General features: G+C 44.4%; 192 protein-coding genes and 1 tRNA gene (2 of these 193 only partly in view). 66 read left to right on the top strand and 127 right to left on the bottom strand.

Features of this window, described 5'->3' with window-relative positions:
* The 5 genes from groL to H4K34_RS05930 form a co-directional block, all read left to right on the top strand.
* A protein-coding gene (gene groL, locus H4K34_RS05950; protein ID WP_210759910.1) for a chaperonin GroEL crosses the window boundary here: on the top strand, positions 1 to 1,031 show its 3' portion. Its footprint begins 613 nt before the window's first position; 1,031 of the gene's 1,644 nt are visible here — the last part of the coding sequence; its start codon lies off the left edge, out of view; its stop codon occupies positions 1,029 to 1,031.
* A gap of 123 nt (positions 1,032 to 1,154) precedes the next feature.
* Positions 1,155 to 2,093: a hypothetical protein gene (locus H4K34_RS05945; protein WP_210759909.1), complete on the top strand. Its 939-nt coding sequence runs from the start codon at positions 1,155 to 1,157 to the stop codon at positions 2,091 to 2,093.
* A 49-nt stretch (positions 2,094 to 2,142) separates the two neighbouring features.
* Positions 2,143 to 4,098 carry an ATP-binding protein gene (locus H4K34_RS05940; protein WP_210759908.1) on the top strand — a complete coding sequence of 652 codons (1,956 nt, stop codon included), beginning with the start codon at positions 2,143 to 2,145 and terminating at the stop codon, positions 4,096 to 4,098.
* Positions 4,099 to 4,140: 42 nt separating this feature from the next.
* Positions 4,141 to 4,785: a response regulator gene (locus H4K34_RS05935; protein ID WP_210759907.1), complete on the top strand. Its 645-nt coding sequence runs from the start codon at positions 4,141 to 4,143 to the stop codon at positions 4,783 to 4,785.
* A 25-nt stretch (positions 4,786 to 4,810) separates the two neighbouring features.
* Positions 4,811 to 5,581: a hypothetical protein gene (locus tag H4K34_RS05930; protein WP_210759906.1), complete on the top strand. Its 771-nt coding sequence runs from the start codon at positions 4,811 to 4,813 to the stop codon at positions 5,579 to 5,581.
* A 46-nt stretch (positions 5,582 to 5,627) separates the two neighbouring features.
* Here the strand turns inward: H4K34_RS05930 and H4K34_RS05925 are convergent, their stop codons facing one another.
* The 14 genes from H4K34_RS05925 to H4K34_RS05860 all read right to left on the bottom strand — a co-directional run bounded on the left by H4K34_RS05925 (position 5,628) and on the right by H4K34_RS05860 (position 21,768).
* On the bottom strand, positions 5,628 to 6,080 hold the full coding sequence (locus H4K34_RS05925; protein ID WP_210759905.1) for a GatB/YqeY domain-containing protein: 453 nt from the start codon (positions 6,078 to 6,080) through the stop codon (positions 5,628 to 5,630).
* Positions 6,081 to 6,194: 114 nt separating this feature from the next.
* Entirely contained in the window at positions 6,195 to 8,279 is a 2,085-nt protein-coding gene (gene ftsZ / locus H4K34_RS05920; RefSeq protein ID WP_210759904.1) for a cell division protein FtsZ, read from the bottom strand.
* Between the two features lie 10 nt (positions 8,280 to 8,289).
* Positions 8,290 to 9,681, bottom strand: a complete 1,392-nt coding sequence (gene ftsA, locus H4K34_RS05915) for a cell division protein FtsA (RefSeq protein ID WP_210759903.1) — start codon at positions 9,679 to 9,681, stop codon at positions 8,290 to 8,292.
* A gap of 3 nt (positions 9,682 to 9,684) precedes the next feature.
* Positions 9,685 to 10,407 carry a cell division protein FtsQ/DivIB gene (locus H4K34_RS05910; protein WP_210759902.1) on the bottom strand — a complete coding sequence of 241 codons (723 nt, stop codon included), beginning with the start codon at positions 10,405 to 10,407 and terminating at the stop codon, positions 9,685 to 9,687.
* Complete coding sequence (gene murC / locus H4K34_RS05905; RefSeq protein WP_210759901.1) at positions 10,404 to 11,741, bottom strand: UDP-N-acetylmuramate--L-alanine ligase; 1,338 nt, start codon at positions 11,739 to 11,741, stop codon at positions 10,404 to 10,406. Before murC ends, H4K34_RS05910 begins: the two co-directional genes overlap by 4 nt.
* Positions 11,731 to 12,837 carry an undecaprenyldiphospho-muramoylpentapeptide beta-N-acetylglucosaminyltransferase gene (gene murG / locus H4K34_RS05900; RefSeq protein WP_210759900.1) on the bottom strand — a complete coding sequence of 369 codons (1,107 nt, stop codon included), beginning with the start codon at positions 12,835 to 12,837 and terminating at the stop codon, positions 11,731 to 11,733. The genes murC and murG overlap by 11 nt, the downstream gene beginning before the upstream one ends.
* On the bottom strand, positions 12,824 to 14,041 hold the full coding sequence (locus H4K34_RS05895) for an FtsW/RodA/SpoVE family cell cycle protein (protein ID WP_210759899.1): 1,218 nt from the start codon (positions 14,039 to 14,041) through the stop codon (positions 12,824 to 12,826). The genes murG and H4K34_RS05895 overlap by 14 nt, the downstream gene beginning before the upstream one ends.
* A gap of 3 nt (positions 14,042 to 14,044) precedes the next feature.
* Entirely contained in the window at positions 14,045 to 15,388 is a 1,344-nt protein-coding gene (murD, locus tag H4K34_RS05890) for a UDP-N-acetylmuramoyl-L-alanine--D-glutamate ligase (RefSeq protein ID WP_210759898.1), read from the bottom strand.
* Positions 15,388 to 16,626 carry a phospho-N-acetylmuramoyl-pentapeptide-transferase gene (gene mraY, locus H4K34_RS05885; RefSeq protein ID WP_210759897.1) on the bottom strand — a complete coding sequence of 413 codons (1,239 nt, stop codon included), beginning with the start codon at positions 16,624 to 16,626 and terminating at the stop codon, positions 15,388 to 15,390. The genes murD and mraY overlap by 1 nt, the downstream gene beginning before the upstream one ends.
* Entirely contained in the window at positions 16,626 to 18,089 is a 1,464-nt protein-coding gene (locus H4K34_RS05880) for a UDP-N-acetylmuramoyl-L-alanyl-D-glutamate--2,6-diaminopimelate ligase (protein WP_210759896.1), read from the bottom strand. Before H4K34_RS05880 ends, mraY begins: the two co-directional genes overlap by 1 nt.
* Positions 18,086 to 20,032 (bottom strand): penicillin-binding protein, encoded by a 1,947-nt coding sequence (locus H4K34_RS05875; RefSeq protein ID WP_246452206.1) that lies wholly within the window; start codon positions 20,030 to 20,032, stop codon positions 18,086 to 18,088. Before H4K34_RS05875 ends, H4K34_RS05880 begins: the two co-directional genes overlap by 4 nt.
* A gap of 36 nt (positions 20,033 to 20,068) precedes the next feature.
* Positions 20,069 to 20,413, bottom strand: a complete 345-nt coding sequence (locus tag H4K34_RS05870) for an FtsL-like putative cell division protein (RefSeq protein WP_210759894.1) — start codon at positions 20,411 to 20,413, stop codon at positions 20,069 to 20,071.
* The gene (gene rsmH / locus H4K34_RS05865; protein ID WP_210759893.1) at positions 20,406 to 21,308 is read right to left on the bottom strand and encodes a 16S rRNA (cytosine(1402)-N(4))-methyltransferase RsmH; all 903 of its coding nucleotides are present in this window, start codon (positions 21,306 to 21,308) and stop codon (positions 20,406 to 20,408) included. Before rsmH ends, H4K34_RS05870 begins: the two co-directional genes overlap by 8 nt.
* Complete coding sequence (locus H4K34_RS05860) at positions 21,295 to 21,768, bottom strand: division/cell wall cluster transcriptional repressor MraZ (RefSeq protein ID WP_210759892.1); 474 nt, start codon at positions 21,766 to 21,768, stop codon at positions 21,295 to 21,297. Before H4K34_RS05860 ends, rsmH begins: the two co-directional genes overlap by 14 nt.
* A gap of 360 nt (positions 21,769 to 22,128) precedes the next feature.
* Between H4K34_RS05860 and H4K34_RS05855 the strand changes: the two genes are divergently transcribed.
* On the top strand, positions 22,129 to 22,764 hold the full coding sequence (locus H4K34_RS05855) for a hypothetical protein (protein WP_210759891.1): 636 nt from the start codon (positions 22,129 to 22,131) through the stop codon (positions 22,762 to 22,764).
* A gap of 38 nt (positions 22,765 to 22,802) precedes the next feature.
* On the opposite strand, the gene H4K34_RS05850 is transcribed toward H4K34_RS05855, so the two are convergent.
* A complete protein-coding gene (locus H4K34_RS05850) occupies positions 22,803 to 23,840 on the bottom strand; it encodes a helix-turn-helix transcriptional regulator (RefSeq protein ID WP_210759890.1) in 1,038 nt (345 codons plus the stop codon).
* Between the two features lie 82 nt (positions 23,841 to 23,922).
* On the opposite strand from H4K34_RS05850, the gene H4K34_RS05845 reads away from it, so the two are divergent.
* Both H4K34_RS05845 and H4K34_RS05840 read left to right on the top strand, forming a co-directional pair.
* Entirely contained in the window at positions 23,923 to 25,287 is a 1,365-nt protein-coding gene (locus H4K34_RS05845) for an RtcB family protein (RefSeq protein WP_210759889.1), read from the top strand.
* Between the two features lie 41 nt (positions 25,288 to 25,328).
* Positions 25,329 to 25,658, top strand: a complete 330-nt coding sequence (locus H4K34_RS05840; protein WP_210759888.1) for a hypothetical protein — start codon at positions 25,329 to 25,331, stop codon at positions 25,656 to 25,658.
* Positions 25,659 to 25,660: 2 nt separating this feature from the next.
* Here H4K34_RS05840 and H4K34_RS05835 read toward each other — a convergent pair whose 3' ends face one another.
* Positions 25,661 to 26,053: a hypothetical protein gene (locus H4K34_RS05835; protein WP_210759887.1), complete on the bottom strand. Its 393-nt coding sequence runs from the start codon at positions 26,051 to 26,053 to the stop codon at positions 25,661 to 25,663.
* Positions 26,054 to 26,145: 92 nt separating this feature from the next.
* On the bottom strand, positions 26,146 to 27,696 hold the full coding sequence (locus H4K34_RS05830; RefSeq protein ID WP_210759886.1) for a S41 family peptidase: 1,551 nt from the start codon (positions 27,694 to 27,696) through the stop codon (positions 26,146 to 26,148).
* A 73-nt stretch (positions 27,697 to 27,769) separates the two neighbouring features.
* Between H4K34_RS05830 and H4K34_RS05825 the strand changes: the two genes are divergently transcribed.
* Positions 27,770 to 29,140, top strand: a complete 1,371-nt coding sequence (locus H4K34_RS05825) for a hypothetical protein (RefSeq protein WP_210759885.1) — start codon at positions 27,770 to 27,772, stop codon at positions 29,138 to 29,140.
* Positions 29,141 to 29,143: 3 nt separating this feature from the next.
* On the opposite strand, the gene H4K34_RS05820 is transcribed toward H4K34_RS05825, so the two are convergent.
* From H4K34_RS05820 to H4K34_RS05770, 11 genes are all read right to left on the bottom strand, one after another.
* A complete protein-coding gene (locus H4K34_RS05820; RefSeq protein WP_210759884.1) occupies positions 29,144 to 30,121 on the bottom strand; it encodes an alpha/beta hydrolase family protein in 978 nt (325 codons plus the stop codon).
* 38 nt (positions 30,122 to 30,159) lie between these two features.
* Positions 30,160 to 30,600 (bottom strand): GNAT family N-acetyltransferase, encoded by a 441-nt coding sequence (locus tag H4K34_RS05815; RefSeq protein WP_210759883.1) that lies wholly within the window; start codon positions 30,598 to 30,600, stop codon positions 30,160 to 30,162.
* On the bottom strand, positions 30,600 to 31,118 hold the full coding sequence (locus tag H4K34_RS05810; RefSeq protein ID WP_210759882.1) for a M23 family metallopeptidase: 519 nt from the start codon (positions 31,116 to 31,118) through the stop codon (positions 30,600 to 30,602). Before H4K34_RS05810 ends, H4K34_RS05815 begins: the two co-directional genes overlap by 1 nt.
* Positions 31,119 to 31,493: a leucine-rich repeat domain-containing protein gene (locus H4K34_RS05805; RefSeq protein ID WP_210759881.1), complete on the bottom strand. Its 375-nt coding sequence runs from the start codon at positions 31,491 to 31,493 to the stop codon at positions 31,119 to 31,121.
* Positions 31,494 to 31,699: 206 nt separating this feature from the next.
* The gene (locus H4K34_RS05800) at positions 31,700 to 32,197 is read right to left on the bottom strand and encodes a hypothetical protein (RefSeq protein WP_210759880.1); all 498 of its coding nucleotides are present in this window, start codon (positions 32,195 to 32,197) and stop codon (positions 31,700 to 31,702) included.
* Positions 32,198 to 32,208: 11 nt separating this feature from the next.
* Positions 32,209 to 32,883 (bottom strand): hypothetical protein, encoded by a 675-nt coding sequence (locus H4K34_RS05795; RefSeq protein WP_210759879.1) that lies wholly within the window; start codon positions 32,881 to 32,883, stop codon positions 32,209 to 32,211.
* A 38-nt stretch (positions 32,884 to 32,921) separates the two neighbouring features.
* Positions 32,922 to 33,719, bottom strand: a complete 798-nt coding sequence (locus H4K34_RS05790) for a class I SAM-dependent methyltransferase (RefSeq protein WP_210759878.1) — start codon at positions 33,717 to 33,719, stop codon at positions 32,922 to 32,924.
* Positions 33,716 to 34,093, bottom strand: a complete 378-nt coding sequence (locus H4K34_RS05785) for a nuclear transport factor 2 family protein (RefSeq protein ID WP_210759877.1) — start codon at positions 34,091 to 34,093, stop codon at positions 33,716 to 33,718. The genes H4K34_RS05790 and H4K34_RS05785 overlap by 4 nt, the downstream gene beginning before the upstream one ends.
* 3 nt (positions 34,094 to 34,096) lie before the next feature.
* A complete protein-coding gene (gene rsgA, locus H4K34_RS05780; protein WP_210759876.1) occupies positions 34,097 to 35,164 on the bottom strand; it encodes a ribosome small subunit-dependent GTPase A in 1,068 nt (355 codons plus the stop codon).
* A gap of 124 nt (positions 35,165 to 35,288) precedes the next feature.
* Positions 35,289 to 37,292, bottom strand: a complete 2,004-nt coding sequence (locus H4K34_RS05775) for a urocanate hydratase (RefSeq protein ID WP_210760544.1) — start codon at positions 37,290 to 37,292, stop codon at positions 35,289 to 35,291.
* A gap of 11 nt (positions 37,293 to 37,303) precedes the next feature.
* A complete protein-coding gene (locus H4K34_RS05770) occupies positions 37,304 to 37,465 on the bottom strand; it encodes a DUF5522 domain-containing protein (RefSeq protein WP_210759875.1) in 162 nt (53 codons plus the stop codon).
* A 334-nt stretch (positions 37,466 to 37,799) separates the two neighbouring features.
* Between H4K34_RS05770 and H4K34_RS05765 the strand changes: the two genes are divergently transcribed.
* The 6 genes from H4K34_RS05765 (at position 37,800) to H4K34_RS05740 (ending at position 42,658) form a co-directional block, all read left to right on the top strand.
* Positions 37,800 to 38,804 (top strand): AraC family transcriptional regulator, encoded by a 1,005-nt coding sequence (locus tag H4K34_RS05765; protein WP_210759874.1) that lies wholly within the window; start codon positions 37,800 to 37,802, stop codon positions 38,802 to 38,804.
* Positions 38,804 to 39,757: a 1-aminocyclopropane-1-carboxylate deaminase/D-cysteine desulfhydrase gene (locus H4K34_RS05760; protein WP_210759873.1), complete on the top strand. Its 954-nt coding sequence runs from the start codon at positions 38,804 to 38,806 to the stop codon at positions 39,755 to 39,757. The genes H4K34_RS05765 and H4K34_RS05760 overlap by 1 nt, the downstream gene beginning before the upstream one ends.
* Entirely contained in the window at positions 39,750 to 40,634 is an 885-nt protein-coding gene (locus H4K34_RS05755) for a glucosaminidase domain-containing protein (RefSeq protein ID WP_210759872.1), read from the top strand. The genes H4K34_RS05760 and H4K34_RS05755 overlap by 8 nt, the downstream gene beginning before the upstream one ends.
* A 114-nt stretch (positions 40,635 to 40,748) precedes the next feature.
* Complete coding sequence (locus tag H4K34_RS05750) at positions 40,749 to 41,372, top strand: YdeI/OmpD-associated family protein (RefSeq protein ID WP_210759871.1); 624 nt, start codon at positions 40,749 to 40,751, stop codon at positions 41,370 to 41,372.
* 30 nt (positions 41,373 to 41,402) lie between these two features.
* Entirely contained in the window at positions 41,403 to 41,789 is a 387-nt protein-coding gene (locus H4K34_RS05745) for a ribosomal maturation YjgA family protein (protein ID WP_210759870.1), read from the top strand.
* Between the two features lie 143 nt (positions 41,790 to 41,932).
* Positions 41,933 to 42,658: a DUF3784 domain-containing protein gene (locus tag H4K34_RS05740; protein WP_210759869.1), complete on the top strand. Its 726-nt coding sequence runs from the start codon at positions 41,933 to 41,935 to the stop codon at positions 42,656 to 42,658.
* A 33-nt stretch (positions 42,659 to 42,691) separates the two neighbouring features.
* On the opposite strand, the gene H4K34_RS05735 is transcribed toward H4K34_RS05740, so the two are convergent.
* Genes H4K34_RS05735 through H4K34_RS05725 form a run of 3 tightly spaced genes read right to left on the bottom strand, consistent with a single transcriptional unit; the run spans position 42,692 to position 47,073 of the window.
* A complete protein-coding gene (locus tag H4K34_RS05735; protein ID WP_210759868.1) occupies positions 42,692 to 45,310 on the bottom strand; it encodes a hypothetical protein in 2,619 nt (872 codons plus the stop codon).
* Between the two features lie 34 nt (positions 45,311 to 45,344).
* On the bottom strand, positions 45,345 to 45,953 hold the full coding sequence (locus tag H4K34_RS05730; RefSeq protein WP_210759867.1) for a ribonuclease HII: 609 nt from the start codon (positions 45,951 to 45,953) through the stop codon (positions 45,345 to 45,347).
* Between the two features lies 1 nt (position 45,954).
* Positions 45,955 to 47,073, bottom strand: coding sequence for a glycosyltransferase family 4 protein (locus H4K34_RS05725; RefSeq protein WP_210759866.1), 1,119 nt, complete (start codon positions 47,071 to 47,073; stop codon positions 45,955 to 45,957).
* A gap of 51 nt (positions 47,074 to 47,124) precedes the next feature.
* On the opposite strand from H4K34_RS05725, the gene H4K34_RS05720 reads away from it, so the two are divergent.
* From H4K34_RS05720 to H4K34_RS05700, 5 genes are all read left to right on the top strand, one after another.
* Positions 47,125 to 48,573: an oligosaccharide flippase family protein gene (locus tag H4K34_RS05720; RefSeq protein WP_210759865.1), complete on the top strand. Its 1,449-nt coding sequence runs from the start codon at positions 47,125 to 47,127 to the stop codon at positions 48,571 to 48,573.
* Between the two features lie 34 nt (positions 48,574 to 48,607).
* Complete coding sequence (locus H4K34_RS05715) at positions 48,608 to 49,645, top strand: GumC domain-containing protein (RefSeq protein ID WP_210759864.1); 1,038 nt, start codon at positions 48,608 to 48,610, stop codon at positions 49,643 to 49,645.
* Positions 49,646 to 49,647: 2 nt separating this feature from the next.
* Positions 49,648 to 51,075 carry an O-antigen ligase family protein gene (locus H4K34_RS05710; protein WP_210759863.1) on the top strand — a complete coding sequence of 476 codons (1,428 nt, stop codon included), beginning with the start codon at positions 49,648 to 49,650 and terminating at the stop codon, positions 51,073 to 51,075.
* Between the two features lie 144 nt (positions 51,076 to 51,219).
* Entirely contained in the window at positions 51,220 to 54,042 is a 2,823-nt protein-coding gene (locus H4K34_RS05705) for a TonB-dependent receptor domain-containing protein (protein ID WP_210759862.1), read from the top strand.
* An 11-nt stretch (positions 54,043 to 54,053) separates the two neighbouring features.
* On the top strand, positions 54,054 to 55,490 hold the full coding sequence (locus tag H4K34_RS05700; RefSeq protein WP_210759861.1) for a hypothetical protein: 1,437 nt from the start codon (positions 54,054 to 54,056) through the stop codon (positions 55,488 to 55,490).
* A 67-nt stretch (positions 55,491 to 55,557) separates the two neighbouring features.
* Here H4K34_RS05700 and H4K34_RS05695 read toward each other — a convergent pair whose 3' ends face one another.
* The 7 genes from H4K34_RS05695 to H4K34_RS05665 are packed head-to-tail and all read right to left on the bottom strand — an operon-like array spanning position 55,558 to position 62,159.
* Positions 55,558 to 56,496 (bottom strand): UDP-3-O-(3-hydroxymyristoyl)glucosamine N-acyltransferase, encoded by a 939-nt coding sequence (locus tag H4K34_RS05695; protein ID WP_210759860.1) that lies wholly within the window; start codon positions 56,494 to 56,496, stop codon positions 55,558 to 55,560.
* On the bottom strand, positions 56,496 to 57,065 hold the full coding sequence (gene efp / locus H4K34_RS05690; RefSeq protein WP_210759859.1) for an elongation factor P: 570 nt from the start codon (positions 57,063 to 57,065) through the stop codon (positions 56,496 to 56,498). Before efp ends, H4K34_RS05695 begins: the two co-directional genes overlap by 1 nt.
* 30 nt (positions 57,066 to 57,095) lie before the next feature.
* Positions 57,096 to 57,716 carry an ABC transporter ATP-binding protein gene (locus H4K34_RS05685; protein ID WP_210759858.1) on the bottom strand — a complete coding sequence of 207 codons (621 nt, stop codon included), beginning with the start codon at positions 57,714 to 57,716 and terminating at the stop codon, positions 57,096 to 57,098.
* Positions 57,717 to 58,499 carry an acyl-ACP--UDP-N-acetylglucosamine O-acyltransferase gene (lpxA, locus tag H4K34_RS05680; RefSeq protein WP_210759857.1) on the bottom strand — a complete coding sequence of 261 codons (783 nt, stop codon included), beginning with the start codon at positions 58,497 to 58,499 and terminating at the stop codon, positions 57,717 to 57,719.
* Entirely contained in the window at positions 58,499 to 59,899 is a 1,401-nt protein-coding gene (locus H4K34_RS05675; protein ID WP_210759856.1) for a bifunctional UDP-3-O-[3-hydroxymyristoyl] N-acetylglucosamine deacetylase/3-hydroxyacyl-ACP dehydratase, read from the bottom strand. Before H4K34_RS05675 ends, lpxA begins: the two co-directional genes overlap by 1 nt.
* Complete coding sequence (lpxD, locus tag H4K34_RS05670) at positions 59,896 to 60,909, bottom strand: UDP-3-O-(3-hydroxymyristoyl)glucosamine N-acyltransferase (RefSeq protein WP_210759855.1); 1,014 nt, start codon at positions 60,907 to 60,909, stop codon at positions 59,896 to 59,898. Before lpxD ends, H4K34_RS05675 begins: the two co-directional genes overlap by 4 nt.
* Positions 60,910 to 60,935: 26 nt before the next feature.
* Positions 60,936 to 62,159: an HD domain-containing protein gene (locus H4K34_RS05665; protein ID WP_210759854.1), complete on the bottom strand. Its 1,224-nt coding sequence runs from the start codon at positions 62,157 to 62,159 to the stop codon at positions 60,936 to 60,938.
* A 42-nt stretch (positions 62,160 to 62,201) separates the two neighbouring features.
* On the opposite strand from H4K34_RS05665, the gene porX reads away from it, so the two are divergent.
* From porX to H4K34_RS05630, 7 genes are all read left to right on the top strand, one after another.
* Positions 62,202 to 63,761: a T9SS response regulator signal transducer PorX gene (gene porX / locus H4K34_RS05660; RefSeq protein WP_210759853.1), complete on the top strand. Its 1,560-nt coding sequence runs from the start codon at positions 62,202 to 62,204 to the stop codon at positions 63,759 to 63,761.
* Positions 63,762 to 63,962: 201 nt separating this feature from the next.
* On the top strand, positions 63,963 to 64,784 hold the full coding sequence (locus tag H4K34_RS05655; protein ID WP_210759852.1) for a YHYH protein: 822 nt from the start codon (positions 63,963 to 63,965) through the stop codon (positions 64,782 to 64,784).
* Between the two features lie 64 nt (positions 64,785 to 64,848).
* Positions 64,849 to 65,370, top strand: coding sequence for a toxin-antitoxin system YwqK family antitoxin (locus H4K34_RS05650; protein ID WP_246452205.1), 522 nt, complete (start codon positions 64,849 to 64,851; stop codon positions 65,368 to 65,370).
* A 7-nt stretch (positions 65,371 to 65,377) separates the two neighbouring features.
* Positions 65,378 to 66,022 carry an SCO family protein gene (locus H4K34_RS05645; RefSeq protein ID WP_210759851.1) on the top strand — a complete coding sequence of 215 codons (645 nt, stop codon included), beginning with the start codon at positions 65,378 to 65,380 and terminating at the stop codon, positions 66,020 to 66,022.
* A 133-nt stretch (positions 66,023 to 66,155) separates the two neighbouring features.
* Positions 66,156 to 66,557: a hypothetical protein gene (locus H4K34_RS05640; protein ID WP_210759850.1), complete on the top strand. Its 402-nt coding sequence runs from the start codon at positions 66,156 to 66,158 to the stop codon at positions 66,555 to 66,557.
* Between the two features lie 151 nt (positions 66,558 to 66,708).
* Complete coding sequence (gene tsaE, locus H4K34_RS05635; RefSeq protein ID WP_210759849.1) at positions 66,709 to 67,140, top strand: tRNA (adenosine(37)-N6)-threonylcarbamoyltransferase complex ATPase subunit type 1 TsaE; 432 nt, start codon at positions 66,709 to 66,711, stop codon at positions 67,138 to 67,140.
* Positions 67,133 to 68,341 carry an alanine dehydrogenase gene (locus H4K34_RS05630; RefSeq protein ID WP_210759848.1) on the top strand — a complete coding sequence of 403 codons (1,209 nt, stop codon included), beginning with the start codon at positions 67,133 to 67,135 and terminating at the stop codon, positions 68,339 to 68,341. Before tsaE ends, H4K34_RS05630 begins: the two co-directional genes overlap by 8 nt.
* Here the strand turns inward: H4K34_RS05630 and H4K34_RS05625 are convergent.
* Positions 68,330 to 69,091, bottom strand: a complete 762-nt coding sequence (locus H4K34_RS05625; protein ID WP_210759847.1) for a class I SAM-dependent methyltransferase — start codon at positions 69,089 to 69,091, stop codon at positions 68,330 to 68,332. The genes H4K34_RS05630 and H4K34_RS05625 overlap by 12 nt on opposite strands.
* A 77-nt stretch (positions 69,092 to 69,168) precedes the next feature.
* On the opposite strand from H4K34_RS05625, the gene H4K34_RS05620 reads away from it, so the two are divergent.
* Positions 69,169 to 69,525 (top strand): hypothetical protein, encoded by a 357-nt coding sequence (locus H4K34_RS05620; RefSeq protein WP_210759846.1) that lies wholly within the window; start codon positions 69,169 to 69,171, stop codon positions 69,523 to 69,525.
* Between the two features lie 2 nt (positions 69,526 to 69,527).
* Here H4K34_RS05620 and H4K34_RS05615 read toward each other — a convergent pair whose 3' ends face one another.
* The gene (locus H4K34_RS05615; protein WP_210759845.1) at positions 69,528 to 70,694 is read right to left on the bottom strand and encodes a proline dehydrogenase family protein; all 1,167 of its coding nucleotides are present in this window, start codon (positions 70,692 to 70,694) and stop codon (positions 69,528 to 69,530) included.
* Between the two features lie 164 nt (positions 70,695 to 70,858).
* Between H4K34_RS05615 and aroB the strand changes: the two genes are divergently transcribed.
* Together aroB and H4K34_RS05605 are read left to right on the top strand one after the other, a co-directional pair.
* The gene (gene aroB, locus H4K34_RS05610; protein WP_210759844.1) at positions 70,859 to 71,923 is read left to right on the top strand and encodes a 3-dehydroquinate synthase; all 1,065 of its coding nucleotides are present in this window, start codon (positions 70,859 to 70,861) and stop codon (positions 71,921 to 71,923) included.
* Positions 71,916 to 73,145, top strand: coding sequence for a 3-phosphoshikimate 1-carboxyvinyltransferase (locus H4K34_RS05605; RefSeq protein WP_210759843.1), 1,230 nt, complete (start codon positions 71,916 to 71,918; stop codon positions 73,143 to 73,145). The genes aroB and H4K34_RS05605 overlap by 8 nt, the downstream gene beginning before the upstream one ends.
* Before the next feature lie 515 nt (positions 73,146 to 73,660).
* Here H4K34_RS05605 and H4K34_RS05600 read toward each other — a convergent pair.
* Both H4K34_RS05600 and H4K34_RS05595 read right to left on the bottom strand, forming a co-directional pair.
* Positions 73,661 to 75,133, bottom strand: coding sequence for a DEAD/DEAH box helicase (locus tag H4K34_RS05600; RefSeq protein WP_210759842.1), 1,473 nt, complete (start codon positions 75,131 to 75,133; stop codon positions 73,661 to 73,663).
* A gap of 124 nt (positions 75,134 to 75,257) precedes the next feature.
* Positions 75,258 to 75,872 (bottom strand): DUF1684 domain-containing protein, encoded by a 615-nt coding sequence (locus H4K34_RS05595; protein WP_210759841.1) that lies wholly within the window; start codon positions 75,870 to 75,872, stop codon positions 75,258 to 75,260.
* Positions 75,873 to 75,940: 68 nt separating this feature from the next.
* On the opposite strand from H4K34_RS05595, the gene H4K34_RS05590 reads away from it, so the two are divergent.
* Together H4K34_RS05590 and H4K34_RS05585 are read left to right on the top strand one after the other, a co-directional pair.
* A complete protein-coding gene (locus H4K34_RS05590) occupies positions 75,941 to 77,497 on the top strand; it encodes a hypothetical protein (RefSeq protein ID WP_210759840.1) in 1,557 nt (518 codons plus the stop codon).
* A 38-nt stretch (positions 77,498 to 77,535) separates the two neighbouring features.
* Entirely contained in the window at positions 77,536 to 78,054 is a 519-nt protein-coding gene (locus tag H4K34_RS05585; RefSeq protein WP_210759839.1) for a hypothetical protein, read from the top strand.
* On the opposite strand, the gene H4K34_RS05580 is transcribed toward H4K34_RS05585, so the two are convergent.
* The 7 genes from H4K34_RS05580 to H4K34_RS05550 are packed head-to-tail and all read right to left on the bottom strand — an operon-like array spanning position 78,051 to position 86,110.
* Positions 78,051 to 79,577, bottom strand: a complete 1,527-nt coding sequence (locus tag H4K34_RS05580; protein ID WP_210759838.1) for a carbon-nitrogen hydrolase family protein — start codon at positions 79,575 to 79,577, stop codon at positions 78,051 to 78,053. The two genes, H4K34_RS05585 and H4K34_RS05580, sit on opposite strands and share 4 nt — an antisense overlap.
* Before the next feature lie 26 nt (positions 79,578 to 79,603).
* The gene (locus H4K34_RS05575) at positions 79,604 to 80,581 is read right to left on the bottom strand and encodes a deoxyhypusine synthase family protein (protein WP_210759837.1); all 978 of its coding nucleotides are present in this window, start codon (positions 80,579 to 80,581) and stop codon (positions 79,604 to 79,606) included.
* Entirely contained in the window at positions 80,571 to 81,422 is an 852-nt protein-coding gene (gene speB / locus H4K34_RS05570; protein WP_210759836.1) for an agmatinase, read from the bottom strand. Before speB ends, H4K34_RS05575 begins: the two co-directional genes overlap by 11 nt.
* Positions 81,419 to 82,822, bottom strand: coding sequence for a type III PLP-dependent enzyme domain-containing protein (locus H4K34_RS05565; protein WP_210759835.1), 1,404 nt, complete (start codon positions 82,820 to 82,822; stop codon positions 81,419 to 81,421). Before H4K34_RS05565 ends, speB begins: the two co-directional genes overlap by 4 nt.
* A gap of 12 nt (positions 82,823 to 82,834) precedes the next feature.
* On the bottom strand, positions 82,835 to 83,353 hold the full coding sequence (locus H4K34_RS05560) for a ferritin (protein WP_210759834.1): 519 nt from the start codon (positions 83,351 to 83,353) through the stop codon (positions 82,835 to 82,837).
* A 40-nt stretch (positions 83,354 to 83,393) separates the two neighbouring features.
* On the bottom strand, positions 83,394 to 85,346 hold the full coding sequence (locus H4K34_RS05555) for a helix-hairpin-helix domain-containing protein (protein ID WP_210759833.1): 1,953 nt from the start codon (positions 85,344 to 85,346) through the stop codon (positions 83,394 to 83,396).
* Positions 85,343 to 86,110, bottom strand: a complete 768-nt coding sequence (locus H4K34_RS05550; RefSeq protein WP_210759832.1) for a hypothetical protein — start codon at positions 86,108 to 86,110, stop codon at positions 85,343 to 85,345. Before H4K34_RS05550 ends, H4K34_RS05555 begins: the two co-directional genes overlap by 4 nt.
* A 68-nt stretch (positions 86,111 to 86,178) precedes the next feature.
* On the opposite strand from H4K34_RS05550, the gene H4K34_RS05545 reads away from it, so the two are divergent.
* A complete protein-coding gene (locus tag H4K34_RS05545; protein WP_210759831.1) occupies positions 86,179 to 89,055 on the top strand; it encodes a sensor histidine kinase in 2,877 nt (958 codons plus the stop codon).
* 2 nt (positions 89,056 to 89,057) lie between these two features.
* Positions 89,058 to 89,819 (top strand): LytR/AlgR family response regulator transcription factor, encoded by a 762-nt coding sequence (locus tag H4K34_RS05540; protein ID WP_210759830.1) that lies wholly within the window; start codon positions 89,058 to 89,060, stop codon positions 89,817 to 89,819.
* Here H4K34_RS05540 and purE read toward each other — a convergent pair.
* From purE to H4K34_RS05525, 3 genes are read right to left on the bottom strand one after another with little or no spacing between them, the layout of a single operon-like run.
* On the bottom strand, positions 89,816 to 90,304 hold the full coding sequence (gene purE, locus H4K34_RS05535; protein WP_210759829.1) for a 5-(carboxyamino)imidazole ribonucleotide mutase: 489 nt from the start codon (positions 90,302 to 90,304) through the stop codon (positions 89,816 to 89,818). The two genes, H4K34_RS05540 and purE, sit on opposite strands and share 4 nt — an antisense overlap.
* Positions 90,301 to 91,464 (bottom strand): 5-(carboxyamino)imidazole ribonucleotide synthase, encoded by a 1,164-nt coding sequence (gene purK, locus H4K34_RS05530; RefSeq protein WP_210759828.1) that lies wholly within the window; start codon positions 91,462 to 91,464, stop codon positions 90,301 to 90,303. Before purK ends, purE begins: the two co-directional genes overlap by 4 nt.
* Positions 91,454 to 92,092 carry a SprT-like domain-containing protein gene (locus H4K34_RS05525; RefSeq protein WP_210759827.1) on the bottom strand — a complete coding sequence of 213 codons (639 nt, stop codon included), beginning with the start codon at positions 92,090 to 92,092 and terminating at the stop codon, positions 91,454 to 91,456. Before H4K34_RS05525 ends, purK begins: the two co-directional genes overlap by 11 nt.
* Before the next feature lie 155 nt (positions 92,093 to 92,247).
* Here H4K34_RS05525 and H4K34_RS05520 point away from each other — a divergent pair, with 155 nt between their 5' ends.
* Complete coding sequence (locus H4K34_RS05520) at positions 92,248 to 92,994, top strand: MlaE family ABC transporter permease (protein WP_210759826.1); 747 nt, start codon at positions 92,248 to 92,250, stop codon at positions 92,992 to 92,994.
* Positions 92,994 to 93,746 (top strand): ABC transporter ATP-binding protein, encoded by a 753-nt coding sequence (locus H4K34_RS05515; RefSeq protein ID WP_210759825.1) that lies wholly within the window; start codon positions 92,994 to 92,996, stop codon positions 93,744 to 93,746. The genes H4K34_RS05520 and H4K34_RS05515 overlap by 1 nt, the downstream gene beginning before the upstream one ends.
* A 107-nt stretch (positions 93,747 to 93,853) precedes the next feature.
* Here the strand turns inward: H4K34_RS05515 and H4K34_RS05510 are convergent, their stop codons facing one another.
* The 3 genes from H4K34_RS05510 to gcvP form a co-directional block, all read right to left on the bottom strand.
* Positions 93,854 to 95,893 (bottom strand): T9SS type A sorting domain-containing protein, encoded by a 2,040-nt coding sequence (locus H4K34_RS05510; RefSeq protein WP_210759824.1) that lies wholly within the window; start codon positions 95,891 to 95,893, stop codon positions 93,854 to 93,856.
* A 149-nt stretch (positions 95,894 to 96,042) separates the two neighbouring features.
* Positions 96,043 to 98,046 carry a T9SS type A sorting domain-containing protein gene (locus tag H4K34_RS05505; protein WP_210759823.1) on the bottom strand — a complete coding sequence of 668 codons (2,004 nt, stop codon included), beginning with the start codon at positions 98,044 to 98,046 and terminating at the stop codon, positions 96,043 to 96,045.
* A gap of 131 nt (positions 98,047 to 98,177) precedes the next feature.
* Positions 98,178 to 101,051, bottom strand: coding sequence for an aminomethyl-transferring glycine dehydrogenase (gcvP, locus tag H4K34_RS05500; protein WP_210759822.1), 2,874 nt, complete (start codon positions 101,049 to 101,051; stop codon positions 98,178 to 98,180).
* Positions 101,052 to 101,227: 176 nt separating this feature from the next.
* Here gcvP and H4K34_RS05495 point away from each other — a divergent pair, with 176 nt between their 5' ends.
* The 3 genes from H4K34_RS05495 to H4K34_RS05485 are packed head-to-tail and all read left to right on the top strand — an operon-like array spanning position 101,228 to position 104,669.
* Positions 101,228 to 102,019, top strand: coding sequence for a UbiA prenyltransferase family protein (locus H4K34_RS05495; RefSeq protein ID WP_210759821.1), 792 nt, complete (start codon positions 101,228 to 101,230; stop codon positions 102,017 to 102,019).
* Positions 102,020 to 102,042: 23 nt separating this feature from the next.
* Positions 102,043 to 103,317, top strand: coding sequence for a kynureninase (gene kynU, locus H4K34_RS05490; protein ID WP_210759820.1), 1,275 nt, complete (start codon positions 102,043 to 102,045; stop codon positions 103,315 to 103,317).
* A gap of 2 nt (positions 103,318 to 103,319) precedes the next feature.
* Positions 103,320 to 104,669, top strand: coding sequence for an FAD-dependent oxidoreductase (locus H4K34_RS05485; RefSeq protein WP_210759819.1), 1,350 nt, complete (start codon positions 103,320 to 103,322; stop codon positions 104,667 to 104,669).
* A gap of 119 nt (positions 104,670 to 104,788) precedes the next feature.
* Here the strand turns inward: H4K34_RS05485 and H4K34_RS05480 are convergent, their stop codons facing one another.
* From H4K34_RS05480 to H4K34_RS05435, 10 genes are all read right to left on the bottom strand, one after another.
* Positions 104,789 to 105,091, bottom strand: coding sequence for a hypothetical protein (locus H4K34_RS05480; protein WP_210759818.1), 303 nt, complete (start codon positions 105,089 to 105,091; stop codon positions 104,789 to 104,791).
* Positions 105,092 to 105,174: 83 nt separating this feature from the next.
* Entirely contained in the window at positions 105,175 to 106,710 is a 1,536-nt protein-coding gene (locus H4K34_RS05475) for a glycine--tRNA ligase (protein ID WP_210759817.1), read from the bottom strand.
* A 63-nt stretch (positions 106,711 to 106,773) separates the two neighbouring features.
* A complete protein-coding gene (locus H4K34_RS05470) occupies positions 106,774 to 107,376 on the bottom strand; it encodes a CHAP domain-containing protein (RefSeq protein ID WP_210759816.1) in 603 nt (200 codons plus the stop codon).
* A gap of 2 nt (positions 107,377 to 107,378) precedes the next feature.
* Positions 107,379 to 108,116 (bottom strand): subclass B1 metallo-beta-lactamase, encoded by a 738-nt coding sequence (gene bla / locus H4K34_RS05465; RefSeq protein WP_210759815.1) that lies wholly within the window; start codon positions 108,114 to 108,116, stop codon positions 107,379 to 107,381.
* A gap of 51 nt (positions 108,117 to 108,167) precedes the next feature.
* Positions 108,168 to 109,310: a PepSY-associated TM helix domain-containing protein gene (locus tag H4K34_RS05460; RefSeq protein WP_210759814.1), complete on the bottom strand. Its 1,143-nt coding sequence runs from the start codon at positions 109,308 to 109,310 to the stop codon at positions 108,168 to 108,170.
* Positions 109,311 to 109,356: 46 nt separating this feature from the next.
* Positions 109,357 to 110,592, bottom strand: coding sequence for a DUF4374 domain-containing protein (locus tag H4K34_RS05455; protein WP_210759813.1), 1,236 nt, complete (start codon positions 110,590 to 110,592; stop codon positions 109,357 to 109,359).
* 17 nt (positions 110,593 to 110,609) lie between these two features.
* Positions 110,610 to 112,964 (bottom strand): TonB-dependent receptor, encoded by a 2,355-nt coding sequence (locus H4K34_RS05450; protein WP_210759812.1) that lies wholly within the window; start codon positions 112,962 to 112,964, stop codon positions 110,610 to 110,612.
* Positions 112,965 to 113,085: 121 nt separating this feature from the next.
* Positions 113,086 to 114,051, bottom strand: coding sequence for a hypothetical protein (locus tag H4K34_RS05445; RefSeq protein ID WP_210759811.1), 966 nt, complete (start codon positions 114,049 to 114,051; stop codon positions 113,086 to 113,088).
* 90 nt (positions 114,052 to 114,141) lie between these two features.
* Entirely contained in the window at positions 114,142 to 114,747 is a 606-nt protein-coding gene (locus H4K34_RS05440; RefSeq protein ID WP_210759810.1) for a hypothetical protein, read from the bottom strand.
* A 1-nt stretch (position 114,748) separates the two neighbouring features.
* On the bottom strand, positions 114,749 to 116,635 hold the full coding sequence (locus H4K34_RS05435) for a T9SS type A sorting domain-containing protein (RefSeq protein WP_210759809.1): 1,887 nt from the start codon (positions 116,633 to 116,635) through the stop codon (positions 114,749 to 114,751).
* Positions 116,636 to 116,691: 56 nt separating this feature from the next.
* Between H4K34_RS05435 and H4K34_RS05430 the strand changes: the two genes are divergently transcribed.
* Genes H4K34_RS05430 through H4K34_RS05420 form a run of 3 tightly spaced genes read left to right on the top strand, consistent with a single transcriptional unit; the run spans position 116,692 to position 120,578 of the window.
* Positions 116,692 to 119,991, top strand: coding sequence for a TolB-like translocation protein (locus tag H4K34_RS05430; protein ID WP_210759808.1), 3,300 nt, complete (start codon positions 116,692 to 116,694; stop codon positions 119,989 to 119,991).
* Positions 119,992 to 120,049: 58 nt separating this feature from the next.
* Positions 120,050 to 120,307, top strand: a complete 258-nt coding sequence (locus H4K34_RS05425) for a hypothetical protein (RefSeq protein WP_210759807.1) — start codon at positions 120,050 to 120,052, stop codon at positions 120,305 to 120,307.
* Entirely contained in the window at positions 120,297 to 120,578 is a 282-nt protein-coding gene (locus tag H4K34_RS05420) for a type II toxin-antitoxin system RelE/ParE family toxin (protein ID WP_210759806.1), read from the top strand. The genes H4K34_RS05425 and H4K34_RS05420 overlap by 11 nt, the downstream gene beginning before the upstream one ends.
* A 13-nt stretch (positions 120,579 to 120,591) precedes the next feature.
* Here H4K34_RS05420 and H4K34_RS05415 read toward each other — a convergent pair whose 3' ends face one another.
* From H4K34_RS05415 to H4K34_RS05405, 3 genes are all read right to left on the bottom strand, one after another.
* On the bottom strand, positions 120,592 to 121,263 hold the full coding sequence (locus H4K34_RS05415; RefSeq protein WP_210760542.1) for an endonuclease III domain-containing protein: 672 nt from the start codon (positions 121,261 to 121,263) through the stop codon (positions 120,592 to 120,594).
* Positions 121,264 to 121,320: 57 nt separating this feature from the next.
* Positions 121,321 to 121,668, bottom strand: a complete 348-nt coding sequence (locus tag H4K34_RS05410) for a hypothetical protein (protein WP_210759805.1) — start codon at positions 121,666 to 121,668, stop codon at positions 121,321 to 121,323.
* Positions 121,669 to 121,735: 67 nt separating this feature from the next.
* Positions 121,736 to 124,132, bottom strand: coding sequence for a TonB-dependent receptor domain-containing protein (locus tag H4K34_RS05405; RefSeq protein WP_210759804.1), 2,397 nt, complete (start codon positions 124,130 to 124,132; stop codon positions 121,736 to 121,738).
* 262 nt (positions 124,133 to 124,394) lie between these two features.
* Here H4K34_RS05405 and lpdA point away from each other — a divergent pair, with 262 nt between their 5' ends.
* The 8 genes from lpdA (at position 124,395) to arsC (ending at position 138,754) form a co-directional block, all read left to right on the top strand.
* Entirely contained in the window at positions 124,395 to 125,792 is a 1,398-nt protein-coding gene (gene lpdA / locus H4K34_RS05400) for a dihydrolipoyl dehydrogenase (protein ID WP_210759803.1), read from the top strand.
* A 95-nt stretch (positions 125,793 to 125,887) separates the two neighbouring features.
* Positions 125,888 to 129,139, top strand: coding sequence for a response regulator (locus tag H4K34_RS05395; RefSeq protein ID WP_210759802.1), 3,252 nt, complete (start codon positions 125,888 to 125,890; stop codon positions 129,137 to 129,139).
* Positions 129,136 to 130,389 (top strand): anthranilate synthase component I family protein, encoded by a 1,254-nt coding sequence (locus H4K34_RS05390; RefSeq protein WP_210759801.1) that lies wholly within the window; start codon positions 129,136 to 129,138, stop codon positions 130,387 to 130,389. The genes H4K34_RS05395 and H4K34_RS05390 overlap by 4 nt, the downstream gene beginning before the upstream one ends.
* 13 nt (positions 130,390 to 130,402) lie before the next feature.
* On the top strand, positions 130,403 to 131,713 hold the full coding sequence (tilS, locus tag H4K34_RS05385) for a tRNA lysidine(34) synthetase TilS (protein ID WP_210759800.1): 1,311 nt from the start codon (positions 130,403 to 130,405) through the stop codon (positions 131,711 to 131,713).
* A gap of 20 nt (positions 131,714 to 131,733) precedes the next feature.
* A complete protein-coding gene (locus tag H4K34_RS05380; protein ID WP_210759799.1) occupies positions 131,734 to 133,854 on the top strand; it encodes a protein-disulfide reductase DsbD family protein in 2,121 nt (706 codons plus the stop codon).
* Positions 133,855 to 133,960: 106 nt separating this feature from the next.
* The gene (prfB, locus tag H4K34_RS05375) at positions 133,961 to 135,067 is read left to right on the top strand and encodes a peptide chain release factor 2 (protein ID WP_210759798.1); all 1,107 of its coding nucleotides are present in this window, start codon (positions 133,961 to 133,963) and stop codon (positions 135,065 to 135,067) included.
* A 53-nt stretch (positions 135,068 to 135,120) separates the two neighbouring features.
* A complete protein-coding gene (locus tag H4K34_RS05370; RefSeq protein ID WP_210759797.1) occupies positions 135,121 to 138,414 on the top strand; it encodes a DUF7948 domain-containing protein in 3,294 nt (1,097 codons plus the stop codon).
* Between the two features lies 1 nt (position 138,415).
* The gene (gene arsC, locus H4K34_RS05365; RefSeq protein ID WP_210759796.1) at positions 138,416 to 138,754 is read left to right on the top strand and encodes an arsenate reductase (glutaredoxin); all 339 of its coding nucleotides are present in this window, start codon (positions 138,416 to 138,418) and stop codon (positions 138,752 to 138,754) included.
* On the opposite strand, the gene H4K34_RS05360 is transcribed toward arsC, so the two are convergent.
* On the bottom strand, positions 138,747 to 140,441 hold the full coding sequence (locus H4K34_RS05360) for a glycosyltransferase family 39 protein (RefSeq protein WP_210759795.1): 1,695 nt from the start codon (positions 140,439 to 140,441) through the stop codon (positions 138,747 to 138,749). The genes arsC and H4K34_RS05360 overlap by 8 nt on opposite strands.
* Before the next feature lie 44 nt (positions 140,442 to 140,485).
* Positions 140,486 to 142,540 (bottom strand): S9 family peptidase, encoded by a 2,055-nt coding sequence (locus H4K34_RS05355; RefSeq protein WP_210759794.1) that lies wholly within the window; start codon positions 142,538 to 142,540, stop codon positions 140,486 to 140,488.
* Positions 142,541 to 142,634: 94 nt separating this feature from the next.
* Here H4K34_RS05355 and H4K34_RS05350 point away from each other — a divergent pair, with 94 nt between their 5' ends.
* Both H4K34_RS05350 and H4K34_RS05345 read left to right on the top strand, forming a co-directional pair.
* Positions 142,635 to 143,516: an SDR family oxidoreductase gene (locus tag H4K34_RS05350; RefSeq protein ID WP_407644577.1), complete on the top strand. Its 882-nt coding sequence runs from the start codon at positions 142,635 to 142,637 to the stop codon at positions 143,514 to 143,516.
* Complete coding sequence (locus tag H4K34_RS05345) at positions 143,470 to 144,402, top strand: glycerophosphodiester phosphodiesterase family protein (RefSeq protein WP_210759792.1); 933 nt, start codon at positions 143,470 to 143,472, stop codon at positions 144,400 to 144,402. Before H4K34_RS05350 ends, H4K34_RS05345 begins: the two co-directional genes overlap by 47 nt.
* On the opposite strand, the gene H4K34_RS05340 is transcribed toward H4K34_RS05345, so the two are convergent.
* The 4 genes from H4K34_RS05340 to H4K34_RS05325 form a co-directional block, all read right to left on the bottom strand.
* On the bottom strand, positions 144,380 to 144,700 hold the full coding sequence (locus H4K34_RS05340) for a hypothetical protein (protein WP_210759791.1): 321 nt from the start codon (positions 144,698 to 144,700) through the stop codon (positions 144,380 to 144,382). The genes H4K34_RS05345 and H4K34_RS05340 overlap by 23 nt on opposite strands.
* A 1-nt stretch (position 144,701) precedes the next feature.
* A complete protein-coding gene (locus H4K34_RS05335; RefSeq protein WP_210759790.1) occupies positions 144,702 to 145,748 on the bottom strand; it encodes a tetratricopeptide repeat protein in 1,047 nt (348 codons plus the stop codon).
* A gap of 143 nt (positions 145,749 to 145,891) precedes the next feature.
* On the bottom strand, positions 145,892 to 146,890 hold the full coding sequence (gene recA, locus H4K34_RS05330; protein ID WP_210759789.1) for a recombinase RecA: 999 nt from the start codon (positions 146,888 to 146,890) through the stop codon (positions 145,892 to 145,894).
* Between the two features lie 126 nt (positions 146,891 to 147,016).
* Complete coding sequence (locus tag H4K34_RS05325) at positions 147,017 to 147,274, bottom strand: hypothetical protein (RefSeq protein WP_210759788.1); 258 nt, start codon at positions 147,272 to 147,274, stop codon at positions 147,017 to 147,019.
* 191 nt (positions 147,275 to 147,465) lie between these two features.
* Here H4K34_RS05325 and H4K34_RS05320 point away from each other — a divergent pair, with 191 nt between their 5' ends.
* Together H4K34_RS05320 and H4K34_RS05315 are read left to right on the top strand one after the other, a co-directional pair.
* On the top strand, positions 147,466 to 149,004 hold the full coding sequence (locus tag H4K34_RS05320; RefSeq protein ID WP_210759787.1) for a YifB family Mg chelatase-like AAA ATPase: 1,539 nt from the start codon (positions 147,466 to 147,468) through the stop codon (positions 149,002 to 149,004).
* Positions 149,005 to 149,116: 112 nt separating this feature from the next.
* On the top strand, positions 149,117 to 149,701 hold the full coding sequence (locus tag H4K34_RS05315; protein WP_210759786.1) for a hypothetical protein: 585 nt from the start codon (positions 149,117 to 149,119) through the stop codon (positions 149,699 to 149,701).
* A gap of 144 nt (positions 149,702 to 149,845) precedes the next feature.
* Here the strand turns inward: H4K34_RS05315 and H4K34_RS05310 are convergent, their stop codons facing one another.
* The 15 genes from H4K34_RS05310 to H4K34_RS05240 form a co-directional block, all read right to left on the bottom strand.
* Complete coding sequence (locus H4K34_RS05310) at positions 149,846 to 151,276, bottom strand: zinc-dependent metalloprotease (RefSeq protein WP_210759785.1); 1,431 nt, start codon at positions 151,274 to 151,276, stop codon at positions 149,846 to 149,848.
* Between the two features lie 247 nt (positions 151,277 to 151,523).
* A complete protein-coding gene (locus tag H4K34_RS05305) occupies positions 151,524 to 151,976 on the bottom strand; it encodes a 6-pyruvoyl trahydropterin synthase family protein (protein WP_210759784.1) in 453 nt (150 codons plus the stop codon).
* 3 nt (positions 151,977 to 151,979) lie between these two features.
* The gene (locus H4K34_RS05300; RefSeq protein WP_210759783.1) at positions 151,980 to 152,828 is read right to left on the bottom strand and encodes a cytochrome-c peroxidase; all 849 of its coding nucleotides are present in this window, start codon (positions 152,826 to 152,828) and stop codon (positions 151,980 to 151,982) included.
* Between the two features lie 204 nt (positions 152,829 to 153,032).
* Positions 153,033 to 153,770 carry an MbnP family protein gene (locus H4K34_RS05295; RefSeq protein WP_210759782.1) on the bottom strand — a complete coding sequence of 246 codons (738 nt, stop codon included), beginning with the start codon at positions 153,768 to 153,770 and terminating at the stop codon, positions 153,033 to 153,035.
* A gap of 123 nt (positions 153,771 to 153,893) precedes the next feature.
* Positions 153,894 to 155,891, bottom strand: a complete 1,998-nt coding sequence (locus H4K34_RS05290) for a TonB-dependent receptor (protein ID WP_210759781.1) — start codon at positions 155,889 to 155,891, stop codon at positions 153,894 to 153,896.
* A gap of 83 nt (positions 155,892 to 155,974) precedes the next feature.
* Positions 155,975 to 156,805: a FixH family protein gene (locus H4K34_RS05285; protein WP_210759780.1), complete on the bottom strand. Its 831-nt coding sequence runs from the start codon at positions 156,803 to 156,805 to the stop codon at positions 155,975 to 155,977.
* A gap of 47 nt (positions 156,806 to 156,852) precedes the next feature.
* Positions 156,853 to 157,224, bottom strand: coding sequence for a hypothetical protein (locus tag H4K34_RS05280; protein ID WP_210759779.1), 372 nt, complete (start codon positions 157,222 to 157,224; stop codon positions 156,853 to 156,855).
* A gap of 145 nt (positions 157,225 to 157,369) precedes the next feature.
* Positions 157,370 to 158,536 carry a hypothetical protein gene (locus tag H4K34_RS05275; protein WP_210759778.1) on the bottom strand — a complete coding sequence of 389 codons (1,167 nt, stop codon included), beginning with the start codon at positions 158,534 to 158,536 and terminating at the stop codon, positions 157,370 to 157,372.
* A 92-nt stretch (positions 158,537 to 158,628) separates the two neighbouring features.
* On the bottom strand, positions 158,629 to 159,408 hold the full coding sequence (locus H4K34_RS05270; RefSeq protein WP_210759777.1) for an ABC transporter permease: 780 nt from the start codon (positions 159,406 to 159,408) through the stop codon (positions 158,629 to 158,631).
* Positions 159,409 to 159,410: 2 nt separating this feature from the next.
* Positions 159,411 to 160,118 carry an ABC transporter ATP-binding protein gene (locus H4K34_RS05265; RefSeq protein ID WP_210759776.1) on the bottom strand — a complete coding sequence of 236 codons (708 nt, stop codon included), beginning with the start codon at positions 160,116 to 160,118 and terminating at the stop codon, positions 159,411 to 159,413.
* 31 nt (positions 160,119 to 160,149) lie between these two features.
* On the bottom strand, positions 160,150 to 161,388 hold the full coding sequence (gene nosD / locus H4K34_RS05260) for a nitrous oxide reductase family maturation protein NosD (RefSeq protein ID WP_210759775.1): 1,239 nt from the start codon (positions 161,386 to 161,388) through the stop codon (positions 160,150 to 160,152).
* A complete protein-coding gene (locus H4K34_RS05255; protein ID WP_210759774.1) occupies positions 161,385 to 161,849 on the bottom strand; it encodes a nitrous oxide reductase accessory protein NosL in 465 nt (154 codons plus the stop codon). The genes nosD and H4K34_RS05255 overlap by 4 nt, the downstream gene beginning before the upstream one ends.
* Before the next feature lie 32 nt (positions 161,850 to 161,881).
* The gene (locus H4K34_RS05250) at positions 161,882 to 162,472 is read right to left on the bottom strand and encodes a hypothetical protein (RefSeq protein ID WP_210759773.1); all 591 of its coding nucleotides are present in this window, start codon (positions 162,470 to 162,472) and stop codon (positions 161,882 to 161,884) included.
* Between the two features lie 102 nt (positions 162,473 to 162,574).
* Positions 162,575 to 164,545, bottom strand: a complete 1,971-nt coding sequence (nosZ, locus tag H4K34_RS05245) for a Sec-dependent nitrous-oxide reductase (protein WP_210759772.1) — start codon at positions 164,543 to 164,545, stop codon at positions 162,575 to 162,577.
* Positions 164,546 to 164,565: 20 nt separating this feature from the next.
* Positions 164,566 to 165,051, bottom strand: coding sequence for a cytochrome c (locus tag H4K34_RS05240; protein ID WP_210759771.1), 486 nt, complete (start codon positions 165,049 to 165,051; stop codon positions 164,566 to 164,568).
* Between the two features lie 357 nt (positions 165,052 to 165,408).
* Between H4K34_RS05240 and H4K34_RS05235 the strand changes: the two genes are divergently transcribed.
* The 3 genes from H4K34_RS05235 (at position 165,409) to H4K34_RS05225 (ending at position 169,545) form a co-directional block, all read left to right on the top strand.
* On the top strand, positions 165,409 to 165,837 hold the full coding sequence (locus H4K34_RS05235) for an RrF2 family transcriptional regulator (protein ID WP_210759770.1): 429 nt from the start codon (positions 165,409 to 165,411) through the stop codon (positions 165,835 to 165,837).
* Between the two features lie 55 nt (positions 165,838 to 165,892).
* Complete coding sequence (gene ric / locus H4K34_RS05230; RefSeq protein WP_210760541.1) at positions 165,893 to 166,627, top strand: iron-sulfur cluster repair di-iron protein; 735 nt, start codon at positions 165,893 to 165,895, stop codon at positions 166,625 to 166,627.
* A gap of 359 nt (positions 166,628 to 166,986) precedes the next feature.
* Positions 166,987 to 169,545 (top strand): adenosylcobalamin-dependent ribonucleoside-diphosphate reductase, encoded by a 2,559-nt coding sequence (locus H4K34_RS05225; RefSeq protein ID WP_210759769.1) that lies wholly within the window; start codon positions 166,987 to 166,989, stop codon positions 169,543 to 169,545.
* Positions 169,546 to 169,657: 112 nt separating this feature from the next.
* Here the strand turns inward: H4K34_RS05225 and H4K34_RS05220 are convergent, their stop codons facing one another.
* The 5 genes from H4K34_RS05220 to H4K34_RS05200 all read right to left on the bottom strand — a co-directional run bounded on the left by H4K34_RS05220 (position 169,658) and on the right by H4K34_RS05200 (position 177,426).
* Positions 169,658 to 170,614, bottom strand: a complete 957-nt coding sequence (locus H4K34_RS05220) for a glycerophosphodiester phosphodiesterase family protein (RefSeq protein ID WP_210759768.1) — start codon at positions 170,612 to 170,614, stop codon at positions 169,658 to 169,660.
* A 46-nt stretch (positions 170,615 to 170,660) separates the two neighbouring features.
* The gene (locus tag H4K34_RS05215; protein WP_210759767.1) at positions 170,661 to 172,043 is read right to left on the bottom strand and encodes a RagB/SusD family nutrient uptake outer membrane protein; all 1,383 of its coding nucleotides are present in this window, start codon (positions 172,041 to 172,043) and stop codon (positions 170,661 to 170,663) included.
* 11 nt (positions 172,044 to 172,054) lie between these two features.
* Positions 172,055 to 175,567, bottom strand: a complete 3,513-nt coding sequence (locus H4K34_RS05210) for a SusC/RagA family TonB-linked outer membrane protein (protein WP_246452204.1) — start codon at positions 175,565 to 175,567, stop codon at positions 172,055 to 172,057.
* A gap of 127 nt (positions 175,568 to 175,694) precedes the next feature.
* Entirely contained in the window at positions 175,695 to 176,705 is a 1,011-nt protein-coding gene (locus H4K34_RS05205; RefSeq protein WP_210759766.1) for a FecR family protein, read from the bottom strand.
* A 157-nt stretch (positions 176,706 to 176,862) separates the two neighbouring features.
* Positions 176,863 to 177,426 carry an RNA polymerase sigma-70 factor gene (locus tag H4K34_RS05200; protein ID WP_210759765.1) on the bottom strand — a complete coding sequence of 188 codons (564 nt, stop codon included), beginning with the start codon at positions 177,424 to 177,426 and terminating at the stop codon, positions 176,863 to 176,865.
* A gap of 196 nt (positions 177,427 to 177,622) precedes the next feature.
* Here H4K34_RS05200 and H4K34_RS05195 point away from each other — a divergent pair, with 196 nt between their 5' ends.
* On the top strand, positions 177,623 to 178,729 hold the full coding sequence (locus H4K34_RS05195) for a thrombospondin type 3 repeat-containing protein (protein ID WP_210759764.1): 1,107 nt from the start codon (positions 177,623 to 177,625) through the stop codon (positions 178,727 to 178,729).
* Between the two features lie 84 nt (positions 178,730 to 178,813).
* On the opposite strand, the gene H4K34_RS05190 is transcribed toward H4K34_RS05195, so the two are convergent.
* From H4K34_RS05190 to H4K34_RS05180, 3 genes are read right to left on the bottom strand one after another with little or no spacing between them, the layout of a single operon-like run.
* Positions 178,814 to 180,805, bottom strand: a complete 1,992-nt coding sequence (locus H4K34_RS05190) for a hypothetical protein (protein ID WP_210759763.1) — start codon at positions 180,803 to 180,805, stop codon at positions 178,814 to 178,816.
* Positions 180,795 to 182,714 carry a DUF3857 domain-containing transglutaminase family protein gene (locus H4K34_RS05185; protein ID WP_210759762.1) on the bottom strand — a complete coding sequence of 640 codons (1,920 nt, stop codon included), beginning with the start codon at positions 182,712 to 182,714 and terminating at the stop codon, positions 180,795 to 180,797. Before H4K34_RS05185 ends, H4K34_RS05190 begins: the two co-directional genes overlap by 11 nt.
* A complete protein-coding gene (locus tag H4K34_RS05180; RefSeq protein WP_210759761.1) occupies positions 182,707 to 185,991 on the bottom strand; it encodes a tetratricopeptide repeat protein in 3,285 nt (1,094 codons plus the stop codon). The genes H4K34_RS05185 and H4K34_RS05180 overlap by 8 nt, the downstream gene beginning before the upstream one ends.
* 137 nt (positions 185,992 to 186,128) lie before the next feature.
* Between H4K34_RS05180 and H4K34_RS05175 the strand changes: the two genes are divergently transcribed.
* From H4K34_RS05175 to H4K34_RS05165, 3 genes are read left to right on the top strand one after another with little or no spacing between them, the layout of a single operon-like run.
* Complete coding sequence (locus H4K34_RS05175; protein WP_210759760.1) at positions 186,129 to 186,992, top strand: TraB/GumN family protein; 864 nt, start codon at positions 186,129 to 186,131, stop codon at positions 186,990 to 186,992.
* A gap of 3 nt (positions 186,993 to 186,995) precedes the next feature.
* Complete coding sequence (locus H4K34_RS05170) at positions 186,996 to 187,478, top strand: RNA polymerase sigma factor (protein WP_210759759.1); 483 nt, start codon at positions 186,996 to 186,998, stop codon at positions 187,476 to 187,478.
* A complete protein-coding gene (locus H4K34_RS05165) occupies positions 187,468 to 188,070 on the top strand; it encodes a hypothetical protein (protein WP_210759758.1) in 603 nt (200 codons plus the stop codon). The genes H4K34_RS05170 and H4K34_RS05165 overlap by 11 nt, the downstream gene beginning before the upstream one ends.
* Here H4K34_RS05165 and H4K34_RS05160 read toward each other — a convergent pair.
* Positions 188,067 to 188,696 carry a hypothetical protein gene (locus H4K34_RS05160; protein WP_210759757.1) on the bottom strand — a complete coding sequence of 210 codons (630 nt, stop codon included), beginning with the start codon at positions 188,694 to 188,696 and terminating at the stop codon, positions 188,067 to 188,069. The genes H4K34_RS05165 and H4K34_RS05160 overlap by 4 nt on opposite strands.
* 157 nt (positions 188,697 to 188,853) lie before the next feature.
* Here H4K34_RS05160 and H4K34_RS05155 point away from each other — a divergent pair, with 157 nt between their 5' ends.
* Complete coding sequence (locus tag H4K34_RS05155; RefSeq protein WP_210759756.1) at positions 188,854 to 189,618, top strand: DUF481 domain-containing protein; 765 nt, start codon at positions 188,854 to 188,856, stop codon at positions 189,616 to 189,618.
* Positions 189,619 to 189,724: 106 nt separating this feature from the next.
* Here the strand turns inward: H4K34_RS05155 and H4K34_RS05150 are convergent, their stop codons facing one another.
* The 13 genes from H4K34_RS05150 to H4K34_RS05090 form a co-directional block, all read right to left on the bottom strand.
* Complete coding sequence (locus tag H4K34_RS05150) at positions 189,725 to 190,270, bottom strand: hypothetical protein (RefSeq protein ID WP_210759755.1); 546 nt, start codon at positions 190,268 to 190,270, stop codon at positions 189,725 to 189,727.
* A 131-nt stretch (positions 190,271 to 190,401) separates the two neighbouring features.
* A tRNA-Val gene (locus H4K34_RS05145) sits at positions 190,402 to 190,479 on the bottom strand.
* A gap of 114 nt (positions 190,480 to 190,593) precedes the next feature.
* Entirely contained in the window at positions 190,594 to 191,586 is a 993-nt protein-coding gene (locus H4K34_RS05140; protein ID WP_210759754.1) for an isoaspartyl peptidase/L-asparaginase family protein, read from the bottom strand.
* Positions 191,587 to 191,907, bottom strand: a complete 321-nt coding sequence (locus tag H4K34_RS05135) for an S-adenosylmethionine decarboxylase family protein (protein WP_210759753.1) — start codon at positions 191,905 to 191,907, stop codon at positions 191,587 to 191,589.
* Between the two features lies 1 nt (position 191,908).
* On the bottom strand, positions 191,909 to 193,432 hold the full coding sequence (locus H4K34_RS05130) for a polyamine aminopropyltransferase (RefSeq protein ID WP_246452203.1): 1,524 nt from the start codon (positions 193,430 to 193,432) through the stop codon (positions 191,909 to 191,911).
* Positions 193,433 to 193,457: 25 nt separating this feature from the next.
* Entirely contained in the window at positions 193,458 to 194,339 is an 882-nt protein-coding gene (locus H4K34_RS05125; RefSeq protein ID WP_210759752.1) for a DUF350 domain-containing protein, read from the bottom strand.
* 17 nt (positions 194,340 to 194,356) lie between these two features.
* Positions 194,357 to 195,124 (bottom strand): hypothetical protein, encoded by a 768-nt coding sequence (locus H4K34_RS05120; RefSeq protein WP_210759751.1) that lies wholly within the window; start codon positions 195,122 to 195,124, stop codon positions 194,357 to 194,359.
* Between the two features lie 2 nt (positions 195,125 to 195,126).
* Entirely contained in the window at positions 195,127 to 195,675 is a 549-nt protein-coding gene (locus tag H4K34_RS05115; RefSeq protein WP_210759750.1) for a DUF4178 domain-containing protein, read from the bottom strand.
* The gene (locus H4K34_RS05110; protein WP_210759749.1) at positions 195,662 to 200,608 is read right to left on the bottom strand and encodes a DNA repair ATPase; all 4,947 of its coding nucleotides are present in this window, start codon (positions 200,606 to 200,608) and stop codon (positions 195,662 to 195,664) included. Before H4K34_RS05110 ends, H4K34_RS05115 begins: the two co-directional genes overlap by 14 nt.
* A gap of 49 nt (positions 200,609 to 200,657) precedes the next feature.
* Positions 200,658 to 202,829 carry a flotillin family protein gene (locus tag H4K34_RS05105; protein ID WP_210759748.1) on the bottom strand — a complete coding sequence of 724 codons (2,172 nt, stop codon included), beginning with the start codon at positions 202,827 to 202,829 and terminating at the stop codon, positions 200,658 to 200,660.
* A gap of 12 nt (positions 202,830 to 202,841) precedes the next feature.
* A complete protein-coding gene (locus tag H4K34_RS05100) occupies positions 202,842 to 203,489 on the bottom strand; it encodes an OB-fold-containig protein (protein ID WP_210759747.1) in 648 nt (215 codons plus the stop codon).
* Positions 203,490 to 203,498: 9 nt separating this feature from the next.
* Positions 203,499 to 204,242 (bottom strand): PspA/IM30 family protein, encoded by a 744-nt coding sequence (locus H4K34_RS05095; protein ID WP_210759746.1) that lies wholly within the window; start codon positions 204,240 to 204,242, stop codon positions 203,499 to 203,501.
* A gap of 3 nt (positions 204,243 to 204,245) precedes the next feature.
* Positions 204,246 to 204,641: a YbjN domain-containing protein gene (locus H4K34_RS05090; RefSeq protein ID WP_210759745.1), complete on the bottom strand. Its 396-nt coding sequence runs from the start codon at positions 204,639 to 204,641 to the stop codon at positions 204,246 to 204,248.
* Positions 204,642 to 204,832: 191 nt separating this feature from the next.
* On the opposite strand from H4K34_RS05090, the gene H4K34_RS05085 reads away from it, so the two are divergent.
* Entirely contained in the window at positions 204,833 to 205,528 is a 696-nt protein-coding gene (locus H4K34_RS05085; RefSeq protein ID WP_210759744.1) for a helix-turn-helix domain-containing protein, read from the top strand.
* Positions 205,529 to 205,600: 72 nt separating this feature from the next.
* Positions 205,601 to 206,431, top strand: coding sequence for a peptidase associated/transthyretin-like domain-containing protein (locus H4K34_RS05080; protein ID WP_210759743.1), 831 nt, complete (start codon positions 205,601 to 205,603; stop codon positions 206,429 to 206,431).
* A 140-nt stretch (positions 206,432 to 206,571) separates the two neighbouring features.
* Here H4K34_RS05080 and H4K34_RS05075 read toward each other — a convergent pair whose 3' ends face one another.
* From H4K34_RS05075 to H4K34_RS05025, 11 genes are all read right to left on the bottom strand, one after another.
* Positions 206,572 to 207,369, bottom strand: a complete 798-nt coding sequence (locus H4K34_RS05075) for a hypothetical protein (protein ID WP_210759742.1) — start codon at positions 207,367 to 207,369, stop codon at positions 206,572 to 206,574.
* 356 nt (positions 207,370 to 207,725) lie between these two features.
* The gene (locus H4K34_RS05070) at positions 207,726 to 208,139 is read right to left on the bottom strand and encodes a hypothetical protein (protein ID WP_210759741.1); all 414 of its coding nucleotides are present in this window, start codon (positions 208,137 to 208,139) and stop codon (positions 207,726 to 207,728) included.
* Positions 208,136 to 209,104, bottom strand: a complete 969-nt coding sequence (locus H4K34_RS05065; protein WP_210759740.1) for a hypothetical protein — start codon at positions 209,102 to 209,104, stop codon at positions 208,136 to 208,138. Before H4K34_RS05065 ends, H4K34_RS05070 begins: the two co-directional genes overlap by 4 nt.
* 66 nt (positions 209,105 to 209,170) lie before the next feature.
* The gene (locus H4K34_RS05060; protein ID WP_210759739.1) at positions 209,171 to 209,551 is read right to left on the bottom strand and encodes a hypothetical protein; all 381 of its coding nucleotides are present in this window, start codon (positions 209,549 to 209,551) and stop codon (positions 209,171 to 209,173) included.
* Position 209,552: 1 nt separating this feature from the next.
* Entirely contained in the window at positions 209,553 to 210,122 is a 570-nt protein-coding gene (locus H4K34_RS05055) for a hypothetical protein (RefSeq protein ID WP_210759738.1), read from the bottom strand.
* Between the two features lie 67 nt (positions 210,123 to 210,189).
* Complete coding sequence (locus H4K34_RS05050) at positions 210,190 to 210,759, bottom strand: Crp/Fnr family transcriptional regulator (protein WP_210759737.1); 570 nt, start codon at positions 210,757 to 210,759, stop codon at positions 210,190 to 210,192.
* Between the two features lie 96 nt (positions 210,760 to 210,855).
* Positions 210,856 to 213,036, bottom strand: coding sequence for a catalase/peroxidase HPI (gene katG, locus H4K34_RS05045; RefSeq protein ID WP_210759736.1), 2,181 nt, complete (start codon positions 213,034 to 213,036; stop codon positions 210,856 to 210,858).
* Positions 213,037 to 213,215: 179 nt separating this feature from the next.
* Positions 213,216 to 213,998, bottom strand: coding sequence for a hypothetical protein (locus H4K34_RS05040; protein ID WP_210759735.1), 783 nt, complete (start codon positions 213,996 to 213,998; stop codon positions 213,216 to 213,218).
* Positions 213,999 to 214,961 (bottom strand): hypothetical protein, encoded by a 963-nt coding sequence (locus H4K34_RS05035; RefSeq protein ID WP_210759734.1) that lies wholly within the window; start codon positions 214,959 to 214,961, stop codon positions 213,999 to 214,001.
* Positions 214,962 to 215,282: 321 nt separating this feature from the next.
* Positions 215,283 to 216,014, bottom strand: a complete 732-nt coding sequence (locus tag H4K34_RS05030) for a hypothetical protein (protein WP_210759733.1) — start codon at positions 216,012 to 216,014, stop codon at positions 215,283 to 215,285.
* A gap of 57 nt (positions 216,015 to 216,071) precedes the next feature.
* Positions 216,072 to 216,620 carry a hypothetical protein gene (locus tag H4K34_RS05025; RefSeq protein WP_210759732.1) on the bottom strand — a complete coding sequence of 183 codons (549 nt, stop codon included), beginning with the start codon at positions 216,618 to 216,620 and terminating at the stop codon, positions 216,072 to 216,074.
* Between the two features lie 276 nt (positions 216,621 to 216,896).
* Between H4K34_RS05025 and H4K34_RS05020 the strand changes: the two genes are divergently transcribed.
* Positions 216,897 to 219,740, top strand: coding sequence for a sensor histidine kinase (locus H4K34_RS05020; protein WP_210759731.1), 2,844 nt, complete (start codon positions 216,897 to 216,899; stop codon positions 219,738 to 219,740).
* Between the two features lie 83 nt (positions 219,741 to 219,823).
* Positions 219,824 to 220,579: a LytR/AlgR family response regulator transcription factor gene (locus H4K34_RS05015; protein WP_210759730.1), complete on the top strand. Its 756-nt coding sequence runs from the start codon at positions 219,824 to 219,826 to the stop codon at positions 220,577 to 220,579.
* A gap of 55 nt (positions 220,580 to 220,634) precedes the next feature.
* Here the strand turns inward: H4K34_RS05015 and H4K34_RS05010 are convergent, their stop codons facing one another.
* From H4K34_RS05010 to H4K34_RS04990, 5 genes are all read right to left on the bottom strand, one after another.
* Positions 220,635 to 222,035, bottom strand: a complete 1,401-nt coding sequence (locus H4K34_RS05010; RefSeq protein ID WP_210759729.1) for a PKD domain-containing protein — start codon at positions 222,033 to 222,035, stop codon at positions 220,635 to 220,637.
* A 304-nt stretch (positions 222,036 to 222,339) separates the two neighbouring features.
* Positions 222,340 to 225,831 carry a T9SS type A sorting domain-containing protein gene (locus H4K34_RS05005; RefSeq protein WP_210759728.1) on the bottom strand — a complete coding sequence of 1,164 codons (3,492 nt, stop codon included), beginning with the start codon at positions 225,829 to 225,831 and terminating at the stop codon, positions 222,340 to 222,342.
* Between the two features lie 25 nt (positions 225,832 to 225,856).
* Positions 225,857 to 227,329 carry an SUMF1/EgtB/PvdO family nonheme iron enzyme gene (locus H4K34_RS05000; RefSeq protein ID WP_210759727.1) on the bottom strand — a complete coding sequence of 491 codons (1,473 nt, stop codon included), beginning with the start codon at positions 227,327 to 227,329 and terminating at the stop codon, positions 225,857 to 225,859.
* Positions 227,330 to 227,436: 107 nt separating this feature from the next.
* Positions 227,437 to 228,171 (bottom strand): LytR/AlgR family response regulator transcription factor, encoded by a 735-nt coding sequence (locus tag H4K34_RS04995; RefSeq protein WP_210759726.1) that lies wholly within the window; start codon positions 228,169 to 228,171, stop codon positions 227,437 to 227,439.
* A protein-coding gene (locus H4K34_RS04990; RefSeq protein ID WP_210759725.1) for a sensor histidine kinase crosses the window boundary here: on the bottom strand, positions 228,152 to 230,686 show its 3' portion. Its footprint extends 462 nt past the window's final position; the window shows 2,535 of its 2,997 coding nt (coding positions 463-2,997); the start codon falls outside the window, past its right edge; its stop codon occupies positions 228,152 to 228,154. The genes H4K34_RS04995 and H4K34_RS04990 overlap by 20 nt, the downstream gene beginning before the upstream one ends.

Genomic DNA, 230,686 nt, shown 5'->3' with positions numbered 1-230,686 from the left:
TTACCGATAGCGAGAAAATGGTAGCTGATCTCGACAGCCCATTAATCTTGATCTACGATAAGAAGATCAGCAATATGAAGGAATTGTTGCCTATCCTTGAGCCTGCCGCTCAGTCTGGCCGTCCTTTATTAATCATCGCTGAAGATGTGGAAAGCGAAGCCCTTGCTACCCTAGTGGTGAACAAAATCCGCGGAAGCTTAAAGATTGCCGCTGTTAAAGCTCCTGGCTTTGGCGACCGTCGTAAAGCTATGCTCGAAGATATCGCCATCCTTACCGGAGGTACTGTAATTTCTGAAGAGCGCGGTTTCAAATTGGAGAATGCCACCATGGATATGTTGGGTTCTGCCGAGAAAGTAAGCATTGATAAGGATAATACTACCATCGTAAACGGAGCTGGTGAAGCTTCTGATATTGCAGGTCGTGTAAACCAAATCAAAGCACAGATCGAAACCACAACTTCTGATTACGACAAAGAGAAATTGCAAGAGCGCTTAGCCAAATTGGCGGGTGGTGTTGCCGTTCTTTATGTGGGTGCTGCCTCTGAGGTGGAAATGAAAGAGAAGAAAGATCGTGTAGATGATGCCTTAGCCGCTACCCGTGCTGCTATTGAAGAAGGTATCGTTCCTGGTGGTGGTGTAGCCTTAGTGCGCGCTGCTAAAGCCCTTGAAGATTTAAAAGGCGATAATGAGGACGAAACTACCGGTATACGCATTGTTCACCGTGCCATTGAAGAGCCATTGCGCATGATTGCTTACAATGCTGGTCAAGAAGCTTCTGTGATCATCAACAAAGTACAAGAAGGAAAAGACGATTTTGGATACAATGCCAAAACCGAAGCCTTCGGAAACATGTACGAGCAAGGAATTATCGATCCAACTAAAGTAACTCGCGTTGCTTTGGAGAACGCTGCTTCTGTAGCCGGAATGTTACTCATTACCGAAGCTACAATCAGTGAAATTCCAAATGAGAACGATGCTGCCGCTGCCGCTGCTGCCGCCGGAATGGGTGGTGGTATGCCAGGTATGATGTAAGAAGCACATATATTCTCTATATAATAGCTCCCGACTCCCGGCTTTTTGCTGAGAGTCGGGATTTTTTTTTGCTTCTTTGGGAGGACCTTTTACAATCCTATATTTGTGATAGTAATACACACTATGAAACGAGTACTAGCCCTTATTCTATTAATCTTTATCATGGCGCCGGAAGCGGATGCGCAGCGCTATAAGGATCCACGCAGTTATTACCGCGAATTTTACAGCCAAACCCGTCGTATTCAAACCAAGAACCTTCGCTATGTAGAAGCGGTAGCTCGCGGTGATGATGCCCGCATTATCAATAAGTTTCGCCAGATGGTGGTGGATCAATTGAAAGAAAGTCGCAGAATCTTGGATCGAGTAGGAGCTTATAAAGACGATGATGTTCTGCAAAGAGAATATATCGCCGGTATAGATATGTACCTGGAGGCTTATGAAAAAGATTTTGGGGCTGCTGAGGAATTGACTAGTACCCGCTACAATTCTCTGGAAAACTTGGAAGCCTATTATGCCGCTGCCAATAAAGCTGAGATTAAGGTTTTAGATGCGGCCTATAAGATTGAGAAAGCCGAGGATTATTTTGGGAAGACCTATATGGTGGACCTGCGCCGCGATACGGTTATGGCTACTAAGCTTTTAAAGCTGGATGAAATTACCGTTTCAGCTCGTGAAGTTACTCTGGAATATTTCCGGGTTGACGCCCAATTAAGCAAGTTGTTTAGTGCCATTGATTCCAATAAAACGGATGATTTGGATGTGATAATCACCGATCTCCGTAAAGCGGCAAAAGCGGCCATGACCAATTTGGAGGCTTCTGAGCCGATGGAAGATTACGAAGGATTACATGAGCAGGCGAATTACTATTTCGATGAATTGAATAATGCCATTGATTCAGATTTACGCCCCATGGCAGAACAATTCAAGTTTAAGTACAAGGATCAGGATGATTTAGAAGAAGCGCAAGCTACTTTAAGAGATTTTAAAGAGTTTCAATCTGAGATGCGCGAAGAGTTTTTCGCCGTTCGCAAGGAAATGATCCTCGATTATTTAGAAGAATAATTAATAGGGGATTCCTTAAATTCAGGGCCTTAATCATGCTTTTGAATTTATGAGGTCCCCCCTGAAAGCACTCTTATGGGTGGGCCTGACCTTTTGGTCGGGCCTTTTTTGTTTTGGTCAGAATTCTATAGATAGTTTGGAGACTGTTCTAAAACAAAGTCAAGACCCTCAAACCCGCACCGAACTTAGTCTGATCCTTGCCAAGGAATGGATTATCAAGCATCAAGACTCTGCTTTGCCCTATGTGCAGGATGCTTTGCGGCTGAGTAAAGAGCATGAGCTGGAGGAGCTGCAAATTGAGGCGGAGAACTTAATGGGCAATGTATTGCAGCGCCAATCTAAGCCCGATGAAGCCATGGCACTTTACCATAAGGCGATTGAAAAAGCCGAAGCCTTAGACTATCAAAAGGGCCTGGCCAAGCTCTATAATAATGTGGCCCTAATCCATATTGAGCGTGGTGAATTTCCAGAGGCCCTAGAAGGATTTACCAAAGCAACGCGTTGCGAGGAGGTAATTGATAACCCCGAGGGGAAGGCTCAAGGACTCAACAATATTGGGGTGGTTTTCTATTATCAAGGCGATTATGACAAGGCCCTTGAGTATTTTCTAGAATCCGTTAAGGTGCATGAATCCATGCAAAACCTGCTCAGTGCCAAGCAGGGTTACAATAATATTGGAGCAATAAATGAGGCATTGGGCCGCCATGAGCAAGCTTTGATCTATTACCAAAGAGCCTTGCGTATCGCACGCGATATGGACGATCGTTCGGAATTAGCCAATGCCCTCAATAATATCGCCAGTGTTTACAGCAATATGGAAAACTGGAAGGCCTCGGAAGACTATTATTTGCAGGCCCTGGAAGTGAATCAAAAGGCGGAAGACTACTATTCTCTGGCTTTGGTAAATATTAATTTAGGTGATCTTTATGCTAAATCCGGCCAAGGCCAAGAATCCGAAGCCCATTTTTTAAAGGCGGCTCAAATTACTGAGGAAGGACAGTTTAAGAACCTGGCCTATAGCCTCTATGAGAAAATGGCCCATTATTATTCGGAGAGGCAGAACTTCGAAAGGGCTTATCACTACCAAGGGCTCTACGATCAGTATAAAGATTCGGTTTACAATGAGGCGAAGGCAAAGGCCATAGCGGAGACCAATACGCTATACGAAACGGAGAAAAAGGAAAAGGAAGCCGCCGAAGCAAAAGCTGCTTTAGCCCAAGAGCAACTCACGGTGCAGCGCCAAACCCAGTGGATGATTTTATTGATTGCCGGAGTGGTTTTAGTCATCATGTTTAGTGTTTCCATGATCCGCCAGCAGGCCATAAAAAGGCGCCAATTAGAAACGGAGGCCGCCTTACAAGAGGAGAGGGCCCGCGCCGAAGGTCGACGTAAATTGGAAGAGGAACGCAATCGAATTTCTCGTGATTTGCATGATCATATCGGATCCCAGCTTACTATCATCAGCTCACAAATCGATAATCTGGCATTTAAGGAAGCGTCTGAAGAACGCCGTACTTCCTTCGAGAAAATTAGCGACCATACTCGTGATACCATGGCACAATTGCGAGAAACCATTTGGGCCATGAATAATGATGAGATTAACCTAGAAATGCTCAGTGCCAAATTGCAGGATTTCATGAATCGCTCCGCACATGAAGGGCGAAGTTTAATGGTTCAAAATAATTGCGAGCCTCAGCTGGTTTTAAGTCCGGAGCAAACTATTAACCTCTTCCGCATCTGCCAGGAGGCAGTCCAGAATGCAGTAAAGTATGCCGAATTCCATGAACTTAGAATCGCATTTAGTTCGGATGCGCAAAGCCTCCAGGTTAGGATTGAAGATGACGGAGTGGGAATGGAAATGGATGGCAGTGTAAAGGGCTATGGTTTGCAAAATATGCAGGCCAGAATGCAGCAAATGAAGGGTAGCTTTAAAATTGAGTCTGAAATTGGCAAGGGTACCCGCATCTATTTGAGCTTGCCTATTAATACGCCAATTGCCGTATAGGAAATTAAAACTTAGCCTGTCATATTTGTAAAAAGTCCAACCATGACCTTAAACATTGCTATCGCCGAAGACAATTACCGCCTGGCCCGTACTTTAATCGAGAAACTGGAATTGGCGGAAAACCTCCAAGTGAAATGGCATGAGCCCAATGGTAAGGCCCTCCTGGATCATTTGGAGGAAGATCATAATCTGGATGTCATCTTAATGGATATCAATATGCCTGAAATGGACGGTATCCAAGCCACGGAGATAGTGCGAAAGCGCTTCCCCCAAATTAAGGTAATCATGAGTACCGTTTTTGATGAAGAGGATTATATCCTTAAGGCGATTATGGCGGGTGCCAATGGTTATCTTCTAAAGGATGAGCGCCCCTTGAAATTACATCTGGCCATAGAGGAAGTAATGGAGGGCGGTGCACCTATGTCGGCGGCCGTAGCCCATAAAGCTTTGCGCTTGATTCGCTTGGGAGCGGATATGCCCGAAGAAAAGGTGGATTATAATCTCACTAAGAGGGAGACGGAAATATTGGAGCATCTTGCAGCGGGGCGCAATTACCAGGAAATAGCCGAAAACCTTTTCATTAGTCCCTCCACTGTTCGGAAGCATATAGAGAAAATCTACCAAAAATTGCAGGTGCATAATAAGGTGGAAGCAGTACAGCTCGCTTTGCGGAATAGGCTGGTTTAGACGTATCTTGGCCTTAAAATCAAGCATGGGCCGCGTTCACCTTTTTGAATGGGAAGATTTTAGTTGGTTCCCGAAAAATCTTCGCGATTACGGAACGGACTTCTTAGAATTTTTAGCTCAAAAAACGGGGCTTTTCCAACCGGCGGTTCCAATCCTAATCAAGGCTTTAAAGCGATTAGAGACTAATCAGATTATTGATTTGGCCTCCGGAGGAGGTGGAGCTTTACCTGGCTTAAATAAGGAGCTTCAAAAGGAGGTGCCGGGCTTGCAGATCACTTTAAGCGATTACTATCCAAATCTGTCGGCCTTCAAGCGAATCAGTAATGAACATGCCAATATTGCCTTTAAAGCGGAGTCGGTAGATGCTCGTGCTGTGCCCAAAGACTTAAAGGGCTTGCGAACGCAGTTTTTATCGCTGCATCATTTCAAGCCGAAAGATGCTCGGGCCATTCTTCAAAATGCAGTGGACAGCCATCAAGGGATAGCCATTTTTGAAGGTCAGGAACGCAGTGTGCCCAGTGTTTTAGCGATGATTTTTTCGCCCATCAGCCTGCTTTTAAGCACTCCCTTCATACGTCCTTTTCGCTGGGGTCGATTACTGTTTACCTATCTAATCCCGGTAGTACCACTTTTTGTGCTTTGGGATGGCGTGGTTTCATCCTTACGTACCTATTCCTTGGCTGAGATGAAGGAGCTTATTGCCAGCCTTAAAGATGCGGACCATTTCGAATGGGAAGTAGCCAAGGTGAAATCGGGACCAGCCAAGGTTTTGTATTTAGTAGGTTTACCCAAATAAAAATCCCGGCGCTAACCGAGATTCTCAATAATTATATGGACTAAGCTTAATTGGCTAAAAGCTCTTTAACCTTGGCGCTAATGCTTTTGCCATCGGCACGACCTGCCAGATCTTTACTGGCGCGACCCATTACCTTACCCATATCTTGTGGACCGGCGGCTCCTACTTCTGCAATAAGCTTCTTGAGGTAGTCTTCTAATTCTTCTGGGCTTAGTGCTTTAGGGAGGAATTCTTCAATCACTTCCAATTGAGCGCGTTCTTCCGAAGCTAAATCCTCACGGTTTTGTTCTTCGTAAATGGCCAGTGAGTCCTTGCGTTGCTTTTGCAAACGAGTAAGGATCTTTAACTCTTCCTCTTCATTTAATTCTGCTCCGGCCCCTTTTTCTGTTTGGGCAAGCATAATAGCTGATTTAATACTGCGTAAGCTTTCCAGTCTTACCTTGTCTTTGGCCTTCATGGCCGTTTTAATTTCTTCAGCGATATTTTTAATTAAACTCATGATCTTTTTTCCTTTCAAACAAAGGTAAAACTTGCCCGGCTCTTTTGGGTGCAGTCCAATAAAAAAGCCCGGTAGAGGGTACCGGGCTTTTTATGAGAACAGGGAACTAGTCTGTTAATCAACGTTGTCGTGTAAAAAGCTGTTATTGCTTTTAAAGTTTGGGCCTTCTTCACCGTCGTTTAGAGTCATGCGTCCGCGTGATTCCTGGCTAGATAAAGAGCGTTGCTCAATATTGATACCATGACGTTTATAGGCAGGCTCATTGTCTGTTTCTGTAAGGCTGTGTGGGTTGTTCTTAAAGCGGTAGTTAAAGGCCTTCAACTTTGCTCTGCGTTCTTCCGCACGTAAGCGCATACTTTCTTCGATGCTACTCTCCATAGGGTCAATGGGTCCCTGACGATTGGCAGCAGGGCTTTCCTCCTTACGGGTTTTAACTTCGAAGTGTAAATCTTCATCCTTATCGGCTTCAGCCTTGGCTTGAGGAGCCGGTTTTGGGCTGGCAGCCTTGGGGCTAATACCTTGATTAAGTTTGGCTTCTAATTCCTGGTAGTCTTCCAGGCTAAATACTTTGCGCTCAGCAGGGGCTGGCTTTTGGAATTCAGCTTTGGGCATTTCAGGAGCCTTAGCTTGAGGAATTTCTTGCTCGGGAGTTTCTTCACGAATTTCCATCTTAGGAGCCTCAATCTCTTCCTCTTCATCAATATCAATTTGGAAGAAATTGAAGTCGATATCTTCCTCCCGAACTTCAGCTTGGGGGCTGGCAGCAGGCTCTTCTACTTCATTGATTTCATCTTCCTCCATATCGAGGCTGTGTCTTAAAACAGGCTCTTCAATTTCCGCTTCTGGTTCAGGATTGGCATCCAATTCAAACATCGGATGATCCTCAATTACCAATTCTTCCTCTTCCTTTAATTCGAAGCGAGGCAAGCTTTCATCATCCTCATCAATGTCCGGACTTTCCTCCTGATCTTCGATCGGTTGAGCAGCAGGATGTAATGGTTTATCATAGTCATCATCCGCGAAAAGCGAAGTTTGACGCTGACGTTCTAATTCTTTTTCCTCATTTAAAGCACGGTCTAATTCCTGGTCGAGGTTGAGGTCTAAATCCTCTTCGTCCATTTTAACCGGCGCATCATACAAGGAAGTGCTAATCGCTTGATCGTCCTCCAAAGGGTGAACAATCTTAGCAGGAGCTTTGCCAATTACCTGCTTTTGCTGATCGGCATTAAATCCCGTTGCAATAATGGTAATGCTGATTTCGTCGCCCAGGCTTTCGTCCTCACCAATACCCATAATGATGTTGGCGGCACCTCCAGCCTCATTTTGGATGAAGTCGTTTACCTCACCGATTTCATCGATGGTAATTTCATTGGTACCGGAAACGATCAATAAGAGTACGTTTTTAGCACCACGAATATGGTTGTCGTTCAGTAATGGAGAATCCAGGGCCGCGGAAATAGCTTCCTTGGCGCGATTCTCGCCCATAGCGGTGGCTGCACCCATTATGGCGGTGCCGGAATTGGCTAAAACAGTTTTAGCATCCCGAAGGTCAATATTGGTAGTGTAGTGGTGGGTAATTACCTCGGCAATACCTCTGGCGGCGGTGGCCAATACTTCATCGGCCTTGGCGAAACCTGCTTTGAAGCCCAGGTTGCCGTATACCTCACGCAATTTGTTATTGTTGATCACAACCAGCGAATCCACTACCGAACGCAAGGACTCAATACCTTTTTCGGCTTGCTCCTGACGCATGCGACCTTCAAATACAAAGGGGCTGGTAACGATACCTACGGTTAGGATGCCTTGGTCTCGTGCAGTCTTTGCAATAACCGGAGCGGCACCCGTTCCGGTACCACCACCCATTCCGGCAGTGATAAACACCATTTTGGTATTGGTCTCCAGAATCTTGGCAATTTCATCGAGGCTCTCTTGGGCTGCCTGCTCTCCCACAGTGGGGTTGGCACCGGCACCTAAGCCCTCGGTTAAGGTTACCCCTAACTGGATTTTATTGGGAACCGGACTGTTTTCTAAGGCCTGAGCATCGGTATTGCAAATCACAAAATCTACTCCGTTTATCCCGGAGCTAAACATGTGATTTACCGCATTGCTACCACCTCCGCCAACGCCCACAACTTTAATCACGGACGAACGGTTTTTAGGGAGGTCAAAGGGCATCATGTCTTGGTTTGTATTCTCCATTATGAGAGGCTTATAGATCTTCGTTTAAAAAGTTTCGGAACTTATTAGCCCAGTTCTCGAACACATTGGAACGGTAGGGCTTTTTCTTTTCGTTGTTTTCGGGTGCTTCTTCCTGTTCTTCTTCAGGGGCTTCGGCTTCTGGACTCTCTACTTCTTCAGGAGCTACTTCGGCAATCGGTTTTTCGGTAGCCTTAGCTTCTTCATTCGCGGCCCGTTCTACATCGCTGGGATGATCTTTGGGTTTACCTTCCAGTCCTTTAAGGATGAGTCCTACGGCAGTAGCATAAATGGGAGAAGAAAGATCGTCGCTACTAGGGCTGGCTAAATGCTCATTGGGGTAGCCAATACGCGTATCCATACCCGTAACGAATTCTACCAATTGCTTAATATGTTTAAGCTGCGAGCCACCCCCAGTTAATACAATACCAGCAATTAGTTTCTTCTTGTTTTCGTTGTAGCCGTAATTCTTGATTTCCAGGTAAACCTGCTCAATAATCTCCACCACCCGGGCATTGATAATTTTGGAGAGCATTTTCATGGAAATCTCCTTGGGCTCTCTTCCGCGAAGGCCAGGGATGCTTACGATTTCATTCTCCTTGTTTTCGCCGGGCCAAGCCGATCCAAACTTGATTTTCAGGAGCTCGGCTTGCTTTTCAATAATGGTGCAGCCCTCCTTAATATCTTCCGTAATTACGTTGCCACCAAAGGGGATCACCGCGGTATGGCGAATAATGCCATCCTTAAAAATGGCTACATCTGTGGTACCACCGCCGATGTCGACCAACACTACACCGGCCTCTTTTTCTTCCTGCGAAAGCACCGCTTCAGCAGAAGCGAGGGGTTCGAGGGTGATGTCAGCTATCTCTAATTCGCTGGAGCGCACGCAGCGCCCAATATTTTTAATGGAAGATATCTGACCTACTACAATATGGAAATTGGCCTCTAAGCGAGAGCCATACATACCTTTGGGTTCGCGGATATCAGGTTGTCCGTCGATCTTATATTCCTGAGGAAGCACGTGTATGATTTCCTCACCGGGGAGCATTACCAAATTGTGCACATTATCGATAAGCTCTTGCAAGTCGCGATCTTCGATAACGGCATCTGGATTTTGGCGATTGATATAATCGCTATGCTGGGTACTGCGGATATGTTGACCGGCAATTCCCACCACCACTTCCGAAACATTGAGGCCACTTTGGGCTTCTGCTTCTTCCACGGCTTCTTTAATGGATTCGATGGTTTTAACAATATTGGTCACCACACCGCGCTGCACACCCAGGGAGCGGGCCTTGCCAATCCCAAGAATTTCGACCTTGCCGAACTCGTTCTTCCGGCCGATCATGGCCACGATCTTGGTGGTCCCGATGTCTAAACCTACTGAAATCTCTTCCGGATTCATGTTTTAGTTTTTGCGGCAAATGAGTTGTCCTTCAAATCGAAGGTCAATCTCTTTAAGCTTATTTAAATATTTCGGAGCGGGGGCTTGGGTATAAAAGACCTTTAGTTTGGTCAATTTTTCCTCCAGCTCTTCAGGTTTTCCTACCCGTATTTTAAAGTTTCCTTTTGCAGGAAAAAGCGTCCATTCTTTCTGTTCATTACAATGCAATCCAGTAAAGAATTGCTGGTAGAACTCATCTTGTTTGAGCGACTGCCAAAAGCTGGCAATCAGCACCAAATCCTCATCATTCAAGTCACCACTCACCAGAGGAACTTCTTCGGAGAAATAGGGGCTCAAAGGCATTTTTTCTCCAGCATCCAATAGATAAAAAGAACCTCTTCTGTCGATAACTCTCGCTAATGGATCATGCTGCCATAGCATTATCCTTAAGCTACCATCTATCTTCGAATATACCTCGGCTTTCCTGATAGCAGGGTGATTATCAATGCTTTCTTCTAACAAGGCCTTGTTAATTTCTGCCAGCTGTAGGCTGCTGTCTCCCAGTTCTTTTTGAACTTGTTTTTCCATCTCCAGCAGCGATAAAAATGAACGGTCTTGTCGATTTTCAAATTGCAATTTGAAGTCCTTGAGCTCTTGCCGATCATAGGCATTACTAGCGCTGGAAACTAATAGTATCCAGGTGCTTAGCCCTCCGGTCCATATCGCTATTTGATGCCAGAGCTTCATTTTAATAAGGCCAGTTTTAAGGGGCGGATCAGTTGATCAATATCTCCGGCTCCGATGGTGAGGATTAATTCGGGTTTTTCCTCGCTAAATCGACTGAGGATTTCTTGCCGAGCCATCAATGATTTTGTTTCCGATTGTATCAAATCCAATAAAGCTTTGGAGTTAATTCCGGCAATCGGACGTTCGCGGGCAGGGTATAATTCCAATAAAATCACTTCATCGAAGGCAGAAAGGCTTTCGGCAAAGTCATTTAAAAAGTCGCGGGTACGAGAATATAAATGCGGTTGGAATATCGCGGTGATCTTGCGCTTGGGATAAAGCTCACGCACCGAATTTTGCAAGGCGGCAATCTCCCTGGGGTGATGGGCATAATCGTCGATATACACCAGGTCCTCCTTTTGGATATGGTATTCGAATCGGCGTTTTACCCCTTTAAAGCTTTCGAGTCCTGCCTTGATTTGTGCTTCGCTTAAGCCGTATTTCAATGCTAGGGCAGCGGCGGCAACCGCATTTTCTACATTATGCCGACCGGGCAGGAGCATGCTGATATCGCTAATACGACCCTGCGGATGCACGAAATCAAAATGATATTGATGTTCTCTTACCTGAACTTGATCGGCATAATAGGAGTTCTGATTGCCAAAGCCATATTTAAGGCCCAGATTCAGATTGGTACTTTCATTCACCAAAACAAAATCGCTTACACTTTCAGCAAATTCGCGGAAGGTGTCTTCCAAGCTTTGCGCCTCGCCATAGATGTCCAAGTGATCGGCGTCAGTACTGGTAATAACCGCTGCAGTAGGCTTTAAATTCAAGAAGCTACGATCGTATTCATCCGCTTCCGCTACCAACAGATCGGTATCATCATGACCCCAAAAATTGGATTGGTAGTTAGTACTGATTCCACCTAAAAAGGCACTGATCTCTACTTCAGCATGACGATATAAATGGGCTAAAATGCTGGAGGTAGTAGTCTTGCCATGCGTACCGGCAACAGCTAAGCAACGATGCTTTTGGGCGATGAGACCTAGTACTCGGGCGCGCTTTACAATTTCAAAGCCTTCTTTTTGGAAGAAGTTCAGTTCACTGTGATCCTCCGGAATCGCCGGGGTATAAATCACTAAACTGTCTTCCGCTTTAAAGCGTGATGGAATTTGCTTCACATCATCCTCATAGTGGATCTTCATGCCTTCGGCTTCTAGGTCTTCACAGAGGGGCGAGCGATAGCGATCGTAACCAGCGACCTTACGGCCAGATTGCTGGAAATAGCGGGCCAAGGCGCTCATGCCAATGCCGCCAATGCCAATGAGGTATATATTTGGTCTATCCAGCATGGCCAAGAAGGCTTTCAATTTCGTTTACAATGCTGGCTGCTGCATCGGGCAGAGCCAGTTTCTGAATATTGTTTTGCAGGTCTTTCTGCTTTTGAGGAGCTTCCAGTAATTCCTGCACCAGGGCTACTAATTCTTGGGAGTCTCGAGTTTCTTTAAATAGCAAGGCCGCTGACTTCGAGCTCAAAGCTTCGGCATTCTTAGTTTGATGATCCTCGGCCACATTGGGCGAGGGAATAAGGATGGCGGCTTTGCCTACCACTGCCAGTTCGCTCAAAGTATTGGCACCGGAGCGACTAATCACAATATCGCTAGCCGCATAGGCCTCGCGCATATCACTAATAAAAGCTTGAAGCTTGATGTGATCCGGCAGGTTTTGATGCTTGGCGGCCAAAGAATCATAATAGAGTTTACCGCATTGCCAGATGATATTGAGCTCCATTTTTTGGAGATTTTCCAATTCGGAGCTGATCAATTCATTAATGCGGCGGGCACCCAGGCTACCACCTAATACTAATAGGGTGGGCCATTCAGGCTTTAAGCCTAATTTCTCTTTTACTTGCGCATCCGCGGGAAGCGCTGTTTGAAGATCCTTGCGCAGGGGATTGCCGGTAAGTACCAGCTTATCCTTAGGGAAGAATCTTTCCATTTTATCGTAGGCCACGCAAATGCGAGCTACTTTTTTACTGAGCAGCTTATTGGTAATACCCGGAAAGGAGTTCTGCTCCTGAATCAAGCAGGGGACACCTTTGGATGCGGCGGCCCATAAAAGCGGCCCACTGGCAAAACCTCCGGTTCCGATGGCGATATCGGGCTTAAATTTTCGAATCAGCTTGCGGCTCTTAGCTAAGCTGCTCAATACTTTGAAAGGGAAGCTCAAATTGTCGATTGTCAATTTTCGCTGCAAGCCACTAATCCAAAGTCCTTCGATGGGGTAACCGGCCTGCGGTACCTTTTCCATCTCCATTTTATTTTGGGCCCCAACAAACTGAAATTCAGCCTGGGGATACCTTGCTTTAATTTCATCGGCAATGGCCAGGGCCGGGAAAATATGACCTCCGGTGCCGCCTCCACTAATCATTACTCTAAGCTTGTCCATCGAGAATCGGTTTTAGAGGCTGTTCACTGTCGATTGCATCTTCCGCATCGGAAAAGGCTTCATTTTCTTCACTTTCGTTTTCGGCTTTGCCACGACTTACGCTAAGGATCATTCCCAGGGCCAGTGCGGTCATCCAAACCGAGGTTCCACCTTTGCTGACCAGTGGCAGGGTTTGCCCGGTTACCGGGATAAGATTTACGGCTACACTTAAATTCACCAGGGCCTGTGCTAATATGGTCAAGCCTAAGCCCAAGCTAAGTAAACTACCAAAGCTGGTTGGGGCCTTGGTGGCGATGGTGAGTATCCTAAAGATGAGCCAGATATAGACTATTATAGTTAGACCTCCTCCCAAGGTGCCCATCTCCTCTGTAATTACAGCGAAAATGAAATCGGAATTGGATTGAGGTAAGAAGTTCTTCATTACTGATTTGCCAAAGCCTTTGCCTACAATTTTGCCTTCGGCGATGGCCATTTTGGCTTTGGTTACTTGATAGTTTTCGGTGCTTTCACCACTGCTGAAGCTTTCGATCCGGGTTTTCCAAGTGTCGAAACGGTTCGTCAAATTGGGGAATTGGAAAACCAGTAGGATAAAGAGCGCCAAAGCAGCAATACCGGAACCTGCTAGGATAATGAGGTTTCGGATGGGGTAACCACCGATAAACAGCAAAAGGTAGGTTACGCCAAAAATGAGGGCTGCCGTACTAAAGTTGGCCGGAAGGATAAAACCCACCACCAGCAGGATGGGTAATATCAAGCCAATAAAATGCTTGCGAAAGCCTCTGAGCTCTTCCTTGGTATGTACAGCTAAATAGCGCGCCACATAGGCTACCAGCACAATAGCCGCTAAGGCAGAAGGCTGAAAGGTTTGTCCGAAAGGCAATCGAATCCAACGAGCGGCATTGGAAATATTCACCCCGTTTACCAGGGTGTAAATAAGGAGTAGAATCACCGGAATGATGAGCAGCTTGGCCAAATTGCCAAAGAGCTTGTAATTAACCCGATGCACCAGGGTGGCGATTACAAATCCACTGAATAAAAAGGCACTGTGTTTTAATAAGTCCACCATGGTGCTGCCACCATTATTAAAGGCCAGATTGCTACTAGCGCTATAAACAGTAAGCGTGCCCACGGCGGCTAAAATGCCACTTAGGATCCAGAGGGTTCGGTCTCCTTCTACTCGTATTTCCTTGCCGAATAGAGTCATGGATTACAATTGGCGAACGGCATTTTTAAATTGACGACCACGGTCTTCGTAGTTCTCAAAAAGGTCGAAGCTGGCACAAGCTGGGCTCAGTAATACAGCGTCGCCCTTATCACCCATTTTGTAGGCCATGCGTACCGCTTCGTCCATGTCGGCCGCATCAATTACCATAGGAGCTAAACCTTCGAAGGCAGCGTGTAATTTGCTGTTGTCGGTCCCCAAGCAGATTAAAGCTTTAACCTTCTCGCCCACTAATTTGGCCAATTGGCTGTAGTCGTTTCCTTTATCAACTCCACCGGCAATCCAGATGGTAGGTTTTTGCATGCTTTCTAATGCATACCAGGTGGAGTTTACATTGGTAGCTTTAGAGTCGTTGATGAATTCAATACCGTAGATCTGCAGTACTGATTCGAGGCGGTGCTCAATGCTTTCGAAGGAAGCCAGGCTCTCGCGAATTGCTTCTTTGCGAATGTTTAATAAGCGTCCGGCTACACCCGAAGCCATGCTGTTGTAGGTGTTGTGCTTGCCTTGTAAGGCCAGTTCATTAATGTCCATATCTAATTGCTGGTTTATTATGATTTGTAGAATTCCGTCTGAATTGATTTGAGCGCCATTGTCTACTGATTGCTCCAAAGACAATTGCCATTGCTGAGCGCGGAGAGGATAATCCTGAAGGTATTTATTGGTCAGGGCATCGTCTACGCAGTAGATGAAATGATCCTTTTCATCTTGATTTTTACTAATGCGCAGCTTGGCCGCAGCATATTCATCTAGCGAATTATTGTAGCGATCTAAGTGATCCGGGGTAATATTGGTGAGGATGGCGATATGCGGCTTAAAGTGGATGATGTCATCCAACTGAAAGCTGCTTACCTCTAAAGCATAGTAATCGTGGTCGCCTTCGGCTATGGATCCGGCGAAGCTGGTGCCGATATTCCCTACCAGAGCAACGTTTTTGCCAGCGGTTTCCAGAAGGTGATGAACCATGCTGGTTACCGTAGTTTTACCATTGGTGCCGGTAATGGCAATGATGGTTCCCTGGCAATGGCGCGCGGCAAATTCAATTTCGGAGATCAGCTCGATTTGGGCAGTGCGGATCTTCTGAATTAAGGGGGTCTTTTCGGGGATACCGGGTGACTTAATAATGAGGTCGGCTCCCAAGATGCGATCCTCAGAATGCTGACCTTCCTCAAAGTCGATATTAGACTCGATTAGGGCCTGGCGATTTTCAGCCGAAAGGCTAGAGCGATCACTTAGGAACACACTATGCCCGAGCTTTTGCGCCAGTTTGGCTGCTCCCAAGCCGCTTTCGCCGCCGCCTAAAACTACTATGTTTAAGTTGCGGTTCACTAGCGAAGTTTGAGGGTTACAAAGGATAGTACAGCCAGGAAAATGCCCACAATCCAAAAGCGGGTTACGATCTTACTTTCGTGGAATCCTTTCTTTTGGTAATGATGGTGCAAGGGTGACATCAGGAAGATGCGACGACCTTCACCGTATTTCTTTTTGGTGCGCTTGAAATAGCTTACCTGAATGATTACCGAGAGGTTCTCTACCAGGAAGATTCCGCAGATAATGGGAATTAAAAGTTCTTTGCGAATGGCGATGGCGAATACTGCAATAATTCCTCCTAGGGTTAAGCTTCCGGTGTCGCCCATAAATACTTGAGCGGGGTGGGTATTATACCAAAGGAATCCAATGCAGGCTCCCACAAAGGCGGCGATAAAGATTACCAGCTCACCCGTATTGGGGATGTACATAATATTGAGGTAGTCCGCGAAAATGATACTGCCCGATACATAGGCGAAGATGCCCAAGGCAATGCCAATAATGGCGGAAGTACCTGTGGCCAGGCCATCAATTCCATCGGTAAGGTTAGCGCCATTGGAAACGGCGGTAATGATGAAGATTACAATGGGAATAAAGAGTAACCAGCCATAATCCTTGGTCCAGTCGCCCATCCAGGAAATTAAGCTGCTGTAATCGAATTCATTGTTCTTTACAAAGGGGATGGTGGTTTTTAGTGATTTCTCCGCATCTCCATAAACAGGTAAAGTTTGTGCTCGCTGGCCCTCTTCTGTTTCATACACATGGGCAGTGGCTTCACGATTTTTAATGGTTACGCCATCATTAAAATAGAGCATGCTGCCTACGATAATGCCCAGACCAACCTGACCTACCACTTTGAATTTTCCGGGTAAACCTTTTTTGTTTTTACGGAATACTTTGATGTAGTCGTCCAAGAATCCCACGGCGCCCATCCAAACTGTGGTGATGAGTAGCATGAGGATGTAAATGTTTTCGAGCTTGGCAAAAAGCAAAGTCGGAACGAGGATTCCCAATAAAATGATCAAGCCACCCATGGTTGGGGTACCGGCTTTTTCGCTCTGTCCTTCCAAGCCTAAATCGCGAATGCTTTCGCCTACCTGCTTGCGTTGTAAGAGTCCGATCAGGCTCTTGCCGAAAAGCAAACAAATGATTAGGGAACTGATTAATGCTGCTGCCGCGCGGAAGGTGATGTATTGGAATACACCGGCTCCGGGCAGGTCATAAGCTTGGTTGAGGTATTCGAAGAGGTAGTACAACATTAGTCCGGATATTTTTGATCGAGGGTTTCACGGGCAATGGCTAAGTCGTCGAAGGGAAAGCGCTCGCCTTTAATTTCTTGATAGGTTTCATGGCCTTTTCCGGCAATGAGGATGAGGTCTTTACTTTGACCTAATTGTATGGCGGTCCGAATCGCTTGCTTGCGATCGGTGATTTTTAAAACCTTATGACTGAGGTGCATTTCGATGCCCTTTTCCATTTCTTTGATAATGGCTTCGGGGTCTTCAAAACGAGGGTTGTCGGAAGTAAGAATTACCTGATCCGACATTTCGCTGGCGATACGTGCCATTAAGGGGCGCTTGGCAGCATCGCGATTTCCGCCGCAGCCTACTACGGTAATTACCTTCTCATTATTACTGCGGATGCTGGCAATGGTTTTTAAAACATTTTCCAAGGCGTCAGGCGTGTGGGCATAATCCACAATGGTGGTGAGCTCTTGCTTTTGCAGATATTGGAAACGACCGGCAACCGATTTCAGACTACTAATAGCGGTGGCCACCTGTAAGGGGTCTTTCTCCAGGCAAAGGGCTACACTGTAAATAGCTAATAGGTTGTAGGCATTGAAATCGCCAATAAGCTTGGTCCATACTTCTTGCTGACCCAAGCGCAGGAGCATACCATTGAGTTGATGTTCTAAGATGCGGCCTTTGTAATCGGCATCGTTTTTAAGCGCGTAGCGATATACCTTGGCTTTGGTATGCAAGGTCATGGTTTCGCCATGGCGGTCATCAGCATTGGTGAGCATAAAGGCCTGCTTGGGCAGGTCATCAAAAAGCTTCTTCTTAGCCTTGATATAGTTCTCGAAATTACCGTGGTAATCGAGGTGATCGTGGCTGATGTTGGTAAACACCGCTCCAGCAAAATGGAGTCCGGCGGTACGATTTTGTACGATGCCATGACTGCTGGCTTCCATAAAGCAGTACTTACAACCGGCCTTTACCATTTGGTCGAGGTAGCGGTTAATCTGTACCGGATCTGGAGTGGTGTGCGTAGCGGGAAATTCTTCCTTGCCTACACATACCTTTACAGTGGATAGTAATCCGGATTTGGAGCCTAAGAGGCTGAATAAATTATAGAGTAGGGTGGCGGTGGTGGTTTTGCCATTGGTGCCGGTAACGCCTACTAATTGTAATTTTTCGGAGGGTTGATCGTAGAAGTTGGCGGCAATCAGAGCCAGGGCTAAGCTGCTGTCTTTTACACCGATGAAGCAAACATTCTCTTTGGGTTCTTCGGGAATTTCTTCAGCTACAATGGCGGCGGCTCCCAGTTCCAGAGCTTTTTCGATAAACTGATGGCCATCTACTTGAGTTCCTCTTACGGCAACAAAAAGGGCGCCTTTGCTAACTTCGCGAGAATCGAAGCAAACTTTGCTTACCGCTACCTGGGTGCTGCCCGAGCGCTCGGTAAGTGGAACTCCATAAAGCAGGTCTTTTAGTAGTTTCATTGCAGTCGTAATTCTATCAGTTGATCTTTGGTGAGGAGGCTTCCTGCAGGAGGATATTGCCAATACACCTTACCCAGGCCACGTACATTTACCTTGAAACCGGCATTTTCGAGTCGACTTAAAAGCTCCATTCCATTGAGGCCGCTTAAGTCAGGAATTTCCTTTCCTTCTTTAGGTTCAAAGGCCATAGCTTCGGCTTGTCTTTCTGCAGGTTTCTGGTCGAGAAGGGCTAGTAAGGGTCTTTCATTGGCCTCTACTTCCAGTGGGGTGTTTTGGAATATTCTTTCGGCGATTTCGCGGAAAACCGGAAAAGCCACATTAGAGCCGTAATAGTCGTATTTCGGTTTATTTACCACCACAATACAGGAGTACTGTGGGTCTTCAGCGGGGAAGTATCCTGCGAAAGAAGCTTGATATTCTTTGGTGCCCTCTTTCCAATAATTCAATTGGCAGGTGCCGGTTTTTCCAGCCATAGTACAAACCGAATAAGCTCCGGCGCGAGCGGTACCATCTTCCACTACCCCTTGCAATAAGGCTTGAAGTTTTTGCAGGGTTTCGGGTGAGCAAATGGCAGGGTTTAAAACCTCGGTTTCCATTTGTTCTACTTCGCGACCATGTTCTTGAACGCTGGCTAAAAAACGAGGACGTACCATAATACCGTCATTCGCCACCGCATTGTAGAGGCTAAGGATTTGTAATGGGGTAAAGCTTACCTGATAGCCGAAGGAAATCCAGGGTAGGGAAATGCCACTCCAGTCCGAATCGCTGGGTTTAGGGATACGGGGTTTGCCTTCTCCCTTAATGGGGATGCCTAATTCACGATCTAAGCCAATGCTGTATAAGCGATCGATAAAGCGCTGAGGCTGATTTTCGTAATGGTCGATTACGGTTTTGGCGATGCCTACATTGCTGGATTTCTCAAAGGCCACTTTAAGAGTGGTTTTGCCATAGCCCTTGCCATTACTGTCTTTGATTTTACTGTCGAGGTATTCGTAAACCCCGTTTTCGGTATCCACCGGAGAGCTGGTGTCGGCATAGCCATCTTCAAAAAGCGCCAAAACAGAAGCTAGTTTAAAGGTGGAGCCAGGTTCGGTGCTTTCCCAAACGGCATAATTTCGTTTCTCGAAATAGGTGCCCATATCGGTGCGACCCAGATTGGCAATCGCTTTAATAGCACCGGTTTTCACTTCCATCACCACCGCGCAACCGTGGTCGGCCTCTTGTTTTTCGAGCATATGCAGCAAGGCGTGGTGTGCGATATCTTGCATGCGGGTGTCGATGGTGCTTACCAGATCATAACCATTGATGGGCTCAATTTCATTGAGGTCGTTGAGTGGTTTCCAGTTGCCATTGCCAATTTTTTGCTTTAGGCGTTTGCCGTCTTTGCCACGCAAGTAGGTGGCATAGGCACCCTCTAGGCCGGTGGCTACATTCTTGCGCTCCCGACCAATGGTGCGTTCCGCGATTTTACCAAGCGGCATTTTGCGATGGTTTTCCTGTTCTATAATCAGGCCACCGCGGTAGGTGCCTTCTTTGAGAATGGGATATGTGCTAATGACCTTGAGTTCGGTGTAGCTGAGTTTATCGGCTAGAGCCAGGTAGCGATTGCCTTTTTGGCGGGCGCTTACCAAATAGGATCGCCAGCCTGCAGAATTACGTTTTCCTGGAAACTTTGCTAAGTAAAAACTGAGAGAGTCGATATTGTCAAAGAAGAGCTCTTCTTTAACGGTTACCGGATCGAAGTGTAAATCGTATACCGGCATGGAGGTAGCAAGAAGCTTGCCGTCGGCACTGTAAATATTGCCGCGTTCTGCTTGGATGTCCATCTCGCGGATCACCTCATTTTCGGCTTTTTGACGCAGAGCAGGGCCTTCAATAAACTGAATGCTAATCAGCTTACCGAAAATAGCGAGGGTCAGGAGCCCCAGTGGAATGAATACCACAAATGCCCTGCTTAATATGGATTTTTGCTCTTGCAACTATTCGTCCTCCTGCTTTTTGATAATTAGGGGCGGCAACTCGCTTTTACGCAGCGGGAGCCCGGCCTCTTCTACGCGCGCCAGTACTTTGGTTTCCATGCTCTCACTCATCAGGCGGGAGCGGGTATCGATAAACTGGGAGTGTAGTTCTTTCATGTCGGAGCGCAGTCGGGCAATGCGATGCACCTTGCGCTCGGCACTATGGCTACTGGCGGTCATGATCAGGGCCAGCACACAGAGGAATAGAATGAAGGGCCACTGCTGCAGCACCTTGGGGTTTACCAAGAAGCGGCCAGTTAGCAAAGTGCTCAGGCGATTGCCAGTATTTTGCTTGGGCTCAGTCATTCTTAATGAGTAGTTCGGCGGCACGCAGCTTAGCACTGCGGGCTCTGGGGTTCTCGTTTATTTCGTTCGCCTCGGGGGCGATGGGTTTGCGGGTTACAGGTTCGAGAGGGCGGATCAGATTTCCGTAAAAATCTTTTTCTGGCTGACCTTCAAAATTTCCGGTGCGGAAGAAATTCTTCACCAAACGATCTTCAAGGCTGTGGTAGCTGATGCATACCAATCGACCTCCGGGACTCAATACTTCCGGGGCTTGTTGGAGCATTTCTTCAATCACCAAAAGCTCTTCGTTTACCTCAATGCGGATGGCTTGAAATACCTGGGCTAAAAACTGTCCTCTTTTATTGCGAGGTGCAAAGCCTTCGGCAACACGCACTAAGTCGAAAGTGGTTTCGAGGGGGCGGGCTTGCAGAATAGCTCTACTTAAAGCTCCGGCTGAGCGAATCTCGCCATAGCGGAAAAAGAGATCTCGTAATTGCTTTTCTCCGTATTGATTAAGTACCTCCTTGGCGCTAAATGCCCGGTCGGGATTCATACGCATATCCAAAGGGGCCTCGTAGCGTAGGCTAAAGCCGCGGCTGCCTTCATCAATTTGGTGGGAGGAAATGCCGAAGTCACCTAAGATGCCATCTACCTTGCGGGCGCCATGCATGCGCAGCATTTTCTTGAGATGACGGAAATTGGATTCGATTAAGGTGAAGCGGGGGTCATTAGGAACATTGTTCTTGGCATCGGGATCCTGGTCGAAGGCGAATAATTTGCCATTAGGTCCAAGACGATTCAAAATTTCCTGGCTGTGTCCGCCACCGCCAAAAGTGAGGTCGGCATAGATGCCATCCTCGCGGATCGACATCAGATCAACACTCTCATGTAAAAGAACGGGTTTATGATAATCCATCTGCCTCCTCATTAAGGCCGCCCATTACGTCTTCGGCCAATTGACCAAAGTCGATCTCAGGATCATTGATAGTGGCTTCGTAGGCGGCCTTATCCCAAATTTCGATGGTACCCACCGAGGCGGAAAGCACGATTTCGCTTTTCAGATTACTGAAGGCGATGAGGTCATTGGGGACATTAATTCGGCCGCTGCCATCCACTTCAACCAGTTTAACACCGGCGGTAAAGCGGCGGATGAAATCATTATTCTTTTTCACGAAGCGGTTCAGGCGATTCACCTTGGCCATGGTGCCTTCCCACTCTTGCATGGGATAGAGCTCGAGGCAAGGCTGAAAAACACTGCGCTTTAAAACAAAGCCCTGATCGAGTAGAGGTAAAAGCTGCTTCTTAAGGCCACTGGGGATTCCCACGCGACCTTTCGCATCCATTTTACACTCATGTACTCCTATCAGATTCAGCATTTTAGCTTTTCTCCACTTCTTGATTCAAAAATAGAAACTTTGCCCCACAATTTCCCACTAAGTGCCATTATGTGGATAAGTTTCCTCACTTGAAACGAAAAACACTTTAGATGAATTGTGTTAAATACCTGTAAAATAAGGGTTAATACTCTATTTTTTGGTGGTGGGGGAAAGTGGGGTGGGTTTTGGATGTCTAATTTTTGTTAGTAAAGCAAAGAGCGGGAATTTGCGAATGGTCTTTTGCTATTGTGGCGGGCGATGGGTTAAAGGGCTTTAAAAATCAGGGTATTACGGGGGTGTTCTGTTTTAGATGTGGGAGATAGTCTTAAATTGATGACCACTAAGCAATACTCCTAAGCCATGTTCAAGCGCTATCTGAAATCTATTCTCAAATACATCCTGGAATTACTGATTGTAGCCTTCGGGGTTTTCTTGGGTTTTTACCTCAGTGAAAAGAGTAATCAGGAGAAAGTGGATGCCAATACTCGCAATGCTTTGGAGCAGATAATTGCCGAGATGAAGGCCAATGCCCGGATCTTGGAATCAGCAGTTGCCTATCACGAACAATTAGCCCTGGAGCTAGATAGTGCCTTGCAGGGTCTGGAGGGGGAAGATTTTAGATTACCCTATTATGGTAACCCCAAAATCAATCATAATAAACTGCCATCTTGGAAGGGAGTGGGTACAGTGCGCTTATCCGAAACCATATATGAAAGTGCCAAGATTAGCGGAGTCTTTCAAGATTTGAATATTTCAACCATTCAGTTGATATCCAGCATTTACGAATTTCATGATGTGTATGCGGAGTTCACCAAATCTACTGTAGATCAGCTTTTGGCCTTGGATTCGGAATCCAAAACCGGAGATGTGCTCGAGCTCTTAGGTAGGCTTTGTAAGTATGATATTGTTTCTATCGAAAGAGGCTTATTGGGGGATATCCAGAAGCAGGTAGTGGAATTGGAAAACAGATTAGGGACTGATGCTTATAGAAAGTGATCATGCCTGGAGGTCAAGTCTTTAATGTAGATGAATTTCTATTCTTGAATGCGGTGCAAATGAAAATCTCGGTCATATTGTTCTGCAGCCTTACTTAGTTTATAGTGCATTCGTTTTACTAATCGTTCTGGTTTTAAAACCCTGATATTATCAGCATAGCCTAAAAGGTGCCGCTCAATCTCAAAATTGTGATGCACTTTAAAGCCTACAATTACGGAGCCGTCGCTGTAGGTTTCCAAAGTTTTTTGACTAGAGTGAATCGGTTTGGTTACTACATACGGGGCATTGGAAGGGTTGATCCAAATCTCAATGTCGATTAAATCGCGGTCACTAAGAACAGTAACTCCAAAGGTGTTTTTATAATATTCGTCTGGGTCAAAATCAGAAGGTTCATATCTGGATTTCAAGTCAAGGTCGATCGATTGAATGCGGTCCAAGGCTAAGTTGAAAATTCGACCAATGCCTTCTTTTCGACCAATCACGAACCATCGATTATTAAACTCTTTCAGTAGGTAAGGCTGCAGTTTAAAGTTTACAGCTCTTTTATTGCTGAAGGATTGGTAATTGATGTTGAGTACTATTTCTTTTTGAATGGCTTGGTAAATTTCATCCAAGAACTCCAGACCTTTCAGCTGTTCGTTTTTATCGAGATGAATAATTGCTCGGCTATTCGAGTTTCGATGGATCTTATCTTCTAGCTTTTGGATCACGCCATTTAAATCTCGAAAAAGTGAGAAATCCTTGAACTGACGTAAAATTTCGACGGATTCGTTTATGACCTCCAGGTCCAAATCATTCAAGGGGATATCGCTAATCTTAAAGTCGGGATCGGCATAGCGGTAGTATTTGCGATCGTAAACCTCAATTGGAGCTTCGTAGCCTAGTTTTTCGCTGCGCATTAATTGCAAGTCTAACTGAATAGTACGACGGCTCAGCTCTATTTTTCGACCTTCCAAATCGTACAATGCCTCGGTACAAGCTTCACGGAGGTCTTCTAGGGTCCAGCGTCTGTGTTGATTCTGTAAACAACGGTCGATGGTCCGGTATCGGATTAATGCTTTTTTAGTCCATGCCATGCGGGCAAATTAAAGCCAAATTTTAACTACGCAAAATGATTGCGCACTTGTCTTTTAATCTTGCTGAAGAATTACAATCATTATGAAAGTAACAGGCAAAACTTTAATCGAAATGGGCTACCGACCCGGAAAGTGGTTCCGGGAAGCCATCGCTCATGCCAACGAAAACAACCTAGAAGGAGATCGCTTAAAAGCCTATTTAGCGGATCAGGCTCCACAGGAGATATATCCTCATGATGAAATTTCAGCCTATGTGCGAAATATTCGGGCAGAGGATGAGACTGAGCAGGCAAATGTGGCCAATGTTTTTGCGACCATGGATGAAGTGATGAAAACCCCTACTGCGGTTAAGGGTGCGGTTATGCCTGATGCATGTCCCGCCGGACCCTTGGGGCAGATTCCGGTAGGTGGTGTGGTGGCTACACGTAATGCTATTCATCCCGCCATGCATTCGGCAGATATCTGTTGTTCGGTTATGATGACTTCTTTTGGTTTTACGGATCCTAAGAAGGTTTTGAATGCAGCCCATGCCGTTACTCATTTTGGTGGTGGTGGGCGCAAGGATCCCTTTGATTTAAGTCCTGATTTGGTGGATAAGATGAAGGGGAATTATTTCCTGAATAACGAAGCGAGCTTGTCTTTTGCTCATAGTCATATGGGTACTCAAGGGGATGGGAATCATTTTCTGTTTGTGGGGCAATCGGAACAAAGTGGTGAAACGATTATGGTAACCCATCATGGAAGTCGAGGATTGGGGGCAAACCTCTATAAGAATGGTATGAAGCTGGCCGAATCCTTCCGGCGAGAGATTTCTCCTAAGACCCGAAAGGGTAATGGTTGGATTCCTTTTGATACGGAAGAAGGAAAGGCCTATTGGGATGCCTTGCAGCTTGTTAGAGAATGGACCAAGAGCAATCACAGTAGTATTCATGATGCAACGATTGCTCGCTTGAAGGTTGAGGTAAAGGAGCGTTTTTGGAATGAACACAACTTCGTTTTTAAGGAAGGTGATTTATTCTATCATGCTAAAGGAGCGACTCCCTTAGATGATCGCTTTGTGCCCGATAGCTACCAGCAATTGCGCTTGATTCCATTAAACATGAGTGAGCCAGTATTAATTGTAAAGGGCGATACCACTGCGGCTAACCTGGGTTTTGCACCGCATGGAGCAGGTCGAAATATGAGTCGCAGGAGTCATAAAAGGGCTTTAGCAAACCGTTCAGTAGACGCAATTTTTGCAGAGGAAACGGCGGGTTTGGATGTACGCTTCTTCTCAAACCATATTGATATTTCCGAATTGCCTTCGGCCTACAAGAATGCGGATTCAGTACGTCGGCAAATGAAGGAGTTTGGATTAGGAGAAGTGGTGGATGAGATTATTCCCTTTGGCTGCATTATGGCTGGCGATTGGCAGTTTGATGCACCGTGGCGAAGGAAGAAAAGCTAATGCCTGATTAGTGGTGGGTGGGAGGTTTAAAAATTTTAAAAATGAGCGTAGCACATATTAAGGAGCTTTATGCTCAATTGTTAAGATCTAAGTGGAGGGTGAGTATTGTGCCCTTGGCAGGATTGGAGGGACTTTGGCACATTGAAAATACACGGACCAAGAATAGTTTTGATTTGGTCTTTACCATTTATGGGAATCGGAAATTTGGTGCTTGGAAGGGAGATGAATCATTTGATAATGCTATCTCATGCCGCTTGAAAGGCTCAGAAAGTATCTCCGTCTATTTCGGGAAATTTTCTGGTGAGTTTCAGTGGAACCTGACTTTGTTTGTTCAACAACTGAATGCTATTGCAAGTAATGATGATGTTTGAGCTTATTTTTCATTTTGCCCATGAAACCTCTTCAAAATCCAAACTGCCACCGCTACTTCCACTAAACTTAAGGGAATGGCGTAAATCAAAATACCCTTTGGTAAGACCAGCATATTTCCGGTAACCAGCCACATCAATACAAAGCCCATGAGCCAGGCCCAAAGCAGGCTTTCCTTGAAGCTGAATTTTCGGCTTAGCGCCGATATTGCAAGAGCGAAGAGAAAGCCCCAAATGCCCCAAATTGCTCCATTGATAGGCTCGGCAGGGAATTCCAGGCCCAAGCTTTGATAATGGGCTTGCCATTCCGATTTTAATAGGAATTCATTGCGAAAGAACTCACTGAGATTAATCCAGATACCTGCCAGTAGAACAGGCAAAATTTTGTTTCTAAACATGGGCCTCTTATTTCCTTAAATGTAGGCTTTTGAGTCGCTTGATAAGGACTTTGTTCGCGGCTTTGGAACTTAGTCGAGTCTTGAATTTATACCTAATAGATCATCGAATCGCCCACCTCCGATTTCCACATTATGGCTAGTGCAGATTGAGGGTGAAGCGCCATCCATTCTTCTAAACTTTCAAAGTCGGTTTTTAGGCCTCTTGCGACTTTTTCGGGATCAATATTCAGGCTGTATTTGGCTGTGCTGAAGTGGACTGTCACTCCGGTCCAGGGCAATTGGGCGACCATTACCATTCCTCCCTGACCTCCTCGGGCACAAGCATTTTCCGGACCGATAAATAGCGCATTGCTATATTCTCTCGCTAAAGAGGAAAAGATGCCCGCAGCTGAGCGGGTCCATTCATCGATCAAGATGATAACCTGGCCTTCAAAGCGATTGCTGTCCGCTGGCTGCACCTCGAGGGAAGGGTAATTAGTCCAGGTCCAAAGGCTGTCTGAGTCTTGCGCAAATTGCATGGTATCATTCAGACCCTGATCTGAGAGGATTAAATCCTGAAAACTGAAATTCCCCAGTTTTTTGAATCGCACTTCTTCAATATAGCGCTGAGGTTCATTTAGCAGATAGGACAGGAGCTTTTTGCCATTGGCAGTCCAGCCTCCGGTATTACCCCGGAGATCAATGATTAAAGTATCCAGACCTTCTTCGGCTATAGCTGCAAATACCGAGTCGGTATAGTGATTAAAGTTTTGCCCCATCGCCTCAATGCCTTCATTTCTAAACCAGCCAATGCGGTAATAGGCCATGTCTTTATTGGGCCAGCTTTGGAATTCCAAAAATTTGGAAGGCTTGGCAGCTATGGGCGCTAGGGTCTTTTGGATAGAGTCAATCTTCCCTTTTGACAGGGCTTTGAGAGTCAGCTTTTCTAAACGATCATGCTTGCGAACTTGGATCTCAAAGTGCTCCGGGTTTTCAATGAAATTGGAATAGGCATTCCGAAAGTACTTTTCGATTTCTTGTCGCGCTTTTGGAGCAGAGCGCCCATCCTTATACATATGCTGGCTAAGCAAATGGCTAATTTCATTAGGATTTCGACCATTGATTTTGCTAATCTCCATGCCCCTTTTTAAAGCTGAGTTTCGGGAATAATTCTCCTTTATGAAGTATTGATCCCCTTCGATTTTCAGATCTAGTGGCAGCAGTTTAATACTAGTATCCCGATAAGGGAAGTAACTGTTTCGATGCGACCAACCACTATGACCACAAGCCATAAAATTGAAAGTCATGGCCAGGCTGCGAATAAAATCCAAATAATAAGCGGAATCGGACAAGGCACAGATTTGAGTGTCGAAAAAACTATCCATCTCTTTCTGACTGCGATAGCGATACAAATTTGGATTAGCCTCCTCCAGCATTAGCTTTAAAATCTGATAGTCACTCTGGAGGTAATCTGGAGCAATTTTGTTGTGGTAGTCCAGATTAAGGATGGGTCCCTTATTTGCTTGGTATCGCTCTATACTGCTGTCAGGAGAAAAGCTATGATCGGCGCAAGCCATTTCATCTGGAGCTGGTCCGTTTTGGCAGGACCAGAGGCTTAGGCTTAAAAAAAGGAGGCTGAGTTTTTTCACCCGTGGAAAATACATAATTCAATAGGGGCTTGCATTAAATTAGTCCTAAAGCTCATTGAGCCTGAGTCGATTTGCTACATTTAATCACATGAAAATACCTTTCTTATTCCTCATCGGGCTTTTTGCTTTTGGTCTCTCTGCCCAGGACCTAGCGTCTGAAAGTCCAAACCTTCGTCAGGATCCTTTGTGGTTTAAGTACAATCGTTCCTATGGTTTTTTAAGTACCAGTTTAGACGTAGATGAAAAGGGTAATATCTATACCGGTGGAACCTTTCAAACAATTTTAGATTGTATTGATACGGTGTACGAAATGCCGCGTCGTCCATTCCGAGAAACCTTCGCCAATTTCCCCTTTGTTCAGAAGTTTAGTGAGCAGGGTGATTTATTGTGGACCGTGCGCGTATCGGGTCAGGCTCGACTTCATGATTTAAAGGTGGATGCTGAATCTTCGGTTTATTTCTGCGGTGAGGTTTGGAGTTCTGAATTGGTATTTATGTCGACCAATGGGCAATTGGATAGCATAAAGATCGACCCTCAATTATATCGGGGTTTATACTTGGCAAAGTTTGATTCGAATGGCATTTTTCAACAGGCCACTTTTTATGGAGAGCTGCCACATAGCAATGCTTCGGCCATGACTTTAACCGAAGAAGGGGAAGTGGTGTTAGCCGGGAATTATATGTACCGCGATCAGAATGAAATTATTCGTAATTGGTTGCTGATGAAGTACGATGCAAATTTTCAGCAGGAATGGTTACGAGCTGGAGATTCTGCGGGCCGCTCCAATTTATTGACTATCGATTTGGATGGTTGGGGAAATATCTATGCCGGAGGGTCTTATGCCGAACATTTGAAGATTGAAGAAAAGGAGTATAATCTTCGCCATGAAACCCAAAAAGCTTTTGTGGCAAAATGGAATGAAGAGGGTGAGCTCAAGTGGTTAAACGGGGCTATTACCGATACGGCAGATCAACATGCCCAAACGGTGATCAATGAATTGCGAGTCGATTGGTGGCATCGCATTTATTTTGCAGGGAGTATATTTTCACGACTTACAGTAGGTAAACTTCAAAGGGATGGAGACTTAGCCTGGCGTCATCGCAGTGAAGGTCGCTCCAGCTATCCATTTGGAATGGAATGGAAAGACCCTAAAAACCTATTGCTCTACGGACATGGCTATGGCGGTACTTTTAATAGTCGCAAAGGAGCCCCCGAAATAAGTTATCAGGTTAAAGGAAGCACCGACTTTTTCGTGATCGAAGAAAGCAAGCGCGGAGAGCTCAAACGAGTTTTAGTGGGTGGGGCGGAAGGCACTGACTATGCCACCGCATTATTTTGGCGCAAGGGGAAACTTTACCTCTTGGGCCATGATTTAGGTGGACCTGATGTGGTCTTCCGAACTCAAAGCATCGAGTCGAATCGTCCCGTAATGTGGTTGGCTTGCTGGGACTGGGAATAATTCCTAGCGACCGTGATATTTCATATTGGGTAAGGCTTCGCCGTCCTTAAGGAAGCGATCGAACCAGGCGATGACCTCGTCACTTACCTCCTCCCGGAATTCCGAAATTCCATGATCTCCACCTTCGAAGATCATTAAGCGGTAAGGGACTCTTTCTTGGTCGAGTAAAAGGGCCAGCTTTAAACTTTGATCGGCCTTCACTCGCCAATCGGCATTGCCGTGGAGTAAAAGAATGGGTACATCTTTCGGGAATTTCTCTGGCCAGGATACTGCTGATCTTTTTTGCAATTCAGCCTCTTTGTTGGCTTCGTAATTTGGAACTAATTCCGCGAGAACGCCCTTTTCCATTTCGGGGCGATCTTCAATATTTGCGGGCATATCGGCCAGAGCCCCGCCTACAACCGCCGCTTTAACCTTCATACCTTCGCTCAAGGCGCGATAGGTCATCATGCCGCCTCGGCTCCAGCCAAAAAGACCAATAGCAGAAGTATCCGCCGCTGGAATTTCTTGCAGTACCCGAGGGAGGATCAATACATCATTTACATCAGCCCCGCCAAATTCTTCCTGGCCTTCGCTGCCGCCACTGCCGCGGTATTGACTGGCAATGACTACATATCCCTTGCTGGCCATTTGTCCTAATAAGGTAGCACCATGGGCAATTTTTAAGCTGCCGGTATTGCGATTTCCACCGCGATTGTAGATGATACAAGGATATTTTCCTTCAGCCTTAGGTTTAACCATCAAGCCGTTGATCTTCAAACCATCGCTGAGGTAGCTAATGCTGTAGATTTCAATGGAATCCAAATACTGGTATTCCTTTTTCCATTGGGTTTGGCCATCGATCGTTTCGCTGAGACGTGAATAGATAGGAGTTTTGGAAAGGTCTTCGATAAGTCGAGATTCCAGTAAAATATTTTGCCCTTGGAGGGAGATTGAATTCAGAGCAAGAAAACAAATGAAATAGCGAAGAAATAAGGTCATGGGGAAATGATGATTTAGAGGCGAAATTAAGCCAAATTTTAGGGGAGCTTTTTAAACATCTTCAAATGCGGAATATGATCTTCATCAAAATAGTCGCCTTGCGCTTGAAAGCCTTGTTGAAGGTAGAAATTAACGGCAGTATCCCGAGCATGACAGTAAACTCTGTTGCCTCCGCGATTGAGAATCCAGCTTTCGCAATACTGCATTAAGGCAGTGCCTAGGCCCTGACTTTGACGATCGGCGCGAATGGCCACCCTTTGCATCTTGTATTGTTTTCCTTCCTGAACTAAGGCGGCGGTACCAGATAAGAGATCCGATTCGTATAAGCCAAAATGGAAATGCTTTTTTTCTTCTTCCAGTTCTTCTGGACTAAATGGCAAGGCGGGAGGCTGACGTAATATCGCTTCCCGCAATTGAATGAGATCTTTCCATTCGGACTCCTCCGCTTTTAGATCTCGAATTGAAATGGACTTAGACATTAAGGCGTGCTGCTTAAATAATCGATAGGATTAAGGTAGAACATTTTTCGCCAGCCTTGAGGAGCATTGTCAATGCGCCAGGGATATGGTGTTAAAGTGAAGATGCTGTAATGCAAATGCGGAGCTTTGCCGGCGGCATTGCCAGTGCTTCCAACCGTGCCTATCTTCTTTCCGCCTGAGATAAAAGCACCAAGCTTCTCGTCAATATCGGCTAAATGGGCGTAATAGTGCAGGCGCCATTTGGGTCCTAAAATTAAAATGACTTTCCCTCCCATGCGGATTTCACCCGAATACAATACCAGACCACTAGTGGCGGCTTGCAATTCGGTGCCTTCCTTGGCAAAGATGTCGACTCCTTTATGCGTTACTGATTTGCCCCAAGGGTAATACCAGAAAGATTCAGAATTATAATCCGCTTGGCTAGCTCCCTTCACGGGCATTTTTAGGTTCTGAGGAATAAGCATGCCTAGTAACCAAATTGTAAAGAGGCCTAAAAGGAATTTGTAGCGTTTCTTCATTTAGTATTCAAATCGAATGTCGCATTTTGGAAGCAATCTGCGGATGCGCTTTCTTTCTTCCTGATTAATAGGGTTTTCAATCAAGTTTAATCTCTTGAGCTTTTTTAAGTTACGGATGCTGCTGGGTAAACTCGTGATATTATTTCGAAACAAATCGAGGTATTCCAAATTTTGAAGTTCACCAATCTCACTGGGAAGAGAATCTAATTGATTGCATCCAAGATTCAGGTTTTTTAATCTCTGAAGGTGCCTTATTTCAGGAGGAAGAATGTGAATTTTACTTTTTGTAAGACTTAGGCTTTCTAGTTTCGTGAAGTTCTTGATCTCTGGAGAGATGGTGTCAATTGAAGGGGAGTCGATTCCAATTTCAACCAATTGAATTAGCTTGTAGAACTTGGGAGGGAGTTCAGTTGCATTGATGCATGTCTTAGAAAAACTTCTTAGGGTGTCTACGTAAGCTGTGTCGTATCGACCCCAGAAATCATAATGGAGTATTTCCTCTCTAGTTTGAGCTTGCAGCGCGCAAAAAGGAAGACTACATATGCAGAGGCTAATTAAATATCTGTTTGAAGCTTTTAGCATTAAAAGATCTTCTTCGGTTTTAATTCCGATAGAGCAATGATGTTTTCACAAAGGGCTATAAAGTTTTCTAAACCCCTTTCGTCGCTGTGGTATTTTGGACTCCAGAAGGAGTATTTAAAGGATTGGGTACTATTGCCAAATTCGATTGACCAAGTATCACCATCAAATCCGAAAGTAGCGGCTGAATCCAAGTTGATGTTTTCAAGAAGCGCCACTTGCTTAAGGATTTCCCCAAAACCGGCACTGTCAACATAGAAGGCACTGTCGATTATCGCAGGCTTAAGGCCTTCCTCATAGGGATCAGAATCAGGGCTATTTAAGTAATAAAGTCTCGAATAGCGAATCCCAATATCTCCAGGTTTATTGGGTGATATTTTAATACTGCTGTAATTGTTCGGTCCTCTCATGGAGTGACTGTATTTAAAAATGATGAAGTCTATCTCCTCAATTTCACATTGACTCCAGGCGGTCTGGCATAGGATTGCCAAGAAAATCATAATTAAATTTTTCATTGAATTTCGAAACTATTGCTGTGAAGATTTGGCTCCAAGTGGAGTCTGTATTTACCGGGTTTAAGGTTCTCATAGAGAGGCAGTGCACTGATAGCTATTTCTCCTGGACCCAGAGCGATTTGACCTATGCCTACTCCACATCCAAAGGTGTTGAATCGATTTAGCGGTATCCAATTCTCATTTTCGATCATTTCGAGCTGCACTCGTAAATAGTGATTTAGACCAATGCGAATGCTATCTGGAGATAAGTTCCGGATTAAGATAGGGTAGGCAGGACTTTGCTGTTCTTGCTTTTCAGGAAAGTACAAAGCCTCTTGGGAGATTGCTATTTTAATGATTTGATGATTTAAAACTTGAAATTCGATTTCATTTTGCGCTGCTTCTTTTAGCCGCTTGTTCATTAAGGAACTGCTGCGCTTTCTAAGCTCTGGGAAATAGCTTTCTTTATGGATATAAATGCTGTCTTTATCAGGGCCAATGTAGAGGAAGTTTAGGCCCCAATATGAGCTTTGCAAACTTTGAGCTTTTTCGGGAAAGACCTTTTCGTTTGGAATTAGAAGCGGTGCTTTTTTAGCTTGAAGAGCAAAAAGCAATAGGCTGCTAAGACCACAGATCACCAAGCTGTATATGGGAATAAGTTTTCGGGCTTCAAATTTTAAAGGGCTTAGCATTAAAAGGAAACGTCAAGGTTAATCTTATTGGTCTAGCTTTATTCTGTTTTTTTAAGCGCTAAGAAGAGATAATCGCCCAAATCTGAATCGTATTGCTTTTTAATCTCCCAGAACTTTCCGCTTTCCACATCCTGTTTTAATAGCCATAATCCCCGGTCTACTTCCTCCTGTCGGCTAAGATCCGCAAAGGAAGAAATGCCTTTTCGAATCTCATCCCGGAAATACAATTCAGGTTGCTCCTTGCCACATTGTAGAAACTGATCTTGCAAATCCTTTCTCACCTGATAGATTTCCTCCCTCTCGATATACATGCTCGCGGCTTGGGCTGCTTCTTTAATTCTTTCAAGACTGGGCATTTGGGCGGTGGAATCAGCTAACATTTGCGGGAAATAATGATTGAGCCAATAGCCTTGCATTTGCTCCGGAGTGGAGGTGAAAATCACCATCCGGCCTTGAGCCTTGAGCACGCGACTAATTTCCAAAAAGGCTTTTTCCAAATCCGTCCAATGATGTAAGGTGAGGGTGGCTATAATGCCATCCATCGATTGATCCTCAAGCCCGGTGTTTTCAGCCTGTCCAATTTGCCAATCTCCCTTTGGATTTCTTTCTCGAGCCACCTTCAGCATGGTTTCCGAAGGGTCCATACCCAAAAGTTTGAGGCCCTGCTTTTGCAGGGCGATGCTGTAATTTCCGGTGCCACAGCCCAAATCCAAGAAAGCTTCTTTGGCTTGCGGGTCGAGCAGGGCAATTAGTCTTTCCAATAAATAAGGGTCGGCCTTGCGGGTGCTATTATAGCTTTGGCCGATGCGGTCGTATTTGATCTCAGAACTTTTCAATACATGGTATTTGGGTTGGCCGATTTTTCGGGAATCTTTTGGATGGCATCCCAGTGCTCACAGATTTTCCCATCGGCATTAAAGCGAAAGAAATCCATGGTAATATACTCTTCATTGCCAGGCCAGGTTTGGTGGGTATGCAAGGCTACCAGATCGCCCTCTGCTATGCAGCGCACAAATTCAATCGACTTTTCAGGGTATTCTGCTTGCATGCGCTCGAAATAGGCGATAAAGCCTGCCGTTCCGTCCGCTACGTCCGGATTATGTTGAATGTATTCGGTGCCTAGATATTGAGCCACCGCTTCGGCGGGATTTCCTTCATAAGCCATGCGGTAAAAGGCGATGGCATTTTCCTTGTTTTGCTCCAAATTCATGGACTAGTATTTATGATTTTTTCGATGGGCCTTTCCAGCTTTAAAGAGCTTGCCTTGGGCTCTTTCTTTAGCCCTTTTTTCTTTGAGGCTGGTGCTGTAATGCTTTTGCTCCAGCTTCAATTTATGGTAGCTGGCATAGAGCTCTTCGGATAGTTCTCCGGAATCTATCGCTGCTTGAATGGCACAGCCTTTTTCACCTTCATGCTGACAGTCGCTAAACTTGCAATTTCGAGCAATTTCCTGGATGCTTTCAAAAGTAGCCTCCAAGGCCGAAGCATCATCGGTAATGCCAATTTCACGCATTCCCGGAGTATCAATTACGATAGCGCCATTAGCGAGAATGAATAATTCGCGATGGGTAGTGGTATGCCTGCCTTTTTGATTGCTATTGCTTATGCTTTGCGTTTTAAGCTGGTCATTCGCTCTTAAGGCATTGATAAGGGTGGATTTACCCACGCCGGAAGAGCCTAATATGCAATAGCTTTTATGAGCCTGCATTTTTTGTGCGATCTCGGCGATGGATTCCGGATCAAAATTGGAAAAACCTAAAACCTCCAAATCCAGATGGCGTGCCTTAACTTTATCAATATAGCTCTGTAATTCTTCCTTCGAAATCAGGTCAACTTTACTGATGATTAAAATCGCCGTTATTGGAGCTGCATTGCAAATTGCTAGGTAGCGCTCCAATCGATTGAGGTTAAAATCCTGACCTACCGCCTGCACAATAAAGGCTTGATCCAGATTGGCGGCAATGCTTTGGCTTTCGCCGAATTTGTTCACGGCCTTGCGCTTCAGTAAGGAGCTGCGTTCCAATACTTCTATAATCACCGCGCTGTCTTCTCCACTGGGGATGGCTTTTACCCAATCACCTACTGCCGGCAATTCACTGCTGTCCTGCACGCTGTAACGGAGGTTACCGGTGATTTCGGCGCTGTAGGTGCGTTCGGCATCTTGAAGGGTATAGCGATCGCGATGCACGGCAGTCACTCGGGCCAAAAGGAAGTCGTTGAGGGTTTCGTCTTCGGTAAATGCTTGAGCAGCAGGGCTTAATCCGAGGGTGTTTAAGTTCATTTTAGCTAAGGTTTTGGCGCTCAATATTTTGAATACCAAAGATAGCTAAATCCTGAGCCTAATGAATGACTATCAGGTCTTTAAAAGAAAAAAGGCTCTGATCGCATAAATCAGAGCCTTGATGTTAGTCTTTTAGAATTTGACTAAGGTCAATATCACTTTCTTCCGGCAGGGTAATTTTAAGTCCGGGTGTGCGCTCCATTTCCCGTTTTATCGCAAATACGGCACCTTCATTTCGTGCCCAGCTACGGCGAGCAATACCATTATTTACATCATAGAGGAGCATGCTTTCCAAGCGACGATTGGCAGCATCACTACCATCCAGTAACATTCCAAAGCCACCATTAATAACTTCGCCCCAGCCAACGCCGCCACCATTGTGAATGCTAACCCAAGTTGCGCCCCGGAAGCTATCGCCAATTACATTTTGAATCGCCATATCGGCTGTAAATTGGGAACCATCGTAAATATTGGAGGTTTCACGGTAGGGAGAGTCGGTGCCGCTTACATCATGATGATCACGCCCTAAAACAACGGGACCAATTTTTCCAGCTTCAATCGCTCGATTAAAAGCCTTAGCAATTTCAATCCGACCTTGACTGTCGGCATAGAGAATCCGGGCTTGTGATCCCACCACCATTTTATTGGCGCCGGCAGCTTCAATCCAGCGGATATTATCTTCCATTTGTTGGCGAATCTCCGCCGGAGCGGTTTCCGCCATTTTACTTAATACTTCGCTGGCAATGCGATCGGTTGCTGCCAGATCTTCGGCCTTGCCAGAGGTGCATACCCAGCGGAAAGGTCCAAAGCCATAATCGAAGCACATGGGGCCCATAATGTCTTGCACATAACTGGGGTATTTGAATTCGCGACCAATAGTAGGTTCGGGATTCATAACATCGGCCCCAGCCCGACTAGCTTCTAGTAAAAAGGCATTGCCATAATCAAAGAAATAGGTGCCTTTGGCCGTATGTTTATTAACCGCTGCTGCGTGTCGGCGTAAGCTTTCTTGCACCAGTGCTTTAAATTCTTCCGGCTGATTAGCCATCATTTCATTGGCCTCCTCAAAGCCTAACTGAACGGGGTAATAACCTCCCGCCCAAGGGTTGTGCAATGAGGTTTGGTCTGAGCCGAGATCAATATAAATACCTTCCTTATCAAAGGCTTCCCAAACTTCTACCACATTGCCCTCATAGGCAATGGATACAGTTTCTTGAGTAGCCTTAGCTTCTTTTACTCTGCTAACTAATTGATCGATATCCGAAATTAGCTCATCCACCCAGCCTTGAGCATGTCGCTTACGACTTGCTGCGGGGTTTACTTCGGCGGTCACGCTAACACAACCGGCAATATTTCCAGCTTTAGGCTGGGCGCCGCTCATGCCGCCTAGGCCCGCGGTTACGAATAAGGCTCCGCTATTGGGTTCTGCGCCAACTTTGCGCAGGGCGTTTAATACGGTAATGGTGGTTCCGTGTACAATTCCTTGTGGGCCAATGTACATGTAGGAGCCGGCGGTCATTTGACCATATTGACTTACGCCCAGAGCATTAAAACGTTCCCAGTCATCGGGTTTGGAGTAATTTGGGATTACCATTCCATTGGTAACAACTACACGCGGGGCATCGGGATGAGAGGGAAATAATCCCATGGGATGACCACTGTACATGTGCAGACTTTGGTTCTCCGTCATTTCGGAGAGGTACTGCATAGTAAGCAGATATTGAGCCCAGTTTTGGAATACCGCTCCATTACCTCCATAGGTGATAAGTTCGTCTGGATGCTGGGCTACGGCCGGATCTAAATTATTTTGGATCATCAGCATAATAGCCGCTGCCTGCTGGCATTGGGCTGGGTATTCGCTGATGGGGCGGGCGTACATTTCGTAATCTGGCTTAAAGCGGTACATGTAAATACGACCGTATTTTTTTAGTTCGAGGGCGAATTCGGATGCAAGCTCAGCATGCCATTTTTTAGGGAAATAGCGCAGGGCATTTTTAAGGGCTAAAACCTTTTCTTCCTCACTTAAAATGTCCTTGCGTTTTGGAGCATGACTCCATTCCGCATTTGGAGCTTTAGGAGCAGGGAGCTCAGAGGGAATACCCTGGCGAATGGCTGTTTGAAAGTCAATAGTGGTATCGATCATCGCTTGCGTTTAAATGTTCCGGTTGCTTTATTGTAGCCGTAAGGGCAGTGTTTGCAACCACTTTGACAGCAATAACCCCTTTTAAGGTGATACTGTTTGGTAAAAACAATAAAACCTTCTTCCGAATAATAATAGTCTCCCTTTTCGAGCTGGGGCATTGCTGAATTTTTGGCAAAATTACAATCTCTGCCTTTGCCTGCCAGAGCCGGACTCTTTTTATCTTATTGAGGCAAGGTAGAAGCGATCTGGTGCTCGGATGTGAGATTCATCATAGATTGAAAAGTCGAGGCATTTTACCTTTATCACTTCTTGATGATAAGTCTAATTAAATCAAGTGATAAAGTCGAAGCCCTTTTGAAATCAGAGCTTGGAATTGTAGAAAAATAATAAATCACCGAGCTGTTTTTGTGGCTTCCCCATGAGGTTTAATTAAATTTGATCGTTCTCTAAGGGGATGCTAGGGGGAAAGATGCACCTAATGAGGATTTTTAAATGAGGAGATTGCAATGGGCGGAGTATTCTAAAGTACTGCGCGATAACACTTTGCATCAGGAGCGATTTGAATCAGCAAACGATCTCTTTCTCTCCGAGTATCGGGGCTTCTTTGAGGAGCCGGGATTAGGAAGGATAGACGTTAGCTCCGTGCGGGGGATTGGTCATTATACCATCAAAAAAACACGAGCTCTTTTGAAGGATGAAGTAGAGTTCGAAATGAAGATCGATGAGCCTTTGTTCACCGTGGGCTTCTTGTATTCGGGTTCCTTTGTTTTTCATGGTGGCGATGTGAGTGAAGGAAGGCGTGTTGATGCTCCTTCCGTGGTGGTGTACCGACAAAACGATCACATCAGCTATCAGCGAATTTATTGCGAGCAGCCCTACGAAACCCTAAATATTTCCTTTAATGATCAGGTTTTGCAGCGCATTTTGCAAAAGTTTGAGAATAGTGGAGGGGTAGCGAAGAGGCTCAATGAAGAATCAATGATTGCCATTCGCCCTGAAGATGAATACCTGGGTGCCTATTTCGATAAGCTCAATATTATTCCCCTCGATCAGGATGTAAATAACCTCTTTTTGGCAGAAAGCCTGGTTTTGAAGATTCTCAATAAAACCATGTTGTTTTTGGAAAGACCTTCAAGTGGTCTTTTAGGGGAGCAGGAAAGAGAGTCGCGCACTTCTTCGGCCCTTTTTGAAGTGCTGGCCTATATGCGTGAAAACCTACATAAGCCCATTAGCTTAACCCGAGTAGCGGAACAATTTGGGGTGAGCTCCCGCTGGTTACAAAGACGCTTTAAGGAAGATTTGCAATCGAGTTTTAGTGATTACCTTCGGGATATGCGTTTGCAGCGCGCTTATGATCTGCTTACCAATAATGAGCAGGAGCTAAGTGTACGTGAAGTTTGTTTGGAAGTAGGTTATACTAGCAGTCAAACATTCTCCAGCAATTTCCGCAAACGCTTTAATGTGAGTCCCAAGCAAGTAATGAGTGTAGGCCTTTGATGGAACTTTCAATTAACACCCTGAATAGCAAGGAGGAATTTTTGCTCAATCATCATGGGGTGGACGTATTTCTTAAGCGCGATGATCAGATTCATCCGGAGATTAGCGGTAATAAATGGCGTAAGCTGAAATACCATCTGGAAAAATTCTATCTGGGAGATTATCGGCAAATCCTAAGTTTTGGTGGAGCTTTTAGCAATCACTTGGCGGCTTTGGCGGCCTTGGGGAAATTAGCCGAGATTCCTACTTACGCCATGGTAAGGGGCGAAGAGGCTGGTGATAGCCCTACCCTAGAATATTGCTCTGCTCAAGGCATGGAGTGGGAAGCGATTTCGCGCAAGGATTACAGTTTAAAGGAGAATCCAGAATTTTTGGAGGCCTTGCAAGAACTACGTCCCGGTTTATACATTTTACCCGAAGGCGGTAAGGGAGTCCCAGCCTTAAAAGGTTGTGCGGAGATTATCGATGAGCTGGAGGGAACTTATGATTGCATTGCCCTAGCAGCAGGTACCGGAACCACGGCGGCCGGATTGCTGGCTCATCCCAAAGCGCCGAAAATTCGCGTGTATGCAGCCTTGAAAGGAGGGTCTTTTTTGAAGCCGGCCATAGCGCAATACCTGCAAGAATATCAAAGTGAATATGGCTTGGCGCCGATTCCGAGAGATTTGCTAATCCGTAAATTAGACTTGGTCACAGATTATCATTTCGGTGGCTTTGCTAAAATAAATCAGGAGCTGGTGCAGTTCATGAATGAAACCTACCGTAAATATCAGCTTAAGCTTGATCCGGTATATACCTCCAAATTGTTGTTTGGATTGTTGAAAGATATTGAAGCAGGGCATTTTAAAGCCGGTAGTCGGGTTTTAGTTTTGCATAGCGGAGGACTGCAAGGCATTGCCGGAATGAATCGGCGATTGGCTAAGAAGTCCGAAGAATTGATTGCCTATGACTAAGAAGCTCCTTATACTCGTTTTTGCCTTATGTACCTTGGGCCTTTCTGCTCAATCTGTTACCGAGCAATATATTGCCGATTGGCATGAGGTGGCTCAAGCCGAGATGCTCGAATATGGGATTCCGGCAAGCATCACTTTAGCACAGGGGATCTTGGAATCGGGTAGTGGTCAAAGTAAACTGGCTAAAGAGGCCAATAATCACTTTGGTATTAAATGCCACCTCGATTGGAAAGGGGAGAAGGTGTACCATGATGATGACGAGGATGATGAGTGTTTCCGGAAGTACGATCATGCGGAGGATAGTTTTCGAGATCATTCCAGGTTTTTAAAGGAACGCAGTCGCTATGCCAAGCTCTTCGATCTGAAATCCCATGATTATAAAAGTTGGGCCAAGGGATTGAAAAAGGCCGGTTATGCGACCAATCCTAAATATGCTGATTTGTTGATCGACCTTATTGAACGCCATAAACTGCATAAGTACGATGTGCGGGCGGTGATCAAAACCAATCCTCCCAAAGAGGTGCCAGACCCGGCAGATTTATTGGTGCAGGAATCTCCTAATAAGGTGGATTTTGTGATCGCTAGAAAGGGCGACACCTTCGAAAGTCTGGCAGAATATTTTAATAAGCGAACTGAGGATCTATTGGAGTACAATGAGCTGCGCTACGATGCCAAGCTGGAGCCAGGGCAAATCATTTATTTGCAACCCAAACGCAGTAGGGCGGCACGTGAGAATCGCTACTACACCTTTGTGGAAGGTGATGATTTGTATGAGATCTCCCAGCGCTATGCTATTAAATTGGAGAAGATTTACCAGCGCAATGATATTCCGGTAGGTGAAACGCCAAAGCCCGGAACTCGATTGGAGCTGCGCTAAGAACGACCTTAAATTTTAAGCTCCCTTTACCTTAATTTATTCCCTTTCAGTTTATCTGGGTCAATAAAATATTGCAACTTCGGGCCTCCGATGTCCTAATATTTGCAGCTTTCTATGAACCCGGAAGTAGATACTTATTTTACAGAAGGATGCGGTCGTTGTGACTTATACCAAAGTCCTGATTGCAAAGTACACCGCTGGGCAGAGCCACTGCAGCAATTGCGCAGTATTCTGTTGAGCAGTCCTTTGGTGGAGGAGCGCAAATGGAGCATGCCTACTTATACCCATAAGGGGAAGAACATTTTAATCTTGAGTGCATTCAAGGATTATTGTTCGCTCAACTTTTTTAAGGGGGCTTTGCTTAAGGATCCAAACAATTTATTAGAGTTTGCCGGACCGAATAGTCGGGTACCCAAACTTTTTAAATTCAAGGAAGGTGATTCTGTTTTGGAGCAGGAGCAAGCCATTCTTGATTTTATTCGACAAGCCATTGCGGTGGAAGAGTCAGGTGCAAAAGTGCCTGCCAGTGCTCCTGAAGCTATGGATTATCCAGAAGAATTGCAGCAGGCATTTCAGGAGGATGCAGGATTTGAAGCGGCATTTGAGTCGCTGAGCCCGGGGAGGAAAAGGGCTTATTTAATTCAGTTTAACGGTGCTAAGCAAAGTAAAACGCGCTGGGCACGTATTGAAAAATGGAAAGATCACATATTGATCGGTAAAGGCTTTCATGATCGTTAAACCCTAAAACTGCATACTTTTTTACCCCCTATGAACCTTAGATTTATGTATTTCGTCTTAAGCCTTTGTAGTATTGGCTTAGGACTTGCTTCCCGTAGTTTTAAAATGTTGGAATGGGGCCATGCCTATCTGGGTGATGCGCTCTATGCCGTATTTATCTACTTCGGCTTTCGCTTCTTATTCCCCAATTTAAGCGTACGGCCTTCGGCCTTAGCGGCATTGGTCTTTTGCTATGCCATTGAATTTCAACAAATGATTTCTTGGGAATGGCTCACGGCTATTCGTTCTACCACCATCGGTCATTTGATTTTAGGTCAAGGCTTTTTATGGTCGGATATTTTAGCCTATAGCTGTGGAGTTTGTTTAGTGCAGTTTTTGGACCATAAGCTGATTTTGAAAGATGAGCAGGCGATTTGATTGTCGCTTGAATTGCATATTCAAGCGAGGCAAATTCAAGCTAGATTCTAAGCTGAATATGTAATTCAGCTTCTCCGCAATTTTTTCCAATGCCAATAACCGTTTTTTAGCTAAACTGCGTTAGCTTTTTCAAATCATTTGTCATGTTGTATCTGATTATAGGCATGAGCCTTTTGTTTCTGGTTCTGGCTTTCGCGGTGAATACCAATAATGCGCGTTACTTGCTTTCGGGTTATAATACCATGACCGAAGAGGAGCGAGCCAATTTTGATTTGAAAGGCTTTTTGAAACAGTTTAAGAGCTTCCATATTTTTCTGGGTCTGAGTTTCGGAATCTTTGGGGTACTCCTCTTTTTTCAATGGGGCCAGAATGTGGTGGGATGGTTTTTAGGACTCTTTCCAATCTTGGCTTATCTGGTTTTTATTATTCGAGCCAGACGCTATGATCATAATCCACCACGCTATTCTTATTGGGCAATTGGTGCTCTCTTAGTCTGCATTATTGGCGTAAGCACTTTGCTTATTTATGGCGATCAGAATATTGATTTTGTAGTCCAAGATCAAAAAGTGCACATCTCAGGGATGTACGGAGCCGATTTTGAAATTGATGATATCGAAAGCATTCGGTTGGTAGATGAATTACCTCCAATTACCAGTAAAGTTAATGGCTTTGCGATGGCTCCGGTTTTTAAGGGTTATTTCCGCACCAAAGCTGGTGATAGGGTAAAGCTTTTAGTGCTATCGAAAGCATCCCCACTCTTGTACATTCAGTTAAAGAATGGCGAGGAACTCTATTATGTGCCGGAAGATAGATCGGCAGAAAAGGAATTTGAGCAAATAGCAATAGGTCGAATTTCAAATTCGACCTAGTTTCACGAATTTAAAATTCGACCTAGTGTAGGTTTAGCGGAGGCGATAACAAATCAATGTGCCATCATTACTATAGGTAACAATATTGAGGCTCTTGTCGCGGTTTAAGGATCCCATATCAAAGGGTCCTTGCGCAAATACCGGGAAACCATCTACCAAATTTCCTTCTTCATTAAAGAGTCGGATTTCTTCGGCTCCAGCAGAGAAAGCAGCGGTATAGAATCGATTGTTCAGGATCATAGCCTTGGGCTTAACGCTGATGTCATCTTCCAAGCTGGCTTCAAAGGGCATACGGTCATCCTTAACAAAAAGCTGGGCGCCATCACTAAAGATATAGCGGCCTTCAAAATAGATCAGATGACTGGCCGGATGACTGCGATCAAGGTACAAGGCATCCACCTTGCCTTCGGGATTAATCACATACATCTTACCCGAATTAGAGCCGGCTATCAACTCTGACTTTTTCAAGCTTTCGCCCGCCTTTAGATAGAAGCTGGTTTTGAGCTCTTCAATTTTTTCATCCACCTTAAAGCGCTCTTCACCACGGCGGTTTAATTGGTAGAGTTTACCATCCGCCGTAAGGCAAACAATAATATCCTTGCCCGCTACACTAAAGAACTGGGGTTCGCTTACAATGTCGGAAGCGGCCTTTTTAAAGTTCCAGCCTTTTACGCTTTTGCCCTCTACATCGTAATTGTAGAGCATCGGTCCGCAGGGCACAACCAAGCGGTAATTTCGAGCCTGATCGTAATTAAATACGCCTACCGGAGCGGTAGATTCTGCCTTCAGTTTTACCGGGAATCCTTCTACATTCCGACCCAAGCGATCCAGCACCCACAATTGATTAGCGGTATTAAATACCATTTGCAATTTATTGTTGCGGTAAATATCAATTTGGCGGATATCACCGATTATAGGACCATCAAGATCTTTAGTCCAATACACTTCACCCTTACGGGAGATGAGGTACAAACGGTGGTTTTCATCCTGAATGGCAATATCGAGCTTCTGATTATTGTGATTTTTTAAGAATTGAGGTGCTCCACTCGGTTGACCTTCCAATTGTACAGACCATTGTCTAACGATTTTCTCTTTAATGGCTTGCTCCTCCCGAATCATGGCCGAAACAAAGCTGCGATCCTTATCTGCTCTTAACTGCAGGATGGCCCAGCGCAGGTTCTGTAGGCTGTCTTGCAGGCTTTCTAGTTCTTCACTTAATCCATTATTAAGAGCTTCTTTTTGATTGGGAAGCCATTCTGGAATACCATACACAATTTGCACTTGTGCTTTTCCTGGCAATTGATTGCTAAGGTTGAGGTAAGAATCGCTGCGATCCAAAGTTTTAGAATCGAGAATATCATTCAAGACCACTTTTAAGGCGGCCAATTGATTGCCCAGTAAAACATAATCTTTGTGGATAAGGTAATAGGGCTGGTGAAAGGCCTCGAATACCGAACCGTATAAACGAGGTAAAAGATTCATGGGGCTAAGCTTGCGAATGACATGCCCGCGATAGCCTTCGATGAAGTTGCTATCTGAAAGTGCTTCCAAGGTTTTCGCCGCCAACTCCTCATCGCGGAAATTGAAATAGGCAAATTCATAAGCTTGGTTTTGCGCCCGACCAGCTTGGAAGGTGCCCATTTCAGAGTCGATGATTCCAGCCAGTTGACTACCTACATTGGCGGGCAATTTAGCGATGATCTCCTGATGATCTTTAAGGGTGCCGGCCTTTTCTAGTTGGGCTTCATAGGCTCTTTGGTATTGACCAATATTGCCGATGCTCATATGAACCCAACGGGCCAAATTCACCGGAATTAACTTTTGGGCCTGAATTTGATCACTGCGTAAAGAGGCTAAGGCTTGTGGGAAATAAGCTTCGGTCTCAGGGTGGTTCAGTAATCCGGTGGCGATAAGATCATGGGTTTCGGCATCCAGATCCAGTAAAAGCCAATCGCCCATATCTGCTAAAAACTGTGCTTTAAGCTTGCCAATGGTATTAAGATAATCGGGCCAGCTCTTTAGGTTGAGGTATACATTTAGTGGGGAACGCGGATTACGACTCTCACGAATTTGACGCAATCGATCATTCTCCGCCACTTGGGTAGGGCTGTTCTTTTGGCGGATAGCTGCTTCCAGGGCGATACGATCACCACTTATTAAATAGAGATCATTGCTGTGGTATAAGTAGAGATCCTGCTTTTCATTCAGCTTAAGCTGATAAATTTTTTCACCGGAATATTCCAGGCTTTGTATTCCGTCTACTTTCTGGAAGTTCTGGAAAAGCCTTTCGGCGGATGCATCATCATTAAGGAGAATCAATAACCAATTGTAACGGTCGGCGCCAGAGAGGATTTCGGCCAGATACACCTGGCTGCTACTCATCAAGTCCTGAAGGCTATCCTTATTGCTTAACTCCGCAGCATTACGCCAATGTGAATGGAAGCTCTCAATACTTTCGAATTGGCTGATTAAATCGAGAACCCGCGAATTTGATTTCTTAGCAATTACTTCTTCCCAATCATTTATTTCGGCTAACCATACTGTATTTAAAGGCAGTACCTCTTGAATCTGGCTTTTGCTTTTTTCGCTTTCGCGACAAGCGCCTAAAAAAATGAGAGAGAGAATTAAAAAGAAAGAATGTTTCAACGACATGAACCCCTTGAGTTTGTACAAAAGTACTAGAAAACTAGTCGAGGTCTAATTTTAACTGCGGGGGAAGTAAAGTGAAGCTTTGTCGGTGCCAGCGTGAAGCTCCATGCTCTCGAATCGCTTGGCGATGAGCTTGGGTAGGGTAGCCTTTGTTTCGTTCCCATTGGTATTGGGGGTAGTCTTCAGCTAGTTTGAGCATGGCCTCATCACGATGCGTTTTAGCCAGAATAGAGGCGGCGGCTATCGACTTAAATCTTCCATCGCCTTTAGTCTCGCAACTGTGCTCTAAGTCCTGGTAAGGAGTAAAGCGATTACCGTCGATTAATAAAAATTCGGGTCTGGTTTTTAATTGATCCAAAGCCCGGTGCATAGCTAAGAAGGAGGCTTTGAGGATGTTTATTTCGTCAATCTCGGCTGCCGACACAGAAGCCACGGCCCAGGCCAGTGCTTTTTCCTCGATGTAAACTCTTAGTTCGTCCCTTTGCTTTTCAGTGAGTTTCTTGGAGTCGTCCAATAATTTATGTCGGAAGCCCGGCTTTAATATTACCGCCGCGGCATAAACGGGCCCGGCTAAACAACCTCTGCCTGCTTCATCGCAACCTGCTTCCAGGCGACCTTTCTCTTTAAAGTTTTTGAGCTGAGCCATCTTAGTGCAAGCTTTTTTGAATGCTGTCCCACATGGCTTCCGCGGCTTTTTGCCAAGAGAATTTCTGCAATTGCACTTTGCCTTTTTGGATGAGATCGGCTTGTACTTCCGCATTTTCCATTTGCTGCAGTGCTTTGGCGATTGACTCGCTATTGCGACTATCTACTAATAGAGCAGCTTCACCCGCAATCTCTGGCATGGCTGTGTTATTAGCGCAAATCACAGCGGTCTCGCAGGCAAATGCTTCGATAATAGGAATGCCAAATCCTTCAAAATGGGAAACCAAGCAGAGGCCCTCCGCGCTGGCCAAAACTTCTGCTAAATCAGCATCGGCTAATCGTCCGGTAAAAAGGATGTCCTCCTTATAAGGATTGCTTTGAAAAGCTTGCTCAATGGCTGGGGTCCAGCGCATTTTCTCGCCGGTAATCAGTAGTTTGTGCTGGCCGCCATTATCGCGATACAAAGCATAGGCACCCATTAAACCTTCCAGATTTTTACGGGGATTCAGGGCTCCTAAGTACAAAAAGTAGGGGGAGCCTTCTGCGTATTTTGCGCGCACCTTTGTTTTGGCTTCTGGCGAAAGGGCCTTAAAATGCGGGCCATAGCCATTGGGAACTACATCAATTTTATCTGGCGATACGCTATAAGTATCAGCGATATCCTTTTTACAGTATTCAGAAACGGTGGCTACCCTTATTGCGTGGTGAGCAAATTTGGGGTAATAATGCCGCATAAAACCACCAGCAACCTTATCCAGATTATCTGGTTGATGCTCGTAGTTCAAATCGTGGATGACTGCGATGGAAGGGCATTGGCCCCAAAGGGGAATCATGCCATCTGGTGATATAAAGAGATCTGCTTTAATCTTGTTTAAGTAACGCGGGACCGACCATTGAAACCACCACTGCCATAAAAAGGGATGGCGCGTAGGTGGGAATAAGACCTTGGCTTCGATACCTGGGTCAAAGATGAAGTCGGGGTGCCAGGGACGATCGAACAGAAAAATCCATTCGACTTCCGGGTGCTCACGACTCAAGATTTCGAAGATATTGGCGGTAAATTGGCCAATGCCTTCGAGGCGATCTTTAAGGAGTAAACGGGTATTTACTGCAATCTTCACGAGACAAAGATAGACCTCTTCGATTCACTATCTTCGCAAGGCGCAAAGCTTATGCAAAAGAAATTCGTTGGCAGCCTGGCGCTGTTGCTATTCGTTAATTTTTTGATCAAGCCGATCTGGATTTTCGGAATCGATCTCGAAGTACAAAATCAGGTCGGCTCAGATGCCTATGGCCTGTACTCAGCGGTGCTCAGCTTTGTGATGATCTTCAATATTGTGCTGGATCTGGGTCTGGCTCATTATAGCAACCGTGAGATTGCTACCGATCCACAGCAATTAGCCCGACATTTCTCCGAACTCTTCATGATTAAGATTAGCCTCGCTGGAGTCTACTTTTTAGTCGCCATGGGGCTGGGTTTTTTCCTGGGCTTCTGGTCTGGAGGTGCGCAGCTCTTACTTTGGTTGAGTTTGTCGCAGGTTTTTGCTTCTGCACTTTTCTTTTTACGTTCTCACCTTACCGGATTGCATTTGTTTAAATGGGATGCGGTATTAAGTGTCTTCGATAAAAGCCTGATGATTTTAACCGCTGGCTATCTCTTGTATTTCAGTCAGTCGGGTATCGATGTTCAAATCTTCGCGGCCTTGCAGGCTCTGGCCTATGGGCTAACCGCTGGTCTCGCCTTGCTGCTGATCTTATGGCGGGTACCTTATTTCAAGCCTCATTTTCGATGGATGAAATTTCGGAAGAAGCTAGGCCGCAGCTTGCCTTATGCTTTGATGATCTTTTTAATGGCCATGTATACCCGAATTGATCAATTAATGCTGCAGCAGCTTATTGGCAATTCAGAGGCTGGTATCTATGCGCAGGCCTTCCGCTTGTTGGATACCTTTAATCAGCCGGCCTACCTTTTCTCGGTTTTATTGCTCCCCATGTTTGCCACCTTGATCTCTCGAGAGGAGCCGGTTTCGGATCTGGCCAAGCTATCCTTTGTGCTGATCTATGTAATGAGCCTGAGTATTACCCTGGGGGGTGTTTTTGAAGCCGAAGAATTAATGGCCTATCTCTATGATGAGCATTCCGAAATTAGCAGTGGCCTTTTACAAATCTTGCTGTTTTCCTCTTTATCCATGGGGGCGACCTATGTTTTTGGAACCATGCTTACGGCAAGGGGAAATTTGCGGGAGCTTAATTATATCGCCTTTGGGGGCTTAATCCTTAATGTGATTTTCAATGCCTTGCTGATTCCTAAATACGGAGCCCGAGGGGCGGCAGTGGCGACCTTGGTAACTCAGAGTTTGAGTGCGCTCCTGCAATTCAGGCTTTGCTATCGATTGGCCAATTTAGCTTGGCGAAGCTCCTTTTTATGGCGATTTTTAGCCTATTCACTTCAGGCTTTACTCTTGGCTTATGGCCTTAGTTTGCTGGAGATGGATTGGTATTGGTCGCTGCTTTTAATTATTGGTGGAGCCGCGGCATCAGTAGTTCTTTGGAGGCTTTTACCTTGGGCTCAGGGAATAGAATTGCTTAAGCAGCGTTTAAAGGACCGCAGTAGCACTTAATATTTCTATTTTTGCCCGCCTAAAAGCTTAATTCATGGAAGGTTCCAAAGCCGATCAGGATCGCGTATTCGACTCCACCAATTTGATCGTTTACCTCTACAATTGGCGCATGCCATTGATTATTGTTTCTCTGGTTGCCGGAATTCTGGCCGCTGTTTTCAGCGGTCCGTCTTTCATTGATCCTTTATTCGAATCAACGGTAACCGTATTCCCATCTACAACCAACTCCCTGTCTAAGGCTCTTTTACCGCAGAAGTTTTCTAGTCGCGGTCAGGATATTTTGGAATTTGGTAAGGAAGAGGAAGCAGAGCAATTGCTGCAAATTTTGAATACCGATGAGATTCGGGATAGCATCATTCAGAAATACAATCTGATGAAGCATTATGAAATCGATCCTTCCGGGAAGTATGCCAAAACGGAATTGTATAAAACCTTTTCCAGCAATATTTCTTTCCGTCGCACTGAGTTTATGAGTGTGGAAATTAATGTATTGGATACCGATCCGGATACCGCTGCCTTTATGGCAAATGATATTGTGGCTTTGTTGGATATGGTAAAGGATCGCATTCAGCGGGAACGCGCCATGCAAGGATTAAAGATTATTCAAGGTGAGTATTTCGCCCTGAAAGACGAGGTTCAAGTTTTAGAGGATTCTTTAACTGAGCTTCGCTATAAAGGCGTGCATGATTATGAGACCCAATCGTCGGTGTTTAACGAGCAATTGGCTACAGCCATTATTGAGAAAGGTGCTAAATCAGCAGCAGTAGCTTCCATAGAACAAAAGTTGGATACCCTGGCCAAATACGGTGGTACCTATGTTTCCCTTCGCGATGACTTAAGCTATATGAAAGAAGAGGTGGTTAAATTGAAAACCGCCTACGATCAAGCGAAAGTGGACGTGTCCCAAAGTTTGCCTGCCACTTTTAAGGTAAACAACGCCTATCCTGCGGAGAAGAAGAAATATCCAATTCGTTGGTTGGTGGTCGCCCTGAGTATGTTGGGTGCCTTTACCGCTACTTTGATTTCAATTCTGATTTGGGATACCCTGCGTAGCTCTCGTAAAAAAGCCTAGGCTTGAGGGGTATTCAATTTCATAAGGAAGATCGGCCGGTATACCTTACGGGCTTACTGGTAGCATTATTGAATATCGGACTTATTGTGTCCCAGCAATATTGGGCCCTCTTAATTCCGGTAGCGCTATTGGTGGTTACCATGACTTTCCTGGCTTTGGATAAGGTCCTGTATTTCGTGATCTTCAGTACCCCCCTTAGTATTTTTTATCTTCATCCCACCCTTAAAGTCGGCTTTACTCTGCCTACGGAGCCCTTGCTTTTCGGGATCATGCTCATCTTTTTTGCCAAGATCCTTTTTAAGGGGAACTTCGACCTGAAACTGGTGAAGCATCCGGTATCGGTAGCCATATTGGCAATGATCTTTTGGATGTTTGTTACCACTCTAACTTCACAGTTACCCTTGGTAAGTGCCAAATACCTCATTGCCCGTATTTGGTTCGTTTCGGTATTCTTTTATTTGATGTCGCGCCTTTTTCAAGATCGAAAACGTACCTATCTCTTTTTCTGGCTCTATCTATTGCCTCTGGCAGCGGTGGTTATTTATACGGTCACCGTGCATGCTCAGTGGGGCTTTACTAAAGATGCCTCAGTATGGGTAATGTTCCCCTTCTTTAAGGAGCATACTTCTTATGGGGCGGTATTAGCACTATATATCCCAATAGCGGTAGCCTTTACCTTTTTCATGAATTGGGATCTGAACCGCAAATTATTGGCAGGAACAGTATTGCTGATCTTATTGGCGGGCGTGGTTTTATCCTATACACGGGCCGCTTGGGTGAGTCTGGTGGTAGCGGGAATGGCAGGTTTTATGGTGTGGATACGCCTGCGGAAAGAGATTTTGGTTTTGATGGTCTTCGCCTTTATCGGCGCTTTGTTTTATTTCCAAGGAGATATTATGCAGCGCTTCGAAAAGAATGATACCACTAGTAGCGACGATTTAAGTGAGCATGTAGAGTCGATCAGTAATATTTCTACTGATGCTTCTAATATGGAACGTATCAATCGCTGGAAATCGGCTTTCCGCATGTATGGCGAAAGGCCGGTATTTGGTCATGGCCCCGGCACTTATATGTTTCTCTATGCCCCTTATCAGAAACCGAGCGAGAAAACTATTATTTCTACCAATAATGGAGATATGGGCAATGCCCATAGTGAATACATCGGTCCATTGGCGGAAAGCGGAACCTTAGGATTGATTTTGGTTTTAATTCTGGTTTATCTAAGTATTAGGACCGGCATTAGGGCCTATTCTAAAGTAGAGGATCATGAACTTAAAGTGCTGGCTTTGGCGGCATTAATGGGCTTGATAACCTATTGGACCCATGGTTTCTTGAATAATTTCCTCGACATGGATAAGGCCACCTTACCGGTTTGGGGCTTTACATCCTTCCTTGTATATCTGGACCTCTACGGACAGAAAAAATATTAATTGTTCTATAGTATTAGTTTAGAAGCACTTGGCGATTCTTGCTAAATGTGCTGGCTGTTAAATTAAGTTTGCGTTAAGTGATTCGGCTTGTCAATTAAACTTTTTTTAACATTTTTGGTAGTGGATAACCAATAAATTATAGCTATGCGAACAACCAAAGCGGTGCTAACGCTACTGTTAGCGCTATGCGTGCAGGTGGGTTTTGCCCAATCGCGCACAGTCAAAGGAACCGTTAAGGGGCCGGGCGGAGAGCCTATCCCCGGAGCTTCGGTGATTGAGAAGGGAACTAAAAATGGTACGGCTACAGATGCCTCCGGTTCTTATTCCATCACCGTTGCCGGTCCTAAATCAATCCTTGTTATTTCTTCTTTAGGTTTTACAACACAAGAACGGGAAGTGGGATCCAACACCACTATCGACGTGTTCATGAAAGAGTCCAATGAGCAATTGGACGAAGTTGTAGTAACCGGACAAGGGGTAGGGGTGAGTCGAAAACGGATCTCGACCACCGTTTCATCAATTGATTCGAAAGAGCTGAAAAAATCGCCTGCGATGCAGCTGGATCAATTAATTCAATCCAAATTACCCAATGCTCAGATTAAGTTGAGTTCCGGTCAGCCAGGAACCGCTTCAATCATTCGTTCACGGGGTCCGGTGTCAGCTAATACGAACACCACTCCGGTAATTATGATCGATGGAGTACGGGTGGATAACTTGAACTCAAACCCCAGTTTGGGATTAAATACCGGTGGTGCGCAGTCTTCTGCCATTGCTGATATTCCGATGGAGGATATTGATCGTATCGAGTATATCCCCGGTGGTGCAGCTACAACCTTATATGGTGCTGATGCTGCGAATGGGGTGCTGCAAATTTTCACCAAGCGTGGAAAAGCCGGTCGTTCGAATGTTTACTTCGAAACTCAATTAGGTCAGATGCGCGGTACTACCGACTTCTTACGTTGGCAGGAAACTGCGGACCTCGTTTTCGAGCCTGGTTTCGTGCAAAACTACCGCTTGGGATTCTCAGGAGGTACCGACGCCTTTAACTATAGCTTCTCTGGTTCTATTTACCAGGACGATGGCTTTAATGCTGTTAACCAGCAAACTCGTCGCAATTTCCGTACTACAGTAGCCTCTCGCGTTTCAAACCGCTTGCGCTATTCTGCTTCATTGGCTTACTCGAATTCTGAGTTTACCCGTGATTATAATGCGAATACCAGCTATTCTCGTTTCGGTAATATCGAAGGTGGCTCCTATGGTAATGTTGGTGACTCTAACCAAACTTACCTCGATAACCTTAAGCAGCAATTACAGGATGAAGCTGATGTAACAGCCATTACCGAAAGAATTAACCGCTTTAACGTGGCTAACAACTTTACTTACGATGTGAGTGATAAGGTGGTAGTTTCCTTCGACTTCGGGTTGGATAGTCGTAATTCTAAGCAACAGGAGTTAGGTACCAATGCCTTGCAAATTGTAAAGGGTTCTTACCCTGATGGAACTACGGATCAAGGTTATATTGATGTTAGTACACGTAACTTCTTAGTATTAAGTGCCAACTTAAATACCGCTTATCGCGAAAGAGTAGGAGACTTTGATTTCATCACTACTGTGGGTGGTCAGATGTTCCGTCAAAATGATTATCAGACTTTAATCAGTGCCACTGGTGTGCCTGATGGTTCAGAGTCTGTAAATAACTCCGCCGATCAAAGTGTACAGGATTTCTATAATACCGTAACATCTTACGGATTGTACATCGCCGAAAACGTAGGTTGGAAAGACAAGTTCTTCTTAGACCTGGGTCTTCGTTTTGATGGTAACACCGCTTTTGGTGATGAGATTGGTTTAATTCCGCTGATTAAATTAGGTGGATCTTACGTGATCTCTGATGAGGCTTTCTTCAAGAATAATATCTCTAAGGATGTGGTACACTTGATGAAATTCAGAGCCAACTATGGTGAAGCAACCATTTTCCCAACGCCATTTGCGAATGATTTGACTTTTGCCTTGAATCCTTACAATGGTTTACAATCTTTTGCTTTCGATAATCCAGGGAACCCTGAACTACAATCCGAGATTGCCAAAACCACAGAGGTGGGTGTTGATATCGGCTTGTTCAAGCGTTTAACCTTAGGATTTACTTACTATCGTACGCTTACTGAGGGTGCTCTCTTTACGCCTCCACAAGCCCCATCTACTGGTCAGAGCGCACAGGAGAAAAACGTAGGTGAAATCGAAAACACCGGTTTCGAAATCGCTTTAGGAGTGAATATCCTTAATTCTGAGAAGCATAATATGAATGCTCGCTTCTCTTATAACTACAACCAAAACAATGTACTGAGCACTGGTGGTGCACCAGAATTTGTGGTAGGTGGTTTTACCTTCCTCGGTTCTTGGGTTAATCAAGGTCAGCCTTTGGGTTACCTACGCGGTGCTAAGGTTGTATCTGATGGTAATGGTGGCTATGAGGTAGAGCGTAATGCTTATTTAGGTACTACCTTCTCTCCAACCTTCGGTACTTTCGGAATCGACTATACCTGGAACAATAAGTTAAGCGTATTCTTAAACGGTGATTACCAATTTGGTGGTCAAGGTGTAAACGTAGATGATGTACTGCGTTATTTCGGTGGCGTGAATGATGAAGATCGTTTCCCACAAGAAGTATTAGACGCTGGTATTACTTCCTTCTTCGACTTAGCAGGATACTGGGTAGAAGATGCCAATTATATTAAGGTACGTACCGTAGGTGTGGAATACAACTTCGGTAGCCTATTAGACAGCCGCATCAAGAACTTGCGTCTTGGATTTACCCTGCAGAATGCCTTTAACTGGGTAAGCTCTAGCTTCGACCCCGATGTTACTGGTTCTGGTATTCGTACCCAAGGTGGTTTCGCTGGTGGTGGTTTTGCTTTCGGTACCGAGAGTGCTCCTCGCATCTATTTAGCAACCTTACGTGTTAACCTTTAATTTAAAGCAAGATGAAAAAGTTATTGACTAAAGTTTCGATCGTAGCCGCTTCAGCATTGCTAATTGTAGGTTGTGAAGCGGTGGATCCCACAGATGTGGTGAACCCCAACCTTTCGGAAGACGCCTTGGTAGGGCAGCCTAACTCATCTAAAAGTTGGTTAAATGGTTTAGAGCGTCAGCTGGCCATTACCGCTAACAACAATTTGATTGTAGCTGAGATTGCTTCCGACAATTATGTAAATACCCAAACCTTCTTCAATCAGTTTGTAGATGGTTTAACTATCGACTGGCAAGATGATGATGTGGATGATTCCCAGTTCCATATTGCCCGTATTCGCGAAATGGCCCTCTTCGGATTATCCGAGATTGGACCTAATGATCCCAATTACGATGCAACAGTACAGGCAGAATTTGAATTCTTCGCTGGATTGTCTCATCTCTGGGCTGCCATGTATTATCGCAATTTACCAGGTTCCGCTGCTGGTCCGGTAATGAGTAGTGATGCGCATTTAGATGCCGCTATCAATTACTTTAATACCTCAAATACCACCAGTGAGAATACTTCGGCTAAAGCCGGTATGATGCGTGCCTATTACCTTAAAGGTGATGCTACCAATGCCGTAGCTATGGCTAATGCGGTAATTGCTGATGACGCTGAGTTTCTGCGCACTATTAAATTCGACCCACAGAACAGCCGCGGTAATAGCAATAGTTTAGATTATACCGTAAACTCATTACAAGATGCCTTGTATGATCGCGGTAGTTTCGACGACTTGCAACCCTTGCCTAAGCTGGATTTCTTGGATCCTAAGTTCGCGGTAATTTCTGCCAACGAAGATTCTGAAATTCCTTTATTCAAAGTAGAAGAGGCTCATTTGATCAAAGCCGAGGCTGCCAATGCTGCCGGTAATGATCCAGGAGCTTTGCTGGCCCTCACCGATCTCTTTACTGTGGTGTCTAATCGTCCGGTTCGTAGCTTAAATGATGCTACTGAAGACCGTACCGAGCGTAATCCCGGAACTCGTCCTGATAGTACCGATATTACCGTTGATGGTCGTGCAGGATTAGTGCTATACCGTCAAGGAGGTAATGTAAATGTACCTACCGTTTCCGGTACTTCTTATGATGTAGCAATGGTTACTGGTATTACTGGTGATGCTATGTTGGAAGCGATTTACAATATCCGTCAGGAAGTGTTTATCGGTGAAGGATTACGGATGATGGATATGGGTATTACCCTGGTAGTTTCTCAAAATGAGCAACTCTTAAATAGCAATGTGACCACTTCTGATACTGAGCCTGTTATTCCTGGTTATCTACAGGCCATCGCTAGTGAAATTGATGCTATTACTTATGATGAGGTAGCGCGTACTTGTACTATCAATCATAATATCAGTAACCTTATTGTTCAGAATAAGGCCACTGCTGATGTTTGTCCTTTCCACTAGGAAATAATTCAATCCAATAAAAAAGCCCCGCTGCAAAGCGGGGCTTTCTTTTTAATAAGCTTGAGGATTATTCTTCCAATTCAATGCGATTGATAATCTCGGGTAATAAGCGTAGTGAAGCCATTTCACGGTGACGTTTCCGCGCCTCGTCGGCAGGGTATCCGAAATACACTTTGCCACCGGCCAAAGACTTCGATACACCAGATTGAGCAAGAACAACAGCCTTATCGCCAATCGTAATATCAGAGCTCACACCAACCTGACCCCAGAGGGTAACGCCATTGCCAATAATGGTACAGCCGGCCACACCTACTTGAGCGGCAAAAAGACATTTTTCGCCCACAATGGTATCATGACCTACATGCACCTGATTATCGAATTTAGAGCCTTTGCCAATGCGAGTATCCGCACTTACGCCACGATCAATAGTACAAGAAGCGCCAATTTCGACGTCGTCCTCAATCACAACATTTCCACCGCTGAGTAAGCGATCGAAACCTTCAGCACGCTTTTTATAGTAAAAAGCATCAGAGCCAATTACGGTATTAGCCTGGATGATTACCCGATCGCCGAGCTGGCAATTGTCACCAATGTTCACATTAGCGTGAATTACACAGTCTTTGCCAATCTTAACTCCATGACCAATGGTACAGCCGGGTTGAATGATGGTTCCTTCTCCAATTTCAGCATCATCTGCTATTGCAGTTTCACGAGCTTGGAAAGGGAAATACTTGCGGGTAAGTCGATTAAAATCCCGAAAAGGATCCTCAGAAATTAAAAGACCTTTTCCCTCTGGAACCTCTACTTCCTGATTAATAATAATGGTGGTAGCGGCAGAGTCTAAAGCCTTTTGGTAATATTTAGGATGATCTACAAAAACCAGATCACCAGGACGAACACGATGAATTTCATTAAATCCATAGGTGAGGTGTTCAGCCTCGCCACGGAAGCCGCATTGCAGGAAATCTGCTAATTCGGAAAGTTGAAGCGGCTTTTTGAAATCCATTATTCGCCTTTATAACGTTCTTTATAATCGCCGGAAGCAGTGTCGATCACCACTTTCTCGCCTTGCTCAATGAATAAAGGTACACGAATTTCGGCACCAGTTTCTACCGTTGCAGGCTTCAAAGTGTTAGTGGCGGTGTCGCCCTTAATTCCGGGTTCGGTATAGGTGATTTCTAATGCAACCTTTTGAGGAAGCTCACATACTAATGGACGATCCTCGTCGGCATGGAACAATACCTGACATTCCATACCCTCTTTCAAAAACTGAGGGGCATTGATTAATTCTTTAGGGATGGTGATTTGGTTGAAATCATCCATGTTCATGAAGTGCCATCCGCTGGGATCTTCGTATAAGAACTGATAGTTCCGGTTTTCGATCCGAATAATTTCCAATTTCGATCCGGAAGGGAAGGTGTTGTCAATTACACGACCGGTATCGAGGTTCCGTAATTTAGTGCGCACGAAAGCTGGGCCTTTGCCGGGCTTTACGTGAAGAAATTCAATGATTTGATGAGGGTTACCGTTAAAGGTGATGCACAATCCATTACGGATATCTGAAGTATCTGCCATCTTAATGATTTTGAGCAAAAATATTAAAGCCTATTGATAATCGGTCACCCTTAAATGCTGATCACAAAGAAAGCCTTCGTCTTCATTGTAATTTGTACCGATTAAAAGGCTGCGATCTTCGATTTCATTTTCCAATAAGTCCCGAAACCACTGGACTCCCGCTCGATCGAGGTTGGACGTAGGTTCGTCCAGGATAATCAACTTTGCTTCTGAAAAAAGTGCCAAACAAAGTTTAAGGCGCTGCTTCATACCGGAGCTCAGAAAGCGGATTTTTCGCTTTGCGGCCTCTTCCAGCATGGCTTTCTGGACAATATCCTGGGGCCCTAATTGATTTTTGAAAGTGCGAAAACCCTGGGCGGTTTTTAGGAATTCCAGCACAGTGAGTTCTTCGATTAACTCGAAATAGGGAGCGGCATAGGCGATGTTTAAAGCCGCGCTTTGCATGTCTACTGTCTGCCCATCTATAGAATGCTGGAGGCTACCTTCACTAAGGCTCAGAGCGCCGAAAGCTGTTTTTAGAAAGGTGGATTTCCCACTGCCATTGGCACCAAGTATAGCCCAATGACTGCCAGCCTCGATTTCGAGATCAAGGTTTTGAAATACTATTTGACCGGGAAAGCGACGACCGGCCTTCCGGTATTCTAATTTCATTTACTCGAGGCGGAAACCTTTCATAATTCCGGTCTGTGAATTCCGGATAAAAGTGAGAATTTCATCCCGATCCTGGGTAGCTTCGAAGTCGGCTTCAATGATAGATAAAGCCTGACTAACATTGTAATTCTTCTGGAAAAGAATACGGTAAATGTTCTGTACCTCATTGATCTGCTCATTGGTATAACCTCTTCGGCGCAAGCCAATAGAGTTAATACCCGCATAGGAAATAGGTTCTTTAGCCGCCTTTACAAAGGGAGGAACATCTTTACGTACTAATGATCCACCACCTACAAAGGCATGGGTGCCAATTTTGGCAAATTGCTGTACGGCACAAAGTCCACCAATAATGGCCCAATCGTCTACTTCAACGTGACCGGCCAGGAGTACACCATTTACAACGATGCAGTTTTTACCAATTACGCAATCGTGCGCTACGTGAGCGGTGGCCATAATTAGGCTATTATCGCCAATTACAGTTTTGCCCAGGGCCTTGGTGCCTCGGTTGATGGTTACAAATTCACGGATGGTTACATTATTTCCGATTTCTACGGTACTGTCTTCTCCTTCGAATTTCAAATCCTGAGGAATGGCAGAAATCACAGCACCCGGGAAAATTCGGCAGTTTTTACCGATGCGGGCACCTTCCATAATAGTAACATTGGATCCAATCCAGGTACCTTCTTCAATCACCACATTTTTATGGATGGTGGTGAAAGGTTCGATTACCACGGTGGGGGCAATCTTAGCACTGGGGTGGACGTAGGCGAGAGGTTGATTCATTATTTGTTCTTTTCTTTAACGATCTGCGCCATCATTTCGGCTTCACAAACCAGTGAGCTGCCTACATAGGCTTTTCCGGTCATCTTTACGATGCCGCGGCGGATCGGTTCTGTCATCACCAATTTAAAGATCAAGGTGTCGCCAGGAACAACTTGTTTCTTGAAACGAACATTGTCAATCTTTAAGAAGTAGGTGAGGTAGTTTTCGGGGTCGGGTACGGTGCTTAGGGCCAGAATGCCTCCGGCCTGTGCCATTGCTTCCACTTGCAGTACGCCTGGCATAACCGGAGCTCCCGGGAAGTGACCTTCGAAGAAAGGCTCGTTCATGGTTACGCTTTTAACCGCCATAACATGATCTTCACTAATCTCCATCACCTTGTCTACCAAGAGGAATGGTGGGCGGTGGGGGAGAATGTGCTGAATTTCAGTTACGTTATAAACCGGTTTTTGGTCGGGGTCATAAGCCGGAATATCGGCGCGTTGCATTTGTTCTTTCATGGCTTTGGCTAACAGTTTGGCGAAAGTAGTATTGGCTTTGTGTCCAGGTTTTGAAGCAATAATTTTTCCCTTAATAGGGGCACCCACTAAACGAAGGTCGCCAATTACGTCCAATAATTTATGACGGGCGGCTTCATTTGTGAAGTGTAAATCAAGGTTATCCAGAATTCCATTGGATTTAACGGATACCTGATCTTTCTTGAATGCCTTTTTTAATTTCTCCAGTTTTTCAGGTGAAAGCTCCTGATCCACATAAACGATGGCATTATTTAAATCGCCACCACGAATTAATCCGTGGTCGAGTAGTAGTTCTAATTCATGCAAAAAGCTGAAGGTACGGCAAGGGGCAATTTCGGATTTGAAATCACTCATTTTATTGAGTTGGGCACTTTGGCTACCTAAAACCTTAGTGCCATAATCTACCATTACCGAAACTTGATATTCATCGGCGGGAACGGCAATCAGCTCTACATCTTCCTCAGCATCGTAAAAACGAATGCTTTCCTTGATTTCAAAATACTGTTTGTCTTTATCCTGAGCTTGAGTACCCGCTTCTTCTAATACCTTAACGAAGGGTAGGCTGCTGCCATCCATAATTGGCATTTCGGGTCCGTCCACTTCAATAAGGCAATTGTCGATATCCAGTCCAGTAAGGGCCGCTAAAACATGCTCCACTGTGCTTACCGCCGCAGCGCCTTTTTCGAGGGTAGTGCCTCGCTCTGTATGGGTTACAAAACTGGCCAGAGCAGGAACCTCGGGGGCTCCATCCAGATCTACACGTTTAAAAACTACTCCGTAGTCGACTGCTGCCGGTTGAAAATGTAAACTTACTTCGGCTCCGGTATGGAGGCCAAAGCCAGAGATTTTAACGCTCTGACTTAAGGTGTTTTGTGGCTTGCTCATGAACCTTTGATGCTTTTTTGGAGCTCGCTAATTAATTTGGGCAATTTGCGGAAATATACATAGGACTTACGGTAATCAGAAATCCCAAAGGCGGGACTGCCCATGATTACGCTGTCATCTTCAATATTATTCATAATTCCACTTTGGGCGGCAATCTTTACCCGGTCGCCAATTTTAAGATGACCGGAAATACCAACCTGACCACCAATCATACAATTAGCACCTACCTTGGTGGATCCTGCAACACCTGCCTGTGCGGCGATTACGGTGTTTTCACCAATCTCCACATTATGCCCGATTTGAATCAGGTTGTCGAGTTTTACTCCCTTACGGATGATAGTCGAACCCAAGGTAGCACGGTCAATTGTAGTATTGGCACCGATCTCTACCCCATCTTCAATGCGAACATTTCCGATTTGTGGCACTTTAGAATATTCAGATCCTTTCGGCGCAAAGCCAAATCCATCCGCTCCAATGATTACTCCGCTATGGATGCTCACCTGATTACCAATTTGGCTATCGCGGTAAACATGCACTCCACTTTGAATAAGGCATGCTTCGCCAATGCGGCTATTGGGGCCAATCACCGTGTTGCCATAGATCTTAGTGCCTTTACCAATCTTAACACCGGCTCCTATTTGACAACCGGCTCCGATGTATACATCTTCGGCGATTTCAGCTGAATCGGCAATAATAGCACTAGGCTCAATGCCAGTCTCGGTATTTTGTAAACTGCTGTAGGCTTCTAGTAATTTCGCAAAAGCACCATAGGCATCTTTTACCCGAATGAGGGTAGAGGCAATTGCATTTTCGGGCTTAAAATCTTCCGAAACAATTACAATCGATGCTTGGGTCTCGTATATATAGGAGGTGTATTGCGGATTGGCTAAGAAGCTCAGAGTACCGGGCTTTCCTTCTTCGATCTTGCTGAGATTGTGGACTTTAACCTCGGGGTTGCCGTCTACTTTACCCTGCAGCATGTCGGCAATTTGTTGCGCGCTGAATTCCATTGGTCCAAAAGTACAAATAAAGGCTCTTAGGAGCTGAGTAAGGATTTAGGGCTAAATAGGAAATATTTAACCACTGGTTTTGCTAAGGCGCTGATATTTAGTTGATCCGCTGCTTCGGTAATATCTACCAGGCTACCATCCTTATAAAGTAAATTAATGCGATCTTTTTCCGGGTTGTAGGCATTGTTGCTTATTTCCTGTTGGAAGATCAAGTAGCGGGCATCTTTTTCACTAATTCCGTATTTCTCGGTGGCCGCTTTTCTGAGCTCCAACATTTCATCTTCCGTCCAGGGATGATCTTGCATACGCACCCCTAATAAATTTCGGTCGAGCAGTCGATTGCAAAGCATGGCCAAAGTGGTGTCATCGCTTTTACGCCATTCCTTAATAGCTGCCATAATATCATTATCGTCCAGCTCAGCATATTGTGCCACCAAGGCCTTTCTGCCTTCCGGTAAAGCACCGCTTAAAAATGGTCTTAGCACCGATGGCATGGGCATACGGTCGGTATAAATCATGCGGGCTCTTTTCAAGATTTGAATTAGCAGATACTCGGCTCCTAAAACCGTTTTATGCAAATAGACCTGCCAATACATTAAGCGGCGGGCCACAATAAATTTTTCTACGCTGTAAATGCCTTTGGAGTCGACTACAATCTGATCATCGGCCACATTGAGCATGGTGATCAATCGCTCTGAATTAATTTTCCCTTCGGTAACACCGGTGTAGAAACAATCCCGACGTAAATAGTCGAGGCGATCCATATCCAGCTGAGAGCTAATTAATTGATGTAGGAATTGCTTGGGGTAACGATCCATAAAGATGTCGATGCCCAATTGTAATTTACCTTCGAACTCCAAATTGAGCTCTTCCATAAAGGCTAGTGAAAGAGCTTCGTGATCGATACCGGGCACGATGGAATTTTCCAGAGCATGGGAGAAGGGACCATGACCGATATCGTGTAAAAGTATCGCAATGTATACGCCTTCTTCTTCTGCTGGCGTAATTTCGTGGCCTTTCTCACGAAGGAGGTGAACGGCTTTCCGCATTAAATGCATGGCGCCAAGCGCATGATGAAAGCGGGTATGATAGGCTCCGGGGTAAACCAAATAGGTTAATCCCAATTGAGTGATTCTCCTTAATCGTTGGAAATAAGGGTGTTCCAGCAAATCAAAAATAAAGGGGCTGGGAATCGTAATGAAGCCGTAAATCGGATCGTTAAGTATCTTAAGCTTATTGGTACGCCTCAAAATTGTATACTTGTTGGGCAGGGTAAATTCGAAAACGAAAATATGGACAATATTCAAATCCTTTGGGTTGATGACGAGATAGATCTTCTGAAACCTCATATATTATTTCTGGAAGCCAAAGGTTACCAGGTAGACACAGCCAATAATGGCTCCGATGCACTGGATATGGTGCAGGAAAAACGCTACCAAATGGTCTTTCTGGATGAGAATATGCCAGGTATGGATGGCCTGGAAACTTTACAACATATCAAAGAAAAGTTCTCAACTCTGCCGGTGGTGATGATCACGAAGAGCGAGGAGGAGAGCATTATGGAAGATGCGATTGGTTCGCAGATCAGCGATTATCTGATCAAGCCGGTAAATCCCAATCAAATTCTGTTAACGCTTAAAAAGCATTTGGAAAACCGCCGCCTGGTGAATGAGAAAACCACCAGCAATTACCAGCAGGAGTTTCGTCAATTGGCGATGGACCTATCCATGGTGCGCGATATCGAAGGTTGGGAACAGCTTTTTAAGCGCTTAACTTATTGGGAACTGGAATTGGATAAACTTGAGGATGAGAGCCTGAATGAAATTTTACGTTCTCAAAAGAGTGAGGCCAATGCCCAATTCTTCCGCTTTGTACAAAACAATTACGAAGATTGGTTCGCCTATCCAGAGGATGCGCCCATAATGAGTCATACCCTGGTGCAAAACTGGGTGCGCCCAAGTTTGGATAAGGATCAACCCTTTTTCCTGGTGGTGATTGATAACCTTCGTTACGATCAATGGAAGGTGATTCAGCCCGAGATTGAAAAGTACTTTAGTATAGAAGAAGATCGTACCTATTGGAGCATCTTACCTTCTGCCACTCAATTTGCTCGAAATTCCCTTTTCGCAGGATTAATGCCAGCGGAGATCAAGAAACGCTTCCCCGATAAATGGGTGGAAGACAATGAGGATGATGAGGGTAAGAATAATTATGAGGCCGACTTTTTTGCGGATAATCTCAAGCGCTTAGGCTTTGGCAGCCGCAGCATGGGCTATGAGAAAGTAACCAATCATAATTACGGTAAGAAGCTCTCGGAGAACCTCAATAATTTACTGAAAAATGAGGTGAATGTTATTGTCTACAATTTTGTGGATATGCTCAGCCATGCTAAAACCGATATGAAGGTGATTCGCGAATTAGCGGATAATGATAAAGCCTATCGATCTTTAACCTTGAGCTGGTTTCGCAATTCACCTCTTCTGGATATGCTGCGCCAATTAAGTGAAAAGAAGATTCCCGTGCTTTTAACTACAGATCATGGAACTATTAATGTGGTAGATCCAACTAAGGTGGTGGGCGATCGTAGTCTCAATACCAATTTGCGCTACAAGAGTGGTCGCGGTATGAGTTATCAAGGGAAGGATGTTTTGGAGATTAAAGTTCCGGAGGCAGTGCATCTGCCCAAGCAAAATATCAATAGCGCTTACATCTTTGCTAAGGAAGATTTGTTTTTCGCCTATCCCAATAACTTCAATCACTATGTGAAGTACTATCGGAACACCTATCAACATGGAGGGGTGAGCTTAGAGGAGATGATAATACCCTTCGTAAATCTAAGCCCAAAATCCTAAGTAAATATTTGAATTAGAAGGTCAGAAACATTCGATTATCCGTCGATTGTTTCTGACCTTTTTTTGTTTTCAATGGAGTTTGCAAGCATTTTAATGTTCATTAAAACAGGTATTTGAGGCGGAGGCAAAAAATATTTTTCTTTTCAAATTAAACTATCCTCGACTTCCTAAGTCTACAAGAGGTACTAATGATTTATACTTATGAAAAGAAAAGCATTAAGCGTTTTATGTTCAGCACTGCTGATATCTGCTTGTAATAAGGAGAGCGACACTGACAACTCAAATACTTCCAACCAAAACAACTCCAGCCTACACGCTGCTTTTTCGGAGTTCGATTCGGATAACTTCACAATTTATCTAGATGGATCTGAGGTAGTGCTGGAATCAAATGGATTGCCCAATCATACTTCACCCTATTGGTCAAATACCACCGCTAGAACCGCAACTGATCCCATGGGAAATACCTTAACTACCCCTGCGGCATCCGTTAATCATCCTTTATTTGTGGAGCCTACGGTGACTAGCTATCAAGATATGGCCCCAGGGAATATTGATGATTTTAATGGGAGCTATACTCTGCGAGTTCCTGCTAATCCCAGTATTGCTAGCAGCAGCACTTCAACCGGATTGGGAGCCATAGGAATGGCAGTCAGTGGTTCCATGATTTACAATGATGAAGAAGGGCCTAATGTTCCCTTGAATGATGCTGTGGTTTCCTTGGATTATACTGCAGCCCACACCGGACCGCAGAGTTACCATTACCATTTGGAGCCAAAAGCATGGAGCGATGACGACGATGCTTTGCTAGGAATTATTGCAGACGGCTTTTTCATTTACGGAAGAAAATGTCATTCTACCGGTACCTATCCAACAGATTTGGATGCTTCTGGCGGACATACTTCAGTAACCCAGCATAATAGTGAAGGCGAATACCATTATCACATTCAAAATTCTGCTTATCTGGGAGAGTATTATATCATCTTCCCCGGGGATTATCAGGGAACACCTAATGCGATTCAATAAGTTTTATAGCCTACTTCTAGGGCTCATTGTAGTCGCTTGTAACTTCAAGGCTGAGCCGCTTCAATTGACAGAGTCTAGAGTTTTGGATGATGCTATTATCGTGTCAAGCGACTCCTTGATTTTGAATAGGCTTAGCGGAGAGGTTTTTTATAGAGGATTGCCATTTACGGGAACCGGGATTTCTCGCTATCCAGATGGAAGTCGGGCCAGCTCAATTGAATATTCTCAAGGGAAGAAACATGGGCTCTATCGTAAATGGTTTGCCAATGCAAGCCTAAGTTATGAGGCCAATTATGTAGAGGGAAAATTAAGTGGTGAATCGCGAAGCTGGTGGCGCAATGGAAAGCTCCGAACCCTTTCTAATTTTAAGGAGGGGGTGCCAGATGGAGAGCAGCTACAATATTATAAATCCGGGCTTTTATTTAAGAAGCTACAGCTCGCAATGGGTAAAGAAAGTGGCTTGCAACAATCTTGGCGAGAAAACGGAAAATTATTTAATAACTATGAAGTTAAGGATGGCCGTATTTACGGACTTAAACGCTCTAAGCTCTGTTTTCAATTGGAAGAGGAAGGACTGGAGTTTTAGGCATGGCATGGCTATTTTTTGCCTGTCCCTCGCATTGGTATCTTGTCAGACTGGAGAGAAGGAGCAAGTGGCCAGCATTTCGGAACTGCCTTATTATAATGAGGCTAGTTTTACTCCGCATTGGCTAGAGCCCAATTCTACTGAATTAAAGGACTTTCATAAGATTCCTCCCTTCCAACTTATTAATCAGGAAGGCGATTCCATTAACGAGAAAACCTTTGAGGGAAAGATCTATGTCGCTGATTTTTTCTTTACCTCTTGCCCGGGTATTTGCCCTAAAATGACCACTAATATGTCCTTACTTCAGAAGGCATTCTTAGATGATAATGAAGTGTTATTGCTCTCTCATTCCGTCACTCCAGACTATGATTCGGTTAGCGTTTTGAAAGACTATGCCCAGGCTCATCAGGTGATTTCTGGCAAATGGCATTTGGTTACTGGTGATCGCGATTTGATTTATAGTTTGGGGCGTAAAGGTTATTTCGTAGAGGAGGATTTAGGACTCGTAAAAAGCAGTGATGACTTCCTGCATACGGAGAATTTTGTGTTGGTAGATAAGCAGCGCAGGATCCGCGGAATCTATAATGGATTAAACCTCAGTTCTGTTAATCAACTTATACTTGATATAGAAAGTCTTAAGCAGGAAGGCTAATTGCGGGGAGCTTACCGAAACCAAGGATAATCAGGATCTCGAGAGCAGTTTGCGTTTATCTAGGGTAAATCAAAATTACTTTTCGATTAGAATTATGTATTCTAGCCTTTAAAACCTGATAATTCATTTTTCTATGAAAACCGTACCCTTTTTTATTGTATTGATTTTTAGTTTGTTCAGTTTCACGATGTCTGCCCAATATCGGCCCAGTGGACAGGTTGATACTGATCTTAAGCTGTATACCAGCTCTGAAATACGAGCTTTTCTGAGGAATCAAGATGCTAAGCCGGACTTAAAAAGATTTGCAAACCGATCCCAAGTTTATACAATCATTAGTTATCCGTTTTATTCAGCCGCAATTGCGAGCGCAGGTACAGCTGTTTTTGGCTTGGCAATAATCAGGGATGCTGAATTTGCAGGCCAAGTTTTTTTAGTTTACGGAGGGATCGCCGCTGGCTGTTACGCTGTTGGTAGATTGCTTACTTATGGCTCTAAGTCGCAGCTTAGGCAAGGTTTGTTGGTCTATTATTTTTAGTGGGTTCCAAAGCTTGGCTGCATTCCAGACTTCCAAGGCCAGTTCGCTGCTTTTTCTTTCCTGTTGAATGAGTTTATTGCCTTGCAAACTTTTTAAACCTTGATTCATTTCGACTTGTAGGAAGATTATGGGAAGGCTTTAAATTTGTGTAATGGTCAGTCACACATTTGAAATAGCCAGTCAAGCTGAATTGGCAGATTTGGCACCCCAAATAGTAGTAGCTCTAAAGGATTCTTTAGTCTTGTTTAAAGGAGAAATGGGAGCGGGTAAAACCACTTTAATAAAATCTCTTTGCAAAGCATTAGGGGTAAAGGATGAGGTAAGCAGCCCTACCTTTTCTTTGGTTAATGAATACCAGGGAGCTAAGGGGGAGCAAATTTTTCATTTCGATTGGTACCGTCTCGAAGATGAATCCGAAGCCTGGGATATGGGCTGGGAAGATTACCTCGATCGCGGAGATTACCTCTTTATGGAGTGGCCTGAAAAAATTAGTACCTTAATACCCCCCGATTTTGCCTTGATTGAAATCGAAGTTACTTCGGCCGAAAGCCGCATTATCCGCTTAAGTCACCACCATGAGTAAGCCTGAATTTTTAAGCTTTTCCTCTTCCGAATTAATGCCTCAGGAGGAGGTTTTGGAAGTGCAAAAATCCCGACAGCATTTGCAGATCGGCATCCCTGCCGAAACTTGCTTGCAGGAGAAACGAATTCCTCTTACCCCCGATGCGGTAAACCTATTGGTAGAGCACGGTCATGAAGTGATTGTAGAAACCAATGCGGGTTTAAATGCCCATTATTCAGATCAGGATTTCTCTGAAGCCGGTGCTAAAATCGTCTACTCTGCAAAGGAGGTGTTCGAAGCGGACATGATCGTTAAGGTGGAGCCACCTAGCGATGAGGAGATTGAATTGATGAAGAAAGGCCAAACCTTAATTTCGGCCTTGCAGTTAAAAACCCGCCGTAAAAAGTACTTCAAAGCTTTAATGAAGAAAGGGGTTACGGCCCTGAGCTTCGAGAATATTGAAGATGAAGATGGCATAGTGCCCGTGGTTCGCAGTATGAGCGAAATTGCTGGAAACACCTCCATCCTAATTGCGGCCGAATATCTTAGCAATGCCAATGAAGGCAAAGGCTTTATGCTGGGCGGCGTTTCGGGTGTACCACCTACTGAAGTAGTAATTATCGGAGCAGGAACGGTAGGAACCTTTGCGGCTCGCACGGCTTTGGGTTTAGGGGCCAATGTGAAGGTTTTTGATCGCTCACTTTCCAAATTGCGCCGCCTGCAATCCATGCTCAATAATATTCCGATTTATACCTGTGTAATTCAGCCTAAAATTTTGGAAAAGGCCTTGATGCGCTGCGATGTGGCAGTAGGGGCCATTCGTTCCGAAACGGGGCGCACTCCTTGTGTGGTTACTGAGGATATGGTTCGAAAAATGAAGCCTGGTAGTGTGGTGGTAGATGTAAGTATCGATCAGGGCGGTTGCTTTGAAACCAGCGACCTTACCAGTCATGATCAACCGGTATTCCGCAAATTTGATATTGTGCATTATTGTGTGCCGAATATTGCTTCTAGGGTAAGTCGGACCGCCTCCTTTTCGCTTAGCAATATTATGGCGCCCGTCCTGCTTTCCATCGGTGAAGCTGGAGGGATCGAAGAAGTGCTGCACTTGCAGAGACATATCCGCAAAGGTTTATACCTCTACAAAGGAAATTTGGTTCGGAAAGGAATTGGTGAGTGGTTTGATCTGCCTTATGCAGAGGTCGATCTTTTATTCGATTAAGCTTTTCAATTTAGCTTTGAAGTTATTGAGTACCCCACCGCTTTGCTGGTCGGGGATAGCAACCACATCCGCTTTGTAAGCATCCATGCTAAAGCGCGCAATCTGATCAATACGATGTTCCTGTCCAGGTAAATGAAAGATGGCCCAGTTTTGACCATTTGGATGTGGCCAGTCGCATACTTTCATCTTTAAGCCAAATTCTCGCCAAGCCCAATCTTTAACGGTATTCGGGCGATAGGAAACACAACCGGGATACACCCATTCTTCCCCTTCATAATCTTCTTTGCCCCAAATAAAGGTGGCGACAAAAATGCCCTTGGGGTTTAAACTTTGACGAACTTCTTTTAAGCAGGCACGAATTTGCGAGCCGCTGGCATGTGAGAAGATACTTTGAGCCAGAATGAAATCGAACTTTTCTTCGAATTTGCTAATCTCAAAATTGGCCCCGTTTAAGAATTTCGGTTGTTTAAGCTCTACTAAGTCCTGACCTAGCTCTTGGCTTACCGCTTCATCGATTAGCCATTGATTAGGCTCAATTCCGTAATAATTACCGCTGTTGAGGTAGGGGATGAGCAATTTACCAGCTCGAAGAGAGCCGCAACCAATATCGCATAAAGTGTGATCGGCCCGCAAACCTGCGGCTGTGAGCAAGGTAAACTGCAGAGCGCCTAAAAGATCGTATTTCAAAGGCGGTCCTACAAAGGCCTTATAATGCTCGTCTCCCGCCTGTAAATTTTTTAGATCCATCATTTTTTTACGGATATCTTGTGTAAAGGTCTTAAAAAAATGTTCGGCCCTTCTACCTTTGTCGCCATTGAATACAGCGTATGCGCATCGGAAGAAAAATCCTCTATTATTTACTCGGAGTAGGCTTAGGTAGCCTTTTAGTCTTTTTCATTTTTGGCGACCGAGATATCGAATGCAATTATTTTCCTAACGATCGCGTGCTCTACGACCTACGCTTGAAGGAAATTCAGTTGTCACCAGAAGTGAACTCTGCGGATACCGTCGATTTACAATACGCTTTGGAGCGTGCTCGCGTAGACTTCAATAAAAGTGAAATCAATGACGAGGGCTGCAATGTTTATCATCTCGATTTAAAAGATCGAATGAAGAGCTTCCGCATTGAGAACTGCGATTCTATTGCTACTGTTTTGGCGGTATCGCCAATGGAGACCAACTAGAATTAGTCCAGTCCGCGTCGCTTCATTTCCTTTTTAATGAGGCTAAGCTCTCTACCACTTTGACCAGAGGCACTGGAATTTTCTTCCGCCCGACGAATCAAATAGGGTAGGGTTTCGGTAACCGGCCCGAAAGGCAGGTACTTCACCACATTATATCCGGCCTTGGCCAAATTAAAGCTGAGGTTATCACTCATGCCGTATAATTGGCTAAACCAAACCCGATCATCTTTAGGGTCGAGTTTCAGTTCATTTACCTTTTCGGCCAAAAGTCGGGCGCTTTCCTCATTATGACTACCAGCCACTACCAGAATGGTGTCCAGGTGTTCCATTAAGAAACGGATGCCATCATCATAGCTTTGGTCGCTATCGGCTTTGGTGGCATGAATGGGATCGGGGTATTTTTTATCGGCCGCGCGATCACGTTCTTTCTCCATATAGGCACCACGCACCAATTTGGCTCCGTAGAAATAGCCTTTTTCACGGGCTTCGTGGTAAGAGTCTTTTAAGAATTGAAGGCGATCCTTGCGATACATCTGCAGGGTATTAATTACCACCACTCGATCGCGGTTAAAGCGCTCCATCATTTCGCGGGCCATCTCATCAATGGCTTTCTGAATCCAGCTTTCTTCGGCATCAATCATAATGCGAAGGCCATATTTATTGGCGGTATAGCAGATTTCCTCCATCCGGCTTTTAGCACGTTCCCAAGCGCGGGCTTCCACCTCATTAAAGGGCAGGCCGGCACTATGGCGTTCTAATAAATCAAAGGGTGCAATACCGGTAACTTTAAAAACCCCAAAGGGAATTCCGGGATGACCACCGGCATATTGAATGGTTTCTACGATTTCGTCCTTGGTGGCATTAAAGTCGGCTTCGGTTTCCTTGCCTTCCACGGCAAAGTCCAAAAGAGCCGAAACACCATGTTCGCGCAGTTTATCGATAATAGCCTGACATTCCTCAATGGTTTCGCCACCCACGAATTGATCGTACACGGTTTGCTTAACTACCGTTCGGATGGGGAGGCCCAATTTAATGGCCAGGTTGCTGGCACGACGGCCCAGTCCTACTAAACTTGAATTGGCTACCAAGCGAAAGAGCCAATAGGCTTTCCGTAACTGATTATCCGACTTTAAGATAAAAGCGGTTTTGGTATCGTTGAAGTCTAACATCTCGCAATTTTTAAGAGGCTTGCAAAACCTTATCCCTCATCTGTTTACTCGTTTTAGGGGAGCTCAATTTTGCAGCGACGAATTACATACTAATTTACTGCAAATCCAAGTCCCTTCCGGCGATTCCCATCACTATTCCGAAGAGCCTGCTTACCTTTGATTTTATGATCGATCAACTGGAGAAATACGGGCTCTTTTTCGAAGAAAGGGCCTTGGCGCAATTCCAATCCTTAGTTCGGAATAAGGACTATTCTAAGATTGCGGTACTCTGCGATTCCAATACCCATGATCAATGCTTGCCAGGCTTTCTGTCTCAGCTTCCTGATTTGGATCCGAATAAATTGGAAGTTGTAGAATTAGAGCCGGGTGAGGATACCAAATCTCTGGAAGTACTGGCTCAGCTTTGGGATGCCTTCGGGGCCCTGGAAATGGATCGCCATAGTTTATTGATCAATTTGGGTGGTGGAGTGATTAGCGATCTGGGAGGATTTGCCGCCGCGACCTATATGCGGGGAATCGATTTTGTGAATTTTCCCACTTCCCTGCTAGCTATGGTGGATGCTTCTGTTGGTGCTAAAACGGGCATTAACTTCGGGGCCTATAAAAATCGCATTGGTCTGTTTACAGAACCACTAATGGTGGGCATTTTACCCGAGTTTCTCGATACTTTGCCTGAGGAGGAGTTTCTTTCGGGATGGGCCGAAATGTTGAAACATGGCCTTATTGCTGATGCTAAACATTATCGAGCTCTTATTCGGCGAAAGCCAACTGCTGCTCAAATTGATTCGGCCTTAATTGCCCATTCGGTAGCTATAAAAGCCAGGGTGGTAAGTCAAGATAAGCATGAAGGTGGACTGCGTAAGATTTTAAATTTCGGTCATAGTATTGGGCATGCCTTGGAATCCTGGCATCAGCAGGCGGGACAGCCCTTAAGCCATGGTTATGCCGTGGCCCTGGGGATGCAAGTGGAGCTTTCGCTCTCGGCCGCTTTCGCGGGATGCGATATCAATGAAGTGCAGGCTTTGCAAACTGATATTCAGAAACTCTATTCTGTTCCCAAGCTCAAACCCCAAGCTGAGGACTTAAAGACCTTGCTTTTAGGAGATAAGAAAAATAAGGGTAGCCATTTACACTTTAGCCTGCTTCGCGAATGTGGGGTAGGAGTTTATGATATTGAAGTGCCCATGCAATCGGTTTTGGAGCGTTACAATCAATGCTTTCATGACTAAGCTTCGACTTTCACATCCGAGCGGAATAGTGCGCGGTCGCATTCAATTGCCAGGCTCAAAAAGTGAGTCGAATCGCTTTTTGATTCTAAAAGCATTGTATGCTCCGGAAATGCAATTAAGTGGTCTTTCGGATAGTAAGGACAGTGAAATCTTGCAGCAACTTTTAGCATCTTACCCCAATCAAAAGGAGCTTAATGCCGGAGATGCAGGAACGGCCATGCGGTTTTTCACGGCCTTTCTAGCTACGCAAAAAGGTGAATGGATATTAGATGGATCTGAGCGCATGCGGGAACGTCCGATAGCACCTTTGGTCAAAGCTTTAAGCGATTTAGGGGCAGAGATTGAATACCTGGAAAAACAGGGATTCCCACCCTTAAAGATCAAGGGTCGTAAGCTAAAGGGTGGCTTGTTGCATATTGATGCCAGCCTATCCAGTCAATACCTTTCCGCTTTGATGATGATTGCTCCTTCTCTGGAGCAAGGCCTCGAAATGCGATGGGCTGGGCAGCCGGTTTCAATGCCTTATATCTACCTCACGGCTAATTGCATGCGCCGTATGGGTTTTAAAGTTTTTGTACTGGGCAATGAAGTACGCATTCCAGCTCAAACAGAACTTGATTTCCCTAAACAAATGACGGTGGAACCAGATTGGTCTGCCGCCTCTTATTGGCTAGCCATGGCGGCTTTGGCGCAGGAAGCGGAAATCTATTTACCCGGATTCAGGCAGTTCAGTATGCAGGGTGATTCTATTGTTGCTCAATTGATGGCACCCTTAGGAGTAGATCAAACTTTTATCGGTTCCGGCATTCGTATTCATAAAGCCGAAGCATTGCCAATACCGACTCAAATAAACTTATTGGATACACCGGATTTGAGTCAGACCTTAATTCCGGCTTATGCTGCTAAAGGGCATTCAGTACAATTCACCGGACTGCAAACCTTGCGGATAAAGGAAACGGATCGCATTGCCGCTTTGCAAAAAGAATTGCAGAAATTCGGGCAGCAATCTGAAGTTGGAAAAGACTTCCTTCATTTAAAAGGTGGCTTCCAAACCAGCTTGCAAAGCATTGCAACTTATGGAGACCATCGCATGGCCATGGGCTTTGCCGCGCTGGCCTTATTGCATCCTATTGAAATCGAAAACCCTGAAGTAGTAGGAAAGTCCTATCCTGCCTTTTGGGAGCATTGTAAGGTGCTGGGCTTTGAATTGGAGGAGTTCTAGGCTCGAATTGCAAATTCGTCAAAAGCCGAGTATGTTTTCTACCGCCCGCTGCGCTAAAGGAGCAAAGAAGCAAAGTGTCGCAAAGGAGCTCTAGGATTGAATTGCAAATTCGATTCAATTTTTAGGCACCATCATTAAAATAAGAGTCTCCCTTTTGCTATCCAAAATAGTATGAAAGATTTTGTGCACCTTTAGTAGAGCTGAGGTCTAAGCTCCTTATCATCTGCGTTGATTGTCGGCTTATTTATTTAAAATCCTCTTCATCTTTTTTAAAAAGCTCAGCTACTTTTTAGAAAAGCAGCTGAGCTTTTCCTTAAAACATGCTGATGTTTGGAATAAAACAAGCGGATAGATGGACAAGAGCATGCTGATACTTGATTTAAGCAATGCTGAAAATTCAATCCAGTGTTAGGCGGCATCACGAAATCTATCGTCTACCGTCTATCCTCTAATTTCTCTTGAAAGAATAGTACCAGCTACAAACGACAAACGACTAGCTACCAACTACCAGCTAACTACTTCTTCTTCCGCTTTGCATTCGGACGATTATGTCCATGCTTGAAAGGCTTGCGCTTGGCTTTGAAGGAAGGACCTCCGCCACCGGGTTTGCCGCTTCGGTTGCCTCCTTTTTTTCCGCCTCTGAAATTACCACCACGGTCTTTGCCATGGTTTACATTCAGGCTTTCCTCATTTTGGAGGTTTAATTTAGAAGCTTCGAAGGCAATTACCTTGGCCATAAACTCCTCTTTGGAAAGGTTTCCCCAAAGGTTTTGTAGCTCGGCCATCATGCCAGAAGGAATATTTCCTTTGATCGGTTGATTCAGGATTTGCTCGCCCCAAGTTTTTAAGCGGAGGTCAGCGATATCGTCCACTTCAGGAATTTGTACCTGACGGAAATTGATACCTAAATCTTTTTCCAAACGACGCAGTTTTCCTTGATCACGAGGGCCAATCATCGCCAAAGAGATTCCTTTCTTACCCGCGCGAGCGGTACGTCCTGAACGGTGGGTATAGTAAGAAGGATCATCTGGTAAAGAGAAGTGGAAAACGTGGGTGAGATCATTCACGTCAATACCACGGGCGGCTACGTCGGTAGCAATCAGAACCGGTAATTCGTGGTTCTTGAAACGCTTCATAACGCGGTCGCGTTGTACCTGGCTGAGGTCACCATGCAAGGCATCGGCCCCATAACCATCTTTCATTAGCTCTTCAGCTAAGGATTGGGTATCCAATTTGGTACGACAGAAAACCACCGCCCTGATTTCGGGGTCGAGGTCAATAAAGCGCTTCAGGGCCAGGTTCTTCTGGTGGTGACGAACGTGAACTACCTGATGATCGATATTTTGATTTACCTGTTGCTTTTGATCGATTTTCACCTCGAAAGGTTGATGCATATAAGTATCAACGATGCGGCGAATTTCTTTCGGCATAGTAGCCGAGAAAAGCCAGGTCATTTTTTCTTTAGGGGTATAAGCCAGGATTTCATCCAAAGCTTCCTTAAAGCCCATATTCAGCATTTCATCTGCTTCATCCAGAACCAAAATTTCGAGGTTCTCAAGATTTACCGCACGACGCTTAATCAAGTCGATCAAACGGCCGGGGGTAGCGATGAGGATATGCTGAGGCTTATGCAGCGCCTTCATTTGAGTTTGAATATTCGCACCACCGTAAACAGTGAGGATATTCATTTTGTCCAAATACTTCCCGAAGGATTGTAATTGCTCTCCGATTTGCTGTCCTAATTCCCGGGTGGGAGCCAAGATTAATGCCTGGGTGTGAGGGAACTCAGGGTCAATGCGTTCCAATAGGGGTAAGCCAAAGGCGGCTGTTTTACCAGTACCGGTTTGGGCTAAACCAATTAAATCACGGGCATCATCTAAAAGGGCAGGAATGGCTTGCGCTTGGATGGGAGATGGGGTTTCAAAGCCCATTTCGTCGAGGGCGCGGAGGACTTCAGGAGACAGTCCAAGTTCAAAAAAAGAGCTCAAAAAAGATCGCTTAAAATTCGCTGCAAAGGTCGACTAATTATTTGAATTGCAGCTTAAAAAGAAAATGAGCTGCAATATTAATTTTTTAGAGGAAGTTTGGTTCTCTCTTTTTATGAGCTCATTTTTAATGTTTTGGCTCGTATCGTACTCCGGCTTTAATGAAATAATTGAGTCGGTTTTCCCGAGGAGGAATGGGGCAGGAGTACCTTCCGTTATAGGCGCAGTAAGGATTGTAGGCTCGATTGAAATCGATAAGAAGCGAATCGCCCTGAGGCAAACGCAAATCTAAATAGCGTCCACCACCATAACTGCCAAAGCCATTAGAATGATCTGTAAAGGGGACGAAAAGATAATCCTGGTATTGAGGCATTTTGATTAATCCGAGGTTTTGATAGATCTGTAAGTGGAATAAACTGTCACCCAATTGGAAGTGGGCTATAGCATATTGCTTGTAAACCGGTTTACGGTCGGTGGTGGTAGGCATTTTAAAGGGCTCGGAATCTGGTGTCAATTCAATTTGTGCCCATACTATAAAATTGGTGTCAAGCGGATACCAATCCAAACTACTGAAGTTTTGGCGATCCTCTTCTTCCAAGGGAGATTCGGCGGAGTCAGCGAACTCTAAATTTTGATCGAGGCGATACTCATAATTTAACCAAAGGAGGCTATCCATTAAAGCGGATTGAGCACTAAGATTTGCTCCGATTAATAGGCTTAAATAGAGAAGGATGTTTCGCATTCTTCAAAGATAAGGAAAGCCTATAGTCATTAATTGGCTACCTTCGGACTAAACCATTACTGATTAAAATGAAAAATTATGTCCTTTTATGGGGCTTGGGGCTGCTCATTTTAAGTGCTTCAGCCTGCAAAGAACTTGAGTACAAATGGCATTACCGTGATGTGCAGGATGCCGTGCATAAAACTCAGGATATTCCAACAGAGAGTATTTTAAAGGCCCATCTGAAAAATGGTGAGGTCTACTTTTTCCCAGGTGCCTGGTGGGTAGATACCAATAGCAGGGCCGTACAAGGGATGGCTTATCACTATGATGCCAATCGTGATTTTTTAGATAGTGCAGAACGAAGCTTACCCATCGCTTCGGTTAGTCTCTTTGAGGTAAATAAAGAGCTGGATATTAGTTCCGGGCATCAAATGTTGGCCCCCCTAACGGTGGTTAATATAGGCTTGTCCTTCGTGTGTCTGGCTAATCCTAAAGCTTGTTTTGGCTCTTGTCCTACCTTTTATACCGTGGAGGATCAGGGCCTTTTTTCGGCTCGAGCCGAAGGCTTTTCCAATGCTATTTGTCCTTCTTTGGAATATGCCGATATCGACGATCTGAAGATTTCGGAGTATTCGGATTCCCTCTTCACCTTAGTGATGAAGAACGAAGCGCAGGAAACCCATGTTTTGCGATCGGTTCAATTAGTTGCCCTGGCCCAGAATGAAGGGGAGCGCATTTACCAAAGCCGTATAGGTGATTTTTATGCCACCCAAGGATTATGGATGCCTCGCAATAATGCGCTTTTAGCTGCTGCTGATGGTCAGGAGTATTTTTCTGAGGCGGATGCGGAGAATCTAGCTTCCAAGGAGGAGTTGATTTTAGAATTTGATGTGGATCCCTCTCAAGAAGATCTGGGCTTGGTACTCGATTTTCGTCAGACTTTAATGACGACCTATTTTATTTATTCCGCCCTTTCCTATATGGGTGATGAGGTGGCAGACATTATCGCCAAATTTGAGAATAGTGGCGATTTGTATGAAACCATGGACAAGGGCCTCAAATCGGAATTAGGGGAACTGGAAGTCTATCTCTGGAATGAAGAAGCTCAGCGCTGGGATTTGCAAGGATCATTCTATGAAACCGGGCCTATTGCTATTAACCGACAGATTTTGGATTTGGCGCATCAGCCGAAAGGTCCTTTGAAATTAAAACTAGTAATGAACCTTGGCTTATGGAGAATTGATCGTGCTGCTATTTGCTCCATTCAGCGGAAGCTAGAACCACAGGCCTTGAAGCCAATTGCGGTGCGTAAGGCGGGAATAGTATCAGCGCAAGCAAAAACCGAATTGAATGATCCGGATTTACAATTAGTTTCCATGCCGGGCGACTATTTTGAGTTGGATTTTTCCTTAGATCCGAATCAAAACTATGCGCTCTTTTTAAAAGCCGAAGGTTATTATTTGGAATGGATGCGCAAGGAATGGTTAGCAGATAAAGATCTTTGGAAACTACGACAGATGTTTAAGCAGCCTGCACTTTATCTTAAGCGAGAAGCAGAGGCATATAAGATTTACGAGCAGAATATGGAAGAAGTATTCTGGTCTTCTCAAGTGCCCGCAGAACCATTGACCCTCAAACCTTAATGCTGCTGATTATGAAAAATTGTATTTCAAAACTAGGCTTGCTGCTTGTTCTAGTGATTTTGGTCAGTGCTTGCTCTACTTCCGACATCTTACCCAAGTCTTCAGAAGCCCATCAAAATCTTTACGGTTCTTACATCGAATTGGATCTAAAGCGCAGCTCGAAAGTGCCCAAGGTGGTAGGTGAACTGATTTCAGTGAACGATAGCAGTATCTTCATCATTCATGGTGAGGATGGAGAAGTAGATCATGTAGAGGTGATGATCGATCAGATTCAAGGCTTTCGGGTCTATATGTTCGAGCCTGAGTATCCGGTATGGTCCAATATTGCGCTCTCGCTAATGCCTATAAGTCATGGCATTGTAGGTGTAGTTAGTTTGCCCGTCAATGTGGTGACTATGGGAGTAGTTAATGACCAGGTTAAGGATCGGGCTTCCCACACGGATTACGAAATTCCCCTGTCGGAGCTCTACCACTTTGCGCGCTTCCCTCAGGGTTTTCCGCCTAATTTGAAATTTGAAGAATTGAAAGCAGCCCCTTCGCGAAAGAAGAAAGGCTAAGCTTTTAGTTTTGTAAGACGATAGAGGTCTAGTCGTCGGTCTTTAAGGTTTCGGACGCTTCCAAATTCGTTGAGTTCTCGCAGTAGATTGATATCTAAATCTACTACCAGAATCATCTCCGCATTAGGGGTAGCTTCGGCCTTAATACCGGTGCTAGGGAAGGCAAAGTCGCAGGGTGTAAATACCATGGATTGGGCAAACTGAATATCCATATTACTCACTTTGGGTAAGTTGCCTACACTACCGGCAATAACCACATAACACTCGTTTTCAATGGCGCGAGCTTGAGCGGTATTGCGCACTCGGCTGTAACCATTTTGGGTGTCGGTAAGGAAGGGAACAAAAAGGATGTCCATGCCTTCTTCAGCCAAAATTCGGCTTAGTTCCGGGAACTCCACATCGTAGCAAATCAGAATACCTATTTTGCCACAATCGGTATCGAAGCTACGCAGGATGTCGCCGCCTTCCATACCCCAAACTCGTTCTTCGTCGGGGGTAACGTGAATTTTCTCAAAGCGATCCAGGCGACCATCACGATGGCAGAGATAGCCTACATTGCGAAGCTTATCATTCACAATTTCGGGCATGCTCCCGGTAATGATGTTGATATTGTAACTTACTGCCAATTGGGAGAAACGATTCACAATCTCTTCGGTATAGCCCGCCAATTTCCGAATAGCTTCCGACTCTTTTATTTCATTGTAAGCGGCCATTAAAGGCGCATTGAAAAACTCCGGGAAGAGGGCGAAATCGGAGTGATAGCCGGAAATAGAGTCTAGGAAGAATTCAGCTTGACTCATTAATTCGTCCAAGTCGCTATAGGGGCGCATTTGCCATTGTACCAAGCCTACGCGAATTACCCGAGTTTGGCTGCCAGGACCGGCACTGGGCTTTTCATAATACACATTGTTCCACTCCATCAAAACTGCATGGTCCAGAGATTCGGTGTCTCCTTCCAAATAGTTTTTGAGGATTTTCTTTACGTGGAAATCATTGTTGAACTGAAAATTGAGCACCGGATCTTCAATCTCCTTTGCTTTTACCTTTTCCAGGTATTGCAGAGGACTCAGTTCCTTGGCGTATAAATGGTATTTGGGCATTCGGGCCCCAAAGGCGATTCCCTTTAAATTGAGCTGTTCACAAAGCTCTTTACGGAAATCATAGAGTCGGCGGGCCAGGCGCAATCCGCGGTATTTAGGAGAAATGAAAACATCAATACCATAGAGCAGGTCACCGTCCTTTTTATGAGTCTTGAAGGTGTCATTACCAGTTACATCAGAGTAACTATGGTTTTTCTCGGTGATGCTGTCATCCTGCAAAACCGAAAGCGCACAACCCGCCAATTCGCCATTCACCTTTAAAATGACCTGCCCTTCCGGAAAGAGGGAAACCAATTTCTCGATTTCCTCTTTTTTCCAGTGAAGGCTATTCATGCCAGCATAGGCGGCATCCATTAAATCTTTTAAGGCTTGATAATCCTCGGCGTTTAAGTAGGCGAGTTCTACGTTTTCAATTGTTTCCATAATGCCTTTGGGCGTCTTTAGCTTTATTACCAGCCTAAGAGGTAAGCAAAGAGCAGTGGCGCAACTATAGTTGCATCACTTTCTACAATGAATTTCGGCGTATGAATGTCCAGTTTTCCCCAAGTGATTTTCTCATTGGGAACTGCTCCGGAGTAGGATCCGTAACTGGTGGTACTGTCGCTAATCTGGCAGAAATAAGACCAGAAAGGAGTATCAGTGCGTTCCATATCCTGATAAAGCATAGGTACTACACAAATTGGGAAGTCACCCGCGATACCACCACCGATCTGGAAAAAGCCAATACCATCTGTTCCGGCATTGTCCGTATACCAATCGGCCAGGAAAGTCATGTATTCAATTCCACTCTTCATGGTTGAAGCCTTGAGCTCTCCTTTTAAGCAATAAGAAGCGAAAATGTTCCCCATGGTCGAATCTTCCCAACCTGGAACGATGATGGGCAGGTTCTTTTCTGCCGCTGCCAGCATCCAGCTGTTCTTAGGGTCGATCTCATAATATTGTTGCAATACTCCGGAGTTCAGTAGCTTATACATAAACTCATGTGGGAAATAACGCTCACCCTTTGCTTCGGCATCCTTCCAGATTTCGAAGATGTGCTTTTGTAATCTACGGAAGGCTTCTTCTTCTGGAATGCAAGTATCGGTTACCCGATTTAGGCCACGCTCCAATAAATCCCATTCTTCTTTAGGGGTAAGATCGCGGTAGTGGGGTACGCGCTCATAGTGGCTATGAGCTACTAAATTCATTAAATCTTCTTCGAGGTTGGCACCAGTACAAGAGATGATTTGCACTTTATCCTGACGAATAATTTCAGCCAGACTTTTGCCCAGTTCAGCGGTACTCATGGCACCTGCCAGGGTAATCATCATTTTCTTGCCTTCTGCTAAATGCTTTTCATATCCTTTTGCGGCATCTACTAAAGCAGCAGCATTGAAGTGCTTGTAATGTTCCAGCATAAACTGGCCAATGGGTCCTTTATTTTCCATCTTCGAATTGATAGCTTAAAAGTTTGTAATACAGTTTGGCGGCTAAAAAATTAGAAGCCTTATGGGCCTTTTCTGGTGCCAGCTCTACGATGTCGAAGCCTACAACTTCTTTTTCGCGGAATACCCTACGCAGGTATTTTAAGGTTTCATACCAGCCCATACCGCCGGGTTCCGGAGTTCCGGTAGCGGCTAAAATTGATGGATCAAAAGCATCCAAGTCAATGGTGAGGTAAACCTTATCAGTAAGTCGGGCAATGGATTCATCCATCCAGCGATCATGACCCCACATTTCGTGAGCATAAAAGCAATTACCTTCTTGCACATATTGTTTTTCATCCGCATCCATGCTGCGAATGCCTACTTGCACCAAATTGCAATTCTGACTGGCGTCAAATACCGCGCAGGCATGGTTATAGGGGCTGCCGTGATACTCAGGACGTAAATCCGCATGGGCATCAATTTGCAGCACGCTTAAATTATCATGATGCTCGTAAAAAGCCTTAATTACCCCTATGCTGATACTGTGCTCACCGCCAAAGAAGGTGAGGTACTTGCCTGTTTTTAGGAGTTCTTGGGTCTTTTTGTAAACGGTCTCAAATACGGCTTCCGGACTGGAGTCTTCGCGAATGGGATCCAGGATATGCACTCCTTGTTTGTAGACTTCCGAATCGGTTTCGATATCGTAAACCTCCATATTGTCGGTAGCATCTAGGAAGGATTCAAAGCCCTGGTCGGCACCCTTGCCCCAGGTACTGGTTCCGTCGTAGGGAATGGATTGTAAAAGAATGCGCGCTTTGTCGTAATCGCCCCATTCTTCTTCTACACCGGCGTAAATTCTCATTTGTAACCTAATAGTTTAAACATTTCTTCTGCCGACTGCTCATTGCGGTATACATAGTCGACGATATTGCCTTTCTCATCCCGATCGATAATCACATGCTTAGGGGAAGGGATCAGGCAATGCTTAATGCCACCATAACCTGAAATGGCATCTTGATAAGCTCCGGTGTGGAAGAAACCAATGTAAAGTGGCTCTTCATCATTATCATCGTAGGTAGGCAGTAATACTTCCTGGTTCAGCTCATCGGAATTATAGTAATCCGAGTGATCACAGCTAATTCCACCAATATTTACCCTTTGGTATTCGTGATCCCATTTATTGATGGGCAGGAGAATGAACTTTTCGTGAATACTCCAGGCATCAGGAATAGTGTTCATCAAGCTGTTATTGATGATATACCAGCTTTCGGTATCGTTCTGTTTCTTTTGCTCCAGTACCTTGAAGATGATCGCTCCTGATTCACCAACGGTGTATTTTCCAAATTCGGTGAAGATATTGGGATGAGGCACTTCCTCTGCATCGCAGGCATCGCTGATGTTTTGCACGATTTCACGAATCATGTATTCGTAATCGTACTCAAAACCCAGATTGTTGCGAATCGGGAATCCACCACCCAAATTGAAATGAGTGAGGCTATCTGCTCTCTTCTTGAGTTCGGTATAAAGTTTAATGGCACGCTTAAATTCACCCCAGTAGTAGAGGCTGTCTTTAATGCCCGAATCCACAAAGAAGTGCAGCATTTTAAGCTCAACCTGTGGATTGTCTTTGATGTGATTCTCGTAAAAATCCAGCATTTCGTTATGACGAATGCCTAATCGAGAAGTGTAATAGCTCGACTGCGGTTCTTCATTAATGGCCATCCGCAGACCGATCTTAATTTTATTATCACCAGCGAACTTCATTAATCGCTCCAGCTCCGTCATGCTATCCAATACCACAATGATATTCTCAAAACCGAGCTCATGCATTTTCACGATCTTCTGAAGATAGTCGTCGGTTTTATAGCCATTGTTTACGATATAGCGATCCTTGGTAAACTTACCTTCCTTGTAGAGATTGAGAATAAGGTCAATGTCGAAAGAGGAGGAGGTTTCCAGGTTAACATTATGCTTTAGCGCCTCGCTCACCACATGTGAAAAGTGATTGCACTTGGTACAATAACAGAATTGATATTCCCCTCGGAAGGAAGAGCGTTTGATGGCACGATTAAAGAGATTACGCGCTTTTTTGATCTGATCGCCAATCTTAGGCAGATAGATAAAACGGAAAGGAGTTCCGTATTTGTCAATCAGGTGCTTAAGCGAAATTCCATGAAAGGTGAGTTGGTCATCACGCAAGTCAAAACCTTCCTGTGGAAAATAATAGGTCTGATCGATCAGATCAAAGTAGGTGTTTTTCATTTACCGTTCGGCTTATTTAGGGTTGTCGTTTGCTGCAGTTTCTACAGTGAGTTGCTTAATGTCGCGGTCAAATAAATACAGTCCGCCTTTATCGTTTCCGATCAAATTGATTTTATCCAAAATAGTGCGAGCTACCGCTTCTTCTTCGATTTGCTCGGCAACATACCATTGCAAGAAGTTATGGGTAGCATAGTCTTTTTCTTCTAAAGCAGTGTGAACCAATTCATTGATGCTGGCCGATACCTTTAGTTCATGCTCAAAGAGTTCTTGAAACATATCTTTAAAAGTACCAAAGTCTGATTTAGGGGCTTTTAATTCAGAAACTACAGCGTGACCACCGCGCTCGTTTACGAATTTCACCAGCTTTAACATGTGTAGACGTTCCTCATCCGATTGTTCGTACATAAAAGAGGCAACCCCTTCTAAACCTTGTACTTCGGCCCAGGAGGCCATGGCTAAATATACTTGTGAGGAGATGGCCTCCACTTGAATTTGGTTGTTTAGCGCTGAAGCTAATTTTTCTGATAGCATGCGTAAAATTTTAGCAAATATCGCATCTGCACGTGGTTTCTTAAAATGAATAATGCAATTGCAATTTAAGCTCTATTTGAGCATTAGAATAATAAATATCATCGGCATAAGCAAGTTTGGCTTCAGCCTGCCATTTTCTTGACTTCCAGCGACTATAGATAGAGAGTCGAAGGCTCTGGCCACGGTAGGCAGGAATCGAAAAGCTTCTCAATAAGTCGGGCTCATAATCGTAAAAGACTGCTATCCCAGCGGGATCATTGGCCATGCTTAAGCTTAAACTATGGCGCCAGGACCCAAATTTGTAGGTCCATTGTTGTGAAAGAAAGCTGGCTACTTGATTCCAATTTTCGGGTAGTAGATAAAATTGTATGGAACTGCGACTGCTCCAAGCGCTACTAAGCTGAAGCTTGTGCACAAATCGAATTTGCCAGTTTTCGACACTGCTTCTGCTAAGGGCAGGATCTCCTTTGAAACTAGTTCCATCCCATTTTTCGTCTTTCTGATGGCGAAGTCGGAGTTCTAGACTTTGGGAGGATTTAGGTCGCCATTCCTGGATAAAACTAATGCGCTTTCCGGCAGAAGGGCCTTCAATTTGGTAGCGGGGCCAGGGGAATGCATAATAGTCTACTTCCACTAAGCTCCGCAACTGGTAGGTCCAATTGGCTTCAATTTGATGCAGGATTCCAAATTCACCGGCGCTGCCACTACGTGCACGGGCATCATTCCAGAAACCTTGATAATTAACTTGAAATTTGCGCCAGGCTTGCCTGATTTTAAATCGCTCCCACCAGTTGCGCTCCCAGCCGATATATAGAGCCCAGTCTGCCTCCTGGTCCATGGCCCATTCTCCAAATAGGTGAAATTGCTGCCAAAGTAATTGCCCGGCCAGAGCATAGCCATAATAGCTTTTTCCCACAACTTTATGGCTTTCACTTAAGTCCGAGGCTTCCATTAGGGGGATGGCGAAATAATGCTGATGATGCAAAAAGCTTAGATCAAAATTCTTTCCCTCATAGTGCAGAGCCATGCCCAGAGATTTTAATGAAACTTGATCTTTAGAGCTGAGTTCTTTTTCATTGCGATGGTATCCGCCATTACGAATCATGGCCACCCTTCCTTCCTTGGTTTCAGTTAAACTGGCATCTAAGTCCCTAAAAGAAATAAAGGTTTCTGTCCTCCAAGCATCTTTTTGATAGCTGACCGCTACTCCTCGGAAGAACCTTTGCTCTTCACTGCCGCCAAAAGCACTGATCCCACGAGCATAAGCTGCGAATGCCTGATCAAATCCGGTGGCATGAAAGGCTGAGCCTGACCATAAGCTTAAACCTTGACCAAAACTAAAATGGAAGTCGCCTAAGATTAATTTTCGCCATTTGCCAGGACCTTGATATTGCAGATGGCCTGCCAGATGATCAAAGCCAAAAGGAAGATGCCAAGCTTCTCCCGGATCTTTTTGAAGGTTTAAGCCAATAGATAAGCCTGAGCGGTTCTGAGCTCGATACACCAATCGACTTTCAAGTGGATCCCCTAAATAGGTGTTTTTTTGATTTGCATCCAGATTCCGGCGATTAAGCTGCCAACGCCAGGCCAACTGATGTTCCCTGATGTTGCGGAAACTCTGCCAGCTTAAGCCATGGCTACTTTCTTTAGTCTGAAAGCTCAAATAGGGAGCAAGGAATTGGATTCTTTCTTTTTCAAAGCCCTTAATCAGGTTAAGCTCGGGAATTGATAATAATGCCCCGTATCGTTCACGGTATTGTAGAAGATTATGCACTTGAAAGACATTAAATAAACCGGTTTCCATTAATTGCTGTCGGCTCCACAAATTAATTTCAATGGGTCTTTGCTCCCAATTTTGCAATTGATTAGCCCATTGTTCTAGGGCCTCTGGACTTTGCTCAGCGAGGGAGCTTTGTTCCAATTGTTGCTCCCATAAGCTTTGAGCAACTAAGCCTTTGCAGATTAGCAAGGATAGGACGAAGGCCCGAATCATAACCAGCAATAGCTTAGGCTGATTTGCTGTCCTGCACCTAGGGCCTTTTGCCATTGAAATCCTAGATCCAATATCCAGGCCTTCCATCTAATACCCAAGCCCGCACGGTAATCCAGGTCTTGCTTTAATTTAAAACCCTGCCTTAGAAAGAGCCAATCTTTAAAATTATACTCCAGTGCAAAAGCCCCAAAGCCCGGACTCTGTTGAGGTAGACTTATCCCCATCAATAGCCTTAAACCGCTAAAGCCCTGAAAGCTCATTTGACTATCCAAACTAAGCTTTGCTCCTAAAGGCACCTTAGCAATTTGCAGTCGATTGGCCCATTGCCAGTTTGCACTGGGGTGATAATCCCAATAAAGCTGACTATTCAGATGATAGGATTTATCCTTTTCCACAATTTGTTTTTGCTGTAAATCCATGCGAATTCCCATGGCCATTTTAGAGCTGAGTTCCAGTCCGAAAGCCAAGGCTAACATCTGTTCTCTATAGTTCAGCGGTCCCCATTGCTGCAGAAGAATACCATAATGTTTGCCCTGGGCAGCACGACCAAAACTTAGGCTGGCTTCATTGAGGTCTTTTAAGCCAGGCCATATACAGGAATGCAATGCTAGCCTTTGTTTGTACTGGGTTTTATTAGCAGGGTTGGCGATAATCAAGGCTTGAGGGCCGAGTAAATTGAGATCCGCCAAAGCAGCACTGTAAGCCTGAAAAGTTTGGCTGCTCAGGCTAATGGGGATGAAGACTATGATCAGATAGAATCGCATGAGCCAAATCTAGGAGGAGGCCCAAGCATTACTGCGATGGCAAACGTTTACTAATCCGCTTTAAACGCTTGTCTAAATTTGGTTTAATTCGGCATTGGCAATACCTTTCGCAGATGGCCCGTGCTCAGCATTTTCTCGCATTTTTACTTTTTGCTTGCCTTTGGTCCGCCAAGGCACAAGAAGCTGCATTTGAGCGTATTGGCTTGGAAGAAGGTCTGCCTACCCTCAGTATAACCGATATGGTGCAAGGGCCGGAGGGCTTTATCTGGATGGCTAGTGAAGGCGCCGGCTTGCTGCGCTATGATGGCTATCGCTTTGAGAATTTTGGTCTGAAGGAATTTCCTTTAATCAATCAAGTTGTTCGCAGTTTCAAAGGAGAGCGTCTATATATTCAGGATGGTCGTCGTTTGGCAGAGTTTCAGGGCAAGGACTTTAAATTAATATCCCTACCTGAAGGAACTCAGATACTGGACATCTGTGATTTTCAAGGTCAGCTCTATGTGGCTCTATCTAATGGCTTATATCATTGGGATGGGGATTCCCTTTTCTTTCATTCAGCATTGCCCGATGGCTTTAAGGATTTGGGGCAAATTGAGGATCAATTGGTGCTTTGTACATCAGATGCGCTTTATACTTGGCAAGACGCCTGGCAGCAATTAGATAGCAGTGCTTATATAAGTTTGGCAGCCGGTAAAGCTGATTTTTATCTGGCCCACGGCAAGCTCTATAATTTAAAGACCGCCCCTCTAGGACCAGACCAACAAAGAGGAGATAGTATTGCCTTTGCCTTAAGTACGCCTTCCTTGAATGTCTTTGTAGATAGGCAAAATGTCTATCTGCAAGGTCGAGATGAATCTGATCTTTCAGGATTCTATAGCAATGATTACCAGGGCTATTTTAGTGCCTCAGAGATCAAGAATATCTACAGCTTTCAAGGTTTGGTTCTTTTAAGTACCAGCCGTGGAATCTTCAAAATGCAAAGTCCTTTTTTCAAGGAATTTGGTCGGAAAATGCCATTACTGAACCTTTCGGTAGATGAGAATAAGGTTTTCTTGGGAACCCCCTTTGGATTAGAGGTTTGGCCTTTTCAAAAAGTAATTTCATTGAAGGGCCTGGTCTTGGCTTCATTGGTTGAAGGTGATACTATATACATCGCCACCGAAGCGGGTTTATATTATAAAATTGAAGGACAGGAAGTTATTCATTCCACCCCTATTGATGGCTTTGTATTTAGTATCGGCAAAGGAAATGGAGAAATTTGGGCTGCAGGTAGCAGTGGTATTTGGCGCTTAAAGTCCGGGCAATGGCAAAGAATCTTATCCGATGAAGAGCTGGGTTTTGCTAGCATTTTTTCCATCCAATATCTGCCTCAAGATGGTTTTTGGTTTGCCTCTTATACTCAGGGACTCTGGCATTTTGATGGCAGTAATTGGCAGCATTATCAAGAGCTGGCCGGAGTAAATCTGGATAGCATAGGTATGAGTGCCATACAGCCAATGCCCGGTAAGCGTTTAGCGGTAGGGACCATCAGTAATGGCCTGTATATCATTGATCGCTCAAATTCAAAGGCCCATATCTACAGCCTTAAAGATTTGGAGTTTGCGGAAATTCGAGCCTTTGCTTTGAGTGAAGGTGAATTGTGGATTGGTACCAATAAAGGTCTGGTAAGTTTATCTGATGTAAAGGAAAGTCATAAGGCGGGCGAGTCGGCACAGATCCATTTCTTTGGTCCTCCGGTTAATGGGGGCGCACTAAAGGAAAGGGAAGGCGAGCTCTATGCCGCCGGTGAAGAAGGTCTGTTTATTTGGGATCTTAAACGCTTTAAGCAATACCATCATCCGGGGGTTTTAGCACTGTTGGAAGCGGAATTATTAAGGGAGGAAAATGCGGCGGACCTAGATATGTGGCCAAGCGAAGCTTTCAGTGGATTAAGGGAGTTTACGGAGTTGGATCACGATCAAAACTACCTCCGCTTTCGCTATGGCTTGCGCAGCATTTTATTACCTGAATTGATTCAGTATCGCTATCGATTACTGGGGCAAAGTGATAATTGGACCTATGCTGGTACCCGTCGTGAAGCCTTGTTTAGTGATTTAAAAGCAGGCCGCTATACTTTGGAAGTTGAGTCGCGTTATCCCTGGCAAAGCTGGGCTTTAAGTGCGAAGCCTTATGTTTTTGTTGTGAAAGAGGCGGTTTGGCGTACTTGGTGGTTTTGGTCTTTGATTGCTTTGGCGCTTTTTGCTTTGGCCTATGTTTATCTGCGCGATCGTTGGCAAAGAAGGGAGGAGCGTTTACGCCTGGAAAATGACCTTTTGGAAATGGAACGTAAGGCCCTGCGCTTGCAGATGAACCCCCATTTTATCTTTAATGCCCTGGATAGTATTTCCAGTTTTATCTTTAAGCAGGATCCGAAGATGGCAGTGCGTTATCTCAACAATTTCGCAAAATTGATGAGGCTAACCCTTGAATCATCAATGGAGCATATTCATCCGGTAGAAACAGAGGTTTCGGTTTTGAAGAACTATCTTGAATTAGAAAAGCTACGTTTCAATAATAAGTTTGAGTACGAGATTGAAGTCGATGAGGAACTGGATTATGATATTGGACTTCCACCCATGTTAATTCAGCCTCATGTAGAAAATGCGATCTTGCATGGACTTAAGCCTAAAGAAGGGAATGGCTTTATTCATATCAGCTTTAAGCTGGATGGAGACCTACTTTGCTGCACGATTGAAGATGATGGAATTGGCAGGGAAAAAGCCAAAGAATTGCCGAATAAGAAGGCGCATCGCAGCATGGCAACTCAGATTAATAAGGATAGGATCGATCTCCTGAAACGATCCATGAACGATGTGATCGATCTAAAGATCATTGATAAATACAACCAACAAGGGGAGGCCTGTGGCACTAAGGTGATCATACGTTTACCCGCTCAAGAATTATAAATATGCTCAGAGCAGTTATTATCGACGACGAACAAAATTCGCGCGAAGCCTTAGTGGGGAAACTGGATTTATTTTGCCCTGAATTGGAAATTGCCGGACAAGGTGGTTCCGTGCAAGAGGGCTTGGATCTTCTGGATCAGGAAGATATAGACGTTCTTTTCCTGGATATTGATTTGGCAGGCGAAAGTGGCTTCGACCTTTTAAATGGCCTTATGGCAGATGAGACGAAGAAGCATCCGGCCGTAATATTTATTACCGCCCACGATGAATTCGCTATCCAAGCGATCAAGTTTAGCGCTCTCGATTATCTTCTTAAACCTGTAGATCCGGAAGAATTGGTTAAGGCCGTCCGCAAAGTGGAAAGTGAAAAGGGCCTTCCTAAAAGAGCTAGTAATTTCAATGTACTAGTAGAGAATATCCGTCAGGCCTCAGATTCCCCTAAAAAGATTGTGGTGCCTACTTCGGATGGTATGCACGTAATTCGATTGACCGATATTATCCGTTTGGAGAGTAGCTCCAATTACACCACTTTCTTCTTGAATGGTCAAAAGAATCTCCTGGCATCCAAAACCTTAAAGGAATTTGATATGATGTTGGAAGGTTATAATTTCCTACGCATCCACAAATCCCATTTGGTGAATGTGAACTATCTGAAGAAGTATGTGCAAACGGATGGAGGCTACCTTATTTTGGAAGACGGTAGTCGAATTCCGGTAGCCAACCGAAAAAAGGAGCAGTTAATGACCCTTTTGAAAAACCTTTAGGAATTCAGCTTTTCGCGAGAAGCGATCACCTTGGCTTTTAAGCCTTCCTTATAATCGATGATATTTTGAAGCACTTCCGGAACGTGGCTGCCTATGATTTGGGCGGCCAAAATTCCGGCATTTTTGGCTCCGTCTAGGGCTACCGTTGCCACAGGCACTCCGCTCGGCATTTGCAGGATTGACAAAACGGAGTCCCAGCCATCAATAGAGTTGCGGCTTTTTACAGGTACACCAATCACAGGAAGAGGGCTCATAGAAGCTACCATTCCGGGTAAATGCGCTGCACCACCTGCACCGGCAATAATCACCTTAATTCCTTTTTCATGAGCGTTCTTCGCAAAGTCGAACATGATTTCCGGGGTACGGTGGGCCGAAACGATATTTACTTCGGCCTCAACACCTAATTCTTTAAGTACATCCAGGGCTTCTTGCATTACAGGCAGGTCGCTCTGGCTTCCCATGATTACACTTACTTGGGCGCTCATTGACTGATAACTTTAATTTTTTCTTTTACGATACGGGCTTTGGCGCGGGCGGCTTCTAAGTCGGGGTCGATTATTGTAACATGACCCATTTTCCGGAAGGGACGAGTTTCCGCCTTCCCATAGAGGTGCACATACACACCGCTCAAAGCCATAATTTCTTCAATACCCTCATAATATACCGGGCCGGTATAATCCTCATCACCTACCAGGTTTACCATCACCGCAGGTTGAATGGTCTCGGTAGAACCTAAGGGAAGGTCTAAAATGGCACGTAAATGCTGCTCAAATTGAGAGCTTACATTGCCTTCAATACTAAGGTGCCCTGAATTGTGAACGCGGGGTGCTACCTCATTTATCAGGATCATTCCGTCTTTGGTGAGGAACATCTCTACCGCCAGAATACCAACAATGCCCAACTTTTCGGCAACCATTCGGGCTAATTCTTGGGCCTTGTCGCTTATAGCTTCTTCTACATTTCCGGGGCTGAAGACATATTCTACTAAATTGGCTTCGGGGTGGAAATCCATCTCTACCGTAGGGAAGGAGCGGCACTCACCATTAGCGGAGCGGGCTACTACTACAGCCAGTTCCTTCTCAAAGGGAACCATGCTTTCTGCTAGACAAGGTACATCGGGTAAAGTTTCCAAATCTGCTTTCTTGCGAATCATAGCTACCCCGCGGCCATCAAAACCGCCAGTGCTCTGTTTCCATACAAATGGAAAGGGAACTTGTTGCTTGTTGATGGCTGTCATCAGTTCCGCTTTGTTTTCGAAGCTGATGAAATCCGCGGTGGGGATAAGGTTTTCCTTATAGAAATTCTTTTGGCGAATTTTACTTTGAATCAAGCGAATAATATGGGGCTGTGGAAACACCTTCTTGCCTTCCTCTTCCAGCTTTTGAAGAGCCTCAACGCTTACATTTTCAATTTCGATGGTCAGCACATCGCAGTTTTGTCCGAACTGATAAACGGTATCAAAATCTGTAAGTGAACCTACAGTAAATTCATTGCTTCCCAGTCTGCAAGGTGCTACCTCACTAGGGTCGAGAACCGAGGTTCCAATATCCAATCGTCGGGTTTCTTGCAGCAGCATTTTACCTAGCTGCCCGCCGCCAACAATTCCTAATCTGAAATCTGAAGAGTAGTAATTCTTAGTGTTCATTTGTTTCCTTCCAAATCCCGACTTCTGCCAGGGGGTGTACCATAAATTGACGACCGCTTTTAACTTCGTCACATTTGTAGCGCTTACGACTTTTGGGTCCTTTCTTAAAGATGCGACCATTAAGCACGAAGATTGCGCCGGGTTCTAAATCTTCGACAAAGGTACGAGGCTCTGCCGATTCTTGTTGATCGAATTCTTTGAGCACTCGCAGCAGCTGATGATCCGTGGCTGAGCTGGCATGTCCGCGGGCCAAACTGGCTCTAAAAGCGCGTTCTAATTTGATGGGGAAAATTTTGGCATCTAAAAAAGGACTGCCGATTTCACGAAAGCAAAATTGCCATTCTTCACCATGTGCTTTAATCTTCCGGCCAAATTTATCGAAGGCCACTAGGTGAGCGTATTCGTGTAAGAGGGTTATTAGAAAAGCATAGGGGTTGAGGTCGCCATTCACCGAAATGCGATGCGCTTCTCCTTTTTGCGGATAGCGATAATCGCCAAATTTGGTTTTCCGGGGCTTGCTAACTTTTAACTGCAAGGGATAGCGATCCAGTAAAGGACGGAGGAGCTCCAAACTGCCGGTAGGCAGGTATTTGTTGAGGGCCGCAAAAGGATCCGGTCCTTTCTTCATCGAAGCTCAGTTTTGCCCGGACAATTGCAAGGCTCCAATCCTCTGCAGGCGGTAAATGCCAAACAAAGCAGGAGGGCAATCAAGAAGGGGAGTTTTCGTAAAATGCCTTTCTTCATAATAAGAGCTCCGTGCAAAATTACTCTTATTTTCGCGATATGTTTTTCAACAAGTGGATTGAGTCTTTAGGGAAATACATAGTGCTATTGGGCCGCACTTTTCGTCGCCCTGAGAATGGCAAGATGTATTATAATGCCTTTTTGAGTGATCTGGATTTACTGGGCATTAACTCCCTGGGAATTGTGGCAGTAATCTCCTTATTCGTGGGAGCGGTTGTAACCATCCAAACGGCCTTTAATCTTGATGATCCACTGATTCCTGATTATTACATTGCTATCGCCACTCGCGAGAGTATTGTTCTGGAATTTTCTCCCACCATTATCAGCTTGATTTTAGCAGGTAAGGTAGGCTCCAATATTGCTTCTACCTTGGGGAGTATGCGCGTTTCCGAGCAGATTGATGCTCTGGAAGTAATGGGGGTGAATCCTGCATCTTATTTGATTGCACCCAAAATTGCAGCCCTTGCTTTCTTTAATCCGATCCTAATCATCATTAGTATGGCCCTGGGGTTAGTGGGGGGCTATTTAGCTTCCATTGGAGGGGTAATGTCGGCAGAGGACTACTATTATGGTCTTACGGTTGACTTCAATGCCTATCACATCACCTATGCTTTGATAAAAACCTTTGTTTTTGCATTTCTAATTGTAAGCATCAGTGCCTATTTCGGATTTTATGTCCGAGGCGGTGCTATAGAGGTGGGGATCAATGCCACCAAGGCGGTAGTGAGCAGCTCTGTGGCCATTATTGTAAGTAACTATATGCTAACCCAAGTATTACTGGTCTAATGATCGAAGTAAAGGAAATACGAAAGTCTTTTGGGGAGCATGAAGTGCTCAAGGGTATTGATGCTTCCTTTTACAAGGGGAAGACGAATTTAATTATTGGTCAGAGCGGATCCGGTAAAACGGTATTTCTAAAATCCTTGGTGGGTTTGCATGATATCGATTCGGGTGAGATTGAATACGATGGCACGGCTTTAGGCGATTTAAATCGCAAGGATCGTAAGAGTTTACGCACTGAAATGGGAATGGTGTTTCAAGGCAATGCCTTGTTTGATTCATTGACCATTGAAGAGAATGTAACCTTCGCCCTAAGTATGTTTAGTGGTATGTCGGCAGCGGAGAAAAAGGATCGGGCTGACTTTTGTTTGGAACGGGTGAATTTACCTGGTGTTAATCAGAAATTCCCATCCGAGTTATCGGGAGGTATGCAAAAGCGGGTGGCCATTGCAAGGGCCATTAGCATGAATCCGAAATATCTCTTTTGTGATGAACCGAACTCTGGCTTAGATCCCAAAACGGCTATTGTTATCGACCAGCTTTTACAGGAGATTACTCAGGAGTTTGAGATGACAACGGTAATCAATACCCATGATATGAACTCAGTAATTGAGATTGGGGATCATATCATTTTCATTAAAGACGGCAAGAAGGCCTGGCAGGGAACTGGTGAAGAGATTCTTGGTACCGACAATGCCGAGATTGTAGATTTCGTGTACAGTTCGGAGCTCTTCAAAAAAATTCGCCGCAAGGTTTAATATTTCTCAGGCCTGAACCAGGCTTTGAATTCTATCCTATTACTGTAAAAATAAAAAGCCGTCTCGGTTTGACCGAGACGGCTTTCTGAATCTAAAGCTTCTTCAGATTATTGAACCTGAAGTTTGATGGTTTTGTTTAAACCTTCGCCTTCAATTTGAAGTAGGTAAACACCAGGCTTCAAGTCGTTGAAGTTGAATTCACGACGTTCGTTTTCGTTCACGGTTACTTCATCGCTGTAGTGTACACGACCTACCATGTCGATAAGGTTTAAAGAGTAGGTACCACCTTGGTGGAATGCTACTGAACCTTCGCCATTGGTTGGGTTAGGATACACACTGAAGCGGTTGATATCATTTTCAGAGATGCTTACATCGTAACGTGGAGCATCAGCTACAGCTAAACGGATGATAGGAGCTTCGAAAGTAGTAGAGTTTAAGAAGCCACCGAACCAGTCACCGTCGCCAGTTTGGAATACTGCAGACTCGGAAGGCTGGAAGTATTGAGCGCTGTTAGCGATACGTACAACACCATCGGCTGCATTAGGGAAGAAGTTTACAATCACAAAGTAGGTTCCGGTAGGAACAGCCAAAGGACGGTCAACTTCAGTCCAGGTGCCATTGTCATAAACACTGTCTAAGGAGCTGAATGGGAAACGGATCAATCCACCGATAGAGTTAGCATTTAAGGTATAAGTGCGGGTAAATTCAGGAGTAGTTCCAGCTGGGAAACCAGCGTTGAAAGCAAAGCCTGTAGTATCGAAAAGACTGATTTCTAAGTCGGCAGTAGAGTCAGTACGAGCAGATAAGTAAATATCTACACCGTCTAAGAATACTAAACCAGAACCGGTGCTGTCAGAATCTTCGTTTTCTAAAGCGTAACGAGTACCAGCAGCTACCATATCACCTACAGCACTAGTAGTACCGAAGAAGTTGTCGATAGTTCCCCAATCTACACCATAGTTGTTTTCGCGAACGCTGAAGTTAACAGTGTCGGTAGCATTGGTAGTAGAAACAGAAAGGCTGTCAGAAGTAATTTTGTAAATGAAAGTATACTCATCAACAGCAGGAGGAGTCCAAGATGGAGTAGTTAAAGTGTTGAAGTCTAAGGTGTCCAACATTGGTAAAGAAGCACCAGCTGGAGAGCTCACAGTAGTTACAAGACCACCAGTTCCGTCGTAAATCTCTACTTCTAACTTGATGTTAGTTTGAGTTACAGAACCGTAGTTGTATACGTTAGCGTCGAAATTGATAGGAACAATTTGATCATCGTTCATTACACCGTATTTGGTGTATAATGGATTTCCGTTAAAGGTGATATCTTGAGGAGGAGCACCATTAAATTCGGTGAAACGGAAAGCATTTTCTGGAAGTGAACGTAATTCGATATCGTCTAACATCCAGTAGTAGTATCCAGTTCCATTAACGTTACCTGGCTTGTTTCCAGCGTAGATAAACTGAATCATAGCTTGAGCCTCACCACCGATGTAGCCAGAAACGTTGAAGGTTTCTACGCCATCAACTTCAGAATCTTCATTTACTTCGAGGGCATCGTATAATTCGATGGTATCGTTCCAGGTTTGACCAGCGTCTTTACTGAAAGCGATGAAGTAACGGCTGAAGAACTGACGAGCGTAAGAATTGATTCTTAATTCTACTGCAGTCTCACCACTAAGGTCGATGGTATCCGTTAACAAACGACCAATGTGAGGAGCAGGAGCAACGCCACTACCAGGATTGGTTTGGCTACCTGCGTTATCCAAGAAATCAGAATCGAAAATCACAAATCCGTTACTAGCTGTAGGGCTTACGATGGGACCAGTACCTTGGGCCCAAGCTCCTTGAGAACCTGTTGCGTTAGTAGGAACAGTATTGGGTCCGCGGTATTCCCAAGCAGAAAGCGCAGTGCTTCCGTTTTGTTGCCAAGTAGATGGAATGCCGTTAGAGAAGTCTTCGCTCCAGAAAGTAGTAGTCGTAGCTGCACTCTCGATTTGAGAGTTTTGGTTGTACCCGCGGTACTCTCGGTTAAGCTCTTGTTTTTCAATGAGAGCCGGCTTAATTGCCATTGGGGCTTTGTTTCCTTGACTCTGAGCCAGAAGGCTACCTGAGCCGATAAGAACGGAGCCCAAAAGGATAGCTGCTTTTTTCATACTATAGTTTATAGGGATTTAAACCACAATATTAGCGGGAAGTGCTAGCCTTTGCTTGTCATTAATTGCCCTTTATCACAATAGGGGGCAATAAAAAATCCCGATCTGCAGGATGCAAACCGGGATTTTAAATCTAAAGACTTGCGTTCTTACTTCACAGTGAGCTTCACAGTTTTATTCAAACGATCGCCTTTAACATTTACCATGTAAACACCCATTGGGTATTGGCTCATGTCGAATTCGATGGTTTCGTTAGCATTTACGCTCTCTTCGATAGAGATAACGCGGCTGCCAGTCATGTCTAATACTTCAATGGTATAGTTTCCACCTTCTGCAAATTCCATTTTGGTAGCACCTGCAGTTGGGTTAGGATACATAGTGAAGGCATCAAAGTTTTCTTCTTCTAAACCTTGTCCGGGCTGGTACTCAGCTACGTTCAAACGTAAGAAGGTTCCTTCGTGTACATCAGAAGTAAATCCACCATACCAGTTACCGTCAGCTAACTGCATTACAGTAGCGTATCCTGGCTGATCGAAAGATGCGTCATTCGCGATACGAATCACACCACCACTTGCATTCGGGAAGAAGTTGATGATCATCAAGTAAGGCTGAGCTGGTAATACTAATGGGTTACCGTTAGCATCGTTCAAGTCGAAATAAGCATTAGTTCCGATTAAAGAACCATTCAAGGTGAATGATTTACGGAAAGCAGCAGTAGCTCCAGCTGGGAATCCAGCGTTGAAAGCAAAACCAGTGGTATCGTAGAATGCAATCTCGATATCAGCAGTTGAGTCAGTTAATGAGCTCAACATAATATCTAAACCATCGATGTAGATTAAACCTGATCCTGGGTTGTTAGGATCTTCATTGGTCAAGTCGTACATCGCACCCATAGCAATGATCTCTGGGTTAGCTGAGTTAGTACCTACGTAGTTGTCTACCACATTACGGTCTGGAGAGTAAAGGGTGTTGTTTACGTAGAAAGCGAAAGTATCAGTAGCAGTAGTGGTAGCGCTGCTGATGCTGTCAGATACAGCTTTCCACACTAATAAGTAGCTAGCTTCTTGTGCTGGAGGAGTCCAGGTAGGAGTAGTTAAATTAGTGTAGTCACAAGTGTCACCTGAAGCTAAGTTGGCGCAACCAGGAGCTGAAATAGTGGTAACTAAGCTAGGAGTACCGGTTACGTCCCAAATTTCTACTTCTAAAGTAGCATTGGTTTGAGTTTGAGTACCGTAGTTAATGAAGTTACCGTCGAAGTTAACAGGAACAATTTGGTTCACGTTCATGATACCATACTTAGGATACTCGCCACCATTGTTATTGTAGATCATGTCTTGGGGTGGAGCACCGTTCCAAGCGGTGAAAGTGAACTGGTTTGCTGGAGGCGTACGTAATTCGATATCGTCGATCATCCAGAAGTAGTAACCGTTACCGTTGGTGTTACCAGGAGTTCCGTCGAAAATGAATTGCATTACTACTTGAGATTGACCACCAATGATAGAAGATACATTAGCTTGAGCAATGGCATTGTCAGCGGTAGCACCATTTACAGGAACTGTAGCATCGCTGTAGAATTCAATAGTATCAGTGTAAGTAGCTCCACCGTCGATTGAGAAAGCTACTAACCAATCGGCGTAAAAACGACGAGCATACATTTCGAATTTTAATTCGAGGTTGCTGTAGTTAGTACAATCAATGGTGTCGGTAATCAAACGACCAACGTGAGGAGCAGGAGCTAATCCTGAACCAGCATTGGCAGTGTTTCCATTGTCCAGATAATCGGAATCGAAAATCATGAACCCATTAGCCGCAGTTGTAGAAGCGATTGGGCTGTTAGATGGAGTGGCATTGTTGATGCCTGAATAATAACCACGAGATCCGGAAGCATTACTTGGAGTAGTACTTGGGCCGCGGTATTCCCACTGAGCAGTGGTTGGCGTACCATTTTGGCTCCAGTCGGCTGGAATGCCATTGGCAAAATCTTCACTCCATACGGTAGTGGAGGCACTGGACTCGATATTCTGAGTAGCGCGTTTTACATGCTTAACTGGAGCTTCGTTTGGCTCAATAGTAGGTTCAACTTGAGGAACCCCTTGAGCATTTACAGCCATAGCAGCAGTTAAGCTAAGAAATAGGATAGCTGTTTTCTTCATGTTCTTGAATTAAGGGTTATAACGTATTAACACTAGGGTAACAAAAATAACAAACAAATGGTTTACAGCAAGAAAAAAGGGAGCCCATTGAGCTCCCTTACTATTATTTAGACAGATTTTCTCTGCTTTTTTTAAGCTTCCTCTTCCATATAGGATTCGATAGGCTCACAGGTACAAATCAAATTACGATCGCCATAGGCATCATCTACACGACGAACACTGGGCCAAAACTTATTTTGATACAAGTAATCCAATGGGAAAGCAGCGGTTTTGCGATCATAAGGGAAATCCCACTGATCGCTGGTTAATTGCTGCATGGTGTGAGGGGAGTTTTTTAATGGATTGTTTTCGGTATCGAAGTTTCCATTGTGAATCTCCGCCATTTCACGTCGAATGCTAAGCATCGCCTCAATGAAACGATCCAATTCTTGCATGCTTTCACTTTCGGTAGGCTCGATCATAACTGTGCCGGCTACAGGGAAGCTTACAGTTGGGGCGTGATAGCCGTAGTCCATTAATCGCTTGGCGATATCGGTAACCTCAATGCCACTTTCCTTTTTGAAAGGACGACAATCGATAATCATCTCATGAGCTACGCGGTTGTTCTCATTCGAGTACAATACCTCATAGGCACCGTGCAATCTTTCTTTCAAGTAATTGGCATTCAAGATGGCGTATTGGGTACTGGCCTTTAAGCCGCGCATGCCTAACATCTTGATATAGCCATAGCTGATTAATAAGATCAATCCACTGCCATAAGGTGCGGCTGATACGGGTGAAATAGGATTCTTACCACCGGTTTTTACCAAAGGGTGTCCGGGTAAGAAAGAAGCCAAATGCTCTGCAACCCCGATAGGTCCCATGCCTGGACCACCGCCACCGTGAGGGATGGCAAAGGTCTTGTGTAAATTTAAGTGGCAAACGTCGGCGCCAATAGCTCCAGGGCTGGTTAGCCCTACCTGAGCATTCATATTGGCTCCATCCATATACACCTGACCACCATTATCGTGAATGATCTGGGTAATCTCACGTACCCGCTCTTCAAATACTCCGTGAGTAGAAGGGTAGGTAATCATTAAAGCGGCCAGATTTGCGCTGTACTTTTCAGCTTTAGCGCGTAAATCTTCTACATCAATTTTACCGGCCTCATCTGATTTCACCACTACTACCTTCATGCCGGCCATAACCGCAGATGCGGGGTTGGTGCCGTGGGCAGAACTTGGAATCAAAGCAATATCACGCTGACTGTCGCCACGAGATTGATGATAGGCACGAATCACCATCAAGCCTGCATATTCGCCCTGAGCGCCGCTATTTGGCTGCATGCTCATGGCGTGGAATCCGGTGATTTCAGCCAGGTCACGCTCCAGGTTGGCGATTAATTCGCGGTAACCTAAAGTTTGATTGGTAGGTGCAAAGGGGTGAATGTTTGCCCATAATGGCCAGCTTAGTGGCAACATTTCAGTAGCGGCATTCAGCTTCATGGTGCAGCTACCTAAAGAAATCATGCTGTGATTTAAAGAAAGGTCCTTGCGCTCCAAAGCCTTTAAATAGCGCATCATTTCGGTTTCACTGTGATAGCGATTGAATACCGACTGCTCCATAAAGCTGCTGGTACGCTTGAGTGATTCTGGGATTACGCTTACCTCCAGCAATTTAATTTTTGGGGCACTGGCCTCCTTAGCCTCAGCGAAGATTTCGAGTAGTTCTTCGATGGCCTCCATATTGGTGGTTTCATTAATGCTGATACCTACCTCATGGGCGGAGATATAACGAAGGTTGATCTCCTTGGCAATGGCGCGGCTACGAATTTCTTCCTTATCAACCTGACCTAATTCAATACGCAGAGTATCGTAGAAGTTTTGGTTAACCTGGGTATAGCCCAAGCGATTTAAACCTTCGCTAAGGCTTACTGTATGGAAGTGAATTTTTTGTGCAATATGCTTTAATCCAATAGGACCATGATAAGCACCATAGGCACCTGCCATCACGGCTAAAAGTACTTGAGCGGTACAAATATTGGAAGTTGCCTTGTCGCGTTTAATATGTTGTTCGCGGGTTTGCAAGGCCATACGCAAGGCTTTATTGCCATCGCGGTCTACGGTTTGACCGATAATACGACCGGGGATAAAGCGCTTATAATCTTCGGTAGTAGAGAAGTAGGCCGCATGGGGGCCACCGAATCCTAAAGGAATACCAAAGCGTTGGGTAGTTCCCACTACTGCTTTAGCACCCCACTCTCCGGGAGGGCTCAATAATACCAAAGACATAATATCAGCAGCAACCGCTACTTGTACGTCGAATTTTTCAGCATCCGCCATAAAGGCATCGTACTCGAAAATTTCTCCATCGGCAGCTGGATACTGTAATAAGGCACCAAAATAATCCTCGCTCAGATTAACTTCACGGTGATCACCAATTACCAATTCAATACCTAAAGGTTCTGAACGGGTTTTGATGAGTTCTATGTTTTGGTGCAAACAGTGAATAGATACAAAGAATTTAGAAGCACCGGCTTTCTTTTTGTCGCGGCTGCGTGCTCCGTAGAACATCGACATCGCCTCGGCGGCGGCAGTGGCTTCATCTAAAAGACTGGCATTCGCAATAGGCAATCCGGTTAGGTCGCTTATCATGGTCTGGTAATTCAACAAAGCCTCCAAACGTCCCTGAGCGATTTCAGCCTGATAGGGAGTGTAAGCGGTATACCAACCTGGGTTTTCCAAAATATTGCGTTGAATAACACCCGGCAAAATTGTTGGGTGGTATCCCAAACCGATATAAGACTTAAAGACCTTATTTTTTCTCGCTAAATCACGGATGTGATTCAGGAATTCATTTTCGGTCATCGCTGTACTCAGATTCAAATCTTCTTCCAGGCGAATGTCATCGGGAATGGTTTGAGAAATTAATTCCTCCAGGTTTTTTACCCCTACCACTTTCAGCATTTCTAACAGATCCTCCTCACGTGGTCCTATGTGGCGATAGGCAAAAGTGTCCGTATTCATAACAATGTGAAAATAAATGTCAATATTCGCAGCAAAAGTAAGAATAGACGGTCGCTTCTTGGTTAGGGATAATAACAATCTTTTAACCCTCTCGTGATCGATGATCAAAAGTGATGCGGGGATTTTTAATTTCTTCAAATCTCTGGGTGGGCCTAGCAGTAGGGCTTTTAAGCTTGATGAGTTTTCCTACCCCTTGGAGCACGGAGGCTTATCTCTATGCGCTCTTCTTATTGTTAGCAACTTCTTCGGCTTACAGCTATATGCGCTGGGTGAAAATTGCCCAGCAAAATACCGGTGGGCAGCCCTCTAATGTGGCGGGATTTAAGCAGCCACTCGCGGCCTTAATTTATAGCCTGTTCATGGGCCTTGCCTCGCTCTATGTTTTACGCTGGTTTTACAGCTGGGATTTATTAATTGCTTTGGCGCCAGCCGTAGTGGTAGCCGTACTTTATCCCTTAGCCTTTCCGCATCCCAATCGGCATTTTACCTCCCTGCGCACTATTCCCATGTTAAAGCTGCTGCTGATATCCGGTACCTGGGCCTGGCTGAGTTTTGCTTTGCCAATCTTGCATATGGATCAGATTTGGACTTTCTATTTTTACCTTGAACTACTTTTTCGCACCTTCTTAGTTGCCGGTCTTACCATTCCCTTCGATATTCGGGATATGGACTACGATCTGTCTCAGATGAAAACCATTCCGCAATTAATGGGGGTAGAGGCCTCCTTGCAATTGGCAAATTTCTTCTTGCTTTTGTATCAACTATGGACCATCGCCGCCTACTTTATTTGGGACCTTTCTCTGGCGCAGGCAGTGGCTTGGTTAGTAGGTCTAGAGATTGGTGCTTATCTCATTCGAAAAGTTCGGCATAATCGCTCCGAAATCTACATTGGATTTTGGGTGGAAGCCATTCCGATAATCGTTTTCATTTTACTGCTCTTAGCCCAATGGGCTTGGGGCATTTATTAACTTTGAGCCGCTAAAAAAGAACTATGACAATCCCCAATACTATGGAAGGCGCACGGCAGGCCGATGCAGCGGATCCTTTAGCCTCCTATCGCGAGCAGTTTTTATTCCCGCAAAATGATGCGGAAAAGGTTTTATACTTTACGGGTAACTCTCTGGGTTTACAGGCACGTAGAGCCCGCACCATTTTAATGGAAGAACTGGATGACTGGGCACGTTGGGGTGTAGATGGTCACCTGGAAGCGGAACGTCCCTGGTTAGCTTATCACGAAAATTTTAGTGCTGCTTTAGCGCGAATTGTGGGTGCCAAAGAAAGTGAAGTGGTGGCCATGAACGGCCTTACTACTAACCTGCATTTGATGATGGTGAGCTTTTATCGCCCGCAAGGTAAACGCACCAAGATTTTATGCGAGGGCAAGGCTTTTCCGAGTGATCAATATGCCTTACATAGCCAATTGCGTTTCCATGGATTAGATCCAGCGGAGCATCTAATTGAAATTATGCCCGATCCGGAAACGGAGCTGATTGAAGAAGATCGCATTATAGAGGCCATTGATGCCCATCGCGATGAATTGGCTTTGGTGATGATTGGTGGGGTTAATTATTATACTGGCCAGTGGTTCGATATGGAGCGCATTACCGATGCTGGTAAGCGTGCCGGAGCCATGGTGGGCTGGGACTTAGCGCATGCAGCTGGGAATGTGCCACTCGAACTGCATAAGTGGAATGTAGACTTTGCCGCTTGGTGTGGTTATAAATATTTAAACTCTGGTCCTGGAGGTGTTTCGGGTGTTTTTGTGCATGAGAAGCATCATGGGAAAGCCGATATTCCTCGATTTGAGGGCTGGTGGGGTCATAATAAGGAAGATCGTTTTCAGATGCCGGATCGTTTTGTGCCTATTTCCACCGCTGAGGCCTGGCAATTAAGCAATGCCCCGGTAATGGCAATGGCTCCTTTATTGGCTTCCTTAGAACTTTATGAGGAGGTGGGTATGACAGCCCTCCGTGAAAAGAGCTTGAAACTTACGGCTTACCTACAAGCCGTTATTGAAGACGCATCCCGCGAAAGCGGCCAAAACATACGCATTATTACTCCCAAGGATGCCAAGCGTAGAGGATGTCAGATTTCTATTTCGGTACCCGGAAAAGGAAAAGCAGCCTTTAAGAAATTGAGCGAAGCTGGCGTAATTGCCGACTGGCGCGAGCCTGATGTAATTCGATTGGCGCCGGTGCCCCTGTATAACTCCTTTGAGGATGTGTATCGCTTTGGCCAATTGTTGAAAGAACATTTAAGAGACTAATCATGCAAGAGAAGAATATTAGCATTGCCGGTGCCGGCTTAGTTGGTTCTTTATTGAGCCTCTATTTAGCAAAGCGCGGTCATAAGGTGGAGATTTTTGAACGTCGCCCGGATGCGCGAAAGAATCTGCTGGATGGTGGTCGCTCCATTAACCTGGCTTTGAGTGATCGCGGTTTGCAAGCCTTGGCCAAGGTGGGTCTGGAAGAAAAGGTGCTTAAAGAAATGGCCATTCCTATGTATGGTCGCGTGATGCACAGCCGAGAAGGAAAATTGACCTATCAACCTTATGGTAAGGAAGGGCAGGCCATTAATTCCGTTTCACGAGCCGGCCTCAATATGCTGATGATGGATGAGGCGGAAAAGCGTGGAGTGAAGATTCATTTTTCTCAGGCTTGCGCCGATGTGGATTTGGAGAATGCCAGTGCGGTTTACCGCAATCGTGAAGGCGAAGAGCGCAAGGTGGAGAGTGATTTACTCTTTGGTGCGGATGGTGCCTTTAGCGCTGTGCGTAGTATCATGCAAAAAACCGATCGCTTCAGTTATTCGCAGGAATACATTGAGCATGGTTACAAAGAATTAGAGATTCCGGCCGGACCTAATGGTGAGTTCTTATTAGAGAAGAATGCTCTGCACATCTGGCCACGAGGTAGTTATATGTTGATAGCCTTGCCTAATCCGGATGCTAGCTTTACCTGTACTTTATTCTTTCCTATGGATGGTGAGGTTTCCTTTGCTAGTTTGGATACGGTTGACAAAGCTCGTTCATTCTTTGAAAAGGAATTTGCCGATGCCTTGGATATGATGCCCAATTTTGATCGCGATTGGCAGGAAAACCCGGATTCATCTTTGGTGATTATTCGCTGTTTCCCCTGGACTCGCAATGCGAAAGTCGCTTTGATTGGAGATGCCAGTCATGCCATTGTACCTTTCTACGGACAGGGAATGAATGCCGGTTTTGAAGATTGCTTTGTTTTAGATCGCTTGATGGACGAATACGGCGATGATTGGGAAGGGCTTTTAAAGGCTTATGAAGTAGAGCGTAAACCGGATGCTGATGCGATTGCTGATTTGGCGATGCGCAATTTTGTAGAGATGCGTGATTTAACCGGAGATCCTGAGTTTTTACTGCGCAAGAAAATTGAAGTGCGCTTTTCGGAGAAATATCCGGAGAAGTGGAGTCCACTTTACAGCCTGGTAACTTTCTCACCCGAGGTTCGCTATTCGGATGCAATAGCTCTGGGTAAGCGTCAGGATGAGTTAATGGCCGAAATTATGAGCATGCCCAATATTCATGAAAATTGGGATAGTCCAGAAGTGGAAGAACGAATGTTAGCTTTAGCCGAAAAGCTTTAAGCGAAGAGAAAGAAGAGAAATAGAAAAAGCCGGTTTTCGAAAGAGGGCCGGTTTTTTAGGCATAAAAAAATCCTGACCGGCAGAGCCTGATCAGGATTTTTTATTTTGTTCAGCGTGGCTTACATGTGCTCGCTGTGGTCTTCACCTTCGTGCATGGCTTCTTCTACTTCACCTTCCATGTCGTCAGCAGCTTCTTCAGCAGCTTCCATAGTGGTGTCAGCCATTTCTTCTACTGCTTCAGCAGCATCCTCAGCCATATCGCCAGCTTCTTCAGCAGCTTCGTCCATAGCGTCACCTGCTTCTTCAACAGCGTTTTCTACGGCGTCACCAGCTTCTTCAGCTTTGTCTTCAGCTTGTGGGTTGTTACATGCTACGGCACCAGCAAAGATCAGTGCAAATGCAAAAAAACTTACTTTTTTCATCCTTCTCTCGAGATTTGGTTGTTAAACAATTTCGCACAAATATATATTAATTTTAAAGCTCTGTTATTCAATAGGCTTCAAAATTATTTTTTTAGTAAACTGCTCAAGCTCAGGCTTTCGGAAAGTTTTGCTTTTAAATTTTGAATAGGTACTCTTTCTTGAGTCATACTATCTCTATCCCGTAAGGTCACACATTTATCTTCTTTTGTTTCATGATCTACGGTGATACAATAAGGGGTTCCAATGGCATCATGGCGACGGTAACGTTTGCCAATGGCATCCTTCTCATCGTACTGAATATTAAAGTCGTAGCGTAGTTCATCCAGAATTTCGCGTGAAATCTCTGGAAGGCCGTCTCTCTTAATCAGAGGCAAGATGGCCGCCTTAACTGGGGCTAGAGGAGCCGGAATGCGCAATACGGTTCTGCTACTGCCATCCTCTAGGCTTTCTTCGCGGTAAGCATAGGATAATACCGCCAGGAATAAGCGATCCAAACCAATGGAGGTTTCAACTACATAAGGCACATAATTTTGACCTAACTCGGGATCGAAGAATTGCAGCTTCTTGCCACTGTGCTCTTCATGGGCTTTTAGGTCGAAGTCGGTGCGGGAGTGAATACCTTCCAATTCCTTAAATCCGAAGGGGAAATTGAATTCAATATCCGCGGCCGCATTAGCGTAGTGAGCGAGCTTTTCATGATCGTGGAAACGGTAATAGCTATCATCCATACCCAGGGCACGGTGCCATTTCATGCGCTCTTCTTTCCAGTATTTGTACCATTTCATTTCCTCGCCGGGACGAACGAAATATTGCATTTCCATTTGCTCGAATTCGCGCATCCGGAAGATGAATTGACGGGCTACAATCTCATTACGGAAGGCCTTTCCGGTTTGGGCAATTCCAAATGGAATTTTCATCCGACCGGTCTTCTGTACATTCAGGAAGTTTACGAAGATTCCTTGGGCGGTTTCTGGACGCAGATAAAGGGTTGAAGCCCCTTCAGCCACTGATCCCATTTGCGTACCAAACATCAAGTTAAACTGACGTACTTCGGTCCAATTTTTAGAACCACTAATGGGGCAAACAATTCCTTTCTCCTCGATCAAGGATTTAACATCGGCTAAATCTCCGGCATCGAGGCTGGCTGCCATGCGCTTAACGGTATCATTCGCTTCGTCGAGGTATTTCTTTACCCGCGGATTGGTTTCGCGATAAAGCGCTTCATCGAAATCTTCACCAAAACGCTTCTTGGCCTTTTCGATTTCTTTTTCTGCTTTCTGACGTTGTTTTTCGGCATAGTCCTCAATGAGAACATCCGCGCGATAGCGTTTTTTACTGTCTTTATTATCGATCAAGGGATCATTAAAGGCATCTACGTGGCCACTGGCTTTCCAGGTGGTGGGGTGCATGAAAATTGCGGCATCCAAGCCAACAATATTTTCGTGCATCTGTACCATGGCTTTCCACCAATATTCGCGCAGATTTTTCTTCAGTTCAACGCCATTCTGACCATAGTCGTAAACAGCTGATAAGCCATCATAAATTTCGCTCGATGGAAAGATAAATCCGTATTCTTTCGCATGGGCGATTACCTTTTTAAAAAGATCGTCCTGATTCATGCCGCAAAAATAGGATTTGACAGAATTATGGACTCTAAATGCCGAATTAATCTTGCCCCTGATTTATGGAGCCTTTTTTCGAAGCCATCCCAGAATTGTGCTGCCTTCTAAATGATATTTATTCTCCATCTGGCTTAGGCCGATGCGCAGTCGAGAGAGAGCCGTGGGTCCGGGATTTTGTTGAATGATTTCAATTTCATCCTCAAATACCGCCGAAACGATGGCTACATGGCCATAAGGATTCCATAGGGTGCCATCATAGACCAATAAATCATTTACGGCTGGTTTCCATTGACTGGGATTGCGGTATTGAATGAGATTGCGTTGAGCATTTTTTTGACCATCGCCAATTTGTGCACTGTAAAAGCTTTTCGCATGACCATAGGAGTCGGGCATCTTATGATTTAAATGCTCATAATAATAGCGCTTTACGAACTCCACGCATTGCCATTTTAAACCCAGGTTGTATCCATCGGCAGTCAGGTTGCGACCATCTACATGACTTACCGCACCATTATAATAAACTGCAACCCCATTGAGACGATCAATTTCATCACCAATCTCATGATCATTCAAATTAGGTTGACCAGTTTTCATCCAGAAGCCAAAAAGGCCTAAGGGTACCACAATGATGAGGATGGCGTAAAGCAGATGTTTCTTCTTCATGCTTAGGTTTGGGGGGCAGTGAATAGTTTAATGGTATAATCCAGCAGTTCCGAGTTGCCCGCCGGGCCATGTCCTGGAATTACAAATTCAACTTCCGGAATTTGCTCTTTGATTAGTTCAACGCTCCTGGCCCATTGCAAAGTATCGGCATTAGCTAGGTTTCCTTTTTTGGCACCCAGGCTTTTGATTAAGCAACCACCAAATAGAGTTTTATGCTCCGGAAAATAGGAAACGATATTGTCCTGAGTATGTCCAGGCCCTACAAAGCGATTAATGGAATGATATTGACCTACGCTGATAATCAGGCTATCTACAAAGCCATTTTGGGGTAGCGGTATCCTATCGGCCGCAGCAAGTTCTATGGTTTTTTGATGGGCATAAGAAGGAATCTTATGTTGATGAAAGGCCTGGAGTCCACCCAGACAATCCTCATGAAAATGATTGATTACAATGCCTTTGATCTGCAGCTCTTGGCTTTCAATCCATTGAATGAGCTCCAGAGCTACGAAGTCATCCACCGGGCTATCGAAAACCAGCGCCTCACCCTGATCTAGCAAGATGGCACCATTGCAAGGAAAGGGGCCATAATCCGGGATTTGGATATAGCTGATATGCTGATAAAGGCCACTCTGCAGCTTTAAAATTTGCAGAGACTTTGATTGATAGACCGTCTCTGGCTCCGGCCTCGTAGAGCAAGCCATAAGAAGGTAAAAAATCAGGAAGTGGAGGACTAGGCGCATGCTAGAAAATCTAGCTGCAAAATACAGAATGCCGACTAGGCAAACGAGGTTCTAAGTTTGTGAATTGGCTTTTTTAGAACGACGTCCCCACCAGATTAAAAACCCGGTAACCGGAAGGCTGGCTATGCTCAGACTAATGAAAAAGGCTAAGATTTTGCCAGCTAGTCCGCCGATGGCTCCTACATGAATATCGTAGTTCATGCGCAGCGCCAGGTCGGAAAATTGGGCCTCGGCATAAGGGCCGTAAATACTTTCGGTAGCTACTTCCTCTAAAGTCTTCGGATCGAAAAAGAGATAGTCGGAATTATAATAAACTCCTTCTTGCCAACTAATTTCAACATAAATACTGCTTTGCTCCGAATGGGGATAATGGAATTCCAGACTTTCAGCATTGGGGAAGCGCTTCTCCAATAAAGGGAGTAATTGATCCATTCCATTTTGCGCCAAAGCCTTATTGGCGGGATTGGATAATTCCGGGATGATAAAATGCAATTCTTTATCGCCTCCTATTCCTCGGTAAAACCATTTTTCAAAGGAGTCGAAAGTCATCACCAAGCCAGTAAAGGCTAAGGCCATGGCCAAAAAGCTGATGTAAAAGCCAATGATTTGATGCAGGTCGTAATTTTTGCGTTTCCAACGACTGCTTTTCTTCCAGCGGAACCATAGTCTTTGCTTGCGAACCGTTTTGTTGCGAGGCCACCAGAGGATAATTCCACTAATGAGCATAAAGGTGAAGATCACCGTGCTCCAGGCAACAATCTGACTGCCAATTTTTTCGGGTAACCAAATATGCATATGGCCCTCCAGTACAAAGGGGAAGAAGCCTTTTAAATGATTTTCGGTTCCCAAAATTTCACCGTCTTGAGGATCGAGGTAAACAGAGCGATAGAACTCAGGTTGGGCTTCGTAAAAGATCACTTCTACCTTCTTACGCTCGCTTTGATATAAGGTCCCGTGTACCGTTTTTCCCGGGAATACACTTTCCGCTATAACTCGAGCTTCTGTGGGTGAAATGTGATAGGCGGCAGAAGCCTCCTTCTCAGCAAAGGGATCGCTGAAGTTTTTAAACTCCTCCTGAAAAACCCAAAGACAGCCAGTTAGGGCCACGATGAAAACCACTAAACCTGTTCCAAGTCCCAGGTAGAGATGGATTAAACGCAGTTTTTTTCGCAGGGATTTTCTGTTGAGGCTCATTCGGGAGGAAAATAAAGGGGCACCAACTATGGGTGCCCCATTCTATTTAGAGTTTGTAGAAACCTTTGATGGCTTTACCTTCAATTTTAGCACCACGAGTAGCACTGGCATTGGCAATGTCAACCGCATAAACATAGGCTTCACTGGCAGTTTCAATACTTACATAGGCTGTATTCCCTTCTACATATACTGGAGAAGAATAGCGTTTTGCGTGTAAAGGAACATTAGCTACATCGGTAAGAGTTTGGGCTTCTAAGTCTATGATTACCAATTTTTGGTTGAACTCCGCACGACCGAAAGCACCCCAAGCACCACCATTATCGTGGGTAAGGATGCGGCCAATAGCTTTGCCGTTTCCGAGGTAATCGAACCAAAAGAGTTTGCCACCATTGCTGGCCGCTTCGATGTCGAAGAAGTAATTGGCATCGAACTCTGTTTCATTGGCTTTAATGCGTAAAATTCCGGAAGGCTTGCTGGAGGCAGGAGCAAAGCCAGCCATTTCAGCACCGCAAGAAAAGCTGTATAGATCACCACTTTCCGTTTCAATTAGACCCGTGGTGGCTCCATTTACACCAATATTGCTGGTACGTGGATCAGCGATAATTTTTTCGGGCTCAGAACCCATGTCAGGATAGGAGTATACGGCTATAAAAGCACTGTCGGCACTTGGAGTGCTGAAGTATCCCTTGGCATCCAATTTATGGAAGGGAATAAAAATTTTATCGCCGCGTACCTCGAGGGCTGTAGGCCAAGCTACCAATGAATCGTTGGTGTTCTCAAAAATGCGGGTACCAACAATTTTCTTTACTTGTACGGTATTCACATCAATAAAGTGCAAACGACGATTTGCAAAGCCAGCGCGAGGAATTTCCATGGCCAGGAAAGTTTGCTCATCATCGGAATGACCGAACATTTCCAAAGCATTTTCGAAGATGAACTCGCCACTTTTCACGATTTCACCTTTGCTATTAGCAGCATATCCGGCACATTGATTATCATCGCTGTAACCCGAGGCGAAAAGGGTGTTTCCAACCGGGTAATAAAAACGCCATCCGGTTTGCTCAATCCCGGTTCCTTCGGCAGAGATTACCCCTTCCATGATGTTTTCTTGGCTAACAATGAATTCAGCTTCATCATTTCCGGTGGTTTTTAAAGACATGGTGATACCAGCCGAAGAAGCGGCGGTATTGGTTTTGTCTTCTTCCTTTTCACAAGCGGCAGTGCCTAAAGCTAAACTTCCGATCAGTAAGTAGGCTTGCCATTTATTTTGGGTATTTAACATGATATAGGTATTGATATTTAAGATTTGAATAGATATCTGAATTTGAGGTAGAAGGCCCTACCTGGCTTTTGAATACGGAAATTATCGTAGAGCTCCGCGTCAAAAAGGTTGTTCAGGCTGAGGCTGAGATTGTAGCGTCCTTCCTTAAAGCTGTATTCGCATTCCAGATCATGGTTTAATTGACTCGGAATAATATGCTTGCTATCACTATGACCTAAATTCTCCCAGTTGAGGAAGAACTCATGTACATAATGGGTGCTCCAATACAGTTTTAGGCTTTGCTTTCGCAGCGGTTTTACTGCCAAACGAGCATTGCTGAATAAGTAAGGAACATTGGGAATGCGACTATTGTAATTGATATTTTCCAGACCCTCATCCAATAGATTGCGATCGCGTAAATCTTGATAGGTGCCATTCACGGTGATTTGAATACGATCTTGATAAGCCAGGTTGAGGGATAATTCTGTTCCCAGACTTCTTACCTCATGCAAGTTTTCGTACTGACCAAAGGGACCTAAGGGCTTGAAACGAATGAAATCGGCCGAATTACGCAGGAATGCATTGAATTCTGCGCTGTATTTCCAGCTCCCTGCATTAGGATTTAGGCGCAATCCTAAATTGTAATTATCACTTTGTTCCGGTGCCAAGCCGGGATTTGCATTTACATAGATACCATCACCTAAGATTTCATAAGCTTCCGGTAAACGGTAGGCTTTCTCGTAAGAAGTTTTGATTTGCCATCTGGGAGTGAGGTAATAGCTGAAGGTGGCACCTGCTCCAAAGCGTTCGAAGGCCAGAGCAGTACTTTGATTTTGATCTTGTTCGTCTGGACTGTTAATCTCGCCACTGTACCAATATTCTTTGGCAAGCAGGCTGAAATTCCATCGGCCGGAAGGCGCTTTTAAATGATAGCTGGCGGCTAAAATGCTCTTTTGGATATGGCTGGGAACCTTAAAGCTGGTGCTGAATCTATTTACTTCATCCTTGCCTTGACGGCGAAGGTAGGACTGGCTGGCACTTAGTTGCACTTGATGACTGGGATGCAGCTGATAGCTTGCCAGAATATTGGATCGCCACAGTTGATCCTTAAGTTCGAGGAGGCTCTTACGTTCAAATAATTCGCCTTTGGGATCATCATTGGCCCGTTTAATTTTTTCGCCTAACCAATTGTATTTGTAGGATGAAGTGTCAACAATGCTTTCGGTGCTGATTCCGCCTAAAGCATAGGCGCTAATATTGAGTTTGTTCCATTTCTTTTGATAATTGAGGCTGAGAAGTTGACTATGATTATGACTGTGGAAGGCTCCAAAGCTGCGCTTGATATTATTATCAGGATGCTGATAGTGCTTGAAATTATAAGCCTGACTGGTGCTCAGGGCAATTTGATCGGCCCATTTTAAATTTCGGTATCCTGCTTCGAATTGCAGCATTGCGGATTGATATTCGCTGTGAAAGCGCTGCACCTCTTGGTCTCCCAGATAATTGCCTAATTCGAGATCATAAATGGGTACCGACTTCATGCGGTAGTTGTTTTCGGAATAATTACCGAAGGCATTTAAGCGAAGGAAGAACTTGCGATTTTCTGGAGCGTACTGACTGCTAATGGAAAGCCGATGGGTATTGAAGGATCCTATACTATAAGCAGCATCCAAGAAGCTCTGTTGGTTTTGGGAACTATTGATGTTTATGGCGCCACCCAAAGCATCGGCTGCCAAGCCAATGGGTACCACACCTTTATATACTTCAATGGATTCAATTAAGTTAACCGGGAAGTTGTTGAGGCTTAAGGCTGAGCCGAAGTTCTCCATGGGAATGCCGTCCCGGAAAATGCGAATCTGATTGCCGGAAAGGCCATTTAAGGAAAGCTTGAAACCTGATCCTAATCCTCCGGCTTCACGAATGGTTATTCCGCTACTTTGACGAAGTACCTGGTTGAGGTCGCTGCTGAGGTTTTGCAGGCCTTTGGTCTCCAAGACATTTACCGTGAAGGTACTTTGTCTTTTTTCTTCGGCTTGAGATTTTCGCAGAATGGTAATTTCTTCCAGAAGATTGGCTGTTTCTACCAATTGAAAGTTCAGGTTTAGCTTTTGACCCCTGGTGATCTGTAGCTTTCGCTGAATGGATTTATAGCCAATCGCTTGTACTTCGAGAAGATGCCAACCGGCAGGGATAGCATTGAGTCGAAAATGTCCCTCTACATCTGAAGCCGTGCCTAAATGCAAACTATCAATAAAGATCGCTACCGCAGGTAGTTTTTGACCCTGCATGTCGCTAATCTGACCTTCGATGGAGCCCAATGATTGCTGACCTATTAAGGGACTAATCCCTAAGGTTAAAAGGAGGCTTATAACAAAGCACCACCTGGCTCTCATGGCTTATTAAGATTTGGTCTAAATAATTGGCCGCGAAAGTAAGGGTGACTTAAGGAAAATACAAAGTTTATTTAGATTAATTACAGATAGTATTGTAATTAATTGAATATAAAAGTATTGGCTAAAGTTGTAGGGTGCTGATAAGCCAGTTCAGCAGATCATCATTATCAATAATGGACCAGGAGTGGGGGTGTCGCTCGCCATTGGGTCTTAGTCCTTTACCCATGCTGATTTTTACTTCCACATTGGGGTGGCCCTGCATTTTGAGCTCGTTTACCATTGCTACAATATCGGAGCCGTTCCAGTCGTAGAGGTCGCGATGTCTTTTGTTAAGCAGATAGTCAAGATCCAAATCGGTATAAAAGCGCAGAGGAGTTTCCAGAAGTAATTCCGCATTGCCACCTTTTTCGGCTCCATAGCTGTAGATCGAAAAATACTGATAGGTTTGGGGTACTTCTGCAGGGCTGCCTCCGAAATTGGTGCCGTAATAGTTTTTGATCCAACGTGCTTCGGCGATACCTACCTCGCTAATACCTCGCTCCAATTCTCGATCGCAATAATTATATAAGCGAGCCAAATCCAAAGGAGGGTCTACTCCAAAAACGGCAGCAGGCTTTATCAAGGTTTGACTGCTATCCATGGCGGCCAGTTGGGGATAGCGCAGGGCAATAACTCCTCCATTGGATAAACCGCCTAAAACAAATTTATCGGCAGGAATATCATACTCCTCCATGCAATTAGTAATCAAGGTATCCAGAAAGGCGGCTTCCGAAAGGCGATCTACCGATCCCCAATTGATGGAAGGAACTAGGGTCATGATGCCCTTTTTTGCTGCTGCCTGAGGAATCTTCAATTGGGGAATTACGCCCTCAACTTTTTCACCCGAAGCAGGGATGATAATTATACAAGCTTGAGGTTTTTGCTCGGGAATAAGCTGGTAATAGAAAAGACTATCCGATTCTCCATCATTGATGTAGAGATAGGTGCTATCTTTTTGGGGGCATGGAATTTTTTCAAATTCTTGAGCAATAAGAGGGCTCAAGCCCAGGCAGAGTAAACCCAGGGCAAGTCGGCTTAATTTGGTCATCCTGATCATTTAGGAGTCCTAATTTACACCTTGCCAGAAAGGGACTTTAAAGGGAAAAGTTAAAATGAAGATGTATTAAATTTCAGTAGGCTAAGTATCAATACCGTTGTAAGCTTTTAAAATTTGATTCAAGAAACTGCTGTCATCTGAAGAGTATATAAGATGTCCCATATTGATTAAAGTGAACTCTTGTAACTGTTCCTTGCTTAGTTTTTCACTTTCACGGCGATCTTTAGAAATATTATAAAGTACAAAAGGAGTGCGTAATAGTCCATTAGGAAGGCCCCACCAACCCAATAGTGCTGAACTTTGAAAGGCCTTTCTTTGAATATCAGCTGCGCAGTTTTTACAAGCAATTACCGGGCTCTTTGAGGTGGTTGTAACAAAAATGAAGCTTTTTATGGTTCGCCGCCAAGTACCCACTAAAGGTCCATTGTTCCTGTCGCAATATGGGCAGGGTTGCGACTGTAGCTTGTCCAACCATTTTTTAATTATTTCCGGTCTTCGACTGTCTTGATATGAACGAACTACTTCAATTAGTTTTGGATCTAAATTTCGCTTCTGAATCTCAGCCTCTAACAAGGGTAAGGCTTTTTGATCTAAGCGACTAATTTCGTTCAAGGCTAAATCTTCGAGTTTATCCGAATCAAAGCCGGCGTAATACTCGCGAATGTGGTTAAGGTCCAGGTTTTCCAATTTATTTAGTAATCAGTATTTTTTCATCTGTAATTCTTCTGCCGTCGGCACCTTGCACCACCAAAAGGTAAACTCCGGTTTTAAGGCTGTTCGTTTTAAAGCGGAAGCTGTTTTGTCCGGCTAGAGCCAATTCTTGCACCTCAAACAAAGCCTGATTTTGCTTGCCATCCAAACTCATCAAGCGGAAGCTCAAAACTTCTTCTTTCTCCTGATTCAGTTTTAATTCGAACCAATCGATGGCCGGATTTGGTGCTACCGTACTTTGAAGACTGTTTTCTTTGAGTCCAATATTTATGGGTGTGTCCTGCCAATTGGGGCTGCGCAATTTTGCAATGGCAGTAAGAGGTTGGCCATTGGCAGTAGCTTCATAACCTGATGCCCAAGCCGTACCTGTTTCGCCATAGGCTTGTTGGTTTCCGGTATAGTCGCCCCAGCGCTCATATTTACGATTACCATTACTAGAAATGATGTCGATATAATCACCGCCTTCTACAATTTGCTTGCGTGGGCTGTAGCTGGAGTCATTATCGAAGAACATGCAAGAGAAACCGGCATTGAGGCTGTCCCCCGTATGGTTAAAGCTAATAATGGCTTCCATCTCTGCATAGGATTTTCCGGTGTAAGTGATTTGGGGATAGCCAATATCAATAGGATCAAAATTGATAATCTTGAAATAGCTATTGGTCTTAGGTCCATCCAATTTGATCATGCCGTGGTAGATGCCCGAATTGCCTAAGGAGGTAATCGTATTTCCTACATACTGAATGGTACCATGGGCCACAAATCCACCTTGAATACGACTGTCATTACAATCGAAGGTATGGTCATTGGCCTGGCGTGCTTCAGGCGGAAGCCCATATGGAGTTTCTGTTTGGTATACTTCCAGTGAAAGCTGAGGATTGCCACTGGCGGGACCATCGATCTTCACCACGAAAATGCTGTCATTAATGGTGTCCAAATTTCGGTTAGAAAGGATATAAGCCGGAGCTCCTGGATAATCGGTACCACGATCCATACCCGTAAAATTGAAGAGATTACGGTTCCCCATTTTTAGGTTCGAATAGTAATGCTCAATCATAGGAAGGCTGTCATACCCTGCTTGTTTGTCGAGCTGACGAATTGTCGACTGCACATAGCCGCTGTTATTGCTTGAGCCATTGTAAAAGGTGTTCATGGTGATGAATAAATCATCGCGATTAATGCTGATATGCGGATAATCACTCCAGGTAGAATCATTAAGTGGATTACCGTCAATTTGGTAGATATTAAAGCCATCTGCCAGATCATTCGACTTCGAGAAGGCCACAATAATTTTCGAATTTTCCCAGGTATTGCCACTCAGGTAAAGCACGATAAAGCGATCCGCAACGGGGTCGTATAAGGCCCGGGGATCGTATTTGCTTCCGGGTAAGATGGCGGTGGGTCGGTAAAAACGGAAGAGGGTAGTTTCAAAAAGCAGGCTGTCTTTGCTGTAATCGTAAACCCCAATGGTGCTGTTGCGTACTCGCACCATTTGTTGGTTAATACCGATGGCAAAATCATTATCATTGGGCACGGATCCGCTGTAGGCATTTCCAGCCAGGCTGTCCAAAACTTCGGGGCGTGGAGTATTGGGATTTATCACCACATCATTGGCAACCTTATTAAATCTTTGGGCTCTAAGAGCTGAGCGAGACCATTGACGATCTAACTCTCCATCCGGATGATGCATTTCCTGTGGCGTAAGGCTGGGAGCAAAAATGCGCTCGGTTTCCTGGGCCTTAAATTCGCCAACTGGCTCAAGGATAAAGCTGTGCTTTTGAAAGCTAAATTGGGCTTGAATGTTAAAGCTTAATAGCAAGACCAAACAAAAAGTGCCCATTCGGCGTAGAGTAAGTATATTCGTCATACAAAGGGAAATAATTCGCTCAATTGGCGTTAAATATAGCGAGTACATTTTTTAAGTTGAAACAAAACTATCGGCCTTCCGTTTTGGGTCTGCTTCTGGGCCTCTTTATTTTCTATAGCCTTCCGGCTGATGGACAATTCTATTATGGTATTCGCCAGGAGTATGGTAAAAACCGAGTGCAGTTTAATGATTTCGACTGGGTTTTCCTTCGCTTCGAAGCTTTTGATGTGTACTTCTACCGTGGCAATGAAGCCCTGGCTGAAAATGTTGCTCGACTAACCCATAAGAACCTCCCTCAAATTGAGAACTATCTGGATGCTCCTTTGGATGAGCGGATTCAGATTTTGGTCTTCAATAATCTTTCCGACCTCAAACAAAGTAATGTCAATAGTTCCAGTGAAGATGATTACAACACCGGCGGGGTAACGCGCATTAGCGGTCGTCGGCTTTTTGTGTACTTCGATGGTAATTACGCCCATCTCGAAAATACCCTGCGAATGGGGCTTACCGAGGTGGTGCTAAGCAATTTGATCTATGGCAGTTTTACGCAAAGTATCACTAATTCGGCCTTGCTCAATTTACCGGCTTGGTATGTAGAGGGACTCATTTCCTTCGTAGGGGAAGATTGGAGCTCCGAAGTGGATGTGCAGGTTCGCGATGGTTTTTACAGCAATAAATACAAACGCATTAATACCCTCACCCAGTTAGATGCACGTTATGCCGGGCATTCCTTTTGGCATTTTGTGAAGGAAACTTACGGAGAGAAGGTAATACGGAACATCGTCTATATGTCGGTGGTAAACCGTGATATCGAAAGCGGCTTTGTGTATATCCTGGGTAAGGATATGGATGAAATGACTCGCGATTGGCGGGCATTCTATAAAGATCGCTATGGCTTAAGCGACGAAGATCAAGATTTTAAGGACCCTTCGGTGCTGGTAAAGGGTCGTAAGCACCACGAGATTACCAAAGTGAAACTCAGTGAGGATGGTCAGTATTTCGCCTATGTCGATCGCCGCTTTAGTCGCTACAAGATTTACGTTTACGATCGTGAAACCGGCAAGAAGAAGCGCATCTATACCGGCGGTTATCGCATCGCTCAGAATACAGATTATAGCTATCCCTTACTAGCCTGGCATCCCGAAGGAAAGTCCCTAAGCTTTTTTACTGAGGAGAAAGGAATTACCCAATTCAGCATTTATGATTTGGAGAAGGATGAAGTAACTACCAAACCCTTTTACCGATTTGATAAAATTGTTTCCTTGGAGTATTCCCCGGATGGAAAGAAATTTTTGTTCTCGGCCGTTAAAGATGGTCAGTCGGATGTGTATATCTACACCATTCTAAATACCAAGATTACTCCCATCACCCGCGATATTTACGATGATGTAGATCCTACTTTTATCTCAAATGGCAAGCGCATTGCTTGGAGTTCTAACCGTCCGGTAGACAGTATATTGCCGGATGATCAACGCAGTTTAAGAACTCAAAAATTGGATCTCTATGCTACCGAGGCGGAGGAGCTGCGTGAGGACTCCATTAAGATTTGGCGCCTAACCCGCACCCCTAGTGTAGATGAGCGTCAGGTGGAAGAAATTAAACCGGGCATCCTCAGCTTTACTACTGATCGCGATGGTATTCGTCGCCAAAATTTAGTGAAGATCGATTCGGCGATTGCCTATGTAGATACCACTACCCATTACGATTATTTCTTTTCAGAATACCCTTATAGTGAGAATAGCTTTTCACTGGTGGATATGGATTTAGCTCCTGCTGAAAACCTTAAGGCTTCAGTCTATCTTCAAGATAGACGCTACCGCATATACCTGGAGGAATACGAAGATCCGCAGGGCATGGGATTGCGACCGGTAAAAGTGGAGAGCTTAGCCATGCAAGCGCAGGAGGAAGCGCAGGATAGTACAGAGAAGGGCGAAGAATTTGTCCCTGAATCGGAATACTATGGAGCCATACCGCGCTCCCAACTGGAAGTAGATATTCTCAATTATAAGTTCTACGAAGAAAAGCCCGAACCCAGCCCCGAAGAACAACAACCCAGTCCACAGACAGTACCTTTATTACCTGCTAGCTTAGCAGAGGTAGAGGCCAATGCCGATGATAAATTAGATATTCCGCCGGTTCGAAATTATTTCCTTTCCTTCTTCCAGGATAATTTTACCGTACGCTTCGATAATATGTTTGATAACCCTCAGTATCAACCTTTCACAGGCTTTGTGAGTGGTGATATCCTGAATCAGGGTTTCAATATGAATTTCAAAGTAGGGGTGATGGATCTCATGCACGACTATCGCATTGTAGCCGGCATGCGCACCACTTTCCAGCCCTTACCCGGAACGTCTTTAACTCCCAATGCGGAGTTTGTAATAGGGGTGGCAGATTATAAAACTCGTTGGGATAAGTACTATACCTATACCCGTCGTTCGCAGGTGCAGTTTTTAGCCTTGAATAATTTCCGTCGCCTCATTAATAATGAGGTAAATTATAAGGTGGTTTATCCTTTTAATCCGGTTTCGGCGGTGCATATGTCAATTGGCTATCGCCTGGATGAAAATATTCGATTGGCCAGTGATTTCAATAATTTGGATGAACCGATTAGCTATACCGACTATGCCATTGCACGTTCCTCTTATGTCTATGATAATTCACGCAAGATTGGCTTGAACCTCTATGCAGGACTGCGTTACAAGGTCTTTGCAGAGTACTATCGCAATTTGTCGAAATCCAATAGTGGCTTGTATACGGCAGGGGTAGATGCGCGTCATTATTTGATTATTCACCGCAATATGATTTGGGCCAATCGCTTAGCAGCAGGAACTTCCTTTGGTCCGGAAAAACTAATCCATATTATGGGCGGAGTGGATAATGAATTTTCACCACGCTTGGATCAGTCAACACCCATTGCCACGGATAATAATTATGTGTTCCAAACTCTGGTAACCAATATGCGGGGCTTCTTCCAAAACGTGCGTAATGGTAATAGCTTTACGGTGATTAACTCCGAATTGCGTTGGCCCATTGTGAGCTATTTAGCGAATCGACCCATCCGCAATGATTTCCTTAATAATCTGATGGTAATTGGTTTTGCTGATGTAGGTACCGCTTGGAATGGTCCAAACCCTTGGGATCCTGAAAATGCCATTAATACCCGCACGGTACCTTTGGGTAGTGGTGGGCAGATTGTATTGGATTCTCAAAAAGAACCGGTGGTAGTAGGTACCGGCTTCGGCTTGCGCAGTCGATTATTTGGCTACTATGTTCGTGCCGATTGGGCTTGGGGAATAGAGGATGGCATTGTTCTTCCCAATATATTCTACGTTTCCTTGAGTACGGATTTTTAAATCGCTAAAAGCGATTAAGGATTTTTCACTTTGCTTGAGAATACCCTAAATTTGGTAGATGGACCTTCAAGCCGAAAAACTTAAGCTTATAAATTGGATTTCAAAGCAGGATGATGAATCCGTAATTGCTTGGCTATCTGAATTGGTGAAGCTTAGAAATGACGGTTCTTCTAAAGTTATAGGTCCGCAGTTCCCCCATAATAATGATCATAAGCGCATTCTTGACCAAAGATTGGAGGAACACCATTTAGATCCAAACTCAGGTAAACCTTGGAGTGCTCTTAAATCAGAGCTGAACTCCAAGTATGGCTTATGATCTATTTATAAAACCATCAGCGGAGAAGGATCTAATTTATGCTATTGATTGGTATGAAGAAAGACGGCCGGGATTGGGGCTCAGCTTATACCATGAGATTTCAGAAGTATTGGAGCAGATTGCCTTATATCCCGAGTACTTTCAGAAGAAATATCGAACTGTTCGTGTCAGATTTACCAAACGGTTTAACTTCGGAGTCCATTACATTTTTGATGGTTCCAAGGTTTACGTTTTAGCTATACTTCATACTAGTCGAAAGCCATTACAATAGTGTGGATTTAATCTCAAGCCATCAATTTCAATCCTTCCTCCCCGAAATTTTCACGAATTAGGCTCTTGCGTCCAATCTTGCGCGAAATAAAATCCTTGTCCAGTGACCAGCCTCGAGCCGGACTGTATTGACGTCCGTAATAAATGATCTGCAAATGCAGCTTATTCCATTTATCCTCAGGGAAAAGTCGTTTGGCATCCTTTTCCGTTTGCTCAACTGATTTGCCATTGCTCAAGTTCCAGCGATACATCAGGCGGTGGATATGCGTATCTACCGGAAAGGCCGGATAGCCAAAACCCTGGCTCATCACTACCGATGCCGTTTTATGTCCAACCGCTGGTAAGGCTTCCAGGGCTTCGAATTCGGCGGGCACCTGACCTTCATATTTATCCAAAAGAATATGAGATAAGCCATAAATTCCTTTAGACTTCATCGGGCTTAAGCCGCAAGGACGGATGATATCCTGAATTTGCTCCTGACTCATCTTCACCATATCCCAGGGATTGTCTGCTTTTTCAAAAAGTAGCGGGGTGATTTGATTTACTCTTTCATCAGTGCACTGGGCCGAGAGGAGCACAGCAATAAGCAAGGTATAGGGGTCTTTATGATCCAAGGGAATAGGTGTCTCTGGATAGAGTTCCTCTAGAGATTGAATCACAAAATCAACTTTTTCAGATTTGGTCATAGCTTGTTGAAACAAGGTTTCGGCGAAATTAGGCATCCCACCGAAACCTGAAAGCTTTTACCATTCGCGCCACTCTTCGGTGATGTCTTCGTGCTCATCATTAAAACCTTTGGCTTCACCGGCTTTAATGATTAGTTCACAAACATCCTCGCGTTGGTCAGTCTCAATCAATTCGTAATCGCATTTAGCATTGAGATCATTCAGGGCCAAAACAGTTTTCTCCACCGCTTTCATGCCGGCCTCGCGGTCGCCAGCTGCATCCATTTCATTCAGGAAATTCTTTAGTAAGCTGAGGCATTGTTTTACCTCTTCGGCGCTGTAAGCCGCCTCTTCATCAGCGATATAATCCAACATGCTGTCTTTAATGCGATCCAGCAATTCTTGTTGGGCAGAGCTAATATTCATAATAGGAATTTAAGGGGTTTTTATCTTCCCAAAGATGGAAAAATAAAGAAGCTCTTAGATTCAAAAATTAGTTTACTCGCTTACTTTCATCTTCTAAACCGCCTTCATCCAGCTTAAGCTTTTTCACTTGCTCATTGCCAAAGCGATAGCTGATGCCCACTTCAATTTGACGACTATCATGCCCACCGGTTCCGCTAATGGATAAACCACCATAAGACATGCGACCATACCAGGGAGAGCTAAAGAAGACATCATTGAAATTGACAAAAACCTTAAGCTTATCATTCATAAAGCTTTTACTGATGGAGGTGTTTACAGCACCCAGGCTTTTAGTGCGATAGGTTCCGCCCCATAAGCTGGGTGAACTCCACCAACCTGAAATCTGCCATTGCCAATTATCCCCCAAATTGAAATTCGTTTGTCCATAGAGGGAAACGGTAAGTAAGTCAACCGCCTGAAAGCTAATGTCGCGCGGGATATACCAGGTTTGGAAGGTATTAACACTTACATAGCTGTTCCACCATTTCGAATGTTTAAAGGGACTGCCAAAACTTAGGCTTAAGCTGCGAGTATCTGCCACATTTCGAGTGGTTAGTGAACTGCGTTTTTCACCAACGGTATCGGTAATCTGGGCAAAGAAATTTTGGGTATAAGAGTAAGAAACAGAAGTACTTGTGGAGTAGCGGTATAAGTGCCCGATGCGAATATTATCACTGATTTGGGGGATCAAAAAGGGATTACCCTGATAAAAAGTGAGCTCATCTCTTTGGTAAAGGAAGGGGTTTAAATTTTGGTAATTGGGTCTTTGAATGCGACGGCTATAACTCAGCGTCCATTGGCTCAGAGGATTCTTTTTATAACTCAAAGAAAGGCTGGGAAACCAATTTCCATAATCTCTTTGAACCAGGCTGTCGCCGGATGCGTCTAAAGTATAGAGCTGTCCTTTGGAAGTGGTGTGTTCATAGCGTAAACCTGCCTGTAGGCCCCAGTTTTGCCAGTCGCGAGAAGTCTCGATATAGCCCGCCGAAATGGCTTCGCGGTAATCAAATAAATTACTGCGATTGGGGTCTTGTATGCGAACACTATCCAATAGGTAAAAGTTGAAATCATTGGCGGTTCTTACTTCCGACCATTTAAATCCGCTGTTAATATTCCAGGCTCCAAGATTGCGACTGTAATCAGCTTTAGCACTATAGAGATCAAATTCGCGATCGGTAGCCATTTGGTAATGGCGGGAAGAAAGTAATAATTCTTCGCTGTCATTAACATAGCGATTGGGTTGATCGGTTGCACTTTGTGCCGAGAATCGACCTTGATCGAGGTCAATGCCGAATTGGTTCTTATCGTTCTTCCAGCGGTAATACACATTGCTAAAAAGGCTATAACTTTCGTTTTCCGTAGAGCCTTTTGATAAAAGTACTTGTGTGCTAGTGCTGCTGCTGTCCGGGATAATGGGGGTGCGACTACTGCTTAGTTCATCGTTATTGCTGAGATCGCCCTTTACCGAAAAGCCAAGGCTATGCTCTTTGCTAATCCGCCAATCGGCACCCAGACGTGTGTTGTAAGCCTTACGATCGCTATGCACGAAGGAGCGTTGATCGAAGTCGATATTATTCTGCCTGCGATACAAATCCATGAAGTTTCGACTCTGGTTTAGTCCATAACCCACCGAAGCGAGTAAGCGCACCGCCTTACGGTTATGGTATAGGTTGAGATTCCCATTATTACGCGGGTAATAGCCCTGAGTATAGCGATGCGAGTAGGAGCCAGTAGTTCCTAAGCTTTTATCGCGCTTTAAAACAATGTTGATGATACCGGCATTGCCAGCGGCATCGTATTGAGAGCCGGGTTGGGAGATGATTTCTACTTTCTCAATTTGATCACTCTGGAGGTTTTTCAGATAAGCATTTAAATCATCCCCTTGTAAATTTAAAGGGCGGCCATCCACAAAAACCTGCACCCCACTGCGGCCTTCCAGAATAAGATTGTCGTTTTGATCTACAAATAAACCAGGGGCGGCTCGCAGTAGTTCTTGCGCCGATCCACTACCGGCACTCAGGTTGGCATCAATATTAAATATGGTCTTGCCGGCTTCGGCTTGTATCATCGGCTTCTCGGCTTGAACCTGAACCTCTTCCAAAACACTATTGTCTTCCTGCATTACAATTTTACCCAGATCTAAAATCTTACCTTGATAATTCAGATCGTAGATAAATTGGGTTTTCATGCCAATCAGCTGTAGCTTTAAATAGAAATTCCCAGTGGATGGAGGACGCATTGTAAACTGACCTTCCAGGTTAGAGATTTCCCCTTTAATTAAACTGGAATCAGCAGAATTAAAAAGAATGACATTCACAAAGGGGAGCCCATCGCCCTTGCTATCTAGGATGGTGCCTCGGATAGAGGCTTGCCCAAAGCTTAGAGTACTACTAAGAAGAAATAGGAAGAGTACTAGTTTTTTCATGGGCCAAATATAGATCACTGATTCCCAGCTTTATCTTATAAAAAGCCTAAAACGGATCAGTCGAACCATCGAGTCGGCAGACGGTTACTTTAGGTAGTTAAAATGATTTCACAAGCATAATGGGAAGATTAAGGGATGGGATTATAGCGAGGAAATGAACATTTAGGGCTGGAACTTTAGTCAGGGTCCCTTTTTCGCTAAAATCAGGTGCTTAGCCCCCAAGATTCCCTAATTTTGCTCTTCAAAATCTAATCAAAGATCCATGGATAAATTCGACGTAGCCATTATAGGCTCCGGACCTGGAGGTTATGTGGCCGCCATTCGTTGTGCTCAGTTAGGAATGAAAACTGCCATCATCGAAAAGTACGCCACCTTGGGTGGAACCTGTCTTAATGTAGGTTGTATTCCCTCCAAAGCCCTGCTCGATAGCAGTGAGCATTTTCATAATGCAGAAAAAAGCTTTGCTGATCACGGAATTGAGATCAACAGCCCAAAGGTGAACTTTGAGCAAATGGTGGCGCGTAAGCAGTCTGTAGTTGATCAAACTTGCGACGGGGTGAAATTCCTTATGGATAAAAATAAGATTACCGTATTCCAGGGAATGGGCTCTTTTGTAGATGAGCATACCATTGCCATTAAGGGAGAAGAGGAAACCAAAATTGAAGCGAAAAATATTATCATCGCTACTGGTTCCAAGCCTACGGAATTACCTTTTGCTAAATTCGATAAGGAGCGCATCATCAGCAGTACCGAAGCTTTGAAATTAAAGGAGGTGCCTAAAAAGATGATCGTTATCGGGGCTGGTATTATTGGCCTTGAATTAGGTAGCGTTTACGCTCGTTTGGGAGCTGAGGTAACGGTGGTGGAATATTTAGATCGTGCCATCCCAACCTTCGATGGTGCCTTGAGTAAAGAGATCACCAAGTCCCTCAAAAAATTAGGCTTGAAGTTTAACTTCAGTCATAAAGTGAGTGATGTAAGCCGTAAGGGTGATACCGTTGTGGTAACTGCCTCTAATAAGAAAGATGAGGAAGTGACTTTCGAAGCAGATTACTGTTTGGTAGCAGTAGGTCGTAGTGCATACACCGCTGGTTTGAATTTGGAAGCTGCAGGCTTAAGTGCTGGTGAGCGTGGTAAAATTGAAGTGAACGATCATTTACAAACTGCCAAGTCTCATATCTATGCTATTGGTGATGTAATTAAAGGTGCCATGTTAGCACATAAGGCCGAGGAAGAAGGTGTATTTGTAGCTGAAAGCCTAGCGGGTCAAAAGCCTCATATCAACTATGACTTGATCCCCGGTGTAGTATATACCTGGCCTGAAGTTGCGGCGGTAGGTAAAACCGAAGAGCAATTAAAAGAAGCTGGCGTATCCTATAAATCAGGTTCCTTCCCCTTCCGTGCCTTAGGTAGAGCTCGCGCCAGTGGTGATGTGGAAGGTTTGGTGAAAATCCTTTCTGATAAAGAAACCGATGAAGTATTAGGCTTTCACGTAATAGGACCACGTGCTGCTGATTTGGTGGCTGAAGGAGTTATCGCAATGGAGTTCCGCGCTTCCGCCGAAGACATTGCTCGTTCCAGTCATGCACACCCCACTTTTGCAGAAGCAGTGAAGGAAGCTGCCTTAGCTGCAACCGACAATCGTGCATTACACGTATAAGTTTATATTTGACATAGATTATTAGAAGAGGCCCTAGTTTGGGGCCTCTTTTGTTTTATCTTTTGAACTAGCTTTGTGCTATATCCACTGCCGGGATGCGTAATATTAAATGGGCTTACATAAGTTATATCCTGCTGATAGTCTTTATCAGCTTCCTTCTGTACCTATTTTTGAATAGTACGCATGACATGCAGCTCCTTGATGCCCAGCGAATTAATCTGGCGGGTCGACAGAGAATGCTATCCCAGCGATTGGTAAAGGAAGCCCTCCATATTACCGAGTTTACCCAGGTTAGGGAGGTGCAGAAGAGTTGTTCTGATCTGGAGCAAACCATTAAAAATTACCGGGAGCAGGAAGAGGCTCTAGCCAATGGTCCTCTGTATTGGAAGGTAGAAAAGGAATCGCGCTTAACGGTAGATTCACTGCATGAGCGATATCTGGGATTACGCAACCGATATTTAGCCACGGCCCAAAAGGTTACTGCTTATTGTCATGGTGGGATGACCGCCAATGAAGCGCGCAGCCTAGCCTTGGAGATGCTGGCGGATAGTGATGCCATGCTTTCCTATTTGGAGCAGGTGGTACGGGAGTACTCCTTGGATGCTCGCATCAAGAATGAAGAAGAACATCGCCTCAATACTTTTGCCTTTTTGGTGGTGGCCTTCACCTTTATCCTCCTTTCTATATTATTTTTCTTACCCATCTTTCGTCAGCATAAAAGAGAATATGCCGCTCGTTTAAAGAACCTCGAAACTAGTCGGGAAACCGGAAAAGAATTAGGTCGTTTATTAGAGGCGGAGAAGGATTACAATCTTGAACTTCAAAGGCAGCGCAATGCTCTGGCCACAAGTCAGGAAGAACTCAAATCCTATGTGAAGGAAATTGAGATGGCACGCATGAAGCTCAAAGACAGTGAAAGTGAATTATTGGGTGTTATTGATAATTTACCCGTCGGTGCCATTTTGGTGCAAGGCGAAGATTTATTGGTGAATAAACAAGCCAGTGAAATCTTGGGCTTTAGCCCGGATGAAATTGATTCTCCGGAAAAATATTTCGAAAAGGTCTATCGGGAAAAGTCCATGGACATTGTAAATCAATACCGCGAAGTCTTAGAACAAGGAGGGATCGATCCATTTTTGTTCCCTATTTATCGTAAGGATGGAGAAAAGCGGGTTATTGAATTTGGAGGCTATAAGTTTAATCGAGGTGTAGTTTGGACTCTCAATGACATCACAGATAAGCGCAGTGCCGAGCGCACTTTAAAACGGAATGAAGAGGCGATTCGAAAACTCTACTCCATTTCGGCCGATGCCAATTTGAATTTTGAAGAAAAGGTGCAGCAAATTCTGGAGTTGGGCACCGAACGCTTTCGCATGCCTTCTGGAGTGGTTACCCGATTTGATTCGGAAGGGAAAACCTACGAAGCGGAATATGCCCATAGTATTCATGGCACCGTTGAAATTAATCGCAAGCTTCCGCTGAAAGGAACTTTAAGTGCCTTGATTCGTGAAACCCATAATGCCGTGTCTTTCCATAATGAGGCAACCGCGCCGGATTTTGTGAACCAGGCCGAGAATTTCCCCATTAAGGCCTATTTGGGCGCCCCCATTGAAACAGACAGTGGTTTTTATGGCACCCTGAATTTTAACAGCCCCAAGCCGGTACGTTCCTCCTTTACCGATAATGATACCGACCTTTTAAAATTGATTGCACGCTGGCTGGGTGCGGAGATTTCCGCTGAGCAATCACGTCGTCAATTGGTGGAGGCCAAGGAAAAAGCAGAATTAGCGGCCACCGCTAAAAGTGAGTTCTTAGCCACCATGAGCCACGAGATCCGTACTCCTATGAATGGGGTAATAGGTATGACCTCCTTGCTCCTGCAAACCAAGCTCGACGATGAGCAAAAAGACTATGTAAATACCATCCGCCTTAGTGGAGATACCTTATTAAGTATCATTAACGATATCCTCGACTTCAGTAAAATTGAGGCGGGTAATATGGATTTGGAAGAATACCCATTCTCCATCAAACAATGTGTGGAAGAGTCGGTGGAATTACTGGCCAATAAAATCAGTGAGAAAAACCTAGAGCTGATTTACAGCATTGATCCCAAGATTCCGAATTATATCATTGGTGATATCACTCGCTTGCGTCAGATCTTAATAAATCTCCTCAATAATGCAGTGAAGTTTACCGAGGCCGGTGAAATTGAAATTAGAGCCGAATTACAGAATTATTCCAAGCAGGAGTACGAGGTACATTTCATGGTTCGTGATACCGGAATTGGAATGTCCAAGGCCCAGCAGGAAAAGCTGTTCAAGGCCTTTAGTCAAGCTGATAGCTCCACTACCCGAAAATATGGAGGTACCGGACTGGGCTTAGCGATCTCCCAAAGACTTACGCGCCTGATGAAAGGTGATATTTGGGTGGAAAGTAAGCCAGGTCAAGGTTCCAGTTTCCACTTCACGATCAAAGTGGAGCAAGCCGAAGATCAGATTGATAAAAATGAGGAACGCATCCTGAGCTTGCTGAAAAACCGCAAGGTGATGGTGATTGATGATAATCATACCAACCTCCGTGTGTTTATCAAGCAATTGCGAATTTGGGGTATGCAGGCTTTTTCCGAGTCTGATTCCCGTATTGGTCTGGAAACCCTGATCAAAGAGAAATTCGATCTCTTGATTACGGATTTCGAAATGCCTATGATGAATGGTTTGGATCTCAGTAAGAAGATTAAAGAAGCCAAGCCAGATTTGCCGATTATCATGTTGAGTTCGGCTTATCTCGAACTTCCGGAAAAGGAAAAGCATGCACTCTTTAAATACTATTTATCTAAGCCCGTAAAGCATTCGCAGTTAATGACTTGCATGGGTGAGATCTTTAAGGATAGTTCAGCGCCTCAGGAAGTGAAGATTCAGAAAGAGTTGAGTACCGAGGAGCTATTAGAGGACTTAGGCAATCGTTTCCCCTTGCGTATTTTATTGGCAGAGGATAATGCCGTGAATCAAAAACTGGCGGTGCTTACCCTGAAAAAAATGGGCTACAGTACCGACATTGCGGGCAATGGTCTTGAAGTGCTCCAGGCCCTGGAACGCCAGCAGTACGATCTGATATTTATGGATATTCAAATGCCGGAGATGGATGGCATGAAAGCTACCCATGAGATCATTGCGAAATATGGTGATGAGCGTCCGGTAATTATAGCCATGACTGCCAATGCCATGGAAGGCGATCGCGAGAAATTCCTCGATGTGGGCATGGATGATTATGTTACTAAACCTATCAACCTGCGCGTAATTCAGAATATGTTGCGCAAGGTTTATCTCAAAGAGTATTCTCAGGAATGAGTCAAGGCTATCGCTTTGCATGGCCAGAAGCGGTCCAAAAGTGGCAGCAGCTAGAAAGTTTGGCGGCCAGCTCTGAGCACTGCATCTTGCTCGATTCACATCAGCATAAGGATCTCTATGGTAGCTGGGATAAGATTTTAGCCTGGGGGGCAAGAGCCATTTATCAAGGCGATTTTGAAGGCTTAAAGACCTTTCGACAAGAGCATAAAGATTGGTTATTTGGGCATCTGGCCTATGATCTTAAAAATCAATTGGAGGATTTAGATACGCGGCATCCTCAAAAAATAGCATGGGCCGACCTGCAATTTTTTGTGCCCGAAACTATCCTACTGTGTAAGGAGGGGCAATGTGAAGTGCTATCCTGGCATTATGCCAATCAAGAAGCTTTAGAAACAAATCTCAACTTGGAGTCAAGCAGGGAATCTTTTCCAAAGTTGAATTTCGAAGCACAAACTTCACGGGAAGTCTACCTCCAAGATATTCAATCCCTGAAGCAGGAATTGCAATACGGCAATATTTACGAAATCAATTACTGTACGCTCTTCGAGGCTCGGGGGCCGATGTGTCCTTTGCAGCGATTTCAGGAATTGAATGAAAAGCATCAGGCACCTTTTAGCGCCTATTATCGCGATAAACAGCGTCATTTACTATGCTTTTCACCCGAGCGATATTTGCGGAAGAAAGGAGATGAATTGATTTCGCAGCCCATCAAAGGGACTGCGGCTCGGGCACAAGATCCGGTGCGAGATCAGGAGCAAAAGGCGCATTTATTGAGCTCCGAGAAAGAGCGCGCCGAAAATGTGATGATTGTAGATCTAGTACGGAATGATCTATCCCGCACCGCCCGTCGAAATTCCGTCAGTGTACCCGAATTATTCGGCTTATATAGCTTTAATGCCGTGCATCAAATGATAAGCACGGTGCGCAGTGAATTGGATAGCGCTCGCTACACTTTGGAGGATGCCCTGCATTATTCATTTCCCATGGGCAGCATGACCGGCGCGCCCAAAGTATCGGCCATGCAATTAATCGATCGGCATGAGCATTTTCGCCGTGGATTGTATTCCGGTGCCCTCGGTTATATTGATCCCGATGGGAACTTCGATTTCAATGTGGTGATACGCAGCATTGCCTACGATGCCGAGCAAAAGTATGCCCAAGTGGCGGTAGGTAGCGCTATTACCATTCATTGTGACGCGGAGGCTGAATATGCCGAATGCTTGTTAAAGGCGGAGAAGCTCATTCGCTAATTACCTTTGCATCATGCTGGATACTTTACAGGCGGCATTAGCCAAATATGATATTGATTCGCGCGATAAGCTTTTACTGGCTATCAGTGGAGGTCTGGATAGTGTGGTGCTTTTGCAGGCCCTTTTAGACTTAGGCTTTCAGCCGGAATTGGCCCACTGTAATTTTGGTTTAAGGGGCGAAGAGTCTGAGGCGGATGCAGACTTCTGCCAGCGTTTGGCCCGACAGCATGGTCTGACTATTCACATAAAGAAATGTGAAACTGAGACCTATGCCCAAGAAAAGGGTCTCTCTATCCAGATGGCGGCACGAGACTTGCGCTATGCTTATTTCGAAGAATTAGACCTTTTGGGGAATTATCGCGCTATTCTTACTGCTCATCACGGAGACGATCAATTGGAGACTATGATCTTTAAATTGGCCCGTGGCAGTGCTTTGGAGGCAGTGGCCGGAATTCGGGAAAAACGCCAGAAATATATACGTCCCATGTTGGGTATTCTGCGCAATGAAATTGAGGCCTTTGCCCAAGAACGTAATTTGGCTTGGCGTGAAGATGCTTCGAATGCTGAAACCAAATATCTGCGCAATGCCTATCGTCATCGACTGATTCCTCTTTGGGAAGAAATTCAGCCTGATTTGAAAAGCAAAATGTTGCTGAGCTCTCGATTGTTAAGGGAGCAAAGTGATGCTTTGGATGAACTCTTGGAGGAAAAACTGTCTGAGGCTCTAATCCAGGAAGAAGGCTGGGAGCGTTTGAATTATAGTTCCATTGTAGATAAAGCCTGGTTTGGGCAATTACTTTATAAATGGCTTTCGCCGAAAGGCAAATGGGATTGGCCGGCGGTCCATCATTTATGGCAAAGCCGTAAGGGGCGCTATACCGAAAATGAAGACTATCGCCTCTATCATGGTGAGGTCTGCTATGAGCTTCGCAAACAAAGTTCTAGCCCCAGCGTGAGCTTGGAACTCTTGGAGGGCGATTCGGAAATTGAAAAGCCCATCCGCATGGATATGCAGATATTGCCGCGCGAAAAAGTGAAGTTGGACGGCCTAAGAGAACATCATTTTCTTGATTATAAGGCCTTAGAATTTCCACTCACCTTGCGTACTTGGCGCGATGGAGATCGATTTCAGCCCTTGGGTATGTCAGGAACCAAAAAGCTTAGCGACTATTGGATTGACCAGAAGATGCCCATGGCCGAAAAGGACGGTCAATTGGTATTGGAAAGCGCAGGAGAGATAGTAGCCCTGATTGGCCATCGTATCGACCATCGTTTTCGGGTCCAGAATTCGACGAAAACCATTTACTTTGTTCGACTTAAATAAATTTCTCTAAGCCATCATTGATGAGATTACTAAGCACCCTTTTGACCCTCTGCCTGAGTGTATTTTTTGCTTCTGCTCAAATTTTAGATCCGGTTGATGTAAAGTTTGAAACCAAAGACCTGGGAAATGGCCAAATGGAATTAATCGCCAAGGTGACCATGGAGCGCGAGTGGCATATTTACTCCGTTAAAACGCCCGAAACCTCCATGATTATTGGGGCTGATTTTGTTTTCACCCCTAATCCTTCCTATAAACTTATTGGCGATCTCATTGAGCCCGATCCTCATTGTTATTACGATTCACTGTACATGGAGGACCTCTGTTCTCATGAAGATGTGGTGCGTATCCGTCAGAGAATCCAAGTGCTTAGCGCCAAGGATTTTAATTTGGAAGCAGAGTTTTCCTATCAAACTTGTAATGCCGAAACTTGTTTGGCACCCGAGTATGAGCCTCATACTTACAAGATTAAAGGCTATCAAGGTGCTGCAAAGGAGGAGCCCAAAGTGGAGGATTCTAAAACCGCTGCAGCCAATACTTCAAGCACTGAAGAAAGTCAGGATACTGGCGCAAGTTCGGTACCTGGCGAGAAAATAGAAATCGATTATACTCAAGGTGAAGAACTAGCCCAAGCTGAGGCCGAAAGTACCGAGTCTGATCAGGCTTCCGAAATGGAAACGGAGACAAAGGATCAAGGACGGAGTATGTGGGGTACCTTTATCCTTGCATTTCTAGGAGGCTTTTTAGCGCTACTAACTCCTTGCGTGTTCCCAATGATTCCGCTAACCGTAAGCTTCTTTACCAAGCAAAGTAAAAACCGAGCCAAGGGAATTGCCAATGCCTTAACTTATGGAGCCTCCATTATTGTAATCTACACCTTATTAGGTTTTTTTATCGTAAAAGTATTCGGTAGTGATGCCCTGAATGCCCTGTCTACCAACCCTTGGATGAACCTGGCCTTCTTTGTTCTATTAGTAGTATTTGCCATTAGCTTCTTCGGAGCATTTGAGATAACGCTACCCAGTTCCTGGGTAAATCGTAGTGATCGTGCCGCAGATAAAGGGGGGGGCATCGGTATATTCTTCATGGCCTTTACCTTGGCTTTGGTTTCCTTCTCTTGTACGGGTCCTATCATTGGAACCTTATTGGTAGAAGCCGCCAGTGGTGGTGTGCAAGGTCCCCTAATCGGGATGTTCGGCTTTAGCTTAGCTCTGGCCTTACCTTTTGCCTTGTTCGCAGCCTTCCCAGGCTGGTTAAACTCATTACCTAAGAGTGGAGGTTGGTTAAACTCGGTGAAGGTGGTTTTAGGTTTTGTTGAATTAGCCTTTGCCTTTAAATTCTTAAGCACAGCCGACCTTGTTTGGCAAGCCCATATTTTACCTCGCGAATGGTTTATCGCTATTTGGATCGGTATCGGAATTCTTTTAACCGCTTACCTTCTGGGTAAATACCGCATGCCCCATGATAGTCCTTCGGATAAGGTTTCGGTATTCCGTTTAATCTTAGCGGTGATCACCATCAGCTTTACCATTTATTTAATTCCCGGATTATGGGGAGCGCCTTTGAAAGCTATTTCAGGATTCCCTCCACCCATGTTCTATAGCGAGTCACCACAAGGAGTTGGGGCAGCAGCGGCACCAGCAGTGCTTTCTAGTGCAGCTTCAGAAACGCATATTCCCGAAGGTGCCGATCCCGATCATTGTCCGCATCAATTAAATTGCTTCCACGACTTTGAAACAGGTAAAGCCTATGCTGAAAAAGTAGGCAAGCCAATTCTGCTCGACTTTACCGGTTGGGGTTGTGTAAACTGTCGTAAGATGGAAGAGCAGGTATGGAGTGATCCCAAAGTATTGGAGATTCTTCGCAATGATGTAGTCCTCATTTCTCTTTATGTTGACGAGCGCGCCAAATTGCCTAAAGAAGAGCAATATGTAAGTGAATTGACCGGGGATGAGGTACGCACCGTAGGTAAGAAATGGAGTGAGTTCCAACGCGAACATTATAAATCTAATTCTCAACCTCAATATGTACTGATCAACCACGAGAGTATGAGTCCCTTAAATGGAACCACTGCCTATGATCCCGACATCCAATTGTACGTGGATTGGTTGGAAGAAGGAATTTCCAAATTCGAGCAGAAGTAAATTCGCTAAATATTTTATCCAAAGCTTTGCCTTGATTTTCGAATCGAAGCAAAGCTTTGGCTTTTTAAAGCCTTAGGACTAAAGTCCCATTACTTAATTTTGCCAAATGGTAAGCAAAGATCAATTGCAGGAATTGCAGTCGCGCTTAAAATCCTTAAATGCTTATTTGCAGATCGAGGAAAAGCGAATCCAAATCATTAACGAAGAAGAGAAAACCGCCGATGCTGGTTTCTGGGAAGATCAGAAAACCGCTCAACAGGTAATGAAGAAGATTCGCGGGATGAAGTTTTGGACCGAGTCCTTTGATGATTTGGCTGCCGCAGTTGAGGAAGTAGCCTTGGGATTGGAGTTTATGGAATTAGGTGAGCTCGATGAAGAAGAGCTGGATGCCATGTACCAAAAGGCCGTTCAAGTTTTAGAGGACCTCGAGTTCCGTAATATGCTTTCCGGTGAAGAAGATCAATTGAGTGCCGTGCTTCAAATTACGGCCGGTGCTGGGGGTACCGAATCTTGCGATTGGGCTTCCATGTTAATGCGGATGTACATTCGCTATGCGGAGCGCCAGAATTTTAAGGTTCGCGAACTCAATTATCAAGATGGAGATGTAGCCGGTATTAAAACCGTAACCCTCGAGATTGAAGGTGATTTTGCCTTTGGTTACCTGAAGGGTGAAAATGGCGTGCATCGCTTGGTGCGCATTTCTCCCTTTGATAGCAATGCCAAACGCCATACCAGCTTTGCTTCGGTTTATGTGTATCCTTTGGTAGATGATTCTATTGAGATTGAAATTAATCCTTCGGATATCGAGTGGGATACCTTCCGTTCGGGTGGAGCCGGTGGACAGAACGTAAACAAGGTGGAAACCGGGGTGCGTTTACGACATGCGCCATCTGGAATTATCATTGAGAACACCGAAAGTCGTTCCCAATTGCAGAATAAGGAGAAAGCCATGCAATTGCTGAAATCTCAATTATTCGAAATTGAACTGGAAGCGAAGAACCAGAAGCGAGCTGAAATTGAGGCTGGTAAGAAGAAAATTGAGTGGGGATCTCAAATCCGAAACTATGTATTGCATCCTTATAAACTGATTAAGGACGTGCGTACAGCCGAAGAAACTTCCAATGTGGATCAGGTATTAGATGGCGATTTGGATGCCTTCATAAAATCTTACCTGATGAGCCAGGGCCAAGGCGCAGAAGTGGAGGAGGCCTGATCGGAGAATAAGGAATATCGATAGCTCTCTCATTGGCTGCGGATATCTCGCAAATGCTTAGTAATTTGCTGGAAATTGAAATCTTGCGCTGCCTTATACTTTCCATCTTTCTGGTTTTTGGGCTCTCTGCTCAGGAGGTAGGCTTCGTGCCGAATGCCGGGCAGTGGGAAGGCAATTTTGATTTTCGATTTCACGGCAGTCAAGGATATGTTTTTCTGAAAGCCGGCGAACAAAGAGTGATGCTCGTGCAAAGGCAGCATCACGACCATCAATGGCATCATCAAAGTCATACTCAGACTAAAGGTCATGTATACCGCATTCACTGGCTGGGGGCCGATACCAATGCCCGTGTCAGCTCCGAACTATACCCTAATCACACCCGTCTCAATTTTCTTTTTGGCAGTAATCGGGCACGATGGAAATCCGGATTAAATCAATATCAAATTGTTACCTACCACAACGTTTATCCGCAAATTGACCTGCGTTATGTAGCGGATGGTTCGGGTTATTGCCGATTTGATTTCATCTTGCACCCTGGCGCCGACCCAGAACTTATTCGTTGGGAAATTGAAGGGGCAGATAAACATGGTATCGCTGGTTCTGATCTCGCTCTAATCACATCGGTGGGTTCGGCCATTTACACTGCTCCGCGATCTTATCAGGAAAAGGAAGAAATAGCCTCCGATTTTAAGCGATTCGAAGATGGAAGCTATGGTTTTGATCTGGCGAAATACGATCACCGTAAGGAATTACTAATTGACCCCACTTTGGTTTTTAGTACCTACAGTGGCAGTACCGACGATAATTTTGGTTTCTCAGCCACCTATGGTATTGATGGTTCCGCTTATGGAGCTGGTATCAATTACGGTCATAGTGTAATCCACAGGGGTTTTCCTACCACTCTGGGGGCCTTTCAAGATTCTTCACAGGGAGGTATAGTTGATATTAGTATCGCTAAATACAATCCGCAGGGAACGGCCCAAATCTATGCCACCTACCTAGGCGGCGATGGAAATGATTTACCATTTAGTCTGCTGGAAGGTCCTGATAAAAGCCTGATTGTGATGGGGGTAACTGGCTCCGTGAATTTCCCAACCCATCCCAATTCATTCGATACCAGCTTTGCTCAAGGGCCTGCCGATATGATACGCATAGGTGGCAGTTTGCCCTTTCCCGTAGGCTCCGATATTTTCGTTACAGTTTTAGATAGTAGCGGTGGCGCATTACTAGGCTCCACTTTTTTCGGCGATACACTTAGTGACGGCAACAACAAAAGGATGATGTTTAACTATGGAGATCCGGCCAGAGGCGATATTACATTGGATTCTCAGGGTAATATTATCATTAGCTCCTATACTTTTTCTTCGGGTTTAGCAACGGGCTCAGCCTCGGATTCCCATTACCGTGGGGAGCAGGATGGATTAATCGTGTCATTCAATCCGGACCTTAGCCAGTTGAATTGGGCTCGCTATTTAGGTGGTGAAGACAATGATGCTAGTTTCTCCTTGCGCTATACCAATACCGGGAGATTATTTGTAGCGGGTTCATCGGAAAGTGATACCCTAGCTTTCGATACAAGCGGGGTTTATCAGCCTATGCGAGCGGGTAAGGTGGATGCTTTTTTAGCGGAGTTAAATCCACAAAATGGAGATGTGCTCAAGTGGACATTTAGTGGTACCGCTGAAGATGATCGCGCCTATTTTGTAGACTATACTCCAGATGGAAATTTGGTGATATTTGGGCAAACTGCTGGTCCCTGGCCCTGGATAGGTAACAATGTTTGGGGTATTCCCAATAGCTCACAGTTTATTCAGGAATTGAGCCCTGATCTGCAACAGGTTCGGCATTCTACCACCTTTGGTGATGGCCTTTTAGGGGTTACGGATATCAGTCCCACTGCTTTAATGGTTTCCGATTGCGGAGACGTTTTCCTTTCCGGATGGGGAGCTCCCTATAATTCAAGTTTAAGGGGAGTGATGGGGGATACCCGTGGTTTACCGGTTACCCCGGATGCTTACCGTGATACGGCCGATAATCGGGGAGATTTCTATTTTATGCGATTGGATGCCTCCTGGCAAGAATTGGAATACGCCACCTTCTTTGGGCAATGGCAAAATGGTGCAGATCATGTGGATGGCGGCAGTTCTCGCTTTCGCAGGGATGGTAGTATTTTCCAGGCCGTATGTTCATGCGGCAGTATTCCTTATGGTTTCCCAATTACGCCTAATGCTTTTGAGGATACCGTGCGCAGTGGAAATTGTAATATGGCGGTATTCCGATTTGATATGGAAGCGGATACTGTGCGTTGTGAGGTGGATTTAGCCAAGGGAGTGCCCGATAGTACCTGCCTTCCGGCGGAGGTGAAATTTGTGGATCGCAGCTTTAATGCGGATGTAGTATTGGTGATTGACCCGCAGGGTAATGTAGATACTCTCACTAATCAAATATTCACGGTTCAAGATAGTGGCTTATCCGTTTTTCGCTTTGTAGCCCTGGATACAAATTGTAATCTGGTGGATAGTAGTCAGGTATTGATATATGGCTTTAATAATCCTCTGGAAGCCGACTTTAATTTTGAATACGATAGCTGTGATGCCAGTGGTATTGTTCAGTTTAAAAACCTCAGTATAGGTGCGGGTTCCTATCAATGGGATTTTGGTGATGGAAACAATAGTAATGCTTCTGAACCCAGCCATACTTTCCTGCCCGGTAATTATACCATTCAATTAATAGTGGAAGATCCGATCTGTAATCAGCTCGACACCTTAGAGCAGGAATTGGAGGTGCATTACCGCTCTAATAAAGGTGAAATGCTGGTGGAAAGCGATGCTTGTGATCCCGAACGAAAACTGAAGGCCAGGGCAGATTTAGGAACAACAAACCCGGGCGACTTCCATGCTTTTGAATGGTATGTAGATGGTCAATTGATAGGTCAGGGAGATAGCCTCAATTATCAGTTTCTGACGGGCGGCAGTTATGAACTGGAGCTTCGCTTCTTAGATACCCTCTGTAATCGCTCCAAATCCGAAACCTACAATCTCTATTATTACGATGAGAGCTTTGAGCTGAAATTCCCTAATATTTTCACGCCTAATGGTGATGGGATGAATGATGAATTTACCGTTTTGGATTTAGAGTCGGTGGCGCCTTTCTTAGAACGTGCGACTTTGGAAGTCTACAATCGCAATGGTTTACGGATCTATGCTGGCGACCTTTTACAAGCTTCCTGGAATGGAAAAAGTCAGGGGCAGGAAGTTCCGGATGCAGTCTACTTCTATATCTTCAATTATGAGGATATTTGTGGTCAAACTAAGGAGCAAAATGGCTTCTTCCATTTAGAACGATAAGATGCGATATTTCCATAATCCCCGTTGTACTAAAAGCCGTGAGGGCTTAGCTTATTTAGAAGAAAAAGGCTTAAAGCCTGAAGTAATCCTCTACCAAAAGGAGCCTTTAAGTCCTAATGATTTGGAAGAGATTATCGATAAACTGGACATTGAAGCCATTGAGCTTGTTCGCACTAAGGAAGCGGTTTGGAAAGAAGAGTTTGCCGACAAGGAATTGGATGAGAATGAGCTGATCCTGGCCATGATTGAGTACCCTCAGCTAATGGAGCGCCCCATCTTAATTAATGGTGATAAAGCTGCCATTGGCCGCCCCAAAGAAAATTTCGATTCTATCATTTAATATCCTGCACCAATCCATATACGATTGGGTTGCCGGTCCATAATCGCACATCAATAGAACCAGAGCAAGTGGCCGTATCAGACCCTTGGTCGATTAATACCTTCCAGTTGAAGTTATTGACACCGTATTCCCCGATCGGACTGCTGATATAATTACTTCCTTGCTTTAAAGGATGGGCAATCCATTGGATGGACTGATCGCCGTCCATAATATGGAATACCAGATGAGCATTTTTTGGCCCTTGGAAATTATCGATATGCGCCACCACCTGGCTTTGAGCTTCATCGGCTAAGAGGGTATAAGAGCTTAGGCTATCGATAAAAAGGTAGGGTTTGGCCTGCGCTTTAATTGCTTGTTTTTTCAATAAGCTGATGCCTAATTTCTGGCTTTCGGTATTATTTCCTGTACGCTGATAATGATGCAGGCTAAAGCCGAAGTGGTTGGCTCTCTCCTTCATTTCATAGCCCGCGTCGATAAGCGCTAAGGGCCAAAAACCCGGGCTGGCATGATCCATAATTAGTACAAAGTCATTGGGTAGATCCTCCAAATTCAATTGATCGATGGCTGTGCCTTTGGGGATTCCCTTACTGATCTGACGATAAAATTCCCATTTTTCGGCACTCCAATGATAGAATACCGGGAGGTCATTTCTTTGGATGCTAGCAAGATATCGACCGGCTTCTTTGGGTGGACTCAGATGGGCTTCTTGATAATAGCGTCGTGTTTTAAACAGGGGAAAACTAAGTAAGATGGCCAGCACCAAGTAAAGCAGGGGAATTCCCTTTTGCAGCTTTGTCTGCTTTAAGGGGATGAAGAATATGAAAGGACTTAGGAAAATTAAACTTGAAAATTGCAGCACTGGATTGCGAAGATGGGAGTACAGGAAAGCAATGCCAAAGCAAGCTAGAAACCAAATCCAAGCATCTGGAAAGGGGCTTTTAAATGCAAGCCAGGCTAGGGCAAGCATTAAAAATGGTCCCCATAAAGGCAGGTAGTTTAACTGATAGGAAAAGAAATTGAGCAGCCAATCATAGTCTGGTTTTCCTAACCATTGCCCCACACCACCCATCGCTAATTGATCTTGGAAAATTCCCAAATGCGGAGCGAAGAGCACTAAAACTCCTAAACCCGTAAGTAACCAGGGCCATGGTTTTTTACGAGTTCGGATTAGGGCCGTAATACCCATTAATAAAACGGAAAGTAAGGCCAGGTAATGACTGTAAGCGGCTAAAGTTGCTGCAAGGCCAAAAGCGATTAGGTACTTAGCCTTGGGCATGTAAAAGAAATAGCTGATATAGGCGTATCCGGCCCAAGCCACAAAAAAGCCTCCCCAAGCATAGGGTCTTGCTACCGTTTGGTAATAGAGGAAAAACTCCGAGAAAGAAAGGATCAGCACTGGGAAGGCAGCCCATATTCCGGTTTGGAGTCGCCGCCCAGCTAAATAGATGAAGGTAATTGTCCCTAATCCTAATAGAACCGAAGGTAGCTTTATCCAAAATTCCGAATAATCTACCAGGGGTGCCCAATAGTAGAGGAATACCTGTACTAAGGCGGGATGCCCATCTATCCGGACGGCTTTTTCAATCAGCTCCGAAAAGCTATCAAATTGGGTGCGATATAAAGCGCTTAACTCATCATGTGAAAAATCAAAATCGCCCAGATGCCAAAAGCGCAGGAATGCTGCCATCAAAAAGATCAGGCCGAAGAGCCAATGCTCCTTTATAAGCTGTGTTATTTTTCGATTCCCGCCTGCCAAAGTAAGAAGCTAAATTCCATTGCCGTTTCTTTCAGGGCTTCAAAGCGACCGCTGGCACCACCATGACCGGTGCTCATATTGCAGTACATCAAAATATGATTTTCACCTTGATGGTAATCCCGCAATTTAGCACACCATTTGGCTGGCTCCCAGTATTGCACCTGCGAATCATGCAGGCCAGTGGTGATGAGTAAATTGGGATATGCCTGTTCCTTCACATTATCGTAGGGGGAGTAGGACTTGATATAATGGTAATATTCCTCATTTTTTGGATTACCCCATTCGTCAAACTCACCGGTGGTGAGGGGGATGCTTTCATCCAACATGGTGCTTACCACATCAACAAATGGAACGGCGGCAATAACGGCTTTAAAGAGTTCTGGACGCCAGTTAATTACGGTGCCCATTAAGAGTCCGCCGGCACTGCCTCCCATGGCGAAGAGTTGCTCCGGCTGGGTGCGACCTTCGGCGATAAGCCCTTCAGCTACCGAAATGAAGTCCTGGAAGCTGTTTTTCTTCTTCAGCATTTTTCCCTCTTCATACCAGGGTCGACCCATGTATTGGCCACCTCTAATATGAGCAATTACAAAGGTGAATCCACGGTCTACAAGACTCAGGCGATTGCTCGAAAAGCCAGGTTCTACCGTAATCCCATAAGAACCATAGCCATAAAGTAATAGCGGGTTACTCCCTTCCTTTTGGCGATCCGGGCGCCATACTATGGAAACGGGAATTTTCTCGCCATCCTCAGCCTGGTACCAGCGTCTTTCTTCGCGGTAAACCGAAGCGTCGAAGTCTCCCAGTACCTCTTGTTGCTTAAGAGTTTTTTGTTCGCCGGTATCCATATTGTACTCCATTACCGAATTCGGTTGGATCAAACTGGAATAGCCATAGCGAAGTAAATTGCTTTCAAAGCTGGGGTTGGTACCAATTCCAGCGGTATAGGTTTCGCTATCGAATTGAATATAATGATCTTGCTCGCCATCCCAAGACATCACGCGTAAGCGGTTCAGACCTTGAGAGCGTTCTTCTAAAACCAGGTATTTTTCAAAAATCTCCAAGCCTTCGAGGTAAACCTCTTCGCGATGAGGGATAATATCCTCCCAATTTTCCTTTAAGCCCTGATCAAGTGCACTGCGCATCAGTTTAAAGTTGAGGGCATTCTGATAATTGGTGCGGATGTACCAATGCTCGCCAAAATGAGCCACTGAGTATTCCAGATCGCGCTCCCGAGGCTGGATTAAGGCAAATTCGCCTTCCGGCTGATTGGCTTCTAAATAGTGATATTCATTGGAAACGGTGCTATGGCAACCGATCATTAAAAAGCGTTCGCTCTTACTGCGGTATACAGAGCAAATAAAGCTGCTGTCTTCTTCTTCATATACCAATTGGTCCGTCTCGGGGGAGCTGCCAAATTGATGTCGGTAGATTTGGTTAGGACGCAGGGTTTCATCTTTGCGAGTGTAGAAAACGAATTTACCATCACTGCTCCAGGAGGCAGAGCCTGTACATTGAGGGAGCTCATAATTAAGCTCCTCGCCGCTTTCTAAATTGCGGAAGCGGATTTTATAAATACGTCGACTTTGATCATCATAACCATAAGCCAACCAATTTCGATCGGGACTTAAACTCATGCCACCCACCTGGAAATAATCTTTACCACTGGCTTCAATATTTACATCCAGCATAATTTCTTCCTCCGCATCCATGCTTCCTTTGCGGCGACAATAAATGGGGTGGTCTTTCCCTTGGTCATAGCGTACATAAATCCAATAACCATTTTTGAAATAGGGAACGGAGCTGTCGTCTTCTTTAATTCGACCTTTTAATTCTAAAAAGAGCTTTTCCTCCAAAGCTTGCAAAGGAGCCATTACTTCTGAGCGATAGTCGTTTTCTGCATTTAAATAATCCAGGGTTTCAGGGTTTTCACGTTCCCTAAGCCAGTAATAATTATCTTCTCGGATATCGGAGTGAATCTCTAAAATTTCCTTCTTTTTAGGAGCTTTCGGAGGAGTAGGGCCTTTTGACATTCGTCTTTAAATTTGGGGCTAAGTTGCTAATTTTTTCTTGGCTCGGAGAAGCAGTCCTCCGGCGCATATTTAATTATCTTGCGCATTCACAAAAATGCATACCATGACCCACAAGGGAATGCTTCGCGAGGGAGCTTTAAAGGATAAAGTGATCGTAATTACCGGTGGAGGAACCGGATTAGGTCGGGCGATGGGAGAGTACTTTCTCGAGCTTGGCGCTAAATTGGCTATTTGCGGTCGACGAGCTGAAGTTCTCGAAAAGGCCGCTCAAGAAATGATGGCTGAGAAAGGCAGTGAGGTTATTACCTATTCCTGTGATGTGCGTAAATACGATGAGGTAGAAGCTTTCCGCGATAGGGTAATTAGCCATTACGGTAAAGTTGATGTTTTGCTTAATAATGCGGCTGGCAACTTCATTAGTCCTACGGAGCGCCTTTCGCCTGGAGCCTTTGATGCGGTAATCGATATTGTACTTAAAGGAACCAAGAATTGCACCTTGGCTTTCGGTAAAAAATGGATTGAGAAAAAAGAGCAGAATAAGGTGGTACTTAGTATTACCACTACCTATGCAGCAACGGGATCTGCCTTTGTAGTGCCTTCCGCCATGGCTAAAGCGGGCGTGTCTGCTATGACTCGTTCCTTGGCTGTAGAGTGGGCTCGTCATGGAATTCGATTTAATGCCATTGCCCCAGGGCCCTTCCCAACTGAAGGAGCCTGGAGTCGATTATTGCCGGGTGATATTCCGGATATGCTGAAATTGGAAAATCAGGTACCATTAAAGCGGGCTGGTAATCTTCAGGAATTGGCCAATTTGGCGGCCTATTTGGTAAGTGATTTTGCGGGCTATATGAATGGTGAGATTGTTACCATTGACGGTGGTGAATGGTTATTAGGTGCCGGAGAATTAAACTTTTTAGAAGCTGTTCCAGATGAAATGTGGGATTGGATTGGTGAAGCAACCCGTAAGGGGAAATAAACTTTTCATCATTTTACTTTGCGGGCTCTTGGCTGCCTGTAAAACGGGTACTCGCGAACCTGAAGCCTTTGATTGGCAAGGGCATCGCGGAGCACGGGGTGAAGCGCCAGAAAATACTATTCCCGCTATGCTTAGGGCTTTGCAAGAAGGAGTGAAAACTCTGGAAATGGATGTGGTCCTCAGTAAAGATTCGGTAGTCTTGCTTTCCCATGAACCTTGGTTTAATAGCGACATCTGCTTGGATGCCAATGGCCAGGAATGGTCCGATTTCGCCGATCGTAATTTATTCCATTATACTTATGCTGAAATCGCCGCCTGTGATTGTGGATCGAAGGTCTATGATCGTTTTCCGGCTCAGGAGCATCTTAAAGCGGTTAAGCCTCGATTATTAGATGTGATTCTGGAGGCGGAAGAAGCGGCTTTGATGGTAAACCGGGAAGAGCCTTTTTACAATATTGAGATTAAGTCGAAACCCGAATGGGATGGAGTGCATTATCCCAGCTTGGAGTTTTACTGCGATCGGCTAATGGAAACCTTGGCTAAAGCCAGTTTGGAAGATCGCTTAGTCATCCAAAGTTTTGATCCCCGGGCCTTGCGCTATATGCATGAAAAATACCCTCAAGTATCTTTGGCTTATCTGAGTGAAGACGGGGAACGCAGTCCGGCGGAGCAAATTAAGGATTTGGGTTTTGTGCCGGCTATTTACAGCTGTGAGTTCTCACTTTTAAGTGAAGCTACCGTGAAGCAATTGCAGGCCTCAGGGATGAGAGTGGTTCCGTGGACGGTCAATGAAATTACGGATGCGGAAAGATTAAAAGCTTGGGCTGTGGATGGGATTATAACGGATTACCCAGCCCGCATGATTAGCGCTTTAGGGACGCATTAATCTTATCCAGCTTTTCCTTAAAATCTTTAGCCCGATCATGATCGCCAATTCGGGAGCAAATAGCTTGCATTAATTCATAAACCTGGGCGGCATTTCCCTGATTGAAGTGTTGGGACATCCATAGAATCAATAGAGACTCAGCGGCTTTTAGGGTGGTATTGTCCAAATGTTTGCTGAGTAATTCAGCTTGATGTAAAAGCGCTAATTCCTGCTCCTGGCGATCTGCCTTGCGGTAATGTTGGTAAAAATTCTGATGGGCCTCATCGTCCCAATTAAGGTGCAGGTACCAATCGCTCATCTTAGTTTCTAATCCTTTGGAGGCCTTCCTTGGCAGGTTGATGAACAGGGAGTAATTCCAGGGTTTTGAGGTATTCTTTCTTAGCATTAATTACATCACCCAACATTTCATAGGCGTAGCCTTTGCCATAATGGGCCTTGTAATTTTGATTAGGATTGGCCTGGATGCTTTTGCTGTAATAATCCAGAGCTTCGTGGTAATCTTTCACCTTTACCGTAAAGATATAGCCAAGGTTGTAGAAGCTATCGGCGTCATTAGGGTTCAATTGGGTGGCTTTGGTATAAGCTTCAATAGCGCGATTAAGCTCATCGATATTCATGTAATGAACACCTAATTTGTAATAGATCTTTGCATTGTTAGGTTCAATGGCAAGAATGCGCTTGTAGTAGTACTGTGCCAGGGTATCCCCTCTGGATGCTAGGGTTACGCCTAGAAGATCGAGAGCTTCAACATTTTCTTGATCTAAATCAGTGGCTTTTTGGAAAAACTGCAGGGCCAGGTCTGTGTCATGGCGAGAGTCGCGCGCAATAATGCCTTTGTAGAGATAGGCAGGAGCGAAATATTCGTCAATCTCAATAAGCTCATTAGCGTATTTCAGGGCAGGTTCAAAGTTTTGGATACTGGCATGCAGCTTAACCAGATTTAAGCGGCAATCAATATTCTCCGGGTCCACGTTTGCACATTGGGTCCATCGGTTCCGGGCCTCTCTACTTTGATTGCGAAGCATATTTAATTCGCCCAAATGAAGTAATAAGGGCGGATAGGTAGAGTCTACATTAAATGCTCTTTGGAAGTCGAGCCAAGCGCCTTGCTGATCATTGCGCTGTAATTTTTCAAAGCCCCTTTCTGATAGTGCTTCCAGATTATTGGGTTCAGCGGCAATTATAGCATCCAGGCTATCTAAGCTTGATTTTGGCTTTGGGCTTGAGGTCGAAGCCTGGCTACTGTCGGCAGGGGTGCCAGGATTGTTATTAGGGCTAGGGTTCTCATTGTTGCAGGCAAGCAAACTAAGGCTGGCCAGAAGGAGAATGCTTCTCGAAAATCTCATAATACGAAAGTAAGGAGGCCGACTGAATTATTACATCAGCTCAGGCAATGATTAGATGCAGAAAGTCTAAAGGGCTGCCTATGCTCAAAATAAAAATGCCGTCCTGATAAAATCAAGACGGCAAAATGTTTTAGAGGGCTGGCTTATTTAGCGGCCAGGCTCTCTTTGATTTTGTTTTCAATTTCATCTGCCAACTCAGGATTGTCTTCCAATAATTGACGAACAGCATCGCGACCTTGTCCTAATTTGGTGTCGCCATAGCTAAACCAACTTCCGGATTTTTTCACGATTTCATGATCTACTCCGAGGTCGATGATTTCACCCACTTTGGAAATACCTTTTCCGTAAAGGATGTCGAACTCTGCCTGACGGAAAGGAGGTGCCACTTTGTTTTTTACCACTTTCACACGAGCGCGGTTTCCGGTTACCCCTTCCGAATCTTTGATTTGAGAGATACGACGGATATCCAAACGTACTGAAGAGTAGAATTTAAGGGCATTACCACCGGTAGTGGTTTCGGGGTTACCGAACATCACACCGATCTTTTCGCGCAATTGGTTAATGAAGATGCAGCAGCAATTGGTCTTGCTAATGGTACCGGTTAATTTACGCAGGGCTTGTGACATTAATCGGGCTTGAAGTCCCATTTTGCTGTCACCCATTTCACCTTCAATTTCGCTTTTAGGGGTTAAGGCGGCAACTGAGTCGATGATGATTAGATCAATGGCTCCGGAGCGGATAAGGTTATCTGCAATTTCTAAAGCTTGCTCACCATTATCGGGCTGGGAGATAATCAGTTCTTCGGTATCGATTCCTAAGTTTTCTGCATAGACCCGGTCAAAGGCATGCTCCGCATCAATAAAAGCAGCGATACCTCCTTGCTTTTGCACTTCGGCAATGGCATGTAAGGTAAGTGTGGTTTTACCTGAGCTTTCAGGACCGTAAATTTCTACAATCCTACCACGTGGATATCCGGAAACACCCAGGGCTAAATCTAAACCTAAAGAACCGGAAGGGATGGTGGCAATTTGTTCAATCGCGGCATCACCCATGCGCATCACTGCACCTTTACCGTATGTTTTATCTAATTTATCGAGGGTCAGTTTTAGGGCCTTTAATTTGGCGCTTTTATCATCGCTCATCTGCTCAGTATTAAAATCTATTCATAGCAAATATAGGGTGCTTAGGCCTTGGCTTGGCAATAAAAAAGGCCCACTTCTTCACAGAAGTGAGCCTTAAACGTTTTAAAACGGTTAGAAGCTGTTGAACTAGTCTTTCAGTTCTACAGTTTTACCGCTCTTTGCTTCCAACATCCCGCGTAAACGCTCGATTTCGGCGTCGGAACGCTTGCTGAGTTCACGCTGGAAAGAAGCGATGATATCTTCCAGTTCTTCTCCACTAAAATGAGAGAAGAATTGAACGGCGAAAGCATTTTTTAAACCACGTTCTCCGCGAACAGCAATTTGACTCTTCAGGTATTCGGCAACTTGTTTCGGTGTGTGTGCGGATTTTGGTACTCTAGACATGTTGTTGTGAGTTTTTAAACGTTTAATAAATCCTTTTAAAAAAAGGTAAATACAAAAGTAAATATTTTTGATTCGACCAACTATTAATCAATGTTCTTTAGTGACGGATGAATGATTTTTTATGCTTAGATGGGCTTGATAACTAATGCCTATTAATTATACCTGATTCTTGATTAACCCAAAACCTGAATATGCTCGTAAAAACATATAGCAGTGCCGTGCTCGGTGTGACTGCTACAACCATAACCGTAGAGACTCATACGGATCAAGGAGTTAATTTTTATTTAGTGGGTTTACCCGATTCGGCGGTAAAGGAAAGTCAACATAGAATTGTGGCAGCCTTGCGAAATAATGCTTTGAAATGGCCCGGATTTCGAATTACGGTAAACCTTGCTCCGGCTGATATTCGAAAGGAGGGTTCTGCTTATGACTTGCCCATTGCAATAGGGGTGCTGGCGGCCTCGCAGCAAAGGGATTTTCCTGATTTACAGCAGTATTTAATACTTGGAGAGCTGTCTCTTGATGGTGGTCTGGTGCCGGTGAAAGGAGTTTTGGCATCGGTATTACAAGCGCGAAAGGAAGGCTTTAAGTCCGTTATTTTACCGGAAGAAAATGCACGAGAAGCGGCAATGGTTTCGGGGATAAAAGTATTTGGAGCCGCCAATATTTTGCAAACAGTCGAGCATTTAAGTGGTGAAAAGCCTATGGAGGCTTTGCGAATAAATATTGAAGATGAGTTTCGGAAAAAGGCTATTGAACCCAGTTTTGATTTTTCGGAAGTTAAGGGTCAATCTAATGTGAAACGCGCATTGGAAATAGCCGCAGCTGGAGCCCATAATGTGCTCTTAATTGGTCCACCAGGAGCAGGTAAAACCATGTTAGCCAAGAGGATGTCTGGAATTTTGCCTCCCATGAGTATGCAGGAAGCTCTGGAAACTACCAAGATACACTCCGTGGCCGGACGATTGGAGAAGGGGCAAAGTTTGGTGGCAGAGCGGCCTTATCGCAGTCCACATCATTCTATTTCTGATGTCGCTCTGGTAGGCGGCGGAGGATACCCGCAGCCGGGTGAGATCAGCTTGGCTCATAATGGGATTCTCTTCTTGGATGAATTGCCCGAATTTAAAAGAACAGTATTGGAGGTAATGCGGCAACCCATGGAAGATCGTAAAGTAACCATTTCCCGAGCTCGTTTTAGTGTTGACTTCCCGGCCTCTTTTATGTTGGTAGCTTCAATGAATCCCTGCCCCTGTGGCTATTTTAATCATCCCAGCAAAGATTGCGTATGTGCGCCGGGGGCGGTACAGAAATACCTCAATCGAATATCAGGGCCCCTTTTGGATCGAATTGACCTCCATGTAGAGGTAAGTCCCGTATCCTTTGACGAAATTGCAAAGACCGAAATGGCGGAAAGCAGTGAAGCCATACGTGAAAGAGTAGTAAAGGCTCGGGAACTCCAAAATCATCGCTTTGAAAAAAGCCAAGGAATTTATGCCAATGCACAAATGCACAGTCGGCAATTAAGAGAAGTATGTGCCTTGGACAAAAGCAGTCGGGATTTATTGAAATTGGCCATTGAAAGACTAAACCTTAGCGGTCGGGCTTATGATCGCATTTTAAAGGTGGCACGCACCATTGCGGATTTGGAAGGTTCCTCATCGATTAAAGCCGACCATGTAGCGGAGGCGGTACAGTATCGGAGCTTGGATCGGGAGGCTTGGGTGTCATAAGATGCAGCTCACTTTAAAAGGGAAATACCGCTACGGAACTATTTGGTATTGTACTCAGCGGTATATTAGATTTCCGTTTCTAAGAACTAACAAGGAATTAAAGATTCTTAAGGTGAAATTTGAGCTTAGTGAATATTATTCTGCTTATAGTAGATTAACAAAGTTTAAGGAGGTCCTTGAGGGCATTCTACTGATCTTCATATTTCCATTTTTCTATGTACGCCATCTTTTTGCTAAAATCAAAGGCTCCAATGAGGCTATGGGATCGGAACTAAATACTTGGAAGTCTTATGCTGTGTGCGGCTCTTACTCACTTGAATCAAGGGTTTTAAAGAATGAGGAGGTGGAAGCTTTATTGGAAGGGAATCAACTAGATCACCCGGATTGGCTAGATTGGGATGATCCTTTTAGGGATGTAATGAAGTTTAGAGCTTTTCCTGAGATACCGGCTCTTTCGGAGGCGCACTTTGATGAAGTGGATTTGAAAACGGAACAAGGGATTTACCTTATACGTTTCAACCCTAAAAGTGAGGGGATGACCTTATGCTTCTTAGCTAATGATGAGGCGCGTTTAATAGAGGTTACGAATTTGAGAAGCTTGACTTGGGTCCTGTCTGAATTGAAGCCCGGTTTGGTGCAAGCTGATGGCTATGCTAATAAGGGTGTTTATCAAGTTTTAATTAAGGAGGTTGAGTAGTCAATAGACTTTGATTCAAGTGTTTATGTTTTTTAAAGATCTTCATTTATGAAGCTTGCTAGCTTATATTATTTATTAAACAAAAGGGCCTGAAAACTTAATTCCAGGCCCTTTTGCTTTTTGATGGGTTTAAAAGGTTTTCTTTTAGTGCTTCAAAACTCTAAAACTAACCTGATCTTGAGCACTGCTCACTTGAACGATATACAGTCCTGATGGTCCTTCCAAATTCAGTTCAATTTTGGTTTCAGAATGAAAGTGGTTTTCGGAAATCAATGTTCCCGCGCTATTGAAAATCTTAACTTGAAGATCTTGTGGATCGGCATTTGAAACGATGTTAATTTTTCCGGAGCTTGGATTAGGGAAGCACTGAATGCTACTAGCCAGGGCGATTTCTTCCTGTCCGATGGTAAATACATTCGGACGATAAGTAAATAGGGTTGCGCGCATCACTGCCGCTTGATCGACCGTAAAGGAGTTTAGGCAGGCATCTGCGCTGTAGTCCATGAAGTTTTCAATCATATCTGGTAAATCGGCACCGCCAATGCTGTCCACACAGGAATTTCTTTGCTTGTTGCAGCTAAACTGATTGGAATTGTTCGAAAGCGGGGTGTCATCGATATAGTCATCGGCGGAACAGCCACCATCTCCCCAAATATGACGCAATCCAAGGTAGTGGCCCACCTCATGACTTACCAGGTCTCCTTCGTCTAGAGTGCTGTTTAAATTGGCATAGGCAGCAGGGTAATCGATTGGGTTATTAGGCCCGATTGCAACATAGTGCATCAATACGCCGTCACTGTATTGGAGGGTGTCGAAACCCGTACCTGCAAAATTGGGATGATTACCGGGTGGCTGAGCTAAGCCTAAGAAAACCAACTCTTCAAAATTGTTGAATTGCGGTTCGAAAATGCGCAGGTCACCAACCCAGATATTAAGATAGCGCTCGGTGTCCCAGGCGCTGGCTCCACCCAGACTGTCTTCGGTGATCCGAAATAAATTATAGAATAAGCTATCGGCTACCCATTGCTGAATTTGCGCGGATTGATTAGGGCCATAGGGTAAGATACCACCAAAATGCTCCACATTGGTGCTGGTTCGGGCAATGCCATTAGTAGGATTGCCATCCGGGTCTTGGCTCGCTAAAACGAATTGAATATTGGGATTTCCAACATAAGGTTGGAATTCGGGACGCAGGGAACTGGTGTCCGCATTTTGGCGACTGTAATTGTCATTTAAAACTCGGATTTGATTTTGGAAAACCGAGTCCGGTAAATTTTCATCCCCATTATTATAGACAACATGAAATACGACCGGGATGGTTAAGGTAGCGGTAGTACTGGTCTTGGACTTGTGCTCAAGATTCTCAATAATATTTTGCAGAGCCTTATTGGAGGCATCCAGATAGCCAGGTTTTTTTTGGTCCTGATCCACCATTAGGAAGTGCGAGCCACATTGAGGGCCAATGGCTCCTTCCGCTTCGGCTTGATGACCGTGATGTAGCTGATTGCTAATTAAACCTTGGGCGCTCATGCTGAAGGTACCGAATGTAAATAAAAGGAGTAGGGCTTTTTTCATAGGGAGTAATTTGATCAGAGTTTTAATACTAATGCTAAGTGGTAAGATTTGTTTTGACATTGGAATATCTAAATAAACCTATTTAAGCGTCCACAAGATATCATCATTCATGCCAAATAGCAGCATAGGTCAGGCTGAAAAGCCAAAACAGCAATTGTATCCAGAAGCGTTTTGCCGATAATTAGAGCGGAGAATATAGCGGACGAGGAAATTAAGAGGCTTGGAAAAGGATTAGGAAATGTGCCGTTTAAGCTTGCCATTCCGAGTAGGAATTTGCTGTCTCATACAGTCTTAGCTTGTGAAGCTTAATCCTTTTTGGAAGATTTAATTCCAGTAAATGGACAAAGTGCAAAACCAGATTTTCGCAGGTGGGCTGAAAGTTTAATACTTCAATTCGTTCAAAGGGTAAATTAAGTAAGTCTTGCGCATTGGCAGCCTTTTGGTATACCACTAATGCATGATCAAACTTGCTAAGAATATGCTGATTAACGATTTCCTTGAGTTCACCAAAATCTAGGATCATCCCGTCATTTGCGGCGTCAGGATCATCGATAACTTTTCCACTTAAGCTAATATGCAGTTTATAAGAATGACCATGTAGGTTTTTGCAAAGACCGTGATGGTTGCTAAGTACATGCGCCATTTCGAAAGTGAAAATCCGACTAATGCTTAAGTGGCCCGAGCGGGCTAAGGTTTTCATGATTTAGGCTTCACTAAGTTCGGGATTGGATATAAATGTGGAGTCTGTAAGAGTATTGAGGAAAGCTTCCAGGGCTTCTATTTCTTCCGTAGTAAAATGAAGTTTCGCAGACCCATTTGACTTAATCATTACCGGATCTAAGCTGGGGCTCTGTTTTACACCATTACTATAATGTTCCAATACTTGCTTCAGGTCATTGAAGCGACCATCATGCATAAAGCTGCTCCTTAAACCAATATTGCGAAGATTTGCCGTGCGCATATGTCCCAGATGACTGGAATCGCCGGAGCTATGGAAATAGCCTTGATTTGCCGGGATTTCATAAGTGCTGTCCAGTCCAATATTATGCACTCTGTTATCGGTAAATAGCGGAGGAATATGGCAGTGGTAACAGCTTCCTCTTTCGCCGGTAAATATAGCATGCCCCTTGACTTCTAATTCGGTGAAAGTAGCCTCGCCACTCATTACTTGGTCGTATTTACTATTGGCAGAAATTAAGGTGCGTACAAATTGGGCCAGAGCCTTGGCAAGGTCTTCAGCTGTAATGGTTGAGGAATTATAGGCTTCCTCGAAAAGCTCGGGATATTCTGGGTGACTGTTAAATTTGGAAACATTGGTATTAAAAAACTCAGTCACCTCAAAGTACATAAGCTCCTCCAGGCTTCCACTCTTGCTACCGTCCCACATATATCGGTTTTTCCAAGCAAGATTTGCATGGTGTAGTACAGGCATTACGTTTTGACTGGATTTGGTAAAGCCTTGTGCTTGAATGTGGCAGCTGGCACAGGCGCGGCCATCATTACTCAGAGTAGAGTCGTAATACAGTTTGCGCCCTAGGGCAATGCGCTCCATATAGGGCTGGTTATCTTCAGGGATTTCAAGCCTGGGAAAACTGTTTGGGAGCTCAATAATATAGGGCTTGAGCCTGGTTGTCTGGTTACTTTCTTTTTGGCAACTCAGGGCCATGCTCAATAACATAACTAGGAGAATGCTTACAAGAATAGAGGCGGGCAGGGTTTTTTGTGAGGTTTGAAAGAGTCTCATGATTGGAGCTATTTAGAAGTCCTGCAGTTTAGCCTTAAAGACATGTTGGCCGTTTAATACCAAATTATTCATTTGCCCCTGGTTACCCATGGTGTACCCGTTTTCCTTGCTGAGGTCAAATAAATAGGGATTTTCGAACCATTCGTGGGTATCCATGGTCATAATGATGTAGGTACTCTGAGCTTCCTGCACATCCAGCGGAAGCTTAAAACCATGGATGATCAGATTTTCGTTAGCCCCAACATGAAAGGCGAAAGTGCCGAATTCATCTCCATCTCGCCAATGACCTTCAAACTTCATAAAGTGATATCCTCCACCCAAATTGAGGGGCCAGTACATATCATAGTCATCATTGCTGATTTCAAATCCTCCATGGTAGTTGTATTCGGGAACAATACCAAAGGCGAAGGATAAAGAATCATAGCTACCGACAGGAACCTGCTCAAAAGCGGCTTGTAAGCAATCCTGGTATTTGGCATTGATGGAAATGGGAGGAGTCTTGGTTTGCCAGATTTTTCGGCCGTTTTTATAGAGACTAAGTCCGCTAATGAAGTATTTTAAATAGGAGACCCGGTATTCATTTCCGGCTGCATTTGGGTAATACTCTTTACCAATTAAAAGGGAGTCTGTGCCCGCAAAATGTCGAAAGTCAATTGAAATCCTGCCCTGAGGTTCCGAAGGGGCTGTTTCATCTTTACTGCAGGAAAACACAAAACCACAGAGTAGGAAGAAAGTTAAAAACTGTCGCATATGCCCATTGCGCTTAATTACCCAAACTAAAGTAGAATGCCTGGCTGAGCAGGGAAATGATATTTATCACTATGAAGGCGTTCATGATCTTAAATAATGGATTAGGCTTCATTACTTTCTAGCTTAAAATTTAAGGGACAGGCTAAGAATCAGATTCCGGCCCATACTTGGGAAGGCCCCCCAGTTTAGATGATCGCGGTAATATTGATTGAATAGATTATTGGCATTAAGACTAAATGTAGCCTGGTATTTTTCCATATCCAGCTGGTACTCTATTCCGGCATCCCAGAGCATATATGCCGGTGTATAGCGATCGCCATAGGCTGTATTGAAATGCTTTTGTTCTGCTGCCATCCGGCTTTGGCTTAATAAGCGGAAATTTTTATAGCGGTAGTTTAGGGCTACTAGAGCTTGTAGTGGTGGAATTAGGGGTAGATCGAAATCGGGATGAAAGCCTCGTAAATAGTCTAATTTGATCCGGCTGCCTAGCTTTTTGTTAAATGCGTATTCCCCTGCCAGTTCCATGCCCCAGAAAGTGGCATGGCCCAGGTTTTGATATTCTCGAAGTCCTTTGGCTCCGAAGGTCATCGCATCATAGTTCGTGTTTATACCAAAGATGTAATTGCGATAGAATTGGCTAAATAGGCTTGTGCTAAATTGTAATTTTTCCGAGCGATAGCTTTGACCAATTTCCAAGCTTAAAAGTTGTTCGGCCTCCAAATCTGGATTCCCCAAATAATCATAGTTATCGTGTGCATTAAATAGGTAAAAGCCATAAAGCTCTGAAGTGGTAGGACCGCGGGATCCGATGCTTATTGCACTGTTTAGGCTGATTTTTGGATTGAGTTGATGACGGAATGCCGTTTTGATTTGAGCCAGTAAAAAGTTTCTGGGGGATTTTAAGGTGTAGCCCATCCCGGTCCATTGGTCTTTGCCGATTTCAGACAGGATTGAGGAGCTTTCATGATCAAATCGGATGGTGCTCTGCACACTGTTTTTAGCAAAATGCCAATGATCACTTATTCCCAATGCCATACCATTAAGGCGCCCATCAGGCCAACTAAGCATAAACATGGCGGATTCATTGCTGTTGCTGGGGAACATTGTCATCTCAGCCCTTCTGAAATTGCTGTAATACTCCGTAAACAGGTTGATGCGATGTGCTCCCGTCTTCCAATTCATGGCTTCCAAACTTATACCGGAGGTGCGGCTCCATCCGGGCATATCCATATGCATAAATACCTCCTCTCGCTGTGTGTCATCCATTTCATGGTAGATGTCATTATGGTATAGTTTCAATTCGAAATTGGCAAAGGGCCCCAGAGGGTGATAGCTGTGATAGCTGAGTCCGCCAATAAATGCTCTGGCCAGGCCAACATCCATCGGAAGGGCTGGATATCCTACATTGGTGGCCAGGTCAAAAATGAAATCCAATTTTAAAAACTGTTTTGGAGATAGGCGGTAAACTGAATTCAGGGCCCAGTTTTGCTTTTCGTTTTGTGAGTACAATACTTCCTGTCCGCGACCGTCTCGATAATTGGCATTTTTTAACCAGGTGCCATTCAGTCGCCAAGCCAATTTTTCGGAATTACTCTCCACAAAAAAAGCAGAATTCAGACCATGAGTATTCGTCTGAAATTGCTGGCTAAAGCCAAAACGCCAGATCTTGGACTTATCGAAGCTCGCTTCTTTGGTTTTAAGATTAATGCTGCCGGCCAAGCCATTAGAACTGCATTGGCTTTCGCAGGATGAGGCTAGCTCAGCAGAACTTAAATTGTTAGCAACAATATAGGAGGTAGATGGGTCCATGCGATCTGTACAGGCATGGTAAACTCGCATGCCATTGAGTTTCACCTGAATTCGACCATCGGCCTGACCTCGGTATATCAGTTCTTGCGCAAAGCTGCCTCGCGAAATAAGATTTACCCCTTTGAGTTGTTTGAGTTGAAGTTCCAACTGATGATTATCGGCCGTTTTTTTAAGGGCGTCCTTATTTTCCCAATTATCCAAAACCAGAACTTCATCCAAGCTCAGGTGCTTAAGATCGATGGTTTGGGTATCTGATTGGCCTCGGGAAAGACTGGCTAGCAGAATAAAAAAGCCTGTGCAAATCCATTTCATGGTTTAGACTTTTGGATGGACTTAGGGCGCTGATAATTGCTCGGCGCCCTAAGCCAAATCCGGTTTAGGAATCACATGTTTACTTAAAAGCTGATGTCGAAAGCGGCATCTTCATTCAGCGTTTGGCCATTGGCATCTTTTATTTTCAGGTGCAACTTCCAGTATCCGCTCATGGTAAAATTTACCTTGCCCCTATAAAGACCTTTGGCAATCGATATGGGATCTTCGTTGTTGGGAGATCCATGTCCCATGGAGGGCATTTCCGGTTCTACTTCGATACTGAAATCGCTCACAGGCGGAAATGACATCATGCTTTCCTTTTCGTAGACCATCAGCTCCAGAGTGTTCAAACCAATTTCCGGACTGCTGGGCTCTTTTAGGGCAATGAAAATGGCACTTAGGCTATCCGCAGCAGAAATAAAGCTGATCACTTTGGCTTTGGCCTTAGCTTTCACTTCAAGATTAAAGCTGAGGGTGTCGATATTTCCATTGTGATTGACAATCAGGCCAAAGGTCCAGCTGGCCATAGTACTGCTGGGCATAATAAAGGTGGCACTACCTTGATAAGCTTCAAGCTCTGCACTGTAAACAGGGTTGTCGAAAGGGCAGCTATGTTTGGTGGTGCCCATATCCATGAGGGGGAGAAATGATAGGGAAGCGTTTTCAATTCTTTGTTGACTGCCGCTTTCAAATAGTTCCACCGCCACGCGATTGTAACCCACAAAAGCATCTTCAGCAAAGTAGAGTTTCACATCGGCGAAAGCTGTGGACTTTTCACCATAATAAACGTAATTCTGTAAAGGACTGTCGGGACTTGTTTGCCCTTTGTTATCCGGCTCTTTTTTGCAGGAAATAGACAGCAGGGCCAGGCCTAAGGCAAAAGCCCTAGTACCCCACTTTTTTGAGATATTCATCTTGATTTCTTTAAAGTTTAAAACAATAGTTGAAGGAGAGAAATGCTTTAAGCTTTGGGAGGATGGTCTATCTCTGTTAAAGAGGGGGACTGAATTTTTGACTTTAAAAAGTACGCAGGCCTTTCATCCGTAGGAAGACTAACTCCTAAGTTCAATTCGCTTAGAGAATCCTGACTAAACAGTAAAAGTTCGGGCAAGAGTCTGGGAGGGCTGCTGGGCTCCGAATCCTCATGCAGTTGCAATTGCTTAGCGAAATAGCATTTCCCTTCGCAATGAAGTTCTGGTCTATCAGCGTTTTCGCAAAGCACGGTAGAGTAATACTGATAATTAAGCTCATACACAGCAGTGATAACACTGTTGTAAAGCTGCGAGAACAACAGGCTAAACCCTAAAATGCTATGTGCTAAAAAAGCTTTCATTAGTTCAAATGTAGTGGGGCTTGGAGCCTCAAAGGATGAGAAATATCAGGAAGTAGAAAAATAAAGGACATTTTTATCTTAAATAGGGATGCTTTTTCATTTTGTGGCCTTGTCATTGACTATCATCGAGACTTAAGCTTTCTTATCAGTTTGATTCCAGATGGTAGGAGGTGTTTTTACGCAGGTTTTTGAGATAGGAAAAAGCGAGGATCAACCAAATCGAAACAAAGCCAGCATAGATATAAAAGGTGAGGATCGGCCAGGATTGAAATCCCGGTGTGAGTTTTAAGGAAGGCGCGATCAAGGCAATTTCGCTAAGAATAAACAGTAGCCAATAGGCAATCATCCATTTATTGAAGGCCGGGATGCGCTTTTTTAGCATCTCCCAAATAAAAGGCGTGTAAATCCCCAGGAAGATAAAGTGCAGATAGGCAATAAGTAGGAAGCGATTGAATTGGATTTGCTCTGCAATAAGTGGAGTGGAGCCCAGGATTTGAAAGATCCATTTAAAGAAAAGGAGGAAGAGGATGAGCTTAAGATGATTACTGATCCTTTTTCGGAAAACAGCTTTAATAAAGCGGATACCCGCATAAAGTTGTGCGGTTGATCCCAGTGCAGCCAACAGGTAAATCCAAGATTGATCGAAGGAATACTCGAGGTTTAAGGCATAGCTAAAGATGCTGCCCCAAAGCATGGGTAAATAGAAATGTTGAAACCCTTTTCCATCGCTAAACAACTTCAATTTATGCACGATAATAGCCAGAAGGAAAAAGAAAAAACTACCATTATAAAGGAAGTGCAGGTAAAAATAAATCGCCTGATCATACCAGGGCGAACTTTGCATTTCATTGGCCATTAAAGGACCTAAACAATAAGGGCCTAGAGAGGAGAGGTAAAACAAGACTATGCCGGTGCGGAGAAGCTTAGCGGAAGGTCCTCGGTTTTTTAAGGCTCGAAATAGTCGGTAAAAGAGCACATAGCTTAGCCAGAGATGTAAGGTGGAAAAGGAAATGGAAATAGCAGCATATCCCTGAAAGGGAAAAGAACAAAGCATGCCCACCACACTTAGGGCTAATCCATAAAATAGAATCTTAGTGCTTTGCGATAGCTTAATTTCCCATTGTTGGTAAATGATCAAAATTAAAGCCCCCAGGAGCCAGGCCAACAGCATTGCATGGGAATGCGCATGCAGCATAAAGCGGAAGTTAAATGCCTGAGGCCATACAAAATAAGAACGCAGTAGAAGGCCAATCAAGGCAGCAATTATGCCCAGATACACCGTTAGGGACCATGATCTTATTTTGAACTTCAAGTCTGGCAAGCGTTAAATTATTTGAGGGTATAATACCGGTTTCTAAAGGCAAGGTAGGCATTCGAATTTGCCATCCACATCCTAAATCGGGGCTAAAAATCTTTGAGCTGCGCTTTTCGAAGGAGCAGCCATGAGGGGAAACCGATCCACAGCAAATAGGCAAATCCGATAATCACTGTACCTTGAAGAGTGCCAAAAAACTTTTCAAATATGGCTCCGGTATAACCCATCAAGGCACTGTAATCTAATTGAAAGATGAGTAAAACCCGACCCATATCTACCGGGTTGGCCAGGGTAAGTCCCAGAGCCATTTGTTCCACCGGATAGGCTTCGAAGGCAACCAGGATTACTAAGAACAAGCCATCATAGATTACCGCCAGGAATAGCCAAATGAATAAGCCAATGCCAAAGCCTTTTAGGCGATTTTCATGTTTGAGGACCAGAAAACTGGCCAGGATGCAAAAGATAATGGTCAGAATTACTGAGATGCCAATTAGCATGAGCCATTGAGCCTGAAATATTTGCTGCGGATCAAAAAAGAGTAGTGGTATCAGTAAGCCCAAAACCACACAAATGCTAAGTGCGGCACTCAGCCCCAGGATGTATCCACCAAAGATGCTTTTACGGGAGATGGGTTGCGCCAGGAGGATTTCCACATAATCCCGTACCTGGTACATATACATCATGCCGTAAATCATACTGATGAGCGGCACCAAGAGGATAATTACATTCATTAAACTTACCACTACCTTACTGCTATCACCACTTAGGTAAAGCAATCCGCCGCTGCTAAGTATAAAAAACAGTCCATAGGCCAGGGTCCACCGACTGCGGATCAAATCGAGAAAACAATATTTAAATACCTTATTCATGATCAAGATGCTTTTTGCAGGCTGAGCAATTGAGCAATGGCCTGTTCCGTGTTTTCCGTTTGAGTTTGGCTGAGAAGTTCTTCTTGAGAACCGCGGTAATACACTTTACCCTCGAGGATAAAAACTATTTCATCGGCCAATTCTTGAACGATGTCCATGATATGCGTGGTAAGGAGGATGGTTTTCCCCGCTTCTTTTTCTTTTCGAATCCAGTTTTTGAGATTGATCAAAGCAATGGGATCCAGTCCGATAGTAGGCTCATCCAGAATAATAGTGTGGGTGTCATACATTAAGGCACTCACCAGATTTACTTTTTGGCGCATACCTCCGGATAAGGTTCTCAATTTTTTGTCCTTAAAATCATTGAGACCAAAAACTACACTGAGCTCTTCTTTACGACTGCCTTGTCCCCGGATGTTTTCGATGAAACTTAGGAATTCACTCACGCTGAGGTTTTCGGGGAAGCGCGCAATTTGGGGGAGATAAGCAATGGAATTTCGATATTCATTCCCCTTCTTTAAACGGCCATCAATCCAAATTTCTCCGGCGGAGGGAAAAACCATCCCCATCAGGCTTTTTATTAAAGTGGTTTTCCCGGATCCATTGGGTCCCAGGATGGCAAAAATTCCGGGCTGGTCGAATTTTAAATTGATACCCGATAGTACCGCTTGGCGACCAAAGCTTTTTTCTATGTCTTTAAATTCTATCATGGTTGTTGTGGGTTTAAGAGAGGAGAATTAGCTAGAGCATGGGCTTCATTAAAGGTTCTTCGTCGACCAGATTAGTGGGGGTAACGGCCGGTGCTACTTTCTCCGCAAAATTGAGTACTTCGATAAAGGAGCTTTTAAGTAGGATGATGCTTTCGTCGATCCTCGAAACCAGGTAGCTAAACAGATTAACCGGGCGATGTGGGACATCTCCTAAGCCATCTCTGTTAAGGTCGTATCCTTCATAGCTATCCCAGTAATTATTAAAATAGCGATTATGGTCTTTCTTCGCATCGGTGGCGATGTCGAAGCTATTGGATACAAAGTTGTTGAAGGAAATTTCGTTATCCATGGAACTGCCCCGCATGCGGATGGCCCAGCCATTGGCTTTAAAATGATTGGCTTCAAAAGCAATGCGGCTACTTCCTTCACTAAAGATGCCGGTGGTGTTTTTCTCGAAGGTGTTGCCTTTAATCTGACTATCGTAAATTTCTTTTAAGAGCAGTCCGTAGGAAGCCCGGCCCCAGTTTTCCAGAAAATGATTGCCGGTCATTTTAATATGATCACTAAACATTACGGCTACTCCTGCTCCATTTTTGCTGAAGGTATTATTGTGGTAGATGTCATTATTGCTGAACATAAAATGCAGGCCATAACGGAGGTTATCACGGCTTAAATTTTGGTCGATCACCGAATTATCCGTGAATTCGAGATAAATACCATCCCGATGATGTTCTACCTGATTAGCGCTGATCTGTACACTATCGCAATGCCAGAGGTGAATGGCATTAGCGGAGGAATGTTCTTCCTTGGCATTACCGTAAATCTGATTGCCGGCGATTTTTCCATTTTGAGATTTGGTGCAGAAAATGCCAAAAAAGCAATCTTTAATATGATTGTCGCGGAGCTCAAAGTGCTGGGCATAATCCACCCAGATGGCGGCTAAATCTTTGGTGTAGCTCTTGGGAACATTGAGTAGGGTAAAACCACTGATGCTAACAGAGTCAGCGCGTACTTCAAAGATTCCGGCTTTTTCGGGGGCATAAAGCCTCACTTCACCGCAAGCAATGAGATGCACCGCTTTTTTTAGCACAAGTGTGTGGCTAAGCTTGTAATCTCCAGGATTAACACAAATGGTATCCTGAGGATTGGCCATTTCAATAGCTTGATAAAGGGAAGTGACCGCCCGAGAGGGACCCACTTCCCACTCTTTGGCCATGGCGGTCACGCCCCAAACCATCACTATGACTATAACAACCAAATATCTGTTCATAGCGCTGGTAATGTGCTGAATTCGGCCAGCAGTTCCGGATAGCTGTAAAGGCTACCTCCTTCTTGTGCTTGTAAGGCTTTGGCCTCCTCTTCATTGGCCACAGCAGTAAGGTACATTCCCATTGGGCTGGGGAGATTTTTACTTCTTAAAAACCAGGCCCCTTGAGCGGGAATCAAATGCCGGGGCTTTTGGTAATCACTTACTAATTCCATAGCCCATTTTTCGCTGTGCTCCGACTTGTAATGGAGTAGGCATTCGAGGGCATCAAAGCTGTAGCTCTTCCCTTTTGTGCTTACTAATTGAGCGGCATATCTTTCGTCTACGATACTCATCCGACAATAGTCACAAGCTTCTTTTCCGTACTCGATGGCCTTGGCTTCGGGTTTACAGCCCCATAAGAAACTGATGGCGGCAAAAAGAACAAAGTATTTCATGATGTGGTGGGTTTTAGACTCGCTCATCCTGCGAGTATTAAATTATTGGGCTTCGCCCTCTAGGATTGAGTTTTTAGTTTGTTTAATTTGATGCGAATCCAACTTGCAAGGATCGAAAGTATTAAGGCAATGCCCATGAAAATACCTCCGGTTGCGGGATAGGAAATAGCATTGAAGTTCAGTAGCATTTTAGATCCAAAAAGTGGAGGTTGATAACTCTGACCTGGAACCTTAATCGGTGCGGTAGGGCTTAGATTATGGCCATAATCGTATTCCCATAAGTAGAAATCATAAATTCCCAGAATGGCCAAAATCAAAAAGACAGAGGCCCAGCTGAGATAGAATTTTGAACGGTTTATGATACCGGCCAGGAATCCCATCAGGCCTAAGCCGCCAACCACCCAAGGGAAGTAGCTTAACTCTGGAATGCTATTGGGTTCAATCATTTTCATCCCTACATAGTGATTCAGAATATTGATGTTTTGCAGGGTTCCCGGACTAGTGCCGGTTATTTGATGAATCCAGATGTACATGGTAACTCCATCAGGATATTGCGGTGCTATTAAGGTGATTCTCCAAAGTGGGAAGAAGAATAACATCAATAAACAGGCAGTAGCAATGAAGGCTAATATTCGTGGGGCGCTTTTCATGGCTTAAATTTTCGATTCGAAAAAAGGAGGGGGCCTTTCAATGGCTCTACTGTAAGGGTCAATGGAATAGGATTAGCCCCCTCATTAGTTCAAGCGTAGATTTTAATCTCCGGTACTAGCCAGGATAGCCGGAGCATTGCCTTTGGCAGATACTCTGAGGTAGCCTTGCATTTCCTGGTGCAAAGCGGAGCAAAAGTCGGTGCAATAGAAGGGGAATACCCCTGGTTTTAAAGGTTCCCAAAGCAGGGTTTCAGTTTGCCCGGGCATAATCAGTAATTCGGCATTTTGTGCACCCAAAACTGAGAATCCATGGGGAACATCCCAGTCTTGCTCCAAATTGGTTACGTGGAAGTAGACCTTGTCGCCAACTTCAATACCTTCGATATTATCGGGCGCAAAATGGCTGCGAATAGTGGTCATATACACATGCACTTCATTGCCATTTTTCTCCACTCGAGCATCCGCTTCACTTTTGGTAACATGGGGGTGCTCATTTTCTTCCAGTGGATAAATCTTCTTACTTCGATTCATCACAATATCAGCGGCAATGGCTTGAGCATAGTGCGGTTCACCAATTGTGGGGAAGTCGAGAATGAGCTCCATCTTATCACCAGAGATATCATACAGTTGAGCGGAGTGCGCCAATTCGGGGCCAGTAGGTAAATAGCGATCTTTGGTAATCTTGTTTAAGGCTACCATATACTTACCCCAAGGTTCTTTACTATCCCCACCTGGGATCATCAAGTGACCTACAGAATAATAAGTTGGTACACGGTCTAATACTTCCCAGGTACCTAATTTCCATTTTACCACTTCACTACTGATAAAGAAGGTGGTATAGGCATTGCCTTCGCCATCAAACTCAGTATGCAAGGGCCCTAAGCCTCCGCTTTCAACGGTACCGGCAACCACATCTTCGAAGTTTAGTACTGGAATTCCATAGGCTTCGTCGGCAAAAGATTTGTTTTCTATAGCTTGAATCATTTTGTCGAAACTGTGCACGGTTAAATTGGCATTCAGTTTACCATTACCGATAATATAGGATCCGGTAGGGTCTACATCAACTCCGTGTGGAGATTTAGGGGTAGGTAAGAAATACACCACTCCAGGGCATTCGGTGGGGTCGAGAACACGAACTTTTTTCCGGGTGATGCTTTCGGCCAGGTGTTTCTTTTCGTCGTAGCGATTGATAAGGTACTCAGAATCCATCTCTTTGTATTTACCCTGTTCGATGTATTCTTTGGCCTTTTTCCAATTAATAGCTGCGATGTAATCCTTGTCATTTTGAGAGGCATTTACCTCCTTAAGGGTATGAGACTCTTCGGTATTATAGGTAGTAAAGAACATCCAACCATGGGATTTTCCTTTACCTCCGTGGGCAAGATCATAATCAAAACCGGGCATTAAAACCTGGAAGTCAACATCCATGTGACCATGTTCAGGATCTACAGAAATAAAGGATAAGGAACCTTTAAATTTCCCTTTATAATCTGCGATGCTCATATCAGTCTGAGGAATGGGCACACTAAAGCGGGTACCGGCCACTACATATTCACTGTTTTCGGTAGTGAAGGGAGAACTATGGTTACCCCCGGCATTGGGCAATTCGATAATTTCAGCAGTTTCAAAGGTGCTGAGGTCGATTCGGGCAACCCTTGGGGTGTTATTACCATTAATAAAGAGGTATTTGCCATCAGGCTTACCATTGGTCTGCGAAAGCTCCGGGTGGTGGGCATCGTCCCAGGGAATAAATCCATGGCTGGTTTCTAAGAGCGGTTTGGTTTCTTCATTAAAACCATAGCCTTTTTCACCATCTACAGAAAATACGGGTACTACCTTTAAAAGACGACCGGAGGGTAAGCCATAAACACTTACCTGACCGCTGAATCCGCCAGACATAAAAGCGTAGAATTCATCGTATTCGCCTGGAGCCACATATACTTTTTCGGCTGCCGAGGATTTGTTAATAGCTCCTTTGTTTTCGCTGGACTTCTTTGCTTTGGTATCGGTGCAAGCTGCGGCTAGGAGTAAAGCCGCAATGAGCATGGTCCAAATTGGTTTAAAGGATTTCATAGTCACTTGATTTGTTAGAATTAGAGGGTTCTGAAAAATTCCAGAATTTTTCGGGCGTCTTCTTCACTGATGTTTTGATCAGCCATGATGGCGCCATTAGCTTCGGCCAGGACTTGTTTAGCTACTGGGTCCTTTTGGATCATTTCATTTGGATTCATGATCATATTCATGATCCATTCGGGAGTTCGGCGCTCCAAAATGTCTTTGGGTGCAGGTCCGATGTATTTTTTGTCGGTTTTGTGGCAAGCCGTGCAGTTTTGCTCAAAGATGGCTTTCCCTTCAGCAGCCATGCTATCATCAATAGCATCATTCAGAACCACATTACTTATTGGGCCAATACCTTTGCTGGACATAGGGTCTATTGCTTCCGTTTTGGCTTTTGTTTGTGGGGCTTCCGTACTTTTTGAATCGTGGGTGCTGGTCGTATTTTGAGTTTCGTTACTTCTACCACATGAAGCGAGGGCTAGTAGTAGAACTCCGCTCAGGATGACTTTTAAGTGTCTCATTTGAGTTTAGATTGTTAGAAATATGGAGCTAAAGTATTAGGGCATGAAAGCCCAAAAAATGATTTATATCATAAAAAAGGACAAATTTATCCGAAATAGCCTTTTGACCTTTTTGAAATGGTTTTTTCGACAAGCCTTATTTTGCTTTAGCAGGATTTAAGACTGACAAATATGTGGGTCAGTTTTAATGTGTAAACAGATGTAAATAAGGTGAATAGATTCATGTTGATAAAGAAAAGGGGCTGGGGTTGGAGGACTAAATGAGCATTAAATACCAGTGCTTTTTAAGCTTGAAAAATAAAAGACCTATTTATCCTTATTTAAAATAATCCTTATATTTGGCGGGAATCTGAGACTATGTTTTCTAAGGCATGTGAGTACGGTATAAAGGCTATGATTTACATCGCGCAGCAGGATGCTGGTCAGCGGGTAGGTTTGAAACAAATCGCCCAGGCCACCGATTCTCCGGAAGCTTTTACCGCTAAAATTTTGCAAATGTTGGCCCGTAATGGGGTACTGGTTTCTTTTAAGGGGCCAAGCGGTGGTTTTAGTTTACCTAAAGATGCTGGGAGTGTGCATTTGAATCAAATTGTGAGTGCCATTGATGGCGATGAGATCTTTACTGGATGTGGTTTAGGTCTTGCGCAATGTGATGGAAATAAGCCCTGTCCGGTACATTTTAAATTTGCTTCGGTGCGAGATGGTCTTTCGCATATGCTGCACAGTACAAGCCTTAAGGAATTGGCAGATGGCTTGGATTCTGGAAAGGTGTTTTTAAAGCAGTAGTATTTTTTTAATTAAATAAAAGACAAAAATGTCCGAAATAGAAAAAGAGTTCAAAATGGAAAATCGTGCCATTGGTGAAGTGGTAGCGGAAGACTATCGTACGGCCACAGTTTTTAAATCTTACAACATTGATTTTTGTTGCCAGGGAGGGAGAAGTATTGCGGAGGCCTGTGAGAAGAAAGGGGTAAGCATCTGGGAATTATTAAAGGATTTGGAAAAGGCCCAATCCGAGGGCCTGGATCCTGCTGTTGATTTCAAAACCTGGCCTTTGGATGTTTTGGTGAACTATATTGAGCAAAGACATCATAAGTATGTGGAGAAGCGCAGTATTGAGATTAAGCCTTTTCTGGATAAACTATGTAGGGTGCATGGAGAAAGACATCCAGAGCTATTAGAGATTAACGGGCTGTTTAGTACCGCGATATCGGCTTTAAGCCAGCACATGAAGAAGGAAGAACTTGTGCTGTTTCCCTACGTTCGAAAAATGGTGAAAAGTGAAATGAGCGGTGAGCCCATAAAAATGGCTTCTTTTGGTGAAGTGCATAATCCTATTGGGATGATGGTATATGAGCACGATGCGGAAGGAGAGCGCTTTCGCGAAATATCCAGACTATCTAATAATTATCAATGTCCACCGGATGGATGTAATACCTACCAGGTCACATTTGCACTCTTGAAGGAGTTTGAAGATGATTTACATCTTCATATCCATTTGGAAAATAATATTCTTTTTCCGGCTGCGAAACCATTGGAAGGTAGGCTTAAATCTCAGGGCTTAATTGAGGCCTAATAAAGCATGGACCTGCTCTGTTTGGAAGTTGATAAATAGTCTTAAGGTACAGTTTGTTAGTGTTTTAGCCTTGGGGATAAGTTGCGGGGATTTTTCTAGTCAGCTCCCGGATATTAAAGCTTAGGATGCTACCTTTAATTTATCTGAAGAATACGGGTGAATCCATGTATTTGCCTATCCCCTTTTTTTGGGGGGATTGTTTCTAAATTAAGCAGGCCAAGGCTTTGAGGTCTGCTCATATTTTTTCCAGGTAAATAGGCAAATGCCTACCGCTGCAGCATCGAGTGCCCAAAGTGTTTTTCAGAACCCAGTTTCATACTGTATCTACTCACATATATTCTGAATCTAAAGCTTGCACTATGAGTTCTGTACCAACGGAAGACTTAATACAAAACGAACCATTTACCTATGAAGAAGCCTTAAAATCTGCAATTGAATATTTTAAGGGCGATGAACTGGCCGCCGGAGTTTGGCTGAATAAATATGCCCTCAAAGACTCTCAAGGGAATATCTACGAAAGGAGCCCTGCAGATATGCATCAGCGTATGGCAAGTGAGATCAGCCGCGTTGAAAGCAAGTATGCGAATCCCTTAAGTAAGGAAGATGTTTTTGAGGTTTTAGATCGCTTTCAATACATCGTGCCGCAAGGTGGACCGATGACCGGGATTGGTAATCAGTATCAAATTGCCTCCCTTTCCAACTGTTTCGTGATTGGTAATGATGGGCGTGGGGATTCCTACGGTTCTATTATGAAGGTAGATGAGGAGCAAGTGCAACTGATGAAACGTCGCGGCGGCGTGGGGCACGATTTATCCCACATCCGCCCTAAGGGCTCACCGGTAAAAAACTCCGCATTAAGTTCTACAGGTATTGTTCCTTTTATGGAACGCTACAGTAATTCTACTCGTGAGGTAGCGCAAGATGGTCGTCGTGGTGCCTTGATGTTAAGCATCTCGGTAGATCATCCGGATTCCGAATCCTTTATTGATGCCAAATTAGATGGTACCAAGGTGACCGGAGCCAATGTTTCAGTTCGAATTAGCGATGCTTTTATGAAGGCCGCCTTGAATGGTGAGCAGTATAAACAAACCTTTCCGCTAAACTCTTCCAATCCATCCGTAATTAGAGAGGTGGATGCTGCAGCTTTGTGGAAGAAGATCGTTCACAATGCCTGGGCCTCAGCAGAACCCGGTATTTTGTTTTGGGATACGGTAATCCGTGAATCGGTTCCAGACTCCTATGCCGACTTTGGTTTTAGAACCGTGTCTACTAACCCTTGTGGTGAAATTCCACTCTGCCCTTATGATTCGTGCCGACTGCTGGCGATTAATCTATTGTCTTATGTAGATAATCCCTTTAGTGAGGCAGCGACATTTAATTTTGAAAAGTTTAAAAAGCACATTCGCATCGCCCATCGGATTGCGGATGATATTATCGACCTGGAATTAGAGAAAATCGATGCCATTTTGGCCAAGGTGAACTCAGATCCAGAGAGTGATGAAACCAAGAGAACCGAAGTTTTACTTTGGGAAAAGATTCGCGAGAAAGCCATTCAAGGACGGAGAACCGGAATTGGTATCACCGCTGAAGGGGATATGTTAGCTGCATTGGGCCTTCGTTATGGTTCGGAAGAGTCCATTGACTTTTCGGAAGAGGTACACAAATTCCTAGCTTTGGAAACCTATCGGGGCTCTGTAGAATTAGCTAAGGAAAGAGGTGCTTTCCCCATTTATGACGCTAAACTTGAAAGTAAGAATCCGTTTATCAGTCGTCTAGGTGAAGCTGATCCTGATCTGATCAAGGAAATGAAGATTTACGGTCGTAGGAATATTGCCTTACTGACCATCGCCCCCACTGGTACCACCAGTTTAATGACCCAAACCACATCCGGAATCGAACCCGTGTTTATGGTATTCTATAAGCGGAGGAAGAAGATTAATCCGAATGACACCAATACCCGCACGGATTTCGTGGATGATTTAGGCGATCACTGGCAAGAGTTTAATGTATTCCATCACCAATTTGCAGCCTGGCTTAAGCAAAACGGCCACGATCTGACTGAGGTGGAAAATATGAAGGAAGAGCAATTAAATGAATTGGTTGCTCAATCACCCTATGCTGGATCTACCGCCAGAGATGTAGACTGGCCCAGTAAAGTGCGCTTGCAAGGAAAGGTTCAAAAATGGGTGGATCACTCTATTAGCGTAACAGTAAATATTCCAGAGGATACTTCCGAAGAAATGGTGGGCGATATTTATCGTATCGCTTGGGAAAGTGGATGTAAAGGCATTACCGTGTACCGTGAAGGTAGTCGTTCTGGAGTTCTGGTTTCATCCACAGAGAAAAAGAAAGAACAGAACTTTATCGCCGAGCGCAAAGCTCCCGAACGTCCTCATTCTTTGGATGCCCGCATTGTGCGTTTCAATAATAATGAAGAGCGTTGGATTGCGGTGATTGGCTTGCTCAATGATCATCCCTACGAAATCTTTACCGGTAGAACAGAGGACTCCTTCCACTTACCGCATTGGTGTAAATCAGGTTTTGTGCTTAAGAATAAAGATGAGCAAGGCAAAAGCCGCTATGATTTCCAATACAAAGACCGTGATGGATATCGCATTACCATCGAAGGCTTGTCGCGATCCTTTAACCCTGAATATTGGAATTATGCCAAACTCATTAGTGGGGTATTGCGCCATGGAATGCCGCTCTTAGATGTAATTCACATGGTAGGTAATCTGCATTTGGATGATGAGTTCTTAAACACCTGGAAGAACGGGGTGATTCGGGCTTTGAAGATGTTTGTGCCTGATGGAACCCGTGCATTGGATAGTACCTGCAGTGAATGTGGTGAGGACTCCTTAGTTTATGAGGAAGGTTGCTTGAATTGCAAGAATTGCGGGCATAGTAAGTGCGGCTAGAGATCTAAGAAGCTTACCTTCTTCCTAAAAAGTATCAAATAGAAAAATCCACTCTGAAAGAATCAGAGTGGATTTCCTGCTTAACAATCCCGATGAAAGGATTAAGTGTCTTTTAGCGGTGTAAACCTTTGGAGCGTAAATAGTTCAAGAGCAATTGCGGACGATCGGTTTGAATCATGTCGATATCATTCTCAATGAACCAATCATATACACTGGGGTCCATAGCGGCTTGCTCATCATCATGACCGCCATTGTGATGAGGCCAAAGTGAGTTCACCCAAACGCCGGCGCCTTGAGCACGAATTTCAGCGAAGTTTTTTATGAAGGCAATCGTGTCTTGAGGAGCGGTGAACTCAAAAGCAACCGGTAAATGATGCTGTAAATAGTCTTCCACCTTGGCTTTATGGCCAGGCTCGAATAAACGAACTATGGGCATGAAATAAACCTTGTCCAGATATTCACCGAATTCAGCTTCTACTTCCTGTCGACTGATATTCCCTTTAATGACTACCTGCTTTTGGGTGCCGGTTTTTTCCAGCAGGGCATAGCACTTATCAAAAATACTGTAGCTCTTATCCAGGTTTAAAAGGATCTTATCCTTGCTCAGCTCCAAGGCTTGTTCCAGAGTTGGGATTTTATGTGGAGTGGCTACCCCTAATCCATCTTTTAGAAAAAGTCCTTGCAAGCTGTCTAAGGTCCAATCCGAAACTTTACCCTTTCCGGTAGTGGTACGATCGATAGTTTGATCGTGCATCAAAACCAAATGGCCATCTTTGGTTTCGCGTACATCAATTTCTACCATATCCACGCCCATGTCGATACAGTTTTGAATTGCCTGTAAGGAGTTTTCAGGGGCATTACGCCAGTCGCCACGATGGGCTACTACTATGATTTCCTTGTTTTTAGAATCTTCTAAATTGGCAATAAGCTCATCAATAGTTTGATGCTGATCAGCTACGTTCTCAACTTTAGCCTGGCTTTCATTGGCAGTAGCCTCGGTTTTTGGTGCTTCCTGGCAGGCGGCCAATAGCAGAGCTGCTCCCAGAAGGATGGTGTTTTTCTTCATCATTTAGATTTATAAAAGGGAAGCAGCCGAAGCTGCTCCCCAATAGGGTTTAGTAACCAGGATTTTGAGCTAAAGAAGGGTCAGTTGCAATCTGACTGGCAGGCAATGGCATCAGCAATTTGTTGGCATCGCTAATTCCCAATACACTCATGGCGCGACCTTGACGTAAAAGGTCGAACCAACGGTGACCTTCCCAAACCAATTCTTTACGACGTTGTAAATCGATTTCAGCAAAAAGATCGGCTTTGGCAGTGCTGCCACTGTAATCGGCTAAGCCCGCACGATTACGGATTTCATCCAGGTAGTCTACGGCATCTGGGGTATTTCCCAGTTCGTTTTCTACTTCTGCCAGCATGAGGAGTACATCCGCATAGCGCAGTACCACCCAGTCACTTTCAGCATCTCCCACCACCGTGTTAGGTACCGCGATTTTCTTGCTGTAGGCAATCCCAGAAGAAAGGGTGTCGATATACACTCCTTTGCGCAAATCATTGCTTTCGTATAAAGCGTAGAAATCGGGTTTTAAAACGCCATGACCTTTGGTTCCAGTCATCGCACCTTCTACTCGGCCAGTAGGGTTGAACATGCGATAGGCATCCGAGCCTTCGCTATTGGAGTTAATACCTGAAGCGAATTGCACCGCGAAAATGATTTCGGGATTTAATTCATTATCAGCCGAAAAAACCTGATTTAAGCTTTCCAAATCATGTGCTCCGGAGTTCACTACTTCTAAGAATTGTGTACGCGCAGCACTGTAATTGCCTTCGGTTAACTCTACCTTTCCTAATAATGCTTGAGCGGCGGTTTTTACGGCGCGGGCTTTATTCGACTCAGTACGAGCGGGAAGCAAGGTGATGGCTTCTGTAAGGTCGGCTTTAATTTGGCTGTAAACCTCTGCAACAGGCGCGCGGTTTTGACCGAAATAATCCTGGGGATTACGAACCTCTTCTACCACTAAGGGTACAGGGCCAAAAGTCCGCACCAAATTGAAGTAATGCAAAGCACGGATAAAGAGCATTTCACCAATTCGCGATTCGCGGGTTTGGGCATCCTCATAAGCAATGCTTTGGATGCGATCCAAAACGATATTAGCGCGTTGGATGCCAATATAGCTGTCTTCCCAAACATTGGCAATTAAGCTACTCTGAGCGATCACATTGTATTGGTCCAACATTCCATATACACCACCATCGTTGGCCGGGGTTTCATCATAAGCATCTTCACCGGGTAATTCGCCAATGGCAGGCATGGCAGTGTTAAATACGCCGGTGTATTGTAAGGCCGCATAAGCAGCGTTTACAGCTTCTTCCATTTCAGCTTCGGTGCTGTAAAAATTATCAGCCACCTTTACCGAATTTGGGTTTTGTAAAAGCTCCTTTTCGCAAGCAAGAAGGGCTAGAAAAACGGGGAGAATAAGCAATACTTTTTTCATGTCGATCTTTATTAGAAAGGAGAAATTTTAAATCCGATCAGGTAGGTTTTAGTGATGGGGTAGTTGGAGCCGTTATTGTACCCTGATTGCAGGATATTGCTAGAGGTTCCATCATTGTTCCATCCTCGCCAGTCGCTAATCGTAAAGAGGTTATTAGCAGAAATGTACACCTGAAGAGAGCTTAAGCGCAGAGGCTTAATCATGCGGCGAGGGAAGTTGTAGGCTAGGCGAACATCGCGCAAACGCAGGTAATCACCATTGTTTTCGTCTACTACTACCGAGCTGCGTAAGATCTTTCTCGAGTTAGAGAAATTACCGAAGTTAGGTTGTCCTAAGAATCCATCAGGATTGTTCACCGGATGGTAGCGGTTCTCGAAATAGTACTTGCTGGGAACTGCAAATCCTTCACCCGATTCCGTTAAAGAGGCCATATCACCATCCATCAAAGTACGACCTTCAACTCCAACAAAATTGAAGCTAAATGTGAAGCCCTTATACTCCGCTTGTCCACCAAATCCATAAGTGAAATCTGGAGCATAGGTTCCTTTGGATACCTGGTCTTTGGTATTGATAACACCATCACCATTCACGTCCTCTACGATGAAATCACCAGTAAGGGTTCCGTCGAGGTGTGGGGTAGAAGCTATCTCATCTTCGTCTTTGTAAATGCCAATTACATTATAACCATAAATCTCCGCTACCGGACGACCAATTTGGGTTACGAATAACTGATCACGACCCGTGGCAATACGCTCCTGGCCAGGACCTAAGGCTAATACCTTATTGTTATAGGTAGTGATATTGGCATTCATTCCTACACGTACATTCCCAACTTTGATATTATTAGAAGCCAATTGCAATTCGAAGCCTTGGTTTTCCATCTCACCAATATTGGCTAATACAGTGCTGTAGCCTGTCTGCTGAGGTACAGGAACTTCCAATAGTAAGTCACGAGTATTGGTCTTGTAATAAGCGGCATTCAGGTCGATCTTTCCATTAAAGAAGCTCAAGTCTAAACCAATATTGAAGGAGGAAGCAACTTCCCAGCCCAAGTCGGGGTTAGGAGCGGTGCTAGTGATGTATCCTGGTTGGATTGCATTTCCAAATACATAGGTGTCATCGGTAACCAGAGCCTTAGAGCTGTAGTTTCCAATTTGATTGTTACCGGTTTGTCCCCAGCTTGCAGAAAGCTTGGTGAAGGTGAGTACATCATTGATAGGGAAGAATTTCTCACGACTTACAATCCAGCCTGCTGAAACGGAAGGGAAATTACCCCAGCGATTATTGAGGCCGAAGCGAGAAGATCCATCCCGACGTATAGCCAAGGAAAGCAAATACTTGGTGGCATAATCGTATTGGATACGACCTAAATAAGATTCCAGAGCCCAAATGTCATGATTGGATGAAGCGGTGAATGAACTAGCACCGGCCACGTTCTGGATATTGTCATCCGGGAAACCGGAACCCTCAATCGAAGTGCTGTAGATGTGTTCCTTTTGGAAGGTATGACCTAATAGCACATTGAAGTTATGGTCTCCGATGGATTTACGATAATTCAAAGTGTTTTCTACCAGATAGTTCATGCGGTTTAAAACATCTTGTTCGGCATTTGCATCCGAACGCGGAGCCGGGGTACGGTAAGAGCCAATACTGGCCGGATAGTAATAGTCGCGCTGCATAGAGAGGTAATCACCACCCATGGAAATACGATAATCCAAACCGGGGAGGATTTGCGCATCCAAATACACATTACCAAATCCGCGTAAGCGATTGTATTGGTTCTTTACATTTTCGGCAGTGGCTACCAAGTTTTCAACTGGAGTACCATTAATGCGAACCCCTTCAATCTCTCTTTGCTCATTTACCAGCTGGTCGCTGATGTTTACCGATCCATCTGGATTATAAGCCTCGTAATAACCAAAGCTCAAGGGAATTAAAGCCAAGGTGCCCGATGAACGACTACTTTGTTCCGGTGCGTTTTGTACACTGTAAGAAGGCTTTAAGTTGATGCCTAATTTAATCTTGTCATTCAGCTCGGTTTGCAAGTTTAAGGAGGCGGAATAGCGTTTGAATTCGCTACCTAAGACCACTCCTTCCTGATCAAAATATCCGAGGGAGGTATAGAAGGAGGTTTTGTCGTTTCCGCCTTGCGCTGAGAATACATAATTAGAAATAGCGGCATCACGGAAAGCCAGGTCCATCCAATTGGTATTAGTAAGGCCGGGGGTACCATCTAAATAGGGCTGTAAGAAGTCCAGACTTAATTCGCGGCCATCGATACCCTGACCATTAATGGTGCGAGTAACCCGAACTGAGTTGGGATCGCTGGCACTGCGAACGGTGGGGTCCTTAGATACATAACCCCAGTCACGAGCTTCTTTTAAGAATTGAGCATGTTGGTAAGCATCTACTAATTCAACGCCAGAGCTCTGTTGTTGGAAACCGGTGTACACATCTAAACTGTACTGAGTTTTCTGATTTTGATTCCCTCTTTTTGTGGTTACCAGTATTACCCCGTTAGCAGCACGAGAACCATAAATAGCCGCAGAAGCAGCATCTTTCAGTACGTTGATTTCCTCAATATCATTGGGATTGATGGAGTTAATGGAGCTTCCTTCGGTAAGGGGGAAGCCATCCACTACGATCAAAGGATTAGTTCCGGCAGTTAAGGTTCCGGTACCACGAATTACAATTTGAGATCCTTCCCCGGGCTGGCCATTGGCCTGGTTAATTACTACCCCCGACATTTTTCCAGCTAATTGCTGATCAAAAGAAGAGGCGGCTACGTTTTTGAGTTCTTTGGCATCGATGGCACCAACAGCACCTACCACTTTTACGCGTTCTTGCTGACCGTATCCGATCACCACCACTTCATCTAGGGCATTGTTATCTTCCTCCAATACAATGCTTAATTGATTGCTTTCACCCAGGTTGATGATTTGAGTCTTGAATCCGATAAATGAAACTTCTAAGGATTTAACTGTATCGGGTAAAGCCAGGGTGAAGTTACCGTCAAAGTCGGTGGTAGTTCCAATGCCGGTATTAGGTACGCGCACACTAGCGCCTGGCAAGGGCTCATTATTGGCGTCCATTACCTTTCCTTTGATCGTTCTGGCGGGGATTTCCATGATTTCAGGCTTGGCATTCTGAGTGTTGTCAGAATTATCCTTCACCAAAATCATGCGGTGGATACGCTCAAAGCGCAGGTCGTTTAAACGAGAGAGGTCTTCTAATAGACTGCGTAAATTGTGGTAATCATGATCGATTTCCACGCGATTGGATAATTGGATCTCCTCTTCGGTGTAGAGGAAATTGAAATCCGTTTGTTCCTCAATCAAACCAAAGAGACCTTTTAAATCATAGGTGCTTTGTTTGATTTCGATGCGGGTTTCTTCCAAAATTTGACCATTGGCGCTGCTGTAAGCAAAAATGCTATTGGCGGCGATGGTAAATAGTATGGCAAGTACATGAACCTGCATAAAAGCTTTTATTAGGTATTTAAGGCTGGTAAATAGCTTTGTCATATTTTTGATGGTGTATAAGGTTAATACCAATCATGTGTTGATTCTAATTCAATGCGGATTTGATACGAATGGCTTTGTACTCAAAGGGAGCGCTGCAACGCTTCCTTTTTTGTTTTAGGTTTTCAATTCATTGGCGGCTTTGGGGTTTATAGATTAATACCTTCAGTTTATCGTCGTAATTCTCTTGCTCTTCGATGCTTTCGAAATCCAATTTTCGCAGTTGGGTAATAGAGTGCAGGATTACAGAAAGGCTTTGGCTTTCAAATCGACCGGTAATTTTTTCTTCCTTCAGGCTGGGATCGGCAAATTCGATTTGGATATCGTACTTGCGTTCCAGTTTTAGGGCCACTGCTCCCAGGCTGGTGTTTTCGAAACTGAGGATATTGTCCATCCATCCCGTAAGGAGCTCGGGCTGATAGGCTACAGCGCTCACTTTGCCGGTTTTCGAGTTAAAATTGATGGCCTCCTGAGGTTGAAGGATTTCTTCGGTACCCAGTCCGCTGATGGCCACTGATCCTTCCACGAGGGTTAAAGTGGTGGAAGAATCATTTTTATAGGAGTTGAGGTTAAATTCGGTTCCTAAAACTTTGGTTTGGATTTCATTGGATTCAATGATAAAGGGCTTCTTAGGGTCCTTCGCTACCCGGAAAAATGCCTCACCTTCGAAACTTATCCGACGTTCCTTTGGATCAAAACTTTTAGGGAAGCTCAGCTTACTTTCCACATTGAGCATTACTTCGGTGCCGTCTGCTAAGATCACCGTGCGACGCTGACCGGCTTCGGTGGCTACCATTAGCATTTCGATATCCTTTGCCGTATCATGGTAGTAATAGAATGCGCCATAGCTGAGGCTGAAAAGAATTAGGATTGCAGCGGCAATATTTATGAATCTCCGCAGAGGAAGGACTTTAGTTTGCTTTGGAGCTGCTAATTGATCACGCTTGCGAAGGAAATCGGCGTAAGCAATTTTGGTGTTCAGGTCCGAATTGGGTTCCTGTTGATCCCAACGTTCCTTTAGTTCAGTATAGAGCTCTCGGTGTTTGGGGTCAGAGCCTAACCATTTCTGAAATCGAATTTGATCTTCCTCGCTGGCGTTTTCGTTTAGGATCTTAGTAATGAGCCTCCAGTCAATATTCATGAGCGCATTTATCGTTTGCTTTCATGAGGAAGACAGGATAAGGTGCTTCGCGAACCAATCGATTGGATTAAGGGTCTGTTAAGCAATCCTTAGGCTATTGTAAATCGCATTACAGGCTTGCGATAGCGAGCTATATTTAATTGAAAAAGAATGGGGATTAAGAAAGTAGATTCCCAATTAAGTAAGCGGAAAGGGTAGATAAACTGCGTAGGGCTAATTGCACATGATTGCGCACTGTTTTTACGGAGAGGGAAAGTTCTTCTGCGATTTCCTCATGTCGTTTACCTTCCAATTTATTCATGCGGAAGATTTTTTGCCTTTGAGCCGGGAGCTGGCTTATGCGGGATTCCCACTCTTGAATGACCTCTTCGGATATCAAGATTTCCAATGGGTTTTCTTGAATGGCCTCTAATTGGAGATTGGCATCCTGGAGGCTTAGGGACTCCTGTTTCTTCTGCTTAATCTGGTTGATGGCCATATTTCGGGCGGCCAGATAAAAATAGCCTCGTACGGTAGAGTGGATTTGGATGTCTTCGCGCTTGGTCCAAATTTTTAGGAAAAGATCACTCACCAATTCTTGAGCTTGCATGTGATCATTGACCATATTTTGAACGTAGCGACAAAGAGGGGAGTAATACAGTTTAAAGAGAAGCTCAAAGGCTGCCTCATCGCCTAAGGCAACAGCTTCAAATAAAAGCAGGTCTGATTGGTCCCTGGTCATCTTCCTCCCAATTGATGGGGCTAATAAATGCTATAGATTTTTCGTGAAAATTATCGGCATATTAAATCGCGGCAAAGCGAGCTGTTAGTTCCAATCTTGCAGTTTTCGATGCCAAAAAATTCAGGGTTTTTCCTTTGGGTTGAGGTCATTTCCTTCATTTTGAATTGCTTAGCTTTAAAGAGCTAAATTCTGATCTATGAAGTTTCACTTTCCGGCAATAAAGGTGTTCTGGCTTTTTTTGTTTTCATTGTTTATTCTTTCGGCTTGCGTTTCAAAAAAGAAGTACACAGATGTTCAAAATCAGAATGAGGCATTAGAGCTCAGAATAGAGCAGCTCACGGCTGATGAAGATGGGGATGGGGTGAGCGATTATTTCGACCGTGAACCCGGCACTCCCGAGGGAGTGCGAGTAGATGGAAGCGGACAGTCTTTGGATAGTGATGGCGATGGCATTCCTGATTATATGGATGAAGAACCTAATACCCCAAGAGGGGCGCAGGTTAGTGAAAATGGCAAAGCAATAGATTCGGATGGGGATGGAGTTCCGGATGTTCAGGATTTAAGTCCGAATACACCGAAGGGGGCCTATGTGGATAATAATGGTCGCCCAATTTTAGCTGGCTCCTCGGGGGGAGGCATTAAACCACCCAAAGCGGTGCCTGAAGTTCAGCCCATTAGTCGGGTGGTTCATGATACGGTGCAGGATAAGGAAGCCTTTTTACTCAATTCCACCGGTCGACTCTTTATTTCCTGTCCGGCTGAGATGAAGGAAGAAACAGAGTATATCGTTCGCATAAGTATTGCGGATATCCTTAATAATCCTCAGGCTAAGCAGCATTTTTTAAGCAAGATTAATGAGGTGCAGGAGGACTTGGGCGAGGAGCCTTTTACAGAGCAAGATCTGCGAGATGAGAAAATCAATCTTTCGGATTATATGTCGGTAGACATTGAACCCAATGATAAATTCGCGGTGAGCTTGCTCAATAAGCCATTGGTGAAACAAATCTTGCCCACTGAGAACCCTGAGTGGCGCTGGAAGGTGAAGCCCTTAAGTGGCTGGGGAGGTCAGGATGCCTATCTAACCATTGTGGTGAAAACCCTGGATGATGCCACCCATTTAATCTCCCAGTCGGAGGAGCGCTTTAAGGTGAAGATCAATTTCAAGACTAGCTACATTCAAGATTTATGGCTGGCCTTAAAGGCTGATCCCAAATGGCTGTTTACCGCGATTTTAATTCCGATCGTAACTTTCTTTGCCGGTATATGGAAGGAACGGCGCAAGGCTAAAAAGTCAAATCCTTAATGAAGGCATATCTGGCGAAAGCCAAAAAAAGAAAAGCCCCCATGCAAGGATACATAGGGGCTTTATAGGTTTAATTCTTAAAGATTAAGCTTCCTTTTCGAGGAGAACGCTCACCTTGTTGAAGTCGGCAGCGGCATTAATTACCTTCAGGTATTCCTGAAATAACTCTTTGGGATAGATTTTATCCTCATACCATTCTTCGATGGTTACCAATACCTTATTTCCTTCTTTACTGTAATTTGAAGTAAAGAGGGCCTTGGTTTCGCCATCGATCACCAGTTTCTCATCAAATACCAATTTCTCTGGGTCTACCAGTGTATAACCTTCGGGAATCTCGAATTCTATGGTGCGGTAGTACTTGTGGGCATATTGGTTATAGATATCATGGTTTCGAACTGAATCCTCATCATACATTGCCATTTGAGGTCCAATTAGCTTACCCACATTAAGGAGTAAATCCTGACCAGCATTTTCTAAAAAGCGAATATCGGTAAGGCTGCCCTTAGCTTGCAGAGGCTTGTATCCTACATAGCGAGCCATGGCATTTTCTACTTCCAAATCTTCCACTTCACCTTCATCATCGATATAGCTAATCAAGGTTTCTTTAAACTCCTTGAGGTCGTCTTCATCGTCGATTAACTCAAAGATGCCTTGGTAAGAACGAGCGGAGAAGCCGGTCATAGCGCGGTAAATGTCCACTTTGTTATCCAATAAATCTGGTCCAAATACCACCTTTGCAATAATGGTGTCGCTGGTGAAAATAGAAGGATGGTAGGGGATTTCCTTTACTTCGGTAATCGCTACATATTCGTCGGCGAGCATTTCCTTATCAATAAATAGGGCCAGGGTTCCGGTATAGTTGAAGTTCAAAACTCCATTGCGCGACATACTTTCGGTGATATCAATGTAGAGGTCATCCTCGGGAACATAAATCAGCATTTCCTCTAAGAAATTATCAGCCTCAAATTCGGAATCGAAAAAGAGTTGATTGCGATTACAGGTGTATACGATTTGATAAGGAATTTGCAGGAAATCGTAAATACCGCAGTAGAGACGGGTTCCGCCAACCGTATTAAACACTTTGCGATCGCGAATGAAATCCAGGTCTCTGAGTTCTGCTGCTCCTACATTGTAATAGCTGTAATTGTCTTTGATGTAGTGCTCTACCCTTTGAGCCGTGGTGAATTCAGGTTCTTCTTCAAGCAGATATTCTTGGGCCGCCTTGGCTTCCTTTTTAATTACTTTTTCGCCCTTGCGATCCAATTCGCTAGTCAAGAAGGAAACTACATTTTGAGCGGTATAATTATAGGAAGTAACATCACGGTCGCCCGTGTATAAATTGCGATCGAGCTTAAAGATCACTCGACCCATTAAGGCATCGCTGGGACTTACACTTTCTTCTTCATAAGCGGGTACCGAGGTTCGGATATAGAGGCGGTTTTCTTGTTCTAAAACCGTGTCGGTCATTACCGAGTCTGGCAGGTTGTAAACCTTGGAGTCGAATACCAGCCCCCAAGGGGTTACCACATCAATTTCCAGATCTTTAATTTCATATTCCTCTTGATAATTGATCATTAAGCCATCGGTATTGGGCGAGAGGCGATTGATGTAATAAAACTCAATTTCGGAGCCTACTTCCAAACCTTCAAAAGCAAAGTAATTGTACTCCGCTTCACTGTCTTCCAGTTGGCCGGTTTGGATGTCGTCTTCTCCAATTTCAGTCACTTTATTTCCGGTAATAGCCCGGGCGCGAAATTTGAGCAGTTCACTTCCTGCGCCAGTGGGAACATAGCGTCGGTTAAACTCTTCCAGAGCACGGGTACTGTTTATGTAGATTCTTTGATGGAAAAGGCGATCCATTACCAGACGTTCTTCTCCTTCATGGTAATAGTAGTTGAAAAGGTGTTTTTCCTTTAGGATTAAAGCTGCGGTACTGTCATCCAGTTCGCCGTTAAAAGGGGCTTGCTCTTCTTCCCAATCGTAATCTTCAAATACGAAATAGGGTTCTTCATCCTGAGCCTGAAGACTCAAGCTAAAAAGAAGGATAAAAAGACTATAAAGGGGATTAATTTTCATTAGGGTTAAGTATTAAAGTTTGTTGGTATTCTTTACGAAGCTTGCGGATAAATTCATTCCAGTCTTCCAGATCTTCTACTTCTACAAAGAGGGTTTTTAGGGCAATTTCGATATTGTAAATCACTTTGTTACCCTCTTGCTTGTAGCTAATCTTATACGAGAATTTAGGATGCTCATAGCTGCTGCTTTCAGGCAGGTAGTTCAAGCTGTAATTCTCGGGAATTTCCAATTCGAAATAGCGTTTAAAGAGGGTGGTATTGTTCAGTTCCATTGGGTTCTTGCGATCCTCCTCTAAGCTATTGCTGGCTAAAATTTGCTCCAGATTTAAATTGATGATGGTTTTATTCCCCGCAACTCTGGCATATCGATCCAAGCGCATGCTGTAATTGAGCTTAAAGCCATCTTCGGTAATCTCGTAATTCTTGAGTTCCGATTTGCAGCGGTTATCGCCCTTTTGCAAATCGTATTTCAAGAAGTTTTTCATGGCTTCTTCATCCTTGCGTTCCAGGATGCGTAAGACATTGGAACGGTGATACACGCCGTAATGCTTATGACCTTCTCCCACTAAATTGTTGCCTTCCAGTTTTAGGAAGCAAGAGTCGGTTTCATCATTTAAATGATGATCCAAAACCGGAACTGTTTTCAAGTCAAAGGACTCTGGTCCCAGATTGATCAAGGCCTGCTTACCTTGAATAAAACTGCTGGGATAAGGGAAAGGCAGGTTTTTATTGGTGGCATCCAGAAAGTAATATTCTCCATCCAGCTTTAAAGCGGCAATCATATGATTGTCGGATAAACCGGTTGGTACTTCTTCATAGGTATAGGGGATAGAGCGTGTGCCAATCCAAACATGATGAGCATCAAGGCCGGCATAGGTCATCATCTGCACTAAGAGATTGCCCATGTCCTTACAATCACCATAGCGCTTGGTGCAAACAAAATTGGCCTCTCGAGGACGGAACCCGCCATAACCATCTTCAAAAGCGATGTAGCGAATGGAGTGATTTACCCAGTCGTAAATGGCTTTGGCCTTGGCGCGTGGAGTTTCCAAACCTTTGGTGAGGCTATCGGTAAGGCTTTTCAGTTCTGCATCAGGGCTTTCTAAATCGCTTAAAAAACGCTGGTAATAGCGGTGTAGGTCACTAACGTCTCCCATTACTTTTTCTACCTGACCATCCGATTTGACGAAGGACTTGATCCGGTAAACGATATGGGGGCTGAGGTATAAACTACTGGGAGAGCCACTTTCCCATTTGCGGGATTTCATTTCGGCGGTGCGCCAATGGTGAGTGGTTTCATCACCATCTTGCTCTACCCAATGCTCAAAGAAGCTGCTATCACAGTTAAAGTATTGGTATTCGATTTCAATACCCTCTTCTACAATCAGGCTAAAGTGCTGCGATTTAGAATACATGTAAGGGTCGAAAACCTCACGTCCCACCAAAAAGGGTTCATGGTATTCTTCTTCGTATTCCAATACCGTAATGGCGCCTTGCATCATACCTTCGAAGGTGAAGGATTTAGCGCGGGTACCATCATGGAATACGTCTTCATCAATCACTTTACGATCGATAAAGTCGCGCACTTTTTCCTTGTCGTATTTATCTTTTTCGAAATTAGGAACCAGGGTATAGGCCTCTATATCGGTGATTTCGGAAAAAGGTGGTTCGTAGTTCAGCGAAACCTCCCCACGGCCATTAACATTTTTATCGTTGAGGAAGGTCTTCATCGAGTGGCGATTGGTGATCAGAATTTGATCATCCTTAATACTCAATTGGGTTTCATTATGACCTTCCAGACGAACGGCGTCTTCGTCCTTATATTCTTTCATCAGGGCACTGGGGGTTTGAGCCTGAAGCCCTAAACTACATCCCAGAAAAAGCCCGAAGATGACTTTAGTTTTATTCATAAAGGTGGTTTGCAACGTATAAGTACTCTGCGATAACATTTCCTTCCTCATCATATTCTATAACTTTTCCATGCTTATCGCCGGCCATCCATTGGGCTTCATAAGCGATTTTACCATTGGGGTGATAGCGTTTTTCTGTACCATCCTTAAAGCCCATATCACTTTGGTATTCCCGCTGAACTTGGCCATTGGCATAGTAGTAACGCGTGGTGCCATGGTCTTCGCCTGCTTTATGAGGAATTTCACTTTCCAGCTGCCCGGAACTGTAATACGTATGGTAAGGACTTTCTTGGAACTCCCCTTTTTTAATTTCGTATTCCATGGCGGTTTTGCCATTCGGATAAAGGGCTTTTACCTTGCCCGTGCCTTGTTTTATGGCTACAAAATCACCAATAGAACCATCTGCATTTAGCTTGCGCCAGCCTATAATGCGCCCCAGGTCATAAACTCTAATATGCTGCAATTCGCCAGTTTCGCTGTAGAAATAACGATCGCCATCAATTTTGCCTAATACATAAGTAATACTATCGGTACGAATTCCTTCCTGGTTGTATTCCACATTAGGTCCATGAATTTCACCTGAGAGGTAGTGGAAGCTTTCTTGATACTGACCATTAGGCCAAAAGTCTTTCCATTCTCCAACTCGCGTTCCTAAATGATACATTCCAGTACTTTGAATCTGACCATTGGGATAGTAAAAGGTCCACTTTCCGTCTCTCTCGCCATCTACATACATCCCTTCGGTTTCCACCTTGCCATTACCATAGAACCATTGAGCTTTGCCTTGAAAATGGCTGCCGGTGCGATTAATCATAAAACGCATCTGACCGTTAGGGTAATTTAGGGAGAGAGGGTCCATAGGTTTGTGTACATCGGCGGTGTAAACCAGTTTACCATCTTTATAGGCTTCCATTTTTACAATGGTGCCCATTTTGTAATAGTCGATATGCTCAATTTGGCCGGTAGGGTCGAAATAGGCTCGAGGTCCGTTTTGCTGTCCATCTACATAAAAAATCTCACCCATTTTGTTTCCATTTGGGTGGTATAGGGTGGATAAACCTTGACGATCGCCTTCGTAGTAAATGCCTTCATCGCTAATCTGGCCGTTGAGATAATAGCGCTTGTATGGTCCGTGTAAAGTGTCGTTGCGGTAGGGGTAAACCGATGAAATGGACTCATTGCCGCTATGGTAGTTTTTGTAGTCGCCATGGTAGTCTCCTTCCTCATTGTACTGAATTTTAGCGTTGAGGTTACCGTATAAATCAAATTCACTCCAGGTGCCAATCCGATGGGTTTCGTCAAAAATACCCTGAGTTTGTGGGCTACCGTATAGGTCGTATTCTTTATAATCCAACTCGCCACGTTTATCCTCGGCCGAAGCCTGAACTTGGCCATTGATATCGTAGCATTCGTAGTACACGATTTCTTCTTTTTTGTAGCGGAACATTTCCGTTTTACGACCTTTTGAATCGTAATAAGTTTGGGTACCGGTTTTCTTGCCGCGCTCATCAAAGCTTTCCTCGCGAACCAGTTTGCCTTCGGCATTAAAGCTTTGCCAATTGCCAATTTTATTTCCGTCTACGTATTCACCTTTTTCATGTAATAGGCCATTGGTATGGTAGGATTCATAAGGTCCATTATAATTTCCATCTTCATTGTAAACTACTTTCACATCTAACTGACCATTAGGGAAGTAGAACTCTGAAGCTCCGGTGCGGGTATCATTTACCAAATTGATTTTGGAAAGCAAACTACCATCCTCATGATAATAGGTAGCCAGGCCATTGCCGTCGCCATTCTTTTGAGGGATTTTAGCTGACAATTGCCCATTCTTATAGTAGACGTATAAAGTGTCTACGGGCTTTCCATCTTTGAAGTTGAAAACTCGATGTTTGGTGCCATGGGTATAGTGCATGGTTGCAGGGCCATCAAGTTCCCCCTGTTTAAATTCCGCGAATATATAGGGAGCACCACTCTCATAATACTCCTTACTAGAGCCATCAAGAATTCCATTTTCATAGCTCACTCGACGACTCACTTCGCCATTTTCATGAAAAGCAATAAAGTCGCCGATTTTTTCACCTTCGGCATTTAATGCCCCTCGGCTGCTCACTTCACCAGTGCTGTAGTAAAATTCAAATTCACCTGTAGGATTGCCATGGGCATCGGGCTTCCCGGCAGCGCTTAGTCCATCGATACCATTATGGAAATAGTAAAGCACTTTCTCAGCTCCATCAACATATCCCTTTGGATGCAAGCCATGGTAATCACGTAAGAAACCGGCATTCCAATTAATCAATTCCTTGATTTCGTCGATATTCTTGTTTACGATACTTTGGTAGTAGTCGGTTTCGATGTTTACCGATAATAGTTGACTATAGGGCTCAAAAAGTTCTTCCTCCATTAGGGCTTTGTAATAGGGGAGATAGTACATGGCCCAGAAATCGGTTTTATTATTGAGCTTCACCGATTGGCTAATGGCCAGATGCATTTGCTTCATTAAAGGGAAATCACAATCCGAATCAATTTCATAGGCATCGCGCAATGCCGCATAGCTCTTGATGAGGCGATCGCTTTTAGCATAGGTTTTCTCTGGGTCGAAATCGTAATCAATCGGTTCAAATTCAGTTTTCTCGGAAAGGGAAGAATTGAAATACTGCAAGATGGCATTGGTACGACCACTGGCAGGCTCGGCAATAAAATAGTAGCCTAAGGAGAGTAGGGCCTGGGTGTGGTTGCCATTGTTCATGGCCAATTTTGCCAACTGAAAATGTGAAGATGCATGGAAAGGACTAATCTCGATGGCGCGTTTTAAATCGGCAATACCCTCTTCATAGCGTTCTTTGTTGATGTGCATCACCGCCCGATTATAGAGCAATTGCGTGCTGGCAGGGTAAATAGCGATAGCACTGTCGTAAGCCGCCTTGGCCGCCTCGGTTTTTCCCATTTCATCCAAGCTATTGCCGATGGCCGTGGTAAATTCAATATTGAAACGGCTGTTCATAGCCAAGCCTTTACGGGCATTAGTGAGTGCCTCTTCATAGCGCTCGGCCTCCATTAAGCTTAAGGTTTTCTCATATTGAGCAAAAGCGTAATTGGTATCGCCAGGATGAATCTGATCAAACATAGCAATGGCACTGTCGTAGGATTCGCGATCGTGCATGGCGATGCCAGCGTAAATGGTGTCTACAGAGTTGAAATGCCAGTCTTCTGATTGGGCATAGATGCTTATTGGGGCAAGAAATGCCACCAAAAGCAAGCGATAAGCAGTTTTCAATTTGATATGAATTTGGTGAATTGAGCGGTTAAAATAAGGCCTAGGCCGCGTTTATGAAAATTTTGAAGGACTCACTTTTTTTGCTTTAACTGTAATAAATTGCCCCATCGCTCTACTAATAGGTATAAACAGCCTCCATGAAAAAAATATTTTACAGCCTATTCCTAAGCCTGGCCTTTGTTTGCCAAGGTCAAGCCCAGTCTTCGCTTTTTTGGGAAGTAGAAAGCCCGGAGGGGAAAAAGTCCTACCTCTATGGGACTTACCATTTATTGGGATCCGATTTTTTAGATGAACGTCCCAAGGTGATGGAAGCTTTTAAAGTATCTAAAGCGGTGGTTGTGGAAACGGTTATTGATAGCTCCCAATTGATGCAATTGGCCTATCTAATGATTATGCCTAAATCGCTGAAGGCAATGACGGATTCGGCAGATTATCAATTATTAAAGCGGGAGTTGGAGCCCTTAATAGGAACGGATTTGGCAGTTTATGACCAGATGAAGCCTATTGTTTTAAGCACCACTTATGCTGGTTACTTGGCGGAAGAGCTAACTCCGGATTCACTGAATTATGGCGGCATGCCTTTAGATATGTACTTCGCTGCTGAGGCCAAGAAAGCCACCATAAAGGTGATTGAGCTGGAGACCATGCGCGAGCAGTTTGAAATACTATTTAGCAGTCAAAGTGAAGAAGAGCAATTGCAAGATCTTATTGATGTGTTGAAGGAGGGCGCACCTTCCGGTGATATGATGTCGGGCATTATTGAAGCCTATCATGCTAATGATTTGGAAGCCCTTTATCAGAGTGCTATGGAGTGGGAAGACGGACTTTCCGATATGGAAGTGATGATCGATCAACGGAATTTGAATTGGATCGAGAAATTGGAAGTGCCCTTGAAAAGTGGAGGCTTGTTTATAGCAGTGGGCGCTTTGCACTTGCCTGGCGAAAAAGGCCTGATCCAATTACTGGAAGCTCAAGGATATACCTTTAAGCCTATCTTTTAAGCAGTGAGCGATAAGCGAGAACAGGAATTTGTTCAATTGCTGGAAGAGCATAGTGGTATCATCTATAAGGTGACACGCATTTATGCCAAGAATCAGGCGGATGAGCAAGATTTACGGCAGGAGGTGGTTTATCAGGCCTGGCGTTCCTATCCTCGCTTTAAGGGGAATTCAAAGTTCTCTACCTGGCTGTACCGGGTGGCCCTCAATACGGCTCTTACTCATATTAAGAAGGAGAATAAGGAGTACGAAGGTTTTGATAATGATTGGCAGGTAGCTCCGGATGGAGATGAGCGAGCCTTGCTGATGGCTCATATTCGGACCCTGAATGATGCCGAGAAATTGGTGATAATGCTTCACCTCGATGGCTATGCAAATGATGAAATCGCTCTGATTTCAGGAATCAGTAAAAATCACGTGGCTGTGCGCTTGCACCGGATTAAGGAAAAGCTGAGCCAGGCGATCAAGAACGACGAAAATGAAAATTGAAGATACCTGGAAATCCCTCCAAGGAGAGGAGGCGCGCCTAACTGGCGAAGAGATCCGGGCCGGATTAACTTTGCGGGGTGCAGATGCAGTGCGGAAGCTCAATAAGCGTTTGGCCTGGAAAATTGGCTTTACCCTCTTGTTTACCCCTCTCTATATAATTGCCCTTTGGCTGGTGGATAGCTGGCTTACCCAATTGCTCTTTGGGATTATTATAGTCGCCCACCTTATTGGTTTGCTATTCTTTATTCAACGTTATCGTAAAGCCCGTTCATTCCATATGGCTGGGGCCGATGCGAAATCCACATTAATCGCCTATTTACATAATGTGAAGGCCACTTTACGTCAAGAGGAAATAGGAGGTTTAATCCTTTATCCCATTGCCGCCGCTTCTGGATTCTTTTTAAGTCTCTTGCAGAAAATGACCTTGGAAGAGGCTCTGGCTGATACCAAAATACTGACCACCTTGATTATTGTGATGATCTTAATTACGCCTTTATCGCATTGGTTGGCCCGATGGATGAACCGCAAAACATTTGGTAAATACATTGAGCAACTAGAGGCGCGCTTGGCACAATTGGAAGACGAGTCTTAGAAGAGTTCCCGACTTTTAGGATCGGGCGCATTGAGGGTCCATTCCAAAGGTCCATCGCACTTAAGCTCAATTACTATGGTGCTGTTCTTGTCGCCAAAGTACTTGATCATGCGATCACGCCAATCATCAAAATCATAGTCATCATAATACTTACAGTCGTAATTCATGATGATGATATTGGTAGGGTTGATCAGGATAATGGTGGGCTTGGCATAGTCATAAGTACGTTTACCCCGTCCCGGGCGGATGGATTCTCCTTCAATAAAACTCTCTAACCAGTATTTTAAGGCGTATTGGCGATCCACCACTGTTTCGTAATGATAGAATAAGAAATAGTATTCGCGTTCGGTGGTATAGCCTAAGGTGTTCTCATATTCATCCTTGGTTTCCAAACGGAAAAATTCCTTCCAGGCATAAGGCTCATCCTCCAGACTACCAATATCACGCATCCGAAGATTGAGCGATTTTTTCTCGTGACTTTCCAATTGATTCCCTAAAAAAGTATCGATGTCTTGGCGTAGTTCTTTACCCTCAGCGTCCTTTTTTCCTTCCTCCTGGGCAGAGCTCAGATTGGGGTTAATGAGTAAAAGTGCGAGGCTGAAGAAGAAAATGCTTTTTTTAAACATAAAATTTTATAAGTGTTTGTTAATCAAGACTGATTATTATTTGTTTTTCTAGGTAAAGGTTTTATATTTGACCTGAGTAGAGTTTTCAAATGTTTCATGACATGACCTTTTGGTCGAAATAGTCCTGGCTCCGGCCGGGACTATTTATTTTTGCCCTGTGAATACCCTATCAATATTACGCAAAGTTCTCTTTTTTAGTTTGCTTTGGGCAAGTCTACCGGCGCAGATTGTAAATATTGAGCAATTGCGTTTTCAGCGCGATTCCAGTCGCTGGCTTTTCCAAGACGATTTAAGTTTCAATATCTTTCGGAATACTCAACAGGTAGTTGATTTCGAGAACAATTTCTTGTTACGCTATCAGCGAGCGAGCCATCGTTTACTATTGCTCAATTCTCTACACTTCAATTTTACGGAGAACACCGATTTTGCCCAATCGGGATTTTTGCATTTCCGCTATGTAAAGCAATTATCCGAGCGTTGGGATTGGGAGCTCTTTAGTCAGCTGCAAAGTGACCGACCGCTGCAAATTGAAAGGCGGATCTTATATGGCTTGGGGCCTCGCCTTAGTATTGATCAAAAGGGTAATTTCCAATTTTTCACCGGGCACCTTTTTATGTATGAGGACGATCTGGAAAGGGAGACCGGAATCCAGCATTTCGATTGGCGACTGAGCTCCTATGTGAGTATGTTTTATCAATACAAAGATCGGGTGCAATGGTCCTCCGTAACCTATTATCAACCCCGCTTGGATGATTGGTCGGATTGGCGATTAAGCTTTCAAAATCAATTGGCTTTTAAGCTCGGAGCGCATTGGGCTTTTACGGTAAGCGCGCAGCTTAATTACGATGCCGAACCAGTGCAAGCTGCCGACATTCCTAATCTTACTTATAAGATTGATAATGGGCTTAGGATACGGTTTTAGTTAATGAATCGAATTGCAAATTCGATCCATGTCGAGATCCATGCCGATTTTTGAATACTGGATCGAATTTGCAATTCGATTCAGGTTTTCGAAGACGATTTAGACTTTATAGCAAAACAATATCCCCATCCACCAAAGCTTTCTTGAGTTCTGGCGGCCAGCCAAAATTGTTTTCCGAAAAACGATTCAGTTCTTCTCGGCTTTCGGGTGATAAAAGCTCTTGTATGGCTTCCAGCATTTCGGCGCTCAGGCAAACCGGACTATCTACTAAAGTTTCGCCCTGGCAAACGGCCATCATTTGAAATTCACTGCTTTCTTGCAGGTAAGTGCCGCTGAGAGTGCAGCGATGTTGCTCCCAACGATCGAAGGCTTCTTCGCCACTGGCTTCCAAATTTTCGAGGCCTTCCATCATAAATTGATCAATCCGCTGTCGTGATTCTTTGCTGAGCTCGGCCCGGGCTTGCTCCATGCAGTTCTTGCACAGGGCAAAATCGAAGAGGGCTTGCGCTTCTTGATCAGGGTAATTCTTAAATACTTTTTGGATAGCATAGAGCTCACCGTCCATGAGGTTTTTCTGGCAGATTCGGCATTCGCGATGGGGAGCCTTTGAATCTTCATTAAAGAGAACAGCGGGAATAGAATGGTCGCGCATAATCAAGTTTTGAATATCGTTTCCGGGGGCAGCAGTAAAGGTAATAGGAATTTGGAAGGGGGCGAAGGCCTATTTGAAATGCTTGTGACCTTTAGAAATGAAAAAAGCCACACTTTCGTATGGCTTTTTTTTGGTGGGCGCTGAGGGATTCGAACCCCCGACCCCCTCGGTGTAAACGAGGTGCTCTGAACCAGCTGAGCTAAGCGCCCCTTCCGTTTTGGGACGGCAAATATAGAATCCTTTTTTCTTTTGTGCCGCACATTGGGGCTAAAAAAATGCAAGAAAATTGAATGCATGATTCAAGCTTTTGATTTTCAGATCGATTATCTTTCCTGTAAATCGAAAATATAGGTTTGTGCCGCTTCTCCTTCGCGCTTAAAGCCACGTAACATCCCCACAGTATTAAAGGCATAGAAGAATTCACCCTTGGCATCAATGCCGATCAAGCCCCCAAAAGCCTTTTGCCCGCTCAGTAAATCGTGGATCATATAATCCGCCGCTTCCTGTCCGCCTTCCTTCAAATACAAATAACGGGCGGCTAATTGGTAGGCAATCACATTACGGATAAAGTACTCGCCATGACCGGTGCAGCTTACTCCAACCGAAGCATTATCAGCATAGGTGCCGGCGCCAATGATGGGAGAGTCGCCAATACGTCCGTATTTTTTGGCCATTAAGCCTCCGGTGGAAGTGCCTGCTGCTATATTTCCCTCACGATCGCGAACTACGCAACCAACCGTTCCCATTTTATGGTCAATGAGGCTATCCAATGCACCTTGATCACCACGAATTTTGCGGAGTACTTTAAGATTACTATTAATAAGAAAGTAATTCGGATCTACGCAAATTCCTCCATGGAGTTGCGCAAAATCATCGGCCCCCGAGCCACTTAATAATACATGATCCGAATAGCGCAAAACCGCCAAGGCTGCAGTGATGGGATTTTTAATGCAAGAGATACCCGCAACTGCTCCGGCTTCTCCGCTGGCGCCATCCATAATAGAGGCATCCATGGAGGCTTTGCCCTCGTAGGTTAATACCGCTCCACGACCGGCATTAAATAAAGTGTCATTTTCTAAAACCTGTAAAACCAGGCTAACGACTTCTGGTCCGGCAGTGCCCGCATTTAAGGCTGAGTCGCCAACTGCCAATGCGCGGTTTAATCCCGCATGAAAGGCTGCTTTTTGGACTTCAGTGTAGTTTTCGGGTTTGAGGCCGTTTCCGGCACCTCCGTGTATGATGATGGAATATTGCTGCGCTGATGCCCAGCTGCTAAGAATTAATGCGAGGCAGGTTAGTAAATGGCTTCCCTTCATTTAGCATTTGGATTGGTCGTGTAGGCGAATATAATCTTTCCAAAGCTTAAAAGTGGCATCAATAAAGTGTTGACTTTTTTCCTCTGAACATCCGCTGAGTTCTACGTAGGACCGACCTTCTTCTGGGAAGGTATGCAGGGCACAATGACTTTCGCTTAACAGCCAGGTGCAGGTATAGCCTTGAGGCTGAAAGTGGTGCTCCACAAAGCCTACGATGCCATAACCAGCCTCTCGGAGCATTTTTTCCAAGAGTGGACTAATTTCCTTTTCATCCTTGAGCTTTATCCAAAAGCGGAAGTTGTAAATCTTCGTTTCTTCCATCTTAATATAAGTCCCAATTTCCTTTTAAATAATAGCGATACAGCACTGGATCCTGAATGTGGTTTATCTCAATACTGTCTTTCACCTCAAAATAAATTTCCTTGCCAAAGGCGCTCATCATCAACATGGCCTCATTGTTTAACCAACGGGTGTCAATATCCTCAAATCTTAAACCCCGCGCCCGCTGTTTTAATTCACCTTGAGTCCAATCTTGCTTTTGACCCAATACCCAGCCCCATTCTCCCAAGGTAATTACATGGTTATGCAAGGGGAGGGTTTCGAAGCCGGCAGCCATCATGCTTTTATCAATGCATTTAAAGGCTTTGGTCGCGAAATAAGGACTGCCCGCCTGAGTGATTAATACGCCATGTGGCCGTAGCTTCAGATTACAGATTCGGTAAAACTCCTCTGTATACATGCGATTTAGTTCTACCGATCGCGGATCGGGGAGGTCAATCATGATCACATCAAAAAAAGCATTGCTGTTCTCCAGCCAGGTAAAGGCATCGGCATTTAATACCTTCACTTTAGGGTTAGAGAAAGAAGCCTCGTTTAGTTCTTTCAAGATCGGATGTCGCGTGGCTAATCCCGTCATCATCGAATCTAAATCTACCACCGTAATACTTTTTACCGAGGGGTATTTTAAGACCTCCCGCGCAGCGCAACCATCGCCACCACCAAGGATTAATACATCCTGTACTTCATGACTAAGCTTCATGGCTGGGTGGACTAATGCCTCGTGGTATTTGTCTTCATCTAAGGTGCTCAATTGCTGATTGCCATTGAGGTAAAGCCAGTAATGATCCTTCCATTGGGTCATTACTATTTTTTGATACTTGCTTTGGGCAGAGAAGACTACCTTATCCTTATATCGTTTTTGCTCCCCAAAAAAAATGATATCCTGTGCCTGAGTAATTCCGCCAAACATCACCAAAATAATAATGCCGGAGCTAATTGTGATGCGGGCATTAAACTTGGAGCCCAATTCACGCCTTACGGTGATAAACAATCCCACCGCAACCAATAAATTGATGAATCCCAAAATAAAGGGAGTATAGGTAAGGCCTAAGATGGGTAATCCTACAAAGGCAAAGAATAATCCTCCCACGAGAGAGCCGAGGTAATCCTTTTCCATCACTGAGGCGATATTCACCTTCAGGCTTTCAAACTCTTCATTGAGGCGTATCACCAAGGGGATTTCCAGACCAATTAATAAGCCGATCAAGATGCTCATCCCATAAATGATTAGGCCTACATAGTCTGTAAATCCGGCGGCAGAGTAAGCTATGAGGGAGGAGAAGGATACCAACAAGCTTAATGCGAATTCCACTCCAATAAATTTGATCAGCAAATTGCCTTCCAGGTATTTACTGATGCGGGAACCCAAGCCCATTGAAAAGAGCATCACCGATACAATGAGGGACCATTGCACCGCCGAATCGCCAATAAAATAAGTAGCCAGAGTGGATAAAATGTACTCCGCTACAATTCCGGATAATCCGGTGGCGAACAGGGCTAATTTCAAAAAGGGGGAGCGGCGGTTTTTCACTTTAGATGCACCAAATAATGAGTACGGATCCTCCGATATAGCCAAAGGCCTCAATTAAGCCGGCACCCACATTGGGTTTTTCTTGAGCGGCAATTTCGTCACTTAGCTTTCGGCCGGGCAGTAAAATGCGATCCACTAAAGTGCGGATAAGGGGTAATATCACTAATCCAATTCCGGTTTCATAAGCTACCTCTAAGAGAGTTTGATCCCAACTTTCGAAATTTCCCATTAAGCCGTGGCGAATTAAATTGGCTACCGCGATAATTAATCCGGCGAAAGCCACACCAGCAGCATTATTATCCTTTTCGATTTCATCGTGGAGGGAATAAGGCATTAAGCGATCGTATAGTGCGGTGGCGATAACGATCAGGATCTGACCTAAAGCCCAGTAGGCAATAGCGGTGTAAATCCCGAAGGCCAAGCCGCCACTTTCGCCAGTAATGGCACCGAAAATGATCAAGCCCGAGGCGAGGTAATTAGCTCCTTCGATAATACCCATGCCGGCATTACGGTCTACGGTAATCTCCTTCCATATCGAAAAGCGACGCAAATTGATGTGGTCGATAATCAAGGAGGAAAGGTTGAGCAGTATAATGGCCAGGATGCCATAAATCGCCATGTCTTCGAGGTCGATCAACAGTCCGTTGGATTCGCCATAAATCGCCGAGCCAACCGCCATAAGTAAACCTGCGAAATAGCCGGTATAAGCAAAGCTAAAAGCGAGGTTATCTTTTTCTACCAGTTCTTCTCTAACTTTAATGGAGGATTTAGTCCACTTAAAGACCCATTTACCAAGGTAGAGGAGGATTAGGGAACTTGCCAAATAAATGCCAAAGAGAAGGAGATCGTTCATCCATTCGTTTGCTAATATCTCTGTAGTCATGTCTTTCCTTTTTTAGCTTATTTACCTCCTCCAAATCCACGTCCACGGCTGCTGGATCCACTCCGGTAGCGCGATCCACTGCGGTTGGTTCTACTGCGGCTGGCACTTCTTTGTACCCGGCTGCGGACTCTGTTTTTGAAACTTTGGTCTTTACTGTTCCAGGTCGAAGCGGTGCTTCGGCTGCTGTTGTGGCTGCCGGTAGTTCCAAATCGGTTGCCTCTTCCACTGCTAGTGGTACCGTAATAGGTGCGTCCGTAGGGGTAATAGTTGCGACGGTAATCGTACCAACCCCCGTAGTAAATAGGAGAGTAGCCAAAACCCAGAACACTGCGGAGGAAGGCGTACTTTCCGTAAAACTCCCAAAAGCTGCTGCCATCCGATTGTTGGCGCCATTGTCCGTATTTTTCATTGCCTACATATTGGTTATATCCGGGTGGACTTACTTTTTTGTCCACCGTTCCATTGGTTTTAGAAACTATCGTCATCCCCATATTATCCACCTGCTCATTGAAATACTCGGGGCTTACTTGCAGCCATCCGGTGGTTTCGCTGAGAATGCTGTCAGAACCCTGAGGCTCCTTAAGGATGCGATATTGATGTTGATATTGTTCCGACTGCTCATCGAAATTCATATCGTAGAGGATAATGCTGAAGTCAGGAACCTCAGTCATGTCCTTGATCAGGTCGTCAACCGGATTCTTCCGGAAGCTTGGTCCTTGTGAAGTACAAGCCTGAATAAGCAGGACCAATGCCCCCAGGCCTAATGCGCGATAGAACTGTTTCATAATCATTGTTCTCGAGGTAAAATGTCGGATATCTCGTGGTTCTTCAGCACCTTGCCGTGGGAAGCTTCAAAGGAACGTGGTCCCCATTGTTCGATGCTGAGTTGATATTCTTCTTTCTTATCGTAATAATCCCAAACCATAAATTCGGCCCAGGCATTTTCATCGCTGCCTTTTTCGTGGAAATAACCGGCACTTTCTTCATCTAGATAATAGGTGCGCGATTCGTAAACGATGGTTTCGGGCGGACGTTCATCCTCTTCAATCTGCTGGGCGATAGGGCCTTCGATAGAGCGTAGAGGGATTTTCTTTGACCAGGTCATTTCAATTTCATCATCTTCTTCTACCGATAAGTAATAGGTGTTTTGACCGTCACTAACCTTGAATTCCTTACTGAAATCCTCATCACCCCAGTCGTATTCGTAGACTGCCATTACTTCCCAAGATTGCATATCGTACTCGAAGATATAGCCCAGATCCAGGTCCATGGGCGTGCGGCTAAAGGGCTTGGGATCTTCCTTCTTGCCACCAAAGAGATTTTTAAATAGGCTCATTGCTATTGTTTTCTTTTAGTTTTCGTTCCTGGGCGAAGATGCGAACCAAGTCCTGCAATCCCAGCCCCATTTGCTCCAATCTTTCCACAATGGGGGCTACTTGATTGGAGCCGTAGCCCTTGGCTTCCTGCTGCTTGCGGAAAACCTTAATAATTTCATTCAGTCGCGATTGCTCCTCCTCTTCGATCTTTCCGAGCATTTGCTTCAGGCGGAGGAAGTTGAATTCGGCACCCTGAGTAAGGGTTTGCGACTCATTCTCATAATGCGAAAGCAGGATTTGCTCTAACTCCGAATTATTCATCAGAGGACTCAGCTTCTCGCATAGTTTATTCATGTCCCGATAGGAACCTTGCAACTTAAAGGGAGGTTCGGTTCTAAAGGCTTCCGCCTGACCGGCTGAAAGTATATATTGTTTATTGACCTCCAGTACAATTTTACGGATCTGATAGCTCAGCTCCAAAATACGGAGCACTTCTTCCTTTTCGGTAGCACTGTAGTTCGCCTCTAATTCCAGGCTTTCAGGATTTTCATTTTCAATGGAGCGGATAAAGCTCTTTAAATCCTGACGAGGTTTGTCGCTTAGGGCGGCTAAAGCCCGATTGGAACTCAGGGCATTCTCGATATAGCTTAATTCGAAGGCCTCGGCTTTTCCGCCAATGATGTCTCCCAAATTGTAGATGTCGGCCCGGTTGGCTAACATATCCGGAATTTGGAATTTCTCGCCACTCTCGGTATAAGGGTTTCCTGCCATGATCACCGCTACTTTCTTGCCGCGGAAATCATAGGTTTTAGCCTCTCCTTTATACACTCCTTCAATTTTACGCTGGGCATCACAAAGGGAGATAAACTTTTGCAAAAACTCTGGATTACAATGTTGGATGTCGTCAAGATAGATCATCACATTGTCGCCCATTTCGAATGCTAGGTTCAATTTGTAAAGCTCTTCTCTAGCTCCGGCATTAGGTGCACTTTCGGGGTCAACGCTGGTTACCGAATGTCCGAGTGCTGGCCCATTGATTTTCATGAAAACCAATCCTAAGCGAGCGGCGATGTATTCCATCAAAGTGGTTTTACCATAGCCAGGAGGCGAGATTAAAAGCAGCATGCCCATAAGGTCGGTGCGTTTGTCTTTACCCGCCGCGCCAATTTGTTTAGCCAGGTTATCACCTATCAAGGGAAGGTACACTTCATCCAGTAGTTCATTGCGCACAAAAGAGCTCATAATGCGAGGTTTAAACTCATTGAGCCCCATGTTTTTACGCTCCTGGTTCAGGATCTCTTTTTTCAGTTTTTGGTAGCGATCGAATAAAGGCTGGCTTTCGCCGATAAAGGCCTGCATTCGGTTTTTAAGATCCAGATAATCTAAATTCAGCTTGCCATCATTAATTCGAGCATGATCGCCACGGAGTCCTTCTAGTTCTACTTTACTAATTAATACATGACCTTGCTCTTGCTCCAGCTTATTAAGGCCCAATAAATAGCAGGTTTCCAACTCTACCTCCGCGCTTGGTTTTAGAGGACTCTCCTGAACAAAGGCTTTTAACCAGCTGTGGATACGCTGACTGGCACGTAGCCAATTTTCATTAGGCTTCACTTTGCTCGCAGCCTCGAAATTCTTGAGGGCGTTACTGCGCTTCAGGGCTTGGGTGAATTGTTCTGCTAATTCGCGCGCTTCTTTTTTGAAGCTGATTTTTTCTCTTTGGGCTAACCAATCGAATAAAAAGGCAGTGGCTTCATCCAGGTCGCCTTCATCCGTATTTAAGAAGCTGGCGATTTCACTTTCCTGTTTCAGTAAATTTTTAAGCTCTGCCATGCTGCTCTGGAAGCTCTGGCTGGCAGAGAAAAATTGCAATATGCTTCGAATGTGTTCAAAGTCTTCTTGCAGAGCCTTTTTGGTTTCGGTTGTCCAGGATTTGTCCCAAGCATATAGCGCCCATAATCGAGCTTTGGAGCTGTAACGAAGGGCGCCCAAATTGAAGTGCAATTTCAAAAGTGCATCCAGAATTAAGGTGGCATCTTCATCGTGAACCCCTTTAACATAGGCTTCCTGGAAGCGCTGACTTAAGCTGGCTTGAACAATCTCTTTTAATTCTTTTGGACTCAGGGTTTTTAAATGCTGAATGTCTAATTCCTTTTGTTCTAAAGCTTGTTGGAATAGGCTGTAGGCCAGATATTCGGCGCGATAGATCTGCTCGTTTTCACTGCGTACAGCTTGATTCCAAACTGGGCGGCAAGCATCCAGATCCGGGTTTTGGATTTCTTCAAAAAAGCCAGTGCCATTAATGTGCAGGAACAGCGCTTCATTGCGTTGCACCAAGGAAAGGTCTATATCTTGATGGTTGATGCTAAAGCGATGTTTACCCAATTGGATTAATTGGTCGCCATCGGCATAGAGCTCTTGCTTGTCTTTTAATTGACGTAATGCCTCTTCGTAGGTCGATTTAAGCAGGCTCTCTAATTCGTCGGCCTTAACAGATTCACCTAGTTCTAAAAGGGCTTTGGCCTGATCGCGCAATTTGAGCACCATGAAATCCGAAGCGTAATAGGCCTGAATTTCTTCGCTGCTGTTCATGTGCTGCATGCGGCGGTCTATGCCTTCCAGAATGCGTTTTCCGGCATCACTAAGTTTTAGGGCTTTGCGATTTTTGGCTTCCTTGAGCTGTACTTTCCGACTTTCGAAGGTGTTGTAAATTTCATCGCGTAAGCTGCTGATTTGCTCCAAAAACTCTTCGGATTCTGAAAAGCGACTTTCCAATTCCTCTAACTGAATCATCAGTTTATTGAGGTAGCTGTCGCATTTCTCAGGCTCATCCGCCAGCTCTAGGTAGTTGCTTAAACTTTGGTCAATTAAACGCAGTTGAGCTTTAAACTCACTGGCCCCTTCGGTTTGAACCAGGCTTTTACGCTTTTGCTTAATATGGGCTTTCGCCTGATTGAATTCGGCATAGAGTTCCGAAATGCGATCAATGATGGCGGTGCTTTGGGTGGCGTCCTCAATTTGCAGATTGCTCACAGTTTCGATAAGCATCTCCAACTCCTGCGATAACTTCAGGCTTTCCTCCTCCAGCTTTTTAGCCTCGATCGATTTCTTGAGTTCCTCCGATTGCTTTTGAAGGTTTTGTAGCTTCTCGCGATAGGGATCCAAAGCTTTGTCCTTTACCAGAAAGCTGGCGGTTTCGGAGGCGAGTTTTTCGGAGGCTTCAATCAATTGTGCTTCCAGGTCCTTTAAGCCTTCGAGGTCTATATAAGGGAGTTCTTGTAGCTTCAATACCTGACCCCGACTGTGGCGGAGCTCGGCCATGCGCTTTACGTACTCATCAATATGATTACCTAAGCCTGCTTTCAGGCCTTTTAACTGCGCTGTAGACGCATCGGCGAAAGCCAAAAACTCGGCCTCACTTTCACGACGTAATTGAAGCACTTTTTCGTACTCATCAATGGCGCTTTTGGCGGTTTGACGAATCTGCAAAAGGGGCTCTTCCAGTTTATAGGTTTCCTCTGCGCCTAACCAGTGGTAGGCATCGAGGATGTCGCCCGATTTTTTGGTGATGTCGCTGTAGAGGTTTTGATAGCTATCGCCCTTGTAAACCAACTTTAATAAGTCGCGAGCCTCGGACATGGCCCTTACAATTTCTTTATTGCCAACCTTGGCGATATAGCTTTGGTCGGATACCTGAGTTTGGCGGTTGGGCGAATAAAATGGCGTTTGCCAAATTTGTATCAAGTGGTGTTTGCTTTGCTCGGCTTCGGCCCGGAAGTAAATAAGTTCGCCATCTTCGAAGAGGCTGTAGCCACTGCAAATAATGGGGGTGCCCACTTCTTGTTCTATCAGGTTATAGCGCATTAAGGCATAGGTGCCGGTTTCGGCCTGATAGAAAACATAGAGCACATCTTCGCCATTGGGCGATTTAATGCGTTTTTCGAACTGCATATTTTGCAGCTCATTATCGAATAATTTCACCTCACCACTCTGGATATAATATCCCTTGGCGAAGATGAGTCCCTGATCTTCGGGGAGTAATACGCAGGAGTCCTTAATGGCATCTACCCGTTTGGCCGCCTGTATTTTCTCATTATAGATCAGGTAACGGAATTTCTCCTCTTGGTAGGGCTGTACTTTTAAGATGATGAGGTTGCCAATTTCGGCATAGAAAATTTCCGCATCATCCAGGGTTTGATCTGCATTGTCTACGGCCTCGCTATAAATGCCCTTGCCGGTATTGGTATTGTCTTCCACCTTTAGGGTAAGGTCGCCACCGATGGTTTCTACAAAAAGACGATCGGCAATGGAAATGTGCGGATGCAGGCCCTTGCGGTGCATGTCGCGGTTTACTTTGGTCCAGCGGAATTCATGCTGATCGGGAAAATGGAATTCGTGATCGCTGCGATTATCAACGTATACATAGCGACCGTTTTTAAGGCTCCACTTAAAGGTTTTGATATCGGCTGTGCTTTTCCCCACTTGGAATACCATAAAGAGGTGAGGGCCGATAAGCGCGAATTTGCTGAAGCGAGTTTCGCGGTAATATTGATACAGGTTTTGGAAATCTATCTGAAACTGTTCATTGGCAAAGGCATCTGCATCAGCGCTTTGAAAGCGATGTTCTTTGCGGTCGTAGCGATACACGCTAAATACATCAGAAATCTTGGTTTCGGCTTTCAGGCCGATTTGCACATTATAACCGAACCAAAAGAAGTCTTCACCGACCGGCACAATGTCGCGGGCCAAACAGTTGTTCTCGGTGCTGATACGCTCATTGGCGATCAGCTTGGTTTCGGTGGCGCCAAATACTTCCCGGCGCTCGCTGTTTAGCTGGTTGAGCCTTTGCTGTAAGTCTTTACCCTGCTTTTGCAGACGCTCGCGAATAATGCTGTAGCTGCCTGCCTCCAGGCCGGGTTCTTTAGAATCAGATGTAGGGTTGATTTCAGGCATTCAGAAAATAATTAGGGGCGAGGCTTAGGCTCGCCCCCTTTGTTTGTTTTTAGAGAATTCCCAGGTCTTGAACAGAATTGTTGCCAATTCCGGAGCTTTTAGCGAGTTGCAACATTTGTTGCAGGTTACTGCGCTTCACCGGGTCTTCGGTTTGCGACATCAGGCGGTTCAGGAATACCGCTACCGATAAATTACGGATGTCGTCGCTTTTCAAATTGGAGTCTTGGAAGATTTCTTTTACCTGTTGTAAAAGGCTCTTGCCATTGGGATCCAATAATTGTCCTTTTAGTTCCGTGAAAATGTCACTGTTGTACACGGTGCGGTCCATCGATTTACCTTGGGTAATAGCACCTACAATCTTATCGAAGAATACTTGCTCGCCACCCACAATGTCGATCTTGGCATTTTTAAGTGCTTCCGAAAGTACTTCGGCTTGAGCATCGGCGATATCGCGTTGGATATTAATGCCGGCCAATTCAATTTGCAGGTCTTTATCCAAGCGCAATTTGAATTCTTCGTGCTCTTTACCGGCCTCGTTAAAGGTCTTCATGGCCTTGGCTTTGCGATCGATACCTTCAGCTTCAGCTTGTGCTTTTTCGAAGAGTACCTGAGCGTCGGCCAGGCCTTTCTCTTTATCGGCTTCAGCCTTCTTGCGAATAACTTCGGCTTCGGCCAAACCACGAGCTTTATTTACTTCTGCTGCAGCATTACCAATACGGAGGTCGGCTTCGGCTTGAGCGTTAGATTTAGCTTCAATTCCTTTGGCTTCAGCTAATGCTTGATCTTCGAGTACGCTGGCTTCCGCTTCCCCTTGCTTCTCACGAGCGGCAGCTTTGGCTTCCATAACTTGGGCTTCGGCCATTCCTTTAGCGGCTTCGCGGGCAGCTTCGGCTTCGGCCAGTACTTTCACCGCTTCAGCTTTTTGGCTGGCACTTTGCTGTTCGGCTTCCGCGTCGATGATCATGCGCTTGGCATTAAACTCAGCGGATTGCTTGGCGGCCTCGGCACGCTTGATTTCTTCCACCAGGGCGGCTTCGGCACGTTGCTCAGCTTCCGTTAAGGCTACTTTTTTCAGACGTTCCGCTTCGGCATAAGCACGAGTGTCTTTGATGCGCTCTTCTTCATCCACCACGGTTTTCTCGATGGCAACACGCTCACGGATCACTTCTTGGATGTTCTTGCGCTCGTGCTCAATCGCTTTTTCCTTCTCAATTTGAGTGAGGGTTACGATACGCTCACGCTCGGTGGCCTCTAACTGGCGATCTTTCTCTACGCGCTCATTTTCAATAGCCTCAGTGCGCTCTTTGTTTTTAGCGGCTACAATTACCTGGCGTAATTTGTTTTCTTCCGCAACTTGTAATTCTTCTTCGGTAGTAATGCGAGCTCGTTCTGATTTAAGACGTTCTTCTTCATTAACTCTGAGAATTTCCGCTCCTTCACGGGCTCGGATATTGGCAACTTCTCGTTTTTGCTTTTCTTCCGATTCGGCTAATTGACGTTCCAGAACCAATACCGCCTCACGGGCCTCCACATCTTGTTGCTTGATGGTTTTCTCCTTATCTCTTAAGATGAAGTTCGATTTCACTGCTTCACGAGCCGTGATTTCAGTAATCTTTTTGATACCCTCGGCATCGAGAATATTGTTGGGATCTAAAGACTCTAATGGAGTTTGTTCCAAAAAGTCGATGGCGGCATCATCCAAGATGTAACCATTAAGGTCGGTGCCGATAATGTCGATAATCTCTTTGCGAAATTCATCCCGCTGATTATAGAGGTCAACGAAATCGAATTTCTTACCTACTGTTTTCAGGGCTTCAGAGAATTTGGCGTCGAAGAGCAAGCGCAGGGCATCTTTGGAAGAGGCGCGGCTGCATCCAACCGATTGGGCTACGCGCTTTACATCTTCCTGCATTTCATTTACCCGCACGTAAAAGGCTACGCTAATGTCGGCCCGCAGGTTGTCTTTACATACCAAGCCATCCTTCCCTCTTCTTTCTATAGTGATGGTGTTGAGGGAAATGTCCATAATCTCAACCTTATGCAGCACGGGGATCACCAACATGCTATTAAAGTTGACTTTGATTCCACCTACACCTGTTTTAACGAGGGCTTGGCCTTGAGATGTTTTATGATAAAATCTAGAGAGAAATGCGATGATTCCAAGGATGAGCAATACGCCCATGATGATTGGGACCGCCAGAGTGGTTTGGAAAAAATCCATAGAGTTTGTTGATTAATCGATTGAAGAATAGGGTTCTACTAGATAAACTCCACGTTCGTCTAGTTTGCGGATAAAGAGGACTTTATCGCCTTTTTTTACATTTTGACCTTCGTGGCAGCGGATCATTAAGCGCAGGAAAGTGCCGTCGTAATTTATTTCGGCCATGCCTTTGCTGCTAGCGCTGGCAGAGCTGGTTACAGTTCCGGTTTTGCCTTCAATTTCTTTGGGCTTTGAATCTGCGTCAAGCTTTTCAAACATCTTCACGAAAGGCCAGGTGGCGAATTTGGCGAAGAACAGGCTCACGAAAGCGGAGGGCAGGAAGATCAATATGCCGCTTAAAAAACCTTCGAAGCCCAAGAAATGATTGAGGTTCACAGCAATAAACCATAAGGGTAGGGCTACGAAGGTTAGCCAGATCATCAGTGGGATTTTACCCAGGTTGAAGAACTGGAGAACATTGTTAATCCATGAGACTTCCATTCCTTCGCCATCTACATCCAGTTCGGCTTCACCATCGACATCGATATCCAGATCTATATCCAGAAAGTCGGTGCCGATAAAGCCCAGGATTACGATAATCCAATAGAGGATCACGAAGAGGAGCAATGCCGTGGGGATGGCATTGGCTCCATTAAATATTTGGTTGAGGAAGTCGGTCATGGTTTAATTTTATTGCGGGTCTTTGGCTTCGCCTTCGCCTTCTGGATTTGCGTCTTTATTAAGACCCATTTTTGCTTTTAAAGCAGCTAAATCTTCACTGGCAGAGCCACTGTCTTCCAAGGCGCGATCGATCTCTTCGTCGAGGCTGCGACTTTCGTTGGCAATGTCGCCATAGCTTTCGGCCAGGGCTTCTTCTTCAGCTACTTTGTCTTTCATGCGTTCTAGCAAGCTTACGGTGCTCGAAGAATCGATTTGAGCCATTTGCTTATTGATATTCTTAGTAGCAGAACTTACTTTCACCCGCGCTTTCAGGGTTTTGAGTTCGTTTTCATACTGACTGATTTGCTGGCGAAGACGTTTGATCTTGCTGTCCATGGAGTCAATGTTTCCATCGAACTTTTCCTTGTCAGCTTTCGCTTGATTCATCAAGGCTTCGTTCTCCTTTTTCTTGTTCAGGGCTTCACCGGCTAAACGGTCGGCTTCGCTGCTTTCCATTTCACCGTTTTCAACCTTGCGTAAAAGGGCGATGGCTTTGTTTTCGTAGTCTTTGGCTTTGGCCTGATAGGTATTAGAGTCGTTGCGGGCACGAATGCTAAGAGCCTTAATTTCGGCTAAAGATTGCAGGGCTTTATCGAGATCTACTTTAAGATCGCGAATCCCTTGTTCGGTCATTTTAATGGGGTCCTCTAATTTGTCGAGGGCCGAATTAGCTTCTGCTTTACCGATGCTGAAAAGTCGTTTGAAAATACTCATGTCTTAGTTTTTAGAAAATTCAATTAATTCATCAGAATACTCACTGAGGAGCAGTTCTAGGGAGTTTACCGAGCCCTCGATCTCGTTCAGGTCAATGTTTTCCAATTGTAAGGTGTCCCTAAACACCACTCTAGTCCCCGTCTCATCGAGGGCGAAAGCACCGTGAACGATGTCGCGGTTCTTTTCCAAAAGCTTGCGAAAGACTTCCGGTTTGCCCTCTTTCAATTCGAAAAGGAATTGTTCCATGATGAGAATCGGGTCGGCGACAGCAATCACCAGGTTGTATATTCCAGCATCTGGATATTCCACTACGAAAACCTCCTCCTCGGCGTTCTCGTAAGTAATGTTGTAGTCCAGATCAATGAGGTAGTTTTTTACTCGATCAAAGTGATGGGTCATGGTTTCAGAAATTTGATTTTTTGCGATTCTTGCTTAGCGTAGATAGGTACCAAATTAGGTTTTTTCTCCGGGGCAAAAAGGCGTTTCCAAAGGAAGAGCACACTTTTCATGTTATTATTTTTAGTTTTACACTGCTAAGCTACTAATATTTTTAGTTTTGCCAAAAGAATTAGCAAAAATATTTTTGGGATATGTCATACGTTGGAAAGAATATTAAAAAGATACGTTCGGTTAAAAACATGAATCAGAGTCAGTTTGCTGATTTGTTCGATTTGAAACGGGCTAGTATCGGTGCTTATGAAGAAGGAAGGGCAGAGCCAAAGATTGCTACTTTGATGGAAATTGCTAAGCATTTTGGTATTTCAACTGATGATTTGCTAAATAAGGAGCTTTCGGTAAACGATCTTTTTCATTTCGACATCTTTAAAAAGGACTATGTAAAAAGCAATGGCAATCAATTACGTCCTAAAAAAATGCCCTTGAGTTTTAGTCCGGTTTATTATATTAGCTCTGAAAAGCGCAATGACTATTTCGAAGGAAAAAGTCTGGACCATTATTTAAAGCTAAGCTTGCCGCTGCCAGCTTTGAAGTCAGATTACCTGGCCTTTGAGCCTCATGCGGGTTTGCCCTGGATTAATGAGCAGGGACGCGTTCTGGATTTACTCATCGTAAGAGAGATAGAGGATAAAAAGGAGTGGCCGGTAAGCATGAATAAAAAAGTGATTCTTTGGCAGGATGGTCAATTCCAAATCGGTCGAATAGAAGCAAAAGATCGCAAGCCGGGCTTAAGGGATTTTCGTAATTCAGAGTTTCAAGAATTGGATGCTAAAAAACAGCGCCTGTTTTTAGTCTTGTATGAGCTTGCTAATGTTATGAGCAATAATTGATGAAATGGAAATGCTGAAGGCATGAAAAGTGGAAGCTTGTCGTTTTTTAAGAGTAGGTCTGAATCAATTTCTATGCGAAAAACTGGTTTTCTGTGCACCGTCTTTATTTTTACCATTATCGGATTAGAATCTATTCAAGCTCAAAGTTCCTTTCAGTTTTTCGATGCCCAAGACAGCAGTTTTATTCCCTATGTAAAGGTGCAGAAACGCGGTTCTGCCAGACTGCATTATTCGGATGAGAAAGGCAAAGCTTCGCTTAAGGTGAAGGATGGAGATACCTTGGTCTTTTCTTGTATGGGTTATCAATCCTATCTTTTGCCTTGGTCGCCAAATGAACCTGAGCATATCTATTTAAAAGCCGATCAGAAAATGTTGGGAGCGGTAACGGTCAAGCCGCGCTCCGAAAAGGAGGTAGATTGGGAAGGTCGGCATGCGGATATTAATCTCTGGTCGAATAGTGGAATGGAGATGGCCTATTTAATAGATCCCGGATCTACCGAATTTCCCTTGCAATTGAATCAATTGAAAATAAAGCTTCGCAATGGGGACAATGTAGTACGCCTTTCCTTCTATACACGGCAAGATTCAATGCCCGGACAAATGTTGGCTATTGAACCTATATTGATTACCGCTTATTCCGGTCCTTATTTAGAATTAAATCTGGAGGCTAGGCAGCTGAAATTTGAAGAGCCGTTTTTCATGGTGGTGGAATTTATCCATCAGAATTCGGAGTATAAGGCTATGGGCGGAATTCGCTATTATTTGCGGGGTAGCGAGCACCAGCGCACCTGGTATAAATATCCGAAAATGGAAAGCTGGCGATCCTTGGGCAGCGGCCATGGTTTAGGAAGCTTGGTAGAGGAGCCTCACTTGAATATGATAGTGAAATATCGTTATCGTTGAATTGATGAGTTAAAGTGTTATTTGCTGAACTATCTCGTCTAAAAAGTACCTTCAATGGGCTTCCGCTTAGACTGTCGATTATTTGAAGAGAGGATGGATATCTAAGGGAGATGAATGCTATCCTTCTCATGGTTAAATCATTACCATTGGTAGCTTAGGCCCAAGCTGAAGGATAAGATATCAAAAGAGAAGAATTCGGCAGGATAGCCAGCGGTTCCGGGTTTTATGCTTTGTCCATACCTTGGATGTTCTGTGTTTCCATCGATATTAATATGTTCGAAAAGTAAGCTTGCAGTTGAGGTGTTTACTGTTGGCATGTATTTAAGGCGAAGGAAATATCCAAAGTGCTCAGAAAAATAATCACGCCATTCCAGGCCAATATTAAAACTGATATAACGTATTTCACGCATAGTACGGGTGCTTCCTAAAACAATGAATCTCGCGGAATCTTGCTCAATGTCCTTGCTAACCGTTCGATTGTAAATGATATTTCCGTTGATACCTAAAATTAAATTTAATTCTTCATACGGACTTTTATAGAGGGCGTCAATTTTAAGGTCAAGTCCTAGCCTTTGAGATTTAAAATCAAGAGATTGTTCAATAACTGTTAATCCCATTCCATTGGAGATTGTTGCAGTTCCCTTATCCTTAGAAAGTCCTACTTGGTTGAAATTTAGGCTGAGGCTTAAATAGGGCTTTAGTTCGTAGTTAGCGCTAATGCCTGCGAAAACACCTAATAATGGGAACTCATTGCTGGGGTATCCTACTTCAAAGCCGGCTAAGCTTGGGTCGTATTGAACTAAACTGTTTTTGTGATCTTCCACGTTAAGGCCAGTTTGAATCCCAGAATGTAGGTCAATTTGCCAGCCTTTAAGGGATTGGCTAAAGAGAGAAGTTGATAGAAGAATAGTGAGGAAGAAGGCCTGTAAATATTTCATGTCTGTTGTTAAAACATCCTCGTCGCAATATAATATTGCGACGAGGATAGAGCTGATTAATTTACTCTAAAAATTCTTGAGCGGGTTTCCTTAGTAGTAGATGTGATCTTTATAGTGTATATCCCTAATGGAAGAGGGAAGCTTGAGCTTTGACTCAAGTCAATAACTTCCTTCAAGCCTTCGGTACTAGAGCACTTAAAATAGCTTCCAGTAGGTTTTCATGGCCAAGACTGGAGAAATTGAAATACTTTACCTTATTTTTAGTCTTAGGGTTTGTTGGTCTTTTTTTGGGGTAGTTCTTCTTCGAAGTAAATACTGAAATATCGCTATCGTTGATTTGTGAATGTAAGGGCTGACTACTTCTGTATTATTACTGCTACCCCATTAATATTATCAGGCCACGGAAAACTTTCATCTTCTGTGGTTTCATCACTTTTAAGAATGGCCTCATTTTGATCATTCCATGCGATAAACTGTAAGTCCATTGGAATTTGACCTTTTTCAAGATCCTTTTCTTCTTCTGAATTCAGGATGATACTATAGAATGTTGGGCTGCTTCCCCAAAAGTGATCTTTAAACTTATACTCATAGCAAATGTATTGTTCGGAAGGGGAGGGGGAGCTACTTAGAATTCGTATTTCTTCCGCATCTAAATGATGATTTTCGGAAATCAAATCCTCCATGTGGTTTCCATGCGACATTAAGACATAGCTGATGTATCCCAATATAAAAATTAAGCCAAATGAAAGGCTGAAGGCTAGGCGGTTCATGATTTGATATGAGCTTTAATAGGACTCATGATTAGGTTGATCCAAGTGGTTTTTGGGTGTTCTGGGTTACCAACCAAGCTGTATTCTGCTATGCTTTCTTGATAAAACTTATTACCTATTTTAAACTGTATGAGATAGGTAAAAGGGTGGCTCCAAGCTTCCAAGCTTTGGGGTTCGCTGTTTAATATGCTTGACTGATGCTGGGTAAAGAAATCAATTGCTTTCCTAAAGTCGATGTCTAGATTAGCTGATTGGATTAGGCGATTGTTGATGTTTTGAAATATTCGGTAATAACTGCGACCATTTTCAGTCCAAATCACCGCTTCATAATTCGATTCGCCTAAACCATGATTATCGTAAAATGCTTTCAAAAGTAATAAGGTATCTACATCTTTTGCCTGGAGTTCGCAGCAAAGGTTTTCTGCTTTCCTGTCTATGGGGAAGGTGCCTGCGGCATAGGGACTGCCTTGGAAATAGGCCGTTTTAAAAGCACATCCTTTCGCATAAATTGCATTTTCCACGGAATCACGTCGCTGTAGCTTTCGATCCTGTTCACTTATGCTCAGGCTATCTTTTTCGATGATGGATCCACAGCCAATTGTAACTAAATGTCCGTTAAATTCAGCGAGGTAGAGGATGTTTTCAATTCCAATTCGATCCTCAGAATCTGGAGAAGCGAAACGGATTATACCCAGTTCACCCTCTTTTGGTCGGTAATTACAATCACAGAGCTTTTTTAATGAGTCTGAAGCCCATGCGAACTTTTCAGATTTGCCATTGCAAAAGCCAGAGTAGGTGCCTCCTTCCGCCCATATTTTAACGGTATCTCCAATATATTCAGCAGGCGAAATGGAGTAGCAGTATTTACCACGATAGACCTCCCAGGGATCTGCATGTCGTTGGCCACTTAATTGTATACTTAGTAACGATATGAGAAATATGAGTACTGGAAGTGTCTTTTTCAAGATTGCAGATTATAATTGCTGCAAGATAAAATTTATGCCCTGTTTTGGGTGGTTAGAGAATCAAGCCTAGCTAGCGAAAGCCAGAATCAATGAGAAGGCGCAGAGTAGAATGGTGAGGGGACTGAAAATCATTTTTTCCAAACGGTTTTTAGACATCAAATTCCCAAAGGTGTTGAAGGCGAATAAGGCAGCCATGATCCATAAGCTAATTTGCATGGCTAGCTCCGGAAGATGAATGCCAAGGAGCTCAGCTTTGATTAGGGCTATACCCAAGAAAAGAGCATTAATCAGAATCGAAGGAATTTCAAAGCGATACATCTCTTGGTCATTCTTAAGGCGGCCACCCCATACACTTGCATAGGGTATAGCCTTAAGGAGAATCAAGAGGTGGAAAAGCAGCATCAGGTTTAAAATCGTTAAAAGGCCGTATTGGGCTAAGGCTATCATATCAATACATGTTGAAGCCAATAATAAGCATATTCGCAATGCCTTCGCGCTGGCCATTATTCTTTAATTGCGCCTGCCCGTAGAAAAAACGGTATTGCAGGTCAATGGCCATTCTACCTTTACGCCACACTTCATAGCCAGTGGCAAAGCTTAATGCGGGTAATCCAAAATTGAATTCGGCGGTTGCGGGATCTTCGACCGTATAAAAAGCAGCGGCATCGAAGGTGAGTCCGGCGGCTCCCATAATCCACCATCTTTCTTTTGGCCAGTATTGAGCTCCCAGCATAAAGGCTTCAAAGCCGCGGTCCTTACCTTCAGATTTGTAGGTGGCGCCAGGCAATAAGCCTAATATTTCCAAATTGGGTTTAAGCATATAGCCTACCTTAATATTGGGGAGGCTGACCGAGAAGGCAGTGCTATTGGATTGCTTGCTGTTTAAGGATAAAGTTCCGGCTCCCAGTCCGATTCCCATAGTGAAGCCATCTCTTTTGTGGCCTTCGTTTTTTGCATTTGTTTGGCCATAACTAAGCTGACCCACAAGCATTAGAAGGATTAAAAATGTTTTTTGCATCTCATGTTTTATTTGAGTGCAAAGGTTCGGCATCCCATTTTTTCTGGAATTACCATAGGGTAAAAAATCAGGCTTGCAATTTGCGCAATCGGCTAAGACTTTGGGGGGTGATTCCCAGATAAGAAGCGATGTGTTTTTGGGCGATTCTCAATTCAATGCCCGGAAAGCGTTTTTGTAGAATGTGGTAGCGCTCCTCAGCGTTCTTTGTGAGGAGTTCAATCTGCTGCTGTTGTTTTTCGATAAAAGAAGCTTCGGCAGTCATTTGCATAATTACTCGGCCTACACTCTTTTGACCTAAGCGATGAAATTCGGCGCGTGGCATACGAATCATTTCTGATTTCTCCAGGGCTACAATTTCCAGTTCGGTGCTTTCGCCGGTGAGTAAGGACATATAATCACAGCAAGCAGATTTCTCCAGGGCAAAATCGAGGCAAACAAAATTGTGGTTCTTCCAAAGGAAAACGCCTGCGCTTCCTTCAATGATAAAATAGAAATACCGCTCTGCTGTGCCTTGAGCTTTAATTACTTCATCCTTCTTAAACCGAATAGGTTCACAGAATTCTGCGAACTCTAGCCAGGCCTCTATGGGGGCCTCGAAATAGTGATCGAAGGATTGTTTTAGCGTTTGGGCCAGCATTTTGCTAGGTTATCAGGCTAAGATAATTCAAATGAAGGGAGAGCCTAAAAAAAGCGACCCCAATGAGGTCGCTTCAATATAGTTTTCAAATTGATTTTAGTGCAAATCAAAGCGATCGGCGTTCATCACTTTTACCCAGGCTTTGATGAAGTCGCGGGCAAATTTCTCTTGATTATCATCTTGGGCATACACTTCCGAATAGGCTCGAAGGATAGAGTTGGAGCCAAATATTAGATCCACTCTACTGGCAGTCCATTTTTCCTGGCCCGAAGCTCGATCAATAATGGCGTACTTATCGTCTCCCTTAGGGCGCCATTGAAAACGCATATCGGTAATATTCACGAAGAAATCGTTGGATAAAACTCCGGGTTTATCGGTAAATACCCCTTCTTGATTATGCCCGTAATTGCAATCCAGAACACGTAATCCGCCTAATAAGACGGTCATTTCCGGGGCGCTTAAACCCATTAGCTGACTACGATCAACTAATAGTTCTTCCGCACTTACATCATAGTCTTCTTTCAGCCAATTTCTGAAGCCATCATGGAGGGGTTCTAAAACTTCAAAGGACTCTGCATCGGTCATTTCCTGGTTAGCATCACCTCTGCCCGGACTAAAAGGAACTTTAAGGTCGAAGCCTCCTTCGGAAGCAGCTTTTTCAATGGCTGCACTACCGCCTAATACAATGAGATCGGCCAGGCTAATGCTCTTACTTTGTTTGGCTTGAATCTCCTTCAGCACTTTTAAGACTTTATCCAGTCTTTCGGGCTCATTGCCTTTCCAATTTTTAAGCGGACTCAAACGGATATGGGCGCCATTGGCACCACCACGAAAATCAGAGCCTCTAAAAGTGCGAGCACTATCCCAGGCGGTACTAATTAATTCCCTTTTCGATAATCCGCTATTGAGGATTTGCAGTTTGAGATCTTCGATTTCGGAATCTGAAAGGCTGTAATTGACCGTCGGAATAGGATCTTGCCAAATCAAATCTTCTTGAGGAACATCCGCGCCTAGGTAGCGACTCTTTGGACCTAAATCGCGATGGGTGAGTTTAAACCAGGCCCGAGCGAAGGTTTCGGCAAAATATTCAGGATCCTTATAAAAGCGCTCGGAGATTTTACGGTATTCAGGGTCCATTTTCATGGCCATGTCGGCGTCGGTCATGATGGGATTGCGGCGTACGGTTGGATCATGAGCATCCACGGGCTTATCTTCTTCTTTAATCTGGATAGGTTCCCATTGCCAGGCTCCGGCCGGACTTTTCTTCAGTTCCCAATCATGCTCCAGCAAAAGGTAGAAGTAAGTATGATTCCAACGATCGGGGGTAGTGGTCCAAGCGCCTTCCAGGCCACTAGTAACCGTGTCGGCTCCATTGCCATTTCCTTTGGGATTATGCCAGCCTAAACCTTGTTCGTTGATTGCGGCGCCTTCTGGACTTTCGCCCAGAGCTCCGGCATCGCCATTACCATGGGTTTTTCCTACCGTATGGCCGCCAGCAGTAAGGGCTACTGTTTCCTCATCATTCATGGCCATGCGCTTAAAGGTGAGGCGCACATCTTTGGCGGTGCGAAGGGGATCTGGGTTTCCATCTACTCCTTCGGGGTTCACATAAATCAATCCCATTTGGACGGCAGCTAAAGGATTTTCCAGAGATTCGCGATTACTGTCATTTTCATAGCGATGGTGGGTGGAGGCCAGCCATTCTTTTTCGGAGCCCCAGAAAGCATCTTTCTCAGGATGCCAAATATCTTCGCGGCCCCCGGCAAAGCCAAAGGTTTTAAATCCCATGGATTCGTAGGCCATATTGCCAGCCAGAATAATAAGGTCGGCCCAAGAAATTTTGTTTCCGTATTTCTTCTTTATCGGCCAAAGCAGGCGTCGGGCTTTATCGAGATTGGCATTGTCGGGCCAGCTATTAATTGGAGCAAAACGTTGGTTTCCGGTTCCGGCACCTCCGCGTCCATCGGATACGCGGTAGGTTCCGGCGGCATGCCAGGCCATGCGAATCATTAGGCCTCCGTAATGTCCCCAATCGGCTGGCCACCAATCCTGACTGTCGGTCATTAATTTATTTAAGTCACTTTTTAAGGCTTCTAAATCCAGTTTTTTGAATTCCTCAGCATAATTAAAGTCTGCTTCCAGAGGATTGGATTTTCGATCATGTTGGTGGAGGATGTCCAGGTTTAGGGCCTTGGGCCACCATTCCATAACATCATTATGACTTTGAGTATTGGCGCCGTGCATTACGGGGCATTTTCCTTTACTGGCTGGGTCCATATTTTTTGATTTTGAGATTTCAGGAAAATTGAAAGACCCCAGGTCCGGAGTTTCTGTGGCTTAGCTGGCAGACTCAGGCGAGGGGGGCTTCAAATAAGCCTGCTGAAGGTCGGGAATTTAAAGCTGGGAAGCAAAGATTAGCTTTTGATAATGACGGCTTTTGCTCTGCTCTTGGAGGCTTACTCGTCTTTCAGGTACTCGATAAAAATAAAGGGTCTAAAATCAAAGCCCTTTTTAGGGTAGGCAATGGGCATGTTTGGATCGGGTTCCAGGCCTAAGTACACATAGTGTTCTTGATTATAGCTCTTGCTGAGGGCTTCATTAAGTTGTGGCCCTTCTTCCTTTAAGCTGATTACTTTAAAAGGGGCATAGCTGCCGATATTGGCGTTAAGACTATCAAGCTCTCCATAAATCTCATAAAAGTTTTCCCGGCCAATGATATCCAGAATCCCATCTTTATTCAAGTCGGAAATGGCCTCGATATTAAAGTCTTGATCATAGGCTAAATAGAGCGAATCTCCTTTAAGACTGATTAGACTTAAACGTGGATAGCAGCATCCATAGGGGTAGCCAAATAGGAGGAGGTGATGATCTTGATTTTGCTTCAAGCAAAAGATTCGCTGGGAGGGCAATTGGTTTTTTAATCCTTTGGTGGCAGTACTGTCAATCCAATCCCAGTACTCTGTATTGCTAAATTCAAAATCTGCACCATTGCTAAGCTGAATTCTGATCTTTTCAAATTGCCCGGGGTCGCCAATAACTGGTGGAGATTGAAGGTAGATACTGTCATCCAAGCCGTCTAGGTTGAGGTCGATGCTCAGTTTCTCAATGAAATCCGTCCTTTCAGCTTGCTCAAGGAAATTTTCATTCTTGGTCTTAGTGCTTTCGTCAATATTAGTTTTGGTATTACAGGCGACAAGCAATAAGTATAGGCTCAATATTGGGCGGCTTATTTTTTGCATTTAAGTTGGGCTTTGGCTTTTGTGGATTATTTGTCCTTCAAAACTGAGATACCATTTTTCAATGAGGAGAGTTTGGTCCTTATATTGGCTTAGAAGGAAAGAATAACAGGGCTGGTTTTTGTATTCGTCCAATCGCAATTGGCATTTTGAGGCCGATTCAGGATCCTCATCACCGAGAGTGAAGCCTCCGAAGTCAAGCGGTATTTTTAGGGTGCTGAAATCTTGAAGCTTCAGTAAAGCAATAAAGCTTTCTGGATAAGCTCCATTGTTGTTTTGATTCCATCGATTGACTAGATAAATGAGTTCATTTCGTTCTGCATTGAGCAGGATATCCAAGTGGGGACCGAGGAGTTTTTTGCTGCGATGTGTGGATTTAGAATAGCAATAAAGATTTTGCTGATCGGAGTACAAGAAACAGCTATCCTCTGCTAGCCAATATCCTTTGAAGATAGTGCAGGATGAATCTAAGTAATGGATGGTATTGTTTTCGGAGTCAATGATTTTGCCATTTCTCCACTGAGGCTGTCCATCTCCACAGAAAGATTGAAAAACCGCTTTTAGCTTATTTCCTTGGTAAGTTTTGGGTTGGAAATTAAGGGCGCGGCTTGGTGTCCAGGCTATTTGGTGATTAGGACTAATTAGCTTTGACCAAGATTCAGAACCTGCAAAACGGCTCTCAGCTTCATCATAGCAATGGCCGCCATGGGCTTCAAAATAGAGGCTGTCACCAAAATTTAGCTGAAAGGTTTTCTTAGCAGTATAAGTGGGAGCGTCATACAAGCTGATGGAGTCTTGAAAGATGTAAACCTTTGCTAAGTCTAATTCACTGGGTTTAGTTGGTTTGGTATTACTGCTTGAGCTTGAGTCTTGCTTTTCCAATTCATTCTCAGTGGGTTCTTGCTCCATTAAATTTTGCTGGCAAGCACAACAGATGAAAAGGAGGCAGAAGGTTAGGTTTCTCATATTTGATTGATTTTGGTTCTCAGCTTGAGGAGAATTTGAGAGCTCAGATATTAAGGAATCCAATTGCTAAATAGAGTAGGGGTGTTGTTCCTAAGATTATCCTAGGGTAGGTCTTTTTGATTTGCTTGCCAAGGATAATAATTGAGCTAATGGTATTGGCTATGGATACCAGTGCACTTCCATATACTAATAGCAAGGCAGCCATTTCTCTGTATGGGTAAAACCAGGCACCTCTATAAAATCCAGAATAGTATTTAGTAGTCAGGCCTATAGCAAATAGGATAGCTATAGCTGATGGGATAATTTTATATGAGTTGGTGTTCAATGCTTTGTGGCTTTAATATATTGATCATCAACCAATTGATACATCCCATATTCCAAATGCTGATAATGCTCCCAATAGGCCTGTTGTGAATTGCCGTGATTCAGGATGTCGAGATAAGGTTCTCCCGGCCAAAAACGGAGCTTAATAGTGCGGTCATTGCTCAGGGTCTTTTGCAAGTTACCGGGATTTCGTTTTTCACTAACCACAAGATGAGCACGACTAATGCCTTCAAAAAGGATGCTCTTCGATTCGAGGGAAATGATGACCAGTCCGCTGTAGCTACTTTCATTCTCCGTGATTATTTCTGTGCACGAAAATTCTGCGCTGCCAGAGCTCCTAGAATATTGGGAGAAAGTGCGCTCTTCCCAATTGATGGTGAAATAAGCTTGGTTTTGCCCCAGGCTGTCAATTTTTAAAGTGTAGTAAACGCTTTGGTCTTCCGGATGCATGAGGCGAGGAATATTGAGCTGGCTGATTTGATATTTCCCCTTTGAGCCGTAAGCCAAATAAATCTGATTGGAAGCAATTTGGAAAAGATGAAAAGTGTCGGTTTCAAATTGTGCGGAAACAAGTTGTTTGGCTGCGGCTACACGCGTTTTTAAATTGAATTGATAATCCGAAAAATGCAGAGGGTGCTTTGGAATGCTTGTTTGAAGGCTGTCACCAGTGCTTTGGGCCCAGCTCAGTGAGCAGTAAGTAAGAGCAAGCAAAAGGTGAGTAATTCGCATGAGCGTCCTTAATTTTTATAAATGTACAAGGTCTCCGAAATAAGCACCTGATTTACCTTATCTGTTTTTCGTTCCTTGATCTTTTGGCCTTCGAGTTTTCATTCTTTTAGACTTCCATATTTCATATTCGTTTACTGCTGGCAGCCCTAAACCTTCTGATAAAATGTTTAAAATTTCAAGAGCTTCTTGGTAATCAGTGCTTTCCGCGATTAGTAAATCCGAGCCGTCGAGGTCTTTTAAATACAATTCAAATTCTCGGGTAATTACTTGACTGCTTATGGATAGCATTTGCATGGTTTGGTTATCGCGGTAAAGTCTTAAGCTAACTTGCTCACAGTCGTCTAAAGGTGTTTTACTGAGCTTGATCTTGAAGATGAATAGCTTGAGATAACAGACCGCAGTTTTTTCGGTGAAATTCAACTGTGTGTATTGGATGGACAGGCAAAGGACGATGCCTGGTACGAGTAGAATTCCGCTAATTACTTTCAGACTGGGGTCAAAGGAAAAGGCAAGTCCATATAATGCGAGTAGCAAAAGCATTAGTCCAATCCAAAAGGAGAATCCACTGAAAGTGATTTTTGGTTTAAGGAGGTAGCTGTTTTGCATTTATCCAAAGCTTTTGGGGTTTTATTCTGAGTCTTAAATGTTGAAGATATGAATTTTAGTTTTAAATAAATGCTATTTATTTAGGATGATAATTAGTTAAAAAGGCGACTATAATTCCGGTGAACCGGAAAAAATAAGTTTTATTTAATTGGATATTATATTCGATTGATAATCTTTTTTATTTACCTAATTGCTGCTTAGATTAGTATTCTAAATTTATAGGAATTGGGTGGGATAATACGATTAACATGGCTAACTGTGCTTAGCTTTTTGTCTGTGTTTCTTCATGCTCAATCCTTGGTTTTCAGGCAGCTTGATGTGGAGAATGGGCTTCCCTGTCAGGAAACCTATGAAACTTTACAGGCCTCAGATGGTTTTCTGTGGATTGCCACAGATAGGGGAGTTTGCAGGTATAATGGTAGGGGTTTTCAGTGTTTTTCTGTTGAGGATGGATTATTGGATAATGCTGTTTTAGGACTCTATGAAGATAGAGGTGGGAACATTTGGTTTCCCCTGGCATTAGGTGGCTTGAACTATTGGGATGGGCAATCCATAAAGGAATATAAGTATAATGATACTTTGCTGAAATTCATTCCAAATTCGGGTTCAATAGATAGGATTGTTTTTGATGAAAAAGGATCATTATGGGTAGTTGGTTTTAAGGAAGGTATATTACTAGAGATTGATAAATATGGTGAATCAATACCACATGTTACAGCAGGCCTAAGAGGCTATTTTTATATCTGGGAATTTGCTAATGAAGATTTGCTCTCGGGGCCTTTTTATGCTCCAAGTGATTACAGCATTTCTAAAGCTGATTCCTCTATACTGGTTTTCAAGCGGCCTATGGGTTCGGATACCTTACAATTGCCTTTTTTGTTTAGTGGCTCTGCTCGAACTGAGGTGTTAAAGCAAAGCGATTCTAGCTATTTAATAGCCATCGATTCTATTTTGCTTCAAATAAAGCATGGGGAGCTAAAGGCAAGGCACGACTTTAAGCGCGCTGTTGTTGGTATTGAAGCAACGAGCCAGGATGGAATTTGGATAACAACTGAAGAGGGGCTATTTAACTTTAAAGAGGGTCTGGAGGGGAATTACACTATTTATCTTTCTGGAAATAATCCCTGCTTTGTGGCGAAGGATTTTGAAGGGGGGCTTTGGGTAAATAGTTTAAGCGCCGGTCTTTTTTATCTTCCGCCCCTACGCTGGCAGGAATTAGCCCTAAATAATTCGGCGGTCTCAAAGCTTGCCCTTTTTGCAAATGAGATTGCCTTCAGCGACTTCAAAGGATCAATTAGCCTATTAAAACAAACAAAGAATGGAGTCCAGGTTGATACCATTCTTAAAAATGCCGGCTATAGTCCAATCCTATGTGTAGATGGCGATACCCTTTATGCTGGGTCTAATTTGGTCATGAGGAGGGAGCAGGACTGCCAATCTAAGAAGACTGATCTGCAAAGAGTTTTATCCTATTCAAAAGGTAGGTCTGGCAAGGTGTACGCAGGTACTATTACGGGTTATGTTGAACTGCTTCAGGCTGAAGAAGTCTATTCTTCTGCGGATCATGGTTTTTCGCAAAGAGTTACGGCTATTGCTGAAATGGCAAATGCGGAAGTACTTATAGGAACGGGTAAGGGCCTTTATCGGAAGGTGGGGCAGTCCTTTTTGAAAATCAGTGATTTTGCGGTAGTTGATATTGTACAAGCTCCCAAGGAGACTTACTGGATTTTAAGTGATGGTCAGGGTACTTACCGCTACCAAAATGGTGAATTGGAATTAATTGAACACTTAAACCTTACTTCAAACCTTAGTACTTGCGGCTTTTGGGATAGCCAAGGGAATTTGTGGATCGGTACCACCAAAGGGTTGAATAGAGTGGAGTTTTTATCCGAAAAACCCTTACGAACCCGTAGCACCCAATTCGATATTTCGGACGGCTTGCCCTCTAATCAGATCAATTCTTTAATTGAAAAAAATAAGGCCTTAGTTATTGGAACCAATAAGGGTATCGTGAGGATCAATTTGGATCAACTGGATCGTAATCGAACTCCACCGAAATTAGCCTTTACAGGGATTCGGATAAATAACCAAATCCAAAATGAGCAAGCCCCGATCAAACTATCACCATCCGAAAACGAATTGACCTTTGAGTTTGAAGGGATATCCTTTAGAGATGCCAGAGAGCTGAGCTATAAATACAAATTGGAAGGTCAGGATGAGCTTTGGCAAAGCACTGATCAGAATAAGGTGAATTATACCAATCTCAAGGCAGGTAATTACACTTTTCTGCTCTCCGTAAAAAATGGCGATGGGCAGTGGTCTGAAGTGATCGAATCTCAAAGTTTTAGCATTAAGCAAAGCTTGTTTGGCTCGCTCTGGTTTTGGTTAGGCGTTTGGCTACTCTTTGCAGCTTTGGTGGTTTTTATCTCCTTTAAAATTGTTTTCTATGTGAAGCGAAATGAAGCGAATAAAAGGGAATTGCTGATTGCTGAGCAAGTAGCATTAAAAGCCCAAATGAAGCCCCATTTCATCTTTAATGCCCTTAATGCCATTCAATTATTTATTGCGCGAAATCAGAAAAAGGAAGCCAATGATTACCTGTCCAATTTCTCGCAATTAATGCGCAGCATCTTGGATGGCTCCAGCAAAGGACTGATCTCTTTAAGTGAGGAACTAGCCATGCTGGAGAACTATCTGAAACTAGAAATGCTGAGGCTAAAGGATAAAGTTACTTACGATATACAGGTGGGAAAGGAGATTTGTGCAGAAAGGGTGTTGATACCTCCTATGTTGATTCAGCCCATCTTGGAAAATGCCCTCTGGCATGGATTGTCTTCTAAAGAGACGGCCGGTTTACTTCAATTAAGAATCGGTCTTAGGGAATCCAATCTCCAAATTGAAGTAGAGGATAATGGCATTGGTCGAGAAATGGCGGCCAAACAAAAAGCAGATAATCGAAGGAAGGGGGAATCCATCGGGCTTCAGAATATTATTGACCGTTTAAAAATTGCCTATCCCAAGCGGGTAGATCAACCGGTCACCATAATTGATTTATTCGACGGTTTAAAGCCCATGGGGACCCGAGTGATTCTTTTGATCCCCATTGATTTAAACACTTAAATGGATTTAGATGAAATGAATCCTCTGTAGCCCCTGTATTAAGATAGGTATATAATCTCCACCTCACTATAGAATACGCTGATATGAAAAGCATACGAACTCTTATTATTGATGATGAACAAAGCAGTATTGAGCTGTTGGAAACTCTGCTTTCGGAGTATAGTCCACATATTGAGCTGATCGCCCAAGCCCAATCGGTTAAGGAAGGCATTGAGCGTATTCAGGAATTAAAACCTGAATTATTGTTCTTGGATATTGATTTGCCCGATGGTGAAGGTTTTAAAGTATTGGAAGCCACTCGGGATCTAAATTACCAGGTAATCTTTACCACCGCTTATAATGAATATGCGATTCGAGCCTTTGAGCATTCGGCTTTGCATTATTTGCTCAAGCCTATCAATATTGACAAATTAGTGGAGGCGACTTCCCGATACAAGGATATTCCAGAGCAGGGTTTTGGGGAGGAGAAGTTGGATGAATTGAAGAAAAGCTTCCATCAAGAACCGGATAAATTGGCCCTGGCCAATATGTTGGGTTACGAATTTGTGGAGATTTCTCAAATCATAAGAGTGGAAGGAGAGCAGGGCTACAGCCGTTTCTTTTTTTTGGACAATAAGGAGGTATTGGTGAGCAAAGCCATAGGAGAGTATGAAAAGCTCCTCAATCCGCATGGCTTCTTTAGGGTTCATAAAAAGCATATCATTAATCCTTCTTATTTGATTTCCATGCAAAAGGGTAAAACCTCCACTTTGTTGCTGGAGAAAGGGCATCAGGTGCCTTTATCCTCTAAACGGAAACCCTGGTTCATATCTAAGTTAAAAGGGAAAATAGCATTCTGACAACAAAAAAAAACTCCCAAAATTGGGAGCCTTTTTTTTGAAGCAGCTTGAGTGCTTATTCTTTGATAAACTTCTGGGTCATCAATTTTCCATTGTTCTTAATACGCATGATATAAAGACCTTTAGGAAGTTCTGAGATATTGATCATGGCGGTATTTCCGTTTTTGGAAACTTTTTCACCGGCTGCAATCTGAGAATAGTTTTTGCCGGAGAGGTCAAAAATCAAGATCTCTAAATTTTGGGCATCGAGTTTTTGATCGATGAAGTCGATGTTCAAGTTCGAGCTACCGGGATTAGGGTAAATTTTAATTCCCTCGCTCATTTGTACATTAGAGTTAGCTTCAGTGGCATTGCTTGAACCCGAATTGATCGCTCTTTTCCTTTTATCACAACCTTCTACAGTTACTTCTTCGCAGTATTTGAAAGTACAGCAGTCACCATTATTGTCGATAGCCACTACGCTTAAGCATACATTGTAAGTTCCGGCATTGGCATAAGTGTGGTTTACATAGGCTCCATTTCCAGTATTGCCATCACCAAAGTCCCAGTTATAGCTAATTACGTGGCCAGAAGTGCTGATGCTGCGATAGAAGCTAATTTCACAATTATCAAGATAGTTATACTTAAAGGTTCCATCAATTCCACAAGGACCAACTTCACAGCTTGCTTCGATTTCGCGGCAAGTTTTATCTGAACAGCAATCTCCATTGCTATTCACAGCGTAGGTAGTAAGGCAAACATTATAGTTTCCGGGGGTGGCGTAGTAGTGTACAGGATTAGGGTCGGTAGAAGTAGTGCCATCACCAAAATCCCAGTAATAGGCTACGATATTAGTTGAGCCATTGTTAGCAGTAGAGTTGGCGGTAAACTCCCACTCACAAGTACCTTCATCCAATTTAGAGGTAAAACTGGAGCTTACATCACAAGGCACAACCAAGGGGGTAAGCGAAATGTCATCCAGGTTGAAATCAGATGCTCCAATTGCATTGTTCTGACGCAAGTTTAAATAAATGCTGGTATTCGCACCTGAATTGAAAGTGAAGGTAAAATCTACCCAACCACTGGTGGTGTCATCGGTAAACTCAATATCACCAATAAAACTGGCACCTGATCTTAGGGTCAAATCCACCGTATTTGTTACACTCAAATTACGGGCATCCAACCAAAGGGTAATGCTGTATAAGGTGTTTGCAGTTACGGTTACTTGTTGGGCCCATACTGTATCTCTGGTTTCAAGCGGATCGTCAATACCATCTACCATCATAAGCGAGTCGCCACCTCCATGACTGGTAACCCCATTCCATCCCACATTTACAATGTCTTGATGATGTGGATTAGTGCCTTCAATGAAAGCTGAATAACTAGGGGCCAGACCATTTTCAAAGTCCCCGTTTACAAGTTGTGCCTGCCCAGAGAACAGCATCAAAGACATAGCTAGTACGAGTAATCTTTTCATAAATCGTGTTTTGTGTTTGAATTATGAACCTAAACTTAGAGGGCTGAGTAGGTATTCAAAAGCTAAAACACAGGAAAGGACCTTATGAACCTAAGAAGTGGTCGTTCCAATAGAAGAAGTGGAACTGGCTTAATTACAGTGATTTGGGTGGCTGTATTTAAGGCGGCAAATATATTATCTAGACTTTAAATACTCAGATAATGATGGGCTTTAGTTTCCAAAGCCTCCAAAAAAAAGCCACTTCAATTAAGAAATGGCTCTTTTAACTATCCAATAGATAGTCAGGGGGTATAGGAGGGATTAATCAATGCAGGATCATCACTTTTCGAATCAAGCTTTCGGTAGCAGACTGAAGCCTTAGACTGTAAAGTCCGGTGGCTAAGTGAGCGACTTCCAGGCTGATTTGTGATTCCCTGTATACTTGTTTCAAAACCAGTTTACCACTTTGGTCAAAGAGGTAAATCTTCACTTCCTGGTTTTCTGGAATATAGATTTGAAGGCTTTCATTAGCTGGATTTGGATATACCTCCCAATTGTCGCTACTGTGTTCTTCGATATGGATATTGGCGATATGTGCCTTGCAAATGCTGTCGTTTGCAGTATTAATATCGTTTCGCAAAGTGCTGATTGCACAAATGTCATAGCTGCCGGAGCTATCCGGGCTAAAGCTGCTGCTGAAGTTATGTTGATAGCTGGCTCCGGGTAAAATGCTGTTTGCTATAGTGTCGCTAAACTGCCAGATTCCATTTGCATAGATATGCACCGGAATTTGACTTACCGGCTCAAAGGAAACATTCTTTATTTCTACGGATATAGTTTGCGGCAATGGGCTGGGCTTGCCATTACCCACCTGGAGATTATTCAATTCTACATCCACAAATGGTTGTTTGTTGAGGGCATAACCATCCGCATCGCCACCTCTATAGAAAGATTGATAAGCTCTGGCTTTAGCATCTCGAGCATAGCCATCACCAAGGCCTCCTAAATAGAAGGAGGGATTGATTCGCTGGGCCTGATCATGAGCAAAGCCATCTCCTAATCCACCTCCATAAAAGCTGGGGTCATTTTTAAAAGCTTGATTTAAAGCGAAACCATCACCAGAATTACCACGGTAAAAGCTTGTGAAACTGATTTGCGCTGTATCCAAACTAAAACCATCGCCATTGCCTCCTTTTAGGAAGAGGGCTGGCATGATAGTTACAAATACTGAATCCCTTTCTGTACAACCATTCGCCTTGCTTACTAGCAGGGAATACCAAGCGGTGCTGTCGGCAACAATGAAGGTTTCCGTATCGCCGGTGTTCCAGAGGAAACTCTCATCCGCTTGAGGGTTTTGCACTCCTAGCCAGACTGAGCCATAAGCACTGATAGAATCGGTGCCTAATTCGGCATCCGGAATTAGCGGAAGGAAATTGTCCTTTTCATAGAAGGCAATTCGGCTGGCAGGGATATCATTTACAAAATTGAAGCTACCGCCAAAGTAATAACCGTTTGCTGCGGTCAGGATGCTTTTTACCGGAGTGGAATTGGCACTTTCAGGTATGCCTCCACCAAAAAATCCCACACCCTTTTGAGGATGGTAGCGGGCTATATGGTTGGCGGCATGGCCATCGATTTGCGCCATTCTTCCACCGAAGATCACATGTCCTTCCGAGTCGACTTCGATAGCATAGATAAAGGTGTTGCCTCTTTCGCTGGTTGACATGGAAAGGTCTACCTGAAATATGCTGTCACCATTTACAATGGCCCCCATAGGATAGATGTCCTTAGCCTGATTACTGCCTTTAGGATAGTATTGGGAGAAAAAATCACCACCAAAGTAAACCGTTCCGGTAGCGGTATCGCCGGCCAGGGCTCTCACCCGACCATTCACCAAGCCCGACCAAATAGAGCGGAATGCACTGCCATCGTAAATCACCAGATCACTTAAATCCGGGTCATTGTTTAAGCTATTGATTTGTCCGCCAATATAAAGCAGGCTGTCTCCTTGATTGTAGAAAGCATCAATTGCATCACTATAAGCGGTAGGGAAACTGGCTACGGCCGACCAACTACTGCCATTCCATTTGGCCAGATGATCAGCGGCTACACCATCGATAGAAGAAAAGCTTCCGCCGATGTATACCTCGCCCTGAAAGACTTCAATGGCATTGATTAGGGCTGCACTGCTACCACTGATGCCTGCCCCGAAGGTGGTCCAGCTTTTTGTGTTAAGATCGAAAACCCCAATCCCTTTGCTGATGGTATTGCCGAAGCCATAGATGTTTCCACCTACCCAAAGTTGGTTGCCAATCAGCTTTAAGGCGCGAATTTCCTTTTGGTAGTTCGGATGAAGCCGTAAGCCCAAATCCTCCCATTTTTGACCATCCCAGAGGGCCAGGCCGGTTAAATCTTTTAAGGGGCCGGCGGAACTAAATTGACCGGCTACAATAATGCCGCCCTGGTATTCAATTATTTCATTAACCTGGCGATACGAACTGCTTAGACCATTTCCTTCTTGATCTAGCTTTTGGCCATCCCAAGAAGCAAAGTTATTGGCCACTACGCTATCGTTTAGTTCAATGAAGCTCCCTCCGAAATAAAGTTTGCCTTGATAAGGAGTAATGCTGTAAACACTATTCCCAGCGGTAACTCCCTGTTCGATTTCACTAAAAAGCTGGTTGCTTAAATTTAGCTTTACAATGCGATTGGCAGGAGGATTATTAGTGCCAGGCGTACTGTATTTCTGGAAAGAGCCTCCAATGTACAGGGCGTTGCTGTCATTATCCAGATAAAGCGCGTTTACTGAAAAGGCAGTGGTTCCGTTGGGTACTCCTATTGAGTTCACCAGGCTCCAGGTGCTGCCGTTGTACACTGCCAATCCTCGTTGTTGATATACAGAGGCGGAGGCTACGAATTCGCCAAAGATGCCACCTGCATAGAGCTTGTCCTGGATAGAATCGTATGCCAGAGATTGGACTGTTCCGGGGTAGGTTTGAGTGCCGCCATATAGTATTTGGACTACACCGCCATGGGCATTATCCCAGCCTTGGTTGGCCTTCCAACGAGCAATGCCATTTACAGGGGTACTGGTGCCGGCTTGACTGATGGCTCCGCCAATAAAAACTTCTCCGCTTTTACCGAAGCTAATGGCATTAACTGCACCATTTAAGCCATTGCCATTTCCCATTACACCTCCATTTGGGTCGAACCATTTTTGTTGGTTGAGGTCGAAATAGGCCACATTGCTAATTGCAATCGTGTCATTGCTATTATATGCTTCAGTAAATCGACCGCCCACAAATAGGGTGTCATTCCGCCAGGCAATAGCATTGAAATCCTGAAAAGATCCTCCGCCAATTCCCTTGCCTAGAGCAGTAAATTGCTTGCTGAAAACATTGTATTGAATTACATTTTTGCTTGCTACAAAACTGCCATCCGGGTTTTGGGCACCCTCAAAGAAGCCTAGGAAGTAGAGGTTTCCTTGATTGTCTTTGCTTACCGCATTATAATAGCTGGAGCCCGATCCACATTGAGAACACTGTACTCCTTCGAGGGGTATCCAGTAGTCGCCATTCCAAACACCAACTCGACTTATGGATGGGTTTCCACCAAAGTTTTGCGCTCCATAACCTACAGCATAAAGCAAGCTGTCGGCGCCCACCACCATGTCTCGGATTTGCCCATTGGAAACACCTGGGAATCCAAAATCGGTACTCCATTGGGCTTTGTCGCCTGGGAAGGTGCAGATTTGAGCCAGCAAGCTCTGACTAAGAATCAGTAGGAGGCTAATGTTTAAGATTCGTCTACATTTCATGATCATATTTTAAGGATCAGAAATCTTACAAGGCTAGTCTTCCGCCAACAAAACTGGCACTACTTAAAGGTTCTATTTTACCGCGGCTGGATACATTGCTTTGATGGATCTTGCCTAAGTTGATTACCGCGCCCAGACCTTTAATGATGTAATTGGACCAGCCAGAGGCGGTGCCAGGTGTACCCAGGTTAGGGTCTCCATTCAATTGATTGGCAAGACTGTATTCTTGGAGACAATATACTTCAGATGCACCTCCGGTTAAATCTTGAATACCGTAATAGGAAGCACTGGCTTGACCACGGGTTTCGGAACTTGCTGTAGCATTAATACCGCAGCGCTGTGCCATAACGTAGGGTATGCCAATATGTGCGGTATAAGGCTGAGGGTTAGTGTAGGCTTCCTGCGCGGTTCCCTGACTCGTCAAATGACTGGTATTTTGGTAGGTAGAGTCAACATAGATACTGCTGGTTCCCCAGGCGAATTCACCTTTTACAGGTTTGAGAGGTCCGCGGCATGCTTTTTCATATTGAAATTCGGTAGGAAGGATCAATCCGCACCAGCGTGCATAAGAAATAACATCGGCTATTCTTAAATCAACCGCTGCCAAGTTCATTCCATCATCAGGCTCATTGCCAATGCCATTGTTATTTAAGTCGCAGTAAAAGGTGAGGGGCCCTACTACTGTATCATAACCAAAATCTACCGCAATCGCGCTTCTTACAACAAGATGGGAGACGGGAGTCATGGCAAATCTGTAACTCGGAGTGGAATTGGAGTTAATATCCAGTCGGGTGCGTAAATTCTGCTGAGGTCTTTCTAGGGTATTGAGGAAGGCCGCATATTGCTCATAGCTGAGTTCGTACTTCATAATGAAGAACTCCTTGGTATTGGCCAAAATATTTCCACTGGGGGTAGTGCCATTCACCGCAAAGGGACGGTTAGAGGAACTCATATCTATGATGCTGTCTTGGCTTATGTAATAGGGCTCATCAATGCCGAGACCGAAATAGGCTTCATCCAACCATTGCATTTCATTGCTATTACCATCTCCAACGTAATAAGGTCCAGCGGGAACCTTTACCATTTCAATGGCATGCACTTGCACTTCGAGGCCATAGGATGAAGTAAATAAAGAATCCAGCGTAAGCGCTACCGTGCCGCTAATAGTGCCCACGGTATCTACCGATGAAAATACCGTAAGACCATATCTGTATTGATGGCTCTTGGAAGCCATATCTCCGCTCACAATGCTATTGCTGGAAATTTTACCATGTCGCCAAACCGGCATAGCTGCAGTACGGTACTTCACGAAAATCCAAGCGGCGTCCATAAACTCTGCGCCACCATCAATACGCCAGCCGTTTTCCCAGCTAATATCACAAGTGATTACCGGACGGTAAGGGTCATTAGCGACATTGATTTGAACATTGCCTACCTGGATATTATTGGACCAGGCCAGAAAAGGAAAAGCAATTAGGAGTAGGACTAAGTTTTTCATGCTAAATCTCGTTTATCATTTAAGATTGATAAACCAAACCTACAGCCCCTATTAGAGGGCTAGGTAGGTCCTTTTAGCAATTGGGGGCTATTCTTGAGTATTTAAACTTAGGCGCCTAATTTGTTTAGCAAAGCCGTTTTTTGCTGACGGGAAACCGGAACATGGTCACCATTGCTCATAAATAAGACTCCCCCCGAACCTCGCTGATAGCTTTTAACAAAATTGATATTCACTAAATGAGAGGCGTGTGCACGAATGAATTGATCTTCCGGTAGTTGAGCCTCTACCTGTTTCAAAGTTTTAGCAGTAAGAAAGTTCTGCTTGATGGTGATGATTTGGGTGTAATTGCTCTCGCTTTCGCAGCGGATAATCTCGGAAAAGTCGACCCAGTCGATACCATGCATATGACCAATAGCTAATTTCTGACTCTTGGTATTGGCGAGCTTCTCTTCTATAAACTGTTTCAGGTCGCGGGTTTGGTTATTTTGAATGCGGGAAATTGCTTTTTCGACCGCTCTTTTTAAATCGGCAATCACGATGGGTTTTAAGAGATAATCTACCGCATCAACCTTAAAGGCATTGAGGGCAAATTGATCGTAAGCAGTAGTGAATATCACCGCCGGTAATTTCCTGTTTACCGCTTTTAAAACATCGAAGCCACTTAATTTAGGCATCTCTATATCCAGAAATAGCAGATCAAAATCCTCCTGATTGAGTAAGTCAACCGCCTCTTCCGCCTTCAAGCAGATTTGTGCAGATTTTATATCCGGGCAGTTTTCCAGAACCTGAAGTTCGGTAATTTCTGCACTGTGAATTTCATCGTCAACTATTAAGGCTTTCATAGGGGATTGTGATTTTTACCTTGGTTCCTTCCGGGCCCTGCTCTCCATTTTTATCAATAATCTCAAAATGGGCCAGTTTCCCAGATTTCTGCGCCATGGCTCTTAGGCGTTCGGCAGTAATATTGAGGCCAAAGGATTTATGGGCTTTGTTTTTATGCTGCAAGCTGGCATCGCGACCCACACCATTATCCTCAATTTCAATTTGTAGATATTGATCCTCATGGGAGATGCTAATTCGCAGTTCACCAGCTTCTTCTTTGGGCATTAATCCATGCCAAATTGCATTTTCCACAAAGGGCTGAATCAACATGGGCTGTAATGCCGTTCGATAGGGGTCAATAGAATCAGCAATGAACAACTTGTAGCTGAATTTCTGATTGAAACGAATGCGTTCAAATTCGATATAGTCTGTTAATCCCTCAATTTCTTGTTGTAGGCTAACTCTTTCGGACTGACTGATACTGAGGATGAAGCGAAGTAGTTTAGAGAAGCGCGCCAGATAATCGGAGGCCAGGTTTTTATCCTGTTTCAGGATGTAGTATTTCACCGAGTTTAAGGCATTGAAAATGAAATGGGGATTCATCTGAACCCTTAGCATGCGCATTTCCAAACTTTGCAATTGAAGCTCTATCTCTTTCTGTTTTTCAAGCTGCCAGATGCGCCATTTATAAAAGGCAATCGCAAGACTTAAGAGAAGCATTGCAGCGGCAGCATAGAACCACCAGGTTTGGAACCAAGCCGGAATGATATGCACTTGCATTAAAACCTGTGGCGGCCCAATGCCATTGTCCAAAGTTTTACTGCGGCCCAATAAAGTATAATCTCCGGGTTTTAGGTTGGAGATCGAAAAGGGCAGCGCAGCTGATACTTCACGCCATTGGTCTGAAAATCCCTCCAGCATAACCTCCACTTTACCGTTTTGGGGATGCCTGAAATCGGAAGGCACGGCATTCCAACTGAGCCAGTTTTGATCAAAGTTTAAATCTTTGTTTTGAGCAATAGAAGTTCTGTTTCCCATGACCTCGAAATTGCTGAGGAGCACCTTTGGGAATTCCTTTTCTACTTCTTCAATATCGGGATGCGCCCAAAAGGCCAGGGACCTTCGATGTATAAACCACAACGTGTCTTCTTGGTATTCTAAGCGGCGAACCGAGTGTAAGCCATAGCTTTTGCCAAAGAGCCTGTGGCCATTGGGTTTTGACCAGATAATAAGTCCTGCAGAACTGCCAATGAAAACTTGATTCTTGATGACTAAGGCATCATGAAACTCTTTTATTTTTAGGTCGCTAGGAATAAGGCATTTGATAGCCTGTTTTTGTTCGAGATCCACTTGGTATAATCCACCCTGAGCACTGAGGAGAAATACTTCTTTCTTTGGGCCAATAAGAAGTTTCTTAGGGATTATGCCTTGAGCCAGGCCTGTGAATTGCTTAAATTCAATTTTCCGACTTTGCTTCGTTTGCGGATTGTAAAATTGAATTTGTTGTTCGCTGAGGAAGTAATATTCATCGTGATATTTCCCAATTTCATAAATCCAAAACCTGCGGTAGCTACCCTCATTTAATCGAGTCCAACTTTTATTTTGAAGGTCATAAATAAAAGCGCCGGCAGATTTGGTGCCCAGCCAAAGACTTTGACTTTCGCGATCCAAGTAACTACTGATAATCTCTGCTTCGGTACCCAATTTTTGTTGCAGTGGTAATTCAATTTCAGTGAAGCCATTTTGATGACCATAATAGAGATGACGCAGACCCACGACAATGGATTCGCCTTGGTCGAGTAAATGCCAATTAATCAATAAATGAGCTTTAACCGGAAGTGCTTGCTGATTTGGGACTGAGTTTAAAATCACTTCTCCATTGCTATGAAATAAACTCAGCAGTCCTTTATTGCTCAGCTTTGGCTGGAAATCTAAAACCGGATTTTGAGAGGCTAGACTGTGCCAGAAATTAGCTTTTTGGGCTAGGAGATATAATTGATTGTCGCCGCCAAAAAAGCGCCCATATTTGGAAGGGGCCTGGCAATAAACCTTCGGGGCTAAAAGTTTTCCCTGCCCATCTTTTGGTGCCTGAAATTTATGGCTTCGGATATTGAAAAAAACCAGGCCCAGGTCAACATCCAAAAGGCCTAAGGTGCTATCATTATGCCAGTAGATGCGTCGGAAGTTCTCGTAATTTTTGCTGGGCTCCTTCCGCTCCGAACAAAGGTGTTTGTCGAATTTTCCGGTCTTTAAGTTTAGTTTAATCAATCCACCACCCCAAGTTGCCAACCAGGCATACTGGCCTTTAGCTACAGCATATCGGATTCCAATTTCATTGCCATTGCATAGCTGGGGTTGATTGCAGTTTTGAGCAGAAAGGTCATAAAATCGGGTATAGGCTTTTTGTTGAAGATCGAAAACAAAGAGGCCTCCCAAGGTGGCGGCCAAACGTAAATGGCTATCTGTCGGATGGGCCATGAGCTGGCTAATAATGTTTTTGCCTCTCTGTGCATCGGCACCAAAATCCTGAACGGG

Origin of the sequence: Croceimicrobium hydrocarbonivorans (genome assembly GCF_014524565.1) — a bacterium.
GTDB lineage: Bacteria > Bacteroidota > Bacteroidia > Flavobacteriales > Schleiferiaceae > Croceimicrobium > Croceimicrobium hydrocarbonivorans.
The sequence above is the reverse complement of the archived record's forward strand: the minus strand, read 5'-3'. Positions and strand labels throughout refer to the sequence as shown.

What these genes read in the sequence shown, in the direction of transcription:
- H4K34_RS05395 (WP_210759802.1), top strand. Translation starts at nt 125,888, where the DNA reads ATGCGTAATATTAAATGGGCTTACATAAGTTATATCCTGCTGATAGTC.
- H4K34_RS05810 (WP_210759882.1), bottom strand. Translation starts at nt 31,118, where the DNA reads ATGAAGAAACGCTACAAATTCCTTTTAGGCCTCTTTACAATTTGGTTA.
- H4K34_RS05525 (WP_210759827.1), bottom strand. Translation starts at nt 92,092, where the DNA reads ATGAAGAAAGGACCGGATCCTTTTGCGGCCCTCAACAAATACCTGCCT.
- H4K34_RS05040 (WP_210759735.1), bottom strand. Translation starts at nt 213,998, where the DNA reads ATGCAAAAAATAAGCCGCCCAATATTGAGCCTATACTTATTGCTTGTC.
- H4K34_RS05220 (WP_210759768.1), bottom strand. Translation starts at nt 170,614, where the DNA reads ATGATGAAGAAAAACACCATCCTTCTGGGAGCAGCTCTGCTATTGGCC.
- H4K34_RS05445 (WP_210759811.1), bottom strand. Translation starts at nt 114,051, where the DNA reads ATGACCAAATTAAGCCGACTTGCCCTGGGTTTACTCTGCCTGGGCTTG.
- ftsA (WP_210759903.1), bottom strand. Translation starts at nt 9,681, where the DNA reads ATGAATCCGGAAGAGATTTCAGTAGGTTTAGACATCGGGACCACCAAG.
- H4K34_RS05370 (WP_210759797.1), top strand. Translation starts at nt 135,121, where the DNA reads ATGCTTAGTAATTTGCTGGAAATTGAAATCTTGCGCTGCCTTATACTT.
- H4K34_RS05720 (WP_210759865.1), top strand. Translation starts at nt 47,125, where the DNA reads ATGCAAAAGAAATTCGTTGGCAGCCTGGCGCTGTTGCTATTCGTTAAT.
- H4K34_RS05425 (WP_210759807.1), top strand. Translation starts at nt 120,050, where the DNA reads ATGGACCTTCAAGCCGAAAAACTTAAGCTTATAAATTGGATTTCAAAG.
- H4K34_RS05840 (WP_210759888.1), top strand. Translation starts at nt 25,329, where the DNA reads ATGAGCGTAGCACATATTAAGGAGCTTTATGCTCAATTGTTAAGATCT.
- nosD (WP_210759775.1), bottom strand. Translation starts at nt 161,388, where the DNA reads ATGAACAGATATTTGGTTGTTATAGTCATAGTGATGGTTTGGGGCGTG.
- H4K34_RS05135 (WP_210759753.1), bottom strand. Translation starts at nt 191,907, where the DNA reads ATGGAAGAAACGAAGATTTACAACTTCCGCTTTTGGATAAAGCTCAAG.
- H4K34_RS05360 (WP_210759795.1), bottom strand. Translation starts at nt 140,441, where the DNA reads ATGGCAGCATTCCTGCGCTTTTGGCATCTGGGCGATTTTGATTTTTCA.
- H4K34_RS05560 (WP_210759834.1), bottom strand. Translation starts at nt 83,353, where the DNA reads ATGCTATCAGAAAAATTAGCTTCAGCGCTAAACAACCAAATTCAAGTG.
- H4K34_RS05050 (WP_210759737.1), bottom strand. Translation starts at nt 210,759, where the DNA reads ATGCTGGCCCAAACGCTAAAACAATCCTTCGATCACTATTTCGAGGCC.
- lpxD (WP_210759855.1), bottom strand. Translation starts at nt 60,909, where the DNA reads ATGGAATTCAGCGCGCAACAAATTGCCGACATGCTGCAGGGTAAAGTA.
- H4K34_RS05090 (WP_210759745.1), bottom strand. Translation starts at nt 204,641, where the DNA reads ATGACCCATCACTTTGATCGAGTAAAAAACTACCTCATTGATCTGGAC.
- H4K34_RS05645 (WP_210759851.1), top strand. Translation starts at nt 65,378, where the DNA reads ATGGCTATTTTTTGCCTGTCCCTCGCATTGGTATCTTGTCAGACTGGA.
- H4K34_RS05335 (WP_210759790.1), bottom strand. Translation starts at nt 145,748, where the DNA reads ATGAGATTTTCGAGAAGCATTCTCCTTCTGGCCAGCCTTAGTTTGCTT.
- H4K34_RS05025 (WP_210759732.1), bottom strand. Translation starts at nt 216,620, where the DNA reads ATGCAAAACAGCTACCTCCTTAAACCAAAAATCACTTTCAGTGGATTC.
- H4K34_RS05605 (WP_210759843.1), top strand. Translation starts at nt 71,916, where the DNA reads ATGACTAAGCTTCGACTTTCACATCCGAGCGGAATAGTGCGCGGTCGC.
- H4K34_RS05190 (WP_210759763.1), bottom strand. Translation starts at nt 180,805, where the DNA reads ATGAAAATTAATCCCCTTTATAGTCTTTTTATCCTTCTTTTTAGCTTG.
- H4K34_RS05000 (WP_210759727.1), bottom strand. Translation starts at nt 227,329, where the DNA reads ATGAAAAACTTAGTCCTACTCCTAATTGCTTTTCCTTTTCTGGCCTGG.
- bla (WP_210759815.1), bottom strand. Translation starts at nt 108,116, where the DNA reads ATGCGCCTAGTCCTCCACTTCCTGATTTTTTACCTTCTTATGGCTTGC.
- H4K34_RS05080 (WP_210759743.1), top strand. Translation starts at nt 205,601, where the DNA reads ATGCGAAAAACTGGTTTTCTGTGCACCGTCTTTATTTTTACCATTATC.
- H4K34_RS05615 (WP_210759845.1), bottom strand. Translation starts at nt 70,694, where the DNA reads ATGTTAGACTTCAACGATACCAAAACCGCTTTTATCTTAAAGTCGGAT.
- H4K34_RS05630 (WP_210759848.1), top strand. Translation starts at nt 67,133, where the DNA reads ATGAGTAAGCCTGAATTTTTAAGCTTTTCCTCTTCCGAATTAATGCCT.
- H4K34_RS05035 (WP_210759734.1), bottom strand. Translation starts at nt 214,961, where the DNA reads ATGAGAAACCTAACCTTCTGCCTCCTTTTCATCTGTTGTGCTTGCCAG.
- H4K34_RS05390 (WP_210759801.1), top strand. Translation starts at nt 129,136, where the DNA reads ATGAGTCAAGGCTATCGCTTTGCATGGCCAGAAGCGGTCCAAAAGTGG.
- H4K34_RS05095 (WP_210759746.1), bottom strand. Translation starts at nt 204,242, where the DNA reads ATGAGTATTTTCAAACGACTTTTCAGCATCGGTAAAGCAGAAGCTAAT.
- H4K34_RS05795 (WP_210759879.1), bottom strand. Translation starts at nt 32,883, where the DNA reads ATGCTAAGCCCTTTAAAATTTGAAGCCCGAAAACTTATTCCCATATAC.
- H4K34_RS05420 (WP_210759806.1), top strand. Translation starts at nt 120,297, where the DNA reads ATGGCTTATGATCTATTTATAAAACCATCAGCGGAGAAGGATCTAATT.
- H4K34_RS05185 (WP_210759762.1), bottom strand. Translation starts at nt 182,714, where the DNA reads ATGAATAAAACTAAAGTCATCTTCGGGCTTTTTCTGGGATGTAGTTTA.
- H4K34_RS05640 (WP_210759850.1), top strand. Translation starts at nt 66,156, where the DNA reads ATGAAAACCGTACCCTTTTTTATTGTATTGATTTTTAGTTTGTTCAGT.
- H4K34_RS05740 (WP_210759869.1), top strand. Translation starts at nt 41,933, where the DNA reads ATGTTGTATCTGATTATAGGCATGAGCCTTTTGTTTCTGGTTCTGGCT.
- H4K34_RS05685 (WP_210759858.1), bottom strand. Translation starts at nt 57,716, where the DNA reads ATGAAATTAGAATACCGGAAGGCCGGTCGTCGCTTTCCCGGTCAAATA.
- purE (WP_210759829.1), bottom strand. Translation starts at nt 90,304, where the DNA reads ATGAGCGCCCAAGTAAGTGTAATCATGGGAAGCCAGAGCGACCTGCCT.
- H4K34_RS05820 (WP_210759884.1), bottom strand. Translation starts at nt 30,121, where the DNA reads ATGACCTTATTTCTTCGCTATTTCATTTGTTTTCTTGCTCTGAATTCA.
- H4K34_RS05755 (WP_210759872.1), top strand. Translation starts at nt 39,750, where the DNA reads ATGACTAAGAAGCTCCTTATACTCGTTTTTGCCTTATGTACCTTGGGC.
- H4K34_RS05700 (WP_210759861.1), top strand. Translation starts at nt 54,054, where the DNA reads ATGAAAAAGTTATTGACTAAAGTTTCGATCGTAGCCGCTTCAGCATTG.
- H4K34_RS05165 (WP_210759758.1), top strand. Translation starts at nt 187,468, where the DNA reads ATGAAAATTGAAGATACCTGGAAATCCCTCCAAGGAGAGGAGGCGCGC.
- ftsZ (WP_210759904.1), bottom strand. Translation starts at nt 8,279, where the DNA reads ATGGAGAATACAAACCAAGACATGATGCCCTTTGACCTCCCTAAAAAC.
- porX (WP_210759853.1), top strand. Translation starts at nt 62,202, where the DNA reads ATGGACAATATTCAAATCCTTTGGGTTGATGACGAGATAGATCTTCTG.
- katG (WP_210759736.1), bottom strand. Translation starts at nt 213,036, where the DNA reads ATGGACCCAGCCAGTAAAGGAAAATGCCCCGTAATGCACGGCGCCAAT.
- H4K34_RS05345 (WP_210759792.1), top strand. Translation starts at nt 143,470, where the DNA reads ATGAAATGTGGGATTGGATTGGTGAAGCAACCCGTAAGGGGAAATAAA.
- H4K34_RS05055 (WP_210759738.1), bottom strand. Translation starts at nt 210,122, where the DNA reads ATGCAAAAAACATTTTTAATCCTTCTAATGCTTGTGGGTCAGCTTAGT.
- H4K34_RS05110 (WP_210759749.1), bottom strand. Translation starts at nt 200,608, where the DNA reads ATGCCTGAAATCAACCCTACATCTGATTCTAAAGAACCCGGCCTGGAG.
- H4K34_RS05480 (WP_210759818.1), bottom strand. Translation starts at nt 105,091, where the DNA reads ATGAAAAAAGTAAGTTTTTTTGCATTTGCACTGATCTTTGCTGGTGCC.
- H4K34_RS05120 (WP_210759751.1), bottom strand. Translation starts at nt 195,124, where the DNA reads ATGAAACAGTTCTATCGCGCATTAGGCCTGGGGGCATTGGTCCTGCTT.
- H4K34_RS05405 (WP_210759804.1), bottom strand. Translation starts at nt 124,132, where the DNA reads ATGAAAAAACTAGTACTCTTCCTATTTCTTCTTAGTAGTACTCTAAGC.
- H4K34_RS05470 (WP_210759816.1), bottom strand. Translation starts at nt 107,376, where the DNA reads ATGAAGAAGAAACATCTGCTTTACGCCATCCTCATCATTGTGGTACCC.
- murC (WP_210759901.1), bottom strand. Translation starts at nt 11,741, where the DNA reads ATGCTGGATAGACCAAATATATACCTCATTGGCATTGGCGGCATTGGC.
- H4K34_RS05340 (WP_210759791.1), bottom strand. Translation starts at nt 144,700, where the DNA reads ATGAGCGATTGGTACCTGCACCTTAATTGGGACGATGAGGCCCATCAG.
- H4K34_RS05880 (WP_210759896.1), bottom strand. Translation starts at nt 18,089, where the DNA reads ATGAAACTACTAAAAGACCTGCTTTATGGAGTTCCACTTACCGAGCGC.
- H4K34_RS05295 (WP_210759782.1), bottom strand. Translation starts at nt 153,770, where the DNA reads ATGCGACAGTTTTTAACTTTCTTCCTACTCTGTGGTTTTGTGTTTTCC.
- H4K34_RS05100 (WP_210759747.1), bottom strand. Translation starts at nt 203,489, where the DNA reads ATGACCGACTTCCTCAACCAAATATTTAATGGAGCCAATGCCATCCCC.
- H4K34_RS05105 (WP_210759748.1), bottom strand. Translation starts at nt 202,829, where the DNA reads ATGGATTTTTTCCAAACCACTCTGGCGGTCCCAATCATCATGGGCGTA.
- H4K34_RS05415 (WP_210760542.1), bottom strand. Translation starts at nt 121,263, where the DNA reads ATGACCAAATCTGAAAAAGTTGATTTTGTGATTCAATCTCTAGAGGAA.
- H4K34_RS05015 (WP_210759730.1), top strand. Translation starts at nt 219,824, where the DNA reads ATGAAAAGCATACGAACTCTTATTATTGATGATGAACAAAGCAGTATT.
- H4K34_RS05010 (WP_210759729.1), bottom strand. Translation starts at nt 222,035, where the DNA reads ATGAAAAGATTACTCGTACTAGCTATGTCTTTGATGCTGTTCTCTGGG.
- speB (WP_210759836.1), bottom strand. Translation starts at nt 81,422, where the DNA reads ATGAGAATTTACGCCGGTGTAGAAGAAGAATGGGGCGATTACGACAAA.
- H4K34_RS05735 (WP_210759868.1), bottom strand. Translation starts at nt 45,310, where the DNA reads ATGTCGTTGAAACATTCTTTCTTTTTAATTCTCTCTCTCATTTTTTTA.
- H4K34_RS05215 (WP_210759767.1), bottom strand. Translation starts at nt 172,043, where the DNA reads ATGAAAAAAGTATTGCTTATTCTCCCCGTTTTTCTAGCCCTTCTTGCT.
- H4K34_RS05265 (WP_210759776.1), bottom strand. Translation starts at nt 160,118, where the DNA reads ATGATAGAATTTAAAGACATAGAAAAAAGCTTTGGTCGCCAAGCGGTA.
- H4K34_RS05240 (WP_210759771.1), bottom strand. Translation starts at nt 165,051, where the DNA reads ATGAGACACTTAAAAGTCATCCTGAGCGGAGTTCTACTACTAGCCCTC.
- H4K34_RS05005 (WP_210759728.1), bottom strand. Translation starts at nt 225,831, where the DNA reads ATGAAATGTAGACGAATCTTAAACATTAGCCTCCTACTGATTCTTAGT.
- H4K34_RS05280 (WP_210759779.1), bottom strand. Translation starts at nt 157,224, where the DNA reads ATGAAAGCTTTTTTAGCACATAGCATTTTAGGGTTTAGCCTGTTGTTC.
- H4K34_RS05620 (WP_210759846.1), top strand. Translation starts at nt 69,169, where the DNA reads ATGCGCATCGGAAGAAAAATCCTCTATTATTTACTCGGAGTAGGCTTA.
- H4K34_RS05175 (WP_210759760.1), top strand. Translation starts at nt 186,129, where the DNA reads ATGAAAAAAATATTTTACAGCCTATTCCTAAGCCTGGCCTTTGTTTGC.
- H4K34_RS05895 (WP_210759899.1), bottom strand. Translation starts at nt 14,041, where the DNA reads ATGACTCTATTCGGCAAGGAAATACGAGTAGAAGGAGACCGAACCCTC.
- H4K34_RS05325 (WP_210759788.1), bottom strand. Translation starts at nt 147,274, where the DNA reads ATGTCTAGAGTACCAAAATCCGCACACACACCGAAACAAGTTGCCGAA.
- H4K34_RS05850 (WP_210759890.1), bottom strand. Translation starts at nt 23,840, where the DNA reads ATGGCATGGACTAAAAAAGCATTAATCCGATACCGGACCATCGACCGT.
- H4K34_RS05285 (WP_210759780.1), bottom strand. Translation starts at nt 156,805, where the DNA reads ATGAATATCTCAAAAAAGTGGGGTACTAGGGCTTTTGCCTTAGGCCTG.
- H4K34_RS05495 (WP_210759821.1), top strand. Translation starts at nt 101,228, where the DNA reads ATGAGTTTTCCTACCCCTTGGAGCACGGAGGCTTATCTCTATGCGCTC.
- kynU (WP_210759820.1), top strand. Translation starts at nt 102,043, where the DNA reads ATGACAATCCCCAATACTATGGAAGGCGCACGGCAGGCCGATGCAGCG.
- H4K34_RS05860 (WP_210759892.1), bottom strand. Translation starts at nt 21,768, where the DNA reads ATGCTGAATCTGATAGGAGTACATGAGTGTAAAATGGATGCGAAAGGT.
- H4K34_RS05070 (WP_210759741.1), bottom strand. Translation starts at nt 208,139, where the DNA reads ATGAACCGCCTAGCCTTCAGCCTTTCATTTGGCTTAATTTTTATATTG.
- H4K34_RS04995 (WP_210759726.1), bottom strand. Translation starts at nt 228,171, where the DNA reads ATGAAAGCCTTAATAGTTGACGATGAAATTCACAGTGCAGAAATTACC.
- H4K34_RS05655 (WP_210759852.1), top strand. Translation starts at nt 63,963, where the DNA reads ATGAAAAGAAAAGCATTAAGCGTTTTATGTTCAGCACTGCTGATATCT.
- purK (WP_210759828.1), bottom strand. Translation starts at nt 91,464, where the DNA reads ATGAACACTAAGAATTACTACTCTTCAGATTTCAGATTAGGAATTGTT.
- lpxA (WP_210759857.1), bottom strand. Translation starts at nt 58,499, where the DNA reads ATGAATCAACCTCTCGCCTACGTCCACCCCAGTGCTAAGATTGCCCCC.
- H4K34_RS05410 (WP_210759805.1), bottom strand. Translation starts at nt 121,668, where the DNA reads ATGAATATTAGCTCTGCCCAACAAGAATTGCTGGATCGCATTAAAGAC.
- H4K34_RS05910 (WP_210759902.1), bottom strand. Translation starts at nt 10,407, where the DNA reads ATGAAGCTCTGGCATCAAATAGCGATATGGACCGGAGGGCTAAGCACC.
- H4K34_RS05355 (WP_210759794.1), bottom strand. Translation starts at nt 142,540, where the DNA reads ATGTCAAAAGGCCCTACTCCTCCGAAAGCTCCTAAAAAGAAGGAAATT.
- H4K34_RS05450 (WP_210759812.1), bottom strand. Translation starts at nt 112,964, where the DNA reads ATGAGAGCCAGGTGGTGCTTTGTTATAAGCCTCCTTTTAACCTTAGGG.
- H4K34_RS05030 (WP_210759733.1), bottom strand. Translation starts at nt 216,014, where the DNA reads ATGCGAATTACTCACCTTTTGCTTGCTCTTACTTACTGCTCACTGAGC.
- rsgA (WP_210759876.1), bottom strand. Translation starts at nt 35,164, where the DNA reads ATGAACTTAAACACCCTCGGATTAAGCCCTGCTGCTCAAGCATTTACC.
- H4K34_RS05750 (WP_210759871.1), top strand. Translation starts at nt 40,749, where the DNA reads ATGAACCCGGAAGTAGATACTTATTTTACAGAAGGATGCGGTCGTTGT.
- H4K34_RS05770 (WP_210759875.1), bottom strand. Translation starts at nt 37,465, where the DNA reads ATGCCCCAGCTCGAAAAGGGAGACTATTATTATTCGGAAGAAGGTTTT.
- H4K34_RS05625 (WP_210759847.1), bottom strand. Translation starts at nt 69,091, where the DNA reads ATGATGGATCTAAAAAATTTACAGGCGGGAGACGAGCATTATAAGGCC.
- H4K34_RS05305 (WP_210759784.1), bottom strand. Translation starts at nt 151,976, where the DNA reads ATGAAAACCTTAGCCCGCTCGGGCCACTTAAGCATTAGTCGGATTTTC.
- H4K34_RS05855 (WP_210759891.1), top strand. Translation starts at nt 22,129, where the DNA reads ATGTTCAAGCGCTATCTGAAATCTATTCTCAAATACATCCTGGAATTA.
- H4K34_RS05350 (WP_407644577.1), top strand. Translation starts at nt 142,635, where the DNA reads ATGCATACCATGACCCACAAGGGAATGCTTCGCGAGGGAGCTTTAAAG.
- H4K34_RS05505 (WP_210759823.1), bottom strand. Translation starts at nt 98,046, where the DNA reads ATGAAGAAAACAGCTATCCTATTTCTTAGCTTAACTGCTGCTATGGCT.
- tsaE (WP_210759849.1), top strand. Translation starts at nt 66,709, where the DNA reads ATGGTCAGTCACACATTTGAAATAGCCAGTCAAGCTGAATTGGCAGAT.
- H4K34_RS05945 (WP_210759909.1), top strand. Translation starts at nt 1,155, where the DNA reads ATGAAACGAGTACTAGCCCTTATTCTATTAATCTTTATCATGGCGCCG.
- H4K34_RS05515 (WP_210759825.1), top strand. Translation starts at nt 92,994, where the DNA reads ATGATCGAAGTAAAGGAAATACGAAAGTCTTTTGGGGAGCATGAAGTG.
- H4K34_RS05520 (WP_210759826.1), top strand. Translation starts at nt 92,248, where the DNA reads ATGTTTTTCAACAAGTGGATTGAGTCTTTAGGGAAATACATAGTGCTA.
- H4K34_RS05435 (WP_210759809.1), bottom strand. Translation starts at nt 116,635, where the DNA reads ATGACGAATATACTTACTCTACGCCGAATGGGCACTTTTTGTTTGGTC.
- H4K34_RS05300 (WP_210759783.1), bottom strand. Translation starts at nt 152,828, where the DNA reads ATGGAGCGCATTGCCCTAGGGCGCAAACTGTATTACGACTCTACTCTG.
- H4K34_RS05200 (WP_210759765.1), bottom strand. Translation starts at nt 177,426, where the DNA reads ATGACCAGGGACCAATCAGACCTGCTTTTATTTGAAGCTGTTGCCTTA.
- H4K34_RS05575 (WP_210759837.1), bottom strand. Translation starts at nt 80,581, where the DNA reads ATGGAAAATAAAGGACCCATTGGCCAGTTTATGCTGGAACATTACAAG.
- H4K34_RS05455 (WP_210759813.1), bottom strand. Translation starts at nt 110,592, where the DNA reads ATGTTAAATACCCAAAATAAATGGCAAGCCTACTTACTGATCGGAAGT.
- H4K34_RS05580 (WP_210759838.1), bottom strand. Translation starts at nt 79,577, where the DNA reads ATGGAAACAATTGAAAACGTAGAACTCGCCTACTTAAACGCCGAGGAT.
- lpdA (WP_210759803.1), top strand. Translation starts at nt 124,395, where the DNA reads ATGGATAAATTCGACGTAGCCATTATAGGCTCCGGACCTGGAGGTTAT.
- H4K34_RS05205 (WP_210759766.1), bottom strand. Translation starts at nt 176,705, where the DNA reads ATGAATATTGACTGGAGGCTCATTACTAAGATCCTAAACGAAAACGCC.
- H4K34_RS05785 (WP_210759877.1), bottom strand. Translation starts at nt 34,093, where the DNA reads ATGAATTTGGAGCAAAACAAGGAAAATGCCATCGCCTTTTACCGCATG.
- tilS (WP_210759800.1), top strand. Translation starts at nt 130,403, where the DNA reads ATGCTGGATACTTTACAGGCGGCATTAGCCAAATATGATATTGATTCG.
- H4K34_RS05140 (WP_210759754.1), bottom strand. Translation starts at nt 191,586, where the DNA reads ATGAAGGGAAGCCATTTACTAACCTGCCTCGCATTAATTCTTAGCAGC.
- H4K34_RS05675 (WP_210759856.1), bottom strand. Translation starts at nt 59,899, where the DNA reads ATGAGCAAGCCACAAAACACCTTAAGTCAGAGCGTTAAAATCTCTGGC.
- H4K34_RS05925 (WP_210759905.1), bottom strand. Translation starts at nt 6,080, where the DNA reads ATGAGTTTAATTAAAAATATCGCTGAAGAAATTAAAACGGCCATGAAG.
- H4K34_RS05760 (WP_210759873.1), top strand. Translation starts at nt 38,804, where the DNA reads ATGGAACTTTCAATTAACACCCTGAATAGCAAGGAGGAATTTTTGCTC.
- H4K34_RS05845 (WP_210759889.1), top strand. Translation starts at nt 23,923, where the DNA reads ATGAAAGTAACAGGCAAAACTTTAATCGAAATGGGCTACCGACCCGGA.
- H4K34_RS05540 (WP_210759830.1), top strand. Translation starts at nt 89,058, where the DNA reads ATGCTCAGAGCAGTTATTATCGACGACGAACAAAATTCGCGCGAAGCC.
- rsmH (WP_210759893.1), bottom strand. Translation starts at nt 21,308, where the DNA reads ATGGATTATCATAAACCCGTTCTTTTACATGAGAGTGTTGATCTGATG.
- H4K34_RS05935 (WP_210759907.1), top strand. Translation starts at nt 4,141, where the DNA reads ATGACCTTAAACATTGCTATCGCCGAAGACAATTACCGCCTGGCCCGT.
- H4K34_RS05060 (WP_210759739.1), bottom strand. Translation starts at nt 209,551, where the DNA reads ATGATAGCCTTAGCCCAATACGGCCTTTTAACGATTTTAAACCTGATG.
- H4K34_RS05590 (WP_210759840.1), top strand. Translation starts at nt 75,941, where the DNA reads ATGAAAAATTATGTCCTTTTATGGGGCTTGGGGCTGCTCATTTTAAGT.
- H4K34_RS05290 (WP_210759781.1), bottom strand. Translation starts at nt 155,891, where the DNA reads ATGAAATGGATTTGCACAGGCTTTTTTATTCTGCTAGCCAGTCTTTCC.
- H4K34_RS05085 (WP_210759744.1), top strand. Translation starts at nt 204,833, where the DNA reads ATGTCATACGTTGGAAAGAATATTAAAAAGATACGTTCGGTTAAAAAC.
- prfB (WP_210759798.1), top strand. Translation starts at nt 133,961, where the DNA reads ATGGTAAGCAAAGATCAATTGCAGGAATTGCAGTCGCGCTTAAAATCC.
- H4K34_RS05270 (WP_210759777.1), bottom strand. Translation starts at nt 159,408, where the DNA reads ATGAATAAGGTATTTAAATATTGTTTTCTCGATTTGATCCGCAGTCGG.
- H4K34_RS05310 (WP_210759785.1), bottom strand. Translation starts at nt 151,276, where the DNA reads ATGAAAAAAGCCCTACTCCTTTTATTTACATTCGGTACCTTCAGCATG.
- H4K34_RS05210 (WP_246452204.1), bottom strand. Translation starts at nt 175,567, where the DNA reads ATGACAAAGCTATTTACCAGCCTTAAATACCTAATAAAAGCTTTTATG.
- H4K34_RS05800 (WP_210759880.1), bottom strand. Translation starts at nt 32,197, where the DNA reads ATGATTTTCTTGGCAATCCTATGCCAGACCGCCTGGAGTCAATGTGAA.
- H4K34_RS05815 (WP_210759883.1), bottom strand. Translation starts at nt 30,600, where the DNA reads ATGTCTAAGTCCATTTCAATTCGAGATCTAAAAGCGGAGGAGTCCGAA.
- murG (WP_210759900.1), bottom strand. Translation starts at nt 12,837, where the DNA reads ATGGACAAGCTTAGAGTAATGATTAGTGGAGGCGGCACCGGAGGTCAT.
- H4K34_RS05475 (WP_210759817.1), bottom strand. Translation starts at nt 106,710, where the DNA reads ATGAATCAGGACGATCTTTTTAAAAAGGTAATCGCCCATGCGAAAGAA.
- H4K34_RS05940 (WP_210759908.1), top strand. Translation starts at nt 2,143, where the DNA reads ATGAGGTCCCCCCTGAAAGCACTCTTATGGGTGGGCCTGACCTTTTGG.
- H4K34_RS05765 (WP_210759874.1), top strand. Translation starts at nt 37,800, where the DNA reads ATGAGGAGATTGCAATGGGCGGAGTATTCTAAAGTACTGCGCGATAAC.
- H4K34_RS05485 (WP_210759819.1), top strand. Translation starts at nt 103,320, where the DNA reads ATGCAAGAGAAGAATATTAGCATTGCCGGTGCCGGCTTAGTTGGTTCT.
- H4K34_RS05125 (WP_210759752.1), bottom strand. Translation starts at nt 194,339, where the DNA reads ATGACTACAGAGATATTAGCAAACGAATGGATGAACGATCTCCTTCTC.
- efp (WP_210759859.1), bottom strand. Translation starts at nt 57,065, where the DNA reads ATGGCAGATACTTCAGATATCCGTAATGGATTGTGCATCACCTTTAAC.
- H4K34_RS05225 (WP_210759769.1), top strand. Translation starts at nt 166,987, where the DNA reads ATGAGTTCTGTACCAACGGAAGACTTAATACAAAACGAACCATTTACC.
- H4K34_RS05460 (WP_210759814.1), bottom strand. Translation starts at nt 109,310, where the DNA reads ATGAGCCTCAACAGAAAATCCCTGCGAAAAAAACTGCGTTTAATCCAT.
- H4K34_RS05745 (WP_210759870.1), top strand. Translation starts at nt 41,403, where the DNA reads ATGAACCTTAGATTTATGTATTTCGTCTTAAGCCTTTGTAGTATTGGC.
- H4K34_RS05830 (WP_210759886.1), bottom strand. Translation starts at nt 27,696, where the DNA reads ATGTATTTTCCACGGGTGAAAAAACTCAGCCTCCTTTTTTTAAGCCTA.
- H4K34_RS05565 (WP_210759835.1), bottom strand. Translation starts at nt 82,822, where the DNA reads ATGAAAAACACCTACTTTGATCTGATCGATCAGACCTATTATTTTCCA.
- H4K34_RS05835 (WP_210759887.1), bottom strand. Translation starts at nt 26,053, where the DNA reads ATGTTTAGAAACAAAATTTTGCCTGTTCTACTGGCAGGTATCTGGATT.
- H4K34_RS05510 (WP_210759824.1), bottom strand. Translation starts at nt 95,893, where the DNA reads ATGAAAAAAGCAGCTATCCTTTTGGGCTCCGTTCTTATCGGCTCAGGT.
- recA (WP_210759789.1), bottom strand. Translation starts at nt 146,890, where the DNA reads ATGAGCGATGATAAAAGCGCCAAATTAAAGGCCCTAAAACTGACCCTC.
- H4K34_RS05715 (WP_210759864.1), top strand. Translation starts at nt 48,608, where the DNA reads ATGGAAGGTTCCAAAGCCGATCAGGATCGCGTATTCGACTCCACCAAT.
- H4K34_RS05250 (WP_210759773.1), bottom strand. Translation starts at nt 162,472, where the DNA reads ATGAAAAGCGCCCCACGAATATTAGCCTTCATTGCTACTGCCTGTTTA.
- H4K34_RS05930 (WP_210759906.1), top strand. Translation starts at nt 4,811, where the DNA reads ATGGGCCGCGTTCACCTTTTTGAATGGGAAGATTTTAGTTGGTTCCCG.
- H4K34_RS05825 (WP_210759885.1), top strand. Translation starts at nt 27,770, where the DNA reads ATGAAAATACCTTTCTTATTCCTCATCGGGCTTTTTGCTTTTGGTCTC.
- H4K34_RS05115 (WP_210759750.1), bottom strand. Translation starts at nt 195,675, where the DNA reads ATGAGCCTATTTAAAAATCTCTTTGGTGGCAAGAAGGAAGATCCCAAG.
- H4K34_RS05555 (WP_210759833.1), bottom strand. Translation starts at nt 85,346, where the DNA reads ATGATTCGGGCCTTCGTCCTATCCTTGCTAATCTGCAAAGGCTTAGTT.
- H4K34_RS05320 (WP_210759787.1), top strand. Translation starts at nt 147,466, where the DNA reads ATGCTCGTAAAAACATATAGCAGTGCCGTGCTCGGTGTGACTGCTACA.
- ric (WP_210760541.1), top strand. Translation starts at nt 165,893, where the DNA reads ATGGAAAATCGTGCCATTGGTGAAGTGGTAGCGGAAGACTATCGTACG.
- H4K34_RS05195 (WP_210759764.1), top strand. Translation starts at nt 177,623, where the DNA reads ATGAAGTTTCACTTTCCGGCAATAAAGGTGTTCTGGCTTTTTTTGTTT.
- H4K34_RS05380 (WP_210759799.1), top strand. Translation starts at nt 131,734, where the DNA reads ATGAGATTACTAAGCACCCTTTTGACCCTCTGCCTGAGTGTATTTTTT.
- H4K34_RS05235 (WP_210759770.1), top strand. Translation starts at nt 165,409, where the DNA reads ATGTTTTCTAAGGCATGTGAGTACGGTATAAAGGCTATGATTTACATC.
- gcvP (WP_210759822.1), bottom strand. Translation starts at nt 101,051, where the DNA reads ATGAATACGGACACTTTTGCCTATCGCCACATAGGACCACGTGAGGAG.
- mraY (WP_210759897.1), bottom strand. Translation starts at nt 16,626, where the DNA reads ATGTTGTACTACCTCTTCGAATACCTCAACCAAGCTTATGACCTGCCC.
- H4K34_RS05695 (WP_210759860.1), bottom strand. Translation starts at nt 56,496, where the DNA reads ATGGATTTCAAAAAGCCGCTTCAACTTTCCGAATTAGCAGATTTCCTG.
- H4K34_RS05705 (WP_210759862.1), top strand. Translation starts at nt 51,220, where the DNA reads ATGCGAACAACCAAAGCGGTGCTAACGCTACTGTTAGCGCTATGCGTG.
- H4K34_RS05550 (WP_210759832.1), bottom strand. Translation starts at nt 86,110, where the DNA reads ATGCGATTCTATCTGATCATAGTCTTCATCCCCATTAGCCTGAGCAGC.
- H4K34_RS05595 (WP_210759841.1), bottom strand. Translation starts at nt 75,872, where the DNA reads ATGCGAAACATCCTTCTCTATTTAAGCCTATTAATCGGAGCAAATCTT.
- H4K34_RS05075 (WP_210759742.1), bottom strand. Translation starts at nt 207,369, where the DNA reads ATGAAATATTTACAGGCCTTCTTCCTCACTATTCTTCTATCAACTTCT.
- H4K34_RS05870 (WP_210759894.1), bottom strand. Translation starts at nt 20,413, where the DNA reads ATGACTGAGCCCAAGCAAAATACTGGCAATCGCCTGAGCACTTTGCTA.
- H4K34_RS05160 (WP_210759757.1), bottom strand. Translation starts at nt 188,696, where the DNA reads ATGTTTAAAAAAAGCATTTTCTTCTTCAGCCTCGCACTTTTACTCATT.
- aroB (WP_210759844.1), top strand. Translation starts at nt 70,859, where the DNA reads ATGATCGATCAACTGGAGAAATACGGGCTCTTTTTCGAAGAAAGGGCC.
- nosZ (WP_210759772.1), bottom strand. Translation starts at nt 164,545, where the DNA reads ATGAAATCCTTTAAACCAATTTGGACCATGCTCATTGCGGCTTTACTC.
- arsC (WP_210759796.1), top strand. Translation starts at nt 138,416, where the DNA reads ATGCGATATTTCCATAATCCCCGTTGTACTAAAAGCCGTGAGGGCTTA.
- H4K34_RS05730 (WP_210759867.1), bottom strand. Translation starts at nt 45,953, where the DNA reads ATGGCTCAGCTCAAAAACTTTAAAGAGAAAGGTCGCCTGGAAGCAGGT.
- H4K34_RS05150 (WP_210759755.1), bottom strand. Translation starts at nt 190,270, where the DNA reads ATGCGCGACCATTCTATTCCCGCTGTTCTCTTTAATGAAGATTCAAAG.
- H4K34_RS05255 (WP_210759774.1), bottom strand. Translation starts at nt 161,849, where the DNA reads ATGAGCGAGTCTAAAACCCACCACATCATGAAATACTTTGTTCTTTTT.